This is a genomic window from Enterococcus gallinarum, from assembly GCF_021496385.1.
In the GTDB taxonomy this organism is placed as follows: Bacteria; Bacillota; Bacilli; order Lactobacillales; family Enterococcaceae; genus Enterococcus_D; species Enterococcus_D gallinarum.
The window spans coordinates 2,863,943-3,094,628 of record NZ_CP050816.1 but is presented as its reverse complement, the minus strand read 5'-3'; the positions used below and the strand labels follow the sequence as shown (position 1 = coordinate 3,094,628).

At 40.5% G+C, this 230,686-nt stretch carries 205 protein-coding genes, 1 tRNA gene and 1 riboswitch; of the genes, 154 read left to right on the top strand and 52 right to left on the bottom strand.

What is annotated here, in order from left to right; all coding sequences use genetic code 11:
- Positions 1-5: 5 nt before the first annotated feature.
- From HED61_RS14985 to HED61_RS14940, 10 genes are all read left to right on the top strand, one after another.
- Positions 6-512 (top strand): PTS system mannose/fructose/N-acetylgalactosamine-transporter subunit IIB, encoded by a 507-nt coding sequence (locus HED61_RS14985; RefSeq protein WP_138371155.1) that lies wholly within the window; start codon positions 6-8, stop codon positions 510-512.
- A 123-nt stretch (positions 513-635) separates the two neighbouring features.
- On the top strand, positions 636-1,508 hold the full coding sequence (locus HED61_RS14980; protein ID WP_165483323.1) for a hypothetical protein: 873 nt from the start codon (positions 636-638) through the stop codon (positions 1,506-1,508).
- Positions 1,509-1,554: 46 nt separating this feature from the next.
- On the top strand, positions 1,555-2,010 hold the full coding sequence (locus HED61_RS14975; RefSeq protein WP_003125583.1) for a PTS sugar transporter subunit IIA: 456 nt from the start codon (positions 1,555-1,557) through the stop codon (positions 2,008-2,010).
- Between the two features lie 15 nt (positions 2,011-2,025).
- Positions 2,026-3,120 (top strand): mannonate dehydratase, encoded by a 1,095-nt coding sequence (uxuA, locus tag HED61_RS14970; protein WP_219645139.1) that lies wholly within the window; start codon positions 2,026-2,028, stop codon positions 3,118-3,120.
- Position 3,121: 1 nt separating this feature from the next.
- Complete coding sequence (locus HED61_RS14965; RefSeq protein ID WP_156231867.1) at positions 3,122-3,754, top strand: bifunctional 4-hydroxy-2-oxoglutarate aldolase/2-dehydro-3-deoxy-phosphogluconate aldolase; 633 nt, start codon at positions 3,122-3,124, stop codon at positions 3,752-3,754.
- Between the two features lie 74 nt (positions 3,755-3,828).
- Positions 3,829-4,545, top strand: a complete 717-nt coding sequence (locus tag HED61_RS14960; protein ID WP_081131951.1) for an HAD family hydrolase — start codon at positions 3,829-3,831, stop codon at positions 4,543-4,545.
- 317 nt (positions 4,546-4,862) lie between these two features.
- Positions 4,863-5,846 carry a LacI family DNA-binding transcriptional regulator gene (locus tag HED61_RS14955; protein WP_005470526.1) on the top strand — a complete coding sequence of 328 codons (984 nt, stop codon included), beginning with the start codon at positions 4,863-4,865 and terminating at the stop codon, positions 5,844-5,846.
- Positions 5,843-7,237 carry a glycoside hydrolase family 1 protein gene (locus HED61_RS14950; RefSeq protein WP_195971570.1) on the top strand — a complete coding sequence of 465 codons (1,395 nt, stop codon included), beginning with the start codon at positions 5,843-5,845 and terminating at the stop codon, positions 7,235-7,237. Before HED61_RS14955 ends, HED61_RS14950 begins: the two co-directional genes overlap by 4 nt.
- A gap of 230 nt (positions 7,238-7,467) precedes the next feature.
- Complete coding sequence (locus HED61_RS14945; protein WP_003125590.1) at positions 7,468-8,271, top strand: AraC family transcriptional regulator; 804 nt, start codon at positions 7,468-7,470, stop codon at positions 8,269-8,271.
- Positions 8,268-9,191: a DMT family transporter gene (locus HED61_RS14940; protein ID WP_003125591.1), complete on the top strand. Its 924-nt coding sequence runs from the start codon at positions 8,268-8,270 to the stop codon at positions 9,189-9,191. The genes HED61_RS14945 and HED61_RS14940 overlap by 4 nt, the downstream gene beginning before the upstream one ends.
- 424 nt (positions 9,192-9,615) lie before the next feature.
- On the opposite strand, the gene HED61_RS14935 is transcribed toward HED61_RS14940, so the two are convergent.
- Positions 9,616-10,782: an ROK family transcriptional regulator gene (locus HED61_RS14935; protein ID WP_003125592.1), complete on the bottom strand. Its 1,167-nt coding sequence runs from the start codon at positions 10,780-10,782 to the stop codon at positions 9,616-9,618.
- A 250-nt stretch (positions 10,783-11,032) separates the two neighbouring features.
- Between HED61_RS14935 and xylB the strand changes: the two genes are divergently transcribed.
- From xylB to rbsK, 8 genes are all read left to right on the top strand, one after another.
- The gene (xylB, locus tag HED61_RS14930; RefSeq protein WP_219645140.1) at positions 11,033-12,529 is read left to right on the top strand and encodes a xylulokinase; all 1,497 of its coding nucleotides are present in this window, start codon (positions 11,033-11,035) and stop codon (positions 12,527-12,529) included.
- A gap of 96 nt (positions 12,530-12,625) precedes the next feature.
- Positions 12,626-13,933, top strand: coding sequence for a xylose isomerase (xylA, locus tag HED61_RS14925; RefSeq protein WP_003125594.1), 1,308 nt, complete (start codon positions 12,626-12,628; stop codon positions 13,931-13,933).
- Positions 13,934-14,465: 532 nt separating this feature from the next.
- Positions 14,466-15,272 (top strand): alpha/beta hydrolase, encoded by an 807-nt coding sequence (locus HED61_RS14920; protein ID WP_219645141.1) that lies wholly within the window; start codon positions 14,466-14,468, stop codon positions 15,270-15,272.
- Positions 15,273-15,599: 327 nt separating this feature from the next.
- Positions 15,600-16,625 carry a LacI family DNA-binding transcriptional regulator gene (locus HED61_RS14915; protein ID WP_081131946.1) on the top strand — a complete coding sequence of 342 codons (1,026 nt, stop codon included), beginning with the start codon at positions 15,600-15,602 and terminating at the stop codon, positions 16,623-16,625.
- Between the two features lie 232 nt (positions 16,626-16,857).
- Positions 16,858-17,775: a ribonucleoside hydrolase RihC gene (rihC, locus tag HED61_RS14910; RefSeq protein ID WP_219645142.1), complete on the top strand. Its 918-nt coding sequence runs from the start codon at positions 16,858-16,860 to the stop codon at positions 17,773-17,775.
- Between the two features lie 11 nt (positions 17,776-17,786).
- Positions 17,787-19,157 carry a C4-dicarboxylate transporter DcuC gene (gene dcuC / locus HED61_RS14905; protein ID WP_003125600.1) on the top strand — a complete coding sequence of 457 codons (1,371 nt, stop codon included), beginning with the start codon at positions 17,787-17,789 and terminating at the stop codon, positions 19,155-19,157.
- A 4-nt stretch (positions 19,158-19,161) separates the two neighbouring features.
- On the top strand, positions 19,162-19,662 hold the full coding sequence (locus HED61_RS14900) for a GNAT family N-acetyltransferase (protein WP_219645143.1): 501 nt from the start codon (positions 19,162-19,164) through the stop codon (positions 19,660-19,662).
- A 4-nt stretch (positions 19,663-19,666) separates the two neighbouring features.
- A complete protein-coding gene (gene rbsK / locus HED61_RS14895) occupies positions 19,667-20,578 on the top strand; it encodes a ribokinase (protein ID WP_219645144.1) in 912 nt (303 codons plus the stop codon).
- 148 nt (positions 20,579-20,726) lie between these two features.
- On the opposite strand, the gene HED61_RS14890 is transcribed toward rbsK, so the two are convergent.
- Positions 20,727-21,818, bottom strand: coding sequence for a GntR family transcriptional regulator (locus HED61_RS14890; RefSeq protein WP_103300225.1), 1,092 nt, complete (start codon positions 21,816-21,818; stop codon positions 20,727-20,729).
- A gap of 200 nt (positions 21,819-22,018) precedes the next feature.
- Here HED61_RS14890 and HED61_RS14885 point away from each other — a divergent pair, with 200 nt between their 5' ends.
- From HED61_RS14885 to HED61_RS14860, 6 genes are all read left to right on the top strand, one after another.
- Complete coding sequence (locus HED61_RS14885; protein ID WP_103300226.1) at positions 22,019-22,906, top strand: carbohydrate ABC transporter permease; 888 nt, start codon at positions 22,019-22,021, stop codon at positions 22,904-22,906.
- 13 nt (positions 22,907-22,919) lie between these two features.
- Complete coding sequence (locus HED61_RS14880) at positions 22,920-23,786, top strand: carbohydrate ABC transporter permease (protein ID WP_003125605.1); 867 nt, start codon at positions 22,920-22,922, stop codon at positions 23,784-23,786.
- An 18-nt stretch (positions 23,787-23,804) separates the two neighbouring features.
- Positions 23,805-25,064: an ABC transporter substrate-binding protein gene (locus HED61_RS14875; RefSeq protein ID WP_219645145.1), complete on the top strand. Its 1,260-nt coding sequence runs from the start codon at positions 23,805-23,807 to the stop codon at positions 25,062-25,064.
- The gene (locus tag HED61_RS14870) at positions 25,061-26,104 is read left to right on the top strand and encodes a glycoside hydrolase family 76 protein (RefSeq protein ID WP_103300228.1); all 1,044 of its coding nucleotides are present in this window, start codon (positions 25,061-25,063) and stop codon (positions 26,102-26,104) included. Before HED61_RS14875 ends, HED61_RS14870 begins: the two co-directional genes overlap by 4 nt.
- 207 nt (positions 26,105-26,311) lie before the next feature.
- The gene (locus tag HED61_RS14865; protein ID WP_113849336.1) at positions 26,312-27,601 is read left to right on the top strand and encodes a glycoside hydrolase family 125 protein; all 1,290 of its coding nucleotides are present in this window, start codon (positions 26,312-26,314) and stop codon (positions 27,599-27,601) included.
- A gap of 12 nt (positions 27,602-27,613) precedes the next feature.
- A complete protein-coding gene (locus HED61_RS14860) occupies positions 27,614-28,483 on the top strand; it encodes an ROK family protein (protein ID WP_113849337.1) in 870 nt (289 codons plus the stop codon).
- A 177-nt stretch (positions 28,484-28,660) separates the two neighbouring features.
- Here the strand turns inward: HED61_RS14860 and mgrA are convergent, their stop codons facing one another.
- Entirely contained in the window at positions 28,661-29,659 is a 999-nt protein-coding gene (mgrA, locus tag HED61_RS14855; protein ID WP_156247696.1) for an L-glyceraldehyde 3-phosphate reductase, read from the bottom strand.
- Between the two features lie 176 nt (positions 29,660-29,835).
- Complete coding sequence (locus HED61_RS14850) at positions 29,836-31,050, bottom strand: amidohydrolase family protein (protein ID WP_034704037.1); 1,215 nt, start codon at positions 31,048-31,050, stop codon at positions 29,836-29,838.
- Between the two features lie 153 nt (positions 31,051-31,203).
- On the opposite strand from HED61_RS14850, the gene HED61_RS14845 reads away from it, so the two are divergent.
- The 4 genes from HED61_RS14845 (at position 31,204) to HED61_RS14830 (ending at position 38,034) form a co-directional block, all read left to right on the top strand.
- Entirely contained in the window at positions 31,204-33,342 is a 2,139-nt protein-coding gene (locus tag HED61_RS14845; RefSeq protein ID WP_156247694.1) for a glycoside hydrolase family 65 protein, read from the top strand.
- A gap of 382 nt (positions 33,343-33,724) precedes the next feature.
- Positions 33,725-34,516 carry a MurR/RpiR family transcriptional regulator gene (locus HED61_RS14840; RefSeq protein ID WP_029486465.1) on the top strand — a complete coding sequence of 264 codons (792 nt, stop codon included), beginning with the start codon at positions 33,725-33,727 and terminating at the stop codon, positions 34,514-34,516.
- Between the two features lie 4 nt (positions 34,517-34,520).
- Positions 34,521-35,963, top strand: a complete 1,443-nt coding sequence (locus HED61_RS14835) for a glycoside hydrolase family 1 protein (RefSeq protein WP_029486467.1) — start codon at positions 34,521-34,523, stop codon at positions 35,961-35,963.
- 235 nt (positions 35,964-36,198) lie between these two features.
- Complete coding sequence (locus HED61_RS14830) at positions 36,199-38,034, top strand: beta-glucoside-specific PTS transporter subunit IIABC (protein ID WP_219645146.1); 1,836 nt, start codon at positions 36,199-36,201, stop codon at positions 38,032-38,034.
- A gap of 397 nt (positions 38,035-38,431) precedes the next feature.
- On the opposite strand, the gene HED61_RS14825 is transcribed toward HED61_RS14830, so the two are convergent.
- Complete coding sequence (locus tag HED61_RS14825; protein WP_029486470.1) at positions 38,432-39,304, bottom strand: AraC family transcriptional regulator; 873 nt, start codon at positions 39,302-39,304, stop codon at positions 38,432-38,434.
- A 316-nt stretch (positions 39,305-39,620) separates the two neighbouring features.
- Here HED61_RS14825 and HED61_RS14820 point away from each other — a divergent pair, with 316 nt between their 5' ends.
- From HED61_RS14820 to HED61_RS14790, 7 genes are all read left to right on the top strand, one after another.
- On the top strand, positions 39,621-40,994 hold the full coding sequence (locus HED61_RS14820) for an ABC transporter substrate-binding protein (RefSeq protein ID WP_103300235.1): 1,374 nt from the start codon (positions 39,621-39,623) through the stop codon (positions 40,992-40,994).
- A 12-nt stretch (positions 40,995-41,006) separates the two neighbouring features.
- The gene (locus HED61_RS14815) at positions 41,007-41,936 is read left to right on the top strand and encodes a carbohydrate ABC transporter permease (protein ID WP_138371145.1); all 930 of its coding nucleotides are present in this window, start codon (positions 41,007-41,009) and stop codon (positions 41,934-41,936) included.
- A complete protein-coding gene (locus HED61_RS14810; protein WP_003125619.1) occupies positions 41,933-42,763 on the top strand; it encodes a carbohydrate ABC transporter permease in 831 nt (276 codons plus the stop codon). Before HED61_RS14815 ends, HED61_RS14810 begins: the two co-directional genes overlap by 4 nt.
- 42 nt (positions 42,764-42,805) lie before the next feature.
- Positions 42,806-44,599, top strand: a complete 1,794-nt coding sequence (locus HED61_RS14805) for a glycoside hydrolase family 2 protein (RefSeq protein ID WP_219645147.1) — start codon at positions 42,806-42,808, stop codon at positions 44,597-44,599.
- Between the two features lie 171 nt (positions 44,600-44,770).
- On the top strand, positions 44,771-45,853 hold the full coding sequence (locus HED61_RS14800) for a dipeptide epimerase (RefSeq protein WP_003125621.1): 1,083 nt from the start codon (positions 44,771-44,773) through the stop codon (positions 45,851-45,853).
- A 2-nt stretch (positions 45,854-45,855) separates the two neighbouring features.
- Positions 45,856-47,277 (top strand): transglutaminase-like domain-containing protein, encoded by a 1,422-nt coding sequence (locus tag HED61_RS14795; RefSeq protein ID WP_219645179.1) that lies wholly within the window; start codon positions 45,856-45,858, stop codon positions 47,275-47,277.
- Between the two features lie 33 nt (positions 47,278-47,310).
- Positions 47,311-48,954 carry a peptide ABC transporter substrate-binding protein gene (locus HED61_RS14790; protein ID WP_003125623.1) on the top strand — a complete coding sequence of 548 codons (1,644 nt, stop codon included), beginning with the start codon at positions 47,311-47,313 and terminating at the stop codon, positions 48,952-48,954.
- Between the two features lie 70 nt (positions 48,955-49,024).
- Here the strand turns inward: HED61_RS14790 and HED61_RS14785 are convergent, their stop codons facing one another.
- Positions 49,025-49,960, bottom strand: coding sequence for a response regulator transcription factor (locus HED61_RS14785; RefSeq protein WP_219645148.1), 936 nt, complete (start codon positions 49,958-49,960; stop codon positions 49,025-49,027).
- A gap of 270 nt (positions 49,961-50,230) precedes the next feature.
- On the opposite strand from HED61_RS14785, the gene ptcA reads away from it, so the two are divergent.
- The 8 genes from ptcA (at position 50,231) to HED61_RS14745 (ending at position 59,298) form a co-directional block, all read left to right on the top strand.
- Positions 50,231-51,259 carry a putrescine carbamoyltransferase gene (gene ptcA, locus HED61_RS14780; protein ID WP_003125626.1) on the top strand — a complete coding sequence of 343 codons (1,029 nt, stop codon included), beginning with the start codon at positions 50,231-50,233 and terminating at the stop codon, positions 51,257-51,259.
- A 223-nt stretch (positions 51,260-51,482) separates the two neighbouring features.
- The gene (locus HED61_RS14775) at positions 51,483-52,901 is read left to right on the top strand and encodes an APC family permease (RefSeq protein ID WP_195971564.1); all 1,419 of its coding nucleotides are present in this window, start codon (positions 51,483-51,485) and stop codon (positions 52,899-52,901) included.
- Positions 52,855-53,952 (top strand): agmatine deiminase, encoded by a 1,098-nt coding sequence (gene aguA, locus HED61_RS14770; protein ID WP_219645149.1) that lies wholly within the window; start codon positions 52,855-52,857, stop codon positions 53,950-53,952. The genes HED61_RS14775 and aguA overlap by 47 nt, the downstream gene beginning before the upstream one ends.
- A 10-nt stretch (positions 53,953-53,962) precedes the next feature.
- On the top strand, positions 53,963-54,892 hold the full coding sequence (arcC, locus tag HED61_RS14765; RefSeq protein WP_081132131.1) for a carbamate kinase: 930 nt from the start codon (positions 53,963-53,965) through the stop codon (positions 54,890-54,892).
- Positions 54,893-55,096: 204 nt separating this feature from the next.
- Complete coding sequence (gene guaD / locus HED61_RS14760; protein WP_081132130.1) at positions 55,097-56,455, top strand: guanine deaminase; 1,359 nt, start codon at positions 55,097-55,099, stop codon at positions 56,453-56,455.
- A gap of 46 nt (positions 56,456-56,501) precedes the next feature.
- Positions 56,502-57,791: a uracil-xanthine permease family protein gene (locus tag HED61_RS14755; RefSeq protein ID WP_172461439.1), complete on the top strand. Its 1,290-nt coding sequence runs from the start codon at positions 56,502-56,504 to the stop codon at positions 57,789-57,791.
- A gap of 383 nt (positions 57,792-58,174) precedes the next feature.
- Positions 58,175-58,774 carry an aggregation-promoting factor gene (gene apf, locus HED61_RS14750; protein WP_021150315.1) on the top strand — a complete coding sequence of 200 codons (600 nt, stop codon included), beginning with the start codon at positions 58,175-58,177 and terminating at the stop codon, positions 58,772-58,774.
- Positions 58,775-58,914: 140 nt separating this feature from the next.
- Positions 58,915-59,298, top strand: coding sequence for an MmcQ/YjbR family DNA-binding protein (locus HED61_RS14745; RefSeq protein WP_103300244.1), 384 nt, complete (start codon positions 58,915-58,917; stop codon positions 59,296-59,298).
- An 86-nt stretch (positions 59,299-59,384) separates the two neighbouring features.
- Here HED61_RS14745 and HED61_RS14740 read toward each other — a convergent pair whose 3' ends face one another.
- On the bottom strand, positions 59,385-60,041 hold the full coding sequence (locus tag HED61_RS14740; RefSeq protein WP_103300245.1) for a TetR/AcrR family transcriptional regulator C-terminal domain-containing protein: 657 nt from the start codon (positions 60,039-60,041) through the stop codon (positions 59,385-59,387).
- 116 nt (positions 60,042-60,157) lie between these two features.
- Between HED61_RS14740 and HED61_RS14735 the strand changes: the two genes are divergently transcribed.
- Positions 60,158-61,867 carry an ABC transporter ATP-binding protein gene (locus HED61_RS14735; RefSeq protein ID WP_219645150.1) on the top strand — a complete coding sequence of 570 codons (1,710 nt, stop codon included), beginning with the start codon at positions 60,158-60,160 and terminating at the stop codon, positions 61,865-61,867.
- A 2-nt stretch (positions 61,868-61,869) separates the two neighbouring features.
- The gene (locus tag HED61_RS14730) at positions 61,870-63,639 is read left to right on the top strand and encodes an ABC transporter ATP-binding protein (RefSeq protein WP_219645151.1); all 1,770 of its coding nucleotides are present in this window, start codon (positions 61,870-61,872) and stop codon (positions 63,637-63,639) included.
- Between the two features lie 85 nt (positions 63,640-63,724).
- Here HED61_RS14730 and HED61_RS14725 read toward each other — a convergent pair whose 3' ends face one another.
- Genes HED61_RS14725 through HED61_RS14715 form a run of 3 tightly spaced genes read right to left on the bottom strand, consistent with a single transcriptional unit; the run spans position 63,725 to position 65,967 of the window.
- Positions 63,725-64,015, bottom strand: coding sequence for a rhodanese-like domain-containing protein (locus tag HED61_RS14725; RefSeq protein ID WP_219645152.1), 291 nt, complete (start codon positions 64,013-64,015; stop codon positions 63,725-63,727).
- Positions 63,990-65,654, bottom strand: coding sequence for an FAD-dependent oxidoreductase (locus tag HED61_RS14720; RefSeq protein ID WP_003125642.1), 1,665 nt, complete (start codon positions 65,652-65,654; stop codon positions 63,990-63,992). The genes HED61_RS14725 and HED61_RS14720 overlap by 26 nt, the downstream gene beginning before the upstream one ends.
- 1 nt (position 65,655) lies before the next feature.
- Positions 65,656-65,967, bottom strand: a complete 312-nt coding sequence (locus tag HED61_RS14715; RefSeq protein WP_171917265.1) for a rhodanese-like domain-containing protein — start codon at positions 65,965-65,967, stop codon at positions 65,656-65,658.
- Positions 65,968-66,119: 152 nt separating this feature from the next.
- Here HED61_RS14715 and HED61_RS14710 point away from each other — a divergent pair, with 152 nt between their 5' ends.
- The gene (locus tag HED61_RS14710) at positions 66,120-66,389 is read left to right on the top strand and encodes a metal-sensitive transcriptional regulator (protein WP_156247686.1); all 270 of its coding nucleotides are present in this window, start codon (positions 66,120-66,122) and stop codon (positions 66,387-66,389) included.
- A 278-nt stretch (positions 66,390-66,667) separates the two neighbouring features.
- Here the strand turns inward: HED61_RS14710 and HED61_RS14705 are convergent, their stop codons facing one another.
- Positions 66,668-67,456 carry an L-threonylcarbamoyladenylate synthase gene (locus HED61_RS14705; protein WP_003125646.1) on the bottom strand — a complete coding sequence of 263 codons (789 nt, stop codon included), beginning with the start codon at positions 67,454-67,456 and terminating at the stop codon, positions 66,668-66,670.
- 396 nt (positions 67,457-67,852) lie between these two features.
- Here HED61_RS14705 and HED61_RS14700 point away from each other — a divergent pair, with 396 nt between their 5' ends.
- The 6 genes from HED61_RS14700 (at position 67,853) to HED61_RS14675 (ending at position 72,639) form a co-directional block, all read left to right on the top strand.
- Positions 67,853-68,689 (top strand): YitT family protein, encoded by an 837-nt coding sequence (locus tag HED61_RS14700; RefSeq protein ID WP_029486479.1) that lies wholly within the window; start codon positions 67,853-67,855, stop codon positions 68,687-68,689.
- Between the two features lie 264 nt (positions 68,690-68,953).
- The gene (locus HED61_RS14695) at positions 68,954-69,631 is read left to right on the top strand and encodes a L,D-transpeptidase (protein WP_050762645.1); all 678 of its coding nucleotides are present in this window, start codon (positions 68,954-68,956) and stop codon (positions 69,629-69,631) included.
- Positions 69,632-69,678: 47 nt separating this feature from the next.
- The gene (locus HED61_RS14690; RefSeq protein WP_003125650.1) at positions 69,679-69,984 is read left to right on the top strand and encodes an MGMT family protein; all 306 of its coding nucleotides are present in this window, start codon (positions 69,679-69,681) and stop codon (positions 69,982-69,984) included.
- A gap of 121 nt (positions 69,985-70,105) precedes the next feature.
- Complete coding sequence (locus HED61_RS14685; protein WP_003125651.1) at positions 70,106-70,507, top strand: VOC family protein; 402 nt, start codon at positions 70,106-70,108, stop codon at positions 70,505-70,507.
- 315 nt (positions 70,508-70,822) lie between these two features.
- Positions 70,823-71,332 carry a hypothetical protein gene (locus tag HED61_RS14680; protein WP_005470580.1) on the top strand — a complete coding sequence of 170 codons (510 nt, stop codon included), beginning with the start codon at positions 70,823-70,825 and terminating at the stop codon, positions 71,330-71,332.
- Positions 71,329-72,639, top strand: coding sequence for a glycosyltransferase family 2 protein (locus HED61_RS14675; protein WP_113849356.1), 1,311 nt, complete (start codon positions 71,329-71,331; stop codon positions 72,637-72,639). Before HED61_RS14680 ends, HED61_RS14675 begins: the two co-directional genes overlap by 4 nt.
- 76 nt (positions 72,640-72,715) lie before the next feature.
- Here HED61_RS14675 and HED61_RS14670 read toward each other — a convergent pair whose 3' ends face one another.
- Both HED61_RS14670 and HED61_RS14665 read right to left on the bottom strand, forming a co-directional pair.
- Positions 72,716-73,486 (bottom strand): ABC transporter permease, encoded by a 771-nt coding sequence (locus HED61_RS14670; protein WP_003125655.1) that lies wholly within the window; start codon positions 73,484-73,486, stop codon positions 72,716-72,718.
- Complete coding sequence (locus HED61_RS14665) at positions 73,479-74,414, bottom strand: ABC transporter ATP-binding protein (protein WP_003125657.1); 936 nt, start codon at positions 74,412-74,414, stop codon at positions 73,479-73,481. Before HED61_RS14665 ends, HED61_RS14670 begins: the two co-directional genes overlap by 8 nt.
- 360 nt (positions 74,415-74,774) lie before the next feature.
- Here HED61_RS14665 and HED61_RS14660 point away from each other — a divergent pair, with 360 nt between their 5' ends.
- The 3 genes from HED61_RS14660 (at position 74,775) to HED61_RS14650 (ending at position 79,616) form a co-directional block, all read left to right on the top strand.
- Complete coding sequence (locus HED61_RS14660) at positions 74,775-75,476, top strand: YcjF family protein (protein WP_034704047.1); 702 nt, start codon at positions 74,775-74,777, stop codon at positions 75,474-75,476.
- A 647-nt stretch (positions 75,477-76,123) separates the two neighbouring features.
- A complete protein-coding gene (locus HED61_RS14655; protein ID WP_228073963.1) occupies positions 76,124-77,647 on the top strand; it encodes a helix-turn-helix domain-containing protein in 1,524 nt (507 codons plus the stop codon).
- Positions 77,648-78,095: 448 nt separating this feature from the next.
- On the top strand, positions 78,096-79,616 hold the full coding sequence (locus HED61_RS14650) for a flavocytochrome c (protein WP_219645153.1): 1,521 nt from the start codon (positions 78,096-78,098) through the stop codon (positions 79,614-79,616).
- Between the two features lie 91 nt (positions 79,617-79,707).
- Here HED61_RS14650 and HED61_RS14645 read toward each other — a convergent pair whose 3' ends face one another.
- Complete coding sequence (locus tag HED61_RS14645; protein WP_219645154.1) at positions 79,708-80,283, bottom strand: CDP-alcohol phosphatidyltransferase family protein; 576 nt, start codon at positions 80,281-80,283, stop codon at positions 79,708-79,710.
- Between the two features lie 238 nt (positions 80,284-80,521).
- Entirely contained in the window at positions 80,522-80,962 is a 441-nt protein-coding gene (locus tag HED61_RS14640) for a DUF1761 domain-containing protein (protein WP_003125662.1), read from the bottom strand.
- 266 nt (positions 80,963-81,228) lie between these two features.
- On the opposite strand from HED61_RS14640, the gene HED61_RS14635 reads away from it, so the two are divergent.
- A complete protein-coding gene (locus HED61_RS14635) occupies positions 81,229-81,540 on the top strand; it encodes a YxeA family protein (RefSeq protein WP_369914311.1) in 312 nt (103 codons plus the stop codon).
- 296 nt (positions 81,541-81,836) lie between these two features.
- Here the strand turns inward: HED61_RS14635 and HED61_RS14630 are convergent, their stop codons facing one another.
- On the bottom strand, positions 81,837-82,157 hold the full coding sequence (locus tag HED61_RS14630; RefSeq protein WP_219645155.1) for a hypothetical protein: 321 nt from the start codon (positions 82,155-82,157) through the stop codon (positions 81,837-81,839).
- 190 nt (positions 82,158-82,347) lie between these two features.
- Here HED61_RS14630 and HED61_RS14625 point away from each other — a divergent pair, with 190 nt between their 5' ends.
- Positions 82,348-82,806, top strand: a complete 459-nt coding sequence (locus HED61_RS14625) for a DUF5626 family protein (RefSeq protein ID WP_003125665.1) — start codon at positions 82,348-82,350, stop codon at positions 82,804-82,806.
- 21 nt (positions 82,807-82,827) lie between these two features.
- A complete protein-coding gene (locus HED61_RS14620; protein WP_003125666.1) occupies positions 82,828-83,346 on the top strand; it encodes a helix-turn-helix domain-containing protein in 519 nt (172 codons plus the stop codon).
- Positions 83,347-84,164: 818 nt separating this feature from the next.
- On the opposite strand, the gene HED61_RS14615 is transcribed toward HED61_RS14620, so the two are convergent.
- Positions 84,165-84,833: a DUF421 domain-containing protein gene (locus HED61_RS14615; RefSeq protein WP_176332955.1), complete on the bottom strand. Its 669-nt coding sequence runs from the start codon at positions 84,831-84,833 to the stop codon at positions 84,165-84,167.
- A 237-nt stretch (positions 84,834-85,070) separates the two neighbouring features.
- Between HED61_RS14615 and HED61_RS14610 the strand changes: the two genes are divergently transcribed.
- From HED61_RS14610 to HED61_RS14600, 3 genes are read left to right on the top strand one after another with little or no spacing between them, the layout of a single operon-like run.
- Positions 85,071-86,384, top strand: coding sequence for an ABC transporter substrate-binding protein (locus HED61_RS14610; protein WP_219645156.1), 1,314 nt, complete (start codon positions 85,071-85,073; stop codon positions 86,382-86,384).
- A 29-nt stretch (positions 86,385-86,413) separates the two neighbouring features.
- Positions 86,414-87,286, top strand: a complete 873-nt coding sequence (locus HED61_RS14605; protein WP_171917259.1) for a carbohydrate ABC transporter permease — start codon at positions 86,414-86,416, stop codon at positions 87,284-87,286.
- Positions 87,287-87,302: 16 nt separating this feature from the next.
- Positions 87,303-88,118 carry a carbohydrate ABC transporter permease gene (locus HED61_RS14600; protein ID WP_003125672.1) on the top strand — a complete coding sequence of 272 codons (816 nt, stop codon included), beginning with the start codon at positions 87,303-87,305 and terminating at the stop codon, positions 88,116-88,118.
- 120 nt (positions 88,119-88,238) lie between these two features.
- Here HED61_RS14600 and HED61_RS14595 read toward each other — a convergent pair whose 3' ends face one another.
- Positions 88,239-88,376, bottom strand: coding sequence for a hypothetical protein (locus HED61_RS14595; RefSeq protein WP_021150289.1), 138 nt, complete (start codon positions 88,374-88,376; stop codon positions 88,239-88,241).
- 425 nt (positions 88,377-88,801) lie between these two features.
- On the opposite strand from HED61_RS14595, the gene HED61_RS14590 reads away from it, so the two are divergent.
- The 6 genes from HED61_RS14590 to HED61_RS14565 all read left to right on the top strand — a co-directional run bounded on the left by HED61_RS14590 (position 88,802) and on the right by HED61_RS14565 (position 96,635).
- Positions 88,802-90,421 carry a C40 family peptidase gene (locus HED61_RS14590; protein ID WP_219645157.1) on the top strand — a complete coding sequence of 540 codons (1,620 nt, stop codon included), beginning with the start codon at positions 88,802-88,804 and terminating at the stop codon, positions 90,419-90,421.
- 131 nt (positions 90,422-90,552) lie between these two features.
- The gene (locus HED61_RS14585) at positions 90,553-91,311 is read left to right on the top strand and encodes a DeoR/GlpR family DNA-binding transcription regulator (RefSeq protein WP_171917257.1); all 759 of its coding nucleotides are present in this window, start codon (positions 90,553-90,555) and stop codon (positions 91,309-91,311) included.
- 19 nt (positions 91,312-91,330) lie between these two features.
- Positions 91,331-92,725 carry a M24 family metallopeptidase gene (locus tag HED61_RS14580; protein ID WP_081132118.1) on the top strand — a complete coding sequence of 465 codons (1,395 nt, stop codon included), beginning with the start codon at positions 91,331-91,333 and terminating at the stop codon, positions 92,723-92,725.
- Positions 92,726-92,799: 74 nt separating this feature from the next.
- Positions 92,800-93,636 carry a Cof-type HAD-IIB family hydrolase gene (locus HED61_RS14575; protein WP_081132117.1) on the top strand — a complete coding sequence of 279 codons (837 nt, stop codon included), beginning with the start codon at positions 92,800-92,802 and terminating at the stop codon, positions 93,634-93,636.
- Positions 93,637-93,785: 149 nt separating this feature from the next.
- Positions 93,786-94,736 (top strand): hypothetical protein, encoded by a 951-nt coding sequence (locus HED61_RS14570; RefSeq protein ID WP_003125678.1) that lies wholly within the window; start codon positions 93,786-93,788, stop codon positions 94,734-94,736.
- A gap of 237 nt (positions 94,737-94,973) precedes the next feature.
- Positions 94,974-96,635, top strand: a complete 1,662-nt coding sequence (locus HED61_RS14565) for a peptide ABC transporter substrate-binding protein (RefSeq protein WP_003125679.1) — start codon at positions 94,974-94,976, stop codon at positions 96,633-96,635.
- A 264-nt stretch (positions 96,636-96,899) separates the two neighbouring features.
- On the opposite strand, the gene HED61_RS14560 is transcribed toward HED61_RS14565, so the two are convergent.
- Entirely contained in the window at positions 96,900-97,475 is a 576-nt protein-coding gene (locus tag HED61_RS14560) for a polymer-forming cytoskeletal protein (RefSeq protein WP_005470607.1), read from the bottom strand.
- 782 nt (positions 97,476-98,257) lie between these two features.
- Here HED61_RS14560 and HED61_RS14555 point away from each other — a divergent pair.
- Positions 98,258-98,458 (top strand): cold-shock protein, encoded by a 201-nt coding sequence (locus tag HED61_RS14555; RefSeq protein WP_003125681.1) that lies wholly within the window; start codon positions 98,258-98,260, stop codon positions 98,456-98,458.
- 225 nt (positions 98,459-98,683) lie between these two features.
- Here HED61_RS14555 and HED61_RS14550 read toward each other — a convergent pair whose 3' ends face one another.
- Both HED61_RS14550 and HED61_RS14545 read right to left on the bottom strand, forming a co-directional pair.
- A complete protein-coding gene (locus tag HED61_RS14550; protein ID WP_103300262.1) occupies positions 98,684-100,468 on the bottom strand; it encodes an ABC transporter ATP-binding protein in 1,785 nt (594 codons plus the stop codon).
- Positions 100,449-102,191 (bottom strand): ABC transporter ATP-binding protein, encoded by a 1,743-nt coding sequence (locus tag HED61_RS14545; protein WP_219645158.1) that lies wholly within the window; start codon positions 102,189-102,191, stop codon positions 100,449-100,451. Before HED61_RS14545 ends, HED61_RS14550 begins: the two co-directional genes overlap by 20 nt.
- Before the next feature lie 82 nt (positions 102,192-102,273).
- Between HED61_RS14545 and HED61_RS14540 the strand changes: the two genes are divergently transcribed.
- Positions 102,274-103,113, top strand: a complete 840-nt coding sequence (locus HED61_RS14540) for a MerR family transcriptional regulator (RefSeq protein WP_219645159.1) — start codon at positions 102,274-102,276, stop codon at positions 103,111-103,113.
- Between the two features lie 282 nt (positions 103,114-103,395).
- Here the strand turns inward: HED61_RS14540 and HED61_RS14535 are convergent, their stop codons facing one another.
- A complete protein-coding gene (locus HED61_RS14535) occupies positions 103,396-104,682 on the bottom strand; it encodes a metallophosphoesterase (protein WP_219645160.1) in 1,287 nt (428 codons plus the stop codon).
- 123 nt (positions 104,683-104,805) lie between these two features.
- Positions 104,806-105,015 carry a hypothetical protein gene (locus HED61_RS14530; RefSeq protein WP_029486487.1) on the bottom strand — a complete coding sequence of 70 codons (210 nt, stop codon included), beginning with the start codon at positions 105,013-105,015 and terminating at the stop codon, positions 104,806-104,808.
- Positions 105,016-105,199: 184 nt separating this feature from the next.
- Here HED61_RS14530 and HED61_RS14525 point away from each other — a divergent pair, with 184 nt between their 5' ends.
- Positions 105,200-106,537 carry a CHAP domain-containing protein gene (locus HED61_RS14525; protein ID WP_081132112.1) on the top strand — a complete coding sequence of 446 codons (1,338 nt, stop codon included), beginning with the start codon at positions 105,200-105,202 and terminating at the stop codon, positions 106,535-106,537.
- Between the two features lie 537 nt (positions 106,538-107,074).
- On the opposite strand, the gene HED61_RS14520 is transcribed toward HED61_RS14525, so the two are convergent.
- Entirely contained in the window at positions 107,075-109,219 is a 2,145-nt protein-coding gene (locus HED61_RS14520; protein ID WP_219645161.1) for a HelD family protein, read from the bottom strand.
- A 354-nt stretch (positions 109,220-109,573) separates the two neighbouring features.
- Here HED61_RS14520 and HED61_RS14515 point away from each other — a divergent pair, with 354 nt between their 5' ends.
- The 11 genes from HED61_RS14515 to HED61_RS14465 all read left to right on the top strand — a co-directional run bounded on the left by HED61_RS14515 (position 109,574) and on the right by HED61_RS14465 (position 117,374).
- Positions 109,574-110,611: an oxidoreductase gene (locus tag HED61_RS14515; protein WP_171917251.1), complete on the top strand. Its 1,038-nt coding sequence runs from the start codon at positions 109,574-109,576 to the stop codon at positions 110,609-110,611.
- Between the two features lie 141 nt (positions 110,612-110,752).
- A complete protein-coding gene (locus HED61_RS14510; protein ID WP_219645162.1) occupies positions 110,753-111,070 on the top strand; it encodes a PadR family transcriptional regulator in 318 nt (105 codons plus the stop codon).
- Positions 111,071-111,074: 4 nt separating this feature from the next.
- On the top strand, positions 111,075-111,914 hold the full coding sequence (locus tag HED61_RS14505; protein ID WP_113849368.1) for a DUF1129 domain-containing protein: 840 nt from the start codon (positions 111,075-111,077) through the stop codon (positions 111,912-111,914).
- 122 nt (positions 111,915-112,036) lie between these two features.
- On the top strand, positions 112,037-112,984 hold the full coding sequence (locus HED61_RS14500; protein ID WP_113849369.1) for a tocopherol cyclase family protein: 948 nt from the start codon (positions 112,037-112,039) through the stop codon (positions 112,982-112,984).
- A gap of 78 nt (positions 112,985-113,062) precedes the next feature.
- Entirely contained in the window at positions 113,063-115,042 is a 1,980-nt protein-coding gene (locus HED61_RS14495; protein WP_195957430.1) for a S9 family peptidase, read from the top strand.
- Positions 115,043-115,361: 319 nt separating this feature from the next.
- Positions 115,362-115,514 (top strand): 50S ribosomal protein L33, encoded by a 153-nt coding sequence (gene rpmG, locus HED61_RS14490; protein WP_081132107.1) that lies wholly within the window; start codon positions 115,362-115,364, stop codon positions 115,512-115,514.
- A gap of 58 nt (positions 115,515-115,572) precedes the next feature.
- On the top strand, positions 115,573-115,692 hold the full coding sequence (locus HED61_RS14485) for a putative metal homeostasis protein (RefSeq protein WP_021150266.1): 120 nt from the start codon (positions 115,573-115,575) through the stop codon (positions 115,690-115,692).
- A 31-nt stretch (positions 115,693-115,723) separates the two neighbouring features.
- Positions 115,724-115,903: a 50S ribosomal protein L32 gene (gene rpmF, locus HED61_RS14480; RefSeq protein WP_195957431.1), complete on the top strand. Its 180-nt coding sequence runs from the start codon at positions 115,724-115,726 to the stop codon at positions 115,901-115,903.
- A gap of 16 nt (positions 115,904-115,919) precedes the next feature.
- Entirely contained in the window at positions 115,920-116,318 is a 399-nt protein-coding gene (locus HED61_RS14475) for a hypothetical protein (RefSeq protein WP_170081569.1), read from the top strand.
- A 200-nt stretch (positions 116,319-116,518) separates the two neighbouring features.
- A complete protein-coding gene (locus tag HED61_RS14470; RefSeq protein ID WP_003125702.1) occupies positions 116,519-116,746 on the top strand; it encodes a hypothetical protein in 228 nt (75 codons plus the stop codon).
- Between the two features lie 226 nt (positions 116,747-116,972).
- On the top strand, positions 116,973-117,374 hold the full coding sequence (locus HED61_RS14465) for a NusG domain II-containing protein (RefSeq protein ID WP_219645163.1): 402 nt from the start codon (positions 116,973-116,975) through the stop codon (positions 117,372-117,374).
- Between the two features lie 77 nt (positions 117,375-117,451).
- Here HED61_RS14465 and HED61_RS14460 read toward each other — a convergent pair whose 3' ends face one another.
- The 4 genes from HED61_RS14460 to HED61_RS14445 all read right to left on the bottom strand — a co-directional run bounded on the left by HED61_RS14460 (position 117,452) and on the right by HED61_RS14445 (position 121,581).
- Positions 117,452-117,727, bottom strand: coding sequence for a hypothetical protein (locus tag HED61_RS14460; RefSeq protein WP_086269038.1), 276 nt, complete (start codon positions 117,725-117,727; stop codon positions 117,452-117,454).
- Positions 117,728-117,860: 133 nt separating this feature from the next.
- Entirely contained in the window at positions 117,861-119,006 is a 1,146-nt protein-coding gene (locus HED61_RS14455) for a cation:proton antiporter (RefSeq protein ID WP_219645164.1), read from the bottom strand.
- Between the two features lie 187 nt (positions 119,007-119,193).
- Complete coding sequence (locus tag HED61_RS14450; protein ID WP_003125709.1) at positions 119,194-120,006, bottom strand: alpha/beta hydrolase fold domain-containing protein; 813 nt, start codon at positions 120,004-120,006, stop codon at positions 119,194-119,196.
- Complete coding sequence (locus HED61_RS14445; protein ID WP_219645165.1) at positions 120,007-121,581, bottom strand: PucR family transcriptional regulator; 1,575 nt, start codon at positions 121,579-121,581, stop codon at positions 120,007-120,009.
- A gap of 116 nt (positions 121,582-121,697) precedes the next feature.
- Between HED61_RS14445 and fdrA the strand changes: the two genes are divergently transcribed.
- From fdrA to allD, 6 genes are all read left to right on the top strand, one after another.
- On the top strand, positions 121,698-124,706 hold the full coding sequence (gene fdrA / locus HED61_RS14440; RefSeq protein WP_219645166.1) for a bifunctional FdrA/YlbE family protein: 3,009 nt from the start codon (positions 121,698-121,700) through the stop codon (positions 124,704-124,706).
- Complete coding sequence (locus tag HED61_RS14435; RefSeq protein ID WP_103301026.1) at positions 124,699-125,505, top strand: DUF2877 domain-containing protein; 807 nt, start codon at positions 124,699-124,701, stop codon at positions 125,503-125,505. Before fdrA ends, HED61_RS14435 begins: the two co-directional genes overlap by 8 nt.
- A 15-nt stretch (positions 125,506-125,520) precedes the next feature.
- Positions 125,521-126,771, top strand: a complete 1,251-nt coding sequence (locus HED61_RS14430; RefSeq protein WP_060814492.1) for an MFS transporter — start codon at positions 125,521-125,523, stop codon at positions 126,769-126,771.
- Positions 126,768-127,700, top strand: coding sequence for a carbamate kinase (gene arcC, locus HED61_RS14425; protein WP_103301024.1), 933 nt, complete (start codon positions 126,768-126,770; stop codon positions 127,698-127,700). Before HED61_RS14430 ends, arcC (HED61_RS14425) begins: the two co-directional genes overlap by 4 nt.
- A 13-nt stretch (positions 127,701-127,713) precedes the next feature.
- Positions 127,714-128,931, top strand: a complete 1,218-nt coding sequence (locus HED61_RS14420; protein ID WP_219645167.1) for a dicarboxylate/amino acid:cation symporter — start codon at positions 127,714-127,716, stop codon at positions 128,929-128,931.
- A 66-nt stretch (positions 128,932-128,997) separates the two neighbouring features.
- Complete coding sequence (gene allD, locus HED61_RS14415; protein WP_103301022.1) at positions 128,998-130,059, top strand: ureidoglycolate dehydrogenase; 1,062 nt, start codon at positions 128,998-129,000, stop codon at positions 130,057-130,059.
- A gap of 105 nt (positions 130,060-130,164) precedes the next feature.
- Here the strand turns inward: allD and HED61_RS14410 are convergent, their stop codons facing one another.
- Positions 130,165-130,947 carry a formate/nitrite transporter family protein gene (locus tag HED61_RS14410; RefSeq protein WP_219645168.1) on the bottom strand — a complete coding sequence of 261 codons (783 nt, stop codon included), beginning with the start codon at positions 130,945-130,947 and terminating at the stop codon, positions 130,165-130,167.
- Between the two features lie 216 nt (positions 130,948-131,163).
- On the bottom strand, positions 131,164-133,188 hold the full coding sequence (locus tag HED61_RS14405; RefSeq protein ID WP_003125719.1) for a urocanate hydratase: 2,025 nt from the start codon (positions 133,186-133,188) through the stop codon (positions 131,164-131,166).
- A 217-nt stretch (positions 133,189-133,405) separates the two neighbouring features.
- On the opposite strand from HED61_RS14405, the gene hutI reads away from it, so the two are divergent.
- Complete coding sequence (gene hutI, locus HED61_RS14400; RefSeq protein WP_195957852.1) at positions 133,406-134,671, top strand: imidazolonepropionase; 1,266 nt, start codon at positions 133,406-133,408, stop codon at positions 134,669-134,671.
- 159 nt (positions 134,672-134,830) lie between these two features.
- A complete protein-coding gene (locus HED61_RS14395; RefSeq protein ID WP_081131572.1) occupies positions 134,831-137,881 on the top strand; it encodes an AAA family ATPase in 3,051 nt (1,016 codons plus the stop codon).
- Positions 137,882-138,011: 130 nt separating this feature from the next.
- On the opposite strand, the gene glmL is transcribed toward HED61_RS14395, so the two are convergent.
- Complete coding sequence (gene glmL, locus HED61_RS14390) at positions 138,012-139,406, bottom strand: methylaspartate mutase accessory protein GlmL (RefSeq protein WP_081131571.1); 1,395 nt, start codon at positions 139,404-139,406, stop codon at positions 138,012-138,014.
- Between the two features lie 587 nt (positions 139,407-139,993).
- Between glmL and ftcD the strand changes: the two genes are divergently transcribed.
- From ftcD to HED61_RS14320, 14 genes are all read left to right on the top strand, one after another.
- Positions 139,994-140,893: a glutamate formimidoyltransferase gene (ftcD, locus tag HED61_RS14385; RefSeq protein WP_003125723.1), complete on the top strand. Its 900-nt coding sequence runs from the start codon at positions 139,994-139,996 to the stop codon at positions 140,891-140,893.
- A 13-nt stretch (positions 140,894-140,906) separates the two neighbouring features.
- On the top strand, positions 140,907-141,533 hold the full coding sequence (locus HED61_RS14380; protein WP_003125724.1) for a cyclodeaminase/cyclohydrolase family protein: 627 nt from the start codon (positions 140,907-140,909) through the stop codon (positions 141,531-141,533).
- Between the two features lie 37 nt (positions 141,534-141,570).
- Positions 141,571-143,238 carry a formate--tetrahydrofolate ligase gene (locus HED61_RS14375; protein ID WP_034704066.1) on the top strand — a complete coding sequence of 556 codons (1,668 nt, stop codon included), beginning with the start codon at positions 141,571-141,573 and terminating at the stop codon, positions 143,236-143,238.
- 128 nt (positions 143,239-143,366) lie between these two features.
- Complete coding sequence (locus tag HED61_RS14370; protein ID WP_003125727.1) at positions 143,367-144,734, top strand: APC family permease; 1,368 nt, start codon at positions 143,367-143,369, stop codon at positions 144,732-144,734.
- Between the two features lie 109 nt (positions 144,735-144,843).
- On the top strand, positions 144,844-146,376 hold the full coding sequence (hutH, locus tag HED61_RS14365) for a histidine ammonia-lyase (protein WP_003125729.1): 1,533 nt from the start codon (positions 144,844-144,846) through the stop codon (positions 146,374-146,376).
- An 82-nt stretch (positions 146,377-146,458) separates the two neighbouring features.
- Positions 146,459-147,334, top strand: coding sequence for a YitT family protein (locus HED61_RS14360; RefSeq protein WP_003125730.1), 876 nt, complete (start codon positions 146,459-146,461; stop codon positions 147,332-147,334).
- A gap of 9 nt (positions 147,335-147,343) precedes the next feature.
- The gene (locus HED61_RS14355) at positions 147,344-147,946 is read left to right on the top strand and encodes a HutD family protein (protein WP_138371116.1); all 603 of its coding nucleotides are present in this window, start codon (positions 147,344-147,346) and stop codon (positions 147,944-147,946) included.
- Positions 147,930-148,027: riboswitch (THF riboswitch) on the top strand. It overlaps the preceding gene by 17 nt.
- A 42-nt stretch (positions 148,028-148,069) precedes the next feature.
- Positions 148,070-148,591, top strand: a complete 522-nt coding sequence (locus HED61_RS14350; protein ID WP_029486503.1) for a folate family ECF transporter S component — start codon at positions 148,070-148,072, stop codon at positions 148,589-148,591.
- Positions 148,592-148,614: 23 nt separating this feature from the next.
- On the top strand, positions 148,615-149,964 hold the full coding sequence (locus tag HED61_RS14345; protein WP_369915089.1) for a bifunctional folylpolyglutamate synthase/dihydrofolate synthase: 1,350 nt from the start codon (positions 148,615-148,617) through the stop codon (positions 149,962-149,964).
- 285 nt (positions 149,965-150,249) lie between these two features.
- Positions 150,250-151,611 carry a WD40/YVTN/BNR-like repeat-containing protein gene (locus tag HED61_RS14340; RefSeq protein WP_219645169.1) on the top strand — a complete coding sequence of 454 codons (1,362 nt, stop codon included), beginning with the start codon at positions 150,250-150,252 and terminating at the stop codon, positions 151,609-151,611.
- A gap of 154 nt (positions 151,612-151,765) precedes the next feature.
- Positions 151,766-152,227, top strand: a complete 462-nt coding sequence (locus HED61_RS14335) for a single-stranded DNA-binding protein (protein WP_003125737.1) — start codon at positions 151,766-151,768, stop codon at positions 152,225-152,227.
- A gap of 192 nt (positions 152,228-152,419) precedes the next feature.
- Positions 152,420-152,686, top strand: a complete 267-nt coding sequence (locus HED61_RS14330) for a hypothetical protein (protein WP_219645170.1) — start codon at positions 152,420-152,422, stop codon at positions 152,684-152,686.
- A gap of 213 nt (positions 152,687-152,899) precedes the next feature.
- Complete coding sequence (locus HED61_RS14325; protein ID WP_176332976.1) at positions 152,900-154,654, top strand: ABC transporter ATP-binding protein; 1,755 nt, start codon at positions 152,900-152,902, stop codon at positions 154,652-154,654.
- A complete protein-coding gene (locus HED61_RS14320; RefSeq protein WP_103301014.1) occupies positions 154,638-156,386 on the top strand; it encodes an ABC transporter ATP-binding protein in 1,749 nt (582 codons plus the stop codon). Before HED61_RS14325 ends, HED61_RS14320 begins: the two co-directional genes overlap by 17 nt.
- Positions 156,387-156,490: 104 nt before the next feature.
- Here the strand turns inward: HED61_RS14320 and HED61_RS14315 are convergent, their stop codons facing one another.
- Positions 156,491-156,667 carry a hypothetical protein gene (locus HED61_RS14315; RefSeq protein ID WP_167757172.1) on the bottom strand — a complete coding sequence of 59 codons (177 nt, stop codon included), beginning with the start codon at positions 156,665-156,667 and terminating at the stop codon, positions 156,491-156,493.
- 232 nt (positions 156,668-156,899) lie between these two features.
- Here HED61_RS14315 and HED61_RS14310 point away from each other — a divergent pair, with 232 nt between their 5' ends.
- Entirely contained in the window at positions 156,900-157,502 is a 603-nt protein-coding gene (locus tag HED61_RS14310; RefSeq protein WP_060814500.1) for a short chain dehydrogenase, read from the top strand.
- A gap of 60 nt (positions 157,503-157,562) precedes the next feature.
- Here the strand turns inward: HED61_RS14310 and HED61_RS14305 are convergent, their stop codons facing one another.
- From HED61_RS14305 to HED61_RS14295, 3 genes are all read right to left on the bottom strand, one after another.
- The gene (locus HED61_RS14305) at positions 157,563-158,144 is read right to left on the bottom strand and encodes an SOS response-associated peptidase (protein ID WP_219645171.1); all 582 of its coding nucleotides are present in this window, start codon (positions 158,142-158,144) and stop codon (positions 157,563-157,565) included.
- Between the two features lie 102 nt (positions 158,145-158,246).
- Entirely contained in the window at positions 158,247-159,605 is a 1,359-nt protein-coding gene (locus tag HED61_RS14300) for a Y-family DNA polymerase (RefSeq protein WP_156247997.1), read from the bottom strand.
- 381 nt (positions 159,606-159,986) lie between these two features.
- A complete protein-coding gene (locus tag HED61_RS14295) occupies positions 159,987-161,798 on the bottom strand; it encodes a sensor histidine kinase (protein WP_176332977.1) in 1,812 nt (603 codons plus the stop codon).
- Positions 161,799-161,848: 50 nt separating this feature from the next.
- On the opposite strand from HED61_RS14295, the gene HED61_RS14290 reads away from it, so the two are divergent.
- A complete protein-coding gene (locus tag HED61_RS14290) occupies positions 161,849-162,559 on the top strand; it encodes a response regulator transcription factor (protein ID WP_003125750.1) in 711 nt (236 codons plus the stop codon).
- On the opposite strand, the gene citG is transcribed toward HED61_RS14290, so the two are convergent.
- The 3 genes from citG to HED61_RS14275 all read right to left on the bottom strand — a co-directional run bounded on the left by citG (position 162,556) and on the right by HED61_RS14275 (position 165,595).
- Positions 162,556-163,416, bottom strand: coding sequence for a triphosphoribosyl-dephospho-CoA synthase CitG (citG, locus tag HED61_RS14285; protein ID WP_138371112.1), 861 nt, complete (start codon positions 163,414-163,416; stop codon positions 162,556-162,558). The two genes, HED61_RS14290 and citG, sit on opposite strands and share 4 nt — an antisense overlap.
- Positions 163,409-164,104, bottom strand: a complete 696-nt coding sequence (locus HED61_RS14280; protein WP_003125752.1) for a GntR family transcriptional regulator — start codon at positions 164,102-164,104, stop codon at positions 163,409-163,411. The genes citG and HED61_RS14280 overlap by 8 nt, the downstream gene beginning before the upstream one ends.
- A gap of 144 nt (positions 164,105-164,248) precedes the next feature.
- Positions 164,249-165,595, bottom strand: coding sequence for a CitMHS family transporter (locus tag HED61_RS14275; protein WP_005470665.1), 1,347 nt, complete (start codon positions 165,593-165,595; stop codon positions 164,249-164,251).
- A 420-nt stretch (positions 165,596-166,015) separates the two neighbouring features.
- On the opposite strand from HED61_RS14275, the gene HED61_RS14270 reads away from it, so the two are divergent.
- Genes HED61_RS14270 through HED61_RS14230 form a run of 10 tightly spaced genes read left to right on the top strand, consistent with a single transcriptional unit; the run spans position 166,016 to position 173,724 of the window.
- Positions 166,016-166,342, top strand: a complete 327-nt coding sequence (locus HED61_RS14270; RefSeq protein WP_005470668.1) for a hypothetical protein — start codon at positions 166,016-166,018, stop codon at positions 166,340-166,342.
- A gap of 18 nt (positions 166,343-166,360) precedes the next feature.
- Positions 166,361-166,756 carry an acetyl-CoA carboxylase biotin carboxyl carrier protein subunit gene (locus HED61_RS14265; RefSeq protein ID WP_003125756.1) on the top strand — a complete coding sequence of 132 codons (396 nt, stop codon included), beginning with the start codon at positions 166,361-166,363 and terminating at the stop codon, positions 166,754-166,756.
- Between the two features lie 47 nt (positions 166,757-166,803).
- Positions 166,804-167,919, top strand: coding sequence for a sodium ion-translocating decarboxylase subunit beta (locus HED61_RS14260; protein WP_138371111.1), 1,116 nt, complete (start codon positions 166,804-166,806; stop codon positions 167,917-167,919).
- A 15-nt stretch (positions 167,920-167,934) separates the two neighbouring features.
- The gene (locus tag HED61_RS16940; protein ID WP_005470670.1) at positions 167,935-168,060 is read left to right on the top strand and encodes an OadG-related small transporter subunit; all 126 of its coding nucleotides are present in this window, start codon (positions 167,935-167,937) and stop codon (positions 168,058-168,060) included.
- Positions 168,061-168,081: 21 nt separating this feature from the next.
- Complete coding sequence (gene citC / locus HED61_RS14255; protein ID WP_219645172.1) at positions 168,082-169,068, top strand: [citrate (pro-3S)-lyase] ligase; 987 nt, start codon at positions 168,082-168,084, stop codon at positions 169,066-169,068.
- Positions 169,069-169,074: 6 nt separating this feature from the next.
- Positions 169,075-169,383 (top strand): citrate lyase acyl carrier protein, encoded by a 309-nt coding sequence (gene citD, locus HED61_RS14250; protein ID WP_081131557.1) that lies wholly within the window; start codon positions 169,075-169,077, stop codon positions 169,381-169,383.
- Positions 169,371-170,258 (top strand): citrate (pro-3S)-lyase subunit beta, encoded by an 888-nt coding sequence (citE, locus tag HED61_RS14245; protein ID WP_003125762.1) that lies wholly within the window; start codon positions 169,371-169,373, stop codon positions 170,256-170,258. The genes citD and citE overlap by 13 nt, the downstream gene beginning before the upstream one ends.
- A gap of 2 nt (positions 170,259-170,260) precedes the next feature.
- Entirely contained in the window at positions 170,261-171,793 is a 1,533-nt protein-coding gene (gene citF / locus HED61_RS14240; RefSeq protein WP_003125763.1) for a citrate lyase subunit alpha, read from the top strand.
- Positions 171,786-172,337 carry a citrate lyase holo-[acyl-carrier protein] synthase gene (gene citX / locus HED61_RS14235; protein WP_176332981.1) on the top strand — a complete coding sequence of 184 codons (552 nt, stop codon included), beginning with the start codon at positions 171,786-171,788 and terminating at the stop codon, positions 172,335-172,337. Before citF ends, citX begins: the two co-directional genes overlap by 8 nt.
- Complete coding sequence (locus tag HED61_RS14230) at positions 172,330-173,724, top strand: oxaloacetate decarboxylase subunit alpha (RefSeq protein WP_081131554.1); 1,395 nt, start codon at positions 172,330-172,332, stop codon at positions 173,722-173,724. The genes citX and HED61_RS14230 overlap by 8 nt, the downstream gene beginning before the upstream one ends.
- A gap of 259 nt (positions 173,725-173,983) precedes the next feature.
- Here the strand turns inward: HED61_RS14230 and HED61_RS14225 are convergent, their stop codons facing one another.
- On the bottom strand, positions 173,984-174,130 hold the full coding sequence (locus HED61_RS14225; RefSeq protein WP_086269049.1) for a hypothetical protein: 147 nt from the start codon (positions 174,128-174,130) through the stop codon (positions 173,984-173,986).
- 271 nt (positions 174,131-174,401) lie between these two features.
- Between HED61_RS14225 and HED61_RS14220 the strand changes: the two genes are divergently transcribed.
- Together HED61_RS14220 and HED61_RS17025 are read left to right on the top strand one after the other, a co-directional pair.
- The gene (locus HED61_RS14220) at positions 174,402-175,883 is read left to right on the top strand and encodes a helix-turn-helix domain-containing protein (protein ID WP_195957860.1); all 1,482 of its coding nucleotides are present in this window, start codon (positions 174,402-174,404) and stop codon (positions 175,881-175,883) included.
- A 214-nt stretch (positions 175,884-176,097) separates the two neighbouring features.
- Positions 176,098-176,403, top strand: coding sequence for a prepilin peptidase (locus HED61_RS17025; RefSeq protein ID WP_156247991.1), 306 nt, complete (start codon positions 176,098-176,100; stop codon positions 176,401-176,403).
- A gap of 279 nt (positions 176,404-176,682) precedes the next feature.
- Here the strand turns inward: HED61_RS17025 and HED61_RS14215 are convergent, their stop codons facing one another.
- Together HED61_RS14215 and HED61_RS14210 are read right to left on the bottom strand one after the other, a co-directional pair.
- Entirely contained in the window at positions 176,683-178,305 is a 1,623-nt protein-coding gene (locus tag HED61_RS14215) for an amidohydrolase (protein WP_219645173.1), read from the bottom strand.
- Position 178,306: 1 nt separating this feature from the next.
- Positions 178,307-179,386 (bottom strand): ABC transporter substrate-binding protein, encoded by a 1,080-nt coding sequence (locus tag HED61_RS14210; protein ID WP_219645174.1) that lies wholly within the window; start codon positions 179,384-179,386, stop codon positions 178,307-178,309.
- A 228-nt stretch (positions 179,387-179,614) separates the two neighbouring features.
- Here HED61_RS14210 and HED61_RS14205 point away from each other — a divergent pair, with 228 nt between their 5' ends.
- From HED61_RS14205 to HED61_RS14190, 4 genes are all read left to right on the top strand, one after another.
- Positions 179,615-180,583 (top strand): NADP-dependent oxidoreductase, encoded by a 969-nt coding sequence (locus tag HED61_RS14205; RefSeq protein ID WP_103301004.1) that lies wholly within the window; start codon positions 179,615-179,617, stop codon positions 180,581-180,583.
- Between the two features lie 13 nt (positions 180,584-180,596).
- A complete protein-coding gene (locus tag HED61_RS14200) occupies positions 180,597-180,959 on the top strand; it encodes a TIGR02328 family protein (RefSeq protein ID WP_219645175.1) in 363 nt (120 codons plus the stop codon).
- Between the two features lie 172 nt (positions 180,960-181,131).
- Positions 181,132-182,184 (top strand): LLM class flavin-dependent oxidoreductase, encoded by a 1,053-nt coding sequence (locus tag HED61_RS14195; protein WP_103301002.1) that lies wholly within the window; start codon positions 181,132-181,134, stop codon positions 182,182-182,184.
- On the top strand, positions 182,184-182,861 hold the full coding sequence (locus HED61_RS14190) for an NADPH-dependent F420 reductase (RefSeq protein ID WP_195957862.1): 678 nt from the start codon (positions 182,184-182,186) through the stop codon (positions 182,859-182,861). The genes HED61_RS14195 and HED61_RS14190 overlap by 1 nt, the downstream gene beginning before the upstream one ends.
- Before the next feature lie 29 nt (positions 182,862-182,890).
- On the opposite strand, the gene HED61_RS14185 is transcribed toward HED61_RS14190, so the two are convergent.
- A complete protein-coding gene (locus HED61_RS14185; protein ID WP_103301000.1) occupies positions 182,891-184,321 on the bottom strand; it encodes a helix-turn-helix domain-containing protein in 1,431 nt (476 codons plus the stop codon).
- A 378-nt stretch (positions 184,322-184,699) separates the two neighbouring features.
- Between HED61_RS14185 and HED61_RS14180 the strand changes: the two genes are divergently transcribed.
- A complete protein-coding gene (locus tag HED61_RS14180; RefSeq protein ID WP_234981396.1) occupies positions 184,700-190,558 on the top strand; it encodes a Spy0128 family protein in 5,859 nt (1,952 codons plus the stop codon).
- 297 nt (positions 190,559-190,855) lie between these two features.
- On the opposite strand, the gene HED61_RS14175 is transcribed toward HED61_RS14180, so the two are convergent.
- On the bottom strand, positions 190,856-191,305 hold the full coding sequence (locus HED61_RS14175) for a DIP1984 family protein (protein WP_005470685.1): 450 nt from the start codon (positions 191,303-191,305) through the stop codon (positions 190,856-190,858).
- Between the two features lie 490 nt (positions 191,306-191,795).
- On the opposite strand from HED61_RS14175, the gene HED61_RS14170 reads away from it, so the two are divergent.
- Positions 191,796-193,421, top strand: coding sequence for a peptide ABC transporter substrate-binding protein (locus tag HED61_RS14170; RefSeq protein WP_219644875.1), 1,626 nt, complete (start codon positions 191,796-191,798; stop codon positions 193,419-193,421).
- A 71-nt stretch (positions 193,422-193,492) separates the two neighbouring features.
- On the opposite strand, the gene HED61_RS14165 is transcribed toward HED61_RS14170, so the two are convergent.
- The 3 genes from HED61_RS14165 to ypfJ form a co-directional block, all read right to left on the bottom strand.
- Positions 193,493-194,776 (bottom strand): cytochrome P450, encoded by a 1,284-nt coding sequence (locus HED61_RS14165; RefSeq protein WP_005470691.1) that lies wholly within the window; start codon positions 194,774-194,776, stop codon positions 193,493-193,495.
- Positions 194,777-194,891: 115 nt separating this feature from the next.
- Positions 194,892-194,973 (bottom strand) — tRNA-Leu (locus tag HED61_RS14160).
- A gap of 342 nt (positions 194,974-195,315) precedes the next feature.
- Positions 195,316-196,209: a KPN_02809 family neutral zinc metallopeptidase gene (gene ypfJ, locus HED61_RS14155; protein ID WP_002316719.1), complete on the bottom strand. Its 894-nt coding sequence runs from the start codon at positions 196,207-196,209 to the stop codon at positions 195,316-195,318.
- A 213-nt stretch (positions 196,210-196,422) separates the two neighbouring features.
- Here ypfJ and HED61_RS14150 point away from each other — a divergent pair, with 213 nt between their 5' ends.
- Genes HED61_RS14150 through HED61_RS14130 form a run of 5 tightly spaced genes read left to right on the top strand, consistent with a single transcriptional unit; the run spans position 196,423 to position 200,774 of the window.
- The gene (locus HED61_RS14150; protein WP_005470693.1) at positions 196,423-198,060 is read left to right on the top strand and encodes a BglG family transcription antiterminator; all 1,638 of its coding nucleotides are present in this window, start codon (positions 196,423-196,425) and stop codon (positions 198,058-198,060) included.
- Positions 198,057-198,488, top strand: a complete 432-nt coding sequence (locus tag HED61_RS14145; RefSeq protein WP_219644877.1) for a PTS sugar transporter subunit IIA — start codon at positions 198,057-198,059, stop codon at positions 198,486-198,488. Before HED61_RS14150 ends, HED61_RS14145 begins: the two co-directional genes overlap by 4 nt.
- Before the next feature lie 12 nt (positions 198,489-198,500).
- Complete coding sequence (locus tag HED61_RS14140) at positions 198,501-198,782, top strand: PTS sugar transporter subunit IIB (protein WP_002301437.1); 282 nt, start codon at positions 198,501-198,503, stop codon at positions 198,780-198,782.
- 2 nt (positions 198,783-198,784) lie between these two features.
- On the top strand, positions 198,785-200,035 hold the full coding sequence (locus tag HED61_RS14135; RefSeq protein ID WP_003125789.1) for a PTS ascorbate transporter subunit IIC: 1,251 nt from the start codon (positions 198,785-198,787) through the stop codon (positions 200,033-200,035).
- Position 200,036: 1 nt separating this feature from the next.
- Positions 200,037-200,774, top strand: a complete 738-nt coding sequence (locus HED61_RS14130) for a sugar isomerase domain-containing protein (protein ID WP_002301439.1) — start codon at positions 200,037-200,039, stop codon at positions 200,772-200,774.
- Between the two features lie 251 nt (positions 200,775-201,025).
- On the opposite strand, the gene HED61_RS14125 is transcribed toward HED61_RS14130, so the two are convergent.
- Positions 201,026-201,865, bottom strand: coding sequence for an aldo/keto reductase (locus HED61_RS14125; protein ID WP_002301441.1), 840 nt, complete (start codon positions 201,863-201,865; stop codon positions 201,026-201,028).
- A gap of 141 nt (positions 201,866-202,006) precedes the next feature.
- On the bottom strand, positions 202,007-202,834 hold the full coding sequence (locus HED61_RS14120; protein ID WP_010723486.1) for a manganese catalase family protein: 828 nt from the start codon (positions 202,832-202,834) through the stop codon (positions 202,007-202,009).
- A gap of 191 nt (positions 202,835-203,025) precedes the next feature.
- Between HED61_RS14120 and HED61_RS14115 the strand changes: the two genes are divergently transcribed.
- The 4 genes from HED61_RS14115 (at position 203,026) to HED61_RS14100 (ending at position 206,636) form a co-directional block, all read left to right on the top strand.
- Positions 203,026-203,973: a magnesium transporter CorA family protein gene (locus HED61_RS14115; RefSeq protein ID WP_081131545.1), complete on the top strand. Its 948-nt coding sequence runs from the start codon at positions 203,026-203,028 to the stop codon at positions 203,971-203,973.
- A 634-nt stretch (positions 203,974-204,607) separates the two neighbouring features.
- Positions 204,608-204,856, top strand: a complete 249-nt coding sequence (locus HED61_RS14110; RefSeq protein WP_002292290.1) for a GlsB/YeaQ/YmgE family stress response membrane protein — start codon at positions 204,608-204,610, stop codon at positions 204,854-204,856.
- Between the two features lie 199 nt (positions 204,857-205,055).
- On the top strand, positions 205,056-205,460 hold the full coding sequence (locus tag HED61_RS14105; protein WP_002292291.1) for an organic hydroperoxide resistance protein: 405 nt from the start codon (positions 205,056-205,058) through the stop codon (positions 205,458-205,460).
- 132 nt (positions 205,461-205,592) lie between these two features.
- Entirely contained in the window at positions 205,593-206,636 is a 1,044-nt protein-coding gene (locus tag HED61_RS14100; RefSeq protein ID WP_219644879.1) for a YncE family protein, read from the top strand.
- 117 nt (positions 206,637-206,753) lie between these two features.
- Here the strand turns inward: HED61_RS14100 and HED61_RS14095 are convergent, their stop codons facing one another.
- Complete coding sequence (locus HED61_RS14095; protein ID WP_003125823.1) at positions 206,754-207,098, bottom strand: PepSY domain-containing protein; 345 nt, start codon at positions 207,096-207,098, stop codon at positions 206,754-206,756.
- Between the two features lie 193 nt (positions 207,099-207,291).
- Between HED61_RS14095 and pepA the strand changes: the two genes are divergently transcribed.
- The 4 genes from pepA (at position 207,292) to ytpR (ending at position 210,197) form a co-directional block, all read left to right on the top strand.
- Positions 207,292-208,368 (top strand): glutamyl aminopeptidase, encoded by a 1,077-nt coding sequence (pepA, locus tag HED61_RS14090; RefSeq protein ID WP_003125824.1) that lies wholly within the window; start codon positions 207,292-207,294, stop codon positions 208,366-208,368.
- Between the two features lie 217 nt (positions 208,369-208,585).
- The gene (locus tag HED61_RS14085) at positions 208,586-208,900 is read left to right on the top strand and encodes a thioredoxin family protein (protein WP_003125825.1); all 315 of its coding nucleotides are present in this window, start codon (positions 208,586-208,588) and stop codon (positions 208,898-208,900) included.
- Positions 208,901-208,918: 18 nt separating this feature from the next.
- Positions 208,919-209,374 (top strand): universal stress protein, encoded by a 456-nt coding sequence (locus tag HED61_RS14080; RefSeq protein WP_005470736.1) that lies wholly within the window; start codon positions 208,919-208,921, stop codon positions 209,372-209,374.
- 211 nt (positions 209,375-209,585) lie between these two features.
- Positions 209,586-210,197, top strand: coding sequence for a YtpR family tRNA-binding protein (gene ytpR / locus HED61_RS14075; RefSeq protein WP_003125829.1), 612 nt, complete (start codon positions 209,586-209,588; stop codon positions 210,195-210,197).
- A gap of 54 nt (positions 210,198-210,251) precedes the next feature.
- On the opposite strand, the gene HED61_RS14070 is transcribed toward ytpR, so the two are convergent.
- Positions 210,252-211,559, bottom strand: coding sequence for a S1C family serine protease (locus HED61_RS14070; protein ID WP_219644881.1), 1,308 nt, complete (start codon positions 211,557-211,559; stop codon positions 210,252-210,254).
- 279 nt (positions 211,560-211,838) lie between these two features.
- Between HED61_RS14070 and rlmH the strand changes: the two genes are divergently transcribed.
- A complete protein-coding gene (gene rlmH, locus HED61_RS14065) occupies positions 211,839-212,318 on the top strand; it encodes a 23S rRNA (pseudouridine(1915)-N(3))-methyltransferase RlmH (protein ID WP_219644882.1) in 480 nt (159 codons plus the stop codon).
- A gap of 48 nt (positions 212,319-212,366) precedes the next feature.
- Entirely contained in the window at positions 212,367-213,215 is an 849-nt protein-coding gene (locus HED61_RS14060; RefSeq protein WP_081131540.1) for an LEM-3-like GIY-YIG domain-containing protein, read from the top strand.
- A 282-nt stretch (positions 213,216-213,497) separates the two neighbouring features.
- Here HED61_RS14060 and HED61_RS14055 read toward each other — a convergent pair whose 3' ends face one another.
- A complete protein-coding gene (locus HED61_RS14055; RefSeq protein ID WP_103300988.1) occupies positions 213,498-214,319 on the bottom strand; it encodes a MurR/RpiR family transcriptional regulator in 822 nt (273 codons plus the stop codon).
- A gap of 124 nt (positions 214,320-214,443) precedes the next feature.
- On the opposite strand from HED61_RS14055, the gene HED61_RS14050 reads away from it, so the two are divergent.
- The 5 genes from HED61_RS14050 to HED61_RS14030 all read left to right on the top strand — a co-directional run bounded on the left by HED61_RS14050 (position 214,444) and on the right by HED61_RS14030 (position 219,842).
- Complete coding sequence (locus HED61_RS14050; protein WP_234981395.1) at positions 214,444-216,081, top strand: PTS transporter subunit EIIC; 1,638 nt, start codon at positions 214,444-214,446, stop codon at positions 216,079-216,081.
- Positions 216,059-216,316, top strand: coding sequence for a PTS glucose transporter subunit IIA (locus HED61_RS14045; RefSeq protein WP_311809712.1), 258 nt, complete (start codon positions 216,059-216,061; stop codon positions 216,314-216,316). Before HED61_RS14050 ends, HED61_RS14045 begins: the two co-directional genes overlap by 23 nt.
- A 27-nt stretch (positions 216,317-216,343) precedes the next feature.
- Complete coding sequence (locus tag HED61_RS14040) at positions 216,344-217,822, top strand: glycoside hydrolase family 1 protein (RefSeq protein ID WP_219644884.1); 1,479 nt, start codon at positions 216,344-216,346, stop codon at positions 217,820-217,822.
- A gap of 472 nt (positions 217,823-218,294) precedes the next feature.
- A complete protein-coding gene (locus HED61_RS14035) occupies positions 218,295-218,987 on the top strand; it encodes a DUF4767 domain-containing protein (RefSeq protein WP_239468164.1) in 693 nt (230 codons plus the stop codon).
- 96 nt (positions 218,988-219,083) lie between these two features.
- Positions 219,084-219,842 carry a TIM44-like domain-containing protein gene (locus HED61_RS14030; RefSeq protein ID WP_208773870.1) on the top strand — a complete coding sequence of 253 codons (759 nt, stop codon included), beginning with the start codon at positions 219,084-219,086 and terminating at the stop codon, positions 219,840-219,842.
- Between the two features lie 448 nt (positions 219,843-220,290).
- Here the strand turns inward: HED61_RS14030 and HED61_RS14025 are convergent, their stop codons facing one another.
- Positions 220,291-221,049, bottom strand: a complete 759-nt coding sequence (locus tag HED61_RS14025) for a MurR/RpiR family transcriptional regulator (protein WP_003125844.1) — start codon at positions 221,047-221,049, stop codon at positions 220,291-220,293.
- 163 nt (positions 221,050-221,212) lie between these two features.
- Between HED61_RS14025 and pfkB the strand changes: the two genes are divergently transcribed.
- The 11 genes from pfkB to msrA all read left to right on the top strand — a co-directional run bounded on the left by pfkB (position 221,213) and on the right by msrA (position 230,310).
- Complete coding sequence (gene pfkB, locus HED61_RS14020) at positions 221,213-222,142, top strand: 1-phosphofructokinase (RefSeq protein WP_081131535.1); 930 nt, start codon at positions 221,213-221,215, stop codon at positions 222,140-222,142.
- A 3-nt stretch (positions 222,143-222,145) separates the two neighbouring features.
- On the top strand, positions 222,146-223,582 hold the full coding sequence (locus HED61_RS14015) for a PTS fructose transporter subunit IIC (RefSeq protein ID WP_005470752.1): 1,437 nt from the start codon (positions 222,146-222,148) through the stop codon (positions 223,580-223,582).
- A gap of 15 nt (positions 223,583-223,597) precedes the next feature.
- Entirely contained in the window at positions 223,598-224,053 is a 456-nt protein-coding gene (locus HED61_RS14010; RefSeq protein ID WP_005470755.1) for a fructose PTS transporter subunit IIA, read from the top strand.
- Between the two features lie 19 nt (positions 224,054-224,072).
- Entirely contained in the window at positions 224,073-225,041 is a 969-nt protein-coding gene (gene lacD, locus HED61_RS14005; RefSeq protein WP_219644886.1) for a tagatose-bisphosphate aldolase, read from the top strand.
- Between the two features lie 236 nt (positions 225,042-225,277).
- On the top strand, positions 225,278-226,159 hold the full coding sequence (locus tag HED61_RS14000; protein WP_219644889.1) for a LysR family transcriptional regulator: 882 nt from the start codon (positions 225,278-225,280) through the stop codon (positions 226,157-226,159).
- Between the two features lie 151 nt (positions 226,160-226,310).
- A complete protein-coding gene (locus HED61_RS13995) occupies positions 226,311-226,724 on the top strand; it encodes a cupin domain-containing protein (RefSeq protein ID WP_005470765.1) in 414 nt (137 codons plus the stop codon).
- A gap of 13 nt (positions 226,725-226,737) precedes the next feature.
- Complete coding sequence (locus tag HED61_RS13990; protein ID WP_005470766.1) at positions 226,738-227,055, top strand: carboxymuconolactone decarboxylase family protein; 318 nt, start codon at positions 226,738-226,740, stop codon at positions 227,053-227,055.
- Positions 227,056-227,150: 95 nt separating this feature from the next.
- Positions 227,151-227,657 (top strand): DinB family protein, encoded by a 507-nt coding sequence (locus HED61_RS13985; protein ID WP_003125858.1) that lies wholly within the window; start codon positions 227,151-227,153, stop codon positions 227,655-227,657.
- A gap of 160 nt (positions 227,658-227,817) precedes the next feature.
- The gene (gene truA / locus HED61_RS13980) at positions 227,818-228,558 is read left to right on the top strand and encodes a tRNA pseudouridine(38-40) synthase TruA (RefSeq protein ID WP_003125859.1); all 741 of its coding nucleotides are present in this window, start codon (positions 227,818-227,820) and stop codon (positions 228,556-228,558) included.
- A 29-nt stretch (positions 228,559-228,587) separates the two neighbouring features.
- A complete protein-coding gene (locus tag HED61_RS13975; RefSeq protein ID WP_081131530.1) occupies positions 228,588-229,232 on the top strand; it encodes a glucose-6-phosphate 1-dehydrogenase family protein in 645 nt (214 codons plus the stop codon).
- Positions 229,233-229,491: 259 nt separating this feature from the next.
- Entirely contained in the window at positions 229,492-230,310 is an 819-nt protein-coding gene (gene msrA / locus HED61_RS13970) for a peptide-methionine (S)-S-oxide reductase MsrA (protein ID WP_195971797.1), read from the top strand.
- Positions 230,311-230,686 lie beyond the last annotated feature (376 nt).

The window sequence follows — 230,686 nt, the reverse complement described above, 5'->3', positions numbered from 1 at the left end:
AAACAATGGGTGTAGTAAATTTAGCACGTGTGGATGAACGGTTGATTCATGGGCAAGTCATGATGACGTTGTCTCAAAAAAGCGGGGTCAACTCTATCTTCGTCGTTGATGAAGTGGTTGCTAAGGATAAATTCATGCGAGATCTATACAAAAATGCCGGCAGTCGCACAGGACAAAAAACGATTGTCGTGACACCAGAAAAAGCAAAATTTTATTGGGATGAATATGCGTTTAAAGAGTACAACTGCATCCTGATCGCAAAAACCATCAGTGTGATTTATGATCTGGTCACCCATGGTGTGCCAATGAAAGAGTTGAACATTGGCGGGATCGCACAGAAAGATCCAGAAAAAGATCTGTTAGTTACAAAATCCGTCTACTTGAATAAAGCAGATGCCGCAAGATTAAAGGAAATGAATGAACACTATGGAGTCGAAAACATCTATTTCCAAGCAACACCTTCTGCTCCTAAATCCTCTTTAAAAGAGGTCTTGAAACAATTCGAATTATAACTGCCAAATACAGCAACTGAGCTAGTTCCATCAATAACAAAAAAGCAACGGTCATTTGATGGTTGCTAGCTCAAAGGCTGTTGAAAACGTGCTGGATCCTTCGAAAAATGGGAGATGAAAAAGATGCAGAAAGACCGTTTCAATGATTGGCTGTTTCGTTACCGCTATATTTATCGTTCTCGCTTAAGTGACCGCAGCAAAAAAAGATTCCTAAATGCTTTAGTGACAGATATCTCACAAATAAGAAAAGATATTCGCGTAATCGAATATGATTTGAAACATAAAGCAGCTTCGAGAAATGTTTACATCGGAGATATTGCTCAAGCAGATCGAATCATTTGTACGTATTATGATACACCGCCGCAACATTTTGGCGCTTATCATTTTTTTGATCGAAAGGCGCAAGGTCGTCAAACAATGAATTTTATTCTTGTCAGCTCATTCATAACGATTGGGATCGGCGCAGTAGCGACATGGTTCTATAGTCAATTCGCTGCTGACGGTTTTGTACTTTTTTCTTGGCAAACATTTTTCTTAGTTCTGGCATTTGGTTCGTACTTTCTTTTATTGGGAAAAGTGGTAAAAGGGGCGGTCTTCCAGAAAAACTTAACGAGAAATACTTCTTCGGTTTTGGCATTATTGGCTTTAATCAGTGAAAATGAACGACAAAACACTGCGTTTGCGTTCTTGGATGAAGGAAGCTATGGCGAACGAGGATTAGAAGTTTTGCGAGACTCAGCCAAACGCAAGGCTACGATTTATTATCTGGATTCTGTTGGTGCCAAAGCACCTCTACATGTAGTAGGAACAGAGTTTGATCGCAAACAATTAGCACGGCTCGGAATCCTTCAAGAAGAAGGAATCCATGCAACAATCAATTATGTGATCAGCGGAAATAAGGAATCAACAGAGGGATATTATCTGCCTAAACAATTATTAAGGCAAAAAGACATCAATATGGAAAATGTAAACAAGACGATTGCCTTGTTACAGTAAACGTTTTGCATGGAAATCCATGCAGGGAGACAAAGGAGGAATGACAATGTTGGGAATCGTACTTGCTACTCATGGCACATTAAGCGATGGACTGAAAGATGCGGCAACAGTCATCATGGGAGCAGTCGAAAATATAGCGACAGTCAATTTGTATCAAGGAGATGATGTTCAAGCACTGGGAGAAAAAATCAGTACCGCGGTACATCAAGTCAATCAACAAGAAGGGGTGCTGATCTTAGTAGACTTACTGAGCGCTAGCCCTTACAACCAGTCAGTTTTGACGATCAATCAGTTAGAAAAAGAGCTGCAAGAAGAAGTTTACGTTATTGGCGGTACCAACTTGCCGATGGTATTAGAAGCAATCAATCATCAATTACTGCAAACACCAATTGCATCAGCGGCACAAGCAGTGATCGATCAAGGAGAAGATAGTGTTGCTTTTTGGCATATCTCGAATGAGACGCCAGCTGCTGGCGATGAGGATGACGATGATGATTTTTAAGAAAGGATGTTGACTATGAAATGGGGCTTTAGATGGTATGGCGAAGGAGACTCGATTCCTTTGCAAAATGTCCGTCAAATACCTGGCATCAATGGGGTCATCGGCACCTTGTTAAACAAACTGCCAGGAGATATTTGGGAAATTGCCGAAATTGAGGAATTAAAACAATCAATCGAAAAAGAAGAACTGACATTACTAGGAATCGAAAGTGTGGCGATCCATGACGCGATCAAGGCAGGAACAGAAGAACGGGATCACTACATCGATCATTACATTCAGACGATCAAAAATCTTTCTGCTTGTGGCATACATCTGATTTGTTATAGTTTTAAGCCGATTTTTGGTTGGGCAAAAACCAATCTTTTTTATGAAAATGAGGATGGCAGTTTCTCATTGCTGTATGACCAAGCAGTGGTTGATGGGATGGAACCTAGCGAAATGTACACATTGATCCACAGCCAATCAAAAGGATTCAAGCTGCCTGGTTGGGAAGAAGAACGGTTAAAGAAATTCAATCAGCTGATGAAGACTTATGACGGAGTGACAGAAGAGGTTCTTTTCGATAACTTGGCTTATTTTCTGAAACGAATTATTCCTGTTTGCGAAGAAATGAATGTTAAAATGGCCATCCATCCGGATGATCCGCCTTGGGAGATCTTCGGCTTGCCGCGAATCACCAAAAACTTGTCTGACTTGAAAAAAATATTGTCTATTGTTGACTCTCCTTATAATGGATTGACGCTATGCACTGGTTCGTTAGGCGCCGATCCGAAAAATGAACTAGTGTCGATCATCCATGAGGTTGGCGACCGAATTAATTTTGTACATTTCCGAAACGTTCTCTTTATGGGAGACCGCAAATTCAAAGAGTCTGCACACTTGTCTACAGAAGGTTCACTAGATATGTATGCCATTATGAAAGCCTTGGTGGATGTAGGATTTACTGGAGTGATTCGTCCAGATCATGGGCGAACGATCTGGGGGGAAGTAGCAATGCCAGGATATGGTCTGTATGATCGAGCTTTGGGGGTTAGTTACTTGCAAGGACTGCATGAAGCGGTTGTCAAATCGCAAATGTCTGCAGAAATTGATCAGAAAGCGGGGGAATAGAATGGCAAACGTCGAATCATTGACCGAACATTTAGCGGCTACGAAAGTTTTACCGCTTTATACCGCCACAGACATGTCGTTGCTAGATCCACTAGAAGAATTATTGATTAAACATGATATTCGTTTGATTGAAGTGACTTTCCGCAGCGAACTGGCGTTAAAAGCAATCGAACACTTAGCACGCTCAGGGAAGTTGCTCGTGGGAGCCGGCACGGTGAGAACATTTGAAGAAGCCCAACAAGCGGTAGCAAAGGGGGCCCAGTTTATTGTCTCTCCAGCTATTGTTCCAGAAGTTATCGATCACTGTCTAAAGAATCAGATTCCGATTTTTCCAGGAACAGCGACACCAAATGATATTCAGAAAGCCGTATCGTTTGGGATCAAAACTGTGAAATTTTTTCCAGCAGATATTTATGGCGGGTTACAAGCAATCAAAGCGTTAAGCGGTCCCTTCTATGATGTTCGATTTTTGCCAACTGGCGGAATCTCTAAGGACAATTGCCAAGACTACCTTGCTCATCCGCAAGTAATCGCAGTTGGGGGTTCTTTCATCCTTTCAGAAGAGCTGGTCAGAGATTATGAGCAAGGGGATGCACATTTAGCATCCTTAAAAGCAATCCTTGAATCGACCTGAGTATCAAAACGAAGAGCGGTGCGATCTAATGCTAGACGCATGGCTCTTTTTTAAAATAAAGTAGGAGAAAGCGAATGAACACAATCCAACTAGTAATTTTTGACATGGATGGCTTAATGTTCGAAACAGGACGACTTGCCTACCGTGCCTATCTAAAATCTGCTGAAGAACACGATTTTGAATTGATCCACGATGTCTATTATTATTTGACCGGGAAAAGAGAAGCCGAGATTCGTCAAGGAATGAAAGAGTTGTACGGCGATGTCCCTGTCGACCAATGGCGGGATTCGATGAACCGATACAAAGAAGCCATTTTAGCCGAAGAAAAAAGAGTCTACAAAAAGCCAGGTTTGCTCGATTTACTAAAGGAGCTGAAGCAGCACACCTGCCAAATCGCATTAGCCTCCTCTTCTTCCCGAGAAAAAATCGCCACCTATTTTGAGCTAGAAAAGATGCCGTCTATCTTTGATATCATCGTAGCTGGCGATCAAGTCAAGCAAGGAAAGCCCGATCCGGAAATTTTTTTGACGGCTTGTCGTCAGGCAAAGGTTCTCCCAAAAGATGCCTTAGTCTTAGAAGACTCGTTTGCCGGGATAGCTGCTGCTGAAAAAGCGGGCATCTCAGCGTTTATGGTCGAAGATGATTTGACAGACTTACCGACAAGAAAAGGAAGATACCCATTGAGCAAACAACCAATCATCGACAAAGAGGCGCTCTTTCAAGGTGTTCGGCGTTTTACTGATTTAACCGAAGTCAAAGACTTTTTACTAGCCAATCAATTACTTGGATAAGCGGGACATTGTTTGGTTTAATCTAGATGAATGGTTCTATTCAGCTCTTGAAGCGTATTAGCAGCCATTCATCTTTTACATTTTTAGCGTAATTATATGTAAAGGGAAAATGAATACGTATCCAAAAAAGATTGCAATTTTGGAAAAACGTGCTATAGTTTAAAATTGAACCGGTTCAATTTTTTAACAAGCTGATGATTTTTATTAGATCGTGAAGGGGATCAACACTCGTTACCAAAAGCAAATCAATGAATCCAGCGATTCATAATCATTAGAAAATGGATCGTGAAAAATGGCATCAGAGAAAGGTGAGAAACATGGCTTCGATTCGAGATGTTGCGCAATTAGCAGGTGTTTCTGTAGGGACTGTTTCCCGATATTTGAATGGACATCAGCTGAAACAATTGAATAGAGAAAAGATTGCTGCTGCTATTGAGTCGCTTGACTACAAAGAGAATATTATTGCGAAGGGTTTAAAGAACAATCGTAGCTATTCATTTGGCTTATTGATGAATCGCATCTCCAGTCGTTTTGGCTCGGAAGTTGTTTCTGGTATCGAGAAAGTCGCGGAAGAAAATGGCTATAGTATTTTGCTGAGTGGTTTTACGAATAGCAAAGAGGACCATGACAAACTCGATTATTTATTGCAGCATGCTGTCGACGGATTGATTGTTTTCTTTTCTGATGAAAAAAAGTTTGATTTGTCGAAATGGCAGGACATTCAGATACCCATTGTCTTTTTGAATCATCCTGAAACACAAGGAATCGCCGATGTTCTCTTATTGAACGACCGTCAAAGTGTTTTTGACGTCATCAACCATTATTTAGCAGCTGGACATAAAAAAATCGGTTATCTTTCCGCCCCACAGTCGGATCACACTGCGAGAGAACGACTGTTTGGTGCGCAAGCTGCTATGGCAAACAATGAAGCAGAAATGAAAATCGTGGTGGGGGACTACACAAGACAAAGCGGTTATCGGGGAACTGAAGAATTAGTCGCATGGGGAGCGACTGCAATTTTTGTCAGTAACTACAACATGTCAGTGGGGGCTTTGGAATGTTTCAATCAAAAGGGACTGATTGTTGGAAAAGATATCGCCTTTGGTCACTATGATTATCTTTCTGAAGCAGAACAGAGTTTGTTGCCGCAAATAACTGTGAATCCGCCAGCAGAAAAAATGGGGGAGAAAGCCGCAGAACTTGTCTTAGAACGAATCAAAATGGGAAAAGCGGCCACTGAAAAACAAGTTGTCTTAATGGAAAATCAATTACTAGGATTACCGAAGGGAGCAGAAACATGAAGGTTCAATTTCCAGAAAATTTTTGGTGGGGTTCCGCAGCAAGCGGCCCACAGACAGAAGGTCGGGTAGCCGGGGACGGCAAAGGCGAGAATATTTTTGATTACTGGTATGCCAAAGAACCGGAAAAATTTTTTGATCAAGTAGGTCCAGACAAAGCATCGGAAGTCTATCTCAACTACAAAGAGGATGTCCAATTGATGGTTGAAACCGGCCATAACTCTTTTCGGACTTCGATTCAATGGAGCCGTTTGATTCCTGATGGAACGGGGGCAGTCAATCCTAAAGCTGTTTCTTTTTATAATGATTATTTTGATGAATTGATCAACAATGGGATCGAACCATTTGTCAATCTGTATCACTTTGATATGCCAATGGCATTACAAGAAAAAGGCGGCTGGCTCCAGCGAGAGACTGTGGAGGCATATGCCAGATATGCCAAGACATGTTTCGACTTGTTTGGGGATAAAGTCAAAAAATGGTTTACTCATAATGAACCGATCGTTCCTGTTGAGGCGGGCTATTTGTATCAATTGCATTATCCAGAAGAAAGTAACATGAAACATGCCATTCAAGTCGGATTTAATGAAGCATTGGCTTCCGCTTTGGCGATCAAGGCTTACCATGAAAGTGGGCAAACTGGTCAAATCGGCATCATACTGAATCTAACTCCAAGTTATCCAAGAGACAGTAATAATCCCGAAGATGTTCGAGCAGCAGAAATCGCGGATGCTTTTTTCAATCGTTCATTTCTTGATCCTGCGGTCAAAGGAATTTTCCCAGAAGAACTGGTGAAAATCGTGAAAGAATTAGACATGGTACCTGAGATGCAAGCGAGCGATCTCGACATCATCAAAAATAATACTGTCGATTTGTTGGGGGTCAACTATTATCAGCCACGGCGAATCAAAGCGAAAGAAACGCCTGTCGATCCTGCAGCAGAGCCAATGCCAGAAAATTATTTTGATGTGTATGATATGCCAGGCAAAAAAATGAATCCTTATCGTGGTTGGGAAATCTATGAAAAAGGCATTTACGATATCCTGATCAACCTGCGGGATAACTATGGCAACCTGCCGTGCTTTATCTCCGAAAATGGCATGGGGGTTGAAAATGAACGTCGTTTCTTAGGTGAAGATGGGATGATTCATGATGACTATCGGATTGAATTTGTCTCAGAGCATTTGAAATATGTTCATCAAGCAATTCAAGAAGGGGCAAATTGCCTAGGCTACCACATGTGGACCTGCATGGACAACTGGTCATGGACCAATGCTTACAAAAATCGATATGGCTTTATTTCTGTTGATTTAGACAATGACCGCAAACGGAGTATCAAGAAATCAGGATATTGGTTCAAGCAAGTCTCTGACAATAATGGCTTTGAGGGATGATTTTTCCGTGAGCGTGCGCCGATAAAATGTCTGGTAAATCCAAACTAGAAGAGCGAATCAAACAATTAAAGCAGATAGAGGAAAGGCGATCTTTCTTTTATCTGCTTTTTCGTTGGTTCATAAATAGGGTCTGGAAAGGTTAAATGTAGGATGATTCCGAGAAAAGCATGGAATATTTTACAAGAAATCGAAAGGTTCAATGCTAAAATAGATAGAAAAGGAGGAACAGTATGAAAAAGGTTCACTATGATGAAATAGTTGGCATTGAGGCTTATGCGTTAGAAAAGTATCAAAAGAGCTTTCCCCTCCATTTTCATGATTATTATGTAGTGGGTATTTTGTTAGCAGGAAGAAGAAAGCTGTATTGCGGAGAGACACAAATCCTCGAAAAAGGCGATCTGAATTTATTCAATCCCTATCAGCCTCATAGCTGCCAAAGTCTGGAGAACCAAGAAATTACCTACCACGCCCTCAACATTTCCAAGCAAGCAATGACACAAGTGGTAAAAGAAATTACCGGCAAAAAGGATCTGCCTTATTTTAGTCAAGTCATCCTGCGAAACAATAGCACAGGAGAACTAGTCGAAGAATTGTACCAAGCGATTCTTTCAAAGAAATCACCTCTATATCGAGAGGAATTGATGTATTTGCTTATTGAAAACTTACTTGCCTATACAGCAGAAGGTTATCAGAATGAACCCGTTGAAAATGTCCTGTTAGAAAATGTTTGCCATCATTTACAAAAAAATTATACAGAAGACATTCGTTTAGAGAATCTCGTTGCGTTGACGAATTTGAAAAAAAGTTCTTTCATTCATCAATTTACAAAAAACTATGGCATGACACCTTATCGGTATCTGTTATCGATCCGAATCGATGAAGCAAAGAAATTACTGGCAAAACAGCAGTCCTTATCAGAAGTGGCGTTGATGACGAATTTCTCCGATCAAAGTCATTTCTCCAATGTATTCAAAAGCTTTATTGGGCTGACACCAAAACAATATCAAAAAATGTATTTAAGGAGTACAGAATGAATCATTTATTTAAGAATCCCCATGTCACTGCCTTGATCACGGTTTTCTTCTGGTCAACGACTTTTATTGCCACAAAACTGCTGCTGATTGATTTTTCACCCACGGCGATATTATTTTTACGATTTATCATCGGACTAGTGGCGTTGAGTGTGTTATCCAAATTTAGCAGGATACACTATCACTTTCGTCAACATCTTTATTTGATGGCAGCAGGAATATCTGGCGTTTGTTTTTATTTCTTTTTAGAGAACATAGCTTTAAGTTATACAAGTACATCGAATGTTGCGGTGATTGTTTCCATTTCTCCACTCTTCATTGGCTTAGCCTCTGCTCTCATTTATCGAACGAAATTAAAGGGAACATTCTTTATTGGTTTTTTGCTTTCTTTTTGTGGTATTTTTCTGATCAGCTTTGCAGGGAATCTTTCGTTTCATCCCTTTGGCGACTTTTTAGCTATAGCAGCCGCCCTGATGTGGATGGTCTATTCACTGTTGGTCAAAAAGATCGCTAGTTGGGGACATTCCGTGATCGACACGACGAAAATGATCTTCCTATATGGCATTCTATTTATTATGCCGCTGTTCTTTTTGACGAAAAGTTCCCTTTCGTTAGATAAATTGCTTCAAACGGACAATCTGCTTTATCTGCTGTTTCTTGGACTGGGGGCTTCCGCGTTGTGCTTCGTTCTATGGAATTACACCGTCGAACAGCTAGGTGCTGTTATGGCTGGCCTCTATATTTATTTGGTTCCTGTGACGACATTATTTGCTTCTTTTCTTATCCTAGGAGAAGGGATCAGTTTAGTGAAACTACTAGGCGTGACGTTAACGCTATTCGGTCTTTTTGTATCAGAAGGAAAATCAAGCCTTCCAATAAGGGCAAGACTAAAAAAGACAAAACTAAAGAACCAAGATGAGTAATGATCAAAAGCAATGGGGAAAATTCAAGCAATTCTGACTTTATAGGTCTATTCCTTTTTTAGAAGGGGAAGAGACCTTTTGATTTTGAATAGGAGTAAATGATTGCAGTCGAAATATATCGTTGGCGGGATCACTGCAGGAGACATAAAAGGATAAGCCGCCGGGAGAAGGGATTGATGAGGGGTTTTCAATATTGTCTTGCTGGCACTGTATGATATAAGGACAAATAAAGAATGAGAACCAAAGTATCTGACAGGAGAACACGTATGAAATTGTGCAGGAGCACAGAGTACTCCTGCAGCGCAGCGACAGTCAGCTACCCAAACTTATGTCCCAGTCCATTTGTTGTGTTGCCACTTATTGAAGTTATACGGTGGCTAAATGAATGAGTGGATTTTCTGTATCAGAAAAAAATTTTTATGGATTAAAGGAAATCAATCGTTGGAAAGCGCAGATCTTCAATGTTTAAGAAGTTCTTGGCAATCAGAACATTACCACCGAACAGAGGTGCCTGTTCGCCCAAACGACTGTTTTTGATTTTCGTATTCTGAGTGAACTGACTGGTTAATTTTTGTTGCAGGTCTTTGGTCAATTGAGGGATTTTGCGATAGACAGAGCTGTTGATATAAACCTCTTCAGGATCGAAAAATGTAATGACATTATTTAAGCCGATACTCAAAAATTCGACATTTTGTTGTGCTAGTTCAAGCGCTGATTTCTCGCCAGAACGAATAGCCTTTGCAAAAATATCTGAATTGACAAGCTCTTTTTTTGTATAGTGACTGTAGGTATCGAATAAAACTTTATTAGAAGCGTATTGCTCTAAACACCCGCGATTTCCACAAGGACAAAGGTTTCCATGAGGGAACAATGTAGAATGACCCACTTCTCCAGCTGTTCCGTGAGTTCCTGTCTGTAAACGTCCATTTACAATGATGCCGACACCGATGCCGCTATGAATACTGACACTGAGCAGATTAGTTGAATCAGACGAAAAGCAATACTCTCCTAATGCAGTCAAATTTGCTTCATTTTCGATATAGACTGCGGTATGGTATTTCTGACTAAGAGGAGAGACCAAATCAATGTGTTCCAGATCATAATAGGGCGTAAAAGTGATGTTCTCCTGATTAACGATACCGTGGATCGCTAAACAAATACCAACCAATCCATGGGTAGTAGGAGGCATCTTGGGGGTAAATTCAGCCATTATCGAATCAATCGTGGTGAATACGTTGTCTTTTGTAATCAAGATATCTTGTTTTTCCAAAATGGCTATTCGTTGACCATTGATATAAGATAGCATGCCATTGACATAATTATAACCAATATCAAACGTAATCGCTAAGCTGCTTTGATGATTGAACTGAAGCTGGATAGGTTTGCGTCCGCCAATCGATGTGGAATCACCAATTCCTACTTCTTTGACAAAATCGGTTTCAATCAATTTTTTCATTATTTGCGAAACAGAGGCTTTGTTAAGATTCGTTAAGTTGGAAACTTCAGCTCTAGAAATATGTTCGTTATCAATGATGGTTTTCAGGACGGCAGCTTCATTCTGCTCTCGGATGCCCATTTTGTTAATAATCATAGTATCTCCTTCTTCGTCTATAGTAATGTTAGTTTACCGTGCAAATTAATAAAGTGCAAGTTTATCTGTAAAAGGAGATATTCCTCAGTTAGGTGCTTAAAAAAGTCTCAAATAACTGTTGAAAGCGCTTGACAAAAATGGATGGGTCGTTTACTATCCAATTAGTTAGTTTTTTAAGCAAATTAACCTAAAAGCAATATTTTGTAAACCATAACAAATAAGAATTTCATCAGTAGCAAAGGAGAAGAATATGGCTTATTTACTAGGACTGGATCTAGGAACGAGTTCTTTGAAAGGATTGGTTTTTGATCACTCAGGGAATCTGATTGACACTGCTAGTGCAGACTATCCATTGTCGTCCCCCCGACCTGGATTCAGTGAGCAAGATCCTAATCATTGGCGTCAAGCGGCTCATGCAGTCATTAAAGCGTTGATCGATAAAGTGCCTGAGTTGCGCAAAGAATTGATCGGCATCAGCTTTTCAGGACAAATGCACAGTTTAGTCTTGCTAGACGAACAAAACAAGGTCATTCGACCAGCAATTTTGTGGAACGATGTTCGGACGACGAAGCAATGTCAGCGAATCATGGAAGAGATGCCAGAGATTCTTTCAATCACAAAGAACATTGCACTAGAAGGATTCACATTACCTAAAATTTGTTGGGTTCAAGAACATGAGCCTGAGAACTGGCAGAAGGTCCAGCACTTGATGCTGCCGAAAGATTTCTTAGCATTGTGGCTATCAGGTACCTATTCAATGGATTATTCGGATGCAGCTGGGACATTACTACTGGACAGTGAGAAGAGCTGTTGGTCTGCAGAAATCCTCAACAAGTTTGCTATTCCAGAAGAAATCTTACCGACACTTTTTGAATCAGCAGCTGAAGTCGGGACACTGGTCCCTGATTTACAAACAGAATTTGGCTTTGAAAAAGAAGTCAAAATCTTTGCTGGCGGCGCCGATAACGCATGTGCCGCGCTAGGATCTGGGATTATTGACGAAGGCATTGGGATGGTATCGATCGGTACTAGCGGTGTATTCTTATCTTTTGAAGCGCAGAAGGTTGATTACCAAGGGAAATTGCATGTTTTCAATCATGCAGTGGCAAAAAAACAATACTCGATGGGTGTCACACTAGCTGCCGGTAACTCACTAAGTTGGTACCGAGATACATTCGCAGAAGGAGTAGACTTCTCCGAATTGCTAGCAGATATTGGGGAGGTTTCTCCCGGAGCAGATGGCCTGCTGTTCACCCCTTATATTGTTGGTGAACGAACTCCTTATACGGACAGCACTGTCAGAGGAAGCTTCATAGGGATCGATACCCATCACCGACGTCGGCATTTCAGCCGAGCGGTCTTGGAAGGCATCACTTTTTCTCTGAAAGACTCTCAACTGATCATGGAAGAAGAAGCAAAACGGAAATTTAGCAAAATCGTTTCTGTTGGTGGGGGTGCGAAAAACAAAGAGTGGCTTCAGATGCAGGCGGATATTTTTGCTGCAGAGATCACAACATTATCCACAGAGCAAGGTCCCGGCATGGGGGCCGCGATGTTAGCGGCAATCGGAAGCGGACTTTATCCTGACGAAGCGGCTTGTGTGAAGGCTTTTGTAAAGTATGGGTCAGTAATCCAGCCAATCGCAGAAAATGTAACGGAGTATCAACGGATCTATTCTGTTTATCATAAAGTGTATCAACAAACAGCACCTCTTTGTCGCGAATTGGCAGCATTGCAGTCAGAGTAATCAACGAAAGAATCGCCACTACTAAAGGTTTCATGTAACTTATTTTAGAAGTAAGTTAGTTTGTTATGTTAAAAAACTAAAAATGGAGGAACCAAAATGAATTATTTTCCAACGATTGATAAAATCAAGTATGAAGGTCCAGAAACGGCCAATATGTTTGCTTTTCGGCATTATGATGCAGAAGAAGTAGTCCTAGGCAAGAAAATGAAAGACCATTTACGGTTTGCGATTGCCTACTGGCATACTATGACACAAGATGGTTCAGATCCTTTCGGAGCACCGGTCAATCAGCGCACTTGGTTCGGTGAAACGGAAATGGAAACCGCGAAAAATCGAGTAGAAGCATTCTTTGAAATTTGCGAGAAGCTAGGCGCTGAATTCTTCTGTTTCCATGATGTTGATGTAGCACCTGCTGGTGAAACTTTAGAGGAGTTCTTCCAAAATTTAGATGTGATCACAGACCTGATCAAAGAAAAGATGGATCAAACAGGCATCAAATTGTTATGGAACACAGCCAATATGTTTTCTCACCCACGATTTAACAACGGTGCTGCTTCAACGAACAATGCAGAAGTCTATGCCTATGCAGCTGCCCAAGTCAAAAAAGGGTTAGATATCTCTAAAAAACTAGGCGGCGAAAACTACGTCTTTTGGGGTGGTCGTGAAGGGTACGAAACGTTATTGAACACAGATATGAAATTCGAACAAGACAATATTGCCCGCCTATTTAAAATGGCAATTGCTTATGGAGAAAAAATTGGTCACAAACCGCAATTTCTATTAGAACCTAAACCAAAAGAACCGTCGAAACATCAATATGACTTTGATGCCGCAACGACGATGGCCTTTATCCAACATTATGGCTTAGAAGGCGACTTCAAGTTGAATCTTGAAGCCAATCATGCAACTTTAGCTGGGCACACGTTTGAACATGAAATTGCTGTTGCTCGTAGCTATAATGCATTAGGATCTTTAGATGCTAACCAAGGAGATATGCTTCTAGGATGGGACACCGATGAATTTCCAACGAATGTTTTTGACTCAACGCTGGCATTATACGAAGTATTGGAAAATGGCGGTATCGCACCAGGCGGGATCAATTTTGACTCCAAAGTCCGTCGTTCATCTTTTGAAATGGAAGACTTGCTATTGGCACATATTGCTGGGATGGATACCTATGCACGAGCATTGAAAGCCGCAGCAAAAATCAAAGAAGATCGTTTCTTAGATGAATTGAAGGAAAAACGCTATGCCTCATTTAACGTAGGGATCGGCGCAAAGATCGTGGCAGATCAGGAGGATCTTGAAAGCTTAACGGATTACGCATTGGCACATGATCAAGTGGAGCTGGAATCTAGCCACATTGAATACGTGAAATCTCGTTTGAATGATTACTTGATTTAATGAAATAGGCTGTGACATAAGCCGAAACAGATAACTACCTAATTGCTACCAGAGAAGTCAGCAAGTTATGGCTTTTTGAGGCAAATCGACCATTTTCGTCAGGAGGCGACCCTTCTGATCGGGTAATTATTTGTTCAACTTATGCCACAGTTTTTTTTATGAAAAAAACAAAAATCTGTTATGTATGATTGAAAATATGATACGATCATATGTAATCGTTTTATTGTGATTGCTGGGAAGGATTATGAACAGGTCTTACAGCAAATGGGATTCTTTTTCCTCGGGATTTTCATGGGGCGATTGCTGCCGAGTACCAGATTGAAGGAGCCTGGAATGAAGGGGCAAAGGACTTTCGATCTGGGATACCTATTCTCAAATTGTCGGCAACCCCTTTGAAAAAACCAAGAGAAATTCGCCATCGATCGTTCCTTGACTTGACAAGTAACTACAGCTGGTCTAAAAATCTAGTATACTCATCTACAAATCAAAGAACCAGTTGTTAGCAAAATTATCATGAAATGAGGCAATTACTATGATCCATGAAGTGATCCAACCGTTTTCTAAAAGTGAAGCAACGCTTACTACCTATGTGATTGACAACTCTGAAGAGATGGAGCAGGATCGGTTGCGACCGGCAATCATTATTTGTCCTGGCGGAGGCTATGAGTTTTTATCAGACCGTGAGGCTGAACCCATAGCAATCAAGATGATGAGTTTTGGGTTTCAGGCATTTGTTCTCCACTATAGTATCAAGCCCCATGTGTACCCATTAGCATTGCAAGAGCTTGCTGCGAGCGTTCAATTGATTCGCCAAAATCATTCACAGTGGCACGTTGATCCGGAGAAAATCATTGTCGCAGGCTTTTCGGCTGGTGGGCATTTAGCAGCAAGTTTGGGCGTATTTTGGCAAGAAGACTTTTTAACAGAAACATTGTCAGGAGCCAATCACGAATGGCGCCCAAATGGGTTGTTGCTAAGTTATCCGGTTCTTTCAAGCGGTGAATTTGCTCATGAAGGGTCTTTCCGTGCTCTTTTAGGAAACCGTTATGAAGAACAAAAGGCGCAGCTTTCCCTTGAAAAGCAAGTAAGTCGCAACACACCACCAACATTTTTATGGCACACATTAGAAGATGGTCTGGTACCGGCAGAAAACAGTCTCTTGTTTGCAAAACAACTGCGTAAGTTTGACATTCCTTATGAATTACACATTTTTCCTAGAGGTGGGCATGGTCTAAGTCTCGGAACCAAAGAAACGGCCAGTGGTGGCGAACACGCCATTGAAGAATCGGTGGTTCGTTGGCCCGAGCTTTTTGCCGATTGGGTTCGATTTAATATTTAGTTAGAACCAAGATCACTCACGCTAAGTATGATTAAACTAAGGAAACGTGTAAAAGAACAGGACCGGACTTCTCGAAACCCAAAAGAACGTCCGGTCATTGTTATGTTTCATGGGTGCTGTATTTTAAAAACGCAATAGGCGCTCTTTACGTAGGCGAATTCCAAATACTCATGTCAGAAAAAATAGCCAATCGTTTGACTCTGAATGTCTTACATAAACAGAGCTATGATAGAATAGAGAAAGGACGAACCTTAAGGACTGGCGTAGAATAAAAGACGAACCTTAAGGACTGGCGTAGAATAAAACAGGAAAGCGAGGAGAAGAAGAGTGAAGATCCGCTTGAAAGATATCGCTGAAGAAGTAGGCGTCTCGATCGCTGCTGTCTCACAAGTCTTAAATGACAAACCGATTCGCATCTCGGAAAAGAAAAAACGCTTGATCAAACAATTAGCGAAGGAAAATAATTATTCGCCTAATATTGCGGCAAAAAGTTTAGTGCTAAACAAAACAAATACGATCGGATTGGTCATACCAGACATCAATAATCCTTTCTTTGCACAATTAGCAAAAGTACTGGAAGACCAGTTGCGAAAAATTGGTTACCTTTTGATTTTAGTCAATTCAGATGATCACTTTGCGGCAGAGAAAGAATTGATTCAATTATTGATCGATCGTAATGTGGATGGACTGTTACTAGCCCTTTCGAGTGAATCTTATACTTACGAAGAAGAGTTGAAAGAGTTTTTAAGCAGTATTTCTGTGCCATTGGTGCTGGTTGATCGAGGGTTGGATAATTTTCCGGTTGGACAAGTGTTTTATAATAATCGACAAGGCGGCTATCTTGCGACCATGGAATTGATCAATAATGGCCATCAAAACATTGGTATTATGATGAACCCCGATAAAAATATCAACTGTATTTATCGCTACCAAGGATATCTGGATGCTCTGAAAGAAGCGCAGCTGCCCCAGCAAGAAAGCTGGCGGGTGGTCACAAAATTTCAGTTTGAAGATGCTTATGACAAAGCAGACCAGCTTTTGAACAATCAAGCAATCACCGGTATCGTGGCGGGAAATGATTTGATTGCTTTAGGGATCATGAAAAGAGCCAAGGAGTTAGGAATCAATATTCCAGAACAAATGTCCATCGTTGGCTATGATAATTTGATTTTAAATGATTTATTAGAAGTACCACTTACTTCTGTCGAACAAGATGTGACAGTTCTGGGAGAAAAAGCAGTTACCTCTTTATTATCAGCGATGAAAGAACAAGCGCCGCGTTATCTTCAATTGACGCCAAAAATCGTACGAAAAAAAAGCGTTGGCAAACGGTTGGAATCAAAGATAGAATGAAAAAGGTAATCGTTGTGTTTATATCAGGAGGTAGCTGTTTAACTGATCAACACAACGATTGTCTAGGTTAGAATTCAGCGCAAATTTATGGAAAGCTTTTTTGTATTCGTTATTGACAGCGCTTTACATAAGTGGTATTCTTTGGGAGAACAAATGATAAAACGTTTTATCAAACGTTTTTATTTTTAGCCAATTGATAAAACGTTTTATCAAAAACGAAAGGGGTTTACTTATGAACAAAGCAGTAATTATTGATACGGATCCGGGAATTGACGATGCAGTAGCATTAGGAATTGGCTTGTTCAGTGATCAGTTAGACGTGAAATTAATCACGACAGTTGCTGGAAACGTAGGGATCAATTATGTGACGGAAAATATGTTGAAGTTGCTGACTTTTTGGAACTTGAAAATTCCTGTGGCCCAAGGCGCAGCTGGACCTTTGCTTCGTGAAGTAAAAGATGCCAGCGATGTTCATGGTGTAACAGGAATGGCAGGGTACGAGTTTCCAACACCAAATCGCAGTTGTTTATTGGAAGAGAGTGCCGTTGAAGCCATGCATCGCACATTGATGGCTTCTGCAGAAAAGATGACGATTATCGCAATCGGACCACTGACTAATATTGCACTTCTTCTTAAAACGCATCCTGAAGTCAAAGAAAGAATTGAAGAATTGGTTTTAATGGGTGGTGCGCTAGGCAGAGGAAACTTTGGTATTTTGTCAGAGTTCAATATCGCGATTGATCCGGAAGCAGCCAAAATCGTTTTTGAAAGCGGTCTTTCGCTAACAGTCGCACCATTAGATGTCGGGTTGAAAGCACTGGTTTATCCTGAAGACAGCGAAAAAATCAAAGACATGAATCAAACTGGAGATATGATGTACCACCTTTTCAAGAAATATCGAGGTGGAAGTTTTGGTACCGGATTAAAAATGTACGACAGCTGTGCTTTAGCTTACGTTCTTTGTCCGGAAATGTTTGAGATCAAAGAAACCTTTGTCGCAGTAGAAACAAAAGGGGAGTATACTTCTGGCGCTACGATCATCGATCTGAACAATAAACTTGGCAAAGAAAAGAATTGCCGTGTCTGTGTCGATGTCGATGAGAATAAATTCAAGGAATGGTTTTTACATGCAATCAGTCAGTGTAAATAGGAGGGGAAAAAATGATTGAAGCAATTTTAGTATTAGTTGTTTTAGGTATCGTTGGTTATTTTATTATTAAGAGTTATAATCCAGCGCTTATTTTGATTATCGGTGCGATTGTCTTATTAGGTGCGTCGGTGGCATTGGGAAATCCTCTCTATCCTGAAGGAGAAGGAACTGGTCTGGCTTTCTTTGATATTTTTCTGAAACTGAAAGACACGATCATCTCACAAGTTAGCTCAGCAGGATTAGTGATCATGATTTTATTTGGCTATTCCGGCTATATGAATTTGATTGGTGCCAATCAAAAAGCGGTCAATATCTTAGTCAAGCCAATGACCAAAATCAAATCCAAAGCGTTGTTTATACCGATTGTTTTCCTGTTAGGAAATTTAATGTCTCTAGTTGTTCCAAGTGCCTCTAGTTTAGCAATTATTTTAATGGCTATTTTGTATCCGCTCTTACAAGGTATTGGAATTTCATCAATGACAGCAGCAGGGGTCATTGCAATGACCGCAACGATCATGCCAACACCATTAGGAGCAGACAATGTGATTGCTGCACAAACGTTGGATTACAACATTCTGACTTATGTGCTGTATCATGCGAAGGTCTCGATCCCAACCTTACTTATTTTAGCTGTTGTCCACTACTTCTGGCAAACGTATTGCGATAAAAAGGAAGGTTCAGAAGCGTTTGTCGAGATGAAAGAAGTTGAAAGTGCGGCGGATGAAAAAGTTGTCCCGACATTTTATGCCATTTTGCCATTATTACCTTTAGTCTTGATCATTATCGTTGGAATTATTGGTATTTTTAGAGAAAATGTGACGATGGACATTTTTGTTTTGACAATGATCTCATTCTTCGTAGCATTGATCATTGAAGGGTTCCGTAAGAAATCATTTAAGATTGCCCAAGAAAGTGCAGTCGAATTGTTCAAAGGAATGGGACAAGGTTTCAGCCAAGTCGTTATGTTAGTAGTCGGGGGTTCCTTATTCACCACAGCGATTCAAAGTCTAGGCGTGATCGATTCTTTGATGAGTGCGGTTGAAAACTCTCAATCTGCCGGTGTTCTAACCACATTGATTTTCAGTGGCGCGACAGCGTTATTTGGTATTTTGAGTGGTGGTGGATTAGCCATGTTCTATGCTGTGATCGAGCTGATTCCCAATATTGCCCAAAAAGCCGGTATTGATGGTATCTTGATTGCGCTGCCAATGCAAATGATTGCTAACTTAGCGCGGACGATTTCACCAGTTGCAGCAGTTGTCATGATCGTTTCGTCATCGATTGGTGTGAGTCCGGTTCGTTTGCTGAAACGGACCAGTGTTCCTACGATCATAGGAATTATCCTAGTAGTTGTCTTGTCGCTGTTGTTACTGCCTTATTGATTTGATGGATAAGTTAATATATGCATGCCATGAAGAACTGGATGAAATTTGGCAGTTGTTTGTTGATGCAAAAAAAAATATGGAGACACAGGGGATCTGCCAATGGACAAGCAGATACCCTGATAAGGAGATCGTCAAAACAGATATCTGTAAAAAACAATTACTGATTCATAAAAATGAATCAGGAGAAATCGTTAGTGCAGGAACCCTTAGTCCAGAATTTTTGGCGCACGAAGAGAGTCATGGGTATAATGAACATACAAAATGTATCCAAAGGCTCGTGACAAAAGCATCAGAAATGGGGAATGGGTTGGGCTCGGCTTGGGTGAAAACTTGTCTAAGAGACTTTTGTAAAGCAGGGGATGCCATTTATTCTCTGACCAACCATACGAATAAGCCGATGCAGCACTTATTTGAGAAAACCGGTTTTTCTTTGATAGAGACAACTTCTGTTACGGGTCGCGAAGCGTTTGGCCCGTTCTATATATACAAAAGAAATAGGTGATTTAGTGGGTAAAATAGCAGTTTTGGGCAGTGTGAATATGGATATTGTTATCACGACTGGGCGAATGCCAAAAATTGGCGAAACGATCATAGGAGATCAAATTGATTATTTTGTCGGCGGGAAAGGGGCCAACCAAGCAGTTGCAGCCGCCCGTTTTGGCGGAGCAACGACATTCTTAGGAAAAATTGGACAAGATACGTTTGGGGAAAAAGTCTATCGACACTTAAGTGAAGAGCAACTGGATGTTCAGTCAGTTGCACAAGAAAAAAATATCTTTACTGGTATCGCAAGTATTTTTAAATTACCGCAAGATAATTGCATCACTGTAATCTCCGGTGCCAATGGACTGGTAGATCGTGAATATGTAGATCAAATAGCTGATAAAATCATAGAAAGCGATGTTTTGCTGGTACAAATTGAGATTCCGGTAGATACGCTTCGGTATGCGTTACAGCTCGCAAAGGAAAATGGCGTGACAACACTACTGAATCCCGCACCTTATCATGATATCGTAGGGGAATTACTGCCTTATGTCGATATCTTAACGCCAAATGAGACGGAATTTGCCGCATTGATCGGTAAAGAATTGATCCCTGAACCTGAAATCGAAGCAACGATTCTAGCTTGGCAGCAAACGCACGCTACCAAATTGGTAGTGACACGAGGCAGTCAAGGGGTAAGTTTCGTTGATTCCGGTAAAATCGTGACCGTGGCATCAAAGAAAGTGACCGTCGTTGATACTACCGGTGCAGGAGATACCTTCAATGGTATCTTAGCGGCTGCATTAAGTGATGGGGTGCCGTTTAAAGAAGCGGTCGTTTTAGCGAATCTTGGTGCAGGACTTTCTGTTCAAAAATTAGGTGCCCAAACGGGGATGCCTACAAGAAAAGAAGTCGCAGTCATCGAGAATAACTAAAAGGAGGACTGTCTAGTTTAAAGAATGACAGCTATCCCAATAAACACACCTCTGTTCTGACTCGTTCAGCGAGTCAGAACGGAGGTGTGTTTTTTTGTCTATTTGTAGTTGGATCGCTAATGTACTGCTTCGATAGAGGATCAGACGATCATCTAGAAATAACGGAATCTCCTTCAATCAACCGATAGCCGAGGTTGATCTTTTCAATCGTATCAGGATGAGCAATTTTTGTCAGTAAAAGATCAATGGCATGCTTGCCGATGGCTGTTTGGTCTTGCTCGATATGAGTGAAAATAAAAGCATTCAAGTCAAAAATGTTGACGGTAGGATGGTCAAAGCAAACAACTGAAAAGTCATGTGGGACTTGCTTTCCCAATTGTTCGATCGCACTCTTGGCAAGTAAAGCAATATTGTATTCTGTGGTAAAAAGAGCTGTGATCTCTGGGTTCTTTTGAAGAAAGGCTACGATAAGTGCCACATCATCTTCGATCTTGCGAGAAGAACTGGGGACCACAGAGTCGATCCTCGACAAGATCTGCTTTTGGCTGACAGCCCGGTTGGCATCCACATGCGCAGAGAGAAAACCATTGACTCGTTCATCAATCGTTGAAACACTGCTATCGGAAGTAATCAAGCCAATCTTGTCATGGTGTTTGGCAAAGAGATAATTTGTCAATTCTTTTGCAGCAGCAAAGCTATCCGTTTGCACACTGCAGATCGGCAAATTTGCCATCAGACGATCAATTACAACGATCGGGAAATTTTTAGAAATCAATTCTAAGATTTTTGGCGAGGTATATTCTGATGATGTCGGCAGTAGGATCAAACCCTGAATGCCCATTTCAATCAATTCTTGGATCAACTCATTTTCGCGATCAGGATCACCATAACTGATCTTGACGATGAAATTGATTTCTTCAGCATTTGTTTCTAGAACTGTTCGCAGTATTTGAGCGCCAAAAAAGTCTGTAAAGTTGGTGATGATCAATCCGAAAATGAGTTTGTTCGGAACAATGTCTGCCTTCTTATTTGTGACAACGACAGAACCTTTTCGAGGCTTTCTGACAATGTAGCCATCCTCTTTTAACAGATCCAGTGCTTTTTTGACCGTGATCGTACTAACACTATAGGTAGTTGATAATTCTTTTTCAGTAGGCAGTGTGTCATTGATTGCGACCGTGCCTGTTTCGATTTGATGTTTCAAATCTTCATAAATCGTTTGGTACAAAGGTTTACTCATGCATGCGCCTCCATTTCTCAAAAAATAAAAGAACTATTTATGTATATATTAAATATATTATATTAATAAAGCAAGCAGTTTAATCAAAAAAACTTTTTATGAAACCGTTGACATATCCTTTTTAATTCTATATAATTCGCTTGTAAAGATATTTAATATATTAAATAGTTTTATATTATATTTAATAAGGGGGTTAATAAATGGAGTTAGGAAAGAAAAAGAGAGGGATCAATGAACAGCAAAACATTGCCTATGTATTTATTCTGGTTCCTGTTCTTCTACTAGTTGTTTTTGCAATTATCCCGATAGTGATGGCACTTTTCTATAGTTTTACCGATTATACGATCATTGAAAGCCCCAATTGGATCGGTTTAAAGAATTTCACGCGTATCTTTCAAGATGAATTTTTCTTTATTTCATTAAAGAACACTATCGTCTACACCTTACTGTATGTGCCATTGGGATTAGTCGTCTCTCTAGCAGCCGCCATGTTGCTGAATCGCAAAATGAAGACCACCAGTCTTTTCCGAACATTTTTTTACTTGCCAGTCTTATGTTCATCGGTGGCTACAGCAACCATTTGGTATTGGCTCTTAAATCCACAGTATGGTTTGCTCAATCAGTTGCTTGGTTTGATTGGAATCAATGGTCCAGCTTGGCTGTATAGTTCCAATTGGGCGATGACTGCAATCGTCATTATGAGTGTCTGGATGAGTTTTGGCGGAAACATGATGATTTTCTTGGCGGGTTTACAAGGGATCAATCCTGCTCTTTATGAAGCAGCAGATATTGAAGGCGCAAATGCGTGGCAAAAATTTAAGAGTATCACTTGGCCCCAATTATCCAAAACAACATTCTTAGTTAGCACACAATTGATCATCGGCGCTTTCCAAGTATTTGACCAAGCCTATATGCTGACAAAAGGCGGACCTGGAAATTCCACAATCACCCTTGTTTACTATATTTATAATAAAGGATTTGGTGGACTAGAAATGGGGTATGCTTCTGCGCTGTCATTTATCTTGTTCATGATCATTTTCATTTTTTCACTGGTGAATATGCGTTTGACCAATACAGAAACAAACTAAAGGAGAAAAAACGATGGCTAAAACAAAACATATGCAGTCATTCATCTGGTATTGCTTGGTGATTCTGATCAGTTTGACAACGGTTCTGCCGTTTATCTGGACCTTGTCGACATCCTTTAAATCCGATAGCGAGATTCTCAGCGGATCGATGCAAATCATTCCAAGCCACTTTACTTGGGATCATTATAAAGAAGTTTTTGAAACGATGCCTTTCTTAAACTATTTAAAAAATTCATTGATATTAGCACTTGGGGGTGTAGCGACAAATTTATTTTTTGGTTCATTAGCTGGTTATTCTTTTGGTCAGCTGAAATTCAAAGGGAAGAAACCAATCTTTCTCGTTTTTCTAGCTTCAATGATGGTTCCAAGTATTGTCACAATGATTCCAACCTTTATTGTGCTTCGCGGATTCCCGTTGGCTGGAGGGAATGATCTAACTGGTACTGGTGGGTTAGGATTGATCAATTCCTATTGGGCAATCCTGCTTCCCGGAGCAGCAGGAGCGTTCTCGATTTTCTTTATGAAACAATTCTTCGAACAATTACCAAAAGAACTCGGAGAAAGTGCTCGAATCGATGGTGCAAGTGAGTTCAAGATTTTCTGGAATGTTTATTTTCCGCTAGCAAAACCTGCTTTGACAACGCTAGGTATTATGACTTTTCAAGCAGGCTGGAATGCCTTTATGTGGCCGATGATTGTCTTGAATGCAGATGAGATGAAAACGGTCCAAGTTGGACTGGCAGCTTTCCAATACAACTACAATACAAATTATGGTCCATTGATGGCAGGAACGATTTTGGCAACACTACCTGTTTTAGTTCTATTCATTTTTGCACAACGAAATTATGTACAAGGCATGGCAGATGCCGGTATCAAATAAAACGAAGGAGTGAATGTGATGAAAAACATAATCAAAGGATTGCTGTTAGTAGCAACGATGACAGTGTTAGGTGCATGTGGTGGAGGCAATGATCAGGCAAGCAATGATGGAGCTGGCGGAAAGCAGAAAATCACTTTTTGGGGTTCTTGGAGTGGTGACCAAGTCGATCAGCTCAATCAATTGATCGAACAATACAATGATAGCCAAGACAAATACGAGGTAACCTATAAAGTTCAAGACAACGTTGAAGAAAAGCTGCTGACCGGAATGGCGGGTGGCGAAATTCCAGATGTTATCTTGTGGGATCGCGTCAATACAGCGATGTATGCCAAAAAAAATGCCTTATTGGATCTAGATGATTTGATCAAAAAAGACAATGTAGATATGGGCGATTTTTATGAAGAAACTGTCAAAGAAATGCAATACGACAATAAACAATATGGAATCCCACTTTTAGTAGACAACCGCTCTCTCTTTTATAACAAAACATTACTGAAAGAAGCTGGAGTAGAACCACCAAAGACTTGGGATGAGTTGTTGGATGTTGCGAAGAAAACAACAAAATGGGATGGAAAAACGTTAGTGCAAGCTGGTTTTTCTCTTGATGACGTTGGATTGTTCAATATGTGGTTGCAGCAAGCTGGCGGAACCATGCTGAACGCTGATAATACTGCCACTGCTTTTAATTCTGAGGCAGGAATGACCGTTCTTGATTTCTGGGATCAATTAATGAATCAAGCGAAGGTCTATCAACAAGGATTTAATGATGGATCTGATGCATTTGCAGCTGGTAAAGTTGCGATGGCCTATAACGGACCTTGGGCATTAGCAGATTATGATAAAGTGGATGGCTTGGATTATGGGGTCGTCCCTCCAGTAACTGGACCAAATGGGGACAAAGGGGCGTTGACGGGTGGCTTTGGTTTAGTGATTCCCAAAACGGCCAAAAACCAAGAAGCTGCTTGGGACTTTATTAAATGGTGGACGACCAACCCAGATATCGGTGTCGAGTTTGCAAAAATTTCCACTTGGCTACCAGCAAATATCGAAGCAGCGCAAAATACCTACTTTACTGAAAATGAGAAGTACAAAGCTTTTGTGGAAACCATGGATTTTGCTAAAATTCGACCAACTGTTATGGGGTATTCCGATGTCGAAAAACTAGCCCTTATTCCACAATTAGAAAATGTCTTTTCTGGAAAAACAACGCCGCAAAAAGCACTAGAAAATGCTCAACAACAAGGTGACAAAATATTGAAAGAAGGATCAGGAGAATGACCGATTTTAACAAGTATGCCGATCTTGCACAAACAAGTATCGATTATTTCTATCAAGCAGCTTCCAAAGAACAATTTATGAACAACGTTTATCCATTGCGGGATGAGAAAGAAAATGAAACCTTCAATTACTGGTGGATCGCGCATTTAGTGGATGTACGCATTGATGCTTATCTGCGGACCAACGATACGGCTTACTTGCAGCAAGCAGAAGAAACCTATCATTACAATAAAGCAAGAAACCATAACACATTGCTGCATGAATTTTATGATGACATGTTGTGGAACGCATTAGCTGGATTACGTTTGTATGAATTGACTAAGAAAAAAGAATACCTAGCTGACGCCCGAGAAGTATGTCTGGATATTTTTGATACTGCTTGGAATGATCATATGAATGGCGGATTTGCTTGGAAACGCACGCAGCTTGACTATAAGAATACACCTGTAAATGCACCAATTATTATTCTAGCATTACGTCTGTATCAAGTTGAAGCCAATGAACGCTATCTGACTACAAGCCAACAGACACTAGAATGGATGAAAAAATATTTGGTACAGCCGGACACACAATTCGTAGAAGATGGTATCAATCGTAACGGCGATGGCAAAATCGATGTGCAGTGGCAATTTACTTACAACCAAGGGGTCTATATTGGAGCATTGATAGAATTTTATCATGTGACTGACGATATTTCTTATTTAAAAGATGCAATCACTTGTGCCAAAACATCCTTTGAAGTTATTGGTAAAGATGGGGTCTTCAATGATGAAGGAGATGGTGGTGACATTGGATTGTTCAAAGGCATTGAATACCGTTATTTGAATCTCTTAGTCAAAGAAGCAGAAAAAGTGGGCTTAGACATAGCCTCCATCAAAGGATTTGTGACATCCAGCTGTGAACGCTTGTTAGAGCATAGTCAGAAGGAAGGACATCTGTTAGCTTACCGAGACTGGTTAGTCGCAGAAATTCCAACTAGTGTTTTCTTGTCTGACCAATTATCAGGGGTCATGGCATTAGAAAGTGCTGCAATCATTTAAAGTTTGAAGAGAAATATCAGTAGACAAAGCGAAAGGACTGGCAGCAGATTTTCAAGATCAGCGAAGGTTGGTTCATTCTTAGCAAATCGGGCATCGGATGGAGGATTGAACAGTCTTGAACATCAACTACCCGAAGCTTCTCGTTGCAGAAAAACCAGCGGCTTTGTCTACTTTTGTCGGCTCTTCTTTGTAAAAGGGGAAAAGAAGATGGGATACAGCGAAATACCGAAAGTAATTAAGAGTTTTATGGAGAAAATCACGTTGCTTTGTGGCGAAGACCATGCAAATTGGGCGGAAAACTTTAATGCGGCATTTGCCAATACCGTATTAACCACTGTCAAGAAGCAAGAAGATGGCAGTACCTTTGTTTTGACAGGTGATATTCCTGCAATGTGGCTGCGAGATTCAACCGCTCAAGTCCGTCCGTACCTGTGTTTAGCAAAAGATGATCAAGAACTGTCTGATATGATTGCCGGATTAGTCAAAAAGCAATTTATGTTTATCACTATCGATCCTTACGCCAATGCCTTCAATGAAACAGAAAATTTTGCCGGACACCAAGATGATCTAACCGAAATGAACGGCTGGATCTGGGAACGGAAATATGAGATCGATTCATTGTGCTATCCGATCCAGTTAGCCTATCTACTTTATAAAAACACCGGGCGCACCGATCACTTTGATAAAAACTTTATTGAAGGGGTCAAAAAAGTCCTAACCGTCTTTCGGACAGAACAAGATCACGCGCAGTCACCATATCAATTTGAGCGCCAAACAGAACGTCAAGAAGATACGCTGAAGTTCGCCGGCAAAGGAACCCCAGTTGCTAAAACAGGGATGACTTGGTCAGGATTTCGTCCAAGCGACGACGCTTGTGTCTATGGCTATTTGATTCCGTCAAACATGTTCGCTGTTGTGATATTAGGTTATTTGGAACTGATTTTCTCCGACATTTTAGATGTGCCTGAATTAGTGGCCGAAGCAGCCGATTTAAAGCAAGAGATCCAAGCGGGGATCGAAAAATATGCGTATACGACGAATCAAGCTGGCGAAACGATCTATGCCTATGAAGTGGATGGGTTAGGCAATGCCTCTGTCATGGACGACAGCAATGTACCTAACCTGATTTCTGCACCTTATCTAGGCTATGGCTCCATGGAAGATCCAACTTATCTAGCTACGAGAAAAACACTTTTAAGTGACGAAAATCCTTATTACTATCAAGGCGAATTTGCTAGTGGGATCGGCTCATCTCATACACCGCATAATTTTGTTTGGCCGATCGCGATGGCGATGACTGGATTGACGACACCAAACAAAGAAGAAAAAGCCCAAATTTTAGATCAGTTGGTAGCGATCGATGCAGGAACGCATTTGATGCATGAGGGTATCAATGTCAATGATCCAACGGATTACACTCGTGAATGGTTTTCTTGGGCAAACATGATGTTTTGTGAGCTAGTAATGGATTATTTCGATATTCGAGTAGAAAAGTAGGGATAGACAATGATGTATGGAGGCATAGAAGCAGGCGGAACAAAAATGAACTGTGCAGTAGCGGATCAAGAGGGGAAGATTATTGCTTCACAGCGAATCGCTACGAGAGAACCCGCAGAAACACTGGCCGAAATTTTCCGATTTTTTGATAGGTATGAGCTGGCCGCGATGGGGATCGGCAGCTTTGGTCCAATCGGATTGGACCCCAAGCAAGCCAACTATGGGCATGTTTTGGCAACACCTAAAGCGGGATGGCAAAATTTTGACTTTTTGGGGACGTTAAAACAACGCTATCCGATTCCAATGGTTTGGACAACAGATGTCAATGCAGCGGCCTATGGGGAATTAAAAAAAGGGGCTGCTCAAGACTGCGATACCTGTATTTATCTGACGGTGGGGACTGGGATCGGTGCCGGTGTAATCGTGAATAACCAGTTATTCCAAGGCAAATCTCATCCTGAAATGGGGCATATCCGGATCAAACGGCACCCAGAGGATTCATATGTCGGCACTTGCCCTTATCATCAGGATTGCTTTGAAGGGCTGGCTGCCGGTCCTTCCATCGAAGCACGAACGGGGCAAAAGGGAGAGACTCTTCTTGAAAATCATCCTGTATGGGAGCTGCAAGCCTATTATATAGCGCAAGCATTGGTCAATTATACATTGTCCTTTGTACCAGATAAGATTATTTTAGGCGGTGGTGTCATGAATCAGACCCACTTGCTGTCAAAAATCAGAGAACAATTTTTGTTGGAACTAGGGGGCTACATTTCGATTCCAAGTGTAGAAGAGTACATTGTTCCATGGCAACTAGTGAATGAAAGTGGCATCAAAGGCTGCCTGCAATTAGCCATTGATTGGCAAAAAGAATCAATCAACTAAAATGTAGCAAAAAAGAACCAAACGACCGCGAGGGTTATTGCATCGAAGCATTAATAGCTTCTGGACAATACACACTGCGGTCGTTTGATTTCTTTGTTGTTTGGAATGAAGTTTCCGCCATTTTACTCAATGCGGGGCAGTTCCCCCATGGGAAAGGCCAGCGAGCAAATCAAACGCTTATTTCTTTAAAAGCACTAAAATTTCATCGATCTTTTTTAGTTCTTCAGCAGAAAAAGTTAATTGGTCCAAAGCCCGGACATTTGCTTGTAGTTGACTCAAACGAGAAGCACCAATCAATACGCTAGCAACAGTCTCTTGACGTAACAGCCAAGCTAATGCCATTTCTGCCAAACTTTGTCCTCGCTCTTGAGCAATATCATTCAATTGTCTGACTACATTTAAGGTTGGAGCTACACGATCTTCTGTCAAAAAAGGACTATCTGAGCGATGCGCTCGAGAGTCTTCGGGAATACCATGCAGATAACGATCAGTCAATAATCCTTGTGCCAGAGGGCTAAAGACGATCGCACCTAATCCTTCCTCTTCTAAGACAGCTGTTAATCCATCTTCGATCCAACGATCAAACATATTGTAGCGAGGTTGATGGATGATAAAGGGGGTTCCTTGGTCCTTCAAAATCTTGGCGATTTCTTTTGTTTGTTCTGCAGAATAATTGGACACACCAACATAGAGGGCTTTTCCTTGCCGTACTAACAAGTCCAGTGCATGAGCCGTTTCTGCCAATGGTGTGTCTGGATCTGGGCGATGATGGTAAAAAATATCGACATAATCTAGGCCTAGACGTTGCAGGCTTTGATCACAGCTGGCAATCAAATTCTTCTTAGAACCCCATTCACCATAGGGACCAGGCCACATATAGTAACCAGCCTTTGATGAAATAATCAATTCATCCCGATAAGCCTGTAAGTCTTCTTTTAAAATGCGGCCGAAATTCTTTTCTGCCGATCCTGCAGGGGGACCATAGTTGTTGGCCAAATCAAAATGGGTAATGCCTAGATCAAAGGCTCCTAGGATCGTTTCCCGCTGTTTCACAATTGGATCTGTATCACCGAAGTTGTGCCATAGACCAAGGGAAATTGCAGGAAGTTTTAAACCTGATTTTCCGACACGGTTATATGTCATGCGTTCATATCGTTGCATATTTGCTGTATACATGGTAATCCCTCACTTTTTGTATTCGCTATCATAAGTAAACCGAATAATCGGATCAGCGTCAAGCGAAATCAGCAAAAGAGAGGTGACCGAATCATTTTTTGTGCAACCATTGATTCGTAAAAAACCGATTTCCTACATTTCTGTAGCAAATCGGCTTTTTTGTCAGTAATTATTGGTTATGCGTTGTAGATTGGTTGTCCTTTAAAGAAACTGCAGCTGACGTGACCTTTGCGGGCGACAAATTCAGCCGTTGAAGAAACAGGGGTCAAAAGAAAATCAGCAGAATCGCCAACTTTTGGCCATTGTTGATTTCCTTCTTGATCTAATGGCACTCTGCCATCTGTTACCAAGCCTAATGCCTGGGTCAATGCCTCTTGTGATTGAACGCCAAAAATCTCTAAATAACGAGCGAGCTTTTCTTGCAAGGAGCCGTCACCCAGTGATGACCAAGAATCATAAATATTGTCACAACCAATGTGAACAGCAACCCCATAACTTTGTAATTCTTTAAGGGGAGGAATCGTTCCCTGACTGATTGGAATACTTGAAACGATATGAATGTCCTGATCTGCTAAAGCTTGAAAAACTTCTGTGCGTTCAGCTCCTTCAAAATCATTTAAGCCAAAGGCATGGCTGATGAAGACATTGCCTGCCATAGCATATTCTTTGGTCAGCCGAATGATTTCTTTGATCGTTGCACGACCGGCTTCTTTGCGGTCATGTAGATGAATGTCTATGCCAACATTGCCTTTTTTTGCCAGCTCAAAGGTTGTTTTTAATGATTGCTGATAATCTTGATCTAATGTATAAGGATCGACCCCACCAATGAATGCAGCTTTACCAGTAGCTAATGCTTCTTCGATTAATGCGACGGCATTTGATCGCAGCAGACCGTGTTGCGGGAACAAAACAAGTTCCGTACCAAATGGTTTGTCAGCAAGCAATTCAGTTAGTGCATCAAAATAGCGCAGTTCAGTCATTGGTTCAATATCAATATGGGAGCGAAAGGACACGACACCATGAGGCAATTCCAAATCGATCAATTGTTGTGCCCGTTCTTTAATCGAAAGAGGCAATGCATCCAATTGAGGAATCTCTGTTTCAAAACGTTCTACTAAGTTGGCTGCCGGTGTGACAGGACGCCATGGAGTTCCTAATTTGCTTTTATCCAAATGGCAGTGTTTTTCAATCAAGCCGGGTAATAATAACTGGCCTTGACCATCGATAACAGTTATTCCTGGCGTGTCTTTCCATTCATCCATGGGAAGGATCTCGGTAATTTTTTCTTCACTGATCCCAATTGCCGCCCGTTTGGTTTGGCTGCCAGAGGACCAGCCATTTTCTTTGATGTAGCTTGTTTCCATTCGAATATTTGTTAGCCATAAATCCAAGTAATCGCCTTCTTTCAAGTTTGTTTCATGGTACCATACTCTATCAGAAGAACCAAAGTAGATGCCCCTCCCAGCTGAAGTCGGATTCTTTGCATTGGGTGTTTAGTAGTGTAGGATAGAACTGAAAGAAAAAAGCGGAGGAGACGAACAGAGATGGACAAACGATTTTTATTGCAGGCACAAGAACTCTCTCATCAGAAACCGGAATATTTAGAAACGTTGTTTGCTGTGGGGAATGGTCAAATCGGTGTCCGAGCAGGGCATCCCCTTAAAGTGAATGCGAACTATCCTGGGAATCCCGGGGCTTTTGTCAATGGTTTTTTTGACAGTGAACCGATCCAATACGGCGAATGGGCTTATGGCTATGCTAAAGAACACCAAACCATCTGCAAGTTACCCAACCTGCGGGGGCTTTCTTTAAGCATTGGACAAGAGCAGTCGTCGGACAGCGTTTGGCAGACGGAACAAATCCAGCTGACATTAGATATGGCAGAAGGCATCCTTCATGAGTCTTACCATGTAGAAACCCCATTAGGACAAAGCTTTGATCTTGAGATGCAATCTTTTGCCTCCATGACGCGCAGTGAATTTTATGTTTGTCGTTACACAATCAAAAATGCAAATTTCACAGAGCCAATCACTGTTTCCCATCCATTGGACCAGCGCTTCACAGTCAATCAAACAGATGATCCTCGTGTTGCGAATAAAGAGCATCAGCTTCTGAAAGAAGAGCATGGCGACTATGCCATTTGGACAGCCCCTCATAGTCAAAAAAAACTGGCGATTCGGGTGATAGGCGGCGATGGGCAAATCCAATCTGGAGAATCCCTGACGACGATTTTTCAACTGCGATTACAAGAAGCAGAGGACGCACCCTTTTATCAAGAAGCGGTTGATTTTGAAACATTTGTTGCCGAACAGAGGGAAAGCTATCAGCAGTTTTGGGCAGCGAGTGATATCGAGATCACGGGTGATCAAGAACTACAAAAGGGGATCCGCTTCAATCTGTTTCACCTGAATCAGGGGGCAGGACGTGATGGCAGAACCAATTTTGCTGCCAAGGGGTTGACAGGTGAAGGGTATGAAGGTCATTATTTTTGGGATACTGAAATGTATTTGTTGCCTTTTTTTACTTACACCAATCCAGACACTGCGAAAGCATTGCTTACTTATCGAGCAACTATTTTACCGCAAGCGCAAAAACGGGCACAAGAGCTGAGCCAAGACGGTGCACTGTTTGCATGGCGCACCATTGATGGTCAAGAAACGAGTGCCTATTATCCTGCCGGAACCGCACAACTGCATATCAATGCCGATATCGTTTATGCTTTTCAACTCTATGAACGGGTCACAGGAGATGTCCGCTTTATTGAAGAAGTCGGCAGTGAAGTCGTTTTCGAAACGGCAAAATTTTGGTTGAGTTATGGTGATTTCATCGAAAAAGACGGCAAACCTTCTTTTTGTATCAATGGGGTCACCGGACCTGATGAATACAGTGCATTGGTCAACAATAACTTTTATACCAACAAAATGGCTCAAAACAATTTATATTATGCCATTGAACTGGCGAAACGATACGAAAAGCATATGGAACTGATCGATCAATGGCAGCAAGCCGCAGACCTCATGTATTTCGGTTATGATGCGTCTCGTGGACTTACCAAGCAAGATGATGAGTTTCTTGAACAATCTGTCTGGCCTTTTGAAGAGACACCAGCTGCTAACTATCCTTTATTGTTGCATTATCATCCGATGATAATTTACAAACATCAAGTCTGCAAACAAGCGGATACCGTATTAGCGCAAATGCTTTTTACGGGTGATTTTACTCTAGAACAACTAAAACAAGATTATCAGTATTATGAAAAAGTCACCACCCATGATTCTTCGCTGTCTCGTTCGATTTTCAGTGTGATGGCTAGTCGTATCGGAGAAACAGCAAAAGCATATCGCTATTTCATGGATACGGCATTGATGGATCTGACTGATTTGCAAAAAAACGTCGTCGATGGCATCCATGCGGCAAATATGGGAGGCAGCTGGCTAAGTTTGATTTATGGTTTTGCTGGTCTTTATTATGATGAAGGCATTCGCTTGTCCAATCACCTACCAAAAGAAATAACAGAACTTGCCTTTAAGCTTTTTTATCAAGGGGAAGAATTGCGAATTACTTTAAAGGAAGGTAAAGTTGAGTGTCAGCTAGCTCCTGAAACTGAATTATTTATTGAACAAACGGGTAAAGACATCTGGGTGAGAAAAACTAGCAAAGAACATCTGAAAGAAGGTCTGTAAATAGAGCATGACAACATTCTATAATGAGCAGATGTCAGCAACCGCTCTGAGGTTGTAAGCCGTGAGCAACTGTTTGCTGGATCATTCGCAAGAATCAATTGGTAAAAAAACAATTGATTCTTTTTTTTTCGTAAAAAGGCCCCCATTTTATTCAAACTCTATGCCCCAGCAATACGAACTGTCTAAAAGCTATCTTCAGGTGACATGCAATGAATCTTCTAATCAAGGAGTCGTGATTGATTGATAAACTGGAAGGGAAGGGCAACAAACTTAGTTGATTTCCTAGGATATTCCTTGTGGGTGCAAGATATGCACCCCATTTTTGTAAACGGATACGCTATACTATGGATACAATCAAACTTGGCCAAGGGAGATTAAAAAAATGGATAATAATCGATTGAATTTTATTTATAAGCTGAATCATATTGTGAACGAAAATGAAGTAGGAACAGTGGAATTTGAGTTGGCAAAATTTTTCTTGGATAACTTTAAGAGTGTGGCACGATGGAACATTTATCAAATTGCGGAAGAAAAGCATGTCTCGCGAGCTTCAATTAGAAGGTTTGCCAAACAATTAGGGTACGAAAATTTTTTGGAAATGAAAAGAAACGCAGAAACATTTGATGATGGCATCAGTGAATTTCAGAAATTTTATGGGTATGAGGATTTCTTGTCGAAGCTTCAAAGCAACATTGTTTCTTTAATGGAAGAACTCAGCTTACGCTTTAACACACAAGAAGTCGATCGCTTGGTTCGACTGATCAATAGCAATCAGGAGGTAATGATTTTATGCTCCAGCAATATCGCAGGGAGCGTCAAAACTTTTCAGCAACGGATGGTTATTTTTGGCAAACGAATCACATTACTAACCTCAAAAGATGATCTAACTGTCGCATTAACCACTTATAAAGAGCCACTGATCATTGTTTTTTCACTTTCGGGTCTATTTGTTTCTTCCATGCTAGATGTATTTAAAGAGATTCCAGCAACAGCGATCTTGTTTACCAACAACCGCAACCCAATTTACAATCGTTACTTTGACAAATTATATCATTTAAGTTCACAAACACATGAGAAAGAAATCAATGAGTTGCTTTACTATACCTATGGCATTGATTTTGTCCTTGATTTATTATTCAACGGTTATTTACTTAAATATAAGAGAGAAGGCTAAGGTCATGCATTTTAAAGATCAACCAACATTTCCAGATAATTTTTTGTGGGGAGCATCAAGCGCTGCTTGGCAAGTAGAAGGCGCAGTGGCAGAGGATGGTCGTTCTACAGCGATCATTGACTTGAATAGTAAGAAAAAAAAGCCCTATACCGATAATTCGATTGCAGCTGATCATTATCATAAATACAAAGAAGACGTTCAATTGATGGCTGACGCAGGATTTACCTCTTATCGTTTCTCTATTGCTTGGCCTAGAATTTATCCAGATAATTCTGGTGTTCCGAATCAATTAGGCATTGATTTCTATAATCAGTTGATTGATGAACTCGTTGCTCATGGGATTACACCAATCGTTACCTTGTATCACTATGACATGCCGGTATGGGTAGATGAAGAGTTTAATGGTTGGTATGATCGTGGGATCATCGATGCCTTCGATCAGTATGTCAGAACTTGCTTCAATGCGTTTGGAGACCGTGTAAAATACTGGCTAGCAATCAATGAACAAAATATGCAGATCGTCTATGGTGATTGGTTAGGTGTCTGTAAGTATCCAGAGACGTGGTTCGAAGACAAATGGAGAGTCAACCATATTATGAATCTCTGTCATGCTAAAGCAGTTATTGCTTGTCATGAGTTAGTTGAGGATGGGAAAATTGGACCCGTTCCTGGGATGGTTCCGTTTTATCCTGAATCTGCTAAACCAGAAGATCAGATTGCAGCAATGAATGCCGAAGAATTAACCGAAAAAATTTGGAATGATTTCAATGCCAATCGTGAATACAATGGATTTATCAAACGTTACTGGAAAGAACACAATATTGATCCAGATATTCGCCCTGGAGACATGGAACTCGTTGCCCAAGCAAAAATTGACTTCTTTGGCATTAATTGTTATCGCAGCAATGTTGCAAAAGAATCACCGGCTGATTCACAACGTCAAGAAATTGGGTTGAATAAGTCTGGGAAAAAAGGAGAATTCGTTTATCCAAATTATCCAGGTATTTTTGCTCAAACAGTGAATCCATTTGTAGAGACCACGGATTGGGACTGGGAGATCGATCCCGTTGCCATGCGTTACTTATTACGCTATATGGAGGATCATTATCATTTGCCGATGATTATAACGGAAAATGGTTACGGTGCCCATGAAACGTTAGGAGAAGACGGCAAAGTCCATGATCAAGAACGAATTGCATTCTTGAATGACCAAATCTACCAAGTTGGTCTAGCCATTGAAGATGGGGCAAAAGTATTTGGTTACAATCCATGGTCCTTTACGGATTTATTGAGCACGGGAAATGGCATGGCAAAACGTTACGGGCTTGTCTATATCAATACGACAGATGACGAATTGCTTGATTTGCGAAGAATTCCTAAAGATTCTTATTATTGGTACAAAGAAGTGATTCATTCAAATGGGCAGTCCCTGAAACGTCCAGAGTGAGAAGGAAACGGGGTACAACTATAAATTTGTAACATAAAACAGTAGACACTATACTATCCGAACGAAAGTCATTGAACGGTGCGAGTAATCGTATTTTTATGACACTGATCTTGCGGTTCCTAGGAGCAAAATCAGTATCGTTCGGATAGGCAGTTTGCTAAGAAACAGATGATCCAGTTTTGATTATCAAATGAAATGAAAGCGATTTATAAAATGAAATGAGGATGAATCGGCTATGACAAATTATAGTGAACTAGTTGAGTATATCATCGATCACATCGGCGGAATCGAAAACGTGCAAACAGCGAACCATTGTGCTACTAGATTACGACTCCAATTGAATGATCCATCCGCCTTCGATGATGATCAGCTGAAGAAAAATAAACTGATTTTAGGTACAGTAAAAAGAGATCACGATGTTCAATTAATCATTGGACCAGATGTCCCTAAGGTATATGCAATGTTTATGGAGAAATTAGAGCATAAAAGTGAAAAGACATCCACTGATCGAAAAAAAAGAAGGTTAAAAGATTATGGGGCATTAGTCGTTGACTTTATCAGTGGTACCTTTGTTCCAGTATTGCCTATCCTTGTAGCAGCCGGATTGGTATCTGCCGTTTTAACTATTGGTGTGACCTTTTTCGGATTATCTGCAGAAAGTGGAACTTATACGATTTTAAATGCAGTGAATGATGCTGGATTCTATTTTTTGCCTATTTATATTGGATTTAGTGCTGCTCGCAAATTAGGTATCAATGGCATGATGGGGATGTTCCTAGGGGCAATTCTTGTTCATTCACTGATCAATGGTGTAGAAGGACTTACCTTCTTAGGCCTTTCTGTACCGACAATGAGTTATAATACCACAACGATTCCAGTGATATTCGGGGTATTATTTATGGCAGTGATTGATCGAATCGCGGATAAATTGATTCCCCAGTCTATCAAATACTTTGTTAAACCATTGCTTGTCATTTTGATCACAGTACCGGTAACCTTGATTCTATTAGGTCCTATCGGAAATGAAGTGGGAGGCTATATTGCTAATGGCTTGAGCTTTTTGTATGATAAATTAGGCTGGTTTTCCGTTGGTTTGTTGGGGGCAACGACACCTTTACTTGTGATGACAGGAACAAACCAAGCATTGTTTCCACTCGTTTTTGCAATGCTAGGAGATTATGGCTATGACTCATTTGTCATGCCAGCAATGTTAGCAGCGAATGTCGCCGTTGGTGCTTCAGCGTTAGCGATTGCGTATAGTGAAAAGAATACCGAGAAAAGGGCCCTAGCACTCTCTTCTGGATTAACTGGCGTGATGGGAATCACTGAACCTGCTATCTTTGGTGTCTTGATCAATTACCGCAGTGCCTTTATCGGGGCAATCACAGGTGGAGCAGTTGGCGGTATTTTAGCTGGATTTGTTCAACTGAAGCAGTACGCAGTCGTATCACCAGGATTAATTGCCATTCCGACATTCATCCCAACAGATGGCTCTGGCTTTAACGCAAACTTCTGGTTTTCGATCATTGTTATTCTGCTTGCGATTTGTGTCTCATTTACTCTCACTGTTTTCATGGAAAAGAAGCGTATTAGAGAAAATAAACTCAATCAGGCGAATGAAGCTGTAAAAATAAATAGCCCTGTAAAAGGAACGGTTGTCTCTTTGGAATCAGTGAATGACCCGATGTTTTCAGAGAAAATGATGGGAGACGGCATTGCGATTCTCCCTGAGGATGACGTCGTTTATGCTCCATTCGATGGCTACATCATCATGACTACCCCAACAAAACATGCTATCGGATTAAGAGGAGAGAATGGCGTGGAACTTTTGATCCACATTGGGATCGATACGGTACGTCTGGAGGGGGATGGCTTTACTCTTCATGTGGAAGAAAATCAATATGTGAAAGCAGGTGAACCGCTGATCTCTTTTGACAGACAACAAATCAAAGAAGCGGGATATGATGTAACGATACCTGTCATTGTCACAAATACTCCCGAACATGGTAGTTTTGCTAAAACGATTCAAGAGCAAGTAAAAACGGGGGACTATTTATTCTCTACCAATTAATTGAGTGCTGTTTATTCTATTTGATCCGTACAAGGAAGTTCTGTGTAGATGAGGCATTTGGGTAGCAAGTCATTCTTCTTTAGAGCGTGGAACAAAAGTTTTTTCCTTTTGTTCCACGCTCTAAACACGCCTACACAGCGGGAGCAGAAGCAGCATCTTCGAAAATAAGTCAAAATACCCCAAAAATTGAAAAGCAAATTTCGTGGAGTCCTCTGTTATCTCGGCAGTTAACCCTCCTGTCTCCCCCGCTTTTTTATTACTCCTTCGAGAGAACAAAAAAGAGATCTGGAAGTCTCCGATCTCTTTTTCTCTGATGAACTATTGCCTATTCTAGATAAAAATGATAAATGCGGTTTCAACGATTTGGAATCTATTTCGGTTTTGTTTGCGTAGTTATTTAGTGAAAGCCGAAAATATTTTTTTGAAATTTCATAGGAGAAGTGCCAACCATTGATTTAAAGACGTGATGAAAGGTTTTGACGCTAGAAAAACCTGAGCGGGCAGCTACTTCTGCCATGGGAACCAGCTCTGTTCCTAAAATATACTTTGCCCGATGGATGCGGTATTCTGCCAGATAACTGGTAAAAGACATCCCGATATTTTTTTTGAAGAAGCGTGAGAAATAACTAGGACTAAACCCCACATGATCAGCAACATCCTGAATCGTGATCGCATGTAAATAATTGGACTCAATATAGTCGAGGATGGTGTCGATCTGGAACAATGTCTCGCGATTTTTTAATGTACTATCTAAAGCGGCTTTTTCTGTTTTTTTGTTCTTCAATGGCAGTTGGTACAAGAGATTCGCTAATTTATACAAACTGCTCAAAATACTGTATTGATACCCTTCACGCTGTTTCTGGTTTTCATGATAAATAGAAAGCAAGATAGTCTGGATCTCTTTTTGGATCGGGGTAGGCCAATCTTTACTGTAATTGACGACGGTCTCAAATACTTTGGCCAATGGACGATCATTTGGCGAGATATTGTCATGCCCTTGAAAGAGTTTGATATCAAATTGATAAACGATTCGTTCACTATTTGGCGAAGACAAGAAGAAGTGCGGTTCACCACTAGAAAAAAAATAGATCTCGTCTTCATGCATTTGAATGATCTCGTCATCCACCCCTAATCTGACAGTTCCTTCCAAACAATAAATAAATTCAATTTCTTTGTGCCAGTGAGGATAAGTGATCGACCACCCTTCATTTGTAAAGGTTTTGAAAGGGAACAGCGGATTGATTTCAGGAATTTCCAAGTATAAGCTCATGTATTCTACTCCTTTGTTCTATAGATAGTGATGCGGTGTTGCTCTCTTTATTTTACTTTGTGATGTGCCTGATAGAATAAATGTAATCGATTTCTAATTTAGAAAATAGAGCCAAACAAAAATCGGGAATAAGGAACACATAACTCGGGAAGAAATATGTATTTTCGTTTTGTATAGTATAAATTGTAAAGAAAAACAGACAGCATTATTTTGGCAACATGAAGCAATCATTTTGTAAAAAATAATCCGTCTGATTTTCTTTTTGAACTATTGTATGCGCATACAAATGGAATATAAAAAGGCAGGAGCAAAGAAGATGAAAAAAATTGGTCTACTCATTTCCACATTGGTTATAGGCGGAAGTTTTTTATTATCGGGATGTGGGAGCAATGATGATGCTGGTGATCAAGCGAGTAAAGTTACCCTCAATTTTTCTTTTTGGGGCGATACATTGGAGAAAGATTCGATCGATAAATTGATCAAAAACTTTAATGAATCACAAGACGAGATCCAAGTAAAAGCGCAGCAGATCCCTTATGACAATTATATGGAGAAGCTAAACACACAAGCTAGTACCAAAACACTTCCAGATGTCGGCTATATGGTTGAAACAAGCACGGCAGAGTGGGGGAAGAGCGGCAACTTAAGGGATCTGACAGAGCTGTATGAATCAGGAGGACCATTTGAGAACAAAATCGCAGAGACACGCTCGGAGTACAACGGGAAAGTCTTTGGATCGCCTGCAGGGCCAGGAATGCTTACACTGTTCTACAGTACGAAATATTTTGAAGAAAAGGGGGTTGAAGTCCCACCTCATGACGTCAATCAAGCGTGGGATTGGGATAAATTTGTATCCATTCTGAAAGAACTGACAGTCGACCGAAATGGCAATCATCCAGGCGATGCTGGTTTTGACGAAAAAAATATCAAAACCTATGGGATCTCCAATTTTACTGGTCTAGGCTATGAATCTTTCTTAATCAGCAATGGCGGTGGGGTGCTTAGTCAGGACGGCAAACAGATCCTGATTGGAACAGATGCTTCGATTGAAGCGTTAGAGAAAATTCAGGATTTGATGTACAAAGATTATGTGATGCCGAAACCCTCACAGGCAAGTACGATTCCTTCAACTGATACCGCAATGCTGACAGATAGGGTAGCGATGACGATCACAGGATCTTGGGACTTACGTTCTCTGGGGGACGCTATCGAACAAAAAGGGTTAGCGTTAGGTATGGGTGTCTTACCAAAAATGGGAAAAGTCGTTCAAATGAATTTTGGTCCGCCAATCGTGGTTTTTGATAATGAAAACACACAAGAACATTGGGAAGAAACCAAAACATTTTTAGAGTATCTTTTAGACCCTGAGAATAGTTTAGATGTCATCGATTCAGGATTATGGCTGCCTAACCAAGACAATTGGTTCTCAGATGAAACGTACCTTCAAAAATGGGCCGTAAGCGATCGTTCACCAGAATATAAAAAAGAAGCACTGGTTGAAGCAAAAGAGCAAGCGTTGACAAAAAACAAGGCCTTCTACAGCGAAGATGCTGCTTCGATCGAGCAAATCGTGAACCCCGCGTTAGAACAGGTCTGGACTGGCAAGAAAGCTCCAAGAGAAGTAGTTGAGGAAGACATTTTGCCAAAACTAGAGAAACAGTTCGGGGACAAATACGAGTATGTGAAGTAGGTGAACGAAGGAATGATCACACTTAAAACAGATGGACAATCTAAAAAGAAACACTATGATTTACACAAAGAAGAGAATCGTGCAGGGTATGCTTTTGCAGCCCCTGCAATTCTCGGATTATTGATTTTTACCATCATCCCCATGATCGTTAGTCTGATTCTCAGTTTTACGGATTATAATGTCATCGGTGATTTCAAATTTACCGGCATCGATAACTACCGTACGATTTTTATGGATGATCTGTTTTTCAAAAAATCGGTGGTTGTGACATTCACCTTTGCTTTTGGCAGTACGTTAAGTAGTTTGATCGCTGCACTAGTGATCGCATTGTTGATGAATGTCAAAGTTCGAGGACAGGCATTTTTTCGAACATTGTTCTACTTGCCGGTGGTAGTTCCAGCGGTGGCTTCAAACATTTTATGGATGTGGTTATTCAACCCGGATTTTGGCTTGCTGAATTCTGTTTTGCAATTTTTCCATTTGCCGCCGTCTAACTGGATTTTTGATGAACAAACAGCGATCCCATCTTTGATTTTAATGGCCGTATGGGGATGTGGTGGTACCGCTCTGGTTTTCTTAGCTGGGCTGCAGGATGTTCCCCAAGACCTAATGGAGGCTGTGGAAGTAGATGGCGGCAATTGGCGCCATAAATTTTTGTATGTGACATTGCCAGCCATCTCGCCCATCATTTTCTTTAACTTGGTGATGGGGTTGATTGGGTCTTTCCAGACATTCTCGCAAGCATACATTATGACTGGAGGCGGCCCCAATAATGCGACCTTGTTTTACGCATTGTTGATCTACCGCAAAGCATTCCAAGAAAATCAGTTTGGTTATGCATCCGCATTAGCATGGATCCTATTTGTGATTATTGGTTTGTTTACGATGCTGGTTTTTGGTACGGCAAAAAATTGGGTGTATTATGGAGGGCAAGAAAAATGACCATGAGAAAAGCAAAATACATGATGTATGTTCCATTAGTGGTGATTGGACTGATCTCATTGGTTCCATTTTTATGGCTAGTACGCAGCTCGTTTATGGATTCCTATGAAATTTTTGAGTTCCCCCCTAAGTGGCTGCCTGATCAATTATTATTTTCTAACTACGCAGATGTCTTTCAAGTTTTGGATCTAAAGACCTATCTCGTTAACACGTTTTTGATTATTATTCCCTGCATTATCGGGAATGTCTTTACTTCTTGCTTATGCGGTTACGCATTTGGCCGCTTGAACTTTAAATACAAGAATATGTGGTTTGCGATGGTCATTGCGACAATGATGCTTCCAGGTGCAGTGACGTTGATTCCGACATTTATGATGTGGAATAAATTAGGATTTGTAAATTCCTTTGTACCTTTGATCGCCCCAGCCTTTTTTGGCGGTGGTGGGTTCAATGTCTTTTTGATGCGACAATTTTTTGCTGGTATCCCAAAAGAATTAGATGAAGCGGCGATCCTGGATGGTGCAACCCACTGGCAGATTTTTTATAAGATCATGCTTCCGTTAGTTAAACCTGCCATGATGGTTGTAGGATTTTTTACGTTTATGAATACTTGGAATGATTTTTTTGGCCCCTTGATTTACTTGAATGATCCTAGCAAACAAACATTAGCTCTCGGATTATTGCAACTAAAAGGGCAATTTTCTTCTCAATGGAATATCATGATGGCGGCTTCTACATTAATGACGATTCCTGCGTTAGTCTTGTTTTTCTTCGGTCAAAAGTATTTCATTCAAGGAATCAGTCTTACTTCTGGAAGCAAAGGCTAGTTTGCCTCGTAATAAAAAAAATTTGAAAAGGAAAGGACGACTATGAACAGACCAGAATATCCGCGCCCACAATTTGAACGAAAGAAATGGCTGAATTTAAACGGTAAGTGGCAATTTGATTTTACCGACAACTTAGAGGAACAACAGCCACAAGCATTGACACAGATGATCGAAGTTCCTTATGTCTTTCAGTCCAAGCAAAGTGGAATTGAAATCAAAAGCTTTCATGACGGTGTTTGGTATCAGCGAGAGCTGATGGTGCCAGATACTTGGCAAGACAAACGTTTATTGTTACATTTCGGCGCTGTCGATTACCATTGCTGGGTCTACATCAACCATCAGTTAGTAGGGGAACACATTGGCGGACACACCTCATTTTCTTTTGATGTGACTCACTATTTGACCTTTGACAAAGATCTGCTCACACTAAAGGTCTTTGATCCATCAACAGATGAAGAAATACCAAGAGGCAAGCAATATTGGCAGGAACATTCTTCTGCTATCTGGTATACCCGAACAACGGGTATCTGGCAGACGGTGTGGTTGGAGGCAGTTGACAAAAACGGCTATTTAGAAAAGGTCTTTTATACCAGTGAGTTTGATCGGGGATCCGTAGAGATCGCCTATCATTATGCTGGTGATTTGACGGATAAAGAATTGTGTACCAGAATTTATTACGGCGAAGAACTGATCGTTTCTGATCGCCAGCAGTTGACCGAGCACCAGTTCACACGCTCTTACAGTCTATTCAATCAAAAGATCGACCGCAGTGACTTTCACGGTCGCGGATGGACTTGGACTCCAGAGACCCCGAATCTCTTTGATGTCGTCTTTGATATTTGGTCACAAGGAAAGTGTATCGATACCGTTAAAAGCTATTTTGGCATGCGAAAAATTCATATTCAAGATGGCATGGTCCACTTAAATAACCGCCCGTATTATCAGAAACTAGTGTTGGATCAGGGCTACTGGCCCACAAGTCTCATGACAGCTCCTACAGGTGAAGATTACAAGAAAGATATCGAATTAGCCAAAGCAATGGGCTTCAACGGCTGTCGCAAACATCAAAAAGTAGAGGACCCCCGTTTTTTGTTTTGGGCAGATCAGTTAGGATTCATTGTTTGGGGAGAATGTGCCTCACCGAGTGTTTATACACGAGCTAGCGGGGGGAAAGTGATGGCTGAATGGCAAGAGATCATCGACCGTGACTACAATCATCCTTGTATCACAACTTGGGTACCGATCAATGAAAGCTGGGGGGTACCGAACATTAGTGTCGATCGTCAGCAACAGCATTTTTCGCAGGCGATTTATCACTTGATCCATTCTTTAGATCCTACTCGATTGGTTATCTCAAATGATGGCTGGGAGATGACAGAAAGTGATATTTGTGGGATTCACAGCTATGTTCATGGAACGAAAGAAGAACTGGAGAAATACGCCCATTTTGTGGCGAGTTTGCGAACAAAAGATACGATTTTAGCTTCTGAACCCAATCGCAGAAAAATTTATTGTCCAGGATTTCAACATCAAGATGTTCCTATCTTGTTAACAGAATTTGGCGGGATCGGCTATGATACAGGGGCTCAAGGCTGGGGATATACCAATGCAGCTAATGAAGCAGAGTTTATTCAGGACTATCAGCGGGTGATTGATGCTGTCTATCAGTCAGAAATTCTTCACGGCTTTTGTTATACGCAGTTGACGGATGTGGAACAGGAAAAAAACGGTTTGTTAACAGCTGATCGACAACCAAAGTGTCCGCTTGATACAATCAAACAAATCAATGTTCGTTGGCATCCGACGATTATTAATAAAATACAATTATCTGATTAAAAGAGCAAATTTTTGCTCTTTTTTTGTTATTAAATTTACTGCTCAAAGGAGATAAGTTGGTAGAGTTATGCATAATCTGTATAAAAATAAAATTCAGAAAATTCAGAAAAAGTGTTGAAAAGAAAAAAACGGAATGATATAGTCAGTTTTAAGTTAGAGGGGGGAATGAAGATGAAAATTGAACGTGTGGAAATTGCTGCAAATAAAATGATGCTGCGCAAGCCATTTAAAATTGCATTAGGCGTTATTACTGAGGTCAGCAATTTGACCATTAAAGTGATCACTGACACAGGGGACTTTGGGATCGGTGAGGCAACACCTGAACCCTTAGTGACAGGGGAGACACTTGAAGGCTGTGAAGCTGCTCTAAAGTTATTGGCTGATGCATTAACTGGAGAAGATCCACGGCAATTAAGCCGGATCCATAGCATCATGAACCAGTGCATGAAAGGCAATGGGTCTGCCAAAGCAGCTCTCGATATGGCTTGCTATGATCTATTGGGAAAAAGTACAGGACTTCCTTTGTATCAGCTTTTAGGCGGTCAGGATAACCAAGTAGAGACAGATATGACGATTTCCATCGATACTCCAGAAGTGATGGCAGAGAATGCTCAATTGTTTGTGGAACAAGGATTTACTGCACTGAAGATCAAAGTCGGATTGGATGAGAAAGACGATATTGAACGAGTAAAACAAATTCGGGCAGCTGTCGGTCCAGCCATCGAATTGAGAATTGATGCCAACCAAGGTTGGCGGGCAAAGCAGGCAATAAAAATGATTGAACAGTTGCAGAAATATGATATCGCTTTTTTTGAGCAACCAACACCTGCTAGTGACATTGATGGATTAGCCTTTATCAGAACTCAAGTCAACCAACAGATCATGGCAGATGAAGCGGCATTTGTACCTCAAGATGCGTTATCATTGATCAAAAAAGATGCAGTAGATGCTGTCAATATCAAATTGATGAAATGTGGCGGCATCTATCCAGCGTTACAGATCAATAGTATTTGCGAAGCTGCGAATATCCCTTGTATGGTAGGTTGTATGGCAGGGGAGACCAATATTAGTATCGCAGCGGCAGCTCACTTTGTTGCTGCACAAAAAAATGTTCGTTTCGCTGACCTCGACGCGACGTTTGATTTAGCAGTTCTTGCGTATGAAGGGGTTGTTGGTACAGAAAAAACACCGGTGATTCAACTTAATGAAGCGGCTGGATTAGGCGTTAAACAAAAAGAGGAGGTGGCGCAGTGAGTATGGATCCTAATGATCTATCCAATCTAGTGGTTCCTTTGCCAGAAGACATTCAACGAGCCAAAGATTTTGGTGATTTTTCTTTAACACGTAGACTCATTCATCAGAAGTTGAACAATGCCCGTATCAGTGAAGTCTTAAAAGATCGTTTGCACACGGAATTAAAGGTTTTGACTGTTTTTGAAGCAAAGCAATATCCCTATGAAGAAACCAAAGCTCTGGAGATGATGCAACAGTCCTTTGTCGATTTTCAGCGAGAAGAACTGGATCGCTTAGTGGAAGCAGGAGAGGTTGAATGGATCTACTTGAACGGCAAAAAAGTTTTCCATGAACGCTTTATTGCTAATCTCGTTAAGACGCGCTCAGACTATTATACGCGCTATTTATTTGAGGAAGAAAACGGAATTGACAGTGCCCGACAAGTAGAACTGGATGAGAATGTAGAAAAAATGAAACAACTCGGACAAAGGACTGCTCGAATCGTTTTGAAACAATCACTTAGACCACTAACAACGCTTAATAAAGAAGACGGTCCTTTCTTGACGCACATTCCTTTGCCTCGAGACACTGGAAAGGTAGCAAATGCCAAGATTCTTCAGACAAAAGGAGAGGTCAAGCAGATTGATCCCTTCGCTGCACCACAGCGAACGATCGCATTTGAAACCAACGACCCTTCCTCAATTGAAGCGACTGTGGAACACAGCTATGAATTGACGGCTGTTTATACGGATTTATTCCAGTTGTTGGATGAGCAAACCATGATTCGTGAGTTGACTGAGTCGGAAAAAACCGCATTTGCATCAGCGCTCAATGAATTCGCTCCCCATATTCAATTTACGCCTTTTCTACAGCAATTATTGCAGGAAATTTTGCCGGAAGCAAAAAATCCCTTGGAACGTGCGTATGCGATTTATCATTTTGTGACCACCAAAGTAACCTATTCGTTTATGCGAGAATATTATGCGATTCCGAATATCAGTGAGTACTGTGCAGTCAATCAGAAAGGAGACTGTGGGGTTCAAGCACTTTTATTTATCACTTTGTGTCGTATGGCGAATATCCCAGCTGAATGGGAGTCGGGTTTATATGTTTCAGAATTTTTTGTGGGCCCTCATGACTGGGCGCGCTTCTATCTACCAGAGTATGGTTGGCTTTATGTAGATGTTTCGTTTGGGGGCAGCGCATTTCGAGGCGGAAATGAAGAGCGCTGGCGTTATTATTTTGGAAACCTAGATATTTTTCGCTTACCTGCTAATAACTGTATTCAAGGGGGATTTACCGTAGCGAAGCAATTCTTACGAGCAGACCCCATCGACAATCAGCGGGGAGAATTTGAGTCTGCCAAGAAAGGCTACCGATATGATGAACTGGATTGGCAAGCTGAATTGATTGAGATAACGATTTTAGAAAAAGCGCTTCGATAAGCGGTTGGGACGCATGTAAAAAGGAGGACGTAAATGAGGAATAAAGGAAAAAAAAGAATGATGTTTTTGTTGGTTGTTGCTAGCGTCATCGGTTTTTCAGGTTGTAGTTATCAGAAAGAATCCAAAGCGACTGCCCAAGCGAGCAGTGTGGTCAATTTGATGGAACAAAGCGAAATCGGATCGATGGATACACTCTCTACACAAGATACGGCAAGTATCAATGCCCAAGTCAATGTCTTTGATGGATTGTATCAAATCGATGACACCAATAAGGTCGCACCGGCTATCGCCAAAGATTTCCCCAACATATCCGACGATGGTCTGACTTACACGATCACGTTGAGAGAAGATGCTACTTGGAGTAATGGGGAGCCAGTGACGGCTAAAGATTTTATTTATGCTTGGCAACGGCTAGCCACGCCAGCCAATCAAGCAAACTACATGTTTTTATTGGACGGTACATTTAAAAATGGCACCGAAATCATCAATGGGGAAAAAGACCCTTCTGAACTAGGTGCGAAAGCTACGGACGAGTACACGATCGAGATCCAATTGGAACAGCCAGTTCCTTATTTGACTTCGATATTGGCCTTTACTCCATTTTTTCCACAAAATGAAGCTTTTGTCACCGAAAAAGGGGATGCTTATGGCACATCAAGTGAAAATATTTTAACTAATGGCCCCTTTTTGATGAAAAATTGGGATCAAGCTTCCTCTACATGGGATCTGGAAAAAAATGAAGACTACTACAATCGTGATGCCATCAAACTGGAGAATATCCATTATGAAGTGATCAAAGAAGCTGTTACAGGATATAATCTTTTCAATGAAGGACAGTTGGATATGGCGGATATTTATGGGGAATACGTGAAGCAAAATGCCGCTAACGAAGAACTACAGACGGTGCTGACCTCTTATATCCACTATTTCAAGATGAATCAGAAAAGAGATGGTAAAGATACGATCTTTGCCAATGAAAATGTCCGAAAAGCCGTTTATTATGCGATTGATAAAGAAGCTTTAGTCAAAGATGTCTTATCGGATGGATCAGAAGCAATCAATGGGTTTATTCCGAACAACTTTGTCTTCAATCCGGAAACTGGCAAAGATTTTCGAGAAGATGCGCCTCTAGAAGGACCGGATAAAGCCACTGCACTCGCTTACTGGCAAAAAGCCACTGCTGATATTGGGGATAAGATCTCCATCGAGATGTTAACCAAAGACACTGATGCAGATAAAAAAGTGGCTGAATTCATCCAGGATCAGTTACAGACAGTCTTACCGGGCTTGACCGTTGAAATCAAGTCTGTCCCATTGAATAATTCGATTGAATTGACACGAAAAAGCGATTACGAGTTAGCTATCGGAACATGGGGACCAGATTATCAAGACCCGATGACGTACCTTTACAATCTCGTTTCACCGAATAACACGAATTATGAAAATAAAGACTATGACCAGTTGATTGCTGATAGCAATACGACTTATGCCAATGATTTAGCGACACGTTGGGATACGATGATCAAAGCAGAAAAACTATTAGTAGAAGAAACCGCCGGGATTGTCCCAATCTACCAAAGAGCTCGTAGTATTATGGTCAATCCTTCCCTGAAAGGTGTGTACTATCCAACTTTCGGACCGTCAACGATCATCAAGTATGCATATATGGAAGAATAAGCCGTTCAGAGCAATGAATGACTGGTTTTTAAACTTTAAAAGGCCTGGAAGCGATCCTTCCAGGTCTTTTTTAGGCAGCTGCCTCATGGGTCTCTTTGTACTTTTCAAAAAGAATCATAATTTGCGTGCGTTTTTTTATCTCAAGTTTGATAAAAATGTTATGAACATGGGTTTTGACCGTTCCCAATGAAAGAAAGAGCTGATCGGCGATTTCCTGATTGGTTTGATGGGACAACAGCAACGCAAAGATTTCCGTTTCTCGTTGGGTAAACTGATGAATACGGCAAAAGTTTTGAATCAAGAGAGAGGTGTCTTGCTCTTGCGGTTTTTCTTCCTGTGGTTGGCGTTCTTTGATAAAGAAGTGCAGTAATAATAGACAAACAACAATCGAAAAGATATCCTCTGAAATACTGCGATTATAAATCTTTGTCGCTAACGAGCTGTACTGGTCGACATTGAAAATCACGAAGCTATCTTCAATTATGATCAAAATACTAAAGAAGAGATTGATGATCATCAACTGTTTTAAATAGTGTTTGTTCAGTAGAGGGAGCTTCTTTTTGGTCCCTTGCCAACAATAAATTCCTAGATAAAAAAGGAAGAGTTGATTACCAAGATAATAGAGCCAAACTTTAAATGCTGAGTTTTCCATCAGTGGGGTCGTAATCATCCAAATGGCCAAAACGATCAATAGCGTATAATGGAGGGGAGAGAGTTTTTCTTTGCGTAGTTCGGCAAGAATAGAAATGGAGAAAAAGGCATTTCCCATAAATATAATAGTTTTAACTGCTGGTGCACTCATAAATGCCTGATCATAACTTTGGGCAAAGGAATTGAGAAATTCCGTCATATAAATAATTGTATTGTCAAAAATAAAGAATGCCAGATACAAACTAATCCAAAGAAATAATTTGTTTTTTTCTTTTAAGTAAGAATAAATAGCAAAAGTCATCGTGATTGAATATAGAATGATCAATAAAATATTGTATATAAAAATAGCTATCATATTGAATCCCCTTTCAATTTTTCTTACACCAATTTTCTTATCCTAATTATAACACCATTTGTTTTTTCTTTACTTTTAATTCCGCTAAACTTTCCTCTAAACTTTTGTAAACCCTTGGAAAATAACTGGTTTATATCCAAAAATAAACTTGTCCTCAGCAAGTATAGAATAAGTGTGATAACGTTTACAACTAATGGCTTATCGTAAACTCCGCCTTTTTTACCTAAAGTGAAGATGCAAAAGCAAACAAATCACTTAGGAGGTTTCATTATGGAAAAAAGAGATTTTATTACAACGGAAAATTACACGAAGGAGGAGATCCAACAAATCGTTGATCTGTCATTGAAAATCAAAGCGGCCATCAAAAATGGTTATTACCCCCCTTTACTAAAGAACAAAGTATTAGGGATGATTTTCCAACAATCATCTACCAGAACGCGGGTTTCTTTTGAAACAGCAATGACACAATTAGGAGGACATGCAGAATATCTCGCACCAGGACAAATTCAATTGGGTGGTCATGAAACGATAGAAGACACAAGCCGTGTTCTTTCTCGTTTAGTTGACATTTTGATGGCTCGCGTGGAACGGCATCATAGTGTGTATGACTTAGCAACGAATGCCACGATCCCAGTTATTAATGGTATGTCTGACTTCAACCATCCAACGCAGGAACTTGGCGATCTTTGCACCATGATCGAACATCTTCCAGCAGGCAAAAAAATCGAAGACTGCAAGATTTCCTTTATTGGTGATGCCACACAAGTCTGTTTCTCTTTAGGATTGATCGCAACAAAAATGGGGATGGAATTCGTTCAATTTGGTCCAGAAGGGTTCCAGTTAAACGAAGACCATCGCGCACGATTAGACGCGATTTGTAAAGATTCTGGCGGTTCCTATACGATATCAGATCAAATCGATGTGATCGAAGGTTCGGATTTTGTTTATACAGATGTTTGGTATGGACTGTATGAAGCAGAATTATCAGAAGAGGAACGCATGCGTATTTTTTACCCTAAATACCAAGTGAACGCTGACTTGATGAAACGCGCTGGTGAACAAGCGAAATTTATGCACTGCTTACCTGCCACTCGTGGAGAAGAAGTCACGGATGAGGTCATGGATGGACCAAACTCGATCTGTTTTGATGAAGCAGAAAACCGGTTAACGTCGATTCGCGGTCTCTTAGTGTACTTGATGCGGGATTATGCGGATAAAAATCCAATCGACGAGACCAAAAAAGCAGCGGCTGAAAAAGACTTGGAAGTTTTGTTAGATGAAACTAGACGCAAGAGATGAGGAAAGGAAATAGTCTGCGTATCAAGGGGATGCGTGAAGACTGTTTTGGTTCTTGAGGAGGGGCCAACGAACTGCGAATCGATTCTTTTGAGCGGAAGCTCGTTCTAATAATGTCGCAGCTTATGTGCTGAACTGGGATTCACGAGAGAGAAATCCGCTAGTTGCAAGAATCCTTCAATCGTTGGCCAACCCTTATTCCCTTGTACCGGAAAGGAAGAAAACAATGGGAGAAAAGAAAAAATTTAGTTTGATGAGTGCCATCTTATCGGTTATTTGTGTTGTATTTGTGGCAGAAGCGGCTGCACCGGTAGCAGCAATCGGAAATTCACAGTTTTTTTGGTGGATCTTTCTATTGGTTGCGTTCCTTTTGCCCTATGGGTTAATCTCATCAGAATTAGGAACAACGTATATTGGTGATGGCGGTATTTATGATTGGGTGACACAAGCTTTCGGTCATCGCTGGGGTTCTCGGGTTTCTTGGTACTACTGGATCAATTATCCATTATGGTTAGCCTCTCTAGCCGTAGTCTGTCCTGACTTGTTGACGACTATCACAGGTCGTGAATTTTCCACGGTGGCTGCTATCGTGATCGAACTGATTTTTATATGGGTCATCGTTTGGATCAGTTTTTATCCGGTCAGTGACAGTGTATGGATTTTGAATGGGGCAGCAGTGATCAAGATGCTGTTAGCAATCTTGATTGGTGGCTTAGGTCTCTATACGGCCCTTACCAAAGGTGTTGCGAATGAGTTCACTCTTTCTTCGATGCTGCCAAGCTTCAATTTGAATAGTTTGTCTTTTATCTCGGTAATCATTTTTAACTTATTAGGATTCGAAGTGATTTGTACATTTGCAAGTGACATGGAAAACCCTAAGAAGCAAATTCCTCAATCGATCATTGCCGGTGGACTGGTGATTGCCGCCATTTACATTTTTTCTGCTTTCGGGATCGGTGTAGCGATTCCTACGGATCAAATCAGTACCGGCAGTGGATTGATGGATAGTTTTAAATTATTGACAGGATCAACAGGCGGCTGGTTCATTATTTCGATGGCCTTTTTGTTCTTGCTGACATTGTTTGGCAACATGATTTCTTGGTCGTTAGGGGTCAATAATACTGCTTGCTATGCGGCCGAAAATGGCGATATGCCGGAAGTATTTGCCAAACGCAGCAAAAAAAATGGCATGCCTACTGGTGCGGCAATTATGAATGGTATCGTTGCTTCTATCGTCGTCGTCATCGCCCCAATTTTACCAAATCAAGATTTATTCTGGGCATTTTTCTCACTGAACCTAGTAATGTTCCTACTATCGTATGTCCCTGTGTTTCCTGCGTTTTATAAATTACGTAAAATTGATCCAGACACACCTCGACCTTTCAAGGTGAGCGGCAGCGATTTGTTCTTGAAGGTATTAGTCGCACTACCAATGATCATGATCGTGATCTCATTGATTTTCACAGCGCTTCCTTTGCAATTTAACGCTGAATCACTGAGTCAGCAATTACCAATCACGATTGGAGCAATTGTATTTGCCCTCGTTGGTGAAGCCATTATCTGGATCAAAAAAATCAAAAAAGAAGGAGTGCTGTATCATGGCGAAACGAATCGAAAAGACCACACCGAAACAAGACGGGTTTAGAATGCCCGGAGAGTTTGAACCACAAGAGAAAGTATGGATGATTTGGCCAGAGCGCCCGGATAACTGGCGTGATGGGGGCAAACCAGCTCAAGAAGCATTTGCTGAAGTCGCAAAAGCGATCAGCAAATTCACGCCAATGAATGTGGTCGTGTCGCAACAACAATATCAAAACTGCCGTCGTCAATTGCCTGCAGACATCACTGTCTATGAAATGTCTAATAACGATGCATGGATTCGTGACTGTGGTCCTAGCTTTGTCATCAACGACAAAGGCGAATTACGAGGCAATGACTGGGGATTTAATGCTTGGGGCGGATTAGTCGATGGCTTGTATTTTCCTTGGGATCAAGATGATTTAGTTGCTCAAAAGATCTGTGAGATCGAGCATGTGGATTCTTATCGGACGGAAGGGTTTATTTTAGAAGGGGGATCCTTCCATGTCGATGGGGAAGGCACTGTGTTAACGACGGAGATGTGTTTGTTGAGTGATGGCCGGAACCCCCATATGACAAAAGCAGAAATCGAACAAAAATTATGCGCCTACTTGAACTGTGAGAAGGTCCTTTGGTTAGCTGACGGGATCGATCCGGAAGAAACCAATGGACATGTGGATGACGTGGCATGTTTTGTACGTCCCGGAGAAGTGGCTTGTATCTATACTGAAGATAAAAACAGCCCATTTTATGAAGCGGCTCAAGCTGCATACAAGCGTTTGAATGAAATGACCGATGCCAAAGGCCGCAAATTAAAAGTTCATAAGCTTTGCTGCCCAGTAGAAAATGTCACGATCAATGGGGATTTCAAGATTGATTACGTAGAAGGAACCATGCCGCGAGAAGATGGCGACATTTGTATTGCTTCTTATATGAACTTTCTAATTACAAACAACGGTGTGATCGTTCCTCAATACGGAGACGAAAATGATGCGCGGGCACTTGAAGAAATAGCAGAGATTTTCCCAGATAAAGAAGTTGTGGGCGTAAATACAGTTGAGATCGTATACGGTGGCGGGAATATTCACTGTATCACGCAACAACAACCGCAAAGATAGGAGGAGACGTATGTCAAAAATTGTCATCGCTTTAGGCGGAAATGCTTTAGGCGACTCTGCGCACGAACAATTGACCAAAGCCCAAGTGGCAGCAAAATCGATTGCTGATCTAATCAGTGACGGCCATCACGTGGTGATTGCTCACGGGAATGGTCCTCAAGTTGGCAAAATTCGCTTAGCATTTGAGGAAACCAGCAAAACGCAAGAAGACGTCATGCCATTTCCTGAATGCACAGCTATGAGTCAAGGGTACATCGGTTACCATTTGCAACAAGCGATTGATGAAGAGCTTGTTTCTCGCGGGTTGGAAAATATTCCGGTCGTCTCCATGCTGACGCAAGTGGTGGTCGATCCAGCTGATCCAGCTTTTACGAATCCAACGAAACCAATCGGTGGCTACTATAGTGAAGCTAAGGCTCAGCAATTAATGACTGAAAGCGGCGACACTTATATAGAAGATGCAGGCCGAGGTTGGCGTCGGGTCGTTCCTTCTCCTAAACCAGTGGACATTTATGAAAAAATCAGTCTAAAAACATTAGTAGATGCAGGTCAAGTGGTGATTGCATGTGGCGGAGGCGGCATACCAGTGGTTTATGAAGGCACTCGCTATAAAGGAGTTGACGCGGTGATTGACAAAGACTTTGCTGCAGCCAAGATGGCGGCACTGATCGATGCGGACATCTTCATTATCTTAACCGCTGTTGACCAAGTCTTTGTCAACTATGGTCAACCAGATCAACGAGGATTGACAACAGCCACTGTCGCTGAAATGCAAGCGTACATTGACCAAAATCAATTTGCACCTGGTAGTATGTTGCCAAAAGTGGAAGCAGCGATCGCATTTGCTGCTTCCAAGGATGGGCGTCAAGCAGTGATCGCTTCATTGGAAAAAGCGGCGGAAACTTTAGCTGGCAATAGTGGTACGACAATTCAGCTTTAAGTGAAGGAAAGACATTTGGTGAACACACCAAATGTCTTTTTTTGCCTTAAAAACGAACATTAGATTCTTTTTGTCAGGATTAATGTACGGTTTTTATTGAAAAAAATCCGAATGAATGTAAAATAAAACCATTGATGCTTATTTTAATGAAAACTGCTAATGTCAAAACAGCAGTCTGATGCAGTTTGTTAAAGGAGAAAACTTATGTCAATAACAAAATATTTTAAAGGTTCTGTATTTCATACACCCACAGATGGCGTGCTGGAATACTTAGAGGATGTCCTCATTTGCGTGGATGCTGAAGGGATGATCGAAAGGGTTGTCACAACAGAACAATCAGACTATCCAGAAATGCTGGCAGCTGCCAAACAAGGAATGCTAGTTGAATTGCAGAAGGGACAGTATTTTTTGCCGGGATTTGTCGACTTGCACGTTCATGCACCTCAATGGCCGCAAGCAGGAGTTGCATTGGATGAGCCGTTGAATGTATGGCTAGATGAGTGTACCTTCCCGTTGGAAGCAAAATACGCGGACTCAAGTTTTGCTTCAGAAGTGTACCAAGATTTAGTTGCGCAACTACTGGCTCGAGGAACAACGACGGTTCTTTATTTTGCGACCGTTCATTTGGAAGCAAGTTTACAATTAGCCAAGATTTGTGCTGAGAAGGGTCAACGAGGGCTAGTGGGGAAAGTAGTCATGGATGATCCCGACGCGAACCCAGATTTTTATCGAGATGCCTCAACTGCTACGGCACTAGCAGAGACCGAAACCTTCATTAAAGAAGTCCAAAAGTTGGCAAAAACGACACGTCAAGGAGTCTATCCAGTAGTGACACCACGATTCGTCCCAAGCTGCACGGATGAAGGTCTGGCTGGGTTAGGACAACTCGCACAAAAATACGATGTCCATGTACAATCCCATTGCAGTGAAGGCCAATGGGAACACGATCACGTCTTGGAACGATTTGGTAAAACCGACACAGAAGTCTTGCGGGATTTTGGCTTACTGGGAGAAAAAGCTGTGATGGCTCATTGTAATTTTATCGATGAAAAAGATGGTGAGATCTTTGTGGAGACAGGGACTGCTGTTGCTCACTGCCCGATTTCCAATGCGTACTTTGCCAATGGTGTGATCCCTATCAATCGGCTTAAAGAACAAGGCGTAACGATTGGACTAGGCACAGATATCTCCGGCGGCTTTTCTCCAAGTTTGTATGACAATATCAAGCAAGCTGTTATGTCTTCCCGCATGTTAGAAGACGGTGTGGATGTTACATTGCCCCAAACGAATCGAGGTGTTGCGAATGCGCGTATCTCAGTCATCGACGCTTTTTCATTGGCGACAAAAGGAGGGGGCGAAGCGCTACGACTACCGATTGGTCTTATCAAGGAAGGCTACGCTTGCGACCTTCAAGTGATCGATACTTGTTATTCTGGTAATCCATTGCCAGCTTTTGGTGTACTGAACCAACCGAAAGAACAATTACAAAAGATTTTGTATCTAGCAACGGCTGAAAACATTCGTCAGGTCTGGGTGCAAGGAAAAAAAGTACATGAAAAATGAGGAGATTGATACTGTGGAAACCAGAAGTAATCGTTTAACGATCGGAATGAATGAAGATATACCTTTAGGACAAGCCATTGTTCTTGGCTTACAACACGTGTTGGCAATGGATGTGTATGTCCCACCCTTTATTATTGCAACTGCTGTTGCCATGAGCTCGTCGGATGCAGCCGGGCTGATCCAATCCACCTTTTTAGGTGCTGGGATTGCTTCGCTGATCCAAGTTCTCTTTTTCTTGAAATTGCCCGTCTGTCAAGGGCCGTCCTTTGTACCAGTAGGCGCAATCATTGGTATCTATTTTGGAGCGCAAGGTATGGATACTGTCTTAGGAGCTAGTATTGTCGGGGCATTGGCTGTTATTCTTTTAGGGATGACAGGGATCTATAAGTATATTGTCCGCAACTTTATTCCCACGATCGTCAGTGGCACGATTATCATGATCGTTGGACTGACATTGTTACCTACAGCTTTTACCAGCAACATTTATCCAGCTACTGAGACATTATCGGCTAATCAGAACATGTTTTTGGCTGCAGTGACAGCAGCAATTTTGATTTTATTCTCGATGTTAGGTGATTACTTCCCTCGTTTAGGTAAATATTTCCGGATTAGCTCGGTGATTATTGCCTTAATGATCGGGACGCTGATTGCTTGGTTCATGGGCGGCGTAGACTTCCAGTCTGTTGCGGATGCTTCATTTTTCAGTTTGCCAAAACTTATTTTCGTCAATTATGGTCTTCATTTTGATGTTTCAGCTATTTTGACGATGCTGGTGATTTATATGGTATTACTAGCAGAAACAACAGGAACTTGGTATGCCGTCAGCTCTGTCACTGAGGAAGCTGTGACAGATGAACAAATCAATAAAGGAGTCATTGGTGAAGGAATCGGTTGCCTGGTGGCTGCTTTAGTAGGAACGACACCAGTGACGGGGTATTCAACAAATGCCGGTATCATTTCCATTACTGGGGTTGCCAGTAAAAAAGTCTTTGTGATGGCTTCCTGCTGGTTCATCCTCTTGTCATTTGTCGGCAAGTTATCAGCATTGATCCATGCCGTACCTTCAGCGGTAATCGGTGGTGTCTTCGCAGTTGTCTGTGTGATCATTTTGCTTAGCGGCTTTCGAGTGATCAAGAATGAAGAGTTTTCTGAACGTGAACTCTATATTATTGGTGTTCCGCTAATCTTAGCGATCGGTCTTTTGTTCATGCCGGCTGAGATCAAACAAGAAACTCCGCAATTTCTACAATACTTATTGGATTCACCGATTGCGTTAAGTGCGATTGCTGCTATTGTGATGAATAAGTTGATTCCAGTGAAAAAAACGGTTAGATAAAGTGTCAGCGAAAGATGTTGCAGCAAGTGAACGCCTGCTTCCAATCGATGCAACAAGCATTCATGGAAACGCGCTATTCAGCTGCAGCTTTTTTTGTTACGACTGTGTGTAAATTCATCCAATTTGTAACAATTCACAAATAAAAAAGAGGGGATTCACTTTTATTGAAATAAAATAACTAATTTATATTTTTATGTTGATAATCGTTGTTGATTCAAAAGGAATTACGCGACGCTTACGAAACGTAAGGAACTCGACGCATTCGTAATCATCTGTAACGATATTTTCACCTATGAAATATTCTCTGGTGTTAGACTAGTCTATGCGTTGGAGATTTCTCCTGCGACAGACTATAAACGCTACAAGATGAGGAGAATTATTTTATGAAGTCATTGAAAACTGTTTTGCTTAGTACAGCTGTCCTTGCAGGTCTGGGTGTGTTTCTAGGTGGACAAGATGCGTTTGCTGATGAAGAATACACGGTGCAATCTGGGGATACACTATCTACGATTGCCTATAACTATTTTGGCACCTCAGAAGCCGTTGATAAAATTGTTGAAGCAAACGGCATTACGAACAAAAACTTGATCTATGTTGGTGAAACACTGGTCTTACCAACAGACGATGCCAGCTATACAAATGAACGTTCTTCAGCAGCTGCAGAATCATCAGTCACTTATGAAGAACCAGCTTCACAACCTGCCAGCAGCCAACAAACAAGCCCAAGCTCATCTGCATCAAGCAGTTCTGCAGCAACAGGCTCAGAAGCTTCAGCTAAAGAATGGATCGCGAACAAAGAATCTGGCGGTTCTTATACAGCAACAAATGGCCAATACTATGGACGCTATCAGTTGACTAACTCTTACTTGAATGGGGACTATTCAGCGGCCAATCAAGAAAAAGTAGCCGATAATTATGTTGCTTCACGTTATGGTTCATGGTCTGCAGCAAAAGCATTCTGGGAAGCTAACGGTTGGTATTAATCAAGCCAAACATTCATACGTATCACAGACTCGCTTAGCGGGTCTGTTTTTTTATCTAAATCAACAGTTTGCTGATGAAAGAAACCCTCTAAGATATGGTACACTAAAGAAAAAATCAGTTTCAAACCGGAGGGATGGCAATGAATAATCAGATCCAACAACGAATCGATCGCCTGAAAAGTTACGGTCAGTCATTGGCAGGTGCTAATGTGGCCTATCGTGAGGATTGGGGGACGATTTATTTTGGTCTAATCGGCAAACAGTTTGGTATGATGAGTCCTGAAGCGAATGATGATGCGATCATTACGTTGAAAAATAAACCGGAAGTCAATGAAGAATTACGTGAACAATACCCTAAGGCGATTATTCCCGGATACTATGCCAATAAAACCCACTGGAATTCTATTCGTCTAGCAGCGGATGAGGTAACAGACGAACAAATTGAACAGTTGATTTTGACCTCTTATGAACTGGTTTATCAGAAATTGACGAAAAAACAAAAAGAAGAACTAACAACGCTTTAAAAAACGCAACAAAAACACCAACGAGCCTCGTGCCTTGAAATCGGAAAGTGATTTAAGGAAACTTAGTGAGATTTGTTTGCGTTTTTTTATTTTAGAGAGGTATTTCGCTTGTGTAAGCCAGCCAGATAAATCGCGATACTCTCCAGAAAAACTTGACGTTCGTCGATTTGTTTGCGTTGTTGGATGCCTTCTGCCATCCCTTTTAAATGATTCTCAACAACATAGCTGCGCATAGCAGAGACATGTGCCCGCAATTTTTCATCGCCAGTTACAATTTTTGCTCGTAATTGTTCTTCTTTTTGACGATCGAGTAAGTGTCCCAATAAGAGATGATGCAATGCCTGAACGGTTTGACGGCTTTGGGCAGGAGTGAAGCCGGCTTCGATCAATATAGTGATCATTTGCTCTAAATGCAGCAGTCGGCTAGGATAGGAAGGAATCGTATGAATCTCTAGTTCTGCACCACAGGGATATTGGAGATAGAGATCGTAGTAATTGGCCATAAAGGTTTGCAACTGTTCTTGCCAGCTACCCGCAGGGACATCCGGCAGATCATTTTCCATCGTTTCAGCCATCGCTTGCAACAGCTCTTGTTTGTTCGTGAAATACCAATACAATGCCGGTGCTTGAACAGAAAGTACTTTTGCCAATTTGCGCATGGTTAACTGAGAAAGGTCAGATGTTTCCTTTAGGTAGGCAAAAGCCGCATGAATAATTGATTCTTTTGATAACTTCTGTTCCATAAAAAAATCATCCTTTGTTCGCTTGCAACATTTTTCTAAAAATGGTAAATTATTGTCCGGCTTTATTTTACAGTGTTAAATAATGCCTGTCAAACTGTAAAGGAGTGTGTTTTAAGATGGATCTTGTTTTACGCCATGTAAAGAAATACAAAGGCGCTGTCTTTATTGCGCTGGTTTCTGTAGCTGTCATGGTACTGGCTACGTTATGGCAGCCGAAGCTGCTGCAACAAGTATTGGAAGCAATCATTAAAGAAGACGATAATGAAATGAAATCGATTGGGGTCCAATTGATCGGTCTAGCCGTGTTTGGGCTAGTGGCTGGGGTCATCAATACTATTTTCTCTGCCAAAGTAGCGCAAGGAGTCAGTGCGGATATTCGTGAAGAAGCCTTTCGTAAAATCCAAACTTTCTCGTTTGGTAATATCGAGAAATTCTCAGCAGGAAATCTGGTGGTTCGACTGACCAATGACATCACCCAAATCCAAAATTTAGTGATGATCTCCTTGCAGTCGTTGTTTCGGATTCCTTTCTTATTTATTGGTGCCTTTATCTTAGCCATGATCACGATGCCTCAACTTTGGTGGGTAATCGTCGCATTGATCGTTGCAGTAGTGATCATTACTGGTCTTTCTTTTACACAGATGGGCAAACATTTCATGATCATTCAAAATTTGATCGACAAAATCAATAGTGCAGCAAAAGAAAATCTTTTAGGGATTCGTGTGGTGAAATCATTTGTTCAAGAAAAAAATCAATTGAACAGTTTCACGAAAGTCAGCGACGAACTAACAAAACACAACATCATCGTTGGTACGCTTTTCTCTGTGATGATTCCGTCCTTTATGCTGGCAGCCAACTTAGCGGTCGTAGGCGCGATCTTCTTTGTCAGCGACCTTGCAAAAGACGATCCGACATTGATCGGGGGAATCGCTTCTTTCATGAATTATTTGATGCAGATCATGATGGCGATCATTATCGGCGGTATGATGATGATGATGACTTCTCGGGCAGCGGTCTCTCTCAAACGATTGAAAGAAATTCTAGTTACCGAACCAGACTTGTCCTACAAAGATGTTCCACAGCAAGAATTAGCAGGCAGTGTGGCATTCGAGCACGTTTCTTTCCGTTATCCTGGGGATGAGAAAAATGCTTTGACAGACATCAGTTTTTCAATCGCTCCTGGAGAAATGATTGGGATCGTCGGGGCAACTGGTGCAGGGAAATCGACATTAGCTCAATTGATTCCGCGATTGTTTGATCCAACGGAAGGAACCGTGCGAGTTGGAGGCGTCGATTTACGAGAAGTAAATGAGCAAAGCTTACGTCAAACCGTTTCCTTTGTTCTACAAAAAGCGATTCTTTTCTCCGGAACCATTGCCCAAAATCTGCGCCACGGCAAAAAGAACGCCACTGTCCCTGAAATGACCCATGCAACAGAAATCGCGCAGGCAAGTGAATTCATTCAAAAATTGACGAACCGTTTTGAAGCACCCGTAGCGGAACGAAGCAGTAATTTTTCTGGTGGTCAAAAGCAACGGCTGTCTATTTCACGAGGTGTCATCGGGGAACCAAAAATCTTGATTCTAGATGATAGTACGAGCGCATTGGATGCTCGTTCGGAAAAATTGGTTCGTGAAGCCTTTGAAAAAGAACTGCAAGCTACCACCACGATCATCATTGCACAGAAAATTGCTTCTGTTGTGAATGCGGACCGTATCCTGGTGTTGGATAAAGGTCATCTGGTTGGAGTAGGTACCCATCAAGAGTTAGCTGCCAACAATCCAATTTATCAGGAAATTTTTGAGACTCAGAAAGGAGCTGAATAACCATGACGGATTTGATCAAAGCAAGCAAGTTTTTTTATCACTATTTAAAACGATACAAACTCTCTTTCTTTTTCATTTTCATTACCGTGATTGCAGCCACTTATCTGCAAGTCCAAGCACCGGTCTATGTGGGGCAAGCCTTTCAGGAATTAGCGAATTATGTTGGTGGATTGATGCAAGGCGTAGATGACAAGTCAAAATTCGTATCTGTCATCTGGAAGTTACTGCTGTTTTACGTATTGGCAAGTGGAGCAAACTTTATTTATAGTATCTTGTTCACGCAAGTGGTGGGGAAATCCACCAATCGGATGCGAATCGGGTTATTCAATAAATTGGAAAAATTGACGATCAAATTTTTTGATTCCCATCAAGATGGTGAAATTTTGAGTCGTTTTACCAGCGATTTGGATAACATTCAAAACAGCTTGAATCAAGCATTGCTGCAAGTATTGACCAATGTGGTATTGATGATCGGGATTTTGATCATGATGTTCCGACAAAATGTCACATTAGCTTGGGCGACGATTGCGTCTACACCAATTGCCATCCTGATTGCAGTCATTGTGATCCAAAAAGCTCGCAAATATGTCGATCTGCAGCAAGATGAAGTAGGAAAACTAAACGGGTACATTGATGAAAAAATCAGCGGCCAACGGATCATCATCACCAACGGTCTTCAAGAAGAAACGATTGATGGATTTTTGCAGTACAACCAAAGTGTTCGGGAAGCCACTTACAAAGGACAAGTTTACTCAGGATTGCTTTTCCCAATGATGCAAGGAATGTCGCTGGTCAACACGGCGATCGTGATTTTCTTTGGCGGTTGGTTAGCATTGAATGGGGATTTGGAACGTTCAGTTGCTCTAGGCCTTGTGGTGACTTTCGTTCAATATTCTCAACAATACTATCAACCGTTGATGCAGATTTCTTCTGGTTACAGCATGATTCAATTGGCAATCACTGGCGCCCGTCGTTTGAATGAGATGTTTGATGAACCGGATGAAGAAAAACCGGCAAATGGTGAAAAAATCACTGGTATCAAGCAAGAAGTGGCATTGAATCATGTTGATTTCGGTTATGATAGTGATCGTTTAATCCTTAAAGATGTCACCATCCATGTCAAAAAGGGTGAAATGGTGGCATTGGTAGGACCAACTGGTTCTGGAAAGACAACCATCATGAATCTTTTGAATCGCTTCTATGATGTGACGAATGGCTCAGTAACATTTGATGGTCAGGACATTCGACAGTTAGATTTAGATGCATTGCGGGAGCATGTGGGGATCGTGTTGCAAGATTCGGTACTGTTTTCTGGGACGATTCGGGAAAATATTGCTTTTGGTAAGCCGGATGCCAGTGAGGAAGCGATTATTGCAGCAGCAAAACAGGCCAACATCCATGAATTTATCATGACGTTAGAACAAGGGTATGATACACCAATCACGGAAGAAAACAATCTATTCAGTACCGGGCAAAAGCAGTTGATGAGTATCGCTCGCACGATTTTGACCAATCCATCTTTATTGATTTTGGATGAAGCTACCAGTAATGTTGATACGGTGACGGAAGCGAAGATTCAGCAAGCAATGGATGAAGCCATCAAAGGACGGACCAGTTTTGTCATCGCCCATCGTCTAAAGACGATTTTGAATGCCGATCGAATCGTTGTCTTGCGGGAGGGGCAAGTCATCGAAGAAGGTAGCCATCAAGAATTATTGGCAGAAAACGGGTTTTATGCCGAACTTTACCACAATCAATTTGTTTTTGAATAGTTAGCTGACGAGTTTAAACCAAAACCCAATGACTGCTACTTGGATCAAAGTAGCGGTCATTGGGTTTTATTTGGTGCAACGTGTTTTAAACGAGTTCACCTGGCCAAGCAGAAGTGCCGCCTAATACATTGATCGCCTTGAACCCTTGCTGGTCCATATAGTGACAGGCTTGCTCTAACCGAGCACCTGAGTGACAAATCACGTAGTAGTCAAGGTCTTTCTCCAAATTGGCAGTAGTGAAGTGAGATAACGGATTATTTTGCGCATTTGGTACATGGCCGCTGATAAATTCATCGACTTCTCTGACATCAATCAGGTGGAACTTCTGTTGTTTGCTTGCTTGATAAAATTCAGGCATTGTGATCGAGCGATACATGAATGATTTCCTCCGGTCTGACGGTTTGATAAAGCGCAAAAGCCCCGTCTAGATTTTTTGCCTCGTAGCCAGATTGTTTGAGAATCCGTTCGGCTAAATAGCTTCGCAGTCCGCTATGACAGCTGACGATATAAGAAGCAGTCGGATCAAGTTCAGTCAGTCGGTCTCGTAATTCATTCAGCGGAATATGCAGGGCGTTTTTGAAGCGGCCAGTCATTTCCGCTGTATTGCGGACATCTAGTAATTGTTTGCCGGCAGCTAATTCTGCAGAAAGTTCATGCCACTGGATTGATTCACTGATCCCTTCGATTAGATTCAATGCCGCATAGCCGATCAGGTTCACTGGATCTTTGGCGGAACCAAAAGGCGGTGCATAACTCAGTTCCAGTTCTGTTAAATCTGCCACCGTCAATCCACTTTTGATGGCTGTGGCTAATACATCCATTCGTTTATCGACGCCACTCTGTCCAACGGCCTGAGCACCATAGAGAGTACCTGTCTCTTTATTAAAAATCAATTTCAATAGCAGATCTTTAGCACCAGGGTAATAGCCAGCATGATCTTTTCCGCTGACATGAATCACAGCTGGCTGCAAGCCCGCAGATACTGCTGCTTTCTCGCTTAATCCGGTCATGGCTGCTGTAAGCCCAAAGACTCGCAGGATAGCAGTTCCAATATTGCCACGGTTTTTCCTTGGCAGACCAGCGATCACGTCTGCGACTTGCCGGCCTTGACGGTTAGCTGGTGAGGCTAAAGAAATCAACGCATCTTCTCCAGTTAATTGTTGTTTCGTGACGATAGCATCTCCGACAGCGTAAATGTCTTTTTGCGACGTTTGGTAGTTTTCGTCTACAAGGATTCCTCCTCGAATACCAGTAGTGATCCCAGCTTCCGCTGCTAATCTTGATTCTGGTTGGACCCCGATAGACAATAATGTCAGGTCTGAGTCCAGTACAGTGTCATCTTCTAACCGAATTTTTTTCCCTTCTTCTTCAAAAGAAACTGCGGATTGGCCCGTAATGACCTTGATTCCCTTCGCTATCAATTCATTTTTGACATAGGCAGCCATTTCTTCATCCATCGAAGGTAAAACCTGCGATGCTTTCTCAACGACGGTGACCTCTAAGCCACGGTTTTTCAGACTTTCTGCCATTTCCAATCCAATAAAGCCGGCACCGACTACGACGGCTTGGCGGGTATGTTGATCGATTTTCTGCAAAATAGCATCCATATCCGGCACATTTCGTAACTGACGGCAGTTTGTGGCACGGTCTAATCCTGGGATTTTTGGTATGATTGCTTTTGCTCCCGGAGCAAGAATCAACTTGTCATATGATTCTTCATAAGTCTCAGAATCTCGATGGATAGTCACAGTCTTTTGTTCTGGGTGAATAGCCAGTACTTCTTGATTTGGACGAACATCCAAACCAAAACGTGCCTTTAAGGACTCTGGTGTTTGCAGTAGTAATTGATCGCGAGTAGTAATTTCACCTGCGATAAAGTAAGGAAGGCCGCAGTTCGCAAATGACACATAAGGACCTTTCTCTAGAACAATGATTTCAGCATCTTCCATTAAGCGGCGTAATCGAGTTGCAGCAGACATGCCTCCGGCGACCCCACCGACAATCAGTACTTTCATTTTATTTTCCTCCTTGAATTGGTCCTTGCCATTGATTCATGCCACCGCGAATCGTTGTGGCATCATAGCCCATTTTAATCAATAATTTGGCAGCTTGTTTGCTGCGGACGCCTGATTGACAGATCACATATAACGGTTCTTTTTTTCCTGAATAGTGGGCGATTTTATTTAATGGGATATTGGCGGCATTTCGAATATGCCCACCCCGGTATTCAGAGGGCGTCCGGACATCAATAACTTTCGTTTTTGCAGTCAGTGCTGCGGAAAAATCACGAATAGAGATGGAAGGGACAGAACGAAACAATGAAAACATAGACATTCTCCTTTATATACGGTATGGGGTATATTAAACCCCGTTTTTCTATATTTGTCAATGATTTGATTTGATTAACATTGCGGATACGAAAAGAATGTTTGACCGTTATACCATTGTAGGGTATATTCTAATGGGGAAGGAGTGAGACGATGAATAAGACAAGAAGTGATCAAAAAAATGTGCTGAATCGTTTAAAACGTGCCGAAGGGCAGATTCGTGGGGTTCAAAAAATGATCGAAGAAGAGAAGGAATGTATCGATATCATCACTCAGTTAAGTGCGGTACGTTCAAGTATCGATCGTGTGATGGGCATGATTGTTGCAGAGAACTTGAAAGATTGTTTTGAGAATCCAGAAAAAGATCCTCAAGAACAAGCACAGAAGCTGGAACAAGCGATTCAGATGATCATCAAGAAATAGTAGCTCTATTCTTTAGGAAGAGGCTGTTTTCATAGGGGACTGACTGATGTAACCAGTAAGCTGAATCATTAAATCTGGAACGCTATCATGACGATCAAAGAAATGATTTGATCTGTGGAGAGTAGTATTGAAAGGAAAATGCTGTTGTATGCAAGAATTACCCTCAAAAAATTAGGACATCAGCTGTAAGCAGTTCAATCTAAAGTCTCAGCTACGGTCGAAGAGTCGTAGCTAAGGTTAGTTGAATGCTTGGACTGATGTCCTAATCTATGAATTGATTAGTAGTATTCGCCGTGGCGATAGTCCCAGGAATTGAAGTGATCGGACAAAAACAGTTGGATTTTATCTACAGCTAAACCCTTCCGAATCAATACAGGCGCCGGGGTGATCGATCGCTGAGAGCCTTGATGAGGAATCAATTTGCCAGCAGAATCTACGAAAGAAACCATGACTCCTTGTTCGTAGCGGGTCTCTATCGTTTTATCTGGTTGGATCGAAGCGACATAGTCATTGCTTTCAATGATGAGGTCTGCTTCGTTAGCGATTTGTTCACCAATTCCTTCCACCAGACCACGATTGCCTTTACCAGAAGGATTTGCTGAGCTGGCAAACAATAGCTGTTGCTTTTCCTCCCAAAGAGCTTTAGCGATTTGTTCTCCAGGAACGCCGAATTTGATGACGAAACAACTCGTTTCCCTGGTATCCATCATCAATTCTTGCGATCCGTCAGGAATATATGCTTTTCCAGACTCTTTCCATGGTAAGATCGCGCCAAAAAGAACATCGTTGTCCCAACATTTTTGGTAAACTGCCGCAATTTCATCGTTCCATTCTGCTAATTCTTGTAATTGTTCCAATGAGCTGCATAATACAACTCCTGGCTTATTACGTTTGCGATTTTTGGCAGAAAACTTGCGTTCTAGTCCTTTCTTGTCAGAGACGGCAATAATATAGCCTACTTTAGTGGGGCAAACGATGACTTTGCCTTCTTGCTGGAGCAGTTGGATTGCTGCTTCGTTGGGTTCGCCAGACCAAGTGGTTTGTTTGTTTGTCTTCAAATGGTTCATCCTTCCTCATTTTGTTTATTTCGCCTAAAAATTCAGAAAATTCTGATTTAAAATCGTTAACCTTGATAATAAGGGAATCTCTAAAGAGAGTCAAGAGCAAAAAGATGGAAATGCAGCAGCATTCTGGATGATCATTTTCAGAGAAGGCTGAAAAAAATGCTTCTCTTTTCCAACGATTCTGTGAGAAAATGAACGTCAGAACGCAAGTCAAAAGGTTCCTAAACAACCAAGCTTTGAGCAAATTTTTCTTGCCTGTACTTGATCCTATAAGAAAAAAAGTTTCAGTCTTCTGAACAGAAATTTTGTCACAACTCAGAGATGAGGGTATAGTAAAAGCACAAGTTCTCGGAAAAAATGACAGCTTCTATTCGGATGATCAAAGAAAAGAGGAAGACAATGAAGCAATTGATAACTTATAGTAAAATACTCTCTGCACTGGTGATTCTAGCGGTGAGCATCAACATGTTTTTAGGTCCTCATCATATTGCAGCTGGAGGGGTCAGTGGCATTGGAATCTTGATGGAATCTGCTTTGGGCTGGGACCGTGCGCTTGTGATCATGGTTCTGAACAGTGTGATGTTGGTTCTGGCCTATGTTTTTTTGGGGAAAGCGCCTTTCTTCAAGGTGCTGTTCGGCAGCATAGTTTTTCCGTTAGCAATTGCCGTAGTGCCTGAATATATGTTGGCCAGTGATCGTCTGCTGTCTGTTATTTTTGGGAGTGCGATTTTTGCTGCTGGGGTTGCTATTTTATATAAAAATAATTCTTCTAGTGGCGGAACTACGATTCCGCCGCTGATCTTCCAGAAATATTTCCATATCAATCCTTCCATTGGGCTTTTAGCCACAGATGCGGTTGTGGTAACAATGAGTTTACTGGTTTTTGGGTTTGAAGAATTTTTGTTTGCGATTCTTTCGATTGTGATTACTTCGATCGTGATGAATTATATCGAAACTGGGATGGACCGCAAGAAGTCTGTGATGATCATGAGTGAGGAACATCTTGACGAGATTCAAGCGGCCATTGCAACGGCAATTTCTAGAGGGGCAACCTTGTTAGAAGCACAAGGTGTTCATCGAAGAAGTGAGAAACAAGTTTTATTGATCGTTGTCAACGATCAAGAATTTGCTGATATCAAACAATTGATTGAAAGCATTGATCCGCAGGCATTTGTAATTGCCAGCAATGTAGCTGAAGTTTTAGGACGAGGGTTTAGTTACCACCCGATTGAATGAGGCCTGTCCGCATCCGTTTGAAGCGCTGCACGATGTTGTAGGCTGGTTCTACTCTTTCATTTTTAACTGGCTTTTTAGTTACAAAGGCGTTAAACTGCTAATGGATCATTTTATCAAGAGTTTTTTAAGAGACGCTGAAACGAAATCTGCTGTTAACTTGTTTTGTCACTGCTGATTAAAATCACGTTTTAGAAGCAGCTTTGGTAAAATGAACTGGAAATTGTGCCTGAGAGATTTTTCGACGGCTTAGTAAGGATAGAAATAATGAAAGAAAGATACCCTAAAAGAACCATTGGTATGTTTGTGAGTGCTGTGCTGTTATTCATTGTTAGTGCCAGCCTATCACATAACGTAGCCGCTGGTCAGACGAACCAGTCTACAGAACAGACCAAACAGACCATTCCTAAAAAAGCAACGATCCCTACGAAAAAAAATGCAATTACTAAAAAGGAGAGATCAGGAACGTCTAAATCCTCAGAGGATTCTTCTTCGACAGAAGTAGCCGTCGCAGATTGGCGTCATCCATCTGAGAAGAAAGCCTATCCTGTTTTACAAGAAGGTGATTGGGTCGATGTCTCATTGGCAAACCAGCGGGTGAAGATCATGCGGAAGAATCGAGTGCTTTATACGATGGTTTGCTCTACCGGATCAGGAGGAGACCGAAGAACGCCTACAGGAACTTATTCCATTCAAGCTGAAAGAGGAGAAACTTTTTTTAATGAATCTTCTGGCGAGGGAGCGAACTATTGGGTATCTTGGAAAGATCATGGCGTCTACTTGTTTCATTCGGTGCCGATTGACGCTTCGGGAGATTACATTGAAGAAGAAGCAGAAGAACTAGGACAAAAAGCCAATTCTCATGGGTGTATCCGTTTGACTGTTGCAGATGCAAAATGGTTTTATGAACATGCCCTTTATGGCATGCAAGTTATCGTGCATTGAGCGAACAAGAAAATTCGCTAACGATTGAAAGGAGCTGCTTGATAGGTATGAATCCATTTTATGAAGAGGTGTATCGTTTCGTAAAGAAGATTCCGTATGGCAAAGTGGCTTCTTACAGCCAAATAGCTTGGGCTTTAGGTCGCTTGAATGGTGCACGAGCTGTAGGACGCGCCATGAAATATTGCCCAGAGTCATTACCAGCCCATCGGGTAGTACGAGCAGACGGCGAGATTGTGGGCTTTACCGCCGTAGAACGAAAGCAGCGGCTGCTAGCAGAAGGGATCGTCTTTAAAACAAACGGAAAAATCGATATGAAACAATGCAGCTGGCATGGAGAAAAGGAGTCATCCTGAAAAATGCCGCTGCATTTTTTGTGAAAATAGCTTCAAATTGATTGTTTTGTATATCTGGATCGGCCCTTTATAATAAAGGAGCAATGACATGTCGCTCGGGTTTGTCAAAGGAGGAAACAGCATGGGAAAGATGGTTTTTATCAATTTGCCTGTTCAAGATATCAAGCGAGCTACTAGTTTTTATGAAGCGTTGGGCTTTAGCAAGAATGAAGAATTTTCGAATGAAACATCAAGTGGAATGATGTGGAATGAGACGATTTGGGTGATGCTGTCAGAATATGCGTTTTATGAACAGTTTTTAAATGGTAGAAAGATTGCGGATACGCAAAAGACGAATGCTGCCTTGATCGCATTTAGCTTTGATACACCTGAAGGAGCTCGAGACTTTGCTAAAGCGGCTGAAGCCAATGGGGGACAGTCGTTTCAAGTAGAGATGGGGATTCCAGAGGAAGAAATGCTTGGTTTTGAAGTGCTTGATCCGGACGGAAATCAATTAGAATCTGTCTGGATGAAAGGGTACTAAAAAGCAAGATTCGTGGGTGTTCAAAAAAATGGACTTGCCTGATAACTTTTGAAATTGTTGTTAGCGGTTTTCTTTTTAGGAAGTCGAATTAAAAGAATAGGATCACAAGGAAACTGGCGCAAGCTAGTTTCTTTTTCTTTCGAATCGATTCAACTAAAATGTAGGTATACTCGCTTAGACCTAGTCCTACAAGAGGACAAATATAGCTTTTATTGATTAAGTGTTTTTGTGACCGCTACCAGGGTTGATGCTTCTTTTTAGGAATAAGCGATGTATAGATGGAGAAGAGAGTTACAGCCAAAAGGAGGATGTGGGATGAAAAAAAGAATCACCAGAGAAGAAGTCAGTCAACAGCTGGTTTCAGATTTGTTTTTTGAAAAAGGACATTTAAAGTTAACGTTGTGGCAATCATTTTTGACACTGCTTGCGTGGATTGCTGTGATCGTACCATTCGTTTGGGTCGCTTTCCCGGTTTTCTTTCCGCAAACAGCCGCTCAAATACGATTTAGGACCTATGTGGAGGAAGCTACTATTTTTAGATTGTTAGCATTGTTTTTAGGAATTTCCTTCGTTCTTTTAGTTATTCTTTTTGTTCTGTTGACCGTGAGGAACAATCGGCGTTTTCGCCATACATTGCGGAAAGAAGTCTTGCATGATGAAAGAAAACTTGAACAGCGCAAAGAAGTGTTGGAAGAATTTTTTGATGACCGTTTTGGTCCTGAAGAGATGCGGCATTCTGTTTGTTATTATGAAGTGAAACCGGAACAAAATCTAACGGAAACAGAAATAGTAAAGTTGTATAAAGATAAGGGGGTCTCTCTATGATTGAACAAATCGATACGGGATACCCGATAGTGGATTTCTTCCTTTTTCTATTAGTGGCCATTTTATTTACTTATCCAATCTTAGGCGGCTTTGCTTGGTTCATTGGCGTCCTTTGTCATACGTATTTGTTTAAGCATCAACAGATTGAATGGATCCCCATTCCCGAAGAAGTAGAGCCAATGATCACGATCATGGTCCCTGCCCATAATGAAGAAGTGGTCATTGAAGATACCATTCATTACTTAATGAATAAACTGAATTATACCCGTTACGAAGTGTTAGTCACAGATGATGGCTCAACGGATCAAACACCAGAAATCCTTAAGCGTTTGCAGCAAACCTACCCTAATCTACGAGTGGTACGCATCCAAAAAAACCAAGGAAAAGCCCATGCCTTTAATATCGGGATCGGTTTTGCTAATGGAGAACTGATTTTGAGTAACGATGCAGATACTGTACCGGAACCCGATGCACTCTGGAAATATGTCAATTACTTTATTCGCCAAGATGCGGTAAATATTTCAGCGATCACTGCAAACATGGACGTTCAGAATCGAACGACGATTGTCAGTAAGTCACAAACTGTTGAATTTTCAAGTATCGTAGGTATTATCAAGCGGACGCAACAAGGCGTGCTAGGTGTTATCTATGCATACAGCGGTGCCAACACGATGTATCGAAAAAATGCTTTGATCGATGTGGGACTCTTCCGCCAAAATCGTGCCACCGAGGATATCAGTATTGCCTGGGATCACCAATTCCAAGGCTGGTTGTCCTTGTTTGCTCCGCGGATCATGTTTTTCATGGAAGTTCCTGAGACCATGAAGATGCTTTATCGCCAACGGAAACGTTGGGCAAAAGGCGGTACAGAAGTCTGGCTGACAAATTTCAAAAAAGTATTCACTCATCCATTTCAAAATATTGGTCGGTCCGTCATGTTTGTGGATCAAACATTGAGTATTATTTGGTCGATCTTCTTTTGGATCTCTTCAGCACTGTTCATCTTTTCTTTTCTTCGTTTTGCATTCGAAGGAAACATTGAACGAATGTATCATATGGTGACAATGGCCTTCCTATTCGTTTGTTTTGAAATGGTTGCTGGGATCATGCAGTTGTTGACTAGTTTATTGGTGGACGATGCTGGCAGAAAAATCAAGTATTTCATTTTTGCACCATTTTATATGCTGATTTATTGGATGGTCAATGCTTTAACGATCGTAACGACCTTCATACCAGCGGTCAAAACAATTTTGGGACACGGCAGCGGTGTTTGGGTCAGTCCCGAAAGACAAGGCAAAAAGAATTAGAAAAAGGCTGTGCCAAGAACTCTCTTAGTTCTTGGCACAGCCTTCCTGTTTTCATTGAAAGATAGCCGTCAGTTTCTTAGCTGCGTAGACCGCGGCCTTTTTCAATTAATTTCCAACAGATACCGTACAAAACAATTATGAATAAAACTAGAATCAGAACAGAGACTAAAATCGGCACATCAGTTGTGCCCAAAAAGCCATAACGGAATCCAGAGATCATATAGACGATTGGATTCACTTTAGAAATAGCTTGCCAAATTGGTGGCAGCATCGAAATGGAATAGAAGACGCCTCCTAAATAAGTCAGTGGCTGTAGGACAAACGTTGGCACGATCGATACATCGTCAAATGATTGGGCAAAGATACCATTTAGCAAACCAGCTAGTGAGAAAAGAATTGCGGTCATCACTAATGTCAGAATAACCATTACCCAAGAAAAAACATGCAAAGGAACAAAAAAGAGAGAAATCACTGTGACCAGCATACCAACTAAAATACTTCTGCCCAAACCACCGAAAACAAATCCCCAAATAATCACATGAGTAGGTACGGGTGCAACTAAAAGTTCCTCAATATTCTTTTGAAACTTCTGAGAAAAGAAAGAAGACGAAACGTTCGCGTAAGAACTGGTGATCGTTGACATCATGATCAGCCCGGGAACGATAAATTCCATGTAGGAGAAGCCGCCCATTTCGCCAATACGGCCGCCAATCATTTTCCCAAAAATAATAAAGTACAACGAAGTCGTTATCACTGGTGGTACGAGTGTTTGGACCCAAATCCGTAAATAGCGGTTGGTTTCTTTGACCGCTAGACTTTTTAATGCTGTAAAATAAAGACTAAACATTTTTTTCCCCCGCTTCATGTTTTTCTTCGGTTAATTTCAAAAAGAGTTCCTCTAAACGATTCGATTTGTTGCGCATGGAAAGAACTTTGATTCCTTGCTTAGTAAATTGCTCAAACAAATCATTAACGCCTTGATTGCGCTCAATCTCGACTGCTAACGTTTGATCATCTTCAAAAGCACTTTTATAGCCGGAGATCACAGGTGGTTTCACATAGGTATCTAAGTCAAAGAGGAATGTCTCAAACTGTAATTTGGACAAAAGGGTCTTCATGCTGGTATCTTCGATCAATTCACCGGATTGAATGATTCCGATGTTGCGGCAGAGCATTTCTGCTTCCTCTAAATAGTGAGTGGTTAGAATAATCGTCGTACCATTTTTATTTAATTTTTGCAAGAAGGCCCACATTTCTCGGCGCAGTTCGATATCTACGCCAGCTGTTGGTTCATCGAGGATTAAGAGTCGCGGCTCGTGCATCAGAGCCCGTGCAATCATCAAACGGCGCTTCATTCCTCCCGAAAGCATTCTGGCCCGAACATCGCGTTTCTCCCATAAATTGGATTGCTTTAGGTATTTTTCGCTACGAGCGATCGCTTCTTTGCGAGGAACGCCGTAGTAGCCCGCTTGATTGACGACGATTTGCTGTACTGTTTCGAAAGGATTGAAATTGAATTCTTGTGGAACTAAGCCAATTTGTTGCTTGACTTGAACCAATTCTTTGTCCAAATCATAACCGAAAACTTTGACACTGCCAGAAGATTTGTTTACTAGTGAAGTAATGATCCCGATGGTTGTTGATTTGCCAGCACCGTTCGGCCCTAAAAGCGCATAGAAGTCACCTTCTTCAACTGTCAAGTTGATACCGCGTAATGCTTCGACGCCGGTCGCATAGACTTTTTTTAGATCTTTTATTTCAAGTGCATAGGTCATTGATTTGTTTTCTCCTTATCAATTGATGATTTGTTGTGGGGATTGGCAGCAGCTGCTGCCTATATGAATAAAACACGCTCGATTAGACATGCTTCTCTGAAAAGAGGTTATGACACTTTCATAATACCCAAGAAACAAGTAGTCATTATACCACGGGAGAGACTCTCGTTTAAAGAGGGTATCGTTGGATCGGTCATGTTAGCTTTTCTGTTAGAAAGAAGTTGATTTCTTGTGCTTCCGTTAAGAATTATAACACCTGAAGCGCGGCTTTAGGTGATTTTTGTTTGTTAGTGTATGATGAAAATAAGAGGTTGAGAAAGCAACTAAATCTATGACAACTAATCATTAAAGGTGGTTTTTATGAAATTAAAGAGAAACACTCCCAAAAATAAAAAATCTCAAAAAGAGATTTTGCTGCAACAAGTGGATGAACCTGTGAAAGAATCGGCAGAACAAGAAGAGTTTCAGTCATTCTTTGCAGAAGTTTTAACCAAACTACCAAACAAAACGGCAGGGATCATTCGTCGATCTTTTGAGAAGTCAAAACATACGGCAGAAAAGATCCAAGCAAAAAGCCGTACCCAATTTGATGCCGTCTTCTCTGAATTTTTAATGGGTGTGGATGATGCTACGAAGAAGAAAGCGCATCGAATCATCCATGCCGCTTCTCTGACGGCGGCCATCATTGGTTGTTCACCTATTCCGTTTTCAGATGCGATACTCCTTGTACCTGTTCAAATGACGATGATGGCTAGACTACACAAGTTGTTTGGTCAATCGTGGGTCGAGGGAATCGCAAAAAGCATTTCTAAAGAATTAGTTGTTGTTAGTTTAGGTAGAAGCGCTGTGGGGAATATTATCAAGTTCGTACCGGGGGTCGGTACGATCGCCGGCGCGTCCATTAACGCGGGGGTAGCCAGTGCTATTACTGAATCTTTAGGTTGGGTTACTGTTAAGATGCTGAATGACGGTGAAGATATTTTTGAACAAGCCATGTCCTTTAAAGGCCAATATCACACCTTATTTAAAGCATTAAAAAAAACACGAAGCAAATCATCTTAAAACATATACCGCTCGCAAGAACGTTCGTATAGGATGAGTCCAGAAACATCAACAATAATTTTTTCAAGAGACCTTTGGCTATTCTCGAAGGTCTCTTTTGCTTGTGTAAGATAAAATAGGGGGATTTGTTTTTCCTGAAAAAGTATAAAAGCATCACATGGATAATTATCGTCAGTAAATGGCTAACCGAAAGCAGCGATAAAAAGGTCTTTATTAACAATAATTTTCCTGCATTTATAGGAGTTCCTGCCAAAACATTTCTAGTGACAATGTAAAAAAAAGTGAGTTCATTTTCCCGAATTGGGTTTCTCAAGATACAGATTAACTTTATAATTTTTAGTTAGTGGAGTTAAATTCTCATTAAAAATTGATGGCTGAAAGGAAGCACTTAAGTAGTAGGGAGGATCAATTACAGAATTAAGGTCAGAGAAGGCAGTCAGATGCCTTTTTTTATAACAGTAAAAAGTTGAGCGTTCTTCCTTTGTTGAGGCGCACTACATAGAACAGATGAAGAATGAGCGACTTATTCGACAAATGTTTAAAATTAGCTTAAAAATTAATATATATATTTAATCGTTTTATCAGTTTATATGAGTATGAAAGAAAGCAACTTATGAACGAACTTCTATTTAATGCAGGAGGAAGACATGATTATTCAGGATCTTTTTGAAAAGCGAACCCAATTAATGGTCAATTGCTTGCGTTATATTTATCAGTCAAATAGTTTTGTAACAATCGTTAATTTATCAGAAAGACTGAATGTGAATCGAAAAACAACGGATAGTATTCTTAATGAATTGCAAAAAATCAATCCGCAAGCAATCAAAATCAAAAAAGCATTAGGGTGCTCTTTTAGTGGCAATAAAAACATTTATTTTGATATACAACATGAAATTTATAATCAGTCAGTCATATATCAAGTGATCGAGAACTGTCTATTGTCAAAAAGAATTAAGATTGAAGAGTTTTGTGAATTGAATTACATAAGCCTTTCAAACCTAAGAAAAAAATTTCATTGCATCAACCGTAGTCTGCAACGCTTTGAATTAAAGATAGGCACCAAAAATAGACGGATCGTGATTGAAGGGTCCGAAAGCCAAATTCGTTACTTTGGTCATTCCTTTTTTTGGACGATTTGTAAAGGCGGTCAGTGGCCCTACCCCGAATTGAATTATGCTCATATCAGAGAATTATTCGTTCAGCGAATCTTACCTAATTTTGATTTTCAACTGAAGCAATCGATCGTGGATAAATGGTGCTACTTGATTGCGATCAACATCCTCAGAGATAAAAAAGGCAACCGCTTGAAAATGGAGGAAATGCCTCAATGGTCGATCAATATGACTCAAGATCTATTTGAAAAAGAGTTTCAAAATATCAAAGATTCTTTCTTTCAGTATAGCTTTTTTAGAGATGAAAGCATTTATTTTCTATTTTTGATGATGCAAACTTCCACGCAGTTTTACGCTAAAAAGGCGACCTATAAGCAAATTATCGATTTTTGGGAAAGAGAAAAAGCAGAGGTGTATTTAGAAGCAGTCAGTCTCTCAGAAAAATTGACATTGCCGTTAAATGGCGGAAATGAGAAAAATGTCTTCGGCATTTTATTGGCGGCGCATTCTTTTTATGACGCTTTTGAAGGATTCCTGGAAGTAGGTTCCGATTCAGATATCATCCGCTATTACAGACACTACTACCCAGTGCTTGTGAATAAAATACGTACCATTTGTTTTGGCAGCACAACAGGGCAACTTACAGAAAAACAGGAGTTTCTGCTCTTACGATATGTTCTTGCCTACACGTCTCTGATCACACCTACTTTATTTGAGAAAAAGATTGTTGTTTCGGTAGAAACAGATTTTCCTTTCTCATTTGAACAGTTCTTCATTATGCAGCTGAAAAAGATCTTCTCCGCTCTTTATAATATTGATTTTATTGCTGCGGAATCACTAGTTGAAGAGCCAGACATCATTATCTCAAACACCTACCAGAATCGTTCGGCAATCTACATGAGTGGAGCGATCGACAGTTTAGAGATTGAACGTCTGACAAAGAAAATCGAATCCATCAGAAGAGAACACATCTTGCAGGAGAATGTGATTGTTTTTTCGCAACAAGTAGTCAGTGCCGTTTTCGAAAATCATGAAAGCGCTAAGGATATTTCTGTGTAATAAAGATGTAGAAAATTATCGTTCCAAAAAAGCAACTAGCAGTTGGCAAGTAAAGAATAGAAGCAATCAAATAAATTTTGACCAGAAGCAATCAAAGAAAAATTCCTAAAGTTTTGCCTGCGGTGTGTATATATTTCTATGTATGCACCGCTGATCAATGGGGACATATACACAGTAAATGAAATTTCGATTAGAACAACTAATGAAAAATTACACAAAATATAAGCGTGATTTTATTATTTTCTATTTTTATTATGTTTATATAAATATGTTGGGTTTGTTTTTTAGATGATAACGCTGATTTTAAAGCAATTGAAATTGTTAATAGTCAAAATATTTTTTATTCTTGTTTGTTAATAAAGTAACAATCAATAGTGCTAGAGCGCTGCTTTTTCAGTGGAAGAATCAAAGAACAATCAAACAAAAGAAAGAAAGTTGGGGGAAAAAAGTGAAAACAAGTGGATTAAAGAAATTGGTCATTGGCGCTGCAAGTTTATTATTGCTCAGTGCTTGTGGTAGTAACGGGGCGACAAAAGATAGTGAAACAGCAAAAAGTTCAGCATCATCAAGCGAAACAGAAGTGGCTTCAGGTGCATCTGAACAAGAATATACCGATCCTTCTGAACTAAAAGATCAATATGACATTGTCATTGTTGGTGCTGGTGGTGCCGGAATGGCAGCTGCTTTATCTGCCAAAGAAGCTGGGATGAATCCAGTCATCTTGGAAAAAATACCGATCGCAGGCGGAAACACATTGAAATCTTCTGGTGGGATGAATGCTTCTGAAACAAAATTCCAAAAAGAACAAGGAATCGAAGACAGCAACCAACAGTTCTTTGATGACACACTAAAAGGTGGTAAAGGTACGAATGACCAAGAACTTTTACACTACTTAGTCGATAACTCAGCTTCAGCCATTGACTGGTTAGACGGCATGGGAATCACATTAGACAACATCAGCTACAGTGGTGGTGCAAGTGTCAAACGTATCCACCGTCCACATGACGGCTCTGCTGTCGGAACCTACTTGGTAGATGGACTATTGAGAAATATCCATGAAAAGGAAATTCCTTTGTTTGTGAATGCTGATGTGAAGAAAATCAACGAAAAAGACGGAAAAGTCACTGGCGTTTCTGTAAAAATCGGTGATGAAGAAAAAACGATCAATGGGAATGCAGTTGTCGTTACCACTGGTGGCTTTGGCTCAAACAAAGAAATGATTGAAAAATATCGTCCGGATTTAAAAGGCTATGTCAGCACAACATCTGAAGGCAGTACAGGTGACGGCATCAAGATGATTGAATCTCTTGGCGGTGCAACAGTCGATATGGATCAAATTCAAGTTCACCCAACAGTTGTTCAAGATACAGGGATGTTAGTCAGTGAAACAGTCCGTGGAGAAGGTGCGATTTTAGTCAACCAACAAGGTGAACGTTTCTACAACGAATTAGAAACCCGCGACAATGTTTCTGCGGCGATTACCGCTCTTCCAGAAAGCTATGCTTACTTGATCTTTGACGATGCATTAGCAGGTCGAGCAAAACAAGTTGATTTCTACAAAGAACAAGGTGTAGTCGTTGAAGCAGATACGATCGAAGCCTTAGCGAAGAAAATCGACATGGACGCTGATACATTGGCAAAAACACTAGATACATGGAATCAATCTGTTAAAGATAAAAAAGACGAAGCATTTGGTCGAGAAACAGCAATGGATTATGACTTAACAACTGGTCCTTACTATGCAATCAAAATCGCACCAGGAATCCACCACACAATGGGTGGTGTAAAAATCAATACCAATACACAAGTCTTGAAAAAAGACGGTTCTGTTATTGATGGTTTATACGCTGCTGGAGAAGTAACTGGTGGTATTCACGGACAAAACCGTATCGGCGGAAATGCAGTTGCTGATATCATGGTCTTTGGTCGTCAAGCAGGGGTCCAAGCTTCAGAATACGCTAAAAAATAAATAAACATCACTATTCATAATAGATAGTACGCAAAAAACGTCCAGCTGTAATAAGAGCTGGACGTTTTTTTGATACTCCTGTTGCTAAAATTTAGCTGGATTGATGAGAAACAGTGAAAAAGCCTTTTGGATTCGGTTCGTAATAAGTGCTGCGCCAGACAATCAGTGTTTCCTCTATAGATGAAAACAAAGCGAGCAGGAATGTCACGACCCAAATATATCCTGATACGTCACCAAAAGTAAATGCCACGAAACACAGGAGAAACAAGGCAAGACCTGTTATCTTGTTGCTCAATGTGTGCAGCATCCCCCACTGAGCAAACTTAACTTTAGTCAAAATCAAATTAAGAAATCGAATGCTAGCGACTAAGACAATGCCATAAATGATCCAATCTGGATAGATCTTAGTTTTAATGTAAAGAAATAGGACAATGGACCAAAAAACAAAATCACCTAAACTATCTAGTTTTGAGCCCAAGGTCGTTTGCAATCGATAGGTTCGTGCAATAAATCCGTCTAAAACATCCGTCAATCCGCAAATGATGTAGCAGACTGAAAACAAAGGCTGCTGATTGATCAATAGAAGACCAGCTAACGCGATCCGTGCAATGGACAAGAGATTGAGCAGGTAGTTGATGGTGATCCCTTCTTTCTTTTTTTGGCCCAAGAATAATCAAAAAACGACAAGCTTGCTAGAGGGGGAAAAGCAATCCCGAGAGCTCAACTAAATCAGCGAAAGAGATTAAGAGAAGATCGTGGGTGAATAAAGTACTACTAGGATTGTCGTAAGACAATCTAGCCCACTCATACCTTACGACAGGTTTTCACTGATTGGTTTACATTACCTGTTTTTTTCTGCCCCCGATAGCTTGAGAAACACTTGCTTATGATTGCGTATCAGCTTGTTAACCTACCACTGGAAACAAGCCAATGATGATTCCCATAATGACTAACTCGATTGCACCATTCAATAAATGCAGACCAATCAGTTTTTTGCTTTGTCCAGCATAGGCTGCATTTACGAAAGTTGCCACAGCAAATACGCCCAGCCATAGCAAAAAGGCCACTTGCAAGCTCGTCATCATCCAACCGTCATGGTCAAACTTATTGAACCAATAGGTGACTTGTCCTAGTGTAAATGCCAATAATAGTCCGCCAACAGCTGTCCCGCCAAAAGTAAAAACGACATCGCCGGCAGACATATGATGACTTTCTTTATTTAGCATGCCAGATTCTTTTGCCCAAAAGCGCCCCCAAGCATGGATTGGATTATAAAGTAAGCTCCCGCTGATCATAAAAGCAAGTGTTGCCAAAAGAATAGCAATAAGATTGAAATGTGTAAGCATATAGGTACTCCTTTTTTAATTATTGTAATCTTTTTTGCCTTTGTTGCCTAGCTGGATAAGCAGTATTAAGCAAATATCAATAAGTTGTAGAAGTTTTCTTACGGCAACCTTTCAATTTTGTTATTTTGGATTGGGACCTAAGGCCGATTTCCCCTGTTTTTATTTTGCTAAGATAGAAAGAGAGACGAAAGGAGAATATGATGAAAAAAATCGTACGAGCAATCTTATCCATTGGTTTGTTTTTCTTACTTCTGTGCGGGGGAATCATGTTGTACACTAACCGAGCATCGGGAGAGGTGGCAGGAATTTTAGATCAATTGAATCCACTTGTTCCAAAAAGCGAAATGTATGTAAAAACGCAAGCGCCTGAATCGGTCAACGGCTATGGCACTGCTCATTACAAACAAGTAGCTGCCACGGCAGATGGCCAGACTCGAATGATAGAATTTGAAGGCTTACAAGTGTTGAAGACAGAGCGCTTTTTGAAATTGACGAATAAAGGGGCACATGTTGAGACGTATGAAGAAATTGCCAAAGAAGACGTGCCGTCAGCAGCACTGAAAGAGATCGATGGATAGCACGAGAATGACGAATAACAGAAATAAGTTTAGCAGCAAGGCAAAAAATTTTTTGCGAAGGTCTGCTGGAAAATGAGGATGAGTTAAGATACCAGCCCAACATTTATCTGTGAAAAGGATACTTGTTGGGCCGTTTTATTCGTAAAACAGCGTGTCAAAGACCGAGTTATGCACATATTAACAGTTTTATCCACAATATATAGGGGGAACTTGTTTTCGCCTACGACATCTTGAGGTTGTATTGTCTTTGTGGATTGAGAAAGGGTTTATCCTCTTAACGAAAACATTCCTTTTATTTATAATAGTCCGCTTTGCACATGCTTATGCAGCCATTGTGAGAGTTGCTCGAACAAAAATCGGGAAACGAGATAAGTCAGCAGCACTGCAAGAAAGTAGCCAAGTAAATCAACTTGCAAGTGAGCGATCTTTTCAAAGGAAAAGAGTGCCCAATGACTTTCAAGAGGTTCATTGATACTCCTATACCAGATGAATCTTAGCGGGAAGCCAAAAGCATATTCGTACAAGTGACCAAATTGTTGGCTAGATACTGGACCGAAAAAAACACTAAAAAGCGGCAGACTAAAACTGAATAATAGGCTTTTATTTTGCTTTTTCATTCTGACACCTCCCCACAGATCGTACTTTTCCATTATTACAGTAATTGTTATAGAAAAGAAGCAACCTTTTGTTTACAATGAAAGGGAAATGAAGGATGTAAACCAATGGTTTCCCCCTGTAAACCTATAGTTTCTCCTTATATTTCAAGAAAAGCGATAAAGTGAAGACAAATAAGAGAGGAGTGTTTTTATGAAGAAATTAGTTATTTTAGTAGCCTGTTTTTTAGGTTTTTTGGGGGTGTCTGTCACAGCTGCAGCGGATGAAAAGAATACAGATGAGCTTGTTTATGAAATGACCGCTGGCGTCGGTTCTCAAGAGATATCTTATATTGATGAAGCGGGTGATGAAGTCGTACTATCTGTTGAATATATTCAACCCTTTGCACGAATTGCTCAAGGAACTTATAAAGTGTCTAAGACAGTCAAAGGAAGTTGGACTGCTTCTTATAATGTAAAGATCAACTCAAAAGAACAGATCACAGCGGCGACAAATTTGAGCATCAAAGCATTGAAAGGAAGTATTCTTTCGAGTTCATTAACCCATACGACGACTAAGGCTACTTGCAGCTTTAAACAAAAAGCTGGAACGATTACAACAAATGCAAGCGTGACCGCAACCATTTCTAATGGTAAACTAGTTGTAAAGTAATAGGTGTAGGAGATGAAATTAGTGGCCTTAGCGGAACAACTAAAATTATATCGTGAGAAAAGCGGATTGTCGCAAGCTTCCGTAGCAGAAGAATTAAAGATTTCTCGTCAGTCGATCTCTAAGTGGGAGAATGGGCGTGGCTATCCAGATATTGATAATTTAGTTTTACTAAGCAAACTTTATCAAGTATCGATTGATGAATTGCTGCAGGAAAATGAACAATTGAAAGAACAAATTCAAAAGAATAATGTGGAAATTGAAGATAAAAAGAAGAAGTTGAGTTTTATCACCCAACAAATGTCTTCTGATAAAGATGAAGGATTGATTTTGCTGCTTTTAGCCGGCGTATCCTCATTCATCTTTCCTTTAGGCATCCTCCTAAGCGGTTTTGCCATTTGGCGTAACAAGAAGACAAATTCTTTTTATCGACTTGTTTATATTGTCTGTGCAATCGCTTTGCTGTTAAATCTTTATGATGGGTATGTCCATGTTGCAAATGTCATGAACTGGGGGACAACGACTATCGAACAAGTGGACTAGTTGCCTGCAATTATAGCAATAGCTAAGGCCCTAGTGAAAAAATTGAGTTCTGCTTTGTATGAGAAGATTCAAGCGAAAAAAGATATCCCGCCTGAGAGTAGCTAGCCAATACTCGCGATAAAATCGTGAAGACGGGCTAACTATTTCTCAGTGTTGGGATATCTTTTATTTGAGTGAGTATTCGTTCACTTATTTAATCTTAGTAAAAATAAAAAACATCTGATTGATCGTTGAATCATCGCTCTTTTGTTACAAGATTCGACTGGAGTACAACGGGACATCGTCACCGATGGGATATCCGTTTGTCGAAGATCTTATGGCATAGACTCTATTTCTTTTTGCTTTGAAAAAGCAAATAAAGGATGATAGCAATCGTTGAAAGAGCTAGTCCTAAAAGATTGTACATCAAATCAGACGTGGGTTCATAATGATGATGATCAAAAACATTTAGTAAAAAAAACAAAAATGGTATCAAAAGAAAGAGTAGTACAACGACATTCTTTCGCCATGTAATAAATATCGATCCGATAATAAGAAACAATAAAACAGGAATCCAAAAAATCAATCCACCAATTACCTCTATATCCCTTCACCTCCATCTAATTCAGTAGAATACTTCTTTCATCTGAAAAAATTCCAAGAAAACAAAGAAATCTCTATGAAGAGGCAGTGAGGAAAAAATAACGTTTTTAAAGTAAGCCTTTTTTGCTCATGCTGATTGCTAAGTGATTACTCGTCGAAAATAGTTGTTGATGGATGGTATCTTCCTGATGGCATCTTCCTAAAGAGGAAAAGTATCTTAAAATCGAATGATTGTTTTAGCCATCGATTCGGTAGCGAGCCTGAATCGTCTCTGCCTTGGTGATGATATAAAACCCATTGTCTTGGGACCACTCTACATAAATAAGATTTTTGAAAGAAGAATAGCCTTGTTTCTGTAATTCTTCTCGTAGCCAAGTTTCGCTCAAATGATGGGATTGCAGTACAGGATATTGAATATTTCCTTGGTCAACCAGCATGATTGCCAATGTTTGCTCATCCTCTGAATGTGTTAAAACACTGATTTGCCCCGCGTTTTCCAGTACAACATACTTGGCATTTGCAAGGGAGAAACATTGTTTTTGCCGTAACATGGTTCGCAACTGCTCCATTTCGATATGATTGCGGGTAATCTCTTGTATATTGAGCTGACCATTGTGAATCAAGACTGCCGGTTCGCCTTTCAACCAGCGATTGATTGTCTCATTTTTTTGAACAAATTCTTCAATAAAGTAAATCAACAGTGCCCACAAAGCGATAGCGAAAAGGACATGGAAGACCGAAACGTTGTCATCGTAGATCGACTCTTCTAAAATTCCGCCTAAAACGAGAGTATAAATTAAGTCGAAAGGTGTGATTTCCGACAGTGTCTTTTTCCCTAACAGTCTTGCCACCAACAATAAGCCAAATAACCCAAAGAATAATTTTAGAATAATCGTAAAAACCATCTGCTCACCTCCTGTATGTTAGCACTACTATATCATTTTCTCATTTTAATCTCATTGTTCTGCACTTCTTTCATATTTTGTTTCCATTCATCATGGCTCAAATTTATTCATTTTTATCAACAGAAATTCAATTATTTGGTTTTTTTTCATCTGATATCTATAATAAAAGCAAGGTGCAATCGCTTTCTATTGCACCTTTGCTGGGATTTTAGGAAAAGCAAATAGGAGGAGAGAAAAATGAAAAAAAGGTTGATTTTTCTATATAGTATATTGAGCTTTGCGTTGCTTGTTGGTTGTTCCAGTAATAATGAGAGTAGTGAATCAGGAGATTTTGCTAGTTCAGATGAGCAGACATTGACTGTCTGGGCTTGGGATACGAATTTCAATATTCCAATTATGGAAAAAGCAGGGGAGTACTACCGTAAGGATGGGCATGATGAGATTAAAGTGAATGTCATCGAAATGTCGAATGAGGACACAAAGCAAAAAATGGTTTCTGGATTCACGTCGGGGGTATCAGAAGGATTGCCTGATATCGTTTTGATGGATGATTATGATGTACAAAGTTATCTTACGAATTATGAAGGGAAATTTGCGGAGTTATCTGATACCATCGACTTTGCTGATTTTGCCGAATACAAAGTAGAGAATGCTACCTATAAGGAGGGAATCTATGCAGTCCCATTTGATTCTGGTTCTGCCGGATTATATTATCGCACCGATTATTTAAGTGAGGCAGGCTACAGTGAAGAAGATATGAAAGATTTGACTTGGTCCCAATTTGTCACTATCGGTGAAGATGTGAAAGAAAAGACCGGTAAATGGTTTGTCGCATTCATTCCCAACCGTGGGACCCATTATCTGCAGATGGCGATGCAGTCTGCCGGACTGTGGTATTTCGATGAAGAGGGCAAAATTTTCTTGAAAGACAATTCAGCGATCCGCGAAATGATGCCGATCCTAAAAGAGATTGACCAGAAAGAGTTAGCAAAACCGGTAGATTATTTTGCTCCTGAGGGAATCGGAGCAGTTACGAGTGGTGAAGTCGCGGCGGTTAATTCTGCCATTTGGTTTTCAGCAACGATTCGTTCCGCGGAGGATCAAAAAGGCAAGTGGGCTTATACACATCTGCCACAATTAGAGACAGTTGATGGGGCGACCCCCTATTCAAACCTAGGCGGATCAAGCTGGTTAGTTTTGAACGATTCGCCAAATAAAGAACTGGCAATGGATTTCTTGAAGACAGAATTTGCAGGTAATGATGAATTTTATCAAGAGATATTGGTCGAGAATGGGGCAGTGGGAACGTATTTGCCATCTCAAAAAGGGGATGCGTATCAATACAAAGACCCATTTTTCAATGATGCGCCAATCTATAAAGATTTTTCGAGTTGGATGGCTGAAATCCCTGGTGTCGACTATGGCAACAATACGCAAGCAGCGGTTGATGCTCTTCGAGGAGTTATGCAGAGTTATTTTGATGATGCATTGAGTTTGGACGAAATGCTAGAAGAAGCCGAAAATAATTATACAATGCAAGTCGGCGAGTAGCCGATTTGCATTAGCAGGGAGTGGATAAGATGGATCCTTCGAGAAAAAGGCGAGAAGTATGGAAATTTATTAGTTTTGCAATGATCTTAAGCAGTATTTTCATGATCTATCCAATTCTTTATTCAATTTATTTATCTCTTCATACGATGCAAGGATTGCAATCCGTTTTTGTTGGTTTAGACAATTACGTTCGGATGTTTCAAGATACCATTTTCCACAAAGCATTATTCAACAATTTTGTTTTCTTGATTTTTCAAGTGCCAATCATGGTGTTTTTAGGACTTTTACTAGCTTTTGTGTTGAATACACCAAAACTAGTTGGACGAACTTTTTTTAAGCTTGCCTTATTTCTGCCAAGTGTCACCTCTCTGGTTTCTTATGCGGTTTTATTTAAGATGATGTTCCAGATCGGTGGGATCATTAATCGGGGCTTGCTGGCAATTGGAATTATCCAACAACCGTTAGACTGGTTAAATAGCCCTTTTTGGGCGAAAGTGACGGTGATCATTGCCTTATGCTGGCGCTGGACAGGGTATAACATGATTTTTTATTTAGCAGGATTACAAAATATTTCAGATGATACGTTGGAGGCTGCGGATATAGATGGCGCAAACAGCTTTCAGAAGTTCTTTAGGATCATTATTCCTCAATTGAAGCCAGTGATTGTTTTTACCACAATCACATCGACGATCGGAACGATTCAGCTCTTTGATGAAGTGGTGAATTTAACAGGCGGTGGCCCTTCAAATGCGACATTGACTGCAGCACAACTGATCTACAATCATTCATTTGTCTATACCTCAAATTTTGGTTATTCAGCAACATTGTCGTGGGCGTTGGTAGTGATCATTGCGGTCTTATCCTATGCGCAGTTCAAATTAGCAAAAGACGACCGACAATAAGCAGAAAGGAGCAGCGATGAAGCGAAATGTGAATACACTGATAAAATATCTTTTTTTGATCGTAGCGGCATTCGTCTCTATCTTTCCTTTCTATTGGATGATCGCGGGAGCGACGAATACATCGAATCAGATTGCTGCTGGAAAACTCACACTAGGAAATCAGCTGATCACGAACCTTCAGCAACTATTTTCTAACTATAATGTTTCCTTGATCATGTGGAATTCGATCAAGATTTCTGTAATTACTGTTCTATTTAGTTTACTGATCACATCATTGGCGGCATTTGGTTTTGAGAAATTTCGAACCCGCAGCAGTGAAATGATTTACTCGCTTTTTTTACTGTGCATGATGATTCCACTGGCTGCATTAGTCATCCCATTGTTTAAGATGATGTCAGGCCTGCATCTTGTAAATCAGCATATCGCCGTTATTTTGCCGCTAGTCAATAATCTCTTCCTGATTTTTTTCTTTCGTCAAAATTTCAAGTCCTTTCCCGATGGCATTTTAGATGCCAGCAGGATCGAAGGAGCAAGTGAGTATACGATTTTCTTTCGGATCGTTTTTCCAATGATGCGCTCAACTTATGCAGCAGCGGCTATCTATGCTTTTATGAACTCATGGAATAGCTATTTGCTCCCGCTGATCTTTTTGCAGACAGAAGATCGTCAAACGATGACGTTGCTGATATCGAACTTATCATCGGCTTCTTATGTTGCGAACTATGGCGTGCAGATGACAGCAATTGTCATTGCAACGATCCCTACATTAGTCCTTTTTCTCTTTATGCAACGAGGGTTTGTCAAAGGAATGACGGGATCTTTAAAGCTTTAACGACACAAAAAATACCTGATTATTTAGCCGAACCGAGAGTCTACTCGGATCGGTTGAATAGTCAGGCATGTTTTTCAAGCTACAAAGCAGCCTAAAGTAAATGTCGCAGGCAGATAAGGGTCATCGTTTGTCTTTAGCGGCGGATTTTTTGTCTTTTTTTGGTACAGAAGCAAGGGCTTTTTTGAAAATTTCCTCTTTTTCTTGCTTATAACTATGCTGACGCTCGGCATAAACTTTTTCTTTCGATTTCGTTTTCATTTTAAGTCACCTCTTCCTTTTTTTTACTATAGCATAATTTCACAAAGAATTAAAACGGTTTCTCTTTTGTTTTTAAAGCTTTAACGCTTTTTAAAATAGTATTTGTGAAGAAAAAGGGACTAGATTGCAAATAAATGTCGAGTAGATGGAAGGATTATTGAAGAAAATTGGCCTACCTTGTTTATTTGATAGGAGCTACTCTAGTTTCCAAAAAAACAGTCGGGTTCATTCGTTTTGATAGCGTTCTATATTTTTTTCATTTAAAATAGAATTGTATTTGTATCGTTTGTATAGGTAAAACGTGGTTTTAGAAAGAAAATTTTTCGGTGCCAAGGAATAAACCTACATTAAATAAATGTTACAGACAGAAAAAAGATGTTAAAAATCAATCGATTTTGATAGAATGAAAAGGAGGGGGTGTTTCATTGGAATCTCGAAAAGCAATCCGTAAGCGTTTAGTGAAACAAAAACGATCACTTTTTATTCAAAAAAGTATAGGGGTTACAACGGTGTTAGCTTCTACATCAGGTGTATTCACAACTTTGGTCAACGCACCAGAGGCCAACGCTACAGGAGTAAATGAAACAGAAGTAGCAAAGTCAACTAAATCAACTGCAACGACAACTCTTGCTCGATCGTCAGAAACAACGATCAATCGACAATTTAAAACGACCGCTTCACTGAATGTGCGTTCAGACGCTTCAACCAGTGCGAGAATTATCAACGGTGTGGGGAACAATACCACGATCAAAGCTGTTGCTCAAAAATCAGGAACTTCCGTCAATGGGAACACGACGTGGTACAAGTTGTCATCTGGGGGTTGGATTTCTGGCGCTTATGTAACAACCGCCAGCAACAGCAACTCTTCCAACAACAGTACTAGCGGAGAAACAGCTGTCAATAAGACCGTCAAAACAACAGCAGCACTGAATGTACGGTCTAGTGCATCAACCAGTGCGAGTGTCGTTCGGGGATTGAGCAGCAATGCCACGGTCACTGTGGTTGCTCAAAAATCAGGAACTTCTGTGAATGGTACAACAACATGGTACAAATTGTCTAATGGTGGCTGGATTACCGCAGCTTATGTTCAGGCTGTGTCTAGCGGTTCAACGACAAGCAATCCTGGAAACACATCAACCACAGAACAAGCAATCAGCAAAAATGTTAAGACCACCGCTTCATTGAATGTACGTTCCAGTGCATCAACAAGTGGTAGTGTTGTGGGAAGTCTGAGCAATAGCACGACCGTTAAAGTTGTCGCTCAAAAATCAGGTTCATCCGTCAACGGCAATAAGACATGGTACAAATTATCTACAGGTGGTTGGATCACGGCAGCTTATGTCAAAGATGCGAGCAATACGAGCAATCCATCGACCGGTGGATCAAGCAGCAATAATTCTAATTCATCCAATAATTCTGCCGAACAAGCAATCAGTAAAAATCTACAGACTACGACTGGGATGAATGTTCGTTCGAACGCTTCAACTACTGCCAGTATTGTCAGCAGTTTGAGCAGCAACGCTGTAGTGAAAGCAGTGGCGCAGAAAAAAGGGACTTCTGTCAATGGTAATACGACGTGGTATAAGTTATCTAGCGGTGGCTGGATCACGGCAGCTTACGTAAAAGAAGTCAGTGGAAATACCACAACAAATCCTGACAATTCTGGCAACAATACTATCGGTACGAATATTAACGGTGCTGCTATTGTAGCTGAAGCCCGTAAATATATCGGGACACCCTACCAATGGGGAGGGAAAGGGCCAGATGTCTTTGACTGTTCCGGTTTCACTCGTTATGTCTTTTTACAAGTAACAGGGAAAAATATTGGCGATTGGACCGTTCCGCAAGAAAGTGCCGGTACGATCATCCCTGTATCTCAAGCCCAAGCAGGAGATCTTCTATTCTGGGGTGAAAAAGGCAATACGTATCATGTTGCAATTGCAACAGGTAACGGCAGCTTCATTCATGCACCAAGCACTGGGTACACGGTTACCGAAGCAAGTTCAGGTTTTTCAACAGCCAGCTTTGCGCTTCGTGTAAAATAAGAAGAACAATGACGACAAAACTACCTGCAACATGTTTGTTGGAGGTAGTTTTTTTAAGATCGTTTGCATCTTTTTGCATTGTTTCGCAATTTTTTGCATTGTATTTTTTAGTGGAAAGGAATGACAGAGAAATGTTTGTGGAACAGCGCCTAGCTAAAATCCAAGAAGTGCTAGCAGTTGAGCAAAGTGCTTCGATTGAACGATTGTCCAAGTTGTTATCCGTATCAAAAGATACGATTCGTCGTGATCTGATTCAATTAGAAAAACGGCACGTACTTAAACGAACCCACGGAGGGGCGGTTTCGACGAACCCTGCAGCCGTGATTTATGATTATCAAACTCGCGCCGGGCAATTTTATGACATAAAAGCAAAAATTGCTAAAGCAGCTATTCATTGGATCAAACAGCCAGCTGCGATTATTTTTGATGCATCGACAACTGTAGAAGCGGTGATCAATGAACTGTCAGATTATCCTCTTCAAGCGATTACTAATTCATTGACTCATGCCCAACGATTGGCAGCGCTAAAACAGAGTACGATTACGGTTTTGCCTGGAAGATTAGACAAAGAACAATTATTTTTATATGGTGCGGATACTGTTGCCAAACTTGCCCAATTTCAGGCAGATTACACACTGTTAGGAGTATTTGCCCTTTCTACAGAAGGCGTATTTATCCATACGGAAGAAGAAGGCATGGTCAAGCGTCAGATGGTGAAACAAGGAGAGTTTGTCATTGCAGTAGCTGACCATACAAAGTTAGCAACGACTGGTTTTTTTAAAGTCTGTGATCTGCCGGAGATCGATCTTTTAATCACCGATCAACAACCAGACATCGAGTTACAAGCAGCACTTGCCGCAGCGAATGTGACCATTTATGTAACAGAGTAAATCAGAAGGAGTTTTAATCATGAAAAAAGCGATTGAATTAGCCATTTTACCAGAACCACCTATTTTTGAAGAGGTCGCTCCAGTTTTTTTAAGTGATGCGACCATGAGTCAGCGCAAACAAAGTGTCTTAGAGCGAATGGCTGCTGAAGAGTTTGACACGTTGGTGATCTATGCAGACAAAGAACATGGCAGCAACTTTGAATATCTGACAGGATTCCTGCCAAGATTCGAGGAAGGACTATTGGTTCTAGATAAAACTGGCGCCGCAACACTCATTTTGGGAAATGAAAATTTAAAGCTGCAGGCTCATTCCCGCATAGCGGCAGAGCTAGTCCATTACCCGCAGTTTTCGCTGCCGAATCAGCCTATGACAGGAGAAAAATCACTATCCTCTGTTTTTTCTTCTTTAAGGTTTAAAGAGAAGAAAAAAATTGGCATCATTGGGTGGAAGATGTTCACGACGCATCACGAAGATCCAGCCACACTCTTTGATGTTCCTTATTTTATCGTAGATGCAGTCAAACGGGCAGTCACAAGGACATGTCATGTGGTAAATGCTGCTTATTTGCTGATTGGTGAAAAAGGAAGCCGTAGTCACAACAATGCCAATGAGATCGCTCATTATGAATATGGGGCTAACCTTTCTTCTCGTTGTATTTTGAGTGCGATGAATGCGATTGAAGTTGGCAAGAAAGAAGCCGAAATTGGGGCATATTTGTTGGCAGAGGGACAAATGCCTTCTGTGGTGCCAATCGCTGCTAGCGGTAAACGATTTGAATTTGCCAATCTTTATCCAACGCACAAACGAATTGCTTTGGGTGATCCTTTCTCAATGACGATTGGTTATAAAGGGGGACTCTCCAGCCGCACGGGATTTGTCGTCTCAGAAGCAAGTCAATTGCCGGCTGAACAACAAGATTACCTTGAACGTGTCGTGAAACCGTATTACCAGGCGATCACCACTTGGTTGGAAGCAATTCGAATCAACCAAACGGGTGGCGAGATGTATCGATTGATTGAAGAAGTTCTGCCAAAAAAGAGTTATCACTGGCATTTGAATCCTGGACATCTGGTTTCGGATGATGAGTGGATGTCTTCACCAATCTACGCGGACTCTCTTACACCTTTAGAAAGCGGCATGATGTTCCAAGTAGATATCATTCCATCTGTTCCTGAGTATACTGGTGTCAGTGCGGAAGAATGTATTGCATTAGCTGATCAAGAACTGCGACAAGAATTAAAAGCCGATTATCCAGAATTGTGGGAACGTATCACGAAACGCAAAGAATATCTCGAAAACTGCTTGAACATCCAACTATCTCCCGATGTTCTACTTTTATCAAACACAGTCGCTTATTTGCGTCCATTTTATTTAGCGAAGAATCAAGCATTACGAATCAAAAAATCACGCTAATTGGATTCATCCTTAGGCGAATTTGAGGATGAAGATAGTCGAATGAAAGTCATAGCTAAAGTTAGGAGGCACAAATGAATACGAGAGAAATCAAATTAATCGTAAGCGACATTGATGGAACGATTTTAGATGATACCCATCAGATTGACCCAAACTTACAACAGGTGCTGCAACGATTAAAAGAAAGTAAAATTCCTTTTGTCTTAGCGTCTGCACGATCACCAAAAGGGATGCAGCACTTAGCTGAAGCGTTAGGAATCAGCGAGTATCCTTTGGCTTGTTACAATGGCGCGTTAGTTCTGGCAAACGGAAATCTTTCTGCTCCGCCTATCTCAAGTCATGAAGTTGCAATCAAAGAAGTTGTGCGAATCATCAGCGAGACAAGAACACACTTCTCACAAGTTTCTATCAATCTTTATTCAGATACAGTTTGGTATGTGGATCGTCTTGATGAATGGGTAAAAAAAGAAGCCGCAATCACGCAGGAGGTACCGCAGGAGGCAGATTTATTGGCCTTAGTACAGTCCTTGCAAATACCTGTTCATAAATTACTTTTGATCGGTACGTCTGCTGAGATCCAAAAAGTAAAAGGATACTGGGAAAAGCAATCTTTGAAGACGAGCGCTCTTTACCTTTCAAAAGATAATTACTTAGAAGTCACGCATCGAGAAGTTTCAAAAGAAAAAGCATTGATGGAACTGGCTTCTTATTACAACGTGCCTCTAGCGCAAACGTTGGCAATAGGAGATAACTTCAATGATTTACCTATGATACTAAAAGCTGGAGTAGGGGTCGCAATGGCCAATGCACCACGAAGAGTCAGGGAACAGGCGGATGCCGTTACACTTTCAAATAAAGACAGTGGAGTTGCAGCTGCTCTTCAGAAATTTGTCTTATCGATCACTTCCTGAAGGCCAGCAGATGGTAATATCGGGAATCGCTTAAAGAAAACAAATCGTGTTACAAAATACACAAACGTATCTTTTGACACGATTTTAGCCTCTATTTTACACTCAAAGTTATAACGTTTGTTATAATCTATCGTTTATAAGGAGGACAAATGAATAAGAAGCTCGTAAAAACATTATCTAGTTTTGCGGAGACGTTGGGGTTGTCGGTAGATCCAAAAATGGGTGTGATTTACGGTACGTATCGTTCGTATAAAGTTATATTGACACAATTGAATAATAATAGTTATTCTTTCGCAGCAACTTTTTCGATCAGCAAAAATCAAGAACTACCTAGCTCAGAGCAAGTGAGACAAGTAGTGACTGATTCCAAAGACATATTGGACTGCTCTGTACAAGGTTACCAAGTCACTTATACATTCCGAGGGGCAATGACTGTTGCCAAAACCAAAGAAAAATTGGTTGCTGGTCTAGATACAGTCACTGATTTTCTTAAAGAAAATCACTATCAAACAGTCTGTCAGTTTTGCGGAACATCGGAAGCGCCGATAGATACCTACAGCATAGGTGGGCTGCCAGTGATCGCTTGCAGTGCTTGTTTCAAAAAGCAAAATGAAGCGATGCTTGCTAGCCTGCATGAGCAGAATCAGAAGAAAGAAAACTGGCTGGCTGGGATAGTTGGTGCATTTATAGGTTCACTGATTGGGGTCGGTGTCATTATTTTACTTGGCCAATTAGGTTATGTAGCGGCATTATCAGGTATTGCAATGGCTGTCTGTGCTTTAAAAGGGTATGAACTTCTTGGCGGAAAGCTGAGCAACAAAGGCATCATCGGTAGTGTTTTGATTATGGTCATCATGGTTTATCTAGGCAATCGGATTGATTGGTCTATCAGTGTAGCCAATTATTATACCGATGTTGATTATTTCTATGCATTTCGGATATTGCCTGACTTGCTAAGAGAAGGTTATTTGGAAGCTAGTCAATACTATGGGAACCTAGCTCTTGTCTATCTGTTTACTGCAATTGGTGCGATCCCTACGATTCTTAGTGTGATAAGAGATCGTAAGAATAGTAGAGAAAGCTACAAAATGGAAGCTTGATAATTGTTTGACTGTGATACGTAAGGAGCTGATAGGATGCTCTTGCGTATCACAGTTTTTTCTTGTTGGAAAGAGAACATAAAGGTTGTAGATTAATTATTTATGAAAAAAAGAAATTTTTTTAATCTTTTTTGAAAAAAACGAGGGAAAAACTCTTGCAATTATCATAATTATTGATTAAAATCAAATTCAACTTCAGAAAATTCTGAAAATTATGAACTTAAGGGGAAGAGGAAAATGAAAAAGTGGGCCTTTGGATTGGTAGCAGTGTGTGGTGTCTTATTAGCCGGATGTACGACAGGAGGCACGAGTAACACAGGAGAAAGTACTTCCTCGAATGGAACAGCAGCAGCGGAACAGATCTTCAATGTTGTCGTCCAGCAAGAAATGCCTAGTGCAGATCTTTCTCTTGCAACTGATACGATCAGCTTCAGTGCATTGAATAATGTCTATGAAGGATTGTATCGTTTGGATGCTGACAGTAAGCCGCAACCTGCTGGAGCTGCTGAACTCGCAGAAGTGAGTGAAGATGGATTGATCTACCGATTGAAATTGCGAGAAGATGCTAAGTGGTCGAATGGTGATCCTGTAACAGCTGCGGATTATGTTTACGGCTGGCAACGGACAGTAAAAGCCGAAACAGGCTCAGAATACGCTTATTTGTTTGCCCCAGTCAAGAATGCTGAATCGATCACTGCAGGAAAAACAGATCCTAGCGAGTTAGGGATCAAAGCAGTCAGTGAGTACGAATTAGAGATTACTTTAGAAAAAGCAACCCCCTATTTTGATTATTTACTCGCTTTCCCATCTTTCTTCCCGCAAAATCAAGGAATTGTGGAAGAAAAAGGCGATCAATATGCAACGACCAGTGATAATTCTGTGTACAATGGCCCATTTGTTTTGACAGGATTTGATGGACCGGGTACAGATACGGAATGGTCCTACGAAAAGAATGATCAGTACTGGGACCAAGAAAATGTTAAATTACAAACCATCAATGTCAGTGTTGTCAAAGAATCTGCGACTTCGTTGAATCTATTCCAAGATGGTCAAGCAGACGATGTGATCTTAACAGGAGAATTGGCGCAGCAAATGGCAAATGATGAAGCTTTTGTTTCAGAGCCTTTGGCCCGGACCTCTTATATCGAATTGAATCAGCGAGAAGAAAATTCTCCATTCCGTAATGAAGATTTGCGAAAAGCAATTTCTTATGCAATCGATCGTGATGCACTTGTATCCTCCATTCTGGGGGACGGATCTCTAGCTTCGACAGGATTGATTCCAGAAGGTATGACTTTCAGCCCGACGGATAACAAAGATTTTGTTGAAGATGCTGGCAGTGTGATCGAATACAATGAAGACAAAGCGAAAGAACACTGGGAAAAAGCCAAAGCAGCTTTAGGAATCGATTCATTAGATTTTGAAATCTTGGCTTCTGATACCGACTCGACTAAAAAAGCGATCGAGTATGTCCAAAGTGCAATCGAAAGTACATTGGATGGTGTGAAAGTCAGCTTGAGTCCGGTACCTTTTTCTGTTCGGCTAGATCGTTCCAACAACGGAGACTTTGATGTTGTAATGGGCGGATGGGGGGCCGACTATGCAGATGCCAGCAGCTTTACAGATCTGTTTGTTACTGGAAATTCCTATAACCGTGGTCGTTGGAGTAATCCAGATTATGATGCAGCAGTGAATGCCGCTGCTTCAACCCATGCGGGAGATCCTGAAGCTCGTTGGCAAGATCTACTAGAAGCAGAAAAAATCATTATGGCAGAACAAGGTGTCATTCCTGTTTACCAAAACGTGGAAGCCCATTTGCGGGCGCCAAAAGTCAAAGGAGTCGTTTCTCATGGTGCAGGTGCGCAATATGATTACAAATGGGCTTCTATTGAAGAGTGAGTAGCATTGAATTAAGCAGTTAATCGGCAAGAAGTAAAAAATCCTCTTATCGTCAAACATTCTTGGCAAGTGTGCTTCAGAGTGAAAAACGATGGGAGGAATTTTTTAGATTATCAGAAAATCTTTGTAGCTACTTACACAAAGTTAGTGGAAACAACGATAAAACAGAGAATAAAAAAACACAGAAAAAACCTTGGAGATGAATAAAATCAAATCCAAGGTTCCTTTTTCGAAAGTGTTTTTCACAAAGAAAACAGTAAAAAATTATTCGCTGACTTTCACGTCACCTGTAACAGATGCGCCTTCTTTATCAAGTGTTGCTGAATCTTGAATTTCTTTAGAAGCGAACGTGATGTTTCCTTCAACTTTAGTGCCGTTCAATACGAAGCCTTTTGCATTTACTTCGATGTCGCCTTTCACTACACCGTTAACGATGTTGAAGTTTTCTGAGTTAACAACTAATTTAGGAACAGTTACAGTGTATTCAGCAGTTACTGTACGGTTTTCATCTTGAGAGTACAATGCAAATTTACGGTAGATATCATTTGCAGCGTCCCCTTTGTCATGGAATTCGCCGTCAACTGTCAAATCTTTGTCGAAAGTCATGTTGTCTGTAACAGCAACGATCCAGTTACCGTCTGCGCTCAATGCTTTTTCAATGACTGAAGTTTGGTCACTTACTGAAGCTGTTGAAACAACATCATCTGTTGATGCAGTTGTTGCAGTTGAAGCAGCAGTTGATGAACTTGCAGTTGTATTGTTATCAGAACTACATGCAGCTAGAAGAGTTCCTCCCATTAGCAATGAAGCAGCGATTAAAGTGATTTTTGTTTTTTTCATGTTACCTTCTCCTTTGTATGCCCATAGTTTTCTTAAAAACAAAATGATTATACCATAGAGGGGTTTAGTTTGTGAAACAAAAAACATAAATGAGGAGAAATTTAATAAATATCAAGCAATTCTTACTGAAAATATCATAATCCAGTTTCAAGAAAGAAAAATTTATGAGAAAGGCAGCTTTAATGGAAATTATCTTTACAGGGATGAGAAGGACATCTATGAATCAATTTACGTTTCAGCGAGTCATTGGAGATTTTCTCTACTAACTTTTAAATAATTTTACTTTTAAATAGAACTAGAATAAAAAGAAGGCTAAAAATTTCCTTAAAGTTTCCAGAGACAAGTTTGATAAAATAAAAGAATTGTTCGGTGCATGTTTCTGCAAGAGGCAAGTATCGATTGGCGTTGAATCTTGTACTTGAAACCATAGCCTAGATAGCACTGTCTTAGAATTCGCTATTTTACATGTTCTTATGTACGCAAAAGCGTCGCGTGTTCTACAAATATTCTACAAAGCGCAAAGGATATGTGAAAGGAATAAGGTGGTAAAAGAGCTATAGACAGGATTAGAAAAGCTGTTGCCAAGGAAAACTTAAGGTTTTACGTGTATCGAAAAAGAAAAGCGGCATTATCATTGCTATTTTTCTTCTGGCATGGTATTCTATAAAAGTAAAGTTCTGATATGTTAATACTTGTTTATCTTTTGATACGCACTTCAATTACACATCATTTTCTATTACAAAAATAAACACACACGATGTGTAATATGGAGGTATACGTTTATGAATAACGGTACAGTAAAATGGTTTAATGCAGATAAAGGTTTTGGATTTATTACAGGTGAAGATGGCAATGATGTATTTGCACACTTTTCAGCTATCCAAGGCGACGGCTTCAAAACTTTAGATGAAGGTCAAGCAGTGACTTTCGACGTTGAAGAAGGCCAACGTGGCTTACAAGCAACAAACATCGTTAAAGCATAATAACAACTTTTAAAAGAAGACCGGCAATGGTCTTCTTTTTTTGCTTTAAAGTAAAAAATTCATTTCCGGAAATTATTTTCTTGACCTGGTGATCTCCAAGGAAAAATGAAGGAATGAGTCAATGAATCTCAAAAAAAGACTGCGTCTGTATACTAGACGCAGTCTTTTTTGTTGGCGATGGCCTTCGCTTTTTGATCTCTAGATGAAACGTGACAAAAATTCTAATCAATTTCTGGCAAACTGACTATTGTAGAGTTGGGCGTATAATGAAGGTTTTGCTAACAGTTCCTCATGTTTGCCTTGCTCAATGATTTGTCCTGCTTCCATCACAAGGATCAAATCAGCATTTTTGATCGTGGAGAGGCGATGGGCAATGACAAAGCTTGTTCGATTTTTCGTCAATGTGTCCATTGCTGTTTGGATCATTTGTTCGGTTCGGGTATCAACACTGGAAGTCGCTTCGTCCAGAATCAAAATAGCTGGATCTGCCAAAATTGCACGAGCAATCGTCAAAAGTTGTTGCTGACCTTGTGATAGTTCGGTTTCGGATCCTATGATCGTCTCGTAGCCCTTCGGCAGTGTCCGAATAAAATGATCGCATTGTGCTGCTTTTGCGGCGGCAATGATTGCCTCTTTCGTTGCATCTTTTTTGCCGTAAGCAATATTCTCTGCAATCGTTCCTTCAAACAACCATGTGTCTTGTAAAACCATCCCAAATTTTTTGCGAATGTCTGTGGCTGAGAAATCCGTCATATCGTAGCGATCGATCCGGATCTTGCCTCCATTCAGTGGATAGAAGCGCATCAGCAAGTTGATCAAAGTTGTCTTGCCGGCCCCAGTAGGCCCCACGATGGCTACAGTCTGTCTAGGTGCAACTTGTAGGTTCACATGTTGCATCAATAATTTATCTGGAGAATAACCGAAAGAAACATCTTCAAAATCGATTCTCCCCGACAATTCTTCTGGGACTGCAAGAGGGTGTTGGGTTTCTTTTTCTTCTGGATAATCCAAAATCTCAAAGATCCGTTCCAATGACGCTAATGCACTTTGTAACGTATTAATAATATAAGAAGCTTGTGTGATCGGTTCGGAAACTTGATTGGTATATTGCAAGTAGGCTTGGATCAACCCGATGGATAACTGTCCATTGATTACCATCATTCCACCAATCACAGCACTTACGACAAACCCGATTTGATTGATAAAGCGAATGAACGGATTGATCGCATAGCTAGCAAATTGTGCCTTACGAAAAGCATGAAATTGCTTTTCACTTAATTCGTGCATTTCTGAAGCGACAGCAGATTGCTGATTGTAGGATTTGATCAATAAATGGGCAGTATAAAACTCTTCTGCCCGGCTACCGACTGCTCCCAATGTTGTCTGATTTTCTGAAAAGTAAACCAAATTTCGCTGAGCCAGTCGATGGGTAGCGAAAGCACTTATCAGTAGGATAATGATAATCCCTACAGTTAATAATGGACTGAGCCAAAACATCACACCAAGACCAAATAAGATACTGAGAGTGGCTGTAATGAGTTGCATCAATCCGACTTGAAGGACTTCAGAGACTTTATCCAGGTCTAGAATTGCTCGGCTTAAAATATCGCCTGTCTGATGCGTATCGTAAAATCGTACCGGCAACCGATTAAACTTGTGCGTCAATTCTTTTCTGAGGGTTAAGGTCAATGTTTCGCTGACACTTGCCATTGTGTATTCTTGTAAAAATGAAAATAGACTAATCATCAGCCAGGAGATCCCTAGAAGGAGCAGTGGCCATTTGATGACTTGCAAGAATTCACTTGGTTGCCAGCCTCCTTGCTGAAGCAAAGTGATGAGATTATCCAATCCTTGACCCAACAGTAATGGCGCGATTGTCATAAGTGTCGCGTAGCAGAGAGCAGAAATCAAAATCAGTCCGAAGCGGCTTTTTTGCTGGAATAATAATTGTAAGAGCCGCATGCTCGTATGTTTTAAATTTTTTGGTGCATCAGTTATTTTTTTGCTCATTTTTTTCTCCTCCTATTCCTTGCGAAGCCGCAAATTCTTGATAGGTGCTACAGGTTTCCATCAGTTCTGAATGGGTCCCTTTTCCGACGATTTTTCCTTCATCAAGAACGATGATTTGATCAGCATCCATGACAGTTGCAACACGCTGAGCCACGATCACTACGGCTGAATCACGGACATAAGATTTTAATGCTCGCCGTAAATTTGCATCTGTTTGATAGTCAAGGGCCGAAAAACTGTCATCAAAAAAGTAAATGTGAGCGGGCTTTACTAATGCACGCGCTATACTCAAGCGTTGTTTTTGGCCGCCAGAAAAATTGCTGCCCTTTTGAGCAACGTGACTGTCGATCCCATCGGGTAGACTTTCGATGAACGACTCTGCTTGCGCGATTTTGACGGCCTGTGCTACTTGTTGCGGATCGGGATTGACAATCCCGAAAGTCAATGTGTCCCAGATCGATCCACTGATCAACAATGCTTTTTGAGGAACATAGCTGATAAATGATCGTAGTGCGACCTGTGAGACTTCTCGAATATCACGATCATATAATGTGATTGAGCCGTTAGAAACGTCTTTTAACCGCAAAAGTGCTTTGGCGATCGTACTTTTTCCTGATCCGGTGCCGCCAACAATCGCAGTGGTCTGTCCGCGATGGATCTCAAAATCAATATCTTCCAGTACGGGTTCCTCTGCCCCAGCATAGGTGAAGGAGACATGATGAAAGGCAGCTACTAATGAGCTTTCTTTTGGCAAGATTGGCTGTGGACCGTCTGTCATCGTTTCTTCTTCAGACAAAACTTCTTCAATCCGCTGCAAGGATGTCAATCCTTTTGGGATCATGACGATCACCATTGCTGCCATGGTCAAAAACCAAAGGCTCAAAACGGTATATTCGATGATCGCAGTGATACTGCCGATGGGCAGGTTTCCTGAGAGACTTTGGAAACCGCCGAATCCCAAAATGCTTAGAATGGACAGCCCCATGAAAAAGTGTACGGCTGGATTCAAAACAGCGAATAAACGATTGACTTGGATCATCACTTTTGCGTACCCTTCAAAGGTTTGGTCTGTCCGCTTTTTTTCGAAACTAGCTTTGTCAAAGGCGCGAATCACCCGTACGCCTGTATAGGTTTCACGCAAAATCCGCATCATAGTATCTACTTTTTTCTGCGTTTTTTTTGCCAAAGGGATTGCTTGATAAATGACGAAAAGTGCGACGATCGAGAAACAAGCAATTGCTGCAATAGGGATCCACACCATTCGCCAAGATACACTACCTGTTAAAATAATCGAAGCCAAAATGATCAGTGGAGCGGGAAGAATCATTTGTAAAGCCATCATCAAGATTTGTTGAATGTTATTGATGTCATTCGTTGTTCTTGCAAGCAAGGTTGGTGTACCATATTTTTCAAAACTAGAGATCGCAAGCTCCTGTATTTTGTTGAATAGTTTGATCCGAAGATGATGCCCGAACTTCCCTGCTAGATGGGCAGAAAAATAATTAGCACTGACAGCAATCACACCAGTTCCTAGTGCAACAGCCAGCATCCAGCCCCCATAGCGGATGATAGCTGATTGATCTTGTTTTAAAATGCCATCATCAATGATCTTGGCTACAAAATAGGGAAGAAAAAGTGTCACGAAAGAATGGATCAGCATAAATAAAAAAGTACCTAGAAATAGGCGTTTTTCGGTGAAAAAAAATTGTTTTAATTGTTTCATAAAAATTCCCTCCAATTACGTCGTTCTGTGCTAGAATAAACTGTAACGTAACGTAACAGTCAATAGGAGGGAGGCATTTTTTTTGAAAAAATTTTTGACCATCAGTGAACTTGCGGCTTATGGCGGTGTTAGTCGTCGTACACTGCTTTATTATGATCAAATCGGGCTGTTCAAACCTAAACAGATCGGTGAAAACGGTTATCGTTATTACGGATTTGAACAGTGTGCGGAATTAGATGTGATTTTGGTCTTGCGAGCATTGGATATGTCCTTAGAGGAAATCCAAACATTTCTAAGAAACCGCAATCCTGAGACGATGCAAAAAGAGTTGATTGTCCGTCGTAAAGAAGTAGATCAGAAAATAACGGAACTAGAGGAACATAAAGCCATTTTGGATCGGTTCATTTCGCGATTTGAAAAAGTGCAGACAGCCGATTTTACCAATATGACTTATAGTTATCGGTCAGAAGAATATTTTGCTGTTTCTGAAGAAATCAATGAGTATGATGAGACTTCGGTCTTTCAGGCTTTTTCACGTTTTTATCCTTATTTAGATTACAAGGATTTATTTAGTGGCTACCCTATCGGTTGTTTAGTAGAAGGATCTGCATTCGATCAAGAGTCGATCCATGAAGCGCCTTACCGTGCATTAGTGATGATTCCCAAAGAACGACTGCCTCTGTACTCGGATCAGGCAATTATTTGTAGACCAGCAGGAAATTATGTGTCGGGATTCGTCAGAGGGGAGATCCATCATTTAAAAGATTTTACAAAACGATTCAAAGCCTATCTGGAATCAGCTAATTTACAGATAGATGGAGATATCTGGGAACTGATGTGGCAAGATGATGTATCCACGGATCAAAAAGAACAGCAGATTTTTGAAGTGATGTTGCCTGTTAAGGAAAGAATACCAAGCTAAATCTACACAAGAATGGAGAGAGGAAGTCTGTTGACGACATTTTTGCCAAAATGTGTTATACTGATTGAATACGAGAAATATTTTTGTACCAACGTTATCTTGTTTTTAGGAAATTTATTCAAAACTGGCGTAACTTCAGAGTTACAAGGATGCAGTAGAGGTTAGGGATTGCATCGTTTAAATGAGAAATAAATAATAGTAGTAATAGTCTGCTTCAACTTTCAAAGAATAAATATTGCATCGTTAGATAGCCTTCCCGTCTTATGACAGGAAGGCTATCGTTCATTTTATGGGAAGTGTCAGCGCATTATCTGGACTCTTATCTTCCAATAGCGAGTCAACATATTGTTTTAGAAAATAAGAATATGTTGCCAGCAGCTGGTATTCTTCAGAATGTCGAATCGTTTCTTTTTCTTCTTGCGAATAAACGTCGTCACCAGTAAATAACGCTGCATTCATCTTTGCAATAAATGTACATAATGTGTTGATTTGTTCTTCTGTCAATTCAGTAACAGATGCGAGCTGTTGGCGCACCATTTTAGTTGTATCTTGTTGAAAGATGGTTGCTTGATAGTCGCTATACTGCAAAAGTTGAGGATCTTTCCGCTTATTCTTAGCAGCCCATTGGTCCAAATCAATCACCTTTTTTTCGTAGTTGATCGTTTTATCAGTAAGTGTTACGACCCCATAGCCAAGTTCTTGTGTGGAATAAGAGCCGGTGACAATTTCCTGAATACCAGAGGGTCCTTCTGTAATATCTTGGATATGGATGTGTCCAGAAAAAATCGCTGGTACCTGATAAGCAGTTAGTAATTGCTGCAATTGCGCCGAGTTATCTAAAATATAACCTTCTTTCAACAATGAATTATGTTCCAGAAGATTATGGTGCATGAAGAGAAGTGGTGTCTGCTGCTGTTGTTTAGCTGCTTCTAGTTGATCCTTCAGCCATTCTAAGGTGCTTTCTTTCAAGCGGCCATTCGTAGTTGGCTGGTTCCAATTCACTTGTTCTTCATAAATACATGAATCAAGTAATACTAAGCGATACTGGTCATTGAGATTGATGCTATAGCTTAATGAGGTCCGATCAACACTGTCAGCTTTCTCGTAGCCTTCGGAAAAAATATCTTTGAAATCTTGCGGGCTGATTTGATCGGCATAAAATTCCTTATCCCCATCAAAAATTCTGGCCCAACCATTGTAAATCTCATGATTGCCGGGCAAACTCAGTACCATGATCGAAGCTTCTTGTAATGGTGCCAATAACTCGGCAAGAGATTCTGCACTTGCTTTCTCTCCATTCAATGTCATGTCCCCTGTCAAGATCACTCCTGTTGGCCGTTTTTCTAGGGCTTCAGCAACAAAAGCTTCCAAACTTTCTGCCTGATAGCGCATTTCTTTACCAGCGGCACCTTCAGCAAACTGGTTGAAGGCTATACCATTATCGTGAAGTGCTGACGACAGGAAATGAACATCGCTTAGCAGCCAAAATTCGCTTTCTGAATCTTGCTGCAACACACTGTTCGCTTTTTTGGTCGTCCAAAGAGCAAGCAAAAGTAAGCCGCAAACCAAAATGCTACTGATCCAGATAATTATTTTTCTTTTGGAAATGATGCTTCCTCCTTTCGAGCGGTATTCTTCCTATTATAGGAAGAGAAAACTTGCTTGTCACTTAGAAAGGATCAAGTATTTTGCTTACACGGTATCTTCTTTAATGAAAAAAGAAACGGATAAAGAGAGGGCCAAAAGAGAGAAAAAAGGGGATTCACACTGTAAAAAAGCAAATTTTTTGGTTTTTTCAGGAGTTTTTGGACTACCTGAAAAATAAAAAAGCGCTTTTTTATCGATTTCTTTTTTTGAAAAACATTTTAAAAATGCTGTTTTATCAAGCTTTATAGCTAGCATAGAAGAATATTTCTGATAAGAATTGTCTTTGAAACATTTTTGTAACATTCCTTTTATCTGTATGTCATATGCTTATGTTAGAATTCATTTGTCGTTAAATCGAACTTTAAATTTTCTTATATTAAGTAAATTTTTTATTAAGACAACTAATTTACACAAAAAGCGCTAGTCGGAGGAAAAACGAGTGAAGAAAAGTTTGTTATCAGCATTAATGGTGTGTTCTCTAACATTAACAGCAGTTGCAGGACCAGGATTAGTATCAGCAGATTCCATTGATGATCAAATCGAACAACAAAATCAAAAAATCGATTCCCTAAAAGGACAACAAGCAGATGCTCAATCACAAATCGATTCTCTAGAAGCAGAAATTGATTCAGTGAGTGCAAAAGTCAGTGACTTAGAAGCTAAACAAGTTGCACTAGGTAAAGAAGCAGAAAAATTGCAAGATAAAATTGCCACTTTAAAATTACGTATCGCAAAACGTGAAGAAGCTATCAAAAAACAAGCACGCGATGTGCAAGTAAATGGTCAAAGCACAAACTTTATCGATGCAGTTCTAGAAGCAGATTCTTTGACGGATGTTATTGGTCGAGTACAAGCCATGACAACAATCGTAAATGCCAACAATGATCTAGTTGAGCAGCAAAAACGCGACAAAGAAGATGTTGAACAAAAAGTAAAAGAAAATGAAAGCAAAATTCAAGAAGTAGCAGCAACTCAAGCTGAGCTGCAAAATCAAAAAGATGCATTGGCTACAAAACAAGCAGACTTGAATGTGTTGAAAGCTAATTTAGCTGCTGAACAAGCAACAGCTGAAAAAGACAAAGATGCGTTGAACAAGAAAAAACAAGAAGCGGAAGCTGAAAAAGCACGTGTCTTGAAAGCTCAACAAGAAGCAGCGGCTGCTAAAAAAGCAGAAGAAGCAAAACAGGCAGCAGCATTGAAAGAAGCGCAAGAAAAAGCAGCTGTTACAGAAGATGTTCAAACAAGTACAACGAAGACAGAAAGTTCTTCAGATACTTCTGTTGTTGAAACAGCAACTGCTGGATCATCAAGCAGCTCAAGTTCATCAAGTAATAGTTCAAATTCATCAAACAGTTCTTCATCAAATACAAATAACAGCAATAATTCTACAGTCAATACCGGTGGTAGTGGTAAAGACCACTCATCATCAGGTAACATGTATGCAGTAGGACAATGTACATGGTATGTTAAAAATCGCGCACCATGGGTTGGTACTTACTGGGGAAATGGTGCCCAATGGGGTGCATCAGCAGCAGCTGATGGATACACAGTGAATGGAACACCAGCCGCTGGAGCAGTTGTTGTCTTTGCCGCAGGCCAATCCGTTGGCGGAGAGTGGACAGCAGATGGTACGTATGGACACGTAGCCTATGTAGAATCTTATGATCCTGCAAGCAACACCATTACGATCTCTCAAGGTGGAATGGGCTTCCCTTCACCTACAGGACCAAACACAGCAACAATGAATGCATCCGGTTATACTTACATTCATCGTTAATCAATAGATTTAACCACTAATGATTCGTCATTAGTGGTTTTTTTGTATCTGCAAATAGCGGACGCTGCTCCAACTATTCCAACTGACAGTTGGGCTTCAATGCTCTACTGTTGTTAAAATTTATGTAAAAAAGCCTTCCGCGCTTGAATAAAACAATTGAATTGGAGCAATTGACACGAGCTTCCAGGGTTGACGATCGCTGCAATTTCAATTATTGGACAAATGTTGTGACGAAATTATTCCGTCTAATTCTAATCCCATGGGAAATCTTTGCATCTACGTTTTTAAGATCATAGAAGAAGACAAGTAAGATTGTCACAAAGGGATGCGGATCAACGAAGAAGAGTCGGAGGTTGAAGGGACAAGTCAAAAAGGCTTAGGGTAAATAAAGTGAAACTTCATTTATCCTAAGCCTGGGCAGATGCATTTGCTCAAATAGATAAAAAGGTACTTTTTTCTAAAAAAACTTAGTTGTTAAGTGCTGGATCTGGCAGTAGTTTTATTCTGGGCTTTATTCAAGAATCAATGGTTTTCGGATTAGAAAAAGGCACTAAGTTCTTTTTTATAAGTAACCAGCATACTTTCCATGCCACGGGACAGCAGTGTATACAATATTCGCTTGTCTTGTGTTGTATAGAATTGTTCGTTTGAAACGTCATAAAGAATGACATGATCAAATTCTCTTCCTTTAGCGATGTCAATCGAATAAACAGGAAAGGGGAGTTGATTTGTCTGTCCTTTGAGATATTCTTCCAAAAAAGCAGCCTCCTTATGGCTCTTTGTCAGTATCGTATATTGCCTTCCCTTTTTTATGAAAGGTGTGATAGTTGCCAGCCATTCCAACTCGTTTTCAAAACGAATAAATCGAGGAGGCTCTCCGGCCGGGCGAACAGGCATGATCGACATAGTTGTATGGTTGGCAAGCTTTGCAAACAATTTAGTAATTTCACCACTGGAACGGTAGCTAGTTCGTAAGTCATAGCGTGTGACTGATCGATTGTTAGCTTCAAAGATTTCTTGAATCTCTCTAAAATCAATCGCAGAATTAAAAATTGCTTGATTTTCATCCCCAACCATGGTGAAGGCTGCTCGAGGAAATAGTGTCAATAACAGCGTACACTGAGCGGGTGTATAATCTTGGATTTCATCGATCAGCAAAAAAGCCAGCGAGGGTACAGGAAGTTTCTCGATAAATAGGTGTCGGTTGAATAAACGAATTACTGCTTCATCTAACGTGATAGTAGAATGTTTCAGATAAGGCTGTTGGGTGAACGCCGTATAATAGTGTTCTAAAAATTGATCCTCATCGATCCAGCTATTCTGTTTCAATTGTTCATCAACGACTTGATACCTCGTTCGCAATAATTGTTCAGTATACTTTTGAATACTGGAGGGAGAGTCGTCTTCGATCAAATGACCAAAGTATCGTTGCTGCTGCTGTTCAGAAAGTGCTAATACTTGATCTTGCAAGTGGTTCTTTTTGGCATTTCTGATCAATTGTGACTCCCACTCACTTATTAATCGTTTCTTGGTTGCTTGCAATCGCTCGATCATAGGGAGTTGTGGTGTAGATTGATAGATTGACTGAATCTTTTCTTTGGCTATAACGACTTTACCCTTTCGAAGGATTGAGTGAAACGAAGGTTCGATCAGGGCTGTCTTGCTGGCTGATTCTTGCAGAAAGGCCACAAACTCATTGCTGCGGAGCGTTTCTGTTTGAAAAGAAGTAGGTTCTTGTAAACGGGAAAAATAGGCTTCCTCATTTTCTAAAGGAACTGTATTTGCTTCTTGCAGCAAATACGAGCAAAATTGACGAATCGTCTGATTTAAAGGATTCTTTTCACCTAATGAAGGCAAGACATCTGAGATATAGTGGATAAAATCTTGATTGGGTGAAAGGATCAGTACATTGTCAGATGTGATCTGACTACGGTATTGATACAATAAATAAGCGACCCGTTGCATAATAACTGAGGTTTTTCCACTACCGGCTACTCCATTGACCAATAAGGTTTGACTTGATTGGTCACGAATGACTGCATTCTGCTCTCTTTGGATGGATGCTGTGATGTCGCGCATTTTTTTGCCGTCGTTCTTTTCTAGTGCGGTCAATAAGACATCATCTTGGATCGCGACAGAAGTATCGAAAAAGCGGATCAGTTTATCATGAGCGACAATTAATTGCCGTCTATTTTTAATAGATACAGCAATTTCATATTCATTGACTTGGTAAGAAGAATCCCCTAACGTATTGTTATAAAAAAGCTCAGCGATTGGAGAGCGCCAATCATAGACTAAGTTATGACTATCTTCATCTGCAAAGCCGCTGATGCCAATATAAAAGGATTCAGCGGATTCACCATCAAGAAAGTCAACGACTATTTTCCCGAAATAGGGTGACTGGAGCAAACGTTCTACGGCTGCCAGTTCTTTTTCGGCTGTTTGCAAACTCAGATTCATTTGGTCAATTTCACGATTTTTGCTCTCAATGGCAGCATAAGTTTCCAGACTGTCTGACAAGTTATCAAAATTGAGTCGAATATCCGTGCCAATTGTTTGGAGGTCTTGCAAATGGCTTGCGTAGCCTTTATCCAGAAAAGAGCGTAGGGCTTTTTTTCGAGTGACCAATTTTTGATAAACAAAAGATAAATGACGTTTCTCTAATATGCGTTGCTTTTCCATCTGTTTTCACATCCATTTCCCAGAGTATGTTTCATTATACGAGGTGGCGGCAAAAATACTAGTCTGTTTTTTACTCGTTTTTTCCTGTATAATAACTATAGGGAAAAGAATTGCTGATAGAATTATTAATCAGCAATTCTTTTTTGTTTTTAAAAATAATAAAGGCTAACTCCATACTTAGCTAACGGGAGACTGTAGTTTTCAGCAAAGTAAATTGACTTTTGGTCTATTCGCCTACTGTTCTTTGATTCATGTTCAAAAAAAAAAACTCTTTCTGCTTGTATTTCTATGTGTAACAACTATACTGATAACAAGCAGAAAATGCAATTTAATGAGTAGCGGAGGAATGTCAGTATGTCATTATTATTATCGCCAGTTGAACTGGCGGGGTTATCGTTAGAGAATCGTGTTGTCCTTTCACCAATGTGCATGTATGAAGTGAAAAAAGAGGATGGGATTGCCACGCCATTTCACTCTGTTCACTATGGTGCTCGTGCATTAAGTAAAGTTGGCTTGCTGATCATTGAGTCAACTGCTGTGGAAGCAGATGGACGAATCACCAAGAATGATCTTGGTTTATGGAATGAAGCGCAACAAGTTGAGTTATCAAAACTCGTTGCATTGCTTCATGGTTTCGGTAGCAAAGTGGGGCTTCAGTTGAACCATGCTGGGCGCAAAGCAGCGGATGCAGGTTACCCAATAGCACCTAGCGCCGTTCGCTTTAACGAAAGCTATGCTGTTCCTCACGAAATGACGCTTGCTGAAATCAATCGTGTCCAAGAATCCTTTGTGGCAGCAGCCAAACGTGCGCAAGCTGCTGGCGTAGATATGATTGAATTGCACGGAGCTCACGGATATTTGATTGATCAATTTCTCTCACCAATCGTGAATCAGCGGACAGATGAATATGGCGGATCATTAGCAAGCCGCTATCGTTTCGTCAAAGAAATTGTTCAAGCGGTTCGAGCTGTCTTTGATGGGTCACTTTGGATGCGGTTGTCGTTAACCGATTATGAAACAGAGGATAAACAAAATTCAATCACAGAATGGCAACAAATTGGACAGTGGCTTGAAGCAGATGGGATTGATTGTTTAGATATCTCTACGGGCGGTTTGTTAGATAGAAAGCCAACGATCCCGGTTTATGAAGGGTATCAAACACCTTTTGCAACAGCTATGAAAGCAGCTGTTAAGATCCCAGTGGCTACCGTTGGGATGCTGGATAACCCTAATTTATGTGAACACATTCTGCAAACCAAGCAAGCGGATTTAATTTTACAAGGACGAGCGTTGATTAGAAATATTCACTGGTTGGCAGATGCCGCTACCCAACTCCACGATCGCTCATTTCAACCTTATAATGATTCCTATGGGCGAGGAATCAAAAGATAACCGAAAACACAGTATGTTTACACGTACTGTGTTTTTATTTTTTTAACTAGTATGCTTTACATACTAGATGCTTTTTGATATACTCAAATCAACTAATAGGTAAAACATACTAGTAGAAGATGATTCATGGAGGTGAAAGTCGTGAAAGAAACGCAGTTGTTAAAAGGTGTGTTAGATGGTTGCGTCTTGCAAATTATTTCAAAAAAAGAAATTTATGGCTACGAACTTGTACAAGAATTGAGAGGATATGGTTTTGAAACGATCGTTGGCGGTACGATTTACCCCTTACTTCAGAAACTGGAGAAACAACGTTTGATCAAAGCTGAACTGAAAAAATCACCAGATGGACCAGACAGGAAATATTTTTCATTGACCGAATCTGGAGAAGAGTACCTAAACAGCTTTAAACAACAGTGGGAAAACCTAGTGAGTAAAGTAGAACGAATTATTGAGGAGTGAGAGCATGAATAAGAAAAAACAACTAGCTTATTACCGAGACAAAACAAATGAGATTTCAAAACAACTGTCAGCAAGCAATCAGAAATATTTTGAAGATTTGAGAGAGTATTTACTTTTTTCTAGCCTGTTTCAAGATGAATATGCTGTGGTTGCTCAAGTCTATGAGATAGCCAATGATTTACTTGAAGCCCAAAATCATGGTGAAACAGCAAAAGAATATTTTGGGAAAAATCCTAAAGAAATGGCAGATGAGCTGTTGCGTAACACACCCAAAAGCCGTTTGATCGATCAGTTGAATTTGATTTATATTATGGTCGGCGTCTCATGGCTGGTCAAACTGTTTAATGACTTTTCTTCTGATAGTGTCTTGCAGTTAAATCTTTATTCTTATGTGACAACTGCTGTTTTTTCAGTCGTTTTGGTCATCCTCTTTTTCTTTGGGGTGCAAAAAACGATTTATTTAAAGCAAGGTTTTTTTCAGAGTAAGTTAAAGAAATTTCTGGTTTTGTGGGTGATAGCGATGGTCTGGATTGGTGGTTTGGTTTTACTGAATCTATATACCCCTAACCTTTTTGTGGTGACGTTATCTTATCCAATGGATATGGTGCTAATGTTGGTGCTATTAGTCGCTGCCTGCGCCTTGATTTTCTTGCGCAAGGAAAAAGACTTTTATCCCGTCGCCTTTATGCTAACGATTTTCGTTATACTTGGAATCCTTCAACGATGGGCCTCCAAAGAGAATTTGACAAATGATAATCGGTTTAAAGGGCTGTTGATTGCATTGCTTGTGGCAGCTTTTGCTGTTTATATCCTTTGGACCAGACGTTCTGCAAAAGATAAGTAAGCCGTGATCGAGAATACGAACAGAAAAATCGTAGATCTTACAATCCTGGATTGGTGAAAACGTCATAAGCCATCTTTTATGCCATTCATGCTACACTAGTTATAGCTGAATGGAGGGAATGTATGGCGATTACAACAGATCTTTTTTTTCATGGCAATACGAAGAAAGCTGCATTTTTTGAAGGATGGTATTTCAAACATCAAATTGGGGATGAGGTGTATGCATTTATTCCGGGGCTATCGATTGAATCGGATGGAAGAAAACAGCCATTTATTCAAGTGATCAGCCATGAAGGCTCTCATTATTTTCCTTTTAGTGAAGCGGAATTTTCAGCTGCTGAAGATCAGTTATTAATTAAGATCGGGGAGAATCACTTTAGCGAACAGGGAATTTCGTTATCATTAGAGAGTGCGGAATTATCAGTTAAAGGCACATTGACCTACGGTGCCTTTCATCCAATATCTCGGAGTCGCTATGCCCCAAGTATTATGGGGCCATTTTCCTACCTTTCATTTATGGAATGCTACCATGGTATTTTAAGTATGGCTCATAGCCTCTCGGGAACTTTGCTATGGAATGAGCAGTCACTTGATTTCTCTGAAGGAATCGGGTATCTCGAAAAAGACTGGGGAACATCGTTTCCCGCTGCCTATCTTTGGGCGCAATGCAATCAATTTGAAGCGCCTGATGTCCGATTCTTTTTCTCAGCAGCAGACATTCCTTTTTTAGGAACGGCTTTTTTAGGGATTATTTCAGTCTTACAAATAGGGGATAAAGAATATCGCTTGGCAACGTATTATGGTGCCCGCTTAGATTCTGTGACTCGCAAACAAGGTCGATTAGTGATTATTGTTAGGCAAAAAGGGCTTGAACTAACGATTGAAGTTGCAGAAAAAGAGGGCCATTCCTTGATGGCACCAACGGATGGTGTGATGAATCGAATTATTCGGGAAAGTGCCAGTACGGAGATTTTGCTGACGTTGATTGAAAATGGTCAGACGATTTTCCGACAAACGGGTTTCTCTGCCGGTTTTGAAGAATCCGGCATCGTTCGTGGATATACCTATTAAGAATAAAGAGTGAATCCGCTGACATCATGTCAGCGGATTTTGCTATAATGGAATTATCCTAATTTTGGAGGCGGGTAAATGAAAATAAAAAAAGAGTCGTTGTTTGAGTTGAAGAGTGTGGCACAGCCAGTAGCTGCTGGTGAGCGCATATTCTATCTTGAGAATACAATCAATGAGGAAAAGAATTGCTATGAATCGGAGATATTCAGTGTTGATCGAGAGACAAAAGAAAGGCAGGTATGGGGCAACCAATTAAAAAATAGTACCGAGCTAAAAGTTTCTCCCGATGAAAAATGGCTGAGCTTTCTGTCGACAGAGAAAGAAACAGAAAAAAATCAACTAATGATTATGCCGTTAAACGGTGGACGAGCTTCTGTCTTAGTAGCAGAGCAGGGAATCAGCAATTATTTTTGGACAGACGATGCTACAGCGGTCTATTATCAAGTCTCAGCAGATAAATCAAAAGAACGAGTGGATGACTCTGAGAAAAAATACGATACGTCAAAAGAAAAAGCTGCTGAAAACGATTTTCCTAAAATAAAAATGACGACCAAATTAGGCTATCAAGCAGATGGTGCGGGCTTTTTATCTGAGAAAATCACGCGAGTAAAGAAAGTCTTATTAACGACGAAAGAATCAGCAACTATTTTTGAAACAGATCTGGAAATCCATCTTGAAGCAATCATGGAAAAAGAGCAAGGTCTACTCTATACCGCAGAGACGAAACCCGAACGAGAATGGCATTATGGAAGTATGCTGTATGCGTATGATCTGACAACGAATCAGCATCACTCATTTGAATCTGATCTGCCTGAAGGGACTTATTCTTTTGCTGCTTTATCTGGCAACCAATTGCTGCTTTTGGGGAATGACCTAACCTATGGATTTGTTACCCAGGAAGATCTTTATCTCATGGACCTTGAAACAAAGGAAGTAGTCAACCTCTCAAATGAACAAGACCTTGCCATCGGCAATACGATCATCGGTGATTTTCAACAAAAAAATCGTGGTGTTTCAGTAACCTGGATCAACAAACAACAGTTTATTGTACCAGTGACTACTCATGGAAAATTGCAATTGTACCGTGTCGATACGAAAGGACAATGGACATTACTATTTGACCAATTAATGGATATCACTGATGCAGCAAAGATTGATGAAACCCACTTAGCAATCACTTATTCGACACCAACGATCCCAAGTCGACTAGCGGTGCTTGACTTAACTAGTGGCGAGCTAGAACTAGTAGCTGATCCGAATGAAGCTCTGATGAATGACCTGTCGATCAGTGAACCGCAGCGTTTTTGGTATGAGGGAGCAGATGGTTGGCAAATCCAAGGATGGTATCTACCACCGATCGAGACCAGTCAAGAGCACCCTGCGATTTTATATATTCACGGTGGACCGCAAGTTTGCTATGGGGAGACGTTCTTTCACGAAATGCAAGTTCATGCAGCCAATGGTTACGGAGTGATTTTGCTGAATCCTCGCGGTGGGCAAGGCTATGGTCAGGAGTTTGTTCGCTCGATCCTAGGAGATTATGGCAATAAAGATTACCAAGACTTGCTCTTAGGTGTGGAGGACGTGCTTAATCATCATCCAGAGATCGATCCCCAAAAAATTCATGTCGTTGGCGGTAGTTATGGGGGCTTTATGACCAATTGGATCGTAGGGCACACGGATCGTTTCTGCTCTGCCGTCACACAGCGGTCGATCTCCAATTGGATCAGTTTCTATGGAACCAGCGACATTGGACCATTTTTCGTAAAATATCAGTTGCTGCATGACCTAGATGAGTCTAAGACACTCTGGGAAATGTCACCATTAGCGTATGCAGATCATGTCAGCACACCAACGCTTGTTTTACATGGCGAAAATGATCTGCGTTGTCCGCAAGAACAGGGGCAACAATTTTATACGGCATTAAAACGGAATGACATTGACACGAAATTGATCCTCTTTCCGCATTCTAGTCATGGCCTTTCTCGTAGCGGATTGCCCAATCTACGTCTTGAACGGTTGTCGGCTATCACGGAATGGATGAAGACACACGAATAATAAAAAACAAGATACCAGTAAAGTATTGGATAATTACTAGAACAATTTTTAAGAAGTTGTTCTAAAATACCAGCTTGCGGGTATCTTATTTTTTTTGTTAAAACAAAGTTTTTAAAGAGAGAAACAGCTATTTTTATTTCTGGTATTTTATTAAGTAGAATTTTTTTCAGAAACGATCAACGACTCATATGAAACATCTTTCATTTATAAAATAACAAAAATATAAAAAACTTCTTGAATCTTCTACTTTTCTATGATAAGGTTTAAAACGTAATCGTTACGTTTTGTTTTTGAAGAGATTTTTGGAAGGAGTTTGAGGATGCGAAATAATATTATATTGGAATGTGTAGAAACCGGAGAACGACTCTATCTGACTAGCAAAAATCAGCGCAACACACCCTATCGATTGGAATTAAAAAAATATTCACCAAAACTACGGCGAAAAGCAATTTTTCGTGAAATAAAGAAGTGAGTAAAGAATACAGATGAATCTTAAAGAGAGAAGTAGGACGATAAAGGAGGAAAAATGATTGGAAAAAACAGATCTGGCAAGTGCTTATCGCCGCTTGAAAAGTCCAAATATCAAGACTCGCAAGCGTGCGCTAAAAATTATCCATGAATACAAGCGGAACAAGAAAAAAATTAGCTAACGAAACTATTTTTCCAAGAAAGGATTAAAAAATGGCAGTACCAGCTAGAAAAACTTCAAAGGTAAAGAAAAACCGGCGGCGGAGAAATCAACAATTGAAGAAGCCAGCCATTCATTTTGACAGTACCAGTGGGAATTATACACGAAGTCACCATGTGTCATTAAAGGAATATCTTTTGAAGAAACCGATCATAACGAAAGCAAATGACTGAAAGGAAGTAGAGAATAATGATGATCCAATATCCATCATTGGTTGAAGAGGCTTATTGCTACCAAAAGAAAGTTGATCCGACAGTCACTAAAGCAGAAATTTTTCAGCTGTTATATCACAAAGGATTGATTGGGCCAAAGGGTGAACCAACCAAAGAAGCATTAGATTCAGGTTACGTAAAGGATTATACAGAGTCCATGGACCTGACATACACCGACTTCTTGATTCTTTATCCAGTATTTGCCAGGTTTTCGGCTGACCATTTCAAAAAGATCGACCATTTCTGGGAAATGGATCGAACACTGCAAGAAAGGATTTTAGGTGAAGTAGAAATGAATCAGTTTACAGAGGATGAATTGATTGATTTATCGGCTTATTTTGAAGACCGTAGATTATCAGAACCAACTATCGAATAGAAAGATCAATTGAAAAAAGCTTTTTTTCAATAGAAGATATGCAAATACTTTAACAAAAAAACGGTGTTGTTTTCCATCCGAAAAATAGCCCTTCCTACTTTCGTTTTTCTTTTGGAGATATTAAAACTGGGAAAAACAAAGCAAATCAATTTGGTTTTTAAATAGAAGTTGCTACAATAAGATTCAGGAGGGGAAGTACAATGAAAAAAATTGAAGATGTGAAAGAAACTGAGGTGCTTGCCAAAGCCTATATCGCTGTAAAAGGGTATCAAGACCAAATCAATGTTTCAGGGGATGAAGTAAGTTTTTCCGGAGAAGTCGACAGTGGTAAGCATGATGGGGTACCAAGCAAATTACCCGATACAGAAGATGAAATCAAACAAGCAATCGATCAAATGATTGAAACCATTAAAAAAGAAACGATTTAAGTCGCCACAGCTGACAATGATGCAAAAACAGGAAGCATCCATTGAAACGCATGATGAGCACAACCAATCATTTATGATTTTAATTGTATTCAATAAAAAGGCATTGGCAAAATCAGGTGATTTTTGCCAATGCCTTTTTATTCAATTATTGAAATCAGCAAAGGACATAACTAGACGACTAGCTGTTTTAAAGAAAAAACAGTAAAAAAAGAAAGAGGTGATACGAATGAGGCTGCTAGATTCTTTTATTCGTTTATTAAAACCCTTTGATTACCTCCTCTTTGCTGCATTGATTGTAGGATCTTTTCTGCCATTCTTTTTCTCTGCACAAGCTACGGAGAATACAGGTGATCGTTACGCGATCGTTCGAATCAACGGGCAAGAGGTTGACCGATTCAATCTCGAACAAAGTGAATCATTGACAAAAACGTATGCTCCGTCTAGAAAACAATATAATATTATCGAAATAAATAACGGGAAAATTCGCGTGAAAGAAGACAATAGTCCAGACCAGATTGCTGTTAAAACTGGCTGGATCTCTCAAAATGGACAAACCAGTATTTGTTTACCTCATAAATTAGTGATCGAGATCTATCAGGCAGGAAGCGATGACTATTATATTTACTGATTGAGACCGTCTGGATTGAATAGTATTTATCGTAGAAGCAGTTGAAAAGTGCTCTTGCCAGTCATTCTAAACAAGAGTTAATTCTGCCTTTTTGAATGATCAGCAACTCGTCTTTGTTCTTCTAAAAAATAGTTGAATGTTTCGTCATTGTTTCCGGTAATATCGATGGTGCCTCTATTGATTTTAACGAGTGCACCATTCGCACCGCCGGATCCGGTATCGACCATGGGGTGCCACCCTTTATGAGGATCTTTTCCTCTTTCACGTAATTCAAAGTTCTTTTTTCTTAAAATCAGTTTTTTTTGCTCTTTTTTCTTTTGGTGATTTTCAATGGAGTTCTTGATGATTTTCATGAGAATACGCCCTTTCACGATGTGTTGTCGGCCTTTTGATCCTATATAGCTTTATTGTAATGTTTTTTTGCTTTAAATACAATAAAACACCTTCTCAATTCAGTTGAGAAGGTGTTTTGCCTTTTACGATGCATCAATAGATTTTTTTTGTAAAATATTTCAAAATCAGTGGGGAGATCAGTGTGCTCAATAAAACCACAATTACTAAGGGTGAATAAAGAGCAGGTGTGATCAAGTTATTTTGTTGTCCGATTTGTAAAATGATCAGAGCCATTTCGCCGCGAGATATCATCCCTGCACCAACCATCCAAGCACTATTGTTGGAGAACTGAGCGATTTTTCCGCCAGCAAAGCCTCCGACAAGTTTAGTCAAAATAGCTACTACCGTAAAGGCTAAGATAAAGAGTAATTGCTCATTCAACAAAGAAAAGTCTACTTCTAAGCCGACACTAACAAAGAATACTGGAATAAACACGGCATATCCCAATGCTTCTACACTGTGTTCCACTTCTTCTTTGACTTTTGTTTGGCTAACAGCGATCCCGGCAAAGAAAGCACCAATCACAGAGCTCAAACCGACTAAGTCAGCAAGATAAGCCATACCTAAACAGATGATCAGAGACATGATGATGACTGAGGCATTGGCAAAGAGCTTTTCTGCTAAAGAAAGTAAGAACGGCGCAATCCATTTAACAAGTAAGAAGATCAAAACAAAATAAATAAGTTCTACAAATAGTGTGACAGGCAAAGGGGTGCTTTGCGTACCCGAACCTCCCAAAAAGGAAAGGCTGAGGCTCAATACCAAAACGACCAAAATATCGTCGACAACTGAGGCGCCTAGAATCGTCGAACCCTCTTTGGTATTAACAACATTTAGTTCTTTGAGTACCTCGACAGAGATACTGACAGAAGTTGCTGCTAGAACAATACCAAAAAAGAAGGCTTCCGTTCCGCTGCTTTGAAATCCTATACCTGTGAGATAGCCGAATAACATCGGGAAGAGGATCCCCAAGATCGCTACAAACATTCCAGGGCGAAAATAGCGTTTCAGTAAAGAAATATCACTTTCTAAACCAGCTAAAAACATTAGCAAAATAACACCGATCTCAGAGAAATCGTGTACTAAAATGTCTGGATGTACCCAATTAAGTCCTGCACCTCCTAATAAAACACCAGCCAACAATTGCCCAATTACAGCAGGGACGCCCATCCGTCTTGCTATATGAGAGAAAAGAGTTGTTGTGAGGAGGATTAGGCATAAGATACCCACAAATTCCATTAAATTCATCCTTCTTTCTTTCAAATAATCATTTTTAGTATAGCATGTAACCAACAATCTTGGTGTAAGTAAGCATTGTTTGCTGATTTTCAAGTTGAAAGAGAAGAAAAATTGATCAAAGGCAGCAGAGGGTTCTTTTTATAACACTCTGCTGCCTGTCAAAAATGATTTTGTTTTAGTTTTTTTGTCAGTGGTCATTTAACCAGGTATTTAAACGGGAAAAAACCATTTGGACTTGGTCATCATCTGTTTCTTTCAGGAAGTCATGCGGCAGGTCATAAACAGCTATAAATTTACTATCTGGAATTTTCTTTAATGCCTTACTATAGCGAAATGGAACTTCTTCATCGGTACTGCTGGCTGTACTAAAAACAGGAGGAAAGAGTTGTAGCTCTTCCGCTGGGAGCGCATAATCCGTCAACTGATTGGAGGAAATGCCATATACCTCAGTCAATTTTTGTTGCTGAAGTGCATAAATATAAAAGAGATAACGCTGAAACTGGGGATCATCCCATACTTTCTCTGTTAACTCGATTTTTGGCAGAAGGGACTCAGACAATGGTGGTTGAGTTGTCTGACGAGAAGTTTCAATGAAAGCTAAGTCTGTATAGCCATAAAAGTTAATTAGGCTTTCGGGCATTGGCAGTTTTTCAGCAAAAATTTTTTTCGTCAGTGCCATCATCAAATACCCTCCCGCTGAACGACCGCAGATTCGATAAGGGTGCTCCTTGATTACTTTCGCTTTTAATTCCAAGAAATTCTCCCAGGTAGCGGCAATAATTTCAGAAAGTGAACTGTTTGGTGCCAACAAATAGTCCATAGATAGGATCGTATAGTTGTGTTCATGAAACAATTCGATCAATGGTTTGGGAATATCCTGCCGACTGCCGTAAACGAATCCGCCACCATGCAAGTAAATCAGATAGCTCTCTTGCTCAATGGAATCAGCAGGGTAAAGACTAACTGAGGCACCGGTAGATAATAAAAAGTCTGTTTTCATTTATAAACGACTCCTTTTCTTCAATTCTAATAAATACGTACCGATTTCATAATTGACCAATTGGATAGGATTTGTCAAATCAATCTCCAGCAACTGCTCGATTTTGTTGAGACGATAGCGAATCGTTTTCGAATGCAGAAAAAGAGCCTCGGCAGTTTTCTTGTAATTGCGGTTGCTGATAAAAAAAGTATAGAAAGTAGCGAATAATTCCTCGTCTTCTTCTGACATTTGGTACAACTTTGGGGGAATGCTTTGCTGCAGTCGTTCCAACTGATTTTCTTTGATAAAGGAGCTAAAGATTCCTAAATCACTGTAAGTTAAGATCGGTCCTAGATAGAACTGGCGGTTGAAGCGAATGGCATCGAGACATTGGGGCAAGATTTCCTTGATATGTTCTTTAGTGAAGACTTCGCTGACTGCTAAGCAAGCAGATTCTTCTGATAAGAGAGAGACTTCAAATTGTTTTTCCAAGTTCTTTTTACTAATTTCTTGGGCTAGCTGCTGAAAATTATACAGGACGACTAAATAATTATGATGCTCAAAAAACACATGGGCAGTTTTCAATGCCCGTAATTTGTGCAGGACAGCTATTTTTCTTTGCTTATCTTTAAAGGTATTGGAGGCAAAAGCAATTCCTTGGTAGTAATCATAACGATCTAATTGTGCCTCTTGCAGCAATGCAGCTAATTCTTCGGAATTATTCGGTGTACTTTGCAAAATGGCTTCGGCCAGATTGTTCATCCGATTGTAGCGCTCTTTTTTTAGAAGATATTCCATTTGCAGCCGTTCGTAAATAACGTCTACGACATTCTCGATAATCATGACCTTTGCTTCGGGGATCTGAGAATCTTTTTGATAAACGATCAATGTACATAAGTCATTGAATGGGTTGATGATATCCACTTTGATTGCAGTGACATACTGATTGTTCTCATGAGAAAAAAGCTCTAGATATTCATAATGATTTTTTGTGAATTCGATGGTTTTCATTGGTTCACTCTTTGTGACTACATAATTCTTAAAGGATTGACCGATCGCAACTTGAACATCCAAATGGGGGATCCGTAATGAACAAGGTTTTTCGATCAACTGATAAAACTCTTGCATGATCTGCTCAAAGGACGAATGGTTGCGTTCAACCTTCATGAAACGCTGACGGACCTCATAGTAGGTTCGCAAGAGATGTGTTTGGTGATTCAAAAGCGGTTCATAAACAGCCAACATGATTGCTTCGTAACTAACATCTTGCTGTACTTTGATCAATGGGATCTGATAATCAAAACTAAGACCAATGATCCATTCAGGAATCATTGGAATCAGGCGATCGACTTTGACGACTAACCCACTGACCCCAATCTGCTGCATCTTTTCAAAAAAAACACGCAACTGATCCATAGAAAGATCCGTGAAGGCATAGAATGAAGTCAAGATCAACTGATCTTTCTTACTCCATTTTTCAATATCGATGGCTTCAAGCACCATGACAGAGGCCACCGGATTTGTTAAACCAATCGTGCCAGTCAGTGTCTTGCTATCTTTGAAAAGCGGCAGCTCAATCAATTCTTTTAATTGCATAAGATTCTCCTTTTTCCCCTTTTGGATAAAAAGTATAGCATTTTTTTAGACTTTTATCCAATGAAAACGCAAACAAGTCGCGTTGGAATAAAAATATAAGAAAAGGAGGAGAACAAATGTTAAACACAGTGATCTTAAAGAACAACTATCAAGATTCGATCAATCTCATGTTGTTGACGAATACGATCAATGATCTTGATGGCGTGACAATGAGTCAGATCATGATGGGGACAGATGCAAACAAAGATATTTTAAATAACACTGACTTGCTGACGCCTGAAGCAGAAGCTGCTTCCCCGAATGACATGATGATCGTTGTCGACAGTGAAGACGAGCAAATCATGGAGGAAGTTTTACCGGCGATCGATACCTTTCTAGCTGATCTTTCCGCTAAAGGTGACGACAAAGAGAAACCTGCTGCAGCTTCTTGGCAAGAAGCACTGACTGCTTTGCCGGATGCCAATGTGGCGTTGTTCAGTATTCCGGGAGAATATGGCGCAGCCGAGATGGAAAAGGCTTTGAAGAATGGTCTGCATGTTTTTTCTTTTACGGACAATGTAGCTATTGAAGATGAAGTTCGCTTAAAGAAATTAGCGCATGACAAAGGACTATTAATGATGGGACCAGATTGCGGAACAGGGATTATCTCTAGTATCCCGATTGCCTTCACTAATGTGGTTTCACCTGGAAATATTGGTGTAGTTGGTGCATCAGGGACAGGGATCCAAGAAGTCACAACGATCATCGATCGTCTAGGTGGCGGGGTAGTACATGCAATCGGAACTGGTGGACGTGATCTCAGTGATAAGGTGGGAGCCATCACTGTGAAAGATGCGATCGTCGCTCTGGAAAATCATGAACCAACCGATGTGATTTGTGTCATCTCGAAGCCACCTGCAAAAGAAGTGCGGGATGAAGTCGTTCAATTGCTGCAAAGTATCAGCAAGCCAGTCGTTGCTATTTTCTTAGGAGAAAAACCTGAAGCCCATGAAGGAAAAGTTTACTTGGCACACACATTGGAAGAAACTGCACAAATCGCTGTTGATTTAGCAAATGAAGAAGCTGTCAAACGGAATTATTTTACAAAATTGGACAAACCAAACGTATCCACTTTAGACAAAGACAAAGTTGTTAAAGGCCTTTATTCTGGCGGCACACTAGCTGCTGAAGCGGGCATGTTGATTTCGGAAGCGTTGAACTTAGAAGGTTTAGTCAAGCAAGAAGGATATATTTTGCATTCTCACGGCTACGATGTGATCGATTTAGGCGATGATATTTATACGCAAGGAAAACCTCATCCAATGATCGATCCAGAGGTACGGATTCAAAAAATCGAAGAGTATGCAGAGGATGAACAAACAGGAATTATTTTGTTCGACGTGGTTTTAGGTTACGGTGCACATGAAGATATGGTCGGAGCATTGCTACCTGCCATCGAAGCAGCACAAACAACAGCTAAAACAGCTGGGCGTGATCTTTACTTCGTGGCTACAGTCTGCGGAACCACGAAAGATCCGCAAAATTATCAAGATGCAGTCGATCGCTTGAAAGCAGCGGGGGTTTATGTTGCAGAAAGCAACGCGAAAGCTGTTCAATTAGCACTCTTGTTAAAAGGTGTCGAAATGTCAGAAGCAGATAAAGCGGTGGAAGACTACACGGGGACAACGATTGATGTACCAACGGTTAGTGAGCAAGTGATGGAATTATTGACAACAAAACCGCGAATCATCAATGTCGGCTTACAAAGTTTTAATGAATCGATCTTGCAATATGGTGGACAAACGGAGCAATTTAACTGGCGTCCTAGAGCGAGCGGCAATAAAAAAATGATTCGCATTCTGGATGCACTGGAAGATTTTGAGGATCAAATTGCAGCGGACAACCAAGAAGTGACAGACAAAATCAAGAATGCGCAACCTTTCTTGATCGATGTGGTACCTGCTAAAACAGTCATTGCTGAACTAAATGAGCAGCAAAAAACGTTATTACATGCTGGACCTCCAATCGAGTGGTCAGAAATGACTGGACCGATGCAAGGTTCTTGTATTGGCGCGGCGTTATTTGAACGGTGGGCAACGAATGAAGAAGAAGCACGCCGGTTGTTGGAAAGCGGAGAAGTTCGTTTCATGCCTTGTCATCATGTACAAGCTGTTGGCCCGATGGGTGGAATCACTTCTGCAAACATGCCTGTCTTTGTGGTTGAAAATCGTCTGACAGGAAATCGTGCTTACTGTATTTTGAACGAGGGTATCGGCAAAGTGTTACGTTTTGGTGCTTATTCCCAAGAAGTCATTGATCGCTTGGATTGGATCAAAGATGTTTTAGGACCGACGATCGCTAAAGCATTGCAGTTGACAGAAGAAGGCATCAATTTGAATGTCTTGATCGCGCGTTCGATCACGATGGGGGATGAATTCCACCAACGAAACATTGCGGCCTCATTGAACTTCTTGAAAGAAATTTCGCCACTAATCATTCAAACAGATATTCCGGAAGATCAAAAGTACGAAGTTATCAAGTTCTTAGCAGATACTGATCAATTCTTCTTGAACATCATGATGGCTACCGGTAAGGCCATCGTTGACGGTGCTCGTTCAGAAACAAAAGGGACAGTAGTGACAACGATGACCCGTAACGGTGTCAATTTTGGGATTCGTATCGCAGAAACAGAGGACGAATGGCACATTGCCCCGGTCAATACGCCAAAAGGTCTGTACTTTACCGGCTTTACTGAAGCAGACGGTAATCCTGATATCGGAGACAGCGCCATTACGGAAACCGTCGGTGTTGGGGCAATGGCAATGGTTGCTGCACCAGGCGTGACGCGTTTTGTCGGTGCCGGCGGTTTTGAAGATGCCTTGGAAACATCGAATGAAATGGCAAAAATTTGTCTGGGACACAATTCGACATTTTCGATCCCAACATGGGACTTCCAAGGAACATGTTTAGGAATCGACATTCGAAAAGTAGTCGAAACAGGGATCACACCAGTGATCAATACTGGAATCGCCCACAAAGAAGCTGGAGTAGGACAAGTTGGTGCGGGAACGGTTAGAGCACCTCTAGGCTGTTTTGAAAATGCTCTAACAGCTTATGCGAAGAAACTAGGGATCGACGTTGACTGAAAAAATCATTGCGAGTGATTACCTGTCTCCGATCCAGCAATTTGGAGGAATGGGGAAAATCCATAGTGTATTTGATCGTTCATTTAATATTCAAGTCAATGAACAGTTGATCAACATCAATAATTACCGCAGCTATCTGGCAGGATTTGGGATGTATTTACCTGAAGAACAGTTTCGGGCAATCATGCCTTATGTGGAGCCGGGAAATTTAGTCAAGATACGTAGTCATAGTTTGACATTTTATAGTACCAAAGGAACGATTGTTTTGCCTTTGACAGATGTTGCTTTTGTTTCGCTGCAAGTGAAGGACCTTACCTTCACTGCAGCGGAGCGAAACAGCTTAAAAGAAATACTGACCCAGCAAAATTTAGTAGAAAAAATTGGACTTCCTTTAGAAAAACGAGCCTTAGAAATTTTTGAAGCGTTGCGGCATCCCGAGCCAGATTGGCAGCAAGTGACTGCTTATCTAATTGGCCGAGGGAAGGGATTGACACCTAGCGGAGATGATCTATTGGTTGCTTACCAAGCAATGCTTTATGCCTTTGATCAACCAGCGGAGAAGTTAGCAACTGCTCTAGCGGTTCCTTTGTCTACTACTGATGTCAGTAAAGCCTATATTTCCGCCTCTATCAAAGGTTATGTCAATTCATTGATCTATCGATTATTGACTGATTTGAAAAGCCAAGATCAGCAGCTGATCGAAAAAGATGTAAAGGATGTCATGAAAATCGGCCATTCATCGGGCATTGATCTGTGTTTTGGCATGCTGCTAGCATTGGAATCAATCACTTTAGAATAGAAAAGAGGAGAAATCATGGAATCTATCAACCAGCGACCAGCTGAAAAAGTAAGTAACAATTATTGGAAAAAAGTTGTTGCCATTTTCTTTGTGGGTTGGATCTTAATGTATGCCACAAGGACGATCTTTAATCCAATCATGGGTGTGATCGGAGAACAATTCAATTTAAGCAATACGCAACTAGGTCTAGCAAATAGTATCTTCTTCTTGACCTATGCCATCGCCCAAATTCCTTTTGGGATCGTTGGGGACAAAATCGGTCGAAAGCTAGTCATTGCCATTGGTTTTGTACTGCTGGCCGTGACCACGTATTTCAGTGGATTAGCTACGAGTTTTGTCTTGTTCTTAGTCATTCGCGCACTTGCCGGTATCGGTCAAGGTGCGTATTATGGGCCTCAATACGCGTTATCAACAGAAGCGATTCCAGATAACAAACGAACCGTTGGAAATGCGATTATCAACAGCGGAATGGCTTTTGGGACTTCTGGCGGGTATCTATTGTCAAGTAAACTTGTTTTGGATAATGGCGATCATTGGAGTAAACCATTCTTTATCATGGCGATCCCAACATTGATTCTCGGTATCTTGTTTTACACGGTATTGAAAGAGAAAGTCATCCGTCCTGAAGATGAAGAAAAAGTGGTTAAAGAAGAAGGACCAAAAGAAAAAATCTCTCTTAAACAAATTTTTTCTAATCGTAATTTAGTGGCTGCCTTTATCTTATGTTTTACTAGCATTTATGCAAATTTTGTTATCATTACATGGTTACCACAATTTTTGATCGCAGAACGTGGATTTGAAGGAGCAAGTGTTGGATTTATTGCTTCTCTCGTCCCATGGGCTTCGATTCCTGGTGCCTTGATTTTTGCTCGGTTGAACGACAAAACAGGAGCAACGAAAAAACTGGTGTATTTCTTGGTACCCCTTGCGACACTTTCAGTTTTTGCGATTGCCTTTGTTACAGACCGCACGATATTGATCGCCGTGTTGATTTTGTATGGATTGACGGGCAAGCTTGCTCTTGATCCAATCGTGGTGACATTTGTAACGAAAAATGCACCAGCCGGAGCGTTAGGCACGACGCTTAGTGCCTACAACTTCATCGGAATGTCTGGTTCGATCCTCGCGCCATATGTCACAGGATTTTTAGCAGATTCATTAGGATCAATGCAAGTCGGTTTTTACTTATCGTGTGTGTTGCTGCTGATCGGATTAGGAATATTTGCCGTATTAGCGAAGGAAAATGAGAAGGAGACAGTAAAATGAGTTTAAATGTGATCGCACTAGGCGGAAATGCCATTTTGGATAAAGACCCTAGTGATAGTGGACAAAAAGCGGTAGTTGCTCAAGCAGCCAAATATATTGCTGATTTTGTTGAAAAAGGCGAACAAGTGATTTTGTGTCATGGAAATGGCCCACAAGTCGGTAATTTGCTGCTTCAGCAAAAAGCTGCTGAAAGCGAAAAAAATCCACAGCTGAAATTGGATACCTGTGTTGCGATGACGCAAGGAAGTATCGGCTATTGGTTGCAACATGCACTAACCAATGAATTTGCCCAACGGGGTGTGCCGCAATCCGTGATTTCTTTAATCACACAAGTCAGAGTGGATAAAAACGATCCTTCTTTCCAGAAACCATCGAAACCGATTGGTCCTTTTTATGATAAAGAAGAAGCGGAAGCAGCGATGGCTAAAACCGGGGGTGTCTATCAAGAAGATGCCGGACGGGGCTACCGAAAAGTGGTTCCTTCTCCGATGCCACAAGAAATCGTCGAAAAAGACGTGATCAAGACCCTAGTCGATGCCGGGGTAATCACGATTTGTGCTGGAGGTGGTGGGGTACCTGTTTATCAAGAAAATCAGCACTATGTTGGCGTGGAAGCAGTCAATGACAAAGATTTTGCAGCCAAGGTTTTGGCAGACAATGTCCAAGCAGATCGTCTGATTATTTTAACGGGTGTTGATAATATCTACATTAACTACAATCAACCAGACCAACAAGCTCTCAAAGAAATCACTGTCGAGCAAGCAGAACAGTATATTGAAGAAGGACACTTTGCTGCTGGCAGTATGTTACCGAAGATCCAGGCAGCCATCGGCTTTGTAAACGAGGATGCGTCAAGGACAGCGATCATTACCTCAATTGAAAATTTAGCTGTACTTGATCAACAGGTAGGGACTATACTCCGCAAATAAAGAGGGGATCAAGGTGAAAATAAAAAAAATACCAATGGTCACACAAATCGTTATTGCTGTTTTGTTGGGGATCGTTTTTGGATTGCTGTTTTCACAAGCGGGCGTTCACTTAAAAATCGTTGGCGATATTTTTCTACGGCTCATGCAAATGGCAATACCGGTATTGATCTTAGGGCAAATCATTCAGGCTGTTGGGGGCATTGCCCCCAAAGAATTGACACGGTTAGGTGGGAAAACAATCGCGGTCTTCGGGATTTCCTCCTTACTTGCTGCGGCTTGGGGTGTCGCAATGGCAGTTTTCTTTACCCCTGGTAAAGGGATCGATTTTTCACAAACGGCTGCTGACACTGTCCAAGCGCAAGAAATCTCACCATCGGAGACGCTGATCAATTTTATTCCTACCAATATTTTCGATGCCTTGTCAAAAGGATCGATTATTCAGATCATCGTTTTTGCCCTGTTTTTTGGGATTGCTTTAAATCGTTTTTTGCAAAAGAATCCGCAGTCGCAATTATTAACAATCATTGTTGACTTGAATGAAGTCGTGCTGACGATCATCCGCTATGTCATGATTTTAGCGCCCATCGGGATCTTTGCGCTGATTGCTTCAACGATCAGTTCTTTGGGGTTACAGATCATTTTACCTCTAGGAAAGTATCTTCTAATCTATGGGTTAGCCACACTGACGTTTCTTGCCATATGGATTGTTGCTTTGATGATCTATTGTCGCGTGAATCCATGGCGCTTGATCCAAAATATGAAAAATATGACCATTATGGCATTAGCGACTACCTCGTCCGCCATCACATTACCGGTCGCTATGGAAGAAGCCCAACATAAGCTGGGATTAAGCAGCCGTATCGCAAATCTAGTCTTACCACTAGGAATGTCTTTAAATAGTAATGGTTCTGCGATGCATATGGCGATCACAGTGATGACGATTGCCCAGATGTATCAAATGCCTTTTGATTTGATCCAAATGATTACAGTGGCTGTCACTGCAACATTCGTGTCCTTGGCGAATGCAGTTGTTCCGGGAGCTGGCCTCGTTTCACTGGCGATTGTCGTCCCTCAATTAGGACTCCCAATCGAGAGTATCGCGATTTTTGCTGGTGTAGAATGGTTTGTCGGTATGCTGCGAACGATTTTGAATGTCAATTCAGATGTTTATTCTGCGATGATCATTGCGAAATCTGCGGATGAATTGGACTATCAGATATTTAATCAATAAGAGAAAGGAGAAGTCGCTGTTGTCACTATCAGGTACTTCTCCTTTATTGTTAAAGGAGGATTCACGATGGAAGAACTAGTCACTCTTTCTATTACTCAATTGGAAGAATTGATGAAGAAAAAACTGATCGCTGCTGGGTTGCCGCAAGAAGCTGCCAGCGAAACGGCGAAACATTTAGCTATTGCAGATGCAACAGGTGTCCATTCCCACGGTGCTGTACGCATGGACTATTATGCCGAAAGGATCGCTAAAGGCGGAATCACATTGGCGCCCAAATTATCTTTTGAGAAAACCGGCCCTGCTACAGGGATTTTTCATGGCGACAATGGCATGGGACAATACGTCTGTAATGAAGCGATGAAGATTGCGATCCATCTTGCCAAAGAAGCTGGAATTGCCTATGTCGGTGTCGAACAAACCAGTCATAGTGGTACCATGGCTTATTATGTCAAAAAAGCGGCAGAAGAAGAGTTGATCGCATTAGCGATGTGTCAATCAGATCCAATGGCAGTTCCCTTTGGCGGTACCCGCAATTACTTTGGCACGAACCCAATTGCATTTGCTGCGCCACGAGCGGGACATGAACCCATTGTTTTTGATATGGCTACCACCGTTCAAGCGTGGGGCAAAATACTCGATGCCCGAGCCAAAAATCAGCCGATCCCAGAAAATTGGGCAGTGGACGAGACAGGACAACCAACCACAGATCCTACGGCCGTTAAAGGATTATTACCGATCGCTGGCGCCAAGGGCTATGGCTTGATGATGATGGTGGATATTTTAGCCGGTTCACTGTTAGGACTGCCTTTCGGGAAACATGTATCTTCTATGTATGCCGATCTCACTGAAAAAAGACGCCTAGGACAAATGTTTCTAGTCATTGATCCCAAACGCTTTACGGATCTTTCGGCATTTAAAGAACAGATGGATCAAATGGTAAATGAATTACATGAAATTCCGCCTGTAGAAGGGCAATCAGAGGTCTATTATCCAGGTGAGATCAGTCAACTACAGTTTGAGAAAGCAAAGCAAGATGGCGTACAGATTCCGCGTTCCATCTACGAGTACTTGATCAGTGAGACCATCCACCAGAATAAGTATGGAGGGCAAGATGCATTTGCGAAGTAGGTGCTGAACTATTTTATAGTGGAAAATAACGAATAGGTATACGTCTTAAAAAGAAGATAAACATACGTATTGAGGATACATATGTTCATCTTCTTTTATTCTGTGCTAGTTATCTTTGGTAGTAGCATTTTTTGCTGAATAACTAAGATAATAAAATCCAGATACGAGAACTGCACCACCTACTATATTTCCTAGATAGACAGGGATAAAATTTAAAACAAACGCTTTCCAAGTAGCTTCTCCTTCAAAGATTGCTGCGGGAATAACAAAGCAGTTAGCGACACTATGCTGGAATCCAATTGCCACGAAAATCATGACTGGAAACCAGATAGATAGAATCTTTCCTGCCGCATCTTTTGCACCGTAGCATAACCACAATGCGAGTCCAACAAACCAGTTACAGCCAATACCGGAAATGAAGGCTTGTGAAAAAGAAGTGTTTAGCTTGTGCTGCGCTATTTTTATGACCTGTTCTCTAAAGACATCAGTATGCGTCAGTCCAACAAAGTAACCAAAAAAATAGGCAACAAAAATTGCTCCAATCATGTTTGTAATTGTAATCAATACCCAGTTGCCTACAAGATTCTGATAAGAAATCCGGTGATCGTAAAAGGCAATTGTTACAGCCATCATGTTTCCAGTGATTAATTCCCCGCCAGCTAGTAAAATGACGATTAATCCAATAGGAAAAATTGCTGATCCTAACAATGTCCCTAATCCGGAAAAGTTTGATGGTATGGGGGCGGATACTCGGATATAAGCTAAATATCCCAAAGAAATCATAGCACCGCCAATAAAGCCTAACAAACATTTTGCTATTAGTGTTTTTTTTGTTTTGTTTGCCCCGTTTTTGATTGCTATTTCAACAATTTCTTCTGGTGCGTACATGGTTCGCTTCCTTTCAGTAGATCACTTAAAAAAGGAAGTGTGACAGAAGTATAAACTAGCCAAAAGGTATCCGTTCTCTATAATGATGAATTGTCTTTCTCTTAAGATTGTGCTGAAGACCGACTTCACCGTAAATAGTATCATGCAGTTCAGATGTTTAGGTTATTAAAAAGTACTCATATCACAGTTCCTGGGAAAAAATAATCCGTGTTTGATTTAATCAAAAAGCGCATTGATTGCGGCATCGATGCTGCTTTGTTCTGCAAGATAAGGGATAGTGATATGATCAGTCCCTTGATTCATTTTGTTATATTCAATGGACGTTTCAATTGCGTGATCATTTCGAGCCCAGCTTCTACGTGCCACTCCGCCCATCGTATCCCAGGCAATCGCTGACTTGATGATCTCGTCCACTTGTTCTGAACCATCTAGTACAAGTCCAAAACCGCCATTGATTGATTTGCCAATTCCGACACCACCACCGTTATGCAGTGCAATCAAAGACATCCCCCTAGCAGCATTTCCGGCGTAGCATTGTGTAGCCATATCGGCACAAACATTACTTCCATCTTTAATATTTGATGTTTCACGGAATGGAGAATCTGTTCCAGAAACATCATGGTGATCACGTCCTAGCATAACAGGACCAATTTTACCTTCTCGAACCAATTCATTAAATTTAAGTGCAATATTCACTCGCCCCATACAGTCTTGGTATAAGATTCGAGCTTGTGTACCAACGACTAATTGATTTTTTTCTGCATCACGAATCCAGTTGTAATTGTCTCGGTCTTGATAACGGCGAGTCGGATCAATCACTTCCATTGCAGCATGATCTGTTGCGACCAAGTCTTCGTGTTTACCGCTTAAGCACACCCAACGAAATGGACCGTAGCCATAATCGAAAAGCATTGGTCCCATGATATCTTCAACATAAGATGGCCAAATGAAGCCATCCTTATCATCAATCCCATTTTTTGAGATTTCTTTAATGCCAGAATCATAGATTGCTTTCATGAAAGAGTTACCATAGTCAAAGAAATAGGTGCCTTTTGCAACAAGCGACTTGATTACATGGTAATGGCGTTTCAATGTTTCATCCACTAGCTGATGGAATTTTTCACTATTTGTGGCTAATAGTTTTGTTCTTTCTTCAAACGTAATGCCAGCAGGGCAGTATCCTCCATTGTACACATTATGACAAGAGGTTTGATCAGATAGTAAATCAACTGGTACATCATTTTGGTCAATGTATTCCAATAAATCGACAATATTGCCGTGATAGGCAATTGAAGTCTTTTCATTTTTATTTAGATAGCTTGTAGCAATGTTTATTGCTTCTTCTGGAGTTTCCGCAAGATTAGAAATCCATCCTTGTTCTAATCTTGTATCGATTCGTGACTTATCCACTTCAGCAATAATTGCCACTGCATTGGCGATTTCTCCAGCCTTACCCTGAGCGCCAGACATCCCACCAAGTCCAGAGGAAACAAACAGTTTTCCAGCTAAATCGCCATCATCTTTAATTCCAAGTTTCAAACGACCAGCATTCAAAAGGGTATTGAACGTGCCATGAACGATTCCTTGAGGACCAATGTACATCCAGCCGCCAGCGGTCATTTGTCCATAATTGGTTACTCCCATTTCTTCGGCAATTTCCCAGTCATCAATATTATCGTATTCCCCAACTAATAATCCATTCGTGATAATCACACGGGGAGCGTCTTTTTTTGATTTGAAAAGGCCCAAAGGGTGACCTGATTCAATCACCAATGTTTGTTCCTCTGTCATGATTTCGAGATATTTTTTAATCAAGTGATACTGCATCCAGTTGGAACAAACCTGACCAGTTTCTCCATAAGTTACAAGTTCGTAGGGATAAAGCGCCACAGCAAAATCAAGGTTATTATCAATCATTACCTGCATTGCTTTTGCGGCAGTACATTTACCTTTATATGCATCAATTGGTTTGCCATAGATTCTTTCTTTAGGATACCACCGATAACCGTAAATACGCCCACGTGTCTTTAACTCTTCTATAAATTCTGGAATCACGATTTCATGATATTTTGGATGAATGTAACGCAATGCATTTTTTAATGCGAGTTCTGTCTGGTCTTTTGTTAAACGGAATCCGCGATCAGGTGCGCGGCGAATGCCTTCTTGAAAAATAGTTTTTTCAGGTAAAAAGTCATCTAACTTAACTGTCATCGCTTGTTCGATGTCTTGTAATTGAATCATTAATATTTCCTCCTCAAGTGTATAATAATGGTGAATGAATAAAATATTCTTAATCGGCTTACGATTCTCAGTATATGTAAGCGGTGTCAACGAAACGTCTATCCGCACAAATAATTTTATTCCAATTTTATGAATGGTTGAGATGCGTCGTTTGACTTCTGTTAGACTATGATTTTTTATACTCAGAATATGAATAATTTGTAGAGGAGTAGGAATAATGAAAGCAGAAAAAATTTTAAACAATTTTAGTCAAATTTTTTGTCCGATTGATCAGGGTGCACCATTGAGAGGAAAGCAGATGAGTGAAGCGATAATCATCAACGGAGGCTATATCGCTATCAAGGATGGAAAGATTTTGCGCGTAGGGGAAGGACAGCCAAACAATGATTTGGTTGATAAACATACGGAAATTATTGATTACACAGGGAAACTAGCGACACCTGGATTAATTGATTGTCACACACACCTCGTATATGGTGGTAGCCGAGAGCATGAGTTTGCCAAGAAATTAAATGGTGTGCCTTACTTAGAGATTTTAGCTGATGGTGGTGGGATTTTAAGTACAATGAATGCGACTAGACAAGCTTCATTTGATACGCTGTATAATAAATCTGCAGATCTGCTGGATAAAATGCTGATGCATGGTGTGACAACAGTAGAGGCTAAAAGCGGCTATGGATTGAATTGGGAAACAGAAAAAAAACAATTGGAAGTTGCAAAAAAATTGAATAACGAGCATGCAATCGATATTGTTTCTACTTTTATGGGAGCTCATGCGATTCCAGCAGAGTATCAGGGACGTTCTAATGAGTTTATTGATTTAATCATTGATGAAATGCTCCCAAAAGTAAAAGCAGAAAAACTAGCAGAATTTTGTGATGTGTTTTGTGAAGAAGGGGTTTTCTCTGCCGAAGAATCTTATCGATTGTTAAAAGCCGCAAAAGAAATGGGATTTAAATTACGTATACACGCGGATGAAATTGCATCGATTGGGGGAGTAGATATTGCTGCACAGTTAGGTGCAGTTAGTGCTGAACACTTAATGATGATAACTGACGAAGGAATCAGAAAGTTGAGCGAAGCCAAAGTTATCGGGAATTTGCTGCCTGGAACCACCTTTAGCTTAATGGAAAACACGTATGCACCAGCAAGAAAAATGATCGACAAGGGTATGGCAATTACATTAACGACAGATAGTAACCCTGGAAGTTGTCCAACAGCAAATTTACAGTTTATTATGCAGTTAGGTTGCTTTATGCAAAAGCTTACTCCAATTCAAGTCTTTAATGCGGTTACGATTAATGCTGCGTATTCTATTTGTCGATCAAAGAGCGTAGGAAGCCTAGACAAAGGAAAATCGGCAGATATTACTATTTTTGATGCACCGAATATCGATTTTCCATTGTATTTTTTTGCAACTAATTTGGTTACACATGTATATAAGGCTGGAGATCTTGTCGTCTCGCAACGTCAGCATAGTTAGAAATCTTTTTGCAGAGAACTCTCCAATTCTAGTGATAGAGTTAGAGAGTTTTTCTTATAAAAGGTTTAGAAGGTTATAATGGACAGTGTTGTAAGCGGTATCTTTATTAGGTTGGTTGTTTTAAAATAAAGATTAGTAAAACTGAAAGAAGGAGCAGTGATGGAGCATACATTGTCGTTTAAATTATTAGGAACACCAACAATAAAAGTGGATGGGAACATAAAAATTTTTTCTTTTTCAAAAATCAATGCTTTGCTGTATTACATGGTGATCAACAAACAAATTAGTCGGGATGAAATAGCAGGTATTTTATGGCCTAGTAAAGATGAAAAAAGTGCCAAGAAGAATTTGCGAAATACAATTTATCAAGCAAATCGCTCGTTGGGAGGGGAATTTATTGTTTCACCGAATAAATCTATTTTGACGTTTAATTCTGATTTAATCATTGAGAGTGATACGTATCGTTTTGAAAAGGATGCTTATGCTCATCTGGAAGACTATCGGGATGAATTTTTAAAAGGATTTTATTTGAAAGATTCCGATCTGTTTGATGCATGGTTGACTAAGATGCGTAATCTCTATGAACATCAATTTATAGAATGCTGCTATCAAAAGGTTGCAGAAGACATTTCATTTCATGCCGTAGCCGATGTAGAAAAAAATATCAGAAAATTAATTGCAATTGATGAATTTGATGAGCGCAATTATCAATTATTGATGCAATTTTATATTGAAAATCATCGCAATGGGAAAGCAATTGAAACCTATTATGAATTGGCAGAGACACTTAGAGATGAATTAGGAATTGAACCAAGTGAAGAAACAAAACAGCTCTATCAAAGAACATTACAGATTGCCAATCAAAAACAGCGAGTAAGTCAAAAAAAACGCGCGAATCACTTTTATGGACGATCCAATGAAGTGGAGCGCTTGGAGTTGAATTTGGCGAATTTAAAACAAAAAAAGCCATTTCAATCGGTCTTAGTTACCGGAGATTTAGGTGTGGGAAAGTCTTCACTGTGTCAATTAGTCATAGAAAATATTCAATATCCTTATGAGCTATTCAAAGTGACTTGTTATAAAACGGAACAAGAGCATTGCTTGCGTCCATGGCGTGAACTACTGCAACAGATCATCCATTTATTGCAAAGAGAAAAGCTAGCTGAAGTTAGTCAATGGCAACAAACATTTAGTCAACAATTTCCATTTTTTAATGATTTAATAGCACAACGCGTACTTCGGTCCATTGATTCTGTTGAGTTAAATTTTTTGGCACAATGCATATCGGAAGCTTTGCAACAGTTGGGGAAAATAACTCCTGTTGTCATTTTTATTGAAAACTTACAATGGATGGATCGAACCAGTATTAGGCTATTAACGAGTTTAATTCTGCATAACCCCCATCGGGATATCATTTTTATCATGACATTGCAATCAAGCTTTCGCAAGGAAATACAAGACTTTATCGTAAGCGTTCGCCGCTATGAAAAAATTATCACATTGAAATTACTTCCATTTCAAGATTTTGAGGTCAGGGCTTTTTGTGAGAAACAATTGCCTAATCATACGTTCCAAACATCTACAATAGATTTTATTATGAGAGAATCAGAAGGTGTTCCTCTGTACATTAGTGAGTACTTAAATCAATTGGAAGAGAGCAACACATTGGAAAGATTAACGCAAAACATAAAGGATAAGCTTAGTCTACAGTTTGTAAACTTATTGCCTGTAGAAGTGGAATTGATTGACTTGATTTCTTTCTTTCAGAAATTAGCATTTATGAGTGTACTAATTGAGTTAGTCGATGGTCAAAAAGCAGAGGTTTATAAAGCGCTCGATAATTTAATCAAGCAAGGATTGATCAATGAGAATATTTATCTCGATGAAGTATGCTTTAGTTTTAAACATAATAAGATGAAACAATTTATTTATGCACAACAATCAGATATGAAATTACGTGTGATACATGAAAAAATTGCTGTTTTATTAGAGCAAAAGTTAAATGAAGCAAAAAACGATAGCGAATTATTGGCAGCAATCGGGTATCACTATCGTCAGGCGCATCAAGAACTTAAGTCCTTAGATTATGAACTTTCTCATCATCAATTATTTTTACGTATTCAACATGAACTCTTTCCAATCTATCATCAAGAACATTTGGCATCACATGAATCGGTCAGAAGAGAAGACCCAAATGAATTAGAAAAATTCAAAGAGATAGGTGCAAGACTTAAGGAAATTGAAGGACAGTATGCAGAAGATAGTACTTATCAGTTGTTGCTCGTCAGATTTCTTTATCTAGAAGGTCGCTTTTTCATCAATTCCGGGGACTATAATCGAGGAATTGAAAACATTCAGCGAGTAATCGTAAAAGCGAAAGACTTTCATCTAACAACCTATTTATTGCGAGGGTATCGTCAAATGATTTATTACTATATTCAAACTGATAATGCGACGGACATGGCACATTATATCGATTTGGCAATGGATGTAGCAATTACTGCCAATAACAACGAATCTATCGGTATTTTATTGCGATTGAAAGGTTTGTATCATCTGATGATCGGTGATTTGGATCAAGCAGAATCGTACATCCAAGAATCGATTACAATTTTTAATATTGCCAACCGTTTTGACGAAAAGTATAACAGCAATATTGCTGCCGCGTATGATTATCTAGCAGAAATCCAGCGTTTGCGGTCTAACTATGAGCAGTCTATCAAACTGCAACAAAAAGCCATCAATTTGTGTGAAGGAAATAATTTGGTGACGAGCTTGGCTATTTTTTATGTTGATATGGGAATTACACTGTATGCAAAAAAAGATTATGATCAAGCGGAAACCTATTTTCTCAAGGCAAATGAATATTTTGAAGTTACTACTTCATTATGGAAAAGGGTTCAGTTAAATGCTTATTTAACATTAATTTACCTTCACAAAAAAGATTATGGAAAAGTGATAGAGTTTATTGAAAAGACAAGCTGTTACCAAAATCAACTAGCTAATCCGCGTGATAGTGGTCTCGTTTATTTTATCAAAGCACTGGTAAAAGAAAAGTGTCTAAATGAGAGGCATGCAAATCTACAATTAAATCATTTGGTTGAAGAAGATTTATCGTACTATTTGACAAAAGCAATGGACAACCTTAGTCAATATCGAGACCGCTATGAGTTGCAAGTTTTAAAAGAATTCTTTCATGTAAATCTATAAGATTGATATCTGAGGCTGTGACAGATGTGATCAGTTTCAAGAAATGAGAAGGAATTTCCGAAAAAGCTATTACTAACCGCTTATTCAGAAGAAGCTGTGACAAAACTTTTGTCACAGCTTCTTTTCACAACTAAGGGTTGAGTCGATAAAGTTTCTTCTTTAGAATGTTCAATGCTGCTTCGGGATAGTTTTGACTTAAAAGTCCCATTGCAGATAAAAGGTAGTCTTGGTCAATAAGAATTTGCGGATCTACTGGTAGCAAAGTATTAGACATGCCCTTGATGTCAGGTTTAACTATTTTTTTAGGAGATTGACTATGAATGATAACGCCACCAGTACCAATGATTGTTTGGAAATTTCGAAGATCTTTTCCATGCTGGTAGTAGATTGTACGATTTGGCGTATATTCTTTTCTTATCTTTCCAGCATGTCTCTCTAAAGCGATAGCCGTTGCCGATTGAGCTAAAAATTGATCAATTAGGCATTCTTCTCGTGTCTTTGGTACATATGTTGGATGACTACATCTATAATAGCAAGCAGCTTGAAGGGTCGTAAATTTCCAAGAAGACAATGCCCTGATTCGATTGGAATCTTCTACAATGCACCTTAGCAAGCTTACTGCAGAAGAACGCATACCGAGATCACCTTCTACGGTACGCTTCAAATAGGGTTCTTCCAATCCTTCAAAGTAAACATTTTCTGCTTGGGGTAAACCATCTCCAACAGAATGAATATCTGTTGTCGCTCCCCCAATGTCAACAACGACTAAATTCCCAAAACCTTTCGAAGCTTGTGTCCCTTCTTTTAATAGCTTGGCTGCAGCTAATACAGCTTTAGGGGTGGGGATGATGGGGGCACTTGCGTGAGCTGCAACTTGATGGATCCCTTTTGAATGAACAATTTTTTCTAAGAAAACTTTTTGGGCAATTTTTCTAACCGGAATAGGATTCAGCTTATTAACATCAGGCATCACGTTTTCGGTAAAGTAAGTATTATTTCGATCTTGCAAGAGCTTAGATAATTCTCCATAGCTGTCTTCGTTGCCAGCTACAATCAATGCAATCTCTGTAGAAAGTTGAGCAAGAAGACGGGCATTGTGACGGATGATTTCTTGATTTCCACCATTACACCCTCCTGTCAACAAAACAACATCTGGCTTTTGTTGTTCTATTTCCTCAAGCTGGTCCAGTGTCAAACGATAACAAAAAGTTTGAAGAATACGACTGCCTGCCCCCAGAGCCGCTCTTTTCGCCGCTTCTAATGTCAAACTCTCAGTTAAACCAATGGCAATCATTTTAAAGCCTCCCCATGCGGAAGAACAGAAATATTCTTCTATCTTTACTTGATCAGAAAATTTTAACGTTTGAAGTAATGCTTTTTTCCCTTCTGTATAGCACAACTGTAACCCTTCTTGACTACTTGTGGGAATCTGAGCTGTATGAAGGACTTCCATGGCGCTAGGATCGACCAGAGTTAATTTTGTATATGTGCTGCCAAAATCAATCAACAAAACAATTTTCTTCATGTTTCCACCTCTTTATTTGCTGATAATTTTCCAAAAGTTCAAAAGAATTATCGGCATAATAATTATTTTTTTCTAATGTTTATGTATAAAAAACGAAGGGCACCGACTATTAAACGTCAAAAATAAAACTTGAAGATTTTTTATGTGTTGATTACAAATTTTTGTTTATGAGTGTACCTATTCAAGCAAAAAAAGTACTTTGTAAAAGAAATCAAAAAGATTAAATAAAGTCTGTCTTGTTTTTTATTCAATGCGCAACGATAGGTTACCTTCAGTTTAAAAAAGAAAGTCAAAAAAAGGTCAAATAAAATAAAAGACAAAAAAATGCGGAAGACAATTAGGCGGATTTTCCAAAAAAAAACAGAATTTTAATTATGAAAAAATTATGAAAAGCTTTTTTTTACGGAGTTTGCAACCGATTTGAAAGAGTGTTAAGCTGATTTCGGTGAATGAAAGCGGTAACAAACAAACTGGTATATTAGGAGGTGTGGAAATAAAAATAACGCTATTCATAGATTTTTTTAATGTAGTAAGAACAAATTTATGCCGTACCTAAAGTTCAAAATAAAAACAAGGAGCAATAGACCATGACAAAATTAATTGAATGTATTCCGAACTTCAGTGATGGAAGAAATCAAAAGGTTATTGATGGGTTGGTGGAGATCGCTAAGAATGTTAAAGGTGTCACATTGTTGGATCATTCTTCTGACACATCTCATAATCGTAGTGTTTTTACACTCGTTGGTGATGAAGAAGGAATCCAAGAAGTAGTATTTCAATTAGTGAAGTTTGCAAGTGAAAATATTGATATGACGAAGCATCAAGGAGAACATCCTCGTATGGGGGCAACAGATGTGGTTCCTTTTGTGCCGATCAAAGATGTCACCATGGAAGAGTGCATTGCTATTTCTAAGAAAGTAGCTCAACGAATCAATGAAGAATTACAGATTCCCATTTTTCTATATGAAGATTCAGCCACTACACCCGTACGTAAAAATTTAGCGAAGATCCGCAAAGGACAATTTGAGAAAATGCCAGAAAAACTTTTGGAAGAAGAATGGCAACCAGATTATGGCGAACGCAAAATTCATCCAACCGCTGGTGTCACAGCAGTGGGTGCCAGAATGCCTTTAGTTGCATTCAATGTGAATTTGGATACAGATAATATTGAGATTGCCAATAAAATCGCTAAAATTGTTCGCGGATCCTCTGGAGGATGGAAATACTGCAAGGGTATTGGTGTCATGCTTGAAGATCGTAATATTGCTCAAGTATCTATGAATATGGTGAACTTCGAGAAAACACCACTGTATCGTGTGTTTGAAACGATTCGCTTTGAAGCAAAACGTTATGGTGTGTCGGTTATTGGCAGTGAAGTAATCGGATTAACGCCAGCAAAAGCCTTGATTGATTGTGCTGAATATTATTTACAGATTGAAGAGTTCAATTATAATAAGCAAGTTTTCGAAAATCATTTATTGAATTGATAGGGGGATTGTCATGAAACTCGTTGAGATGCAAATAAACGATTTCATTGCTGTTTTAGGTTCGGATACACCGGCACCAGGTGGGGGATCTGCTTCAGCATTAGCTGCCGCACAGGGAATTGCTTTGACAAAGATGGTGACAGAACTCACGATTGGCAAAAAAAAATATGCAGAGTTCGAAGACGAAATTGAATTACTGCAAAAAAAAGCTAAATCTTTGCAAGAGGGTTTACTCAGGGCAATTGATGAAGATACAGAAGCTTTTAATCAAGTGTCAGCTGTTTTTGGACTTCCAAAAACAACCGAAGAAGAAAAAAAAGCCCGCCGAGAAGCAATGCAGAGTGCTTTAAAAGGAGCAGCTGTTACACCTTTTTCTATGATGGAAAAAATTGTGGATGCGTTAAAAGTCACACAGGCTGCGGTTGGCAAATCAAATACCAATGCTGCTAGTGATTTGGGAGTAGCTGCTTTGAATTTAAAGGCAGCTTTACAAGGTGCGTGGTTGAATGTATTGATTAACCTTGCAAGCATCAAAGACGAAATGTTTGTTCGCCAATACCGCAAAGCCGGGGAATCGCTAGTTGAGGAAGGCAGCAAAATTGCTGATGCAACCTATCAACAAATACTTGAATCGCTGTAATCATTTAGATTGGTAGATAGAAAGGAAGTTTATGGACATGGTCTTATCAGATATTGAAATTGCAAATTCTGTTGTGATGAAGCCGATTGAAGAAATTGCTGAATCAATTGGTATTGCTAAAGAAAATCTGTCTCTTTATGGAAAATATAAAGCAAAGATCAATAATATTGAGTCATTGGATGACAACGAGGATGGCAAGCTCATTCTAGTGACCGCAATTACGCCTACACCTGCTGGAGAAGGAAAGACCACTACTTCAGTAGGTCTCGTCGATGCATTGACAGCCATTGGGAAAAAAGCAGTGATTGCATTACGCGAGCCTTCATTAGGTCCTGTATTTGGTGTGAAAGGTGGTGCTGCTGGTGGTGGACATGCTCAAGTAGTCCCAATGGAGGACATCAACTTACATTTTACCGGTGATTTTCATGCAATTAGTGCCGCCAATAATTTATTAGCGGCACTATTAGATAATCATATTCATCAGGGGAACCTTCTCCAAATTGATTCTCGCAGAATTACTTGGAAACGTGTGGTAGATATGAATGATCGCCAATTGCGTCACATTGTAAATGGTCTTCAAGGACGAGTAAATGGCGTGCCACGTGAGGATGGGTATGACATTACAGTTGCATCAGAAATTATGGCCATTCTATGCTTAGCTAACGATATTGCTGACTTAAAAAATAAGCTGAGAAAAATCATCGTTGCATATAATTACGATGGGGAGCCGGTAACTGCTGGGGATTTGAAAGCAGAAGGGGCAATGGCCGCCCTATTAAAAGAGGCAATTCAGCCAAATATTGTACAGACATTGGAGCATGCCCCTGCTTTTATTCACGGAGGTCCATTTGCAAATATCGCACATGGATGCAACAGCGTATTGGCAACGAAACTTGCGCTAAAGTATGCCGATTATGCAGTGACAGAGGCCGGCTTTGGCGCTGACTTGGGAGCTGAGAAATTTATAGATATCAAATGTCGTTTAGCTAATCTACGACCAGATGCGGTTGTTTTGGTAGCAACGATTCGTGCGTTAAAAATGCACGGTGGCGTGAAGAAAAGCGATTTAGGAATAGAAAATGTCGATGCAGTATTTGCTGGAATACCTAACTTGTCTAAACACTTAGAGAATATTAAAGAAGTATACGGGATGCCAGTTGTTGTAGCTATTAACAAATTTCCAACAGATACAGATGCAGAATTAGCTGCGGTAGAGAAAGCTTGTAAAGAAATGGACGTTGCAGTTGTTCTATCTGATGTTTGGGGGAAAGGAAGTGCTGGCGGTAAAGAGCTGGCGGAAAAAGTAGTTGCACTAGCAGAAGAGCCAAATCATTTTAGCTATGTCTATGATTTGGATGATTCAATTGAAGAAAAACTAAATAAAATCGTCCAAAAAGTATACGGTGGGGCAGGCGTAGAATTGGCACCAAGTGCGAAAAAAGAATTAAAGGAATTGGAACGTCTTGGATTTGGTAATTATCCAATTTGTATGGCAAAAACCCAATACTCATTTTCAGATGATGCGTCACTACTTGGAGCGCCAAAAGATTTTACTGTGATGATCCGTAATCTCAAAGTATCTGCCGGGGCAGGATTTATTGTTGCGTTGACAGGAGCTGTTATGACGATGCCGGGATTACCAAAATCTCCAGCAGCTGAAAGAATTGATATTGATGAAAAAGGAAATATAACCGGATTATTCTAGCAGTTGAAAGCTATTTTACAAGGAGGTGGAGGGAACTCTCCTTGTAAAATAGCTAACATGAACTGCTTACTAGAATAAAACGTGTAATTGAAAACGTTTTACAATAAAAAAAGAAGAGGTGAAATAGTATGCAAAAAGATGTCGAGGTTTCAGAGATAACGGATATTAAAGACATTGACTCCGCAGAGCTAGCGAAAAATGAGAATGCAAAATTTAGCTTTGGTGGTGCGACGCTATACGGAATCAATGCAGTAATTGGTTCAGGAATTTTTCTTTTGCCCCGAACCATTTACCAAGATTTAGGTCCTGCTTCTCTTGTTGCAATGGTTTTAGATGCGGTCTTGGTTTTGATGTTGGCCGTTTGCTTCGCCGAAGTTGCGGGTTACTTCAATAAGAATGGCGGAGCTTTCCAATATTCGAAAACAGCATTTGGCGATTTTATTGGATTTAATGTTGGTGTTCTGGGGTGGTTTGTGACGATTATTGCGTGGGCTGCAATGGCTGCAGGTTTTGCGAAACTTCTGATCCAAACTTTTCCAGCGTTAGAAGGACAGAATACATTGATTAGCATTTGTTTGGTTATTTTCTTATCTGTGATTAATAGTATGGGGATTAAGACTTCAAAAATTTTTACGATTGTTATTACAATAGCTAAATTGATTCCAATTATTGCCTTCACACTGATTGCAGTTTTTTTCATCAAAAATGGAATCAATCAAGGAAACTTTACACCGTTTCTACAATTGAATCCTGACATGACTTTATCTAAAGCCATGGCCTCAACGTCACTCACTGTCTTTTATGCTTTTATTGGTTTTGAAGCTTTACCTGTAGTAGCTGGAGAAATGCGGAATGCCAAAAAAAATGTGCCAAAAGCGATTATTGGATCCATAAGTATTGTTTCGCTGCTTTATTTTATGATTATTGCGGGAACGATTGCCATGCTTGGAACGGGAATTTTACAAAGCAATGCGCCAGTTCAAGATGCTTTTGTTGAAATGATTGGACCAGCTGGGAAATGGATTATTTCAATCGGGGCCTTGATTTCAATTGCTGGCTTGAATATGGGAGATTCTCTGATGATTCCGCGATATGGAGCTTCAATCGCGGATGAAGGATTGTTACCTAAGGTGATTGCTAAAAAAAATAATAAAAATGCACCTATCGTTGCTATTATTTTTTCTGGTTTACTAACCATAGCTTTTCTACTAAGCGGATCATTTGAACAATTAGCGGAACTGTCCGTAGTCTTTCGTTTCTTCCAGTACATTCCGACTGCATTGGCAGTTATTTGGTTGAGAAAAAAAGACATGGAAAATGTGCCTGCTTTCCGGCTGCCGTTTGGTCCAGTCATTCCAATTATCTCCATAGTTGTTAGTATTTGGATGGTCGCTGCGGCCAATCCGATCAATTTAATAGCTGGAGTTATTGGAGTTATAGTAGCAAGCATTTTGTATCTACTCTTAAACAATAATAAATCGAAGCAAGTAAATTAGAAAACTTGTGGAAACTGATACTTGGAAGGAATTTATTAGAAAAGTGGGGAATAAAACGATGAAAATGTTGATAAAAGAAGAAGCTCAGAATACCATTCCTAGTCAAGAAATGATTATTTTGGATGGTGCTAGCCTAACTTTAGAAGACGTAGTGGCTGTAGCACGCAACCATCGTCAATGTGTAATAGCCGAAAGTGCCAAAGAAGCAGTGAAAGAGTCGCGCAGGATTGTTGATAAAATTGTAGAGGAACGTCGCGTTGTTTATGGAGTCAATACTGGATTTGGTTCTCTTTGTAATGTCAGTATTTCAAAAGAAGACACTGTGCAATTACAAGAAAATTTGATTCGTACTCATTCTGCTGGTTACGGCGAGCCATTTTCGGAAGATATTGTACGAGCTATTATGCTGATTCGAATTAATTCGTTGATTAAAGGCTATTCTGGTATTCGTTTAAGCACTGTAGAAGCATTGTTAGCGATGTTGAACGTAGGTGTCCATCCCTACATTCCAGAGAAAGGCTCATTAGGAGCATCCGGTGATCTAGCCCCATTAGCTCATATGGTTTTACCATTACTAGGTTTAGGTAAGGCTTATTATAAGGGCACGTTGTATTCTGGGAAAGAAGCAATGGAAAAAGCAGGATTGAAAATGATTCAATTAAGTGCCAAAGAAGGATTAGCTTTTATCAACGGGACAACAGTTTTGAACGCGGTTGGGGCATTGGCAACGTATGATGCTATTCAGTTATTAAAACTTTCAGATGTTGCAGGAGCACTCTCATTGGAAGTTCATGACGGAATTTCTAGTCCTTTTAAAGAAGACCTTCATACGATTCGCCCGCAAAGTGGGCAATTAGCAACCGCTCGTAATATTCGTCGTTTAATTGAAGATAGTAAATATATTACGGAAGCGACACCAGATCATGTTCAAGATCCTTACACATTACGTTGTATGCCGCAAATTCATGGTGCTAGTAAAGATTCGATTGCATATGTAAAAGAAAAAGTAGAAATTGAGATTAATTCAGTTACTGATAATCCAATCATTTCTAGAAATGGTGAAGTGATTTCCGGAGGGAATTTTCATGGAGAACCTTTGGCGCAACCATTTGATTTTTTGGGTATTGCTGCCGCTGAGATTGGCAATGTATCTGAACGAAGAGTAGAACGATTGGTGAATCACCAATTAAGTAATCTTCCTTCGTTCTTGGTGAAACATCCGGGGTTGAACTCTGGTTTTATGATCACACAATATGCATGTGCATCTCTGGTTTCAGAAAATAAAATCTTGGCACACCCAGCTAGTGTAGATTCAATACCATCCTGTGAAAACCAAGAAGACTTTGTTAGCATGGGTACAACTGCTGCCCGAACAGCTCTAGAAATCGTCAAAAATTCTCGGCGGGTCGTTGCAACTGAAATCATGGCGGCTTGCCAAGCATTAGACATCAAAGGATATCAGTCAGGACTTGGCAAAGGCACAAAAGCAGCTTATCTTGCATTTCGTCGACAAGTAAACTTTATTGAGCATGATAAAGACATCGAAATGTATGATGAATTAAACAAAGCAACTACCGTTTTAGAAGATAGAGATTTCTTAAAAGAAATTGAGAAACAAGTGACATTGGATCTGCAGTTTTAAAGGTATGACGTGATTTGTGCCGATTGACCGATATCAGAGGAAGCGATGTCTTCCTTTTATTTTAAGAAAAGGAAAGAGGATTATGTCACGTTTTAAAAGAATAGATATCTGGCAAGAGGTGGTTACAAAATTAACAGTGATTCTTATTTATGCCTTTTTATATTCCTTGGCGCTGAATCTTTTTTGGCAGCCAGGGAATATTTATGCCGGCGGTTTAACTGGGATCGCACAAATCATTGCGACTGGTCTTGCTAAAAGCCATATTGAAGTCCCTATTTCAGTTATATATTATCTCCTGAATGTTCCAATGTTTATGCTTGCATGGTTCAAAATTAATCGCAAGTTTGTCATCTATACGGTTATTTGTGTAACGGTTGCATCATTTGCCATCCACATCGTCCCAAGTACTGAGCTAACTACAGATCCGATTATTTGCGCCATTTTTGGGGGAACAATCAATGGCTTTTCTTTGGGGCTGGCATTAAAATATGGACTTTCAACTGGTGGTATGGATGCGCTCATTCTTACAATCAGACAAATCACCGGTCGAAGCATTGGCGTGATTTCGATTGTTTTGAATGGAGTCATTGTATTGGTAGCCGGTTATTTATTTGGCTGGCCCTATGCTTTTTATAGTGTTTTATCCATTTTTATAAGTGGAAAAGTTACAGATCTAGTGTATGTCAAACATAAAAAAGTTCAGGTGACGATTATTACGCAAAAGCCGAATGAAGTTATCCCAGCTCTGCAAGAAAAATTAAGTCGTGGAATCACGATCATTCCATATGCACTAGGCGCATATAATCAAGAAACTCAAACGATTCTGATTTTGGTTATTACTACTTACGAAATGGAAATTTTGGATCAAATCATGAAAGATGTTGATCAAAAGGCTTTTGTCAGTGTGGCACAAGATATTAAAATTTTGAGTCAATTTGAAGAATTAGATATTGTTTAAGGAAGAAGTGTGGGAACAATCGAGAAGAAAACATGTGAAGATTACTTGTCCACAAAGTGGTCTGGAGGACAGACTACAGAACTGTTAGTGGAACCTGATTCAAGTAGCTTAGCTAAACGAGATTTTGATTTCCGTCTCTCAACTGCGACAGTGACTATGAATACCGTGGAATTTTCTGACTTTACTGGTTATCAACGAATCCTTATGTCTTTGGATAATCCAGTTAGATTAGGGCAATTAGGTTCTTGGATTAGCCTAAATGCTTTTGAGCCCCACCATTTCGATGGTAAATTAAAAACAACGTGTCAGGGTGAGTGTCAAGATTTTAATGTTATTTTTAAAGACGATTACGACGTCTTTGTTCAGGCGCTTAAAGGAAATGAGATGCATTTTATTAAACCGCAGACTATTGCTGTCATTTATGCATTGGAGAATCTTTCAATAGTGCTTCTGGGCGATAGAACACAGCGACAAATGTTGCAAAAAAATGAAATGCTGGTTATAAAAGATGAAACATTTATACAAGTGGAATCTAGTTCATCAGAGAAACAGAATCTTTCAAACAACAGGATTGCTGTTTTGACAAAAATAAAAAAACAGAGTAGAAGATAGAGCGTTAAGTGCTATAAGGATGGGATGTTGCCTTTTAGACGAAGAAACAAATTTCACGATTCTATCTTTGCATTCGCTGCATAAATTAATTGTGTAGCAGCTCTATTAAAGGAGATGCTAAGAATGAAGAAAAAAATCGACGCACATATTATCGCAACAATGGGATTACTGATTGGATTAATGGTCGTTTTGTCTCAAGTATTAGGGTTTGAAACCCAGCTGTTGAAAATTACCTTTGATTTTGTTCCAGAAGTGGTTATGGCTAGTTTATTTGGCCCTTGGTGGACAGCAATTGGTGCTTCAATTGCTGATATTATCGGGAATACTCTTTTAGGGAAAGCTCCTTTTTTCATTGGCTTTACACTGAATTCATTCATTGCAGGTTTGCTTTATGGCTACTTTTTTTATAAAAAGCCCATTACAATAAAAAATTCTTTTCTATGTGTTCTTTGCAATACATTAATTATCAGTTTGTGTCTGACACCAATTTGGTTGTCGATGATGTATGCAATTCCTTTGACCGATACGAAACTTTGGGGAATACGTATCGTCAAAGCGGTGATCATGCTACCTGTACAAACAGCCATGATCGTATTCTTTGGTCATGCGATTCCTTTGAAACGCTTCGCTCGTAATGTTTTCTAAACGAACTAACAATTCTATTGGGGATGATAAGAATGTTTAAAACAGGAGATGAAGCAGTACGCTGGATTCATTCGCGCAAAAAATTTGGATCGCGGCCTGGTTTGATACGAGTCAACGAGCTACTGAAGCTGTGCGGTCATCCCGAAAAGAATACTATCGGGATTCACATCGCAGGAACAAATGGAAAAGGTTCGACGGTAACTTACTTGCGTTGTTTATTAGAAATGCAGAAGCTAGCAGTGGGTACATTTACTTCGCCGTACATTGAAAGTTTTTATGAACGTATTTCGATTAATGGGAAAGCAATCTCCGCAGAAGAATTTGTCCAGCTAGCAAATGAATTTCGCCCTCTGGTAGATAGTATGGATGAGGATACACGCTATCAGGGAATAACAGAATTTGAGATATTGACTGCAATGGCCTTTTCTTATTTTCAAAAGCACGCAGACATCGCAATTTTCGAGGCAGGTATCGGGGGGAAATGGGACAGTACGAATGTTTTTATACCAATTTTAACTGCTATTACTACGATTGGATTAGATCATACAGATATATTAGGCGAAACTGAGGAAGAAATTGCCTTGCAAAAAGCTGGCATTATCAAAAAAAACATACCTATTGTTACAGGAAACATTTCGCAAAATGCAGTGAAAATAATTGAAGAAGTCGCTTCTAAAAAAAATGCGCCACTCTCTAAGAAAAATACCTCTTACCAAGTTCACTATGTGAGGCAAAGCCCTGAAAGTCATAGTCCTAAGGATTCTATAAGTGGAGAAATGTTTCACTTCGAAAATGAAGACTTTCAATTTTTAAATCTTAGAATTCCTTTATGTGGAAAATACCAAGTGGAAAATGCAGCAACTGCCCTTCAACTTTTTTTGCTTTATTGTCAGCAGCAAAACAAAGCGATACAAAAAGAGAGCATACAGAAAGCTTTAGAAAAAGCGCGATGGCCAGGTCGTATGGAGAAAATCAGTTCACAACCGACGATCATTATCGATGGGGCACACAATCCACATGCCATAAAAGAATTTGTTGATACAGTTACAGAAAAATTTCAACAAGGAAAGAAATATATTTTGTTTTCAGCGCTAACAACCAAAAATAGTAGGAAAATGATCCGACAGATGCAGCAAATCCCTAATAATTGCCTTATAATAACCACATTCGATTACCCGAAAGCGTTGAAAAAAGAAGATCTTGTTCGAGAAAATAGCCAATTTAAATATTATCAAGAGTGGCAACAAGGTATTAAGGAGATTGTTGCTAAAATGGGATCGAAAGATACTCTTTTTATTACTGGTTCATTATATTTTGTATCGCAAGTTCGCACATATTTATTAGATGATAGGAGATGTTTAGAAGGTATCTGAAGGAATCATCTGATCCATTAATCAACGTGTGTGAAGAAACCAGAGAAGCAATATAAGAATAAATATGAAAGAAACAGTAGAATGGTTAGAAATGACATACTTCAGTTTTTCCATCTTTGGAAAGCCTGAAGTATGTCACTTTTTTGCGAATGCTTTTATTTTTTCTAAAAACTATTTAATGAGGTACCCTTTTCTTAATTTCTTAAGAAGTGAAAAAGCATCTTGTGAGAAAAGAAACTTTTCATTATACTTCAAGTAATTGAAAACAAAAGGTGGGTTTTTCCCGTGAAAGAGCATAAAAAAATAGCAGCAATTCGGGTAGCGTTAGCTGTCGGTTTGACACTGATTGTGATTGGGCTAGTCATCTGGTTCATCATTGGCTTTTCTGTAGGACGAGCGGTCAGTTCGAGTGGTTCAAAATCATCAACTGTAGAGACTTCTCAAGTAAACCAATCCGCTATCAAAGAACAGCCCGTTACTTATTTTAATCAATTTCTGCCCTTTGAAAGCGAATTTAACTATGATCCGAATACACAAGGATTTAATTTATTTTATGATTTGATGCGCTATTTTTCTTCTGTGAAGGTGCAAGAAGATGTACGGATCGATTCTTACAGTGTGAGTGGTGCAACCTATCAAGATGGGCTGCTGACGGTAAAATTTACTGTGTGGCCCAAGTCCATCAATCGTGAGACAATGACATCTTATTGGGGTAAAGTTTCCGATGACGGTTCTGTGCGGGATATTTGTTGGCAAGTTAAGGTTGCTACGACTGCTCAAGGGGACAAAGCGATCACGAATGTAGATGCGGGAGATCTAAGTGCGATCACCGATAAGAACAATCAAATGACCACCTCAAAGGAAACGAATCAGACGATTGCGTATAAAACAGAAATTGGTAAGAGTCAATTGAAATTAACTTATGATAGCTGGAAACATCAAATCATTCTGCCCTATCCGTTAGATGATTTTTTTGGCGGCGAGTATAGTGGCGACAAACAAGCGCTGATCGCTGGCAGCTATATTTTGACTCCTGAACGGACTGGATTTATTCGAACGGAATATGCTAGTGAGGGCAGTCCAACTCAAAATGTCTATTATACTTATACGGAAAATCAAGGAAATACGTGGAAGAATGTTGCTCTGGCAGAGCAGACAGCAGCTGTACGTTTTCGCAAATTGACATTTGGCCAAGACGGTTTTGGTTACATTTTCTTATCGGGTGGCCGCGTAATGGGGCAGGAAGGCTATCTCTCATATGTGACCCAAGATGGTGGCAAAACTTGGCAGGAAAAGCAAGTGGCTAAGGGAATCAGCCGACTCTTGACGGACGCATGCTACCTCAACGAGAATGTTGGCTTTATGAGTTTCGGCGGAGTAACGCCAACAGAACCAAGCCTCTATGTGACGACAGACGGAGGAAACACATGGCTGGAAGCTGCTTTTGAAATGCCTGATGAATGGAAGAAGGTTTTCGTGGTTGCTGAAGCACCTTATCTAGAAGATGGAAAGTTAAAAGTTATGGTCAATCAAGGTCCCATGGGGGATTACAAAGGTGGTACAGTCAAAGGTGTATTTACCTCAGAAGACAATGGCATGACGTGGACGTATGTCTCTGAAATAGATTCATCGACTGATGAAGGCTAAGCTCGATTAAATTTTGTTTAAAAGTCAGCGACAAAAACTGTAGAAGATCACTATAGATGTTCTCAAAAGAATTGCAAGAAATTTTTTTTGTGATAGACTATGGCTAATCTTGCATTAGTGCGAGTCTAAATAAAATGTAGAGTGAGGGAGTAACGTGGCAACGAACAAGGTGATCCTTACTGGGAAAATTAATGAGATGCCCAGTCGAGAACAACTGGCTTCTGCAGCAGCAAATAATACGTGTGTACGGTTTAACTTAGCAGTCGCTGCACAGTGGCAAACAAGCGAACAGTTGCAAACAGAATGGTTTGCTTGTGTTATCAACGGCAAGCAAGCAGAAACTTTTTTGCGGTATACCCAGAAAGGTGCAAGTGTTAAAATCAATGGACATTTGCATATGTGTCCTTTTGAAACCAAGGAAGGACAATCTGTCTATGGTGCCGAAGTTGTAGTAGATAGTTTCCAATTGCTGGAATTGCCGCCAGAATCTCTACAAGAAACCGTCGAATCGATCGCTCAGCCTGCGGTCTCACCTAATCGTCGTCAGGAAGCTTCTGATACGGATACATTGAAAAATCAAGTATTGGAATTTTTGAAGGATGAACATTTTATTTAAGACCTAAAAGGATGTTCCCCATTTCTTCATCTTCTGAACTGGTATCGGACATCCTATTTCAAAAAAAGCGCGGCAAAAAAGAGACGAAAATGACCTTCATAAGCCTGTTCAAACGAGTAATAGTTTGTCGATTATTAAAATAGTAAAGAACAAAGTGTTGAAAAACGAAACTTTTTTAAGAAAAGACTTCCCATGCAGGAAGTCTTTTTTTGGAAGCAGATTTCTTTGTGGGCGGATTATGAAAAACTTTTTTTTGTGCCAAATAATGGCGTCCTTTGTCTTGACAGACTAAGGATTATCAAGACAAAAGAGAAAAAAGAACAAGAAGAATTATTACAGAATGGGAAAAGAATAAAGGGTCTTTTTTTATCATTAAGTGATGAAAAGGACTATAAGAAAGTCAATCATTTTAAAAAAAAATTAATAAAAATTCTTGCAAATTCTCATAGTTATCTGTAAAGTGTTACTTGTAGTCAGCAAATAAAAAAAGAAGGAGGGATTACGATGCAAAACGTTACAGCAAAATTCGCAAACAACAAAATAGTAGTTAATCCCTTATTCGGTAATCCGTTAGTACACAGATAGTGTCGATATTTTTTGACGTTATGCTCTGTCCTTTTTCCGAAAGGGCAGAGCTTTTTTGTGTACTTTTTTAGATTGAGAGGGAAGAAAATGAAATATATTTTACAACAATTAACGACGTATTTTAAAGCGCATAAATTGCGTTATGCAATCGTATTTATTTTTATGGTTATTGCCAGTGCGATGTATGTAGCACCGATCTATATTTTGCGCTTATTCATTGATGCACTGATTCAAGATGACTTTACGATGGCAATTTTGATTCGCTATGTCAGCTTGTTTGCCGGTGCGATACTTTTAGGCTATATTGCAGAATTTATTTGGACATTTAATTTATTTATCGGATCATACGATTTGCAAAAGCAATTGCGTCAGCAATTGATGAAGCATTTCTTAAACATGGGGGCTCCCTTTTATCATCGGTTTCGAACGGGAGACTTAATGACTCGTTCTAGTGACGATGTTCAAGTCATGGGAATGACCGTAGGCTATGGGTTGATGGTTTTCTTGAATACGAGTCTCTATTTGAGTTTTATCGTTGCCATGATGGCGATTACAGTCTCTTGGGTATTGACAATCATTGCACTGATTCCTATGCCCCTCTTGGCGTACTACATTTTCAAATGGGGTTCGCAAGTAGATAAAGCTTTTACCGAAGCACAAAACTCTGTTTCAGAGATGAATAGTGAAGTGTTGGAGATCATCGATGGTATCCGAGTGGTACGGGCATTCGGCTTAGAAGCAGCAACGACGCAGCAATTTCAGCAAAAAACAACAGAAACTCGTGAAAAAAACGACATCGTTTCCGAGATTGATTCCCGTTTTGGGCCGCTGATTACAATCATTTTGGCGATTAGTTTTGTGATGAGTTTCGGGATTGGGGCTTTCCTAGTAGCCAATCAACAAATCACTATTGGTGCGATGGTATCTTTCCAAGTCTATCTAACGATGGTGGTTTGGCCGATGATTTCAGCAGGAGATCTGGTAAATGTGATGCAGCAAGGGGCTGCTTCTTGGCGTCGGATCAATGAAGTATTGCAGACTGGCGATCAGCTAGAATCTACAGGACAACAACTTGTACCGATGATCCAAACAATTGAATTCTCTGAGTACAGTTTCAAATATCCGAATACGGAACGATTTGTCTTACAAGACGTTGATCTGACTATTACCAAAGGAGAAGTGTTGGGGATCGTCGGCAAAACAGGTAGTGGTAAGACTTCCTTGCTACGTCAGTTCGGACATCGGTACCCGTATTCAAATCAAATGCCAATGATCAATGGGCAGCCTTTGACTGCTTTTCAGACAGAAGAGATTCGTCGTCACTTTGCGGAAGTTCCGCAAGAGCATACGTTGTTTTCACGAACGATTCGCGAAAACCTATTGTTCGGGGATCCAGGAGCATCCGAAGAACGCTTATGGCAAGCGTTATCACTCGCATGTTTCGCTGAAGACATCAAACGGATGCCAGAAGGTCTTGAAACATTAGTCGGTGAAAAGGGAGTTTCTTTATCAGGGGGTCAAAAGCAACGTTTGTCGCTAGCACGGGCCTTTCTGCGAAGGAGTGATGTACTGTTGCTGGATGATGCTTTGTCAGCTGTCGATGCAAAAACAGAGCAAACGATCATCGCAAACCTTAAAGCAATGACAGATGCACCGACTTCGATCATCGTGACCCACCGCTTATCCGCCATCACGGACGCCGATCAAGTGATCGTTTTGGAAGATGGGCATGTTATCCAAAGAGGGACCCATCAGGAGCTGATCGCAGTTCCTGGATGGTACCAAGAGCAATATTATCATCAACAGTTAAAGGAGGACGATCAAGATGTTCTCAACGATTAAGCGCCTGCTGTCTTATGTAGGCTATTACAAAAAACAATTTTCGATCGGTGCAGTATTGCTACTGCTAGGTGCTGCACTGGAATTGACATCACCGCTGATTGCCAAACGATTGATTGACGGCGTCATGACTCCATCGGTTGAGACAGGGAATTTGAATATCCTTTTCTTGATCCAATTATTAGCGGGTTACTTGCTGATCAATTTGATTGGCTCGCTCTTTCGTTATATCAGCTTGCTGCAGCTGCGTAAAATGTCAAATCGCATTGTGAAGAAAATGCGGGACCAGCTTTTTGACCATATGCATCAATTGCCCGTTTCTTATTTTGATCAGATTCCTGCTGGGAAAGTAGTCGCGCGAATCACGAATGACACGGAAGTTTTGCGCTCCAATTTCTATGTGATCGTCATCAGTAATTTGATGAGCAATATCATTCAAATCATTGGGGCTTTCTTGGCACTCTTTTTCCTGAATCATACTCTAGGATTGGCTATGCTTATTCTGATTCCGATTCTGGGTATTTGGCAACATGTCTATACGAAGTATGCTTCCCGTTATAATATTGCCATGCGGGAATATATTTCTCAAATCAGTGGTCAGTTAAATGAATTTGTTCAAGGAATGGCAGTTATTCAGGCCTTTCAGAGAGAAGGCCAACTGCAGAAAGAATTCAATGAAACCGTCGAGAAATGGTTTCAGACAGGTCGAAAGTATCTGTTATTGGATTCGAGTATTGCCTGGGGATTGGGCAATCTTTTGCGGAATTCAACGATCCTGATTCTGATCACGACATTATCGGCATTCTTCTTGGATGGTCGGCTCGCTATCTCCGCAGGTTTGCTTTATGCCTTTATTGATTATATCAATCGACTCTATGACCCAATCGAAGGTCTGGTCCAAACGATCACCAATGTTCAGCAATCGCTAGCTGCTGGCAAACGAGTCTTCGAGTTTGCTGATCAGCCAATTGAAAAACAGCAAGAAGCAGTTATTGCGATCAAAGAAGGAAATGTTTCTTTCAATCAAGTAACCTTTGGATATGACCCAGAGCAAGCTGTTTTACATGAGATTGATTTTCAAGTATCTGCAGGTGAAACAGTCGCATTAGTAGGGCATACAGGATCTGGGAAATCCAGTATCTTGAACTTACTCTTCCGTTTTTATGACCCTCAAGCAGGGACTATCACGATCGATGATCAAGTGATCGAAGCATTTGACCGTCACAGCGTTCGTCGTTCGATGGCGATCGTGATGCAAGATCCCTATCTGTTTACAGGAACGATTGCCAGCAATATCGGTATGAATGATCCGTCAATCACAGAAGAGATGATCCTATCCGCATTAGAACAAGTTGGTGCCGGTTACCTGCTGACGCGTTACCCGAAAGGTATCCATCATCCCGTCGTAGAAAAGGGCAATGAGTTTTCCAGTGGCGAACGTCAATTGATCAGCTTTGCCCGTGCTTTGGTATTTGATCCAAAAATCTTGATTCTAGATGAAGCAACGAGTCACGTTGATACCGAAACGGAGTCAATCATTCAAAAAGCAATGACAGTCTTGCAAAAAGGACGGACCACTTTTATGATCGCTCACCGCTTATCAACGATTAAGCAAGCTGAGCAAATCCTAGTCTTAGATCAAGGTAGAATCGTTGAACGGGGCAATCATGCCAGTCTGGTACAAGCTGGGGGAATCTATCAGCAAATGTACCAAATGCAGTCAGAGCAACTTTGATTCATCAAGGATAAGACTCACTTTTTTAATAAGATAGAAGAAGCGTCAAGCCTAGGAATTTCCTTGTTTGCTTGACGCTTTTTTAGAGCAGTCTTTACTAACCGCTAATCGGTCAATGGCTGGATGTCACTGAGTTTGGCTACGCCGTAGTTGCCCCCTTCTAAAAGTTCGACAGTCGCTGTATTGCTCAGTAAGCGAATGATCTTGATCTTTTGTAAGGTAGGTTGTCCGATTACTTTCGCTAAATAGAATTTACTTGTACAAAGTTCTTCTTTTTTCATAAGCTTCACCTTCTTTTTTAGAGTTATACCATAGAAGTCCTTTTACAAGGAAGGCGTTTCACAAAACATTCAAACTTTTTTCGTAATTTGACAATAGCTGTCTTTATCCTATCCTCTTAAATCAAGACTTACCTGCACAGAAAGAGGGGAAAGAGGAAAAGGACAGCTAACGTTTGTAAAAAGAAAAAATCTGCCGTAGAATGAGAAAAAATAAGCGAAATGAGATGATTGGATGAAAGTTCTTTTAGTGGGACATACCGGAACGTTAGGGAAAATTTTGCTGGCTGGTTTACAAGACAAATCTGTTGAGGTTATCACGGCGAGTCGAAGTGCAGGGGACTACCGGGTTGAGATTGCTGATCCAGAAAGTATTCGGACGCTGTTTGCAGAGATCGGTACTGTAGATGCTATTATTTCCGCAGCGGGTAGTACCGTCTTCAAACCTTTTGCGGAGTTGACACCGGAAGAAAATCAGCGCTCCATTGACAGCAAGCTGCAAGGCCAAGTCAATCTAGTGTTGATCGGACAGCATTATTTAACGGAGGGCGGCAGTATCACGTTGACCTCAGGCATCATTCAAGACGAGTTTATTCCGATGGGTACTTCTTCGGCATTGGTGAATGGCGCAATCGGTGCTTTTGTTGCTTCAGCGGCGTTAGAAATTGGTCGTGGCATTCGTATCAATGCGGTCAGTCCGAATGCGCTGGCAGGCTCTTGGGAGACCTATGCTCCCTCATTCCAAGGCTTTCTGCCTGTCGCGGATGAAAAAGTTTTTGCTGCCTATGAAAAATCAGTTTTTGGTATCATGACAGGACGGACTTTTACTGTTTATTAAAGCCGTCACTCGCTAAAAAAAGCCGTCAGAAGAAGCAAATTCTTCTGGCGGCGTTTTGGTTTACGAAACAGGTTGTGGGTGAATATCAGGCATCGTTTGGAGTAGATAGTTTCTTGCGAAAGTCACATCCGTGATCCAAGGCAAAACATCTGCCTTCGGCAACAAAACAGGCATCCGATCATGGATTGGTGCAATCGTTGCATTGGGCTTGGTCGTCAAAATAATGGATTCATCTTCCGAACCGCTGGCAGTAGAATGGTTCCGATAGAAACCAGCAAGGTAGAGGGGCTCCGAGGAGTCAAAGAGAAACTTGTGCTTATCGCTATCCCACTCATAAAAGCCAGACATTGGAAAGGCACAGCGTTTTTCCAGAAATGGCTTCTTGAAAGTACGTTTTTCTTCTACGGTTTCTGCTCGGGCATTGATTAAAAGTTGGCCTTTTTTGAAACCAGTAAAGCCCCAATGGGTTAGGATCGGTACGATTTGCTGCGAGTCATCGGCAATCAGCGTGACGACCTGGTTGGAAGGGAAAACTTCATCAACAGCGATTTTTTTGTTTTGTTCTTTGGCTATCGTGACTAGTTCTTGATAATAATCAGACAGCTCACCTGTCCTTGGATCAAATAAATATCTCCCACACATGGTGTTTCCTCCTTTTTAGCAATGCTGTGAATTCCGGCTGGTCTACAGATTCAATTTATCAGCAAAAGAGATAGGCGTATAGCAAAATGCTTAGCAGCCATCCTATTTTGGACGAACTGCTTTGCCTTGAGGTTCGTTTGAGATACCATCCATTCCACCGGCATGACCACCAACGAGATTCGCCCGTGCAATCGCTCGTCCGCCTTCTAATTTACTGGCAGCATGAACGATTGAAGTAAATCCATATTTGGCGCGAATTTTATCGATCAGTAAATCAAGCTTTCGCTGTTTTAGTTGTTCTTCCGGATCTTGGAACAAATCGAGCTGAACGCTTTGGGTAAAAACCAGTCTCGAATAAGTGATCCCCACATGACGAACCACTTGTCCTGTGTAGTATTTGCGAAATAAGAACAGTGCGTGAGCAATCAATAGTTTGGTGTTATCTGTCGCAGGGATTTTCATTTGGTGGGCAAAGCCCTTCTGTGTCTCTCCAAAAGCTGTTCCAATATAGAGATGGATACATTGTGTTTGGCAGCCTTCACGGCGGATTCGGGCGGCGACTTGTTCTGCCATTTCTTTGATAACTAATTCGATCTCGCTCTGCAAGTAATAATTTCGATTTAAGACTTGATTATTGCCATAACTTTTTTCCATTGTCTTTGGGGCTGGTTCTGCTAAAATCGTTCGATCGATCCCGTTGGCATGGTGGTATAATTGTTCCCCAATGATGCCCATACGGCTGCGCAAAAAATCTGGATCAGCATGAGCCAATGCTTTGATCGATTCGATCCCCAACTGAGTCAATCGTTTTTGGGTTCGAGAACCAATCCCCCAAAAATCAGTCATCTGCGAAATTCCCCATACTTTGCTTTCCACATCTTGATATGTCCATTCGGCAATGAAGGTGGGATTTTTCTTTGCTTCGGTATCGAGGGCCAATTTAGCAAGAAGAGGATTATCACCGATCCCGACAGTTACCCGCAGTCCAGTCGCTTTGAAGACATGGGCTTTGATTTTTTCTGCCATTTTGTGCCGCTTCTCGCTTCTAGAAAGAGAAGGATCAGGAAAAAATAAATGCAACGTTTGCGTCACATCCATCAGCGACTCATCAATTGAATAGAGTAAGAGATCTTCATCCGCCACATAGTTCCGATAAACGTTGTTGACTGTCAAATTTTCTTTGATATATAGATTCATGCGAGGTGAAACTTTATATAGATCCGGGTGGTTGGGCAAGTTGTCAGCACGAGTGACATTGGTGATCCCCAGAACAGTTTTCGCCATTGGCGAAGCTGCCAAGACTAATCCGTTTCCTGTGTTATCTGAATGAGACATGACTACTAGCAAGGCAGTCAAAGGATCTAGCCCTCTCTGGACACATTCGACAGATGCATAGAAAGATTTTACATCAATGAACAAAATATCCCGTAACGGTTCTTCTTCATAATTAAATCTCCCCATCAAAAACGCCTCCCTAGTTGTATAATACAAACATATGTTCTCTTTTGTAAAGCGAACACACCTTAAAACTTTTGATTTTTGTAAAATCATCGCGGCAATTAAAAACAGCTGCAACAAAAAAAGCCCTTGAGAAGGGCTTTAATGACATAAAAGCAGAACAGAAGCTGGCGCTAATAATCACGCGATGAGCTATCCTGTAATTTTTTTCATTGCAGAAAAACAAGAGGGAATTTCCGTGACAAACTAAAGTGAGTTTCGGCTGATGACGACAAACAATAGCTGGTTTTTTATTGTACTTTTCGTCAAACCTTCATTCTTTTTCGTTATAATAAAGGTATAGTGAATGAACGAACAAAAGGCTTAGATAAGTAATGCAAGCGATTACTGAACGTTGCCGCTATCTACTGGAATCCCTAGTGTAAAGGTCGTTCCATAGACGGTGCTTTTTACTTGTAAGATCCAATCGTTTTTCTTAGCAATCGATGAGACGATGAATAAGCCGAGACCAGTTCCATTGGACTCTGTCTTCGTTGTGAAAAAAGGCGTGAACATTTTACTTTCTATTTCTTTCGGGATCCCTGGACCATTATCTGTCACGGTAAGTTGCGCAAAATGTTTGTCGCAATAAGCAAGTGAATGGTTTTGGAATGCTGTCAACTGCTTATCTGCTGCTGCACTAAGTCTGACTTGGATGTGCGGGTTTTCTGGCTGAGCCTGATAAGCATTGGTGATCAAATTGTATAAAATAACTTGTAAGTCACTGGCTTCAATGAGTGCAGTGCCCACAAAAGAAGCTTGATAGGTCAATGTGACTTTCTTTGGTACGAGTACGCGCATGGTGTCAATGGCTTCTGATACCACTTCTTCGATCGAGAGGGATTCTTTCGTTTTGATTCCAGTCTTAGTAAAGCGCAATACATTCGTAGATAGGTTTTGGCCTTTTTGCGCTGCTTGGTAGACTTCATTTAGATCAGCAACGAGCGCTTCGTTTGACTGGTATTCTTCAATCAACAGTTGCAGATTTCCGATCATCGGAGTAAGAAAATTATTCATGTCATGAACAATGGTAGTGGTTAGCAGACCTACTGTTTCCAATTGCGATTTTTGCATCATTGATTTTTCAAGGGCATGCTTTTCCTTCAAAAAATTTTGCCGTTCAACTAAACGCAGATTTTCGATATAGGTCCGGTTTTGGCGATTGTAATGACTAAAACTGACTGCTAAAAGAATGATGATTGCTAAGAGAATGGTCAGTAAGCCAAGTATGATCAGATTTTTTTGCAGTGCGAGTCCATTTCGTTCATAAAAGTCCGATGAACTGGCAACGATCCAGCGTGCATCCCCAACCGTAATCCATTCATAGGCTGAGATTTTTAAAACTTTTTTGGGGTCTTCTTCTGTCCACCAGTAAGAATTGTAGCTTAATGTTCCTTTTTCATTGGTCTTTTGGACATCTTCTAAATGAGCCAAATCGCTGTAGTCGAGGTCAGGATATTTCAGCTTTCGCCCATTGATGATGTCTAATCCGATTTGTTCGGTGGAAGGGTGCATGAGCACTTTCATTTCTTCATTTTTGACCATCGTATAGCCATTTTGGTTTTCTGTTGTGTCAATCTCTTGCTGATATAGCTCTTCAAGATTGATTGGCAGAACCAAGATAGATTGAAGCACATGATGCTTGTCATAGACCGGTCGATATAAATTGACATAAGACGTATCATCAGCAAAGTAAGCTTCGCCGTTTTGAAGAACCGACCCCTTTAAAGCTTTGAGATAAAGGGGATCTTGATCAAAAGCCGTGACTTTGACAGGTTCTTTAACAAATTGGTCAGCATGGATGTCTTTGCCAGAAAGGAGAGTGCCCGTTGGTGAAACAAGATATAATCCGGCGGCAGCCGAGGTCTTGAATAGGAGACTGTTGTCCAACTGAGTGTCTTCGATCAGTTCATGGTAATTTTTTTCATTAAAAATATTCGAAGCATAATCTTCCAGTGCTAAAGTGTAAGATTTGATTTCCAATCGCAATATTTTGATTACAGAGTCATTGATTTTGGCTAGTTGATTCTCCCCCATTTTTAACGCATGTTTTTGTGTCTGCTGATAGCTGTTTGCTGTGATGACCATTCCTAATACAGTCAAAAAGAGGACGGTCATCATTCCTAGAACAAGCAATCTGCTTGAAGGCTTTTTCATAAAAAACGCTCCCTTTAATAATTTGATCCAAAGAACTAGGAGGAAAAAAAGTGAGAAACGAAAAAATTCTTGTCGTTGATGATGATCCAGCAATACGACGATTGATATGGAAATCACTCCAATCGACCGGAATCTTGATTTATCAAAGTGATTCGGTTGAAAAGACAGTCGATATCATGACACGGGTAAAATTTGATTTATTTTTATTGGACATTAGTTTAGAACATGAAAACGATGGGTACTATCTTGCTCAGATTATACGTGAAGAAGATCCACTTGTCCCGATCATTTTTCTCAGTGGCAAGAAAAATGAAGAAGACATCATTACTGGATTGGAAATGGGTGGAGATTATTATATTACCAAGCCATTTTTGCCTAACTTATTAAGAGCACAAGTAACAGTGACCCTTGATAGAGGGCAAGTTATCAAAGAGCATCGTGCCCTTTCAAAAGAGAGCAAAATCATGATTGGGGATTTCTGCTTTGACAAGTCCCGCTACCAACTCTACAAAAAGGAAGAGCCAATCAAGCTCTCATCCAAGGAAACAAAATTGATGCAATTTTTTATAGAAAACCCGGATCAAGTTTTTTCGAAAGAACAAATCTATCAAAGCGTATGGAACGGCAGTGAGCTAGACGCAAATACGGTCATGGTTTTTATCAATCATTTAAGAAATAAGATTGAAGATGATCCAAAGCAAGCTCGCTATATCAAGACAGTATGGGGATTAGGCTATACCTTTTTGCCCGATGGTGTTTAAAGGATCTCTTCTAGTTGAGCAAAATAAATACCTAATGCCAATAGATCTGCAGAACCTCCAGGACTTAAGTGGCGTTGAGTCAAAATCCTATCATAGCTTTGTAATTCATCAAGCAATTCTTCTTTTGAGAAGGGGGCTTGGTGAATTTTTTTGCTTTCTTCTTTCACTGTTTGCCAAGCGGATAAACCACCGCGATGCAATAAATTCCCATCTTCGATTTCACTCATCAAGAAAATCAGTCCCCGCAATAAACGTTCCTCCATTGGGAAATCAACAGTTGTCCGTAGAAAGGGGAGTAGTTTATGCGACAAACTAGGGTAGCCTGCTGCGGCTTCTCCTCGAATCCCGGTTATTCCGTATTCCAGATAAAGCTTTTCGCCATAAGTAAGCTGGGTCTTTATCTCTAAGTCTTTGAAATCTTCTGCGAGTAGGTGGTTTGTCATTTGCTGCGTGTAAGTCAAAATCCTCTCACTATCTTCTTTTATTAAAGGCAATGCCTTTTCTTGCAAGTACCAGCCAGTCGCCCCTAAAATGACTGCAAAAGAAAAATTGGCTCCTTTATGCGTATTGATGGCATGTGTTGCACGCAGCATGGCTTTTTCTGCAGCTACTCCGATTTTTCTAAGCTTATCAAACAACTCCCTAGGGGTTCCTTTGTGTGTCAGCCCTGCATGTAGGTACTGTTGAAAATACGGACGTAAGCTGATCGTGCTATCGATAAATGTGAATAAGTTCATGTCTTGGTGCGCACCGGTTGTCAAGGGATCCACAAGTCCAGGTTTAGGACTGAGACTGACTTCATAGAACAATGCTTTGATGGCATAGTCGGTAATCTGGTTCGAAAGGGACTCAGTCAATTTGTCTACGCTCCATTTCCGCCAAAATAAACTGCAAGGATCGATCAAGGTGTTCATGCGTGATCAGCGTGATTTGTTCGACATTTTTTGTTTTCATCCCGCGAAAAATCAGCCAGTGTTCTTCCAATGCTTTATCTCTTCGTTTCGTCGAACGGATAGCGATGTCGCGAAAATAAACGAGATAGGCTTGTAGTTCTAGGACAATTGATTTTAAGCGAGGCATTTGACTTTTTTCATAGATAAATGCGTTGAAATCAGAGAAATTTTTTAAAACCAGCTCTATTTCATCGGCCTCATTATATTGTTCCCCTTGTTCTAATAATGTTTGCAGTTCTTGGAAATCTGCTTCAGTCATTTGATTCATGGCTTTGATCGTTGCTAGGGTATCTAATGATTTACGGATATCATAAATTTCGTAGGCATCTTTGATACGAATACCTTTGACGACGATTCCCGCTTTAGGAATATGTTCGACAAGTTTTTCATTCACTAATTGCTTCATAGCCAGGCGAATAGGAGTTCGACTAATGTTCAATTCTTCAGCAAAGACTTTCTCGTTGATTCGAGTACCTGCTGGAATATCACCAAGGATGATGGTTTTTCGAAACGCTTCATAAATCAGAACGTTTAATGTTTTGTTTTGTGTTAAATCAAGATTTTTTTTAACGGCTTCAACTATATTACTCATTTATTTTCCTCATTTCTCATGATACCTCTGAAAATAAAACATGCTAGTAAATTTTTTTCAAGATTTTCGTTGATTTCCTCATGTATTACTAATAAAAATAGGGACGAGACCGCAATGACGACCCGTCCCAATCAATCCTGAATATTATTGTGGAATGTAAAGCGGCATATGACCTAATAACACAATGGTAACGATAAAGATGACAAAGATTCCCAATGCATATTTTGCTGATTCTTTTTGCCATTGACCCATATCCAATCCAGTCAAACGTAACAGCAAGTAGATAAAGGCAACCAATGGGCTTAATAAGTGGAACGCCTGTCCCATCAATGAAGCAAGAGCCATCTGCATATTGGTAAAGCCATAAGCACGCCCTGCTTCTGCTAATACAGGTAGCACACCAAAATAGAAACCATCATTTGAGATGAAGAAGGTACCTGGCGCAGAAATAAGGGCGATAACTAGCCCCCAGAAGCCGGCTAATTCTTTCGGAATAATGTGAGTAAAGCTGTTAGCCAATGCTTCTGCCATACCTGAACCTTGGAACAATCCCATAAATACGCCCGCTGCAAAGACTAAGATAACGACTTGAACAGCATCTCCGCCATTGGCTCCAATTCGTGAAGATTGGTCTTTTAAAACAGGGTAGTTGACCATTAAAGCAATACACGTTCCAACTAAGAACAACAAAAGTGGTGGCAGTGCAATCGAATCAATGAATGAGCTAGCTACGAGCCATGCAATCAATCCAATCGTCAAGATACCATTGAAAAGAAAGTTTTTTGGCCGGCGAATCTGTAGTGTTTCAGGGTCTGTTACCGTTGTCATTTCTTCGATTTCATCTGCAGTCAATTCAGTGATTCCTAAGCGTGCCCGTTCCTGTTTCCCCATTCTGCGAGCAACAAAGAAGATGACATAAAGAACTGAGATGATCATTCCTGGTGCCAGATAAGTAAGGATATCGGCATCAACTTCTAAAACGGCCATAGCTCGAGCAGTAGGTCCTCCCCAAGGGAGCAAGTTCATGATGGTATTTTGCAAGATCACCAGTACCCCAAGGTTCATCATTTTCATGTTTAATTTTTTATAAATCGGAATAAAGGCTGAACAGCAGATCAGGGTAGTGGTCGTTCCATCCCCATTTAAAGAAACGGTGGCCGCAACGACAGCAGTTGCCATCAAAACTTTCATCGGATCGCCTTTTGCGAAATAGATCATTTTTTTGGTAATTGGATCAAATAATCCAGCGTCCAGCATGATCGAGAAGTATAGTATCGCAAACAGCAACATAATCCCCGTATTAGAAGTTGTTTTGATTCCTTCTAGAACAAAATCCCCGATGTTTCCTTCTTTGGATACTCCTGACACCATTGCAACTAAGGTGAAAATCAAAGGAATGACCACCAAAGAAGTGAATGGAGACATTTTCTTTTTCATGATTACAAACATAAAGACAATAATCATGGCATAAGATAAAACCGTCAATAACATATTTTTCTTCCTTTCTACAACTGATTTAATAATTTCTGTTTTTGTAAACGGTGCCAATTCATTCCAATAAAAAACAAAGCTTCATGCCTTTGGGGGAGAAAGACACGTATTGGAAACAATTAGCTTTTCCGTTTGACGACTATAGAATAAGCAATATTCATTTGATAAGATAGATTGAATTCTGAAAAAGAACAGGAAAAAAACAATTTGGTATAGGTGTTCTTAAAAGAGGCTTAACAAGATATTAATAAAATCTTAACGGCTGATAAACGTTGATTTAACAATGTTTATCAGCCTTTTTGTTGTAAGGTGATGAAATAGGAACAGAAAAAAAACAATAATCTTTGATTTAGAACTACCGGATTGGTCCATTATCAATATAATGTGGTTGAGAACGAAAAAAATGAAAGGAGTAACTTCATGGGATTATTCGCCCGACTGTTCAAAAAAAGTGAACCACATCAAGAAATAACAAAAACATCTTCTGAAACGCTCGATGATAATGAATCTGAAATGAAATGGAAAGCGGTTCCTGCATATATCGAAGCTAGTGAAGAAGAATATCAACTTGTTAGTTTGATCGCGACAGCCATTGCGGCAGGTGATCAACCTAAGAGCCAATTTGTGGTCAAGAAAGTAATGCAGCGCAATCCGGAGGCAAAACTTGTTTCCATCATCGCGTCAAGTCTAGCTGCTGGATTAAATGAAAAGAGTCAGTTTGTTATTCGAAGAATCAATAAAAATTAGCATTTTGGAGGAAAAACAATGTTACGTAAATTTAAAATTTCGATTGATGGCAAAGAATATCTAGTAGAGATGGAAGAAATCGGTGGTACACCACAACCTGTGCTACCCGTTCAACCTGTAGTTGAAACACCAGCTCCGCAAACCGCAACACCAGCCGCATCCGAGGCACCATCTGTTTCTGAGGCACCCATTGCCGCAGGTGCAGATGCCATGCCTTCTCCAATGCCGGGAACGATTTTGAGAATCTTGGTGAATGTTGGAGATACTGTGGCGGAAAATCAACCATTGATGATATTAGAAGCCATGAAAATGGAAAATGAGATTGTTGCCGGAAAAGCGGGAACAGTAGCTGGTATTCATGTCAATCAAGGAGAGATGGTCAATCCTGGTGACCCATTGATTACGATTCATTAATAGGGATGAATCAATAAAAAATTTAATGAATAGAGGAAGTGACGTTAGTGGAAACTCTGATTGAAGGCTTTTTAGGGATGGGACAAGAACCCGGACGGATTGTCATGATGGTAGTCGGTGGCATCCTGATGTATTTAGGAATCAAAAAAGAATATGAACCAACACTACTAGTTCCGATGGGACTAGGAACGATTTTAGTAAATTTCCCGAACTCTGGTGTTTTGAGTGCTGGCGGGGAACCTGGTCCTTTTCAAGTATTGTTTGATATGGGGATCTCAACCGAGTTATTTCCATTGCTTTTGTTTATCGGAATTGGTGCCATGATCGACTTCGGTCCGCTGCTCCAAAATCCTTTTCTGCTTTTATTTGGGGCTGCAGCCCAATTTGGTATTTTCTTTACGATTATCGTCGCTGTCTTATTAGGATTTGATTTAAATGATGCAGCTTCCATTGGAATCATTGGAGCCGCCGATGGTCCAACATCCATCTTTGTAGCCAACACTTTGAATTCCAAATATATGGGAGCAATCATGGTTGCAGCTTATTCTTATATGGCTTTGGTGCCGATCATTCAGCCGGTTGCGATCAAGGCGGTCACAACGAAAAAAGAGCGTTCGATTCATATGAATTATCGCGCTGGCGAAGTCTCGCAAACAGCAAAAATTCTTTTTCCGATCGTTATCTCTGTCGTTGCCGGGCTCATTGCCCCTGTATCTCTGCCATTAGTTGGTTTCTTGATGTTCGGAAATCTCTTGAGAGAATGCGGCGTATTAGACCGACTTTCTATCACGGCTCAAAATGAGCTGGTAAACATCATTAGTATTTTGTTGGGGCTCTCTATCTCAGTAAAAATGCAGTATGAAGAATTTTTGCAAGTCGATACATTGATGGTGATCGCTTTAGGCCTGGTTGCCTTCATCATGGACTCTGTAGGTGGTGTCTTGTTTGCAAAAGTGCTGAACCTGTTCAGAAAAGAAAAAATCAATCCAATGATTGGAGCCGCGGGGATTTCTGCATTTCCTATGTCAAGTCGAGTGATCCAAAAAATGGCAACGGATGAAGACCCACAAAACTTTATTTTGATGCATGCAGCCGGTGCCAATGTTTCTGGTCAGATTGCTTCAGTTATTGCAGGTGGTTTATTGCTTGCCTTACTAACCTAAGAAAGGAGAGATTCGATGTCAGCAGATTTAATGAAATCACTGGAATTATTAGTGCTGGGATGGGGCGGCGTCTTCGTGGTTATCTTGATTATCTATCTTGCTTCGATGCTGCTTAGCAAACTTTTTCCAATCAAAAAATAAAAAGATAAAGAAGAGACGTTTATGTATTCATTAAAACGGCTATGGCTAAGAGATCAAGGAGTCTATAAACAGTGGGCTTCCTTGATGGATCGAGCCGGTCTGAATAAAGAGGAAGAACTTGATTACACAGTGGGAATCTACGATAACGATTTACTGGTTGCTACTGGATCCTATTATCACAACATATTGAAATGCTTGGTTGTTTGCAAAGCCTTTCAATCAGAAAATCTACTGACGGAAATCATTCAGCATCTGGTTGATCGCTTGGCAGAAGAAGGAGAACAACATTATTTCTTGTATTCAAAACCCAGCAATGAATTGATCTTTCGCTCACTAGGGTTTCAGAAAATCATCGCAACCTCAGAAATTCTTTTTATGGAACGAGGACTGCCAAATTTTGCGAGCTATCTTTCTACGCTGGCTAAAGGGAAAAAAATGGGGAACGGAAGCGGGATAGTGATGAATGCCAATCCCTTTACCAAAGGACATCAGTATCTTGTCGAGACAGCTGCGCAGCAGAGTCAGCAAGTTTATGTCTTTGTGTTATCCGAAGATCGTTCAGAGTTTTCGACTGCAGATCGGATGGAAATGGTAAAACGTGGAGTCGCACACTTGTCCAATGTAACAGTTTTTCCCACCAATGATTACCTTGTATCTTCCGCAACGTTTCCTTCCTACTTTCTGAAAGACAGTGCCATAGAAACAGTAGCGAAGATCCAGGCAAAGGTTGATGCGCAACTGTTTAAAGAGAAGATAGCACCTGTATTAGACATTCGGACACGGTTTGTCGGAGAAGAACCCTATTCAAAGGTGACCGATACGTATAATCATGCGATGCAGGAAATGTTTGGCGACTCATTAGAATTGGTTATTTTACCTAGATTGAGTATTGATGGTGAGATCATCAGTGCTACCAAAGTTAGAGAAGCCTTGAAAAATCAGGATGACCGCCGTTTGAGACAATTTTTGCCATCAACGACATATCATTATTTAAAAAACGAGAGGTGAAACCATATGGAAATTACACAAATCGCAGTAGCCGGTACAGTAGAGTCGAGCGACATTTTGATTACTGTCGAGCCGACTGAAGCAGACCAAATCCAAATTTCTTTGGAAAGCAGTGTAGAGAAACAATTTGGTCAACAAATCAAAAAGGTGATCGAAGAGACCATCAAAAATTTAGGGATCAAGTCTGTTCGAGTAGCTGCCGTTGATAAAGGCGCTTTGGATTGTACGATTCAAGCTCGAACCATTACCGCGATTCATCGGGCAGCAAAAAAAGACGCATATGATTGGAAGGAGATTGATTCATGGAACGCTTAAGAAGAACCATGATGTTTGTTCCAGGTGCAAATGCAGCAATGCTAAGGGACGCACCCTTATATGGTGCAGACTCAATTATGTTTGATTTAGAAGATGCAGTTTCTCTTAAAGAAAAAGACTCCGCGCGTACATTGGTTCACTTTGCATTGAAAACATTTGATTACAGCAATGTAGAAACAGTCGTACGGATTAATAGTTTGGAGGCAGGTGGCGCCCAAGATGTCGAAGCAATGGTTTTGGCTGGCGTTGAGGTTATTCGCTTACCAAAAACAGAGACGGCACAAGATATTTTAGATGTGGATGCGGTCATTACATCTGTTGAAAAAGACAATCAGATTCCAGTGGGCACAACGAAAATGATGGCAGCCATCGAATCTGCAGAAGGGGTATTGAACGCACGGGAGATTGCCAAAGCGTCAGAGCGACTGATCGGAATTGCTTTAGGAGCAGAAGATTACGTCACAAATATGAAAACCAAGCGCTATCCGGATGGACAGGAATTATCCTTTGCCCGCAACATGATTCTGCATGCAGCCAGAGCTGCAGGAATTGCGGCTATCGATACTGTCTATTCCGATGTGGACAATGTAGAAGGATTCCAAAATGAAGTGCAACAAATCAAGCAGCTAGGATTTGATGGAAAGTCAGTGATCAATCCACGACAAATTCCGTTGGTAAATGCTATTTATACACCGACAGACAAAGAAATCCAGAATGCCAAAGAAGTTATCTGGGGAATTCGCGAGGCCGAAGCGAAAGGCTCTGGAGTTATTTCAGTCAATGGGAAAATGGTAGACAAGCCAATCGTTGAACGTGCACAGCGAGTGATTGCATTGGCTAAGGCAGCGAAGTTGATTACGGAGGAGGATATTTAGGCATGGTCATGAATAAAGTAGGAAAAGATATTCCACAAGTATATGCTGACCAATACGGTGTTTTTGAAGGGGAATTGGCGCATATCGATACGTATCAAGAAGCAAGTCGTACCGTTACCCCCGTTCGTCCAAGAGATACCAAACTTCTTAGCAGTATTCGCGAGGCGATCGAAAAGACAGGGCTGAAAGATGGCATGACGATTTCCTTCCACCATCATTTTCGTGAAGGCGATTATGTCATGAATATGGTCTTGGAAGAAATTGCTGGTCTGGGTATCAAAAATATTTCTATTGCCCCTAGCTCCATCGCAAATGTCCATGCACCGTTGATTGACCATATCAAAAATGGCGTTGTAACCAATATTACTTCCAGCGGATTGAGAGACAATGTGGGTGCTGCTATTTCAGCAGGAATCATGGAAAATCCTGTTGTGATCCGTTCACATGGCGGTCGGGCTCGGGCCATTGCAGCTGGAGATGTGCATATCGATGTGGCTTTTTTAGGCGCACCAAGTGCAGATGCCTATGGCAATGCCAATGGTACGGTGGGAAAAGCAACCTGTGGTTCATTAGGTTACGCAATGATCGATGCAAAATATGCAGACAAAGTCGTGATCATCACAGATACGCTCGTGCCATTTCCGAATACACCAATCAGTATTCCGCAAACCGACGTGGATTATGTGGTTGAAGTGGAAGCAATCGGTGACCCACAAGGGATTGCCAAAGGAGCCACCCGCTTTACCAAAAATCCGAAAGAACTATTGATCGCGGAATACGCAGCAAAAGTGATCACAAATTCTCCTTACTATAAAGAGGGATTCTCCTTTCAAACAGGTACCGGTGGTGCTGCATTAGCTGTTTCCCGCTTTTTGCGCGAAGCGATGCTTAAAGATGGAATAAAAGCGAGCTTTGCATTAGGCGGTATTACCAATGCAATGGTGGAACTATTGGAGGAAGGATTGGTTGAAAAAATCATTGATGTACAAGATTTCGATCATTCTTCAGCCGTTTCATTAGGAAGCAATGCAGGACATTATGAAATCGATGCTGAGATGTATGCTTCACCGTTAAGTAAAGGATCAGTGATCAACCAATTAGATACCGCTATTTTGTCCGCATTGGAAATCGATACAGACTACAATGTGAACGTGATGACAGGATCCGATGGTGTGATTCGGGGAGCGTCAGGCGGGCACTCTGATACGAGTATGGCATGCAAAATGAGTCTCGTTATTTCACCCTTAGTGCGAGGCAGAATTCCAACGATCGTTGACAAAGTAAATACAGTGGTCACTCCAGGAACAAGTATCGATGTGATCGTGACAGAAGTAGGGATTGCCATCAATCCAGATCGTCAAGATTTGATTGAACATTTTAAAACACTAGATGTGCCTCAGTATACGATCGAAGAGTTAAAAGAGAAAGCTTACCAGATTGTTGGAACGCCTGAAGCCATTCATTATGGCGATAAAGTAGTGGCATTGATTGAATATCGAGACGGCACGCTCATTGATGTTGTGAGAAATGTGTAGCTTGTTATTTGAGGGACCGGAAGTTTCATTAGCAGAAGTATTGGCGGCTAGAGAACAGCGTGCAAAACGGCAAAAGGAGTTACTGGAGTCGGCGCCCCAATACACACTGCTATCTGCCACCATGAATATTCCCGGACCTGTCAAAACATCAGATGAGTTAGAAGCTGTGTTTAAAAGCTTGACGGATGAAGTCGAGCGAGCAGTGGCGGATGCCTTTTCATTCCTTCATCTTTATCGAAATGAAAAAACTGGCTATGAATATTTTCTTTTACTTCCTTTAAAAAAAGAAGAACTAAAGAAAAGGATGGTGGCACTTGAAGAAAGACATCCTTATGGGCGATTAGCAGATCTTGACGTGCTTTGGCTAGAAGCGGGTGAAGTGCAGTCCATCAGTCGCGAAGCGTTAGGCTATCCGAGACGGCGCTGCTTTCTTTGTGACAAGGAAGCAAAACTATGCGGACGATCGAGAACGCATTCAGTCAAAGCAATACAGCAAAAAATAAATGAATTAGTTTCAAAAGGAAGGATGCAAGCAGATGACTAAGAAAATTCAATTCATGGAAACAGTCTTACGTGATGGCCAACAAAGCTTGATCGCTACCAGAATGCCGACGTCAGATATGTTGCCCATCATCAAAACATTGGATGAAGTAGGCTACCATTCATTAGAAATGTGGGGTGGAGCAACCTTTGATTCTTGTATCCGCTTCTTAAATGAAGATCCTTGGGAACGTCTTCGACAGATTCGCCGTGAAGTGAAGAACACGAAATTACAGATGCTTCTTCGCGGACAGAATCTACTAGGATACAAAAATTATGCGGATGATGTGGTGCGAAAATTTGTAGAGACATCGATCAAGAACGGAATCGATATTATTCGCGTATTTGATGCATTGAACGATACCAGAAATTTGGCGACTTCTATCACAACAGCAAAAGAAGCTGGTGGTCATTGCCAAACAGCGATCTCTTATACAACAAGCGAAGTTCATACCGTTGAATACTTTGTGCAATTAGCAAAAGAAATGGCCCATATTGGAGCAGATTCGATTTGTATCAAAGATATGGCTGGTGTGCTGACACCTCAAATCGGATTTGAATTGGTCAGCCGAATCAAAGATGCTGTGGATCTGCCATTAGAGGTCCACACCCACGCTACTAGTGGTATTTCAGAAATGACTTATTTGAAAGTTGCAGAAGCTGGGGCAGATATTATTGATACAGCAATTTCTTCATTTGCAGGGGGAACGAGTCAGCCAGCGACAGAATCTGTGGCGATCGCATTAGAAGAACTGGGATTTGATATAAACCTGGACAAAAAGAAATTGGCTGAAGTTGCTGATTATTTCAATCCAATCCGCGATCGGTTCCGAGAGGAAGGGATCTTGAATCCTAAAGTCAAAGATACAGAACCAAAAACACTGATCTATCAAGTGCCTGGTGGGATGTTATCCAACTTATTGAGTCAGTTGACAGAACAAGGTCTGCAGGACAAGTACGAAGAAGTATTGGCAGAAGTGCCGAAAGTGCGTGCCGACCTTGGATTTCCTCCTTTAGTTACCCCTTTGTCTCAAATGGTTGGCACACAGGCTTTGATGAATGTGATTTCTGGGGAACGCTACAAACTAGTCCCAACTGAGATCAAAGATTACGTTCGTGGTCTTTACGGTCGTCCTCCGGCACCAATCAAAACGGAGATCCAAGAAAAAATCATTGGGACGGAAGCAGTGATCACAGAACGACCAGCAGATTTGATTCCACCACAGCTCCCAGAATTCGAGCAAGAAATCAAAGAATATGCCAAAACGGAAGAAGATGTACTGATGTATGCACTTTTCCCAGCTCAAGCAAAAGATTTCTTGGGAAGACGAGAAGATCCGTTTTATGACGTAGCGATCCAGACAGTCGATGTGACTATCGCGATTCCATAAAAAGAAAATGACTGAAATGTTTCTGAGCGAGAAAACACTTTGTTTCAACTCAGACGTTTCAGTCATTTTTTTTTGGCTAATAGAAGTGAAAAGGGGAAGAAATGGCCATTCAACAATTGATCGCAGCAGTGTATTTTTATTTTTGACAAGCGAGAAATAAAAACAAATAGAAAAAAGGATTTGTTAGAGAATATTTTTTAACAAAACAAAAAGAGTGGTCAACAATCAATGGTCGACAACTCTTTTTCAATAGTTTAGGTTATCCAATTTTTTTAACTCTCCCGCCAATTTTATTTGCGAAGCGTTCGGCATCTTCTTTGCATGTATAAGTCAAAGCAATTGATTTATCTCGAGTTCTTTTTCCTTGTGCTGTCAGATAACCATGAAATATCTTGATAGCATACACTGCACTATCCACCTCCTCTACCTTTAAAGAATAACAAAAATACCGCTTACAATCAAGAGGGCTTTAACAAAAAATAACAATTTTATACAATTCGATGCCTGTTTTTGTCAAGATGACCGTTTTTTTCATAACTGGGTCCCTTTTTCTCGTATAAATCACGATAACTGGTGCTGCCAGAAGCTTGCAACTGAGTATAATTCCTCCGCAGGGCGTATAATAAGGAAAACGATTCAGTCAATAACGGCAATGAAAACCAGTAAGGAGAAAAGAGATGAAAAATTTTCAACTTAATTTTATTACCAATAAGGAAACTGTAAGATGGCTGAAAATCTTGCATACCTTCGAGCGAATACCAACGCGATCAGTCAAAGAACTAGCCCAATTCACAAAAAGCACTTCACGAACGATCATTGCCGATATTACCGGAATTCGGCAATATTTTCAGCAGTCGATTCTGATTGAAAACACGAGTTCAGGCTATTTGTTCAAAGAAACCAATCGAGAAGCGTACCAAACTAAAAAGCGGTCATTGCTTGAAAATGAACCACTCTTTCACATTATTGAAGGGATTTTTCAAAGGCAGATCAAAGAGATCGGAGAATGGGCCGATCAACTCCACTTCTCAGAAAGTAGTTTGCTGCGCTATTTCAAAATGGTAGAAAATGAATTAGCGCGCTATCGACTGACACTGTCCCTGAAGAAAGTGGATTTCATTGGAAAAGAAATCGATATTCGCAGTTTCTTTCATGATTTTTATTATGAATCAGAAATAACTCCACACACGGTCTTGCCATCAATTGCCATCCAGTCGATTGCCTTTGCCTTACAAAAAAAGCACTTCTTCAGTAGCTATCCCAATGTTTCTTTGGGAGATTTTAGTTATACTCTAATGATTACTTTAGAACGTGAGGGAGACTTGCTTATCGAGTCAGAAATGATTCAAGCGCTGAAAGAACGAGAGGCATTCCAGCGTTTTTCAGCTATCAATGATGTGATTGATGCGTCAATCGGGAAACGTTTGCCAGTGGAGGAATTATTGTATTTGTATGTGATGATTTTGTGCCGGCGTTCATTGACGGATCTGGCTGGAGAACAGCAGTTTATTCAGGAACTCCAGCCGAATGTTGGGATTACAGACTGTGCCCAACTATTTTTATCCGCTTTTGGCCAGCAGAGCAATGACCTTCAGAGAGACATGATCCTTGTGCGTTCTTTTTTTACTATGCTGTATTTAAAAGAACAGCTATCACCAGTGACAAATCAAAATATTCTTGATATTCATGAAGTTGTCCAAGAGAAATACCCAGATTTATATTTTGAGTTATTAGCATTCTTTACCGAACACCATCAGACAATATCAGGGGGAAAGACAGCAGTAACAGAAATCACCGTGATGGCCGTCCTATTCATGGACTCACTAAAGGAAATCCATTGGGGAGCACCTAAAAATATTGCTTTTTTATTAGAAGGAAACTACCTTGTTTGTCAGAATATCCAAGCAATGGCTATCAAATATCTTGGCCGATTCCAGCACCTGTTTTTCCCGAATGCATTAGAGATGAACTTAGATTATTTAGAGCAGAATCATATTGATCTAGTAGTGACAAATTATAGTGAATATGTCAGTGATCAATTGATTGGAAACTGGCATTTGCTTTTTAAGTCAATTCCAGACGCAGAGGATTGGAATCGACTATTGTGGGAAATCAATCCTCGAATCATCAATGAATTTTCTTTAAGAAATGGTCAGTAACACTCAGTTTGTTTCGCAACAAAGGAGGTGTCAGCAGTAGCAAATAAGAGCAAGAGGCTAGAGTCACATCCAATCAATTTGATGACATAAATCAGACGATCACGTACTGCTAGGTATCCGCTGTCAGCAGTACGTCGCTGAAGAATAAAAAAACTTCGTGTTTAAAAGAGCGTATTTGTTTATGAATAGGCTCTTTATTTGAGGTGTCGATTAGATGAGAGGAGTGTGTGGTTTGGGAAGAGCGCTGCTATTACCCATTTTATCAGTATTTATTCTTGGTAGCTGTCTTAGTTCTTTTTTGATGGTTGTTGTTTATCGTTTGCCCCGTCAGGAATCATTGGGAGGTCGCTCTCATTGTGAGCACTGTGGAAAGGTACTAACCCCATGGCAGCTGATCCCTATTTGGTCATTTTTATTCTTAAAGGGCAAGTGCAGGAATTGTTTGGTACCGATTAATCGCAAGTATCCAATAAGTGAAATCGTTGGTGGGATCCTGTTGGTCATATTGTATATATTTTAAGGAATTGGAGGGAAAACAAGAGGGCAATGATTGAGCAGGAATCAAGACGAAACAAAGCGAGAAATGATCAGAGGGAACAATCAAGAGGAACTAAATTATAGCCTGGCAGTATCCAGAACGAAAAAAGGAGGGGGATTAGGGTGGTGTTGACAAAAAATCCCGAATAATACGGTTGACGAGCGTGAACACAGTCAAGGGGCTTCCATGAATGAGAGCCCTCGGACGAGAGAAGCAAGTCAGCCATTATTCGGGTATTCGAGGGATATGGTCAAAGATCAATTAGGAATTTTGCTGCGAAGCTTCGTCTTTTTGATAGACAAATGCACCGTTAAAAATGGTTGCAGTGACTTCTACCTCAAGCAGCTCTTTTTCTGAAAGGGAAAGAATATTTTTCGAAAGAATGCAAAGATCAGCCAACTGCCCGACTTTGATCGAACCAATGTCTTGTCGACTGAGTGCCTGAGCTGCATCAGCGGTATGAGCAACCAGAGCATCCGCCACATTCATCACTTCAGAGGGCATCAATCCTTCTACTGGAGAGCCGTTTTTTTCTTTTCTAGCCACTGCATAATAGATCGAATCCAATGGAGACACATCGATCACTACTGGGCTGTCGGTTCCAAATGCTACTACAGCATCGTGGGTCAAAAAGGATTGAAAAGGAAACATTTGACTAGCGCGTTGCGGACCTACTTCTTCATCTAACGTTTCATAGCCGACTAATAAATGACTAGGTTGAACAGAAAGAACTAAATTGTCTTGTGCCACTAAAGAAAGATCTGCAGGATCCATGACTTCCAAATGCTCCAGTGTATTATTTTTACCGGCAGAGAGAGGGAAGCGCGCATGACTTTCATTAAAAAAAGACAACGCTTGATGGATCGCTTGGTCACCGATCGTATGGATGCGCATCGGCCAATTTTGCTGGTTTGCTAAGAAAATCAACTGGCGCATTTTTTCAATTGCAATCAGCGGCATACCAATATCACCAGTAAAATAAGGCGTTTCGTACTCCGATTTCAACAAAGCAGTATGGGTACTTGTTACACCATCAAAGAACTGTTTCACACCACCCATTTGGACTTTCTCAGATCGATAGTTTTGATAGATATCAGTTAAATGATCTATTTCCATACGCATCGCAGGGTAAAAAACCGCCCGTAAAGTCGCTTTTTCGGCAACTTTTTGGTAAAGCTCTGGATAAATCAAGTCGTCCCAGCTTTCGCCAGTCAGGGCAACATCGCCGATTGTAGTAATGCCATAGCGATTGAGCTGCTTCATGTAAGAAAGGTACGTTGAGTAACTGTTGGCTTGAAAAGATTGCAGCACCTCCGCCAAGTAATTAATAGCAACTGCCTCAAGAAAACAACCCGTCAATTCGCCATCTTTCATCAATGCTTCTCCACTGATTCCGGTAGGAACTGAATCGGTTGTGATTTCTAAGGCTTCCATTCCTTTACTGTTTAACCAAATGCTGTGGGCGTCTCCTGAGATCAGCATGACTGGCACTTCGTCACAGTAGTGATCAATCGTTGCTTTTGTGGGATAGACTTGTTGTCCAAAGTCACTGCTGAACCAACCAATCCCAATTTTCCAGCCATGGGTCACAGGAATTTGCGGTACTTGTTGGGCAACTGCTTCTTCAGTTGTTCCAGTGACATGAGTTAAATGCCCTGCATGAAGCAAAGCGGAAAGATAAAAGTGAATATGGGCATCGATAAAGCCAGGAATGATCATTTGGTCATGACAATCAATGATCGTTGTTTCAGCCGGTAAGTTGGTAGGTGTGGCATCCAAAGGACCCACATCCTTGATCCTAGTTCCTTCAATCAAAATAAAACCAGCAAAGGTCGTTTTTCTTTCTGTATCAAAAATGTAGGAAGACTTCAATAGTATATTCATTTTATAATCCCAACTTCCATTCGAGAAAAAGATCGTTGTACTGTTCAACGGCATTTTTTCCTAAGTATTCGTAGTGTTCCATCTGTTGCATTGCTTCCGGCTCTGGATAGAAAGCTTTATTGGAGGTCAATTCAGTCGGTAGCAGTTGCTTCGCGGTCTCACTCGGTGTCGCATAACCGACATACTCAGCGTTTTGAGCGGCGTTTTCAGGACGCAGCATGAAATTGATAAACGCATAAGCTCCTTCAAGATTGCCGACTGTTTTTGGAATCGCAAAGTTATCTGTCCAGATAGCACCGCCATCATCAGGGACGACATAGGTTATAGCAGGATTCTCAGACATGACATACGCTGCATCTCCTGAATAGCCAATGCCGATCGGTGCATCGTTGTTGACCATCAAAGTCTTGATTTCATCAGTGAGGACTGCTTTGACATTGGGGCGTAATGCTTCCAATGTCTCGATGGCTTGTTGAAGGTTTGCTGTATCTAGCTCATTTTGAGAAAGATCTAAAGTCTGCAAAGCCATTCCTAACGTTTCTCTTGCGCCATCAACAACTAGAATATCGTTGGCAAATTCCGGGCGCCATAAATCTGCCCAGCCATGAATGGTGGTAGGATCGATTTGGTCACTATTAACCATGATTCCAATAGTTCCCCAAAAATAAGGAATGGAGTAATGATTGTTTTTGTCAAAGCGCTGATCCATCAGAAAATCAGAAAGATCTTCACTGCCGACGAGTTTATCATGTTCTAAAGGAATCAGCAGCTGCTCCTCAATCATTTTAGGAATCATCGATTCACTGGGGAAAATCAAATCGTACCTGGTACCGCCTTGTTTGACCTTTGTTTCCATTGCTTCATTCGAATCAAATGTATTATAAATCACTGAATAGCCACTTTCAGTTTCGAATTTTTTTATCAGATCGGGGTCAATATATTCTCCCCAATTATAAATAATAACCGTGTTAGCATCATTTGCTGATGCACTTCCTGTTTCATTGGACAGTACAGCTTTGCCAACAAAAAGAATACCTAGGATCGCAATGATCCCGCCAAAAAATACGTGCAATCTTTTCAATTCATCAATTCCTTCTTTCTTATCACATTCTTATTCCTGTAGAATAAATGAAACCTTTTAAAAAGGCAATAAAAAGTTAGTCAGTGAAAAAACTGCTTTTTCTGATAGAAAATGGAAAGTCGAATCAGTTGTAAAATCAGGGATCATTGCCTAAGCTATGAAAGAGACCTTTCGTTTCTTTAGAAAAATGACGGAAGATCATTTACATAATCTCAAGGAGTGATTTACATGGAAACACGAGCAGTTGTTATTAATGAATATGGTGGTAAAGAAAAACTAGCAGAAGCGAAAGTTTCACTACCTGAACTCGGTGCGGATCAAGTGTTGGTGAAAGTTGCAGCAACTTCGATCAACCCAATTGACTGGAAATTACGCGAAGGATACTTGAAGCAAATGTTTCCTTGGTCATTTCCGATTATTCTAGGATGGGATGTTGCTGGAGAAATCGTTGAAGTTGGTCAGAAGGTTAAAGACTATCACGTAGGCGATCGGATTTTCGCTCGTCCAGAGACGACACGATTTGGGACCTATGCGGATTATACGATCGTGGATACCAACTTATTGGCACCTCTGCCAGAATCTATTGCCTTCACGGAAGCTGCAGCTGTGCCTCTAGCAGGATTGACTGCATTACAAGCTCTATTTGATCATGGTTCGTTAAAAGCTGGCGAAAAAGTGTTGATTCATGCCGGAGCTGGCGGAGTTGGGACCTACGCCATTCAACTTGCGAAAAATGCCGGCGCCTATGTCATCACGACGGCAAGTCCCCGTAATCATGAACTTGTTAAAAAATTAGGTGCAGATGAAGTGATCGACTACCATACAACGGATTTCGAAGAAGTTCTTACTGACATTGATTTAGTTTTTGATACAATGGGTGGCGAGATCCAAAAGAAAAGCTTCTCCGTTCTAAAAGAGCATGGCCGCTTGATTTCTGTACTGAGTATTGAAGATGAAACATTAGCCGCAACGAAACAAATTGAAGCAAAAGCAATTTGGTTACGTACAAATGGAGAACAGTTAAGCGAATTAGCTAAACTAATGGCTGATGGCAAATTAGTAAGTGTGATTGGCGAAACTTTCCCATTGACTCGTCAAGGTGTCTATGATGCCCATGCATTAAGTGAAACACACCATGCGGTAGGGAAAATCGTGCTCGACAACCAAGAGAATCTGGATAAAAATCAAGCGAAGTAGAGGAAGAGCGGAAATGAGATTGTGGCATGAAGCACTTTTGACTAAATTACCCCGGCAGCAATTGCTGGGACAGCATCGGGAAGTAGCTGCGCTGAGAGGCGCTGGCTGGGGAAAGAAACATGCGACAGTCAATTATGTTTTTGATCATTCTCCATATAAGTTGTATCAATACCATCTACTCGTCATGGCAGAGATGCAGCATCGGGGATACCGTCCAGCAGCAGCATGGTTAGAGCCTACTTATCGCGGTCAAAAGACACCTCCTTATCAGGTGTTAGTGCCGATTGAGCAATCAGTCCCTATTTATCCTGAACATACTGCAATGTATTTAGAGGAGTGTTTAGCTAATTTAAGAAGCAAAGGGATCTATCTCTGATGGCTAATAAAAAAACAAAAAAGTGCGCGTTCTTGTTTGAAGCAAGGACGCGCTTTTACTTTCTAAAACAATTCGTACACATTAGACTTACAAAAAGTAAGCATATCTTTCGCGTTAATAAAAAGAAGTTGTTATAGTGAATGCAGGAAGTATTTGAAAAGAGGGAAATGACATGACAATCAATAACAAACAATTAGAATTTGGGTTAGATACCTTTGGCGATCTTGCCTTTGATGACCAAACCCATCAACGAATCAGTTACAGCCAATCATTAAGAAATATTATTGCAGAAGGAAAGTTGGCCGATGAAGTCGGTGTCGATATCCTCGCATTAGGCGAACACCATCGAGAAGAATACGCAATCTCAAGTCCAGACACCGTGCTAGCTGCGCTGGCAATGGTCACTAAAAGAATCAAATTAGGAACGGGAGTAACTGTATTAAGTTCTGATGATCCAGTTCGGGTCTATGAACGATTTGCGACAGTTGATGCCCTTTCAAATGGTCGTGCGCAGATCATGTTAGGAAGAGGGTCATTCACTGAATCTTTTCCACTGTTTGGCTATGATCTGCAAGATTATGAAGAATTATTTGAAGAAAAAGTAGCAATGTTTTACGAACTCCTTAAAGGGGAGCCACTGACCTGGAAAGGCAAATTTACTCAATCTTTGGAGAATGCCGAAGTTTATCCAAAACCCGAAGGAACACTGGATACGTATATTGGTGTGGGAGGAACACCGGAGTCGATTATTCGTGCTGTTCGCTACGGCTTTCCAGTTATGCTGGCAATCATTGGCGGGGAGCCTGCTCGATTTGCCCCCTATGTACAACTTTATCAAAAAGCAGCGCAGCAAATGGGCAGACCGATTCTTCCGGTAGGGATGCATTCCCATGGGGTGATTGCGGAGACGGATGAAGAAGCGTACGAAATCGGTTGGCACTATATCAAGAAAAGTATGGATAAAATCGGAGAAGACCGTGGTTGGCCCGAGATGTCGAAAGAACGTTTCGATTTTGAAGTAGAACATGGCTCTTACTATGTAGGCAGTCCTGAGACTGTGGCACAAAAAATTGCGCGAACGATGCCGCAAGTCGGCGTCGAACGGTTTGATCTTGTTTATGGAACCGGTGGACAATTACAAAAAGACCGTCTGCGGACTATCGAACTTTATGGTACAAAAGTAATCCCTAGGGTCAAAGAACTATTGAGATCAGGTGGGAAATAATGGAAAAATCTAGAATTGGCATCTTAGGAGCCGGCAAGTTGGGGTTAGCTTTAGCAAAATTAGGAGCAGAAGCTGGGTATGAGGTCTGGATCGCTAGCAGAAAGCCAGCGGAAAAGAATGCTCTAGCTGTTGAAATCCTTGCTCCAGGTGCAAAGGTGAAGAATGTCTCAGACATCCTGACGGAAATGCCAGTCATTTTATTAGCAATCCCTTTAAGCAACTATCCGTCACTTCCCAAAGAGCAGCTGGCTGGTAAACTTGTGATCGATGCAATGAACTATTGGTGGGAAGTTGATGGAACCAGCAAAACGTATTCGACTGTTGAAGAAACATCTTCAGAAAGGGTCCAAAAATATTTTGACCAAAGCAGAGTTATCAAGGCATTCAACCATATGGGTTATCATGATGTTCAAGACGAAGCACGGCCGGCTGGTTCACCAGCTAGAAAAGCCATGGCAATCGCTGGTAATGATCCGGAATCTATGTCTCAAACGGCCAAAATCGTTGACGACTTTGGCTTTGATCCGGTAGTGATCGGTCGTCTAGCCAATGGTCTTATGCTAGAACCTGGCGGTGAACTTTTTGGCGCCAGTGAGACAAAAACAAATTTAAATCATTTAATTGAAACGTTTTATCAGAGTGCTCAAGGCAAACAATTACTCGAACGACAAAATTAAAAAGAACCTCTTTAGCGAAACTCACTTTTTCAGTGAGTAGGGCTAAGAGGTTCTTTTTGTTTCTCAATCTGCTGGATCGCTTTTTCTTGAATACTGTTTGCGATATAGCCAATCTCATTTCGTGTAATAAAGATGTCTGTTGCTTTGAAAGGAACTTTCTGAAAAGGAGGGACGATATTTCCGATAATCAAATCATAGGTTGCTTTGACGGCAGGGATTGAAAAAGAGTCTAACGGATTGAGAATCGTGATTTTCAGGTCGTAGGGGACGAACTGTTTGATTTGTGTTCGGATCATTTCCGTATGGTCGCTATTGGTATCGTAGAACAAGGCGAGATGATAATCTGCATGTTGATCAATGATTTGTTTTGTAAATAGTGGAAAAGAAGTATGGAAAATATAAATCAAATGGTTGATCGTAGCAGGGCGAATCGCTGGTAATTCAGAATGAGTCACTAGCTGAACAATATCCTTGTTGATTGCTTGCTGGACAGGATCGCAGTTATCAACAAAACGGGCCAGGCGATCATTCAAAATACAATACGGAACATTCAAATTCGTTTCCAGCAAATATTTGAAACTAACAGCATCCAATTTTTCTTGAAAGTCTGTTTCGGTGTAATGGTATTTAAGAAAAATTTGTTTAGTCAATTGATAGAAGATTTTTTTTACTTGTTTATAGATAGCTGGGTCGGCTGTGATATGAGAAGTCAGATAACCCATAACTTTTTCTAAATAAGAGCGTTTGTAGCGAGAGAATTCAGCGAGATCGATTTTTTCTAGAAAATATTCAATTTTATTCGATTGCACTTCCGTGGCAAAAAGCCTCTCTCGTTTACTATGTACATAAATGATAAACGCTATTTTTCGTATGTCAGAAAAATACAGCTTTAATGGAGTAACTTCAGCCAAAAGTTGTGCAACTTTTAAAAATTCTTGTTCCTGATTTTTACTGGCATCTCTAAACTCATGTTGGTATTTCTCCAAAAAGAAAACCATGTAAAACTGGCGAATAGTAATTTCATTCCCAGCTATGCGGATAGGTTTTTTTTCTATATGAAAATCAAAAGGACGTATGACCGTGTTGATTTTTTTAATTAAACGAATAATTGAGGATTTGCTTAGATTCAATTCAATCGCTAGTGTCTCATAACTGGAAAAGTGGGATGAAAACAGAAGTTCCAAGAGTTTGAAAGCAGAAGAGTCAGCCAAGAAAAAACTATAGACATCCGATCGTGAAGCGAAAGAATGGAATTCCAGACTCACTTGGGAATGATTGTCTATATTTATTTGAAGAAAGGACAGATCGTGATTGATCTCTGTCACATACTTTCTGAACAACGACAAAGACAGGTCAAATTCATCCAGCAAATCAGCAATAAAACAGTGACGGTCATGCAACAAACTTTCAATCAACTGCAATTTTATTTGTGAAGCAGTTGACAATAAACCTCTGAACATAGCTTTCCTCCAATCAGTTATGTATTGATGGTAGCACGTTTTTCCAAATAGTCAAAAATATTTGAAAAATGATTTTTTTTGAACACTTGGTTTGTGGCAAATTTGGGAAAATAAGGGTGAGATAACAGATGCTTTTTTATTGATACTTGTCTCTGATTTTCTATAAAAAAGGTATGTTATTGAATGAAAAATAGGTTCTGGTCTAGCTATATCAATCGTTATGCTGTCTTCGGAAGAATGAGGGAAGAACGTACAGTACGGTGCTATCATAAATAATTATATTGGTTGGTTCTTTTAGAAAAACTTATATTTTAGAAAAGTAAAAAAATTAAGTTTTTCTAAAAAGTAACAGTTGTTTTTTAGAAAGGATGAATCACTATGAATAAAAAACTATGTGCATATTTGAGCTTGTTGATTTTGCTAGGTGCGACTTTTTGTACACCGGCAATTGCAGTAGCTGAAATGGTTTCAAATATAGAAGTTGAAAGTCAAACGAGTCAATCGAATTCACCTGCGGCAGACACAAAAACGGAAGAATCAACAACAACTTCAGAAAACGCAGAGAGTATTAGTCAAACAGTCGAAGATACCTCAAACAGTCAACCGGAAAAAGCGACCACTACTACTACGACTGAAACGTCCACTTCAGAGTTGAATCAAAATACAATACAGCCAAGAGCACCCACGGAGGATTCAGGGACTGAATCTACCGAACAAGCAGCCACTCCAAATGCTGTTAATCCAGATTTAAATGCTCGAGGAATTCAACTATTTGATAATGTACGAATTACAGATATGAATGATCAACCTTTTGATCAAGACAATCCTCCTTATTATAACGACAATATTAAGATTCACTTTGACTGGTCATTATCTGATCAGGAGGAAATCAAAAACGGTGATTATTATATTTATCAGCTACCAAGCTATTTTGCTGTTCACAATGAGGTGTCAGGCACATTACAGCGTTCAGGTGGAGGATCATTAGGAGACTTTTATCTAAATGCAAATGGAGAATTAAAGATTGTTTTCAATGAAAACGCAGAGAATCTATCAGGTAGAAGTGGGACAATCAATCTTGAAACCGAATTGAAAGTGTCAACAATCACAGAAGATGTTGTCATCGAAACTGGTATTTATGACCGTGATGGCAATGAGATCCTGATTACTTTACCAATCTATCAAATCGATATTACGAAGAGTGGGAAAGTAAGTACTAGTGGCTCAATTGTTTGGGAGATCGTATATAATACGGAAAGCAAGGAACTGGAAAACGTCGTTGTGACAGATAAACTACCAAGCGGATTGGCATATTCTCATTCTTATGGTTACCTTTATGATGGAGACGCTTGGGTTAGAACTAGCGACTTGTATACTTATAACTCAACGACTGGAACTTTTACATTCAATCAAAAAATCGATAAGCCAGTCAAAATTGAAATTTATAGTGTTGTCAATGATCCAACGATTAACTCCTTCAAAAATGTTGCTCAAATCACTGGAGATAATTTCCATGAAAAATCAGTTGAAGCAACAGTCAGCTATGATGAATCTGCGGAATATAAGCGATTTTTAGGTTATGATCAGTCAACTGGTCGTGCTTCTTGGGAGGTTTCTTTAGATCTTAGCAAAGACGGTTCAATTCTCACTGATAAAACGTATTCTGGATCACTTTCAGAAAATGCATTGCATTATTTAGTAGCCGATTCTGTAGTGGTCAGAAACAAAAATGATAACAGTATTGTGACAGATTGGCACTTTGATGAAGCAGGAGAAATAAAAAAAGATAATCAGCTTGTTCAATTTCAACTTGTGTTTGCTCATGCTGGACAATATGTGATTCGTTATGAGACACAACTCTTTGATCCAGTACTGGCGAATACTAGAATTACTAACTATATAACTATCAAAGATGATACGACAACTTCTCATAATGGGTCGGGAACAGTGACCCCAACAAGCAAAATTGGTGTGACAAAAACAGCACCATCAAAAAGTTATCAGGATCAAACGATTCAATGGCAGATTGAGATAAATCAGCAATATGTAGAAGTGGAAAATATGGTCATCACAGATCGCTATCGAGAAATTAGCGGGACAAATATTAGTGGATTAGAATTGATTGAAGACTCTCTTGTTTTAACTGCAACTAGCCAGTCAGGAGAAGTTAAAGAATTGACTTCAAGCGACTTTGATTTATCGAAGCAGCGTGAAACCACTTCTGGAGAAAATCCAATTGAGTACGAATCTGGTTTTCAAATTAAACTAAAAGGAAACTATGCAAAGACAGCAGACAAAATTACGGTCAGATTCAAAACGACTTTTGATATGACGACACAGATCGCTTTAGGAAGTGCCAAAACACGTTTTAGTAATTCTGCTTTTGTCGATTATGAAATTGACGGTAACTCTTATAGGGAAGCCGCTCAAGCAAATTCATGGATGGACACTACTTGGACCTTAAACGCGCTAAAAGCAGGGCTTTTCATTCCAAAAGGAGGAGATGTAAAAGCATACTTGCAAGCAGCTTTTAACCGTAATTTCCCAAATATCTTTTCAGAAGATGTTGCTACAAGTGATCAAATCTATTGGATGGGATTATTTAATACGTATAAAGCGACACTTCATGAAGGAACCAAGATTGTCGATCAATTACAAGATGGTCAAACATTTAAAGAAGCAGTAGTTTATACAGTTGACGTATCCGGAACAGGAAACCAAGTAAGATCTCTGAAGGAAGAATTGAGCTCAGCTGATTATCGCTTGACGTATGATCCAGTGACAAAACAAGTGACAGTAGAACTGTTGAAAGACACTTCAGAAACGATTGCTGTCTTCATTGCTGTCGAAGCAGCTACAGATGTTTACAAGTACAATAATATGATCTCTTTGACAGATGGTACAACGGATTTAACTGCTGAAGCGCAAGTTGAGAAATCCGCAAAAGGAAACTGGTTAACAAAAAATGGCACTCAAAATGTTGACAATAATCGACTGTTGGATTGGGAAGTACTGGTTAACCAAGATAGTCGAACGATCAAGAATGCTGTGATTGAAGATACGATCAATTATAATCAACAGACTTTCTTGTACGATGAGACAGGAAAAGTCCTTGTTGATGTGTATAAAGCCGTCAAAGACGGAGATCAATGGATAAAAGGTGATAAAGTTATTTTCAATAATCAAGACAATCCAAATGTAACAACGAATGGTATTGATGGAACATTCACATTACGTATTGCTTTTGAGGATGTCATTGACAGTCCATACTTCATCGTTTATCAAACGAAACTTGATCCTGGCATTCGAAATAATGAAGTTGTTTCAAATGATGTGTCTCTTTACGGAAGTCAGACGGAAATCCATCAAGTAACAAAAGACGTAATCGTCAAATCTACCAACGGTAGCGGTACGTCAACGGGAACAAATGGCTCGTTGACAATCAAGAAATATGACAGAGAAGGGGATAAGGAAGCTGGGATCAACAAAGAGGCACATTTCCAACTCAGTCGTAAAAATGCCGAAGGAAACTACGAAGTTGTTTTCTCCGAACTTGTTGTCAGAAATAATAAGTTGATTCAAGGAACTAGCGAATTTGACCGCTTAGATGGGCTACGATATGGAGATTATAAAATCCAAGAAACGAAAGCACCAGATGGATATGAGCGGGATGAAAAAGAATATACGTTTACGATCTCGAGCGAGGAAGTCGATTATGTCTTTGAACTAGCTAATACAAGGGAAATTATCGAAACTAGCCTAGCTTTAACGGCTACGAAAGCTTTGGAAGGCCGACAGATCGAAGACGGGGAATTCACTTTTGTTTTGGCAGATGAAGAAAATAAAATCCTTCAAGAAAAGACGAACAAGGAAAATAATATTCTTTTTGATGAGATTACTTATCAAAAAGAAGGAACCTATCGATATAAAATTTATGAAGTACAAGGACATGACGCTACGATTAGCTATGATGATTCAATCACCAATGTTACAGTAGAGGTGAAAAATAACGACGGACAGTTAGAAGCAACAGCGATTTATGAAGGTAACGCGATCTTTACTAACACCTATACGCCAAAAGCTGGCAGTGTAGTGTTGGAAGCTGAGAAAGTCTTGACGGGCCGTTCACTAGTCGCAGGGGAGTTCACTTTTGAATTAGTCGATCAAGAGGGACAAGTGATTCAAAGTCAAACCAACGATGGTAGCGGAAAAATTTACTTCGATGCGATTCCATACGAAGAGGTTGGTGACTACAATTACACGATCCGTGAGAAAGCGGGTCAAGATGACACAGTCACTTATGATGATACGGAAGTGCCAGTGACTGTAAGCGTGAAGGACAATGAAGGACAATTGGAAGCAACAGCGACTTATGAAGGCAACGCCGTCTTCACGAACACTTACACACCAAAAGCTGGCAGTGTAGTGTTGGAAGCGGAGAAAGTTTTGACTGGCCGTTCACTAGTCGCAGGGGAGTTCACTTTTGAATTAGTCGATCAAGAGGGACAAGTGATTCAAAGCCAAACCAATGACGGTACAGGGAAAGTTTACTTCGATGCGATTCCATACGAAGAGGTTGGTGACTACAATTACACGATCCGTGAAAAAGCGGGTCAAGATGACACAGTCACTTATGATGATACGGAAGTGCCAGTGACTGTAAGCGTGAAGGACAATGAAGGACAATTGGAAGCAACAGCGACTTATGAAGGCAACGCCGTCTTCACGAACACTTACACACCAAAAGCTGGCAGTGTAGTGTTGGAAGCGGAGAAAGTTTTGACTGGCCGTTCACTAGTCGCAGGGGAGTTCACTTTTGAATTAGTCGATCAAGAGGGACAAGTGATTCAAAGCCAAACCAATGACGGTACAGGGAAAGTTTACTTCGATGCGATTCCATACGAAGAGGCTGGTGACTACAACTACACTATTCGTGAAAAAGCGGGTCAAGATGACACAGTCACTTATGATGATACCGAAGTGCCAGTGACTGTAAGCGTCAAGGACAATGAAGGACAATTGGAAGCAACAGCCACCTATGAAGGAAACGCCGTCTTCACGAACACTTACACACCAAAAGCCGGCAGTGTAGTGTTGGAAGCGGAGAAAGTCTTGACTGGCCGTTCACTAGTCGCAGGGGAGTTCACCTTTGAATTAGTCGATCAAGAGGGACAAGTGATTCAAAGCCAAACCAATGACGGTACAGGGAAAGTTTACTTCGATGCGATTCCATACGATAAAGCCGGCGAGTACAACTACACCATACGTGAAAAAGCGGGTCAAGATGACACAGTCACTTATGATGATACGGAAGTGCCAGTGACTGTAAGTGTGAAAGACAATGAAGGACAATTGGAAGCAACAGCGATTTATGAAGGAAACGCCGTCTTCACGAACACTTACACACCAAAAGCTGGCAGTGTAGTGTTGGAAGCGGAGAAAGTTTTGACTGGCCGTTCACTAGTCGCAGGGGAGTTCACCTTTGAATTAGTCGATCAAGAGGGACAAGTAATTCAAAGTCAAACCAACGATGGTAGCGGAAAAATTTACTTCGATGCGATTCCATACGAAGAGGCTGGTGACTACAACTACACTATTCGTGAAAAAGCGGGTCAAGATGACACAGTCACTTATGATGATACCGAAGTGCCAGTGACTGTAAGCGTCAAGGACAATGAAGGACAATTGGAAGCAACAGCCACCTATGAAGGAAACGCCGTCTTCACGAACACTTACACACCAAAAGCCGGCAGTGTAGTGTTGGAAGCGGAGAAAGTCTTGATGGGCCGTTCACTAGTCGCAGGGGAGTTCACTTTTGAATTAGTCGATCAAGAGGGACAAGTGATTCAAAGTCAAACCAACGATGGAAACGGAAAAATTTACTTTGATGCGATTCCATACGACAAAGCCGGTGAGTACAACTATACGATCCGGGAAAAAGCCGGACAAGACAGTACAATCACTTATGATGACGCAGAGATTCCAGTGACCGTAAATGTCGAAGATCAAAACGGAACATTGGAAGCGAAAGCAGATTATGGTAGCGAGCCAACCTTTACTAACCGCTACACGCCAGAAAAAGCTCCTGATCCAGCAAAAAATCAGAATACAAAAACACCGACGAAGAAAAACGAACTGCCAAAAACCGGTGAAACGTATCAAGTCAGCTGGATGTTAGTAGGCTTGTTACTAGTAGGCATTGTAGTAGTGGTATATCGCAGACAGAAAAGAAAGTAACTAGCTAAACGAACAAAGATTCCTTGATCTGGTTTCCTATGTTGGAAACGGATCAGGGGGTCTTTTTCTTTTGAAAGAGGTCTTGTTGAACAAAAAACCTCTGTTTACCTTTTGCGTAACAAAAGATAAACAGAGGCACCCACCTTGTCAAACCAGCACGTGGTCGTTAATTGAAAAATATAAGTTGTACGCTTGTAACTGAACAGCAGTCATTAAACTGGTCCCTGCCAGACCCCATTGGTGTACATATAAGCCTGTACCTGCTTTGTGCTCGCTTTTGACTCCCACCCAGCTGTTTTATAAATCAACAAGCCAATTTGTTTGTTGAATCTGCCCGTCTAATTCACGTAAGGCTTTTGCGGTTTGATTCAAACGGTCGGTGATTTGCTTGGTATCGATCGTTCGGATCATACGAATCTCATTACGTCCCATCCGTGGAGCAACCTTGGCTGCTTCCAATGTTGCCGTTAGCATCGCATGCGAACGCCTTAAAGCTTCCCGTTTCTCTAATGCAGCAGCAATCGTTTCTTGTCCACCGATTTTGGCGACCGCATTTCGCTGATTGATTGCAATGACCAACTGGGCAAATTCTTGGTTTGTTGTTTCATAATCCAGCAGTAAGTCGTCGATGCTGCGGTCTAACGTATCGCCTTCTTGGATCACGGCACTACTGGCAATCTCTTCTCGTAACAGAGTGAGTTTGGATTCAAGATCTCTTCGTAGTAATAATGCTTCAGCAAGTTTCATTGATTTCATCCTTTCGAGCAAGGTTTCTTTTCTTTATCCTAGAAAAAAAACACTAAGCTGGCAAGTATTTGCCCTCCAAAAAGTCTCAAAGCCATTATTGAAAAGATTGAAAATTCTAAAAACTGTTTGACTTGAAAAACGAGGAATAGTATACTTTTATCAATTCAGTAGAATATAGGACATCGATGAGAAGAGTAGCTTTGATGACTGTTTAAAGAGAACCCGGGTTGGTGAGAAAGGGGACAGAACGCTAAGTGAAGATGAGCTCAGAGTCTTTTAACTGGTTTACGCTGGTTAGACGGAACGCAGCCGTTATCCTGCCGAGTATGCATACGTACTGATGAGGTGTTATTTGTAAAAATGACACGAAAAAGGGTGGTAACACGAAGTCTTCGTCCCTTTGTTGATCAATGATGATCAGCAAAGGGACGAGGATTTTTTTATTTAATCAAGCTTGCAACTCGCAAGTGAAAAGGAAAGAGGAGAGTAAATGAAAAAGGGTTTGGTTGTTGTAGGGATTTTAAGTTTTTTGTTAGCAGGATGTAGCACGACTGGATCGTCCGCAAAGGAGACAGATCCAGAAGTTCAAGAGATTTCAGTCAGCTTACCGGCAGAGTTGACAACATTAGATACGACGCAAACAACGGATAAAGTTACGTTTACCGTTATCCAGCATCTTTTTGAAGGGGTGTATCGTTTTGATGAAAAGAGTCAGCCAGTTCCCGGTTTGGCGGAGGAAGCAGTCATCAGTGAAGATGGCAAGACATATACCTTTAAACTAAAGGAAGAAGCCAAATGGAGTGATGGGCAGCAAGTGCAAGCAGCAGATTTTGCTTATGCTTGGAAGAAACTGGTCGATCCTAAAACCATGGGGCCAAATGCGTATCTTTTAGACAATGTCGTCAACAGTCAAGATATTCGCGAAGGGAAAGCAGACATTGCGACGATTGGCTTAGAAACACCGGATGAAAAGACCTTTGTCGTCCATTTGGAACAGCCGCAACCTTCTTTTTTATCGGTGGTGTCGATTGGCTGGTTATCGCCTCAAAGACAGTCTTATGTTGAAGAAAAAGGGACGGCATATGGGAAAACAAGTGAAGACTTGCTCTATACGGGACCTTTCATTCTGAAAGACTGGCAACAGACCGGTGCAGAATGGACGCTTGCCAAAAATCCTGAGTATTACGATCAAGCGGTAGTTAAGTTGGATAAAATCAAAGGTTCCACGATCAAAGAGGAGAATACTGGAATCCAGTTGTTTGAAAGCGGGGAGTTGGATCTGCAAAAAATCAGCGGACTCTATGTGCAACAGTACCAAAATAATGACTCCTTAGTCACTCAAAAGGATATTGCCAACTATTTTTTAGATTTTAATAAACAGGCAAATAAACCATTGGCAAATGTCCACCTTCGTAAAGCCATCGCTTTGGCGATTGACAAAGAGAGTCTCGTGAATGATGTGTTGAACGATGGAGCAAGCGTATTGAATGGCCTTATTCCCAGTGGGCTTTATGCCAATCCGAATACCAATGAAGATTTTCGCACTTATAGCGGGGACTACAATGAATACGATAGTAACAAAGCACAAGCAGAATGGAGCCAAGCACAAACAGCTATCGGTGACAAAATTGAACTGACTTTATTGGTAACAGATGATGATCATGGACAAAAAATCGGTGAATATCTGCAAAATCAGCTTCAAGATCATTTGCCTGGTTTGACGATTACAATCAATAAACAACCACGAACGAATTTGAATCAATCACGAGCAGATGGTCAATATGAGTTGTCGATTTCTGGTTGGATTGCTGGCAGCAGTGACTTGGACTCTTATTTCAATTTATATAAAAAAGGTTCTTCTTACAATTACGGTGGATATGTCAACGAGGACTATACGGCATTGACAGAAAACGCACGTACCGTGGATGCCAATGATCCAGATAAAGTATTTGAAGATTACAAATCAGCAGAATCAATTCTGTTAGCAGAAGATGCAGCTCAAGTTCCTCTATATCAGAGTGCATCAAATTATATGATCAGGTCAACGATCAAAGATATCCAATTTCCCGCATACGGTGCCTATTTTTATTTCCGTACGGCATCTGTAGAGAAGTAAGCAAAAAACGCAGCCCTAAGCTTGCTTGGGCTGCGTTTTTGTGAGCTGCACTTAGTAACAACGATCAGTAGTTACTCATTTTCTGTGGTCATTGCAGCTTCTTTAAATAAGAGAACTTTACTTTCTGGATAGGTTGGAAAGTGATTCATTGGAATCTTCCAATCTTGTTCAGGAACTTCAAACTGATAGTGGTTGACCAGTAAATCACTGAACACGCGCAACGTATGCAAGGTGATCCATTCACCAGCACAGCGGTGCATTTTGCGGAAATCACCGCCTCCTTGTGCGATCATTTCATATTCTTCCTCATAGGAAATGGCTTGTGTACGTCCGACAAAGCGATCCACTTTGAAGTCATCTGGCTGATCAAAGGTTCTCGGATCATGATTCGTACCATAAATATCTTGGACGACCCAGCTGTCCTTAGGGATCAGATAACCATCGACGACAACATCTTGCAAGCTAATGGCGGGCATCATTGGAAAGAAAGGATAAAAGCGGCGTAATTCTTGAATAAATGAATCCTGTAACTCCGAAAAGTTTTGTTTAAGTGCTTGGTAGATGGTCGTTGTACTAAAAAGGGCATGTCCCATCAAAGCGATCCAAACGGTTAAAGCAACCGTAGGGCGGATGATATTTAACAGATCGACGGCTGCAACTTCGATCGGCAGTAAATTACCTTCAAGATCAGTGGCAGTAGCGAAAGTATAAAGTGCTAATGATTCTTTGCCAGCAACAGGATGTTGACGAGCTTCTTCAATCAATCCTTGAGCCCATTTCTCAGATTTTTTACGATCTTCGACGCCTCTTAAATGGGCGACAGGGGAGGTGACAGTCCCGCTGAACATAGCAACTTGATAATCAGCTAACTCACTGATCTCTGATTGAGACAGTGGTGCTAGATTGATTCCTGACCATTCACAAATCGTTTTGAATAGAACATTTTTTGTGAGTGAAAAAAGCTCAAAGGTACCGGATTGTTTATCCAGTTCATGAGAAAGGTTTCGTTCCAACAAATCATGGTAATCGGTCATTCTCTCAGGTGTCATCAAGTCCATAAAGTAGTTTTTCCGATGGTGATGTTGTTCCCCGTCTAAAGTTTGAACCCCCTCTTCCCCTAACAAGGTTGAACGGACGAGTTTGGGCATTGCTCCTTCACGTTTAAAATTTCGTGGATCATAAAAAATTTTTGCTGCTTCTTTTCCATAAATGGCAATCACTTCTTGATTCAGAAATTTAGCTCTAACGACTGGGGCATTCACCTCAGACCGTAATTCTCCTAAGATTTCATAACCAGCATCAAAGAGTTCTTTGACCTCAGTTAATTTGATTTTCGCTGTTGGTACTTCTTTCATTGGATTTCCTCCTGTCTTTTTCCTATTGATATACTTCTAGCTTAAGCTTTTTTCTTTATTTAGACAAAAGAAACACATAAAAAAGAGCAGATCATCCAAGATGACCTGCTCAAAATGCGGAAGATGGGAGTTGAACCCACACGAGATATACTCACACGCGCCTGAAGCGTGCGCGTCTGCCATTCCGCCACTTCCGCGCATAAATAACCTTAGCGCATTTTGAGAATTTTGGCAAGAAAAAAAATAAGTCTGTCAGCGGGGACTGACAGACAAGGAGTAAAAAATGAAAAAGTTGGGTTGTTTGTTGGGTTATTTATATAGTAACCGGAAAATATGAAAAAATTGTGATCAACCCTTAGCGTTTTAAAGAAAAAAACAGGCCAAAGGTTAAAAAAAAATAAAATAGCACCATGAAAAAAAAGGGCCTGCCAGCGGGGACTGGCAGGCAAGGAGTAAAATGAAAAAGTTAGGGTTTGTTGGTATGAATAAACTATACCGCCCAAATGTGAAAAAAGAGTGACCAAAAAGGAACGTTTTTGTTATGATCCGTAGACCAAATCAAGGTTTTTTTCATTGAAGGTGTCTCCATGCTCCAAATCACCATATTTGAACCCCCGGTTGAACCATTCAACTCGTTGTTTTGAAGTCCCATGAGTAAAACTATCTGGTACGACATATCCTTGGTATTCCTTTTGTAACGTATCATCACCAATGGCATTAGCAGCTGTGATAGCCTCTTCGATATCACCAGCTTCTAAAATCGGTTGGCCGTTATAAGTTTTTCCTTGTAGATACTTGGCAAATGTACCGGCTAAATAATCCGCTTGTAGTTCCAAACGAACACTATATTGATTGTATTCTTTTTCAGAAACCTGTTGGCGGATCTTATCGAGTTGCTGTGTAATACCAAGTTCGTTTTGTACGTGATGACCAACTTCATGAGCAATGACATAGGCCATGGCAAAATCTCCGCTGGCCCCATACTTTTGAGAAAGTTCTGTTGCAAAGCTGAGATCCAGATAAACATTTTGATCGGCAGGGCAATAAAAGGGACCAACTTGAGAAGTTGCATTCCCACAAGCCGATTGAACACTTCCTGTAAATAAAACCAGTTTAGGATCTTGATACGTAGTCTGTTCTGCTTCAAAAACACCATTCCAATAATCTTCCAAATGACCAAAGACGACAGCGGAGAATTCTTTTTCCTCTGTATACTCGTCTGAAGCCACATTTTCTGTTTGATAATTAGCGGCTTGTCCGCCTCCCAAAATATCTGTGACGGAGTTTAAATCACCCCCACTGAATAGAAAAAAGAGGACTGCGATAACAATCGTACCGATACCACCGCCGGCCATTATTTTTCCTCCTGAACCTGCGGAACGACCAGAGCGGTCTTCCACATTGGAACTTTGTCTACCCCCACGCCATTTCATTTTGTTTCCTCCTCATTTGACTGTTTACATTTATTATAAGAGAAAACGAGGAAGATGAGAAAAGTTTGGCTTGCTTGAAGCGATTTTGCGGAACAAACGACCGATATTGCTATCAAGGGAAAGGGTGTGCACACCTTTTAATCATTTTTTAATCTAACAATTGGTCTTCATATTTGTTAAGGTATCACTAGAATAAAGGTAGAGGGTGAGCAAATGAAAAACAATTATTCTTTGATCGAAGACCGACGCATGCAAATTTTTAAGCGGCTGATCAATGGGGAGCACTTGAGTTACCAGCAACTTTCTGATGAGTATTATGTTTCTAGGAGCAGTATCGCCAAGGATATCGCTTATCTAAAAACACTGTTTGTCAAAGAAAATTTACTGTTGCGTTTTGATAATTCAGGCACTTATTTTCAAGGAAGCGAGTCACAAATCCAACGAATGTTGAAGCGATTCATTCTCCTTACTATGGAGCATGGGGAGAACCTTTCTGTTCTGACAAATGTGTCATTATTTGAAAAGATAAATGCGGCTTTTCGCCATTCGATCACCGAAAAGCAAATGGAGATCCCAGAAAGCTACATCCAAAGCATCGTTGTTTCGATCTTGCTGATTGTCGAGCGCTCGAATCAGGCAAATCAGCTGGATATAGAAGAGAAGCGTCAATTTGGAAAATTGTTTTTGGAATTTGACAAGTATCCGTTGATTTATGAATTGTTGAAAGAAATTGAAGAACAAGAAATCTACCATTTTTCATCGAAAGAAGTTCAGTACCTAACCTATCTCATTGTAGGTAGTGGCTTACGTTTTTTTATGAAGAACGAATCGATTCCGTTCTCTTTTCGAGGGAAAGTCAGAAATCTGATTCAGAAAGTCAGTGAAGGCATCCAGATCGATTTGACACAGGATAGTCGCTTAGAAGAAGATCTGACGATTCATTTGTACCAGCTGTTTTTACGCATTGAGGCCCAAACTACTGTAGTCAATCCATTGCTAGATGAGATCAAACAGCATTATCCGGCGTTGTATGGGGTCGTTTGGTTCTCTTTGAACGACTTTCTAAAGGCCTACCATATTGGAATATCTGAGGATGAAATCGGGTTTGTTTCGATTCACTTTCAAGCTGCAGTAGAACGGATGCGGCAATTGAATAAAATCGTCTTTGTTTGTCCGAACGGTGTTGGTACCAGTTCATTTATTTCTGCCAAGATTCGTCGAATATTGCCTAATGTCGATAGTATTGAAACCGCTTCTGTCGCTAAGCTCAAAGAGATGGATATTTCTGCCATCGATTTCATTATTTCCACGATCGATTTACCTGATGTTTCCAAACCAGTCGTCCGCATCTCGCCGATGGTGACCAATCGAGACATGAAGCGGATCATGAATCACTATATCGATTTGATTATTGATAATGAACCGATTGCGGATAAGGTGAAAATCCTGCAAGATACACGGATGTTGATTGCACCGAAGATTTATTTTGAACGATTTGAGACCAAAGAACAAGCACTGGATTTTCTGATCAGTCAAAATGACTTTTCGTCGGAAAATCAGCGTACGGACTTTCAGCGTTCCGTCTTAGAACGAGAAGCATTGCAGTCGACCTATTTAGATAACGGTTTTGCCATACCTCATGGCAATCCTGAGTTTGTTTCAAAAACGACCTTTTCTGTATTGATTTTGGATCGTCCTGTTGATTGGGGCAACCAAAAAGTCGATATCATCGTGTTACTAATGATACGAGAAGATGAGGCCCAAGAAGTAGAACCTGTCATGAAGTTGATCATGCAAGGGATCGAAGACAAAGAATGGTTCATTTCAAAAATGTTGGAGGTAAAATCATGATCAATTTAAAAAAATTACTGCCTGAGGATCATATCGAGACCACGAAACAAATCCTCACCTGGCAAGAAGCAGTTCAATTGGCGAGTCAGCCGCTATTAAATGAAAAAGCCATCGATCAACAATATGTCGCTAATATGATCCATAGCGTTGAGGAGAACGGCCCGTATATGGTATTGGCTGATTACTTTGCATTGATGCATGCTCGTCCGGGGGAAGGTGTCTTTCATCAAGGGATGAGTTTGCTAGTGACTAAAAACGAAATCGATTTAGCTGGCAAGCCGGTCCGTATTTTCCTTGTTTTAGCTGCAAAAGACAATCAAAGTCATTTGGAAAGTTTACAGGAAATCATGGAAGTGTTTATGGATCAGGAAAAGTATCAACTTATTTTGAATGGTGACAAAGAACAGATTTGCCAATTATTCCAATAGGAGGAAAAGAAGATGAAAATTTTAGCTGTGTGTGGATTTGGTGTTGGAAGTTCAATGGTGTTAAAGATGACGATCGATAAGGTGATTAAGGAGCTGGGGCTGAAGGCGACTGCTGAGAATACGGATTTATCTACTGCAAAAGCAACTCCTGCAGATGTTTATTTTACAAGCCACGAATTATTGAATGATTTGCAAGCTTCAGTCAAAGCACCTGTCTATCCCATCAAAAAATATATGGATGTCGCTGAAGTCAAAATGCAAATGGAAAAGTTTTTAGCTGAAAGAGAGGGATAATCATGAGTTTTGTCACAGATCATATTTTAAAGAATCCGCCAGTATTGCTCGGACTGATTGCAATGATCGGGTTGATCGTGCAACGAAAACCTTTTGCCGAAGTGGTGAAAGGCTCGTTGACAGCAGCCTTTGGGATGGTAGCATTGACCGCAGGGGTCAATATGCTGACGGGAACGATCGCACCAATCAACACAGCGGTTCAGACACAGTTGGGGGTTCAAGTAGCCGATGGTCTTTCTGATGTGACCTTCACAGCAGAATACGGGGGAACTGTTGGGTTAGCTATGTTTTTTGGATTGATCTTGCACTTATTGATTGCTCGTTTTACACCAGTTAAGACGATTTTCTTGACGGGTCATATGTTATGGTGGTTCCCATTTGTGATCGTTGCTGGTGGGGTTGAAGGTGGAATGTCGGGGATTCCATTATTGATTTTAGGAGCTGTTTTATCTGCTTGTTATTGGTCATTTATGCCTTGGATCATGCGGAAATATGTTTGGGATGCCACTGGCGATGATTCGTTCTTGATTGGACATCCTACAGGGATCTTATCGATGGTGTCCGGCTTCGTGGCAAAACGAGTAGGAAACAAAGAAAAATCGACAGAAGATTTAAAAGTGCCAGAAAACCTGTCCTTTTTCCGTGAGATTTCCATTACAGGTGCCTTGGTGATGTTTTTGATGAATATTGTTGTAGGAATTATCGCACCAGTTCTTGTCCCAGAAGGTGGGAATCTGGTCATGTTTGCTGTTCAAGCAGGCTTGAACTTTGGCGCAGGACTCTTGATCATGCTTTATGGGGTCCGCCTATTGATCAACCAAATTATTCCAGCTTTCCAAGGGATTGCCGAAAAAGTCGTCCCTGGAGCCAAACCAGCTTTTGATGTACCGATCCTATTCAATTATCGTCCGAATGCCGTGATTATTGGCTTTATCGTAGCTATGATCACCTCAACGATCCTTGTGATCATTGTCAATACGACGAATGTTTTTGGAATCTTGATCGTACCATTAGTTATCACCAGTTTCTTTGAATGTGGCGGCGCAGCAGTTATTGGAGAAGGACAAGGCGGCTTGCGTGGCGCAGTCATTGGTACCATTGCCGCATCATTTGTGATGGTCTTGTTAGTTGGTGTATCTGCCGTTCTATTCAGCACAACGATTCAAAACTGGATTCTGATCTTTGGTGGCAATGACTTATCACTTTGGGGAATCATTGGTCGTGGTCTCGGCAGTCTATTTGGGGGAATTTAATATGTATCAATATGTTGATAAAATTCATGCATTACTAGAAACCGTTGAAAAAAAGGAACAGCATGCAATCGATGAGGCAATTCGTCTCTTGACTACAGCAAATCTAGAAAAGCATTCGATTTATATTTTTGGGGCTAGTCATGCGGGGATCTTGGCAGAAGAAATGTACTATCGCGCGGGAGGGATGATGACGATCAATGCGATCTTTGGACGAGAACTGATGTTGGATCGCAGTCCCATCACCTTTACTAGCAAAATGGAACGACTAGAAGGCTACGGCACCGCATTAGCGGAAATCCAGCCGTTCAAAGAAGGAGACGTGCTGATTTTACACTCAGTTTCAGGTCGTAATCCCGTCATAATCGATTTAGCACTAGCGGCAAAAGAAAAAGGCGTCAAAATTATCGCTTTAACAAACAAAACGTATTCGCAATCAGTCACTAGCCGGCATTCTTCGGGCCTTCGTCTGTTTGAAGTCGCTGATCTTGTAATCGATAATCATGGGGAAATTGGTGATGCAGGTTGTCAGATTAAGGGGATGGATCAAAAAGTAGGGCCTACTTCAACGGTGATTGGCGCTACGATCCTTAATACCATTATCGTCGAAGTTTGCCAACAATTGAAACAAGCAGGAATCGATTATCCGCCCATCTTTTATTCCGCAAATATGGATGGCGGCGATGAATTGAACCAATCATTATTTGAACAATACAAAGAAGCCATTCACTATCAGTTGTAATGATGTTTGTACAGAAGTTTTAACTCAGAAAAAGAACTGTGAGAAAAGCATAATCCAAATGAAAACTGATCGTGTCAGAAGTTTTTACTTCTCATAAAATAGCAGCAAGACTCCAGTAGAGCCTTGCTGCTAGTAGATCTAAGGAATTCAATTGGGGCAAGTCATCTCGCAGTTCTTTTTTTGTGACCATTCCAATTTCTATAATTGATGTGAGCCTATGAAATCCCTCAGGAGCTTTATGCTGTCTTACTTTACTCAAATTCTTCATATTCATTCGGATCTTGACCTTCAATACGTCCATCTTCTTTGTTCAAGCGATTGATTGCATTGATTTCTTCTTCAGTCAGTTCAAAGTCAAAAATAGCTAAGTTTTCTCGCTGATGGCTCAGGTTTCGGGATTTTGGTAGTGGTAGAATCCCGCGATCGACGTGCCAGCGTAAGATGACTTGACCCGCAGATTTTTGATATTTATTTGCTAGATCAGTGATGATGGATTCTTTGAGCGCCGCGCTGCCGCGGCCTAATGGACTCCATGCTTCAGTAATGATCCCACGTTTTCTGTTTTCTGCTACCATTTGTTCTTGGACCCAGTAAGGATGGATCTCGATTTGATTGATGGCTGGTGTGACACCAGTTGCCTCAATAATGGCATCTAAATGTTCAGGTTCAAAGTTAGATACACCAATAGAACGAATCAAACCTAATTTTTGCGCAGTCACTAACGCCTGCCACGCTTCAATGTACTTGCCGCGTTTAGGCAGTGGCCAGTGGATCAAAAAGGCGTCAAAGTAATCTAATCCCATGCGCGCCAGCGATTCTTGAATACTGGTCAGTGCATCATCATATCCATGATATTTTCCTGGTAATTTTGAGGTGATATAAAACTCAGAACGAGGGACACCGGATCGGCGAATCGCTTTACCGACGATTCCTTCATTGTCATAGTTCGTTGACGAATCAATCAAACGATAGCCATCTGCAATCGCTGCTTGCAACTGGCTTAAGCCTTCGCCACCGCGAATTTGATAGGTACCGATGCCCACGGCTGGGCGCATATTGCCGTCATTTAGTGTAAGTAAAGGTGCTTTCATATAATGATTCCTCCTTTTTCTTATACATTCTACTCTAACGCTTTTTTAACTTTAAGGTAACCAACTTGCTCAATAAGACAAGAAAAGAGCAATGATTTCTTGTGAATGGAATCATTGCTCTTTTTATTCGTTTCGATCAATTTATTTTTCAGGTGGCGTGCCATACATTTTTGGTGTGACAGGATCTAGTTTTGGCGCTTTGCCTTCAACTTTAGGTGTAGAAAGCCATTGGTATTCACCTTCGCCATCGAGTGCTTTTCCTTTTGCCCAAGAGCCTTCTTTACTTTGATCTCCTTCAGAGAAATTGTAAAAGTCATAGGCGATGTCTAACCGTTCTTCATTACGAGGGAAAGTGCTCGGTACTAAGATTGTACCCTCTTTTTCTTCAAGTTCTTTGACAGCTTGTGCCCAAAGGTTTTGGTGATAGCTGTCCCGAGCTAATAGCACGGATAAGAGGTCTTTAACTCCACGGTCATCAATCATTTCATAGATCCGAGCGACTTGTAATCGTCCTTGTGATTCTGCATTTAAATTGGCACGGAAGTCTGCCAGTAAATTACCGCTGGCAATGATGTAAGCGCCACTCCATGGATTACCGACACTGTCAGCTGGACGTGGTCCTAAGCCAGCAACGATCGCATGTTGTGGATTCATTCCAGAGATAATTGCGCCAATTGCTGGGTCTTTTTTCATTGCGGCTTCTTGATCTTCTACCGGTGCACCTTCTAATAAACGAGCAACCATTGTAGCAAGCATTTCAACGTGTCCAATTTCTTCTGTCGCAATGTCCATCAACATATCTTTGTACTTTTCTTCTCCACGGCAGCTCCAACCTTGGAAGAGATACTGCATTGCTACACTCATTTCGCCATACTGGCCACCGATCAATTCTTGAAGATACTTCGCAATTAATGGATTTGGTTTGTCTGGTTTTGCTTCGAACTGTAGTTCTTTCTGATGTAGAAACATAGTTGTCCTCCTCTAAAATGATTTTTATTGGGCCCAAAAATATTCTCTCACGTTTATTTAGAATGGTCTAATCAAACGCTTGCTTTATTTCCGTATTAATAAAAACCGTTGAAATAGCGCTTTTTCTTGACAAAAAGCAGTCGCCATTAGATAGTTGAAGAGAAGTGAAGGAGTTAAAGGAGAGAGGCAAAATGTATTCGTACTATAAAATCGAAAAGAACCAAATCAGAGAATCATCCGAAGAAGACTATAATTGGTTGGTAGTCAAACATGGAAATGAAGAAGAAAAAAAAGAGTTGCTGGCACTTTTTGATTTACCGGAAGATATTTTTATTGGCTCCGATGAACCAGAGGAAGTTTCTCGATTAGAACATTTACGAGACACTAAATTAAACAATCCGTTTCTTTATACATTGATCGATCTTTCTTCAAATCATCAAGAACGCATTGAAAAACGCCTTGAACCTGTCACATTTATTCTTTCCAAAGGATTGATGATCACCTATGTCTCTAGAGAATCGAATCTCGTTGAGCGATTGATCGAGAAACATGGAAATGAGCTTCGACATTTTGAGGATATCATTGCTTTTGCCACATTAATGATCTATACCCACTATATCAATGGGTTGAAAGAGATTAAAAAGCAAATCGACCAATTGGATGCGGCTGCCCGTAAAACAACCGAAAATAATGAACTATTTAATCTGGCAGACACAGAACGAGATATGGTTTATTTGGATCACACATTGAAAGATCAGAATCTTACAGTGAATCACTTGATGGAACGAAAAGAGTTTTTAGACAAATTAGATAATGAATCGTTAGTTTACGACATTAAACTGCGACAGAAATTTGCCAACAAGCTTGTCACGATCTATCGCGATTTATTGGAAACCATCGGTGGTCTATTCTCGGATATGATGGACAATAATTTGAACCATTTGATGAAATATTTAGATTCAGCAGCATTAGTGGTTGCAGTGCCATCATTGATTGCTGGACTTTGGGGGATCAACACTGGCGGACTGCCTGGGAAGGATAACACGATAGGAACGATTCTAGTTTTTGGGTTAGCTGTCTTAGTAGGCATCCTTACTGCTGTCTATCTTTCAAAGAAAGACTTTTCAAAAACAAAATAAAAAAGCAACTTTGTCTAGCATTGAACGCTGGGCAAAGTTGCTTTTTTATGTGACTTCACAATCGCGAAGACTGTCCAATAAGCAGAGGGGAGAAGCGAGAAATGAAAAACATTAAGAAAAAAGGTCGGGGTACAATCCGAACAATTTATATTTTACTTTACTCGCTATTGCATACGCTCACTTCTATCGCTGCTTTTTCTCATAATCCTTTTACACAGTGAGGGGGAGCAGGTTTCAAATACAAAAGGCAGAATCAAAGGAATGCCAATTGTTTTGATGTTTCATCAGAAGGATGTAGTGAATGAGGTGTGTACGACAATCAGGTTTCTTTGATTGCTTTTATTCATAGGGAAGATGACGGTTGAAAGCAGACAATGAAAGAAAATCGTACATAGTCTAGGTACCCTTTATCAGAAAATAACTTTTTGCTGATCAAAACGATTTCAAAGAGCTGCGGCAGTTTTTTTGACCTCTTGCAGTGAGTGTTAACGATTCCAAAAAAGTTGATTTATCCTTAATATAACAACGTTTTAAATTTTTTTTGTTTTTTTAAGAGCAAAATTTTTGTGTATTTTTAAGAAGAAGCGTAACATAATATGTGTAATAAATATTTCACAGAAAGAAGGAGAAAATTATGCATTGGTTATGGGTATTAATCGTAGGAGCTATTATCGGTTTGATTGCCGGAGCAATTACAAATAAAGGTGGATCAATGGGATGGATCGCTAACATCGTTGCAGGTTTAGTTGGTTCAGCAATTGGACAAGCATTGTTAGGTAGCTGGGGTCCTCAATTAGCAGGAATGGCTTTGATTCCTTCTATCATTGGTGCGATCATCGTTGTTGCTGTAGTATCATTTTTCTTGGGACGTTCAAGAGGTTAATCGTCAAACATATCAGCAATTTTACCTATTATCTTAAGGAGCAGCTTTTCGCTGCTTCTTTTTTTGTATGGACAAACTGCTTCTATCACTGATCATCGATGTTGTCTAACTGATGTCGCCGAATGCAAGCATTACCTTTGTCAGATTAAAAAATACTCGTTACACTTAGTATAGAACGACGAAAGAAAGGATGATCTCAATGAAAAAAATGTACGAAACAGCAATGATCAATCGTGGAGGCCGTGATGGCGAGGTTGAGGCACCAAACGGAAGTATGCACATGAAGATCGACCGCCCAGGAATCCATAGTGAAGGGACAAATCCGGAACAACTTTTTGCGGCTGGATACGCATCTTGCTTCAACGGCGCGGTTCAACACATGCTGGAAGAAAATAATCTTGAGTCTGATTCTGAAGTCAAAGCACGGGTATCTTTATTTCAATTAGAAGATGGGGGCTACCAAATCGGGGTTGTTTTAGAAGTTTCTTTGCCAGGACTTGAGAAGGACCAAGCAGAGAAAATCGCAGAAGAAGCCCACGCATTTTGCCCATACTCTAAAGCAACAAGAGGCAATATTGATGTGGAAGTGACGATAGTAGAATAAGGGATTCTTAATGTTACTATAAATGAGATTATGAAAGATCCTATAAAGAAACGCTAGTAAAAGAAACATGTAGTTACGGTAATTAATAGCGGTATATGTACGATTGATCGAATAGACCAAGGAGGCAAAAAAATGACACAGCGGGTAGCAATAATGATCTTAGTGTTGCTGGTCATTGGCCTCCTTGTTTACTATGTCCTAAAGTTTAAGCATTGGAAGCAGCAACGGATACATCAGGATATTGAAAAAAATTTAAAACGGTATCCTATTGTTCAAGCAGCTTGGGAAAAGGCTGAAGCAAAACAATATAACATTCCTGGATTAACAGAAACAAGAATGGTGGTGCCGGAAACCGGCGAAAATGAGGTTTGTCAATGGATGACGCCGCAAGGGTTGGCTTTTTCTCAAGATTTTGTGTTTATTTCTGCCTACTGCTATGACCATCAGCATCATTCTATTATTCATGTACTGGATAGAGAAACAGGACAGCCGATCAAACTGCTGATTTTACCTAAACGGCCACATGTAGGGGGCTTAGTATATGATACAAAACGGGAACTTTTATGGTTGACAATCACAGGATCTGCTACTGGACGAGTAGCCGCTTTACGTTTGATCGATATCTTAGCAGATACATCTGAAGCGACGGGACAGCCAATCACTTATTGGCTGACAACTGATCTCTTAGAGATTCCACAAGCATCGTATTTGACTCAAAACAATGATCAACTGGTATCTGGCAACTTCACATTAAAAGGTGAAGGACAGTTGACTTTCTATCTATTGCCGACGATAGCTGAAATGAAAACAGCAATTCGCCGCAAAGACAAAATCCAACCAACCGTGACAATGAGCAGAAAAACATCTGATAAGATTCAAGGTGTGGCTTTTTATGGCCATTATCTCTTAGCCAGTCGTTCTTATGGTCCTTATACCTCGGAACTCTTAGTGTTCGAGCGGGACTCCCCTAGCCGGATCCTAAAACGAATCAAATTTCCACCGTATTTGGAACAAATCGTTGTTGTAGAAGATCGTCTAGCAGTATTGTTTGAAAGTGGCGCCGCAGCGTATCGCGAGAAAGCCAATCCTGTGTTAGCCAATGTTTTATTACTAGACTTAGCAACGTTGCTTCATGCAAATAAACGTCCCAAAAAGATTGCTGCAACTAAAAAATAGTCGGACAACTCAAGATGATCACTGTTGTTCATAAAGAACGACAAGAAAAATCATCTAGCGATGTTCGACTATTTTATGATTTTGAATCATTGAGCGTCTGTTGTATAGCAATGCGTATTAATCAATGATCGATCGTTGAATATCCAAAACAGTTCCTGTTTTCGCATCTGCTAAAAATTCGTAAGTGATCAGTTGTCCGTCTTCGGTCCGAGTAATACCGCCGGTATATCCTTGAGATGTCACTGCAAATTTACGAAGTGGTTGCTTCTCAAAATTGATCCAGGAACCTTCGATCGGACCTTCTTTTAAAAATGCTGCTTTGATTTGATCGAGGACGTCATCTGCATTCATCGATTGTTTTTTCTTCATCCATAATGTCGAGAAGATCCCGCCTGCAAAACCGACACCCACGCCGATGGCCAGGCCGTTTTTAAAATAATTGAATGGACGTTCATTGATCATAAATGTTGTGCCTCCTTGAAGACTTCTCCTATCCTGTTAAGGAATAAACGGAAATCCTTTTGTCTGTTTAGATTATTTTACCATAGTTTAGAATTTTTCTATAAGAAAAGAACCAGAATGAGTAATTTGCGTTATAATAAATATAGATTTGCAAGAGGAGGGAAGGCTTGTTTCGATTCAAGCCGAAAAAAGTATGGAAGAAAAAACGTTTCAACGAATCAAAGAATTAACAGAATTGCAAGGAACTAGTGGATTTGAACAGGATGTTCGGGCTTATATGCGGGAAGCGATGACTCCATTAGTGGACGAAATCCAACAAGATGGACTTGGCGGGATCTTCGGATTACGTCATCATTCAGATGCAGATGCACCACGCGTGATGCTAGCTGCTCATATGGACGAAGTTGGATTCATGTTGACACAAATCACCGAACGCGGGTTATTTAAAGTGACACCTCTTGGCGGTTGGAACCCTTATGTCGTTTCAGCACAACGCTTCACTTTAAAAACTGCGAAAGGCAACTATCCATGTATTTCTTCATCAGTGCCCCCACATTTACTACGTGGAACAGCTGGACAAAAAGCAGTTGAAGTAACGGACATTCTGTTCGATGCTGGTTTTGATTCTAAAGAAGAAGCGGAAAGTTTTGGCGTACGACCAGGTGACACCATCGTACCTCAAGTAGAAACAATCAAGACAGCGAATGGCAAAAACATTATTTCAAAAGCTTGGGATAATCGTTATGGCTGTACGGTTGTATTAGAAGCATTGGAAGCATTGAAAGAAGAACAACTGGGTCATACATTGATTGCTGGTGCCAATGTGCAAGAAGAAGTTGGCTTACGTGGTTCAAAACCTTCTGTCACGAAATTCCAACCAGATCTATTCTTCGCTGTTGACTGTTCACCAGCTGATGATACAGTGACGAAGAATGGGACTTTTGGGCATTTAGGTGAAGGTACACTGATGCGTATCTATGATCCAGGAATGATCATGTTGCCTCGGATGAAAGAATTCTTGCTGGACACAGCAGAAACAAACAATATCCCTTACCAATACTTTGTGTCTAAAGGCGGTACGGATGCTGGTGCAGCTCATATGGCCAATGAAGGAATTCCAAGTTCTGTGATTGGTGTACCAGGACGTTATATCCATACCCATCAAACACTATTCAGCATCGCTGACTTTGATGCTGCGAGAGAAATGGTGATCCAAGTCTTGAAAGGTTTGGATAAATCAACAGTTGCTACAATTGTAGAAGGAAAATAAAAATTAAGAGCTGTGATACGACTCAACGCTAGATCAGACCTATTTGGTTCAATTTTTGATCTGTTATTGTAACTGTTTACGATAATCAGGAAATGGGACAACTAGGGTGCTGTTTTCAGTGACTAGCATGGGCGTGTTCACAGCTCTTTTGCTTGTGAGTTGGTTCCCTGTTTTAAAAGGTGTATAATTTGATTAGAGAAAAGAAAGTGGTGAGCGTGTGATTGTTCCAAAAAATTTAGAAGAATTGGCAACATATGTCGAAAAAGGAAAGAATGTCTTCTTTTTTACAGCAGACTGGTGTGGGGATTGCCGTTATATTAAACCGCAATTGCCTGAGATCGAAGCAGATTTCCCTGAATTTCAATTTGTTGAAGTTGATCGTGATGCTTATATGGATGTGGCTGTTGAATGGAATATCTTTGGAATTCCAAGTCTTGTAGTGATCGAAGACGGCAAAGAACTTGGTCGTTTAGTCAACAAAGATCGAAAAACAAAAGCAGAAATCGAATCTTTCTTATCAAGTCTAAATTAAACTTTCGAGGTGAAAAACATGAGTGGGCAAAGATATCAAAATATTTTAGTAGGTGTCGATGGCTCCGACCAAGCCAATGAAGCGTTCAAAAAAGCAGTTGAAGTGGCACGACGCAATCAGGGGAAAGTCTATGTAGCGAATATCATCGATCAGCAGATTCCCACGATGATGGGATATGCTCCTTTAGATACAACGATCATTGAGCAGGAAAAGGATACTGCCCAAGAATTAATCGAATCCTGTAAACAATATGGTAAATCCGTTAATTTTGATTTGATCGAAGGGATCATTGCTTACGGCTCTGCGAAAGAAGCAATGGCCAAACAGTTACCAGAAAAATATGGGATTGATTTGATCATGGTAGGCCAATCCGGACTGAATGCAGTTGAGCGGTTTATCACCGGGAGTGTAGCGAGTTATATTATTCGCGAAGCGAAATGTGATGTGTTGGTTGTCTCTCCTAGCGAAGAATAAGCAAAAGACAAAGCTGTGACAGAAGATACAGAGACAGGAAAAAAGAGCAAGCGAGTGCTTTTTCATTCACTAGCTGCCTGTTGGTCTGATTTCTGTCGCAGTTTTTTTATGGATTGGGAAGTGCAGCGATTGTAAACTAAGAAAATTCCCATGACGAACAGACAAAAATTTGTTAAGATTATGGGCGGAATAAGTAAGAGGAGGAAGACAAGTGATTTTTTCATACAACAAAGAATATGTGGGCGATACTTTGATCGTGATCACAGCAGATGATAAAGGGCTGGAACAAACGGCTGTACGAAAAGGAAATGTCGCTCAAATCAAAAATGAAGAAGGTACGATCGTAGGTTGGAACTTCTTTCACATTTCTGATACAGTTGCCATTGAAGGAAACGGGCAAGTAGTTTTGACGAAACAACAAGTGGAAACTTTGAACCGATTGATCACAGAAGCTGGCTTTACGGAGCAATTGGCAATTGATTTAGAGCCGAAAATCGTTGTGGGTTATGTCAAAACATGTGAACCACATCCAGATAGTGATCATTTATCTGTAACGGAAACAGAAGTCGGAGAAGGCGAGGTTCTGCAAATCGTTTGTGGTGCTGCCAATATTCGCAAAGGCTTGAAAGTCGTTGTTGCTAAACCAGGGGCAATGATGCCGGATGGGTTATTGATCTGGCCAGGAACGCTTCGTGGCGTCGATAGCTACGGCATGATCTGTTCTGCTCGTGAACTGCACTTAGCAAATGCACCATTGAAAAAAGGAATTCTTGAATTACCACAAGATGCCGTTGTTGGTGAAGCTTTTCCAGTTGGAAAATAATAAAAAAGATCTGCCACGTCCTGTTTGTGTGGCAGATCTTTTTTTGACTTGAATTTAGTTGCTGCTGTCAGTCGATTGTTCATTGATCGAAGTATCTACAGATAGAACGACTTTGGCTGTTTTTTCTTCTTTGCCGCGGTAGAACGTCACTGTGATCGTATCACCGACTTTGTGCTTGTACAGTGCAGATTGTAGATCTGTGGTTGTGCTGATGTCTGTATCATCGATTTTCGTGATGACATCGTATTGTTTCAATCCTGCTTGTTCAGCTGGTGTCGCGTTATTTACTGAGTATACGACTACTCCGTCAGTGACAGAAGATGGTACTTTCAAGATTTGTTCTTGTTGTTGCGAAGTGATTGAGCTTAAGTTGATTGTTCGAATACCCAATGCTGGACGAACAACTTTGCCGTCTTTTTCTAATTGATTGATAATATCGACAACGTCGTTACTTGGGATCGCGAAGCCCATTCCTTCTACGCTGACACTTGATGTTGATTCAGAAGTGCTAGCGATCTTGCTAGAGTTGATTCCGATCACTTGTCCTTCAACGTTGATCAGTGGACCACCAGAGTTTCCTGGGTTGATCGCTGCATCTGTTTGAATCGCATTGATGCTGACTGCTTCACCAGATTCATTTTGGTTCGTTACTTGACGGTTCAGAGAAGAAACAATCCCTTGTGTTACAGAATTTGCAAAGCTAGATCCTAATGGAGAACCAATCGCAATTGCTGGTTCGCCAACTTTTAGTGAATCAGAATCGCCGAAAGAAGCAACCGTGTCTACTTTATCAGAAGAGATGCGTAAAACAGCAAGGTCAGTGTAAGCGTCTGTTCCGACTAATTCAGCTTTGACTTTTGTGCCATCAGAGAGAACGACTTCCAAACCATCTTGTCCTTCTACTACGTGGTTATTCGTAACGATATACGCTTTGTCACCATCTACTTTATAAATCACGCCACTTCCTTCAGAAGAAGCTTCTAGTGAACTGTCATCGCCTGAATTCTCAGCCCCTGATCCTTGACCACCTTGCTGACCAGAGCCAAATAACCCTTCGAGGCCATTCGCATTATTTTGTTGCAAGTTGATGATCGAAACGACTGCTCCTTGCACTTTTTCGACTGCTTTTGTTACATCGCTGTTGACGTCATATTTAACATTGGAGACTTTCGTCTGTCCATTGTTATCTTGAACACCGCTGGTTGCGGTCGTTCCAGGTGAAGTCAAAGAAGAGCCCATCGCCAGATAAAGTCCGCCGAAGGTCAACAAACCACCAACTACTCCGCCAAGAATGCCAATACCTAATTTTTTTAATAAACCGGAAGAAGGTTTTCTTCCTGGTGTCACATTTTTTCGTACCATTTGTTATTCCCCCTATTGAATTGTTTGTATGTATTTATTATATTCTTTCTTTCTGACAATAGTCTACTAAGAGATTTTGAAAAAAATATGAAGAAGATAGGGAGGATTTAGACCAAAACAATGAAATTTCTTTTTTTAGACTACCAATCATTTTTTTAGTAAGAAAAGAGTCACTTGAAACGATTCGTGGTACCAATGGTACTATAGAAGAAAAAATTGGTAGGCGACATATATTCTGAAAAGAAATTCCATTATAATGATAGCGGAAGGTGAGTGGTTATGAATATTAAAATCGTCACAGTAGGCAAATTAAAAGAGAAATATCTGATTCAAGGAATCAATGAATACGTGAAACGATTAGGCACTTATTGCAAAATCCAATTCGTGGAAGTTCCTGATGAAAAAGCTCCTGAAAGCATGAGTGAAGCTGAAATGCTTCAAGTGAAAGAAAAAGAAGGTAAGAAAATCTTGGCAAAGATCAAAGACCAGGAATACGTCTTTGCATTAGCGATTGAAGGCAAAAATCCCACCAGTGAAGCTTTTGCCCAGCAGATCGAGCAATTAGGAATCCAAGGCAAAAGCCAACTAGTCTTCGTAATCGGCGGCTCCTTAGGTCTCAGCCAAGAAGTGATGCAGCGCAGCGACACCCAAATCTCTTTCGGCAAAATGACCTATCCCCATCAGTTGATGAAACTGATTCTAGTCGAACAAATCTATCGTGCTTTTCGCATCAATACAGGCGCGCCTTATCATAAGTGAGGGTGTTTTCTCCACGAAAGAAAAAATAGTAAAACAGAGGAGTAACAAATGAGTGAACTTAACCATTTTTCTGCATCTACTTTAGCTGCGTTGCAAAAAGATGAGCAACATCCTTACTATGTTTATTGTTTGGTTGATCCTAGAAACAACCAGACTTTTTATATTGGGAAAGGCAAAGGTAACCGTATTTTTGCACATCGTCAAGCGGCTCTAAGTATGTTAAGTCAATCTGATTATTTTGAAGAAGATGAATCAGCTAGAACATTAAAAATAAAAACTATCCAAGAAATAAACGGAATGAATCTGCAACCATTGAGTTATATACTTAGCTATGGATTAACTGAGAATGAAGCTTACGCTAGTGAAAATGCGTTGATTAATTATGCTCAACTGATTCAAGGACTCTCTTTGACGAATTTAGTAAAAGGACATGGTTCTAAGCCAATGCTAGTGGAAGAGGTAGAAGAGCGATATGGATTTCAACCCATATCTGTAAATCAAATAGCAACGGATGAGTTGGTCTTAGCAGTAAAAGTGAGAGATGCTTTTGAACTTTGTAAAGATGAGTCAGATGAATATCCGATTGACGACAAATTTCGTGATGATCATAATTTAAAATCTCGTACGCTAGGTAATTGGGTAATTGGTCGTGATAAAATTCATCGGATTCGCTACATTATAGCGATTAATACTGGAGCAGATAATGCGGTTGTTGCTGCATATAAAGTCTCCTCTCAATATTCAGAATCGAAGAAAAACGAAAACGGACGGACACGCTATGCGTTTCGTGCACTCTCTCAAAGAGATGATACGTTAAGAGAGCTGAATTTATACAAACGATCGTTGCCGGAGATTAAATTTGGTAGTGGAAGTGCAATTGCATATATTAATCATTAGAAAAGTGTTTCAAGAAAAGCCCAACACTAAAATGATATGACGGGATAACTTAAATAACAAAAATGCTGATAATTGATTTTTCTAAGAAAGAAAACCTTATAGACAATAGTTAGATGGAAGTTGCAATTGAGAAGAAATACATTGGAAAAGTATTGCCGGCATATTTGCTAATAATGGTAGATGACTACTTCTTCCTAATTAAAAAATAAAACCTCAAAAAGAACTGCTAGTGATAGGTTTCTCATCACTAGCAGTTCTTTTGTCAATTTCATTCGTAGGTTATTATTGTTTGGGAGAGATTGTTGGAGGTTCAAGATACTGTCGATATTTACTAACGATGATATCCATAATGATTTGATAGATAAAAGAATGGGTTTGAAAAATAGTCTCATGAGGGAAAAGAATAACATCATGAACGAAACGATAGTTACGAACCTCTTCATTTGCTGTGATTACGAAAATCTTGGCTTTTGTGTTTTCAAATACATTTCTGTAGGGTATATCATCTCTAAGTTGTTGTCGCTGTAAAAAACCGCCAGAGTTAGAAAAAATAATCAATAGTGTCTCTTCATCGGCTTGTTCTATGAATTCGATTTGTTTGAGATCACTTTGATAAGTAATAATAAACTTTCCCGCATAAGCCAATTTGTATTGAAAATCAATGGCTGCTGATTCGGAAAATAGCAGTCCAAAAGCACCTACTTTATTATAGGTAGTCAGACATTTTGCTAACTCATCAATACTTCTCATGTTGCTTTGCTGTTTGAACGCACTAATATCTTTAATGATGGCATCTAAATAATCATCATAACCATTTTTTTCAATTGGGTTGATAATATTTGAAATGTAATTTAAGTCGAAATGGTATTTATTTTCAGCAAAGGTTGAGGATTTTTTTAATTCATAATAATCTTCAAATCCGATGGAACGAGCAAATTTTGAAATGGTTGATTTAGAGACAGTGCATAAAGTAGCTATATCAGAGATACTTGATTTATCGATAATGCTATAGTTATTCAAAAGTGTCTGAGCGATATGGTAGTAGGTAGAAGAAGTTGTTTCATTGTTAAGAACAGTCAATAGTCTAATAATTAAGGGTCCCATAAATACTAGCTCCTATCTGTGAAAGAGTTTCCAAAAAACGAAATTTTCATTTAATATGTTGAAAAAATTGTATATTACACATGTATTATAACAAACATAAACAAAATTGATAGGAGTTGTAACAATGGGGAAAAATTATAGTGCTCTTTCCAAAAGTATTATTGATTATGTTGGTGGAACAGAGAATATCATTAGTCTTTATCACTGTATCACTAGATTGAGATTCAAGTTAAAAGATGAAAGTATTGCACAAAAAAATACCGATGAAATTAAGAAGATTCCCGGTGTCTTGTCCGTCGTCGAAGCAAATAATCAGTACCAAGTCGTTATTGGAAATGAAGTGGAAGATGTCTATAAAACGATCATGGCTAACTATGACATTAAAAGCGCCTTGGGATCAGACGAGTCGGAAGCATTAGATGATGACCGATCTGGAAATATCTTCATCCGCTTCTTTAATACACTGTCTTCCATTTTTAATCCGATTATTATGCCTTTAGCTGGGGCAGGAATGATTAAAGCCTTGTTAGTGGTTTTAACGACATATCATTTTATGTCAGCAGATGGAAGTACCTATAAGATTCTTTCAGCAGCCGGCAATAGTGTATTTTTCTTCTTACCGTTATTTTTGGCTTTTAGTGCGGCCAGAGTGTTTAGAACAAATCAATTTATTTCATTAGCAATTGTAGCAGCACTTTTAGAGCCTAATTTCACAGCATTAGTCACAGAAAATGGTGTAACGGTTGATTTCTTAGGTATTCCAGCAATTTTAATGGGGTATTCTGGAACTGTCATTCCTGCGATTATTTCCATTTACCTCTATTCAAAGTTAGAAACGCTGCTAAAGCGAATGATTCCAAAGAGTTTAGAAATTTTTTTGTTGCCAATGGTTGCCCTTCTTATTATGGTTCCGCTAACAGTGCTAGTTGTTGGACCAATCGGCGTTACATTAGGGGATGGGATTGGAAGCGCTATGAACTTTATCAGTGACCGCAGTGGGTTACTGGCTGGTTTGATTATTGGGGCAGGATGGACTTTCTTGGTAATGATTGGCATTCATTGGGGTGTTGTGCCAATCATGATCAATAATCTTGCAGTCTATGGTTATGACGTTATTCGACCTATGGTTGCGGCTGCCACTTTTGCAAGTGCAGGTGTGGCGTTAGGCGTATTTTTAAGAAGCAAAGATAAAAATGTTAAAGTGCTCTCGCTATCTGCGATTGTACCAGCTTTACTTGGTGGGATAACTGAACCCATCGTCTATGGCTTGTCGGTAAAATATAAAAAACCATTGATTGCCCAAACAATCGCAGGTGGAATTGCTGGAGCTTTCATGGGAGCAATGCAGACAAAGGCGATTGTCTATGTTTTTCCAGCATTAACAACGTTACCAGCCTTTTTGGGTGATACCTTTGTTTATTACCTCATCGGAATCGCTCTTGCTTTCTTCCTGTCAGCAATTTTAACTTTTGCTTTTGGACTGGGAGAAGAATCTTCATCAAGTAATGAAGAAACAGAAGGTCAAGTCAATACAATCAGTTTACCATTGGATGGGGAAGTGATTGAGTTAGAAAAAGTCAACGATCCAGTGTTTTCAGAAAAAACGATGGGTGACGGATTTGCTGTAATACCAACTGATGGCGTAATTAAAGCACCATTTAGTGGAAAGGTCGAACTGGTTTTTCCTACAAAACATGCGATTGGATTAAAGTCAACATCTGGTGTAGAAGTATTGATTCATATTTGGCATCAATACCGTTGAATTAAACGGCAACTATTTTGATTTAGCTGTTAAAGCAGGCGATGACATCCAAAAGGGGCAAAGAATCGGAAGTGTGGATATTGAAGGCATCCAGTCTGAAGGCTATGATCCAACCACGATCCTTGTAGTAACCAATTTGGATGATCTTGATGAGGTAGACATTATCGACTCTAAGGGTAAAATCATCCAAACTTTCACTGGAAAAAAAACGATACAAACAGAAATGTTAGCATAAAAACAACAATCTGAAAGAGGTAATCGAATGAATAAAAGCTATTTTCCTAAGAACTTTCTTTGGGGCGGAGCAATTGCAGCGAATCAAGTAGAAGGGGCCTGGAACGTTGATGGAAAAGGGATGTCGGTAGCAGATGTCGCAATGTACAAACCCGATGTAGATAGGACAGATTATATCAGTCAATGGCACGTGTCTCCTGAACAAATCGAGGAAGCCATGCAGTCAAAAAACGATAAGTTATTTCCGAAAAGACGAGGAATCGATTTTTATCATCGTTACAAAGAAGACCTGGCATTATTTAAAGAAATGGGCCTGAAATGCTTAAGGGTATCTATCGCATGGACAAGATTATATCCAAAAGGTATTGAAAGTGAACCGAATCAAGCTGGGATCGATTTTTACGTGGGCTTATTCAAAGAGATGAAGAAGAATGGGATTGAACCTCTAGTCACATTGTCTCATTATGAAATGCCATTATATTTAGTCAATGAATATGACGGCTGGGTTTCCCGAGAGGTGATCGACATGTTTGTTCGATTTAGTAAAACTTGTTTTGAAAATTTTGGACATTACGTGACCAATTGGCTGACTTTCAATGAAATCGATAGCGTCTTTAGACATCCCTTCACTACGATGGGAGTGGTGGAAGAAAAGTACAAAACAAAAAAAGAAGCTGAAGAGGCCATTTATCAAGCGCTACATCATCAGTTTGTAGCTAGTTCCCTAGCGACTAAATATGCCCATCAAATCATTCCTAATGCGCAGGTGGGGTGCATGGTTACAAGAGCTTTAGCTTATCCGTTAACCTCAAATCCAGTGGACGTGATGCTAGCCCAACAACATAATCGGGAGAACTACTTTTTTTCTGATGTGCAGGTTTTTGGAACGTATCCAACTTTTGTCAAAAATTATTGGAGAGAGAATAATTTTACTATTGAAATGTTGGAAGGGGATGAGGAGATCATTCAGCAACACACAGTGGACTTTGTCTCTTTTAGCTACTACATGTCTATGATTAAAACAGAAGATGAAGAAGATCGGGAAAAAGTTGGCGGAAATTTAGTCACCAGCGTGAAGAACCCCTATCTTGATACGAGTGATTGGGGTTGGCAAGTAGATCCAACAGGATTGAAAATTGCATTAATCGACATGTACGATCGTTATAGAATGCCTCTGTTCATTGTTGAAAGCGGGATTGGTGCTTTTGATGCGTTTGAAGATGGAAAAGTGCATGATGATTATCGCATAAAGTATTTTGAAGACCATTTTAAAGCGGTCAATGAAGCCATCAGAGAAGGCGTTGAAGTAATGGGTTATACTACGTGGGGATGTATTGACTTAGTAAGTGCGTCGACTTCTCAAATGTCAAAACGATATGGATTTATCTATGTGGATGCGGATGATGAAGGAAACGGCACTTATGACCGGTTTAAAAAGGACAGCTTTTACTGGTACAAACAGGTGATTGCGACTAATGGAGCTTCTCTATATGAAGAAAATAGTTAAGCATTAAAAATTACAAAAGAATTGAGAACGAAGTCGTTCAAAAAGACAATTGGCACCAAGGTCCAATCATCTTAAGTAGATGGTTGGGCTATTTTTGCGGAGCTGGTAAGAAAGTTGATAGTCGACCAAAGGTACCAGAAAAGTCGTACGTTAAATCGTAAAGAACAAACGAGTATTTTGTCTTTTTTCAAACATTTTAAGACGGATTGAGAAGAAAAAACAAAGTATTAAACGCTACTCATAGAAATACTCTAAATCGTTCTTTTATTTTTATAGTTCAAAAAGCAGCTGTAATGATTCTAAACTCATACCAATGCAATGTGATGTTATTTATCAATCTCATGTATGAGGAAGTCGTGAGAAATAATTCTTCAAAAATTTAGTAACCATTTTGCCTGTTGTCTGCTACTATGTGTACACTAAATACTCTATAAGAGAGGTCTTACAAGTGAAAAAAGTTCTAGTAACAACGATGGGTCTACTGCTTCTTTTGGGTGGCTGTTCAACAAACAAGCCAGAAACATCTACTCCAGCAAAAGCTGCAATAACTGAAACAAGCACGACTAAATCAAGTACCACCCAATCAAGTACAGCTCAAGCTTCTAAATCTACGAGTACCGAAGCAACTAAACTAAATACGACTGAGTCATCCGAGCGCCAATCGACAAAAGATCAAAGTGCGTCACTCGTTGCTCAAACCAAAACTTCCTCCAATCAAGCACAAACCAATCAACCAGTGACACACGTTTTGTGGGATGATTCCAAGACTGCAGAGCTTGCGACGTTTATGCAGAGCTGGGGACAAGAAATGGGGCAGCAATATCGAAGCTATGACGACCATGTGCAAGCAAATTACTATGGTCTCCAAGTACCTCAAGATATTTTTGATGGTAAATGGACAACCGTCATTAATCAAACGCCCGTCTCGGTGGAGTGGTCAGAAAATGGTGAGGGACAAGCCGATTTTCAGATCGTGGCAATCTATTCGGACATCGACCATGCTACACCAGCTGGAGGGCATCTCTATTTCTTTGGCTTCCAGCAAAAGCAGCCAAAAGTTCTAATCACACAACAAAATCAAGGAAATCAAAACAATTATCTGTATTTTAAAGAGACAGCGAATGAATCATTGAAAAATGCATTTATTCAGCTTGCCAATCGTTAAACAGTGCTAAGATGAAGAACACTTGGAACTGAATGGCATGAAAAAGATTTTGAAAAAATTGTCGGGCTTTCTGAGTCAGACAAAAGAGGGTATTCAATGAAGAAACACTACTTTATGGCTTTTTTACTCAGTTTATTCTTTTTATTTGCTCTGCCAGTGCAGGGAATGGCAGTTGCTGGGGGACACGGCGGTGGTTCGACCAGTCGTGGCGGATCCGGTGGCGGCTTTGGCGGTGTCACTACATTTGATGACTATTCGGATCATTATTCCAGAGCTTCTTGGGGAAGACGAGGGTATGGATATTATAGCCCCTATGGTTCATCATCAGTTATAGAAAATTATGTTTTGGTTGGGGCGTCAGTAGGCGGAGCCGCGATTCTCTCTTTGGTTAAACGAAAAAAAGACCAACGAACCAGAAGGAATGATTTATTCGCTCAAATTCCTGGTAATAAAAAGGAAAAGAAAAAACTGCTTGACGAAATCCAACAGACTTTTTTTGCGATCCAAACCGCTTGGGATCAAGAAGCACTTGAAAAAGCAAGCAGACACTATACTGACAAACTATTGTTGGAACACAGTCAAGTATTGCAACAGAATAAAGAGGATGGTATAAAAAATCATACAAAGAAAGTCATCCTACATCAAGTGGAAAATTATCGACAACTTCGTGCAGACAGCTTCTCCATTCGGATTGATTTCAGTTGCTGCGATTATGTGGAAGACCGGGTGAGTAAGCAGATCCTCTCAGGAAAGAAACATCGAAAACAATCTTTTTCTCAACTATGGTATTTTAACTATTCTGAAAAAGAGGGGAAATGGCAAGTTGATTTTATTCAACCAATTGATTTGGATTAAGCAAGAGCGGGCTGGTGATAGTCGTAGTTGTTGGGTTAAATTCATGCATACGATGAAACATTCTACTAAGTTTTAGGTTTTAGTTATTCGAGTTAAGTTATCCAGTAAAGCTGCTGACTCCTAATGCCAGACGTTTCGTACCGACCGTAGGCAGGAGGCAGAATAAAAGAAGCATTTCTATACGCAAACAGTTCAAAAAAATCTTTCGATCAGATAGACGGTTACGAACCGCTTTATCAAATCGAAAGATTTTTTTCGGATGATCATTTTTTGACGAAAAAAATATAAGCAAATTTAACTGGATAAAAATCAAAGAACCCCATCGTTTGACGAGTATCGAATTCTATATGAATAACTGCAAAAACAATGCGTTCAGCGTGAATCACTTCATTTTGAAAAATCTCAAATCAACTACAGCTTCCTTACCGGTTATGATTTTCTCAAGATATCAGTGCCTCTTTGATTCTGCAGTCCGCAGCGCATACGCGTCGAGCAAGATTCTAGCAAGGATCGAGAGGGGCAGTCTTGAACGAACTTCATAGTCTGGAAAGAAGGAGCCTTCTGATTTGAAGCCAACAAAAGGAATTTCGATATGCGCCATTAAGCTAGAGTGCCGATTGGCTGTCAGCAGAATGGTACCGATCTCCGCTTCATAACAGTTTTCAGCTGCGGTGATCAATTCTTTGGTTTCACCATTTAAAGAAACGAAGATCACGATATCTTCCTTTGATAGTTTCTTACTGATGTTCTTAATGATGTTGGGATCGGTATGCATCTCACAGTATTTGCCAGTAAGCTGAAATTTGACCATCATTTCTTGAGCAATCAGTTCAGAAAATCCACGAGCAAAAATCATGATTCGTCTAGCAGCTTTGATTCGTTGGATCGCGTCTTCGATATTGCCGCTTTCCACCATATTGATCGTGCGGATCACTTCTTGTTCATTCTTTAGAATCGCCGTCTTTATCCCTTCGTCCACCTTATCAAGCGCTGCAAAATTGATATTGGTATTATCTTTTTCTTTTAGTGAGTGCTTGAAAGCAGTAAACCCCTCGTATCCTTTTTTCTTCATGGTACGAACAACAGTCGCCGTTGAAACGTTTGCATATTCACTTAATTTTATAATGGAGCAAGACGGAATCTCAAGGATATGACTTTGGATAAAATCCCACAGGTATTGCTCTGACTCACTTAATTTTGTATCCATGTTCTGCCTCCCTTCAGCTAGTCTTTATTGTAAATCGAAAGATTCACCTACTTCAAGGTCATGAAGTATTTCTTGTAAAAGTTTTCAGCGGTTTTGTTTATTTATGAAAACATTTACATCAAGTGGTGATCCATAATAGGTTTGTAGGAAAGGAGGGGCGCAAATGGCTGTTTATACATGTACGTTAAATCTAGCGATCGATCTTTTTATCGAAACAGATGAGATGAAACCATTTCAAGTGAATCGCACAAAGGATGATGATATCCAAGCCAATGGAAAAGGGGTCAATGTCTCATTGATCATGAAAAAACTTGGTATCGATAGTACAGCATTAGGGTTCAAAGCTGGTTTTACTGGTAATTATATTGAGGACTACTTGCATCAACAAGCGATTCAGACCGATTTTATTCCCGTTCCGGGATTTACGCGAATCAACGTTTTTACGCATGTAAATCGCGATAATAAGGAGTACAAACTTGTGAATAAGGGACCTGAAATTTCAAAAAAGCAGATCAATCTTTTGCTAGACCAAGTTAGACATTTGCAAGCTGGTGACTATCTTTGTGTATCTGGGAGTATGCCACAAGGTGTCTCGCCCAAAATTCTTATAGCAATCAGTCGTATTTGCTTTGAAAAGCAAGTGAATCTGATTATTGATTCAAGTTATTCAGAGGTGTTGGAATGTCTGCCTTATCAGCCCTTCTTGTTAAAGCCCAATGAAGAAGAGCTGCAAGCATGGTATCAGACCGAAATCAATGATCGCAAAGGCTATATCGACTACGCAAAACGATTGGTGGCTAGTGGTGCGCAAAATGTGCTGCTCTCTTTGGGAGGAGAAGGCGGCCTTCTTTTGACAAAAGATACGGTCTACTCTGGAAACTCTCCTAAAGGCAAAGTAGTGAATACAGCATGTGCCGGAGATACGTTGCTAGGAACATTTCTTGCAGGGTATTTAACAGGTGAGCCGCTGGATGTCAATTTGAAGAAAGGATTAGCTGCTGGCAGTTCAACCGCTTTTCGTAAGGGATTAACTGATTTTTCGGATGTTGCAGAGTTGGAAGAACAAATTGAAATCAAAAGAAGGAGCGAATAAAAAATGACAACTTACAAGATTGTTGCTGCAACGGGCTGTCCCACTGGGATCGCCCATACCTATATGGCACAAGAAGCGTTGGAACAAGCCGCCAAACGCAAAGGAATAGCTATTAAAGTAGAGACTCATGGACAAGTGGGGATAGAAAACCAGTTAACGCCAGAAGAGATAAAAAATGCGGATGCGGTCATTATTGCTGCAGATAAAGATGTCCAAGCGGAACGTTTTGCGGGAAAACGCGTGATCAATGTTCCGGTCAGCAAAGGAATCAAAGATGCCGATCAGCTAATTGAAGAAGCATTGAGAGGGTCGCTGATTGCAGAAAACAAGACGGTCGATGCATTGGAGCAAGCAGATGGGGGAATGGCTGCTGGAATCGGACATAGTATTTATAAAAATCTGATGAATGGTGTTTCTCATATGCTGCCATTTGTCGTAGCAGGGGGCGTGATCATCGCCGTCTCATTCGCAATCTGGGGTGTCTACTCTTTTGATCCTAATGATCCCACCTATAATCCGACATCAGCGATGTTAAAAGGTATTGGGGATACAGCAATGGGAATGATGGTCCCTATTTTAGCGGCTTACATTGCTGAAGGGATTGCTAAACGACCTGGTTTGGTGGTGGGATTTGTCGGCGGCTTGTTGGCCAATGCTGGTGGCGCTGGTTTTCTAGGCGGGATCTTTGCTGGATTCTTAGCTGGGTACTTTATTCTGTTCTTGCAAAAAGTCATGAAAGGATTACCGAAACAATTAGATGGATTGAAGGCTATTTTCTTATATCCAGTGATTGGTGTTTTAGTCATTGGTGTGGTGATGTCTTTGTTAGCAAGCCCGATGGAGGCGATCAATCAAGGTATGATGGATTTCTTGGCAGGATTCCAGAATTCGAATCCATTGATTTTAGGCATCATTGTTGGCTGTATGTCCGCATTTGATATGGGCGGTCCCGTCAATAAAGCCGCTTACGTTACGGGAACGGCATTGTTAGCTCAAGGAAACCATACCTTTATGGCAGGTGTTTCTGCGGCATGTATCGCGCCACCATTGATTACGGGATTTGCTGTCTTATTTTTTGGGAAATATTTTGATACGAACGACCGCAATGCAGGGCTAGTCAACTTTATTTTAGGATCAACGCATATTACTGAAGGGGCGATTCCCTTTGCAGCCAAAGATCCTCTGCGTGTTCTGCCTACGATGATGTTGGGTTCATCGATCGCAGCGGTTTTGACCTATATGTTTGGAGTCCAAGTTCCTGCTCCTCATGGCGGCTTCTTAGTATTGCCGGTTGTCACGGGGAAAATTGCTTGGGTAGGTTCGATTTTACTTGGCTCGATCATAGGTGGAGTGATTTTAGGGTTCATCCAAAAACGCAGTGTACAAAAACGTGAAGCAGAAGTTTCAGCTGATGAATGGAAAGAAACAGCGAAAGAATAGAAAAGAGGAAGACAAATGACGTTGATCAAAACAGACCACATTTTTATGAAGCGAGATTTTGTGACACAAGACGAAATAATGACCTTCCTTGCAGCACAAGCAGTTACTCTAGGCATCAGCAGTGATCAAGCTGCTGTTTATAGAAAATTGCTAACAAGAGAAGAGGAGAGTACAACGGGGATGATGGATGGATTTGCTATCCCTCATGCGAAAGATCACAGTATCGAAGAAGCCAATGTCATCATCGTCCAATTAAATAGCAAAATCGATTGGAAAAGTTTGGATGGGGAAGGAACTGATTTTATTATTGCTCTTTTTATACCTGATTCAGAAGCGGGAACGACTCATTTGAAACTATTGTCTCAAGTGGCACGGCTTTTGATGCATAAAGAGGTGACAAATTGTTTGAAGCAAGCACAGTCTCCTGATGAAATTGCCGAAATTTTAAATGGAAAACTGGCAGAAAACTAAAAAAGGAAGTAGTGAAAGCATGACATTATCAAATAAGCAAGCATATATCCAACAGCTATGTAATGAAAATGGCATTATTAGTGCTTTAGCCATTGATCAACGAGGGGCTTTGAAAAAAATGATTGGCAGATTCCAAGACCATTCAGTCACGACAGAGCAAATCAGTGCCTTCAAAAAAATCGTGTCAGCCGAGTTGACGCCTTATGCCTCAGCAATTTTACTAGATCCAGAGTACGGATTGCCAGCAGCCCAAGTTCGGGATGAACAAGCTGGATTATTGTTAGCCTATGAGAAAACCGGTTATGATGCTTCAACTCCGGGTCGTTTGCCTGATCTTTTGTCCAACTGGTCTGTGAAACGGCTAAAAGAAAATGGCGCGGATGCTTGTAAGTTTTTGCTCTATTATGATGTGGACGAACCTGACGAGATCAATGATCAAAAGAAGGCATTTATCGAACGGATTGGTTCGGAATGCCTTGCTGAAAATCTACCATTTTTCTTAGAACTGGTTTCTTATGATGCTGCTATCCCAGACACCACTTCGAAAGAATATGCTTTGAAAAAACCTCATAAAGTAAACGATATGATGCGAGAATTTTCGCAAGCATACTATGGCGTTGATGTCTTAAAAGTGGAAGTCCCTGTGAATATGAACTATGTAGAGGGCTATGCGGAGGAAGCTGCTTATACTAAAGAAGAAGCGGCGGTTTATTTCAAAGAGCAAGCGGAAACGACGGATCTGCCCTATATTTTCTTGAGTGCAGGGGTTTCAGCTAAGTTATTCCAAGAAACGTTGAAGTTTGCCAAAACATCCGGCTCAAAATTCAATGGCGTACTTTGTGGACGAGCAACCTGGGCAAACGGTGTAGAGCCTTTTGTGACTCAGGGAGAAGGTGCGGCGAAAGAGTGGCTGCAGACCCAAGGACGTACAAATATTGAAGCGCTAAACAATGTTCTGCAAAAGACTGCTACACCGATTCGCTTGTAATAAAAACGTCCTTTAGAAACAACTGAAAATCAATTCTATCGGTTCCTTCGTTCTCTTCAGTGAATGAAGGGCCTTTTTGTTTGGATGAACCAAACGAATAGCGGTCAAGAATTTCTAGTTAGGTGGTAGAATAAACCTAGTATTCGTTGTTACAGATAAATAAGGATGCGTTCTTTTCCCGAAAATCTGAGATAACAGTAGGAAAAATGTTGTGTCATAGAAGAAAGGAGTTTTCGATGGAAACTCGTGTATTAAAGTATTTTCTAGCAATAGCCGAGGAACAAAATATTACCCAAGCAGCTAAAAAGCTGAACATTACGCAACCCACTTTAAGCAGACAAATTCGAGAGTTTGAAGAGCGTTTGCACACAGAATTGTTTGTGCGCCAAAATAAGAAACTTTATTTAACAGAAGCAGGTCTGTTTTTAAAAAAGCGCGCAGAAGAAATTCTTGAATTGAATCAGAAAACAGAACAAGAATTGTTCAATTATCAGGAGACGATTCTGAATGGACAAATTGCGATTGGTTGTGTGGAAGCGGAAAACTCCTATTTGCTCACACAAATCATCGAAGAAATGGTTACTGATCACCCCCAAGTGTCTTTTACTATTTTTAGCGGAACTAGTAATGATATTCTGGAAAAACTTGATAAAGGCTTGCTTGATGTGGCGATTTTGATTGATCCTGCAACGACGGATCAATACAATCGGCTGACATTGCCTAAGAAAGAAGTCTGGGGGCTTTTTGTTGCAAATGAACACCCGTTGGCTGATCAAAGCAGTATCTCACCTGCAGACATCCTCACCACACCGTTGATTTGTTCGAGTCGTAAAGAAGTTTTGGAAATGTTTTGCACGTGGGGCGGGTTCGTTGAAGAAGAGTTGACGATCGTCGGGAGATACAATTTGATTTTTAATGTCCTTTTATTGGTCGAAAACAATGTTGCTGCTGCTTTAGCAATTGCTGGAGCGATTCATCATCGAGAAAACCAAACAAAATTCATCCCCTTTTCGCCACCTCTGGAAACGAACTGTGTTCTGGTATGGAGGAAAGAGACGATTTTGGCGCCGACAGTCCAAACATTTTTGAAGAAATTCAAGCATGCTTTGCAAGCATAGAAATCAGCTTAACAAGTATTGGACGTTATGTGGATCAAGCAGTAACATGAACTTGTAAGTTATTGAAAGGATTGCCGCTTTATTGATTGTGAAAGCTGACAAAATGGCACAATGGTATCAGACAAAGAGGTATGCAAGGAGGAGACAAGCAATGGCAAAATTTGAAGAGGTAAAAGATGGCGTGATTTTCCCAAGTGGCGCAAAAAATGAAGCGTATGCCCAATACTTTGTTGGACAAAGCTATTTAAACACTTTAGTTGCAGACCCCTCGGTCAATGTTGGCGTTGGGAATGTAACTTTTGAGCCAGGTTGCCGCAACAATTGGCATATTCATCATGATGGTTATCAGATTTTGCTGATTACTGGCGGTGAAGGCTGGTATCAAGAAGAAGGAAAACCAGCCCAATTTTTGACAGCAGGAGATATTGTCGTCACCCATGATGGCATCAAGCATTGGCATGGCGCAGCAAAAGATAGTTGGTTTGAACATCTGGCTATTACTGCCGGAACGCCTGAATGGCTCGAAGCTGTGGCGGAGGAAGACTATCAGCAGTTACAAAAATAAGGAGGCAATGAGAATGAAAAAACAAACAGCAGGAAGCGAACGGTTAGGTGACTTCGCCCCTCAGTTTGCGGCATTGAATGATGACGTATTATTCGGAGAAGTGTGGTCTAGAGAACAAGAATTGTCCGCCAGAGATCGCAGTTTGATCACTGTTGCCAGCCTTTTGACACAAGGTGTGCCTCAATTAGAAGCTCATTTACGAATCGCCAAAGAAAATGGTGTGACTCAAGCAGAGATCGTTGAATTGATCACACACTTGGCTTTCTATGCCGGATGGCCTAAAGCATGGTCGGCATTCAATTTAGCCAAAGAAATTTATGCGGAAGAATAATTTTTCAGTCCTTTTTACCTGCAGATTGATTCATTGGTTTCTCCCTTTTTCTGTAGTAGAGTAAAGATAAGCACTTACTAAAGAGGAGGAGTATCATGAAGGAAACACAATTGACGATCGAGACATTGCAACGGGCCCAAGAACGATTTGAAGAAACGTTGGCGCAAATGAGTATCGCGGAAGCGAACACGATGCCGGAGCCACTGATCAAGTCAGTCACTTGGCTGATCTGGCATACCGCTCGCGAAATCGATCTGCAGATTTCCGCATTAGCGGATCAAGAACCACTTTGGCTAGCGGACTGGACGAAGCGATTTGCTTTGGATTTGCCTGACGATACAGAAGATTGGCGTCATACACCAGAAGAAGCCGCCAAGGTAATCGTTAATCAAAAAGAACTATTAGTGGATTATCTTTCCGCTAGTGTCGAGTTAGCAGTTAATTACCTTCAGTCTATCGATGAAACTAGCTTATCAGAAGTGATTGATGAGAACTGGACGCCAGCTGTGACACGACAAGCTCGGATCGTCTCCATCGTCGATGATGCAGTCATGCATTCGGGCCAAGCAGTCTATACAAGGAGATTAGTGATTGGGAAATAAAAGTTTTTAATGACATCAGAAATTTGAATCTTTGGCTGTTTTCTTGAAATATCGCTAAAATCTTCTTTAGAGCATTTACACCGGTGACGGGTTCCCTTATGATAAGCAAGGGAACCCGTTTTTTGGGGTAAATCATTGATGACAGGAGCAATTAAAATAAATGAGAAATATTAAACTTACGATTGAATATGATGGCAAGCGCTATCTGGGGTGGCAACGTTTAGGCGATTCTGATCGAACGATCCAAGAGAAAATTGAAAGTATTTTGACACAAATGACAAATGAAAAAATCGAAATCATCGGGTCTGGACGTACAGATGCAGGGACGCATGCGAGAGGACAAGTCGCCAATTTCAAGACAGCAAGCGATTTGTCCCCCGAAAAAATGTTGCAATTCCTGAATCGCTACCTACCTCAAGACATCGTCATCAAAGAGGTCGCAGAAGCCTCTGAACGGTTCCATGCCCGTTACAATGCGACCGGCAAACAATACAGTTATTATGTTTGGAATAGTCCGATTCCAACCGTATTTGAACGTCATCGGAGTTTTCATTGTCCGCAAGAGCTTGATTGGGACAAAATGCAAGCAGCTTGTGAGAAGTTTATTGGCACTCATGATTTTATTGGCTTTTCTGCATTAAAAAAGACCAAAAAATCCACTACTCGTACAATCGAGGAACTCTCACTCACAAGAGAAGGAGATATGCTGCGTTTTCGCTTTAAAGGAGATGGCTTTCTTTATAAAATGGTACGGATCATCACCGGGACGATTTTAGAGATTGGTGCGGGTACAATGGACATTTCGGCGATCGATGAGATATTTACGAATCAAGTCCGAAAAGCAGCCGGAGAGACAGTGCCTTCCCAAGGATTGTTCCTAGATGCTGTTTACTACCACTAAAAAATAGAGCTTAAAAGTAAGGTGACATTATGGAATTTGCTAAGGCAGATTTTGATTTATTCGATCGTGAGGTATTTGCCTTTAAACAACTCAAAGACATCTACCCACCAGAAACAATTCAGCGGCTGAAAGAGGATTATCAGATGAGCTGGCAAAAATGGAAACATATCCAAATGACTGTCGCAACCAATGTATCAGCAGACCTTCAACCGAAAGTTGAGAGTTGGACGAATGGTTGGAATTTGCGCAGTCATTTTTGGTGTGCTTATCGGAATGAGGCACATCCGAATCAAAATGCCTGCCTAGCTGCATTGATCAATCAAAAGCAATATCAAGTCTATTTCATGTTCCAACATTACAAAAGTGGCCAACGTTCAGGGAGTTTAGCAGCCTATAATGACTTACGCTGGCAGATTGAAGAATGGAGCAAAGACAAAAATTTGGCTGATTATTATATTTGGCCACAGGTGGAACATGAACTAGAAGATCATTGCCCATTAGCTGTATACCTCTCAGAGCCGCAAAAACAAAGACAACTTGAAGAAAAGCTGCAAGGACGCAGTTTTCAAATCGGCAAACTTTGGTTTCCATCAGAGAGCATCGAAGATGTTGAGAGATTGACGACTGAAGCATTAGAAGAATTAAGTCCATTGTATTTTTCACTAACAAGATAAACAATGCTCTTAAGATAACCAAACAGCAAAATACCTCGAACTGAACGATAGCTGATTTCTGTTCTACAGGAATTTCAGACCCTCCTATGTTGATGGTCTGTACCGCTATTTGTTCGGTTTTTTTGTCATTTAGAGAATTTTTTCTTTGGTCAGAAAGCGAATCAGTAGGCCAGATGAAGGAAATATGGTAATTTGCATATAAATCATTTCAAGTAATTGCAAGAGGATGGAACACTTCAAAGTTTTGCTGGCAGAGAGGATGAGAAGGATGGACGAGGAACGATTAAGTCAGCTTTACAATTTGATCATCAATCCAGGGACAAGAGATTGGGAACGATCCCAGTTGTTGGCAGCCCGAGATCGGTTAGAATCCGGACAAGAACAAAAAAATGTCCTATCAGAGTTGGAAGCTGCTTTGCGACCATTGGCACTTCGAGGCAACTTGACACCGGATTTACAGGATTTTTATGATCAGTTAAGAGGGATAGAAACAACTCAAACAACTCAAAAAACAAAGACACATCAAATCGCTGACTGGAGTCATCAAGAAACAGCCATTTTTGCGGGGGGATGTTTTTGGTGTATGGTGGAGCCTTTTGAACAGAAAACAGGGATCACTTCTGTTCTTTCAGGATATACCGGCGGGAATATCCCGCATCCCACGTACGATCAAGTCAGTAGCGGGTTAAGCGGACATGTAGAAGCAGTGGAAATCATTTTTGACAATCGGTTGATTACGTATGAGGAGCTAGTCTCATTGTATTGGCAGTTGACGGATCCCACAGATGCTGGTGGACAGTTTCAAGATCGGGGAAAGCAGTACCGACCAATCATTTTTGTCGGAGATCCGCAGCAACAAGCGATTGCTGAAGCGTCAAAAGAACAGCTGCAAAGGGCAGGTCATTACGCAAAACCAATCATCACAGAGATTAGACCAGCCACGACTTTCTGGCCAGCCGAGAATTACCATCAAGGGTTTTACCAAAAAAATCCTCATCGGTATCGCCGGATTCAACGTGCCCGCAAACAATTGCTGGTCTATCAGCGGATCAAGCGATTCTTCAGTGGAACCAGATAATTGATAAAAGCGGCTGGTCAGAATAGGCAGAACAGCCGCTTTTGTTTCACTTTGATGCAAATGATTTAGACAATCGGCTAAAAAAAGATCGTTTTTTTTAGAATAACGTCTAAAGAAAGCGGATTCACATTCGCGTAAAATAGAAAACAGGAAGATAGGCAGAAAAGGAGAAAAGGAAGAATCATTCCCACAAAAAAGCGGTGTATTTGTATGTCCGACAACTTCAAAGGATTCACCAACGGCATCTTGTGGCCGTTTATTAGTAGTGGACAGTGCAGGGAATGATTCTTAGGGAGGAGTGGCTCAGAGAACTTGTAGCTGAATAGCAAGTAGTGAAAGGGGTAGTTTTTTAAGAGTGATCTCATTTTGATTTCAA

Coding starts and splice junctions, on each gene's coding strand:
- HED61_RS14985 (WP_138371155.1), top strand. CDS start 6: ATGGGTGTAGTAAATTTAGCACGTGTGGATGAACGGTTGATTCATGGG.
- HED61_RS14980 (WP_165483323.1), top strand. CDS start 636: ATGCAGAAAGACCGTTTCAATGATTGGCTGTTTCGTTACCGCTATATT.
- HED61_RS14975 (WP_003125583.1), top strand. CDS start 1,555: ATGTTGGGAATCGTACTTGCTACTCATGGCACATTAAGCGATGGACTG.
- uxuA (WP_219645139.1), top strand. CDS start 2,026: ATGAAATGGGGCTTTAGATGGTATGGCGAAGGAGACTCGATTCCTTTG.
- HED61_RS14965 (WP_156231867.1), top strand. CDS start 3,122: ATGGCAAACGTCGAATCATTGACCGAACATTTAGCGGCTACGAAAGTT.
- HED61_RS14960 (WP_081131951.1), top strand. CDS start 3,829: ATGAACACAATCCAACTAGTAATTTTTGACATGGATGGCTTAATGTTC.
- HED61_RS14955 (WP_005470526.1), top strand. CDS start 4,863: ATGGCTTCGATTCGAGATGTTGCGCAATTAGCAGGTGTTTCTGTAGGG.
- HED61_RS14950 (WP_195971570.1), top strand. CDS start 5,843: ATGAAGGTTCAATTTCCAGAAAATTTTTGGTGGGGTTCCGCAGCAAGC.
- HED61_RS14945 (WP_003125590.1), top strand. CDS start 7,468: ATGAAAAAGGTTCACTATGATGAAATAGTTGGCATTGAGGCTTATGCG.
- HED61_RS14940 (WP_003125591.1), top strand. CDS start 8,268: ATGAATCATTTATTTAAGAATCCCCATGTCACTGCCTTGATCACGGTT.
- HED61_RS14935 (WP_003125592.1), bottom strand. CDS start 10,782: ATGATTATTAACAAAATGGGCATCCGAGAGCAGAATGAAGCTGCCGTC.
- xylB (WP_219645140.1), top strand. CDS start 11,033: ATGGCTTATTTACTAGGACTGGATCTAGGAACGAGTTCTTTGAAAGGA.
- xylA (WP_003125594.1), top strand. CDS start 12,626: ATGAATTATTTTCCAACGATTGATAAAATCAAGTATGAAGGTCCAGAA.
- HED61_RS14920 (WP_219645141.1), top strand. CDS start 14,466: ATGATCCATGAAGTGATCCAACCGTTTTCTAAAAGTGAAGCAACGCTT.
- rihC (WP_219645142.1), top strand. CDS start 16,858: ATGAACAAAGCAGTAATTATTGATACGGATCCGGGAATTGACGATGCA.
- dcuC (WP_003125600.1), top strand. CDS start 17,787: ATGATTGAAGCAATTTTAGTATTAGTTGTTTTAGGTATCGTTGGTTAT.
- HED61_RS14900 (WP_219645143.1), top strand. CDS start 19,162: ATGGATAAGTTAATATATGCATGCCATGAAGAACTGGATGAAATTTGG.
- HED61_RS14890 (WP_103300225.1), bottom strand. CDS start 21,818: ATGAGTAAACCTTTGTACCAAACGATTTATGAAGATTTGAAACATCAA.
- HED61_RS14885 (WP_103300226.1), top strand. CDS start 22,019: ATGGAGTTAGGAAAGAAAAAGAGAGGGATCAATGAACAGCAAAACATT.
- HED61_RS14880 (WP_003125605.1), top strand. CDS start 22,920: ATGGCTAAAACAAAACATATGCAGTCATTCATCTGGTATTGCTTGGTG.
- HED61_RS14875 (WP_219645145.1), top strand. CDS start 23,805: ATGAAAAACATAATCAAAGGATTGCTGTTAGTAGCAACGATGACAGTG.
- HED61_RS14870 (WP_103300228.1), top strand. CDS start 25,061: ATGACCGATTTTAACAAGTATGCCGATCTTGCACAAACAAGTATCGAT.
- HED61_RS14865 (WP_113849336.1), top strand. CDS start 26,312: ATGGGATACAGCGAAATACCGAAAGTAATTAAGAGTTTTATGGAGAAA.
- HED61_RS14860 (WP_113849337.1), top strand. CDS start 27,614: ATGTATGGAGGCATAGAAGCAGGCGGAACAAAAATGAACTGTGCAGTA.
- mgrA (WP_156247696.1), bottom strand. CDS start 29,659: ATGTATACAGCAAATATGCAACGATATGAACGCATGACATATAACCGT.
- HED61_RS14845 (WP_156247694.1), top strand. CDS start 31,204: ATGGACAAACGATTTTTATTGCAGGCACAAGAACTCTCTCATCAGAAA.
- HED61_RS14840 (WP_029486465.1), top strand. CDS start 33,725: ATGGATAATAATCGATTGAATTTTATTTATAAGCTGAATCATATTGTG.
- HED61_RS14835 (WP_029486467.1), top strand. CDS start 34,521: ATGCATTTTAAAGATCAACCAACATTTCCAGATAATTTTTTGTGGGGA.
- HED61_RS14830 (WP_219645146.1), top strand. CDS start 36,199: ATGACAAATTATAGTGAACTAGTTGAGTATATCATCGATCACATCGGC.
- HED61_RS14825 (WP_029486470.1), bottom strand. CDS start 39,304: ATGAGCTTATACTTGGAAATTCCTGAAATCAATCCGCTGTTCCCTTTC.
- HED61_RS14820 (WP_103300235.1), top strand. CDS start 39,621: ATGAAAAAAATTGGTCTACTCATTTCCACATTGGTTATAGGCGGAAGT.
- HED61_RS14815 (WP_138371145.1), top strand. CDS start 41,007: ATGATCACACTTAAAACAGATGGACAATCTAAAAAGAAACACTATGAT.
- HED61_RS14810 (WP_003125619.1), top strand. CDS start 41,933: ATGACCATGAGAAAAGCAAAATACATGATGTATGTTCCATTAGTGGTG.
- HED61_RS14805 (WP_219645147.1), top strand. CDS start 42,806: ATGAACAGACCAGAATATCCGCGCCCACAATTTGAACGAAAGAAATGG.
- HED61_RS14800 (WP_003125621.1), top strand. CDS start 44,771: ATGAAAATTGAACGTGTGGAAATTGCTGCAAATAAAATGATGCTGCGC.
- HED61_RS14795 (WP_219645179.1), top strand. CDS start 45,856: ATGGATCCTAATGATCTATCCAATCTAGTGGTTCCTTTGCCAGAAGAC.
- HED61_RS14790 (WP_003125623.1), top strand. CDS start 47,311: ATGAGGAATAAAGGAAAAAAAAGAATGATGTTTTTGTTGGTTGTTGCT.
- HED61_RS14785 (WP_219645148.1), bottom strand. CDS start 49,960: ATGATAGCTATTTTTATATACAATATTTTATTGATCATTCTATATTCA.
- ptcA (WP_003125626.1), top strand. CDS start 50,231: ATGGAAAAAAGAGATTTTATTACAACGGAAAATTACACGAAGGAGGAG.
- HED61_RS14775 (WP_195971564.1), top strand. CDS start 51,483: ATGGGAGAAAAGAAAAAATTTAGTTTGATGAGTGCCATCTTATCGGTT.
- aguA (WP_219645149.1), top strand. CDS start 52,855: ATGGCGAAACGAATCGAAAAGACCACACCGAAACAAGACGGGTTTAGA.
- arcC (WP_081132131.1), top strand. CDS start 53,963: ATGTCAAAAATTGTCATCGCTTTAGGCGGAAATGCTTTAGGCGACTCT.
- guaD (WP_081132130.1), top strand. CDS start 55,097: ATGTCAATAACAAAATATTTTAAAGGTTCTGTATTTCATACACCCACA.
- HED61_RS14755 (WP_172461439.1), top strand. CDS start 56,502: ATGAATGAAGATATACCTTTAGGACAAGCCATTGTTCTTGGCTTACAA.
- apf (WP_021150315.1), top strand. CDS start 58,175: ATGAAGTCATTGAAAACTGTTTTGCTTAGTACAGCTGTCCTTGCAGGT.
- HED61_RS14745 (WP_103300244.1), top strand. CDS start 58,915: ATGAATAATCAGATCCAACAACGAATCGATCGCCTGAAAAGTTACGGT.
- HED61_RS14740 (WP_103300245.1), bottom strand. CDS start 60,041: ATGGAACAGAAGTTATCAAAAGAATCAATTATTCATGCGGCTTTTGCC.
- HED61_RS14735 (WP_219645150.1), top strand. CDS start 60,158: ATGGATCTTGTTTTACGCCATGTAAAGAAATACAAAGGCGCTGTCTTT.
- HED61_RS14730 (WP_219645151.1), top strand. CDS start 61,870: ATGACGGATTTGATCAAAGCAAGCAAGTTTTTTTATCACTATTTAAAA.
- HED61_RS14725 (WP_219645152.1), bottom strand. CDS start 64,015: ATGTATCGCTCGATCACAATGCCTGAATTTTATCAAGCAAGCAAACAA.
- HED61_RS14720 (WP_003125642.1), bottom strand. CDS start 65,654: ATGAAAGTACTGATTGTCGGTGGGGTCGCCGGAGGCATGTCTGCTGCA.
- HED61_RS14715 (WP_171917265.1), bottom strand. CDS start 65,967: ATGTTTTCATTGTTTCGTTCTGTCCCTTCCATCTCTATTCGTGATTTT.
- HED61_RS14710 (WP_156247686.1), top strand. CDS start 66,120: ATGAATAAGACAAGAAGTGATCAAAAAAATGTGCTGAATCGTTTAAAA.
- HED61_RS14705 (WP_003125646.1), bottom strand. CDS start 67,456: ATGAACCATTTGAAGACAAACAAACAAACCACTTGGTCTGGCGAACCC.
- HED61_RS14700 (WP_029486479.1), top strand. CDS start 67,853: ATGAAGCAATTGATAACTTATAGTAAAATACTCTCTGCACTGGTGATT.
- HED61_RS14695 (WP_050762645.1), top strand. CDS start 68,954: ATGAAAGAAAGATACCCTAAAAGAACCATTGGTATGTTTGTGAGTGCT.
- HED61_RS14690 (WP_003125650.1), top strand. CDS start 69,679: ATGAATCCATTTTATGAAGAGGTGTATCGTTTCGTAAAGAAGATTCCG.
- HED61_RS14685 (WP_003125651.1), top strand. CDS start 70,106: ATGGGAAAGATGGTTTTTATCAATTTGCCTGTTCAAGATATCAAGCGA.
- HED61_RS14680 (WP_005470580.1), top strand. CDS start 70,823: ATGAAAAAAAGAATCACCAGAGAAGAAGTCAGTCAACAGCTGGTTTCA.
- HED61_RS14675 (WP_113849356.1), top strand. CDS start 71,329: ATGATTGAACAAATCGATACGGGATACCCGATAGTGGATTTCTTCCTT.
- HED61_RS14670 (WP_003125655.1), bottom strand. CDS start 73,486: ATGTTTAGTCTTTATTTTACAGCATTAAAAAGTCTAGCGGTCAAAGAA.
- HED61_RS14665 (WP_003125657.1), bottom strand. CDS start 74,414: ATGACCTATGCACTTGAAATAAAAGATCTAAAAAAAGTCTATGCGACC.
- HED61_RS14660 (WP_034704047.1), top strand. CDS start 74,775: ATGAAATTAAAGAGAAACACTCCCAAAAATAAAAAATCTCAAAAAGAG.
- HED61_RS14655 (WP_228073963.1), top strand. CDS start 76,124: ATGATTATTCAGGATCTTTTTGAAAAGCGAACCCAATTAATGGTCAAT.
- HED61_RS14640 (WP_003125662.1), bottom strand. CDS start 80,962: ATGCTTACACATTTCAATCTTATTGCTATTCTTTTGGCAACACTTGCT.
- HED61_RS14635 (WP_369914311.1), top strand. CDS start 81,229: ATGTTGTACACTAACCGAGCATCGGGAGAGGTGGCAGGAATTTTAGAT.
- HED61_RS14630 (WP_219645155.1), bottom strand. CDS start 82,157: ATGAAAAAGCAAAATAAAAGCCTATTATTCAGTTTTAGTCTGCCGCTT.
- HED61_RS14625 (WP_003125665.1), top strand. CDS start 82,348: ATGAAGAAATTAGTTATTTTAGTAGCCTGTTTTTTAGGTTTTTTGGGG.
- HED61_RS14615 (WP_176332955.1), bottom strand. CDS start 84,833: ATGGTTTTTACGATTATTCTAAAATTATTCTTTGGGTTATTTGGCTTA.
- HED61_RS14610 (WP_219645156.1), top strand. CDS start 85,071: ATGAAAAAAAGGTTGATTTTTCTATATAGTATATTGAGCTTTGCGTTG.
- HED61_RS14605 (WP_171917259.1), top strand. CDS start 86,414: ATGGATCCTTCGAGAAAAAGGCGAGAAGTATGGAAATTTATTAGTTTT.
- HED61_RS14600 (WP_003125672.1), top strand. CDS start 87,303: ATGAAGCGAAATGTGAATACACTGATAAAATATCTTTTTTTGATCGTA.
- HED61_RS14595 (WP_021150289.1), bottom strand. CDS start 88,376: ATGAAAACGAAATCGAAAGAAAAAGTTTATGCCGAGCGTCAGCATAGT.
- HED61_RS14585 (WP_171917257.1), top strand. CDS start 90,553: ATGTTTGTGGAACAGCGCCTAGCTAAAATCCAAGAAGTGCTAGCAGTT.
- HED61_RS14580 (WP_081132118.1), top strand. CDS start 91,331: ATGAAAAAAGCGATTGAATTAGCCATTTTACCAGAACCACCTATTTTT.
- HED61_RS14575 (WP_081132117.1), top strand. CDS start 92,800: ATGAATACGAGAGAAATCAAATTAATCGTAAGCGACATTGATGGAACG.
- HED61_RS14570 (WP_003125678.1), top strand. CDS start 93,786: ATGAATAAGAAGCTCGTAAAAACATTATCTAGTTTTGCGGAGACGTTG.
- HED61_RS14565 (WP_003125679.1), top strand. CDS start 94,974: ATGAAAAAGTGGGCCTTTGGATTGGTAGCAGTGTGTGGTGTCTTATTA.
- HED61_RS14560 (WP_005470607.1), bottom strand. CDS start 97,475: ATGAAAAAAACAAAAATCACTTTAATCGCTGCTTCATTGCTAATGGGA.
- HED61_RS14555 (WP_003125681.1), top strand. CDS start 98,258: ATGAATAACGGTACAGTAAAATGGTTTAATGCAGATAAAGGTTTTGGA.
- HED61_RS14550 (WP_103300262.1), bottom strand. CDS start 100,468: ATGAGCAAAAAAATAACTGATGCACCAAAAAATTTAAAACATACGAGC.
- HED61_RS14545 (WP_219645158.1), bottom strand. CDS start 102,191: ATGAAACAATTAAAACAATTTTTTTTCACCGAAAAACGCCTATTTCTA.
- HED61_RS14530 (WP_029486487.1), bottom strand. CDS start 105,015: ATGCTAGCTATAAAGCTTGATAAAACAGCATTTTTAAAATGTTTTTCA.
- HED61_RS14520 (WP_219645161.1), bottom strand. CDS start 109,219: ATGGAAAAGCAACGCATATTAGAGAAACGTCATTTATCTTTTGTTTAT.
- HED61_RS14515 (WP_171917251.1), top strand. CDS start 109,574: ATGTCATTATTATTATCGCCAGTTGAACTGGCGGGGTTATCGTTAGAG.
- HED61_RS14505 (WP_113849368.1), top strand. CDS start 111,075: ATGAATAAGAAAAAACAACTAGCTTATTACCGAGACAAAACAAATGAG.
- HED61_RS14500 (WP_113849369.1), top strand. CDS start 112,037: ATGGCGATTACAACAGATCTTTTTTTTCATGGCAATACGAAGAAAGCT.
- HED61_RS14495 (WP_195957430.1), top strand. CDS start 113,063: ATGAAAATAAAAAAAGAGTCGTTGTTTGAGTTGAAGAGTGTGGCACAG.
- rpmG (WP_081132107.1), top strand. CDS start 115,362: ATGCGAAATAATATTATATTGGAATGTGTAGAAACCGGAGAACGACTC.
- rpmF (WP_195957431.1), top strand. CDS start 115,724: ATGGCAGTACCAGCTAGAAAAACTTCAAAGGTAAAGAAAAACCGGCGG.
- HED61_RS14475 (WP_170081569.1), top strand. CDS start 115,920: ATGATGATCCAATATCCATCATTGGTTGAAGAGGCTTATTGCTACCAA.
- HED61_RS14470 (WP_003125702.1), top strand. CDS start 116,519: ATGAAAAAAATTGAAGATGTGAAAGAAACTGAGGTGCTTGCCAAAGCC.
- HED61_RS14465 (WP_219645163.1), top strand. CDS start 116,973: ATGAGGCTGCTAGATTCTTTTATTCGTTTATTAAAACCCTTTGATTAC.
- HED61_RS14460 (WP_086269038.1), bottom strand. CDS start 117,727: ATGAAAATCATCAAGAACTCCATTGAAAATCACCAAAAGAAAAAAGAG.
- HED61_RS14455 (WP_219645164.1), bottom strand. CDS start 119,006: ATGGAATTTGTGGGTATCTTATGCCTAATCCTCCTCACAACAACTCTT.
- HED61_RS14450 (WP_003125709.1), bottom strand. CDS start 120,006: ATGAAAACAGACTTTTTATTATCTACCGGTGCCTCAGTTAGTCTTTAC.
- HED61_RS14445 (WP_219645165.1), bottom strand. CDS start 121,581: ATGCAATTAAAAGAATTGATTGAGCTGCCGCTTTTCAAAGATAGCAAG.
- fdrA (WP_219645166.1), top strand. CDS start 121,698: ATGTTAAACACAGTGATCTTAAAGAACAACTATCAAGATTCGATCAAT.
- HED61_RS14430 (WP_060814492.1), top strand. CDS start 125,521: ATGGAATCTATCAACCAGCGACCAGCTGAAAAAGTAAGTAACAATTAT.
- arcC (WP_103301024.1), top strand. CDS start 126,768: ATGAGTTTAAATGTGATCGCACTAGGCGGAAATGCCATTTTGGATAAA.
- allD (WP_103301022.1), top strand. CDS start 128,998: ATGGAAGAACTAGTCACTCTTTCTATTACTCAATTGGAAGAATTGATG.
- HED61_RS14410 (WP_219645168.1), bottom strand. CDS start 130,947: ATGTACGCACCAGAAGAAATTGTTGAAATAGCAATCAAAAACGGGGCA.
- HED61_RS14405 (WP_003125719.1), bottom strand. CDS start 133,188: ATGATTCAATTACAAGACATCGAACAAGCGATGACAGTTAAGTTAGAT.
- hutI (WP_195957852.1), top strand. CDS start 133,406: ATGAAAGCAGAAAAAATTTTAAACAATTTTAGTCAAATTTTTTGTCCG.
- HED61_RS14395 (WP_081131572.1), top strand. CDS start 134,831: ATGGAGCATACATTGTCGTTTAAATTATTAGGAACACCAACAATAAAA.
- glmL (WP_081131571.1), bottom strand. CDS start 139,406: ATGAAGAAAATTGTTTTGTTGATTGATTTTGGCAGCACATATACAAAA.
- ftcD (WP_003125723.1), top strand. CDS start 139,994: ATGACAAAATTAATTGAATGTATTCCGAACTTCAGTGATGGAAGAAAT.
- HED61_RS14380 (WP_003125724.1), top strand. CDS start 140,907: ATGAAACTCGTTGAGATGCAAATAAACGATTTCATTGCTGTTTTAGGT.
- HED61_RS14375 (WP_034704066.1), top strand. CDS start 141,571: ATGGTCTTATCAGATATTGAAATTGCAAATTCTGTTGTGATGAAGCCG.
- HED61_RS14370 (WP_003125727.1), top strand. CDS start 143,367: ATGCAAAAAGATGTCGAGGTTTCAGAGATAACGGATATTAAAGACATT.
- hutH (WP_003125729.1), top strand. CDS start 144,844: ATGATTATTTTGGATGGTGCTAGCCTAACTTTAGAAGACGTAGTGGCT.
- HED61_RS14360 (WP_003125730.1), top strand. CDS start 146,459: ATGTCACGTTTTAAAAGAATAGATATCTGGCAAGAGGTGGTTACAAAA.
- HED61_RS14350 (WP_029486503.1), top strand. CDS start 148,070: ATGAAGAAAAAAATCGACGCACATATTATCGCAACAATGGGATTACTG.
- HED61_RS14345 (WP_369915089.1), top strand. CDS start 148,615: ATGATAAGAATGTTTAAAACAGGAGATGAAGCAGTACGCTGGATTCAT.
- HED61_RS14330 (WP_219645170.1), top strand. CDS start 152,420: ATGCAGGAAGTCTTTTTTTGGAAGCAGATTTCTTTGTGGGCGGATTAT.
- HED61_RS14325 (WP_176332976.1), top strand. CDS start 152,900: ATGAAATATATTTTACAACAATTAACGACGTATTTTAAAGCGCATAAA.
- HED61_RS14320 (WP_103301014.1), top strand. CDS start 154,638: ATGTTCTCAACGATTAAGCGCCTGCTGTCTTATGTAGGCTATTACAAA.
- HED61_RS14315 (WP_167757172.1), bottom strand. CDS start 156,667: ATGAAAAAAGAAGAACTTTGTACAAGTAAATTCTATTTAGCGAAAGTA.
- HED61_RS14310 (WP_060814500.1), top strand. CDS start 156,900: ATGAAAGTTCTTTTAGTGGGACATACCGGAACGTTAGGGAAAATTTTG.
- HED61_RS14305 (WP_219645171.1), bottom strand. CDS start 158,144: ATGTGTGGGAGATATTTATTTGATCCAAGGACAGGTGAGCTGTCTGAT.
- HED61_RS14300 (WP_156247997.1), bottom strand. CDS start 159,605: ATGGGGAGATTTAATTATGAAGAAGAACCGTTACGGGATATTTTGTTC.
- HED61_RS14295 (WP_176332977.1), bottom strand. CDS start 161,798: ATGAAAAAGCCTTCAAGCAGATTGCTTGTTCTAGGAATGATGACCGTC.
- HED61_RS14280 (WP_003125752.1), bottom strand. CDS start 164,104: ATGAGTAATATAGTTGAAGCCGTTAAAAAAAATCTTGATTTAACACAA.
- HED61_RS14275 (WP_005470665.1), bottom strand. CDS start 165,595: ATGTTATTGACGGTTTTATCTTATGCCATGATTATTGTCTTTATGTTT.
- HED61_RS14270 (WP_005470668.1), top strand. CDS start 166,016: ATGGGATTATTCGCCCGACTGTTCAAAAAAAGTGAACCACATCAAGAA.
- HED61_RS14265 (WP_003125756.1), top strand. CDS start 166,361: ATGTTACGTAAATTTAAAATTTCGATTGATGGCAAAGAATATCTAGTA.
- HED61_RS16940 (WP_005470670.1), top strand. CDS start 167,935: ATGTCAGCAGATTTAATGAAATCACTGGAATTATTAGTGCTGGGATGG.
- citC (WP_219645172.1), top strand. CDS start 168,082: ATGTATTCATTAAAACGGCTATGGCTAAGAGATCAAGGAGTCTATAAA.
- citD (WP_081131557.1), top strand. CDS start 169,075: ATGGAAATTACACAAATCGCAGTAGCCGGTACAGTAGAGTCGAGCGAC.
- citE (WP_003125762.1), top strand. CDS start 169,371: ATGGAACGCTTAAGAAGAACCATGATGTTTGTTCCAGGTGCAAATGCA.
- citF (WP_003125763.1), top strand. CDS start 170,261: ATGGTCATGAATAAAGTAGGAAAAGATATTCCACAAGTATATGCTGAC.
- citX (WP_176332981.1), top strand. CDS start 171,786: ATGTGTAGCTTGTTATTTGAGGGACCGGAAGTTTCATTAGCAGAAGTA.
- HED61_RS14230 (WP_081131554.1), top strand. CDS start 172,330: ATGACTAAGAAAATTCAATTCATGGAAACAGTCTTACGTGATGGCCAA.
- HED61_RS14220 (WP_195957860.1), top strand. CDS start 174,402: ATGAAAAATTTTCAACTTAATTTTATTACCAATAAGGAAACTGTAAGA.
- HED61_RS17025 (WP_156247991.1), top strand. CDS start 176,098: ATGAGAGGAGTGTGTGGTTTGGGAAGAGCGCTGCTATTACCCATTTTA.
- HED61_RS14215 (WP_219645173.1), bottom strand. CDS start 178,305: ATGAATATACTATTGAAGTCTTCCTACATTTTTGATACAGAAAGAAAA.
- HED61_RS14205 (WP_103301004.1), top strand. CDS start 179,615: ATGGAAACACGAGCAGTTGTTATTAATGAATATGGTGGTAAAGAAAAA.
- HED61_RS14200 (WP_219645175.1), top strand. CDS start 180,597: ATGAGATTGTGGCATGAAGCACTTTTGACTAAATTACCCCGGCAGCAA.
- HED61_RS14195 (WP_103301002.1), top strand. CDS start 181,132: ATGACAATCAATAACAAACAATTAGAATTTGGGTTAGATACCTTTGGC.
- HED61_RS14190 (WP_195957862.1), top strand. CDS start 182,184: ATGGAAAAATCTAGAATTGGCATCTTAGGAGCCGGCAAGTTGGGGTTA.
- HED61_RS14185 (WP_103301000.1), bottom strand. CDS start 184,321: ATGTTCAGAGGTTTATTGTCAACTGCTTCACAAATAAAATTGCAGTTG.
- HED61_RS14180 (WP_234981396.1), top strand. CDS start 184,700: ATGAATAAAAAACTATGTGCATATTTGAGCTTGTTGATTTTGCTAGGT.
- HED61_RS14175 (WP_005470685.1), bottom strand. CDS start 191,305: ATGAAACTTGCTGAAGCATTATTACTACGAAGAGATCTTGAATCCAAA.
- HED61_RS14170 (WP_219644875.1), top strand. CDS start 191,796: ATGAAAAAGGGTTTGGTTGTTGTAGGGATTTTAAGTTTTTTGTTAGCA.
- HED61_RS14165 (WP_005470691.1), bottom strand. CDS start 194,776: ATGAAAGAAGTACCAACAGCGAAAATCAAATTAACTGAGGTCAAAGAA.
- ypfJ (WP_002316719.1), bottom strand. CDS start 196,209: ATGAAATGGCGTGGGGGTAGACAAAGTTCCAATGTGGAAGACCGCTCT.
- HED61_RS14150 (WP_005470693.1), top strand. CDS start 196,423: ATGAAAAACAATTATTCTTTGATCGAAGACCGACGCATGCAAATTTTT.
- HED61_RS14145 (WP_219644877.1), top strand. CDS start 198,057: ATGATCAATTTAAAAAAATTACTGCCTGAGGATCATATCGAGACCACG.
- HED61_RS14140 (WP_002301437.1), top strand. CDS start 198,501: ATGAAAATTTTAGCTGTGTGTGGATTTGGTGTTGGAAGTTCAATGGTG.
- HED61_RS14135 (WP_003125789.1), top strand. CDS start 198,785: ATGAGTTTTGTCACAGATCATATTTTAAAGAATCCGCCAGTATTGCTC.
- HED61_RS14130 (WP_002301439.1), top strand. CDS start 200,037: ATGTATCAATATGTTGATAAAATTCATGCATTACTAGAAACCGTTGAA.
- HED61_RS14125 (WP_002301441.1), bottom strand. CDS start 201,865: ATGAAAGCACCTTTACTTACACTAAATGACGGCAATATGCGCCCAGCC.
- HED61_RS14120 (WP_010723486.1), bottom strand. CDS start 202,834: ATGTTTCTACATCAGAAAGAACTACAGTTCGAAGCAAAACCAGACAAA.
- HED61_RS14115 (WP_081131545.1), top strand. CDS start 203,026: ATGTATTCGTACTATAAAATCGAAAAGAACCAAATCAGAGAATCATCC.
- HED61_RS14110 (WP_002292290.1), top strand. CDS start 204,608: ATGCATTGGTTATGGGTATTAATCGTAGGAGCTATTATCGGTTTGATT.
- HED61_RS14105 (WP_002292291.1), top strand. CDS start 205,056: ATGAAAAAAATGTACGAAACAGCAATGATCAATCGTGGAGGCCGTGAT.
- HED61_RS14100 (WP_219644879.1), top strand. CDS start 205,593: ATGACACAGCGGGTAGCAATAATGATCTTAGTGTTGCTGGTCATTGGC.
- HED61_RS14095 (WP_003125823.1), bottom strand. CDS start 207,098: ATGATCAATGAACGTCCATTCAATTATTTTAAAAACGGCCTGGCCATC.
- pepA (WP_003125824.1), top strand. CDS start 207,292: ATGGAAGAAAAAACGTTTCAACGAATCAAAGAATTAACAGAATTGCAA.
- HED61_RS14080 (WP_005470736.1), top strand. CDS start 208,919: ATGAGTGGGCAAAGATATCAAAATATTTTAGTAGGTGTCGATGGCTCC.
- HED61_RS14070 (WP_219644881.1), bottom strand. CDS start 211,559: ATGGTACGAAAAAATGTGACACCAGGAAGAAAACCTTCTTCCGGTTTA.
- rlmH (WP_219644882.1), top strand. CDS start 211,839: ATGAATATTAAAATCGTCACAGTAGGCAAATTAAAAGAGAAATATCTG.
- HED61_RS14060 (WP_081131540.1), top strand. CDS start 212,367: ATGAGTGAACTTAACCATTTTTCTGCATCTACTTTAGCTGCGTTGCAA.
- HED61_RS14055 (WP_103300988.1), bottom strand. CDS start 214,319: ATGGGACCCTTAATTATTAGACTATTGACTGTTCTTAACAATGAAACA.
- HED61_RS14050 (WP_234981395.1), top strand. CDS start 214,444: ATGGGGAAAAATTATAGTGCTCTTTCCAAAAGTATTATTGATTATGTT.
- HED61_RS14040 (WP_219644884.1), top strand. CDS start 216,344: ATGAATAAAAGCTATTTTCCTAAGAACTTTCTTTGGGGCGGAGCAATT.
- HED61_RS14035 (WP_239468164.1), top strand. CDS start 218,295: ATGGGTCTACTGCTTCTTTTGGGTGGCTGTTCAACAAACAAGCCAGAA.
- HED61_RS14030 (WP_208773870.1), top strand. CDS start 219,084: ATGAAGAAACACTACTTTATGGCTTTTTTACTCAGTTTATTCTTTTTA.
- HED61_RS14025 (WP_003125844.1), bottom strand. CDS start 221,049: ATGGATACAAAATTAAGTGAGTCAGAGCAATACCTGTGGGATTTTATC.
- pfkB (WP_081131535.1), top strand. CDS start 221,213: ATGGCTGTTTATACATGTACGTTAAATCTAGCGATCGATCTTTTTATC.
- HED61_RS14015 (WP_005470752.1), top strand. CDS start 222,146: ATGACAACTTACAAGATTGTTGCTGCAACGGGCTGTCCCACTGGGATC.
- HED61_RS14010 (WP_005470755.1), top strand. CDS start 223,598: ATGACGTTGATCAAAACAGACCACATTTTTATGAAGCGAGATTTTGTG.
- lacD (WP_219644886.1), top strand. CDS start 224,073: ATGACATTATCAAATAAGCAAGCATATATCCAACAGCTATGTAATGAA.
- HED61_RS14000 (WP_219644889.1), top strand. CDS start 225,278: ATGGAAACTCGTGTATTAAAGTATTTTCTAGCAATAGCCGAGGAACAA.
- HED61_RS13995 (WP_005470765.1), top strand. CDS start 226,311: ATGGCAAAATTTGAAGAGGTAAAAGATGGCGTGATTTTCCCAAGTGGC.
- HED61_RS13990 (WP_005470766.1), top strand. CDS start 226,738: ATGAAAAAACAAACAGCAGGAAGCGAACGGTTAGGTGACTTCGCCCCT.
- HED61_RS13985 (WP_003125858.1), top strand. CDS start 227,151: ATGAAGGAAACACAATTGACGATCGAGACATTGCAACGGGCCCAAGAA.
- truA (WP_003125859.1), top strand. CDS start 227,818: ATGAGAAATATTAAACTTACGATTGAATATGATGGCAAGCGCTATCTG.
- HED61_RS13975 (WP_081131530.1), top strand. CDS start 228,588: ATGGAATTTGCTAAGGCAGATTTTGATTTATTCGATCGTGAGGTATTT.
- msrA (WP_195971797.1), top strand. CDS start 229,492: ATGAGAAGGATGGACGAGGAACGATTAAGTCAGCTTTACAATTTGATC.